At 73.6% G+C, this 230,686-nt stretch carries 192 protein-coding genes, 3 tRNA genes, 2 pseudogenes and 1 riboswitch (2 of these 198 running past the window's edge); of the genes and pseudogenes, 127 read left to right on the top strand and 70 right to left on the bottom strand.

Annotation, left to right across the window (positions count from 1 at the left end; genetic code table 11):
* From OG550_RS21980 to OG550_RS22000, 5 genes are all read left to right on the top strand, one after another.
* Positions 1-615, top strand: partial view of a TatD family hydrolase gene (locus tag OG550_RS21980; protein ID WP_327680098.1) — the 3' portion only. It extends 264 nt beyond the left edge of the window; 615 of the gene's 879 nt are visible here — the last part of the coding sequence; its start codon lies beyond the left edge, outside the window; the stop codon is at positions 613-615.
* Between the two features lie 92 nt (positions 616-707).
* Complete coding sequence (locus tag OG550_RS21985; protein ID WP_327680100.1) at positions 708-1,331, top strand: Uma2 family endonuclease; 624 nt, start codon at positions 708-710, stop codon at positions 1,329-1,331.
* A 28-nt stretch (positions 1,332-1,359) separates the two neighbouring features.
* Positions 1,360-2,289, top strand: a complete 930-nt coding sequence (gene rsmA, locus OG550_RS21990) for a 16S rRNA (adenine(1518)-N(6)/adenine(1519)-N(6))-dimethyltransferase RsmA (protein ID WP_327680102.1) — start codon at positions 1,360-1,362, stop codon at positions 2,287-2,289.
* A 16-nt stretch (positions 2,290-2,305) separates the two neighbouring features.
* Positions 2,306-3,238, top strand: coding sequence for a 4-(cytidine 5'-diphospho)-2-C-methyl-D-erythritol kinase (locus tag OG550_RS21995; protein WP_327680103.1), 933 nt, complete (start codon positions 2,306-2,308; stop codon positions 3,236-3,238).
* 285 nt (positions 3,239-3,523) lie between these two features.
* Positions 3,524-5,341: an ABC-F family ATP-binding cassette domain-containing protein gene (locus OG550_RS22000; protein WP_327680105.1), complete on the top strand. Its 1,818-nt coding sequence runs from the start codon at positions 3,524-3,526 to the stop codon at positions 5,339-5,341.
* Between the two features lie 121 nt (positions 5,342-5,462).
* Here OG550_RS22000 and OG550_RS22005 read toward each other — a convergent pair whose 3' ends face one another.
* The gene (locus tag OG550_RS22005) at positions 5,463-7,379 is read right to left on the bottom strand and encodes an FUSC family protein (protein WP_327680107.1); all 1,917 of its coding nucleotides are present in this window, start codon (positions 7,377-7,379) and stop codon (positions 5,463-5,465) included.
* A gap of 443 nt (positions 7,380-7,822) precedes the next feature.
* Here OG550_RS22005 and OG550_RS22010 point away from each other — a divergent pair, with 443 nt between their 5' ends.
* The 9 genes from OG550_RS22010 to OG550_RS22050 all read left to right on the top strand — a co-directional run bounded on the left by OG550_RS22010 (position 7,823) and on the right by OG550_RS22050 (position 18,512).
* Positions 7,823-8,383, top strand: a complete 561-nt coding sequence (locus tag OG550_RS22010; protein WP_327680109.1) for a hypothetical protein — start codon at positions 7,823-7,825, stop codon at positions 8,381-8,383.
* A 43-nt stretch (positions 8,384-8,426) separates the two neighbouring features.
* On the top strand, positions 8,427-10,073 hold the full coding sequence (locus OG550_RS22015; protein ID WP_327680111.1) for a WXG100 family type VII secretion target: 1,647 nt from the start codon (positions 8,427-8,429) through the stop codon (positions 10,071-10,073).
* A 133-nt stretch (positions 10,074-10,206) separates the two neighbouring features.
* Positions 10,207-11,454 (top strand): type VII secretion-associated serine protease mycosin, encoded by a 1,248-nt coding sequence (gene mycP, locus OG550_RS22020; RefSeq protein ID WP_327680112.1) that lies wholly within the window; start codon positions 10,207-10,209, stop codon positions 11,452-11,454.
* 123 nt (positions 11,455-11,577) lie between these two features.
* Positions 11,578-12,921: an MFS transporter gene (locus OG550_RS22025; protein WP_327680114.1), complete on the top strand. Its 1,344-nt coding sequence runs from the start codon at positions 11,578-11,580 to the stop codon at positions 12,919-12,921.
* A 249-nt stretch (positions 12,922-13,170) separates the two neighbouring features.
* Positions 13,171-13,243, top strand: a tRNA-Thr gene (locus OG550_RS22030).
* Between the two features lie 169 nt (positions 13,244-13,412).
* Positions 13,413-14,081 (top strand): response regulator transcription factor, encoded by a 669-nt coding sequence (locus OG550_RS22035; RefSeq protein WP_327680115.1) that lies wholly within the window; start codon positions 13,413-13,415, stop codon positions 14,079-14,081.
* 277 nt (positions 14,082-14,358) lie between these two features.
* Positions 14,359-15,336, top strand: coding sequence for a UDP-glucose 4-epimerase GalE (galE, locus tag OG550_RS22040; RefSeq protein ID WP_327680116.1), 978 nt, complete (start codon positions 14,359-14,361; stop codon positions 15,334-15,336).
* Between the two features lie 396 nt (positions 15,337-15,732).
* Positions 15,733-16,800: a LuxR C-terminal-related transcriptional regulator gene (locus OG550_RS22045; RefSeq protein WP_327680117.1), complete on the top strand. Its 1,068-nt coding sequence runs from the start codon at positions 15,733-15,735 to the stop codon at positions 16,798-16,800.
* 122 nt (positions 16,801-16,922) lie between these two features.
* Positions 16,923-18,512 (top strand): polysaccharide biosynthesis protein, encoded by a 1,590-nt coding sequence (locus OG550_RS22050; protein ID WP_327680119.1) that lies wholly within the window; start codon positions 16,923-16,925, stop codon positions 18,510-18,512.
* A gap of 95 nt (positions 18,513-18,607) precedes the next feature.
* On the opposite strand, the gene OG550_RS22055 is transcribed toward OG550_RS22050, so the two are convergent.
* A complete protein-coding gene (locus tag OG550_RS22055) occupies positions 18,608-19,102 on the bottom strand; it encodes a MarR family winged helix-turn-helix transcriptional regulator (protein ID WP_327680121.1) in 495 nt (164 codons plus the stop codon).
* A gap of 111 nt (positions 19,103-19,213) precedes the next feature.
* Between OG550_RS22055 and OG550_RS22060 the strand changes: the two genes are divergently transcribed.
* Positions 19,214-20,038, top strand: coding sequence for a methyltransferase domain-containing protein (locus tag OG550_RS22060; protein ID WP_327680123.1), 825 nt, complete (start codon positions 19,214-19,216; stop codon positions 20,036-20,038).
* Between the two features lie 26 nt (positions 20,039-20,064).
* On the opposite strand, the gene OG550_RS22065 is transcribed toward OG550_RS22060, so the two are convergent.
* Positions 20,065-20,667: a TetR/AcrR family transcriptional regulator gene (locus OG550_RS22065; RefSeq protein WP_327680125.1), complete on the bottom strand. Its 603-nt coding sequence runs from the start codon at positions 20,665-20,667 to the stop codon at positions 20,065-20,067.
* 173 nt (positions 20,668-20,840) lie between these two features.
* Positions 20,841-21,836: an acyl-CoA desaturase gene (locus OG550_RS22070; protein ID WP_327680127.1), complete on the bottom strand. Its 996-nt coding sequence runs from the start codon at positions 21,834-21,836 to the stop codon at positions 20,841-20,843.
* Between the two features lie 618 nt (positions 21,837-22,454).
* Between OG550_RS22070 and OG550_RS22075 the strand changes: the two genes are divergently transcribed.
* The 8 genes from OG550_RS22075 (at position 22,455) to OG550_RS22110 (ending at position 29,069) form a co-directional block, all read left to right on the top strand.
* Positions 22,455-22,528 (top strand) — tRNA-Gln (locus OG550_RS22075).
* A 138-nt stretch (positions 22,529-22,666) separates the two neighbouring features.
* Positions 22,667-24,136: a bifunctional UDP-N-acetylglucosamine diphosphorylase/glucosamine-1-phosphate N-acetyltransferase GlmU gene (gene glmU / locus OG550_RS22080; RefSeq protein WP_327680129.1), complete on the top strand. Its 1,470-nt coding sequence runs from the start codon at positions 22,667-22,669 to the stop codon at positions 24,134-24,136.
* A gap of 205 nt (positions 24,137-24,341) precedes the next feature.
* A complete protein-coding gene (locus OG550_RS22085; protein WP_327680131.1) occupies positions 24,342-25,319 on the top strand; it encodes a ribose-phosphate diphosphokinase in 978 nt (325 codons plus the stop codon).
* 326 nt (positions 25,320-25,645) lie between these two features.
* A complete protein-coding gene (locus OG550_RS22090) occupies positions 25,646-26,236 on the top strand; it encodes a 50S ribosomal protein L25/general stress protein Ctc (RefSeq protein WP_327680132.1) in 591 nt (196 codons plus the stop codon).
* Between the two features lie 148 nt (positions 26,237-26,384).
* Positions 26,385-26,966 (top strand): aminoacyl-tRNA hydrolase, encoded by a 582-nt coding sequence (gene pth / locus OG550_RS22095; protein WP_327680134.1) that lies wholly within the window; start codon positions 26,385-26,387, stop codon positions 26,964-26,966.
* Between the two features lie 356 nt (positions 26,967-27,322).
* Positions 27,323-27,592, top strand: coding sequence for a hypothetical protein (locus OG550_RS22100; RefSeq protein WP_327680136.1), 270 nt, complete (start codon positions 27,323-27,325; stop codon positions 27,590-27,592).
* 99 nt (positions 27,593-27,691) lie between these two features.
* A complete protein-coding gene (locus tag OG550_RS22105) occupies positions 27,692-28,213 on the top strand; it encodes a SigE family RNA polymerase sigma factor (protein ID WP_327680138.1) in 522 nt (173 codons plus the stop codon).
* Entirely contained in the window at positions 28,203-29,069 is an 867-nt protein-coding gene (locus OG550_RS22110) for a hypothetical protein (protein WP_327680140.1), read from the top strand. The genes OG550_RS22105 and OG550_RS22110 overlap by 11 nt, the downstream gene beginning before the upstream one ends.
* Before the next feature lie 108 nt (positions 29,070-29,177).
* Here the strand turns inward: OG550_RS22110 and ppc are convergent, their stop codons facing one another.
* A complete protein-coding gene (gene ppc / locus OG550_RS22115) occupies positions 29,178-31,913 on the bottom strand; it encodes a phosphoenolpyruvate carboxylase (protein WP_327684046.1) in 2,736 nt (911 codons plus the stop codon).
* A gap of 341 nt (positions 31,914-32,254) precedes the next feature.
* Here ppc and OG550_RS22120 point away from each other — a divergent pair, with 341 nt between their 5' ends.
* Positions 32,255-33,523, top strand: a complete 1,269-nt coding sequence (locus tag OG550_RS22120; protein ID WP_327680141.1) for a sensor histidine kinase — start codon at positions 32,255-32,257, stop codon at positions 33,521-33,523.
* Positions 33,524-33,715: 192 nt separating this feature from the next.
* On the opposite strand, the gene OG550_RS22125 is transcribed toward OG550_RS22120, so the two are convergent.
* The gene (locus tag OG550_RS22125) at positions 33,716-34,261 is read right to left on the bottom strand and encodes an SUKH-3 domain-containing protein (RefSeq protein WP_442906167.1); all 546 of its coding nucleotides are present in this window, start codon (positions 34,259-34,261) and stop codon (positions 33,716-33,718) included.
* Between the two features lie 73 nt (positions 34,262-34,334).
* Positions 34,335-34,799 carry a YwqJ-related putative deaminase gene (locus tag OG550_RS22130; RefSeq protein ID WP_327680143.1) on the bottom strand — a complete coding sequence of 155 codons (465 nt, stop codon included), beginning with the start codon at positions 34,797-34,799 and terminating at the stop codon, positions 34,335-34,337.
* A 393-nt stretch (positions 34,800-35,192) separates the two neighbouring features.
* Here OG550_RS22130 and OG550_RS22135 point away from each other — a divergent pair, with 393 nt between their 5' ends.
* From OG550_RS22135 to OG550_RS22165, 7 genes are all read left to right on the top strand, one after another.
* Positions 35,193-36,464: a Gfo/Idh/MocA family protein gene (locus tag OG550_RS22135; protein WP_327680145.1), complete on the top strand. Its 1,272-nt coding sequence runs from the start codon at positions 35,193-35,195 to the stop codon at positions 36,462-36,464.
* Positions 36,461-37,441 carry an NAD-dependent epimerase/dehydratase family protein gene (locus OG550_RS22140; RefSeq protein WP_327680147.1) on the top strand — a complete coding sequence of 327 codons (981 nt, stop codon included), beginning with the start codon at positions 36,461-36,463 and terminating at the stop codon, positions 37,439-37,441. Before OG550_RS22135 ends, OG550_RS22140 begins: the two co-directional genes overlap by 4 nt.
* Before the next feature lie 92 nt (positions 37,442-37,533).
* Positions 37,534-38,664 carry a DegT/DnrJ/EryC1/StrS family aminotransferase gene (locus OG550_RS22145; protein WP_327680149.1) on the top strand — a complete coding sequence of 377 codons (1,131 nt, stop codon included), beginning with the start codon at positions 37,534-37,536 and terminating at the stop codon, positions 38,662-38,664.
* A gap of 105 nt (positions 38,665-38,769) precedes the next feature.
* On the top strand, positions 38,770-39,882 hold the full coding sequence (locus OG550_RS22150) for a DegT/DnrJ/EryC1/StrS family aminotransferase (RefSeq protein WP_327680152.1): 1,113 nt from the start codon (positions 38,770-38,772) through the stop codon (positions 39,880-39,882).
* Positions 39,883-40,107: 225 nt separating this feature from the next.
* The gene (locus tag OG550_RS22155) at positions 40,108-41,109 is read left to right on the top strand and encodes an SMI1/KNR4 family protein (RefSeq protein WP_327680154.1); all 1,002 of its coding nucleotides are present in this window, start codon (positions 40,108-40,110) and stop codon (positions 41,107-41,109) included.
* Between the two features lie 102 nt (positions 41,110-41,211).
* Positions 41,212-44,031, top strand: coding sequence for an SUKH-4 family immunity protein (locus tag OG550_RS22160; RefSeq protein WP_327680155.1), 2,820 nt, complete (start codon positions 41,212-41,214; stop codon positions 44,029-44,031).
* Between the two features lie 266 nt (positions 44,032-44,297).
* The gene (locus OG550_RS22165; RefSeq protein WP_327680157.1) at positions 44,298-45,809 is read left to right on the top strand and encodes a hypothetical protein; all 1,512 of its coding nucleotides are present in this window, start codon (positions 44,298-44,300) and stop codon (positions 45,807-45,809) included.
* A gap of 416 nt (positions 45,810-46,225) precedes the next feature.
* On the opposite strand, the gene OG550_RS22170 is transcribed toward OG550_RS22165, so the two are convergent.
* Entirely contained in the window at positions 46,226-46,891 is a 666-nt protein-coding gene (locus tag OG550_RS22170) for a hypothetical protein (RefSeq protein WP_327680159.1), read from the bottom strand.
* Positions 46,892-47,293: 402 nt separating this feature from the next.
* On the opposite strand from OG550_RS22170, the gene OG550_RS22175 reads away from it, so the two are divergent.
* Entirely contained in the window at positions 47,294-47,707 is a 414-nt protein-coding gene (locus OG550_RS22175; RefSeq protein ID WP_327680160.1) for a beta/gamma crystallin domain-containing protein, read from the top strand.
* 79 nt (positions 47,708-47,786) lie between these two features.
* Here OG550_RS22175 and OG550_RS22180 read toward each other — a convergent pair whose 3' ends face one another.
* A complete protein-coding gene (locus OG550_RS22180; protein ID WP_327680162.1) occupies positions 47,787-49,100 on the bottom strand; it encodes a nucleotide sugar dehydrogenase in 1,314 nt (437 codons plus the stop codon).
* A gap of 1,001 nt (positions 49,101-50,101) precedes the next feature.
* On the opposite strand from OG550_RS22180, the gene mfd reads away from it, so the two are divergent.
* Positions 50,102-53,734 (top strand): transcription-repair coupling factor, encoded by a 3,633-nt coding sequence (gene mfd / locus OG550_RS22185; protein WP_327680163.1) that lies wholly within the window; start codon positions 50,102-50,104, stop codon positions 53,732-53,734.
* Positions 53,735-53,860: 126 nt separating this feature from the next.
* On the opposite strand, the gene OG550_RS22190 is transcribed toward mfd, so the two are convergent.
* Entirely contained in the window at positions 53,861-54,496 is a 636-nt protein-coding gene (locus OG550_RS22190) for a DUF4352 domain-containing protein (protein WP_327680165.1), read from the bottom strand.
* 235 nt (positions 54,497-54,731) lie between these two features.
* Here OG550_RS22190 and OG550_RS22195 point away from each other — a divergent pair, with 235 nt between their 5' ends.
* The 5 genes from OG550_RS22195 to OG550_RS22215 all read left to right on the top strand — a co-directional run bounded on the left by OG550_RS22195 (position 54,732) and on the right by OG550_RS22215 (position 62,160).
* A complete protein-coding gene (locus OG550_RS22195; protein WP_327680167.1) occupies positions 54,732-56,912 on the top strand; it encodes an N-6 DNA methylase in 2,181 nt (726 codons plus the stop codon).
* A gap of 231 nt (positions 56,913-57,143) precedes the next feature.
* Positions 57,144-57,923, top strand: coding sequence for a hypothetical protein (locus OG550_RS22200; protein WP_327680169.1), 780 nt, complete (start codon positions 57,144-57,146; stop codon positions 57,921-57,923).
* A complete protein-coding gene (locus tag OG550_RS22205) occupies positions 57,920-59,665 on the top strand; it encodes a serine/threonine-protein kinase (protein ID WP_327680171.1) in 1,746 nt (581 codons plus the stop codon). The genes OG550_RS22200 and OG550_RS22205 overlap by 4 nt, the downstream gene beginning before the upstream one ends.
* A 334-nt stretch (positions 59,666-59,999) precedes the next feature.
* Positions 60,000-61,424 (top strand): sensor histidine kinase, encoded by a 1,425-nt coding sequence (locus tag OG550_RS22210; RefSeq protein ID WP_327680173.1) that lies wholly within the window; start codon positions 60,000-60,002, stop codon positions 61,422-61,424.
* Positions 61,425-61,431: 7 nt separating this feature from the next.
* Positions 61,432-62,160 (top strand): response regulator transcription factor, encoded by a 729-nt coding sequence (locus OG550_RS22215; protein ID WP_327680174.1) that lies wholly within the window; start codon positions 61,432-61,434, stop codon positions 62,158-62,160.
* 267 nt (positions 62,161-62,427) lie between these two features.
* On the opposite strand, the pseudogene OG550_RS22220 reads toward OG550_RS22215, so the two are convergent.
* Positions 62,428-63,132: pseudogene (locus OG550_RS22220) on the bottom strand (phosphatase PAP2 family protein); the annotation flags it as partial.
* A gap of 236 nt (positions 63,133-63,368) precedes the next feature.
* Here OG550_RS22220 and OG550_RS22225 point away from each other — a divergent pair.
* Both OG550_RS22225 and OG550_RS22230 read left to right on the top strand, forming a co-directional pair.
* On the top strand, positions 63,369-63,968 hold the full coding sequence (locus tag OG550_RS22225) for a hypothetical protein (protein ID WP_327680177.1): 600 nt from the start codon (positions 63,369-63,371) through the stop codon (positions 63,966-63,968).
* A gap of 284 nt (positions 63,969-64,252) precedes the next feature.
* Positions 64,253-65,275 carry a MazG family protein gene (locus OG550_RS22230; protein WP_327680179.1) on the top strand — a complete coding sequence of 341 codons (1,023 nt, stop codon included), beginning with the start codon at positions 64,253-64,255 and terminating at the stop codon, positions 65,273-65,275.
* Between the two features lie 98 nt (positions 65,276-65,373).
* Here OG550_RS22230 and OG550_RS22235 read toward each other — a convergent pair whose 3' ends face one another.
* Positions 65,374-65,799, bottom strand: coding sequence for an SDR family NAD(P)-dependent oxidoreductase (locus OG550_RS22235; protein WP_327680181.1), 426 nt, complete (start codon positions 65,797-65,799; stop codon positions 65,374-65,376).
* A gap of 157 nt (positions 65,800-65,956) precedes the next feature.
* On the opposite strand from OG550_RS22235, the gene OG550_RS22240 reads away from it, so the two are divergent.
* The 7 genes from OG550_RS22240 (at position 65,957) to OG550_RS22270 (ending at position 74,235) form a co-directional block, all read left to right on the top strand.
* Positions 65,957-67,255: a cytochrome P450 family protein gene (locus OG550_RS22240; protein ID WP_327680183.1), complete on the top strand. Its 1,299-nt coding sequence runs from the start codon at positions 65,957-65,959 to the stop codon at positions 67,253-67,255.
* Positions 67,256-67,485: 230 nt separating this feature from the next.
* Positions 67,486-67,633: riboswitch (cyclic di-AMP (ydaO/yuaA leader) on the top strand.
* Position 67,634: 1 nt separating this feature from the next.
* Entirely contained in the window at positions 67,635-68,606 is a 972-nt protein-coding gene (locus tag OG550_RS22245; RefSeq protein WP_327680185.1) for a LysM peptidoglycan-binding domain-containing protein, read from the top strand.
* 334 nt (positions 68,607-68,940) lie between these two features.
* Complete coding sequence (gene eno / locus OG550_RS22250) at positions 68,941-70,227, top strand: phosphopyruvate hydratase (protein ID WP_327680187.1); 1,287 nt, start codon at positions 68,941-68,943, stop codon at positions 70,225-70,227.
* A 110-nt stretch (positions 70,228-70,337) separates the two neighbouring features.
* Positions 70,338-70,841: an FtsB family cell division protein gene (locus OG550_RS22255; RefSeq protein WP_327680189.1), complete on the top strand. Its 504-nt coding sequence runs from the start codon at positions 70,338-70,340 to the stop codon at positions 70,839-70,841.
* Complete coding sequence (locus OG550_RS22260; protein ID WP_327680191.1) at positions 70,831-71,475, top strand: DUF501 domain-containing protein; 645 nt, start codon at positions 70,831-70,833, stop codon at positions 71,473-71,475. Before OG550_RS22255 ends, OG550_RS22260 begins: the two co-directional genes overlap by 11 nt.
* Positions 71,472-72,413, top strand: coding sequence for a Ppx/GppA phosphatase family protein (locus tag OG550_RS22265; protein WP_327680193.1), 942 nt, complete (start codon positions 71,472-71,474; stop codon positions 72,411-72,413). Before OG550_RS22260 ends, OG550_RS22265 begins: the two co-directional genes overlap by 4 nt.
* A 436-nt stretch (positions 72,414-72,849) precedes the next feature.
* Positions 72,850-74,235 (top strand): NAD(P)/FAD-dependent oxidoreductase, encoded by a 1,386-nt coding sequence (locus OG550_RS22270; RefSeq protein ID WP_327680195.1) that lies wholly within the window; start codon positions 72,850-72,852, stop codon positions 74,233-74,235.
* A gap of 202 nt (positions 74,236-74,437) precedes the next feature.
* Here the strand turns inward: OG550_RS22270 and OG550_RS22275 are convergent, their stop codons facing one another.
* Positions 74,438-76,996 carry an ABC transporter permease gene (locus OG550_RS22275; RefSeq protein WP_327680197.1) on the bottom strand — a complete coding sequence of 853 codons (2,559 nt, stop codon included), beginning with the start codon at positions 76,994-76,996 and terminating at the stop codon, positions 74,438-74,440.
* A gap of 53 nt (positions 76,997-77,049) precedes the next feature.
* Positions 77,050-77,823 (bottom strand): ABC transporter ATP-binding protein, encoded by a 774-nt coding sequence (locus tag OG550_RS22280; RefSeq protein WP_327680199.1) that lies wholly within the window; start codon positions 77,821-77,823, stop codon positions 77,050-77,052.
* Between the two features lie 406 nt (positions 77,824-78,229).
* On the opposite strand from OG550_RS22280, the gene OG550_RS22285 reads away from it, so the two are divergent.
* From OG550_RS22285 to OG550_RS22295, 3 genes are all read left to right on the top strand, one after another.
* Positions 78,230-78,311 (top strand) — tRNA-Leu (locus tag OG550_RS22285).
* Between the two features lie 142 nt (positions 78,312-78,453).
* Complete coding sequence (locus OG550_RS22290) at positions 78,454-79,365, top strand: Bax inhibitor-1/YccA family protein (RefSeq protein ID WP_327680201.1); 912 nt, start codon at positions 78,454-78,456, stop codon at positions 79,363-79,365.
* A 150-nt stretch (positions 79,366-79,515) separates the two neighbouring features.
* On the top strand, positions 79,516-79,893 hold the full coding sequence (locus OG550_RS22295; protein WP_327680206.1) for a hypothetical protein: 378 nt from the start codon (positions 79,516-79,518) through the stop codon (positions 79,891-79,893).
* 175 nt (positions 79,894-80,068) lie between these two features.
* On the opposite strand, the gene OG550_RS22300 is transcribed toward OG550_RS22295, so the two are convergent.
* From OG550_RS22300 to OG550_RS22310, 3 genes are all read right to left on the bottom strand, one after another.
* Positions 80,069-81,091, bottom strand: coding sequence for a hypothetical protein (locus OG550_RS22300; protein WP_327680207.1), 1,023 nt, complete (start codon positions 81,089-81,091; stop codon positions 80,069-80,071).
* A gap of 291 nt (positions 81,092-81,382) precedes the next feature.
* Positions 81,383-82,603 (bottom strand): acetyl-CoA C-acetyltransferase, encoded by a 1,221-nt coding sequence (locus tag OG550_RS22305; protein ID WP_327680209.1) that lies wholly within the window; start codon positions 82,601-82,603, stop codon positions 81,383-81,385.
* A 112-nt stretch (positions 82,604-82,715) separates the two neighbouring features.
* Positions 82,716-83,939, bottom strand: a complete 1,224-nt coding sequence (locus OG550_RS22310) for an SGNH/GDSL hydrolase family protein (protein ID WP_327680211.1) — start codon at positions 83,937-83,939, stop codon at positions 82,716-82,718.
* A gap of 373 nt (positions 83,940-84,312) precedes the next feature.
* Between OG550_RS22310 and OG550_RS22315 the strand changes: the two genes are divergently transcribed.
* The 4 genes from OG550_RS22315 (at position 84,313) to OG550_RS22330 (ending at position 88,878) form a co-directional block, all read left to right on the top strand.
* Positions 84,313-85,716, top strand: coding sequence for a cystathionine beta-synthase (locus tag OG550_RS22315; RefSeq protein WP_327680213.1), 1,404 nt, complete (start codon positions 84,313-84,315; stop codon positions 85,714-85,716).
* A 642-nt stretch (positions 85,717-86,358) separates the two neighbouring features.
* Positions 86,359-86,697, top strand: a complete 339-nt coding sequence (locus tag OG550_RS22320; RefSeq protein ID WP_327680214.1) for a hypothetical protein — start codon at positions 86,359-86,361, stop codon at positions 86,695-86,697.
* Between the two features lie 182 nt (positions 86,698-86,879).
* On the top strand, positions 86,880-88,217 hold the full coding sequence (locus OG550_RS22325) for a L,D-transpeptidase (RefSeq protein WP_327680216.1): 1,338 nt from the start codon (positions 86,880-86,882) through the stop codon (positions 88,215-88,217).
* Positions 88,218-88,380: 163 nt separating this feature from the next.
* Positions 88,381-88,878, top strand: a complete 498-nt coding sequence (locus OG550_RS22330; RefSeq protein ID WP_327680218.1) for a DUF1203 domain-containing protein — start codon at positions 88,381-88,383, stop codon at positions 88,876-88,878.
* Between the two features lie 28 nt (positions 88,879-88,906).
* On the opposite strand, the gene OG550_RS22335 is transcribed toward OG550_RS22330, so the two are convergent.
* Together OG550_RS22335 and msrA are read right to left on the bottom strand one after the other, a co-directional pair.
* Positions 88,907-89,275, bottom strand: coding sequence for a cupin domain-containing protein (locus OG550_RS22335; RefSeq protein ID WP_327680220.1), 369 nt, complete (start codon positions 89,273-89,275; stop codon positions 88,907-88,909).
* 118 nt (positions 89,276-89,393) lie between these two features.
* Entirely contained in the window at positions 89,394-90,062 is a 669-nt protein-coding gene (msrA, locus tag OG550_RS22340; RefSeq protein ID WP_327680222.1) for a peptide-methionine (S)-S-oxide reductase MsrA, read from the bottom strand.
* Positions 90,063-90,304: 242 nt separating this feature from the next.
* On the opposite strand from msrA, the gene OG550_RS22345 reads away from it, so the two are divergent.
* A complete protein-coding gene (locus OG550_RS22345) occupies positions 90,305-91,459 on the top strand; it encodes a cystathionine gamma-synthase (RefSeq protein WP_327680224.1) in 1,155 nt (384 codons plus the stop codon).
* On the opposite strand, the gene OG550_RS22350 is transcribed toward OG550_RS22345, so the two are convergent.
* Entirely contained in the window at positions 91,440-91,973 is a 534-nt protein-coding gene (locus OG550_RS22350; protein ID WP_327680226.1) for a MarR family winged helix-turn-helix transcriptional regulator, read from the bottom strand. The two genes, OG550_RS22345 and OG550_RS22350, sit on opposite strands and share 20 nt — an antisense overlap.
* A gap of 122 nt (positions 91,974-92,095) precedes the next feature.
* On the opposite strand from OG550_RS22350, the gene ilvA reads away from it, so the two are divergent.
* The 3 genes from ilvA to OG550_RS22365 all read left to right on the top strand — a co-directional run bounded on the left by ilvA (position 92,096) and on the right by OG550_RS22365 (position 95,462).
* Positions 92,096-93,307 (top strand): threonine ammonia-lyase, encoded by a 1,212-nt coding sequence (gene ilvA / locus OG550_RS22355; protein ID WP_327680228.1) that lies wholly within the window; start codon positions 92,096-92,098, stop codon positions 93,305-93,307.
* A gap of 228 nt (positions 93,308-93,535) precedes the next feature.
* Positions 93,536-94,603, top strand: a complete 1,068-nt coding sequence (locus OG550_RS22360) for an ATP-binding cassette domain-containing protein (protein ID WP_327680231.1) — start codon at positions 93,536-93,538, stop codon at positions 94,601-94,603.
* Between the two features lies 1 nt (position 94,604).
* Positions 94,605-95,462: an ABC transporter permease gene (locus tag OG550_RS22365; protein ID WP_327680233.1), complete on the top strand. Its 858-nt coding sequence runs from the start codon at positions 94,605-94,607 to the stop codon at positions 95,460-95,462.
* Between the two features lie 160 nt (positions 95,463-95,622).
* Here OG550_RS22365 and greA read toward each other — a convergent pair whose 3' ends face one another.
* On the bottom strand, positions 95,623-96,126 hold the full coding sequence (gene greA, locus OG550_RS22370) for a transcription elongation factor GreA (RefSeq protein WP_327680235.1): 504 nt from the start codon (positions 96,124-96,126) through the stop codon (positions 95,623-95,625).
* A 317-nt stretch (positions 96,127-96,443) separates the two neighbouring features.
* The gene (locus OG550_RS22375) at positions 96,444-96,854 is read right to left on the bottom strand and encodes a DUF4307 domain-containing protein (protein ID WP_327680237.1); all 411 of its coding nucleotides are present in this window, start codon (positions 96,852-96,854) and stop codon (positions 96,444-96,446) included.
* Between the two features lie 243 nt (positions 96,855-97,097).
* Between OG550_RS22375 and mca the strand changes: the two genes are divergently transcribed.
* The 5 genes from mca (at position 97,098) to OG550_RS22400 (ending at position 102,349) form a co-directional block, all read left to right on the top strand.
* Positions 97,098-98,003, top strand: coding sequence for a mycothiol conjugate amidase Mca (mca, locus tag OG550_RS22380; protein ID WP_327680239.1), 906 nt, complete (start codon positions 97,098-97,100; stop codon positions 98,001-98,003).
* 49 nt (positions 98,004-98,052) lie between these two features.
* Positions 98,053-98,244 (top strand): hypothetical protein, encoded by a 192-nt coding sequence (locus OG550_RS22385; protein WP_327680241.1) that lies wholly within the window; start codon positions 98,053-98,055, stop codon positions 98,242-98,244.
* Positions 98,245-98,287: 43 nt separating this feature from the next.
* Positions 98,288-100,363, top strand: a complete 2,076-nt coding sequence (locus tag OG550_RS22390; RefSeq protein WP_327680243.1) for a thioredoxin domain-containing protein — start codon at positions 98,288-98,290, stop codon at positions 100,361-100,363.
* Between the two features lie 132 nt (positions 100,364-100,495).
* Positions 100,496-101,449 carry a GNAT family N-acetyltransferase gene (locus tag OG550_RS22395; protein ID WP_327680245.1) on the top strand — a complete coding sequence of 318 codons (954 nt, stop codon included), beginning with the start codon at positions 100,496-100,498 and terminating at the stop codon, positions 101,447-101,449.
* 147 nt (positions 101,450-101,596) lie between these two features.
* The gene (locus OG550_RS22400; RefSeq protein ID WP_327680247.1) at positions 101,597-102,349 is read left to right on the top strand and encodes a sterol desaturase family protein; all 753 of its coding nucleotides are present in this window, start codon (positions 101,597-101,599) and stop codon (positions 102,347-102,349) included.
* Positions 102,350-102,428: 79 nt separating this feature from the next.
* Here the strand turns inward: OG550_RS22400 and OG550_RS22405 are convergent, their stop codons facing one another.
* Positions 102,429-103,361 (bottom strand): hypothetical protein, encoded by a 933-nt coding sequence (locus OG550_RS22405; protein WP_327680249.1) that lies wholly within the window; start codon positions 103,359-103,361, stop codon positions 102,429-102,431.
* A 264-nt stretch (positions 103,362-103,625) separates the two neighbouring features.
* Here OG550_RS22405 and OG550_RS22410 point away from each other — a divergent pair, with 264 nt between their 5' ends.
* Both OG550_RS22410 and OG550_RS22415 read left to right on the top strand, forming a co-directional pair.
* Positions 103,626-104,282 carry a papain-like cysteine protease family protein gene (locus tag OG550_RS22410; protein WP_327680251.1) on the top strand — a complete coding sequence of 219 codons (657 nt, stop codon included), beginning with the start codon at positions 103,626-103,628 and terminating at the stop codon, positions 104,280-104,282.
* Between the two features lie 9 nt (positions 104,283-104,291).
* Positions 104,292-105,134, top strand: a complete 843-nt coding sequence (locus tag OG550_RS22415; protein ID WP_327680253.1) for a hypothetical protein — start codon at positions 104,292-104,294, stop codon at positions 105,132-105,134.
* 171 nt (positions 105,135-105,305) lie between these two features.
* On the opposite strand, the gene OG550_RS22420 is transcribed toward OG550_RS22415, so the two are convergent.
* Both OG550_RS22420 and OG550_RS22425 read right to left on the bottom strand, forming a co-directional pair.
* Positions 105,306-105,965 (bottom strand): TetR family transcriptional regulator, encoded by a 660-nt coding sequence (locus OG550_RS22420; protein WP_327680255.1) that lies wholly within the window; start codon positions 105,963-105,965, stop codon positions 105,306-105,308.
* Positions 105,966-105,973: 8 nt separating this feature from the next.
* The gene (locus OG550_RS22425; RefSeq protein ID WP_327680257.1) at positions 105,974-107,611 is read right to left on the bottom strand and encodes an MFS transporter; all 1,638 of its coding nucleotides are present in this window, start codon (positions 107,609-107,611) and stop codon (positions 105,974-105,976) included.
* A gap of 309 nt (positions 107,612-107,920) precedes the next feature.
* On the opposite strand from OG550_RS22425, the gene OG550_RS22430 reads away from it, so the two are divergent.
* Entirely contained in the window at positions 107,921-108,610 is a 690-nt protein-coding gene (locus OG550_RS22430) for a hypothetical protein (protein WP_327680259.1), read from the top strand.
* On the opposite strand, the gene trhA is transcribed toward OG550_RS22430, so the two are convergent.
* Positions 108,581-109,255, bottom strand: a complete 675-nt coding sequence (gene trhA / locus OG550_RS22435; protein ID WP_327680261.1) for a PAQR family membrane homeostasis protein TrhA — start codon at positions 109,253-109,255, stop codon at positions 108,581-108,583. The genes OG550_RS22430 and trhA overlap by 30 nt on opposite strands.
* Before the next feature lie 283 nt (positions 109,256-109,538).
* On the opposite strand from trhA, the gene OG550_RS22440 reads away from it, so the two are divergent.
* Positions 109,539-111,380: a phosphoenolpyruvate carboxykinase (GTP) gene (locus OG550_RS22440; RefSeq protein WP_327680263.1), complete on the top strand. Its 1,842-nt coding sequence runs from the start codon at positions 109,539-109,541 to the stop codon at positions 111,378-111,380.
* Positions 111,381-111,609: 229 nt separating this feature from the next.
* Here the strand turns inward: OG550_RS22440 and OG550_RS22445 are convergent, their stop codons facing one another.
* Together OG550_RS22445 and OG550_RS22450 are read right to left on the bottom strand one after the other, a co-directional pair.
* Positions 111,610-112,824, bottom strand: coding sequence for a pyridoxal phosphate-dependent aminotransferase (locus tag OG550_RS22445; protein ID WP_327680264.1), 1,215 nt, complete (start codon positions 112,822-112,824; stop codon positions 111,610-111,612).
* Positions 112,825-112,936: 112 nt separating this feature from the next.
* The gene (locus OG550_RS22450) at positions 112,937-113,698 is read right to left on the bottom strand and encodes a hypothetical protein (protein WP_327680265.1); all 762 of its coding nucleotides are present in this window, start codon (positions 113,696-113,698) and stop codon (positions 112,937-112,939) included.
* A 163-nt stretch (positions 113,699-113,861) separates the two neighbouring features.
* On the opposite strand from OG550_RS22450, the gene OG550_RS22455 reads away from it, so the two are divergent.
* A complete protein-coding gene (locus OG550_RS22455) occupies positions 113,862-114,578 on the top strand; it encodes a prepilin peptidase (protein ID WP_327680266.1) in 717 nt (238 codons plus the stop codon).
* A gap of 165 nt (positions 114,579-114,743) precedes the next feature.
* Here OG550_RS22455 and OG550_RS22460 read toward each other — a convergent pair whose 3' ends face one another.
* Positions 114,744-116,375, bottom strand: a complete 1,632-nt coding sequence (locus OG550_RS22460) for a chitinase (RefSeq protein WP_327680268.1) — start codon at positions 116,373-116,375, stop codon at positions 114,744-114,746.
* Positions 116,376-116,781: 406 nt separating this feature from the next.
* Between OG550_RS22460 and OG550_RS22465 the strand changes: the two genes are divergently transcribed.
* The 4 genes from OG550_RS22465 to OG550_RS22480 all read left to right on the top strand — a co-directional run bounded on the left by OG550_RS22465 (position 116,782) and on the right by OG550_RS22480 (position 122,516).
* A complete protein-coding gene (locus tag OG550_RS22465; protein WP_327680270.1) occupies positions 116,782-117,576 on the top strand; it encodes an isoprenyl transferase in 795 nt (264 codons plus the stop codon).
* Positions 117,577-117,987: 411 nt separating this feature from the next.
* Positions 117,988-119,322, top strand: coding sequence for a PhoH family protein (locus OG550_RS22470; protein ID WP_327680272.1), 1,335 nt, complete (start codon positions 117,988-117,990; stop codon positions 119,320-119,322).
* A gap of 518 nt (positions 119,323-119,840) precedes the next feature.
* The gene (locus OG550_RS22475) at positions 119,841-120,614 is read left to right on the top strand and encodes a transglycosylase SLT domain-containing protein (protein WP_327680274.1); all 774 of its coding nucleotides are present in this window, start codon (positions 119,841-119,843) and stop codon (positions 120,612-120,614) included.
* A 450-nt stretch (positions 120,615-121,064) separates the two neighbouring features.
* Positions 121,065-122,516: an AI-2E family transporter gene (locus OG550_RS22480; protein WP_327680276.1), complete on the top strand. Its 1,452-nt coding sequence runs from the start codon at positions 121,065-121,067 to the stop codon at positions 122,514-122,516.
* A gap of 85 nt (positions 122,517-122,601) precedes the next feature.
* Here the strand turns inward: OG550_RS22480 and OG550_RS22485 are convergent, their stop codons facing one another.
* Both OG550_RS22485 and OG550_RS22490 read right to left on the bottom strand, forming a co-directional pair.
* Positions 122,602-123,144 (bottom strand): alkyl hydroperoxide reductase, encoded by a 543-nt coding sequence (locus OG550_RS22485; protein WP_327680278.1) that lies wholly within the window; start codon positions 123,142-123,144, stop codon positions 122,602-122,604.
* Between the two features lie 3 nt (positions 123,145-123,147).
* Positions 123,148-123,699: a peroxiredoxin gene (locus OG550_RS22490; protein WP_327680280.1), complete on the bottom strand. Its 552-nt coding sequence runs from the start codon at positions 123,697-123,699 to the stop codon at positions 123,148-123,150.
* Positions 123,700-123,891: 192 nt separating this feature from the next.
* On the opposite strand from OG550_RS22490, the gene OG550_RS22495 reads away from it, so the two are divergent.
* Positions 123,892-124,842: a LysR substrate-binding domain-containing protein gene (locus OG550_RS22495; protein WP_327680282.1), complete on the top strand. Its 951-nt coding sequence runs from the start codon at positions 123,892-123,894 to the stop codon at positions 124,840-124,842.
* Positions 124,843-124,992: 150 nt separating this feature from the next.
* On the opposite strand, the gene OG550_RS22500 is transcribed toward OG550_RS22495, so the two are convergent.
* Positions 124,993-125,619 carry a TetR/AcrR family transcriptional regulator gene (locus tag OG550_RS22500; protein ID WP_327680284.1) on the bottom strand — a complete coding sequence of 209 codons (627 nt, stop codon included), beginning with the start codon at positions 125,617-125,619 and terminating at the stop codon, positions 124,993-124,995.
* Between the two features lie 156 nt (positions 125,620-125,775).
* Between OG550_RS22500 and OG550_RS22505 the strand changes: the two genes are divergently transcribed.
* Positions 125,776-128,043, top strand: a complete 2,268-nt coding sequence (locus OG550_RS22505; RefSeq protein WP_327680286.1) for an MMPL family transporter — start codon at positions 125,776-125,778, stop codon at positions 128,041-128,043.
* An 86-nt stretch (positions 128,044-128,129) separates the two neighbouring features.
* Here OG550_RS22505 and OG550_RS22510 read toward each other — a convergent pair whose 3' ends face one another.
* From OG550_RS22510 to OG550_RS22520, 3 genes are all read right to left on the bottom strand, one after another.
* Positions 128,130-130,004, bottom strand: a complete 1,875-nt coding sequence (locus tag OG550_RS22510; protein WP_327680288.1) for an ATP-binding SpoIIE family protein phosphatase — start codon at positions 130,002-130,004, stop codon at positions 128,130-128,132.
* A gap of 183 nt (positions 130,005-130,187) precedes the next feature.
* Positions 130,188-130,958 (bottom strand): class I SAM-dependent methyltransferase, encoded by a 771-nt coding sequence (locus OG550_RS22515; protein ID WP_327680290.1) that lies wholly within the window; start codon positions 130,956-130,958, stop codon positions 130,188-130,190.
* 617 nt (positions 130,959-131,575) lie between these two features.
* On the bottom strand, positions 131,576-134,554 hold the full coding sequence (locus OG550_RS22520; protein WP_327680292.1) for an AfsR/SARP family transcriptional regulator: 2,979 nt from the start codon (positions 134,552-134,554) through the stop codon (positions 131,576-131,578).
* Between the two features lie 218 nt (positions 134,555-134,772).
* Here OG550_RS22520 and OG550_RS22525 point away from each other — a divergent pair, with 218 nt between their 5' ends.
* Positions 134,773-135,039, top strand: coding sequence for a hypothetical protein (locus tag OG550_RS22525; protein WP_327680294.1), 267 nt, complete (start codon positions 134,773-134,775; stop codon positions 135,037-135,039).
* A 350-nt stretch (positions 135,040-135,389) separates the two neighbouring features.
* Here the strand turns inward: OG550_RS22525 and OG550_RS22530 are convergent, their stop codons facing one another.
* Complete coding sequence (locus tag OG550_RS22530; protein WP_327680296.1) at positions 135,390-135,833, bottom strand: hypothetical protein; 444 nt, start codon at positions 135,831-135,833, stop codon at positions 135,390-135,392.
* Positions 135,834-136,042: 209 nt separating this feature from the next.
* On the opposite strand from OG550_RS22530, the gene OG550_RS22535 reads away from it, so the two are divergent.
* The gene (locus OG550_RS22535) at positions 136,043-136,801 is read left to right on the top strand and encodes a GntR family transcriptional regulator (RefSeq protein ID WP_327680298.1); all 759 of its coding nucleotides are present in this window, start codon (positions 136,043-136,045) and stop codon (positions 136,799-136,801) included.
* A 55-nt stretch (positions 136,802-136,856) separates the two neighbouring features.
* On the opposite strand, the gene OG550_RS22540 is transcribed toward OG550_RS22535, so the two are convergent.
* The 3 genes from OG550_RS22540 to OG550_RS22550 all read right to left on the bottom strand — a co-directional run bounded on the left by OG550_RS22540 (position 136,857) and on the right by OG550_RS22550 (position 139,213).
* Positions 136,857-137,117 (bottom strand): Txe/YoeB family addiction module toxin, encoded by a 261-nt coding sequence (locus OG550_RS22540; protein ID WP_327680300.1) that lies wholly within the window; start codon positions 137,115-137,117, stop codon positions 136,857-136,859.
* The gene (locus OG550_RS22545) at positions 137,114-137,386 is read right to left on the bottom strand and encodes a type II toxin-antitoxin system Phd/YefM family antitoxin (RefSeq protein ID WP_327680302.1); all 273 of its coding nucleotides are present in this window, start codon (positions 137,384-137,386) and stop codon (positions 137,114-137,116) included. The genes OG550_RS22540 and OG550_RS22545 overlap by 4 nt, the downstream gene beginning before the upstream one ends.
* 159 nt (positions 137,387-137,545) lie before the next feature.
* Entirely contained in the window at positions 137,546-139,213 is a 1,668-nt protein-coding gene (locus tag OG550_RS22550) for a fumarate hydratase (RefSeq protein ID WP_327680304.1), read from the bottom strand.
* A 255-nt stretch (positions 139,214-139,468) separates the two neighbouring features.
* Here OG550_RS22550 and OG550_RS22555 point away from each other — a divergent pair, with 255 nt between their 5' ends.
* Together OG550_RS22555 and OG550_RS22560 are read left to right on the top strand one after the other, a co-directional pair.
* The gene (locus OG550_RS22555) at positions 139,469-140,170 is read left to right on the top strand and encodes a DUF1707 SHOCT-like domain-containing protein (protein WP_327684050.1); all 702 of its coding nucleotides are present in this window, start codon (positions 139,469-139,471) and stop codon (positions 140,168-140,170) included.
* Positions 140,171-140,518: 348 nt separating this feature from the next.
* Positions 140,519-140,875 (top strand): WhiB family transcriptional regulator, encoded by a 357-nt coding sequence (locus tag OG550_RS22560; RefSeq protein ID WP_327684052.1) that lies wholly within the window; start codon positions 140,519-140,521, stop codon positions 140,873-140,875.
* A 168-nt stretch (positions 140,876-141,043) separates the two neighbouring features.
* On the opposite strand, the gene glpX is transcribed toward OG550_RS22560, so the two are convergent.
* Complete coding sequence (gene glpX, locus OG550_RS22565; protein ID WP_327680306.1) at positions 141,044-142,084, bottom strand: class II fructose-bisphosphatase; 1,041 nt, start codon at positions 142,082-142,084, stop codon at positions 141,044-141,046.
* A gap of 236 nt (positions 142,085-142,320) precedes the next feature.
* Here glpX and OG550_RS22570 point away from each other — a divergent pair, with 236 nt between their 5' ends.
* Positions 142,321-142,836 carry a DUF4245 domain-containing protein gene (locus OG550_RS22570; RefSeq protein ID WP_327680308.1) on the top strand — a complete coding sequence of 172 codons (516 nt, stop codon included), beginning with the start codon at positions 142,321-142,323 and terminating at the stop codon, positions 142,834-142,836.
* A 112-nt stretch (positions 142,837-142,948) separates the two neighbouring features.
* Here OG550_RS22570 and OG550_RS22575 read toward each other — a convergent pair whose 3' ends face one another.
* The 4 genes from OG550_RS22575 to OG550_RS22590 all read right to left on the bottom strand — a co-directional run bounded on the left by OG550_RS22575 (position 142,949) and on the right by OG550_RS22590 (position 146,732).
* Complete coding sequence (locus tag OG550_RS22575; RefSeq protein WP_327680310.1) at positions 142,949-143,551, bottom strand: malonic semialdehyde reductase; 603 nt, start codon at positions 143,549-143,551, stop codon at positions 142,949-142,951.
* A 191-nt stretch (positions 143,552-143,742) separates the two neighbouring features.
* Positions 143,743-144,018, bottom strand: a complete 276-nt coding sequence (locus OG550_RS22580) for an exodeoxyribonuclease VII small subunit (protein WP_327680312.1) — start codon at positions 144,016-144,018, stop codon at positions 143,743-143,745.
* 104 nt (positions 144,019-144,122) lie between these two features.
* Positions 144,123-145,343: an exodeoxyribonuclease VII large subunit gene (xseA, locus tag OG550_RS22585; RefSeq protein WP_327680314.1), complete on the bottom strand. Its 1,221-nt coding sequence runs from the start codon at positions 145,341-145,343 to the stop codon at positions 144,123-144,125.
* Positions 145,344-145,388: 45 nt separating this feature from the next.
* Positions 145,389-146,732: an APC family permease gene (locus OG550_RS22590; RefSeq protein WP_327680316.1), complete on the bottom strand. Its 1,344-nt coding sequence runs from the start codon at positions 146,730-146,732 to the stop codon at positions 145,389-145,391.
* Positions 146,733-146,819: 87 nt separating this feature from the next.
* Between OG550_RS22590 and OG550_RS22595 the strand changes: the two genes are divergently transcribed.
* Both OG550_RS22595 and ppgK read left to right on the top strand, forming a co-directional pair.
* Positions 146,820-147,797: a 4-hydroxy-3-methylbut-2-enyl diphosphate reductase gene (locus OG550_RS22595; RefSeq protein ID WP_327680318.1), complete on the top strand. Its 978-nt coding sequence runs from the start codon at positions 146,820-146,822 to the stop codon at positions 147,795-147,797.
* 148 nt (positions 147,798-147,945) lie between these two features.
* Positions 147,946-148,692: a polyphosphate--glucose phosphotransferase gene (gene ppgK, locus OG550_RS22600; RefSeq protein WP_327680320.1), complete on the top strand. Its 747-nt coding sequence runs from the start codon at positions 147,946-147,948 to the stop codon at positions 148,690-148,692.
* Between the two features lie 154 nt (positions 148,693-148,846).
* Here ppgK and OG550_RS22605 read toward each other — a convergent pair whose 3' ends face one another.
* The gene (locus OG550_RS22605) at positions 148,847-149,503 is read right to left on the bottom strand and encodes a DUF6542 domain-containing protein (protein WP_327680322.1); all 657 of its coding nucleotides are present in this window, start codon (positions 149,501-149,503) and stop codon (positions 148,847-148,849) included.
* Positions 149,504-149,618: 115 nt separating this feature from the next.
* Here OG550_RS22605 and OG550_RS22610 point away from each other — a divergent pair, with 115 nt between their 5' ends.
* Positions 149,619-150,011 carry a VOC family protein gene (locus OG550_RS22610; protein ID WP_327680324.1) on the top strand — a complete coding sequence of 131 codons (393 nt, stop codon included), beginning with the start codon at positions 149,619-149,621 and terminating at the stop codon, positions 150,009-150,011.
* Positions 150,012-150,086: 75 nt separating this feature from the next.
* The gene (gene ychF, locus OG550_RS22615; RefSeq protein ID WP_327680325.1) at positions 150,087-151,160 is read left to right on the top strand and encodes a redox-regulated ATPase YchF; all 1,074 of its coding nucleotides are present in this window, start codon (positions 150,087-150,089) and stop codon (positions 151,158-151,160) included.
* A gap of 90 nt (positions 151,161-151,250) precedes the next feature.
* On the opposite strand, the gene OG550_RS22620 is transcribed toward ychF, so the two are convergent.
* On the bottom strand, positions 151,251-151,949 hold the full coding sequence (locus OG550_RS22620) for an HAD-IA family hydrolase (protein WP_327680327.1): 699 nt from the start codon (positions 151,947-151,949) through the stop codon (positions 151,251-151,253).
* Between the two features lie 74 nt (positions 151,950-152,023).
* Positions 152,024-153,186: pseudogene (locus OG550_RS22625) on the bottom strand (dihydrofolate reductase family protein).
* A 226-nt stretch (positions 153,187-153,412) separates the two neighbouring features.
* On the opposite strand from OG550_RS22625, the gene OG550_RS22630 reads away from it, so the two are divergent.
* The 24 genes from OG550_RS22630 (at position 153,413) to OG550_RS22745 (ending at position 187,335) form a co-directional block, all read left to right on the top strand.
* Positions 153,413-154,753 (top strand): hypothetical protein, encoded by a 1,341-nt coding sequence (locus tag OG550_RS22630; RefSeq protein ID WP_327684054.1) that lies wholly within the window; start codon positions 153,413-153,415, stop codon positions 154,751-154,753.
* A 161-nt stretch (positions 154,754-154,914) separates the two neighbouring features.
* A complete protein-coding gene (locus OG550_RS22635) occupies positions 154,915-155,730 on the top strand; it encodes a methyltransferase domain-containing protein (protein WP_327680329.1) in 816 nt (271 codons plus the stop codon).
* A 206-nt stretch (positions 155,731-155,936) separates the two neighbouring features.
* Positions 155,937-157,484 carry a DUF4190 domain-containing protein gene (locus OG550_RS22640; RefSeq protein ID WP_327680331.1) on the top strand — a complete coding sequence of 516 codons (1,548 nt, stop codon included), beginning with the start codon at positions 155,937-155,939 and terminating at the stop codon, positions 157,482-157,484.
* A 458-nt stretch (positions 157,485-157,942) separates the two neighbouring features.
* Positions 157,943-158,125 (top strand): SPOR domain-containing protein, encoded by a 183-nt coding sequence (locus OG550_RS22645; protein ID WP_327680333.1) that lies wholly within the window; start codon positions 157,943-157,945, stop codon positions 158,123-158,125.
* Positions 158,126-158,161: 36 nt separating this feature from the next.
* The gene (locus OG550_RS22650; RefSeq protein ID WP_327680335.1) at positions 158,162-158,593 is read left to right on the top strand and encodes a (deoxy)nucleoside triphosphate pyrophosphohydrolase; all 432 of its coding nucleotides are present in this window, start codon (positions 158,162-158,164) and stop codon (positions 158,591-158,593) included.
* Positions 158,594-158,899: 306 nt separating this feature from the next.
* A complete protein-coding gene (locus OG550_RS22655) occupies positions 158,900-161,737 on the top strand; it encodes a SpoIIE family protein phosphatase (RefSeq protein WP_327680337.1) in 2,838 nt (945 codons plus the stop codon).
* Positions 161,738-162,059: 322 nt separating this feature from the next.
* The gene (locus OG550_RS22660) at positions 162,060-164,606 is read left to right on the top strand and encodes a SpoIIE family protein phosphatase (protein ID WP_442906053.1); all 2,547 of its coding nucleotides are present in this window, start codon (positions 162,060-162,062) and stop codon (positions 164,604-164,606) included.
* Positions 164,607-164,835: 229 nt separating this feature from the next.
* Positions 164,836-166,620, top strand: a complete 1,785-nt coding sequence (locus OG550_RS22665) for an ABC transporter family substrate-binding protein (RefSeq protein ID WP_327680339.1) — start codon at positions 164,836-164,838, stop codon at positions 166,618-166,620.
* 219 nt (positions 166,621-166,839) lie between these two features.
* Positions 166,840-168,744, top strand: a complete 1,905-nt coding sequence (gene typA, locus OG550_RS22670) for a translational GTPase TypA (protein WP_327680341.1) — start codon at positions 166,840-166,842, stop codon at positions 168,742-168,744.
* Positions 168,745-169,185: 441 nt separating this feature from the next.
* Positions 169,186-170,820, top strand: a complete 1,635-nt coding sequence (locus tag OG550_RS22675) for a peptide ABC transporter substrate-binding protein (RefSeq protein ID WP_327680343.1) — start codon at positions 169,186-169,188, stop codon at positions 170,818-170,820.
* 90 nt (positions 170,821-170,910) lie between these two features.
* Entirely contained in the window at positions 170,911-171,855 is a 945-nt protein-coding gene (locus OG550_RS22680) for an ABC transporter permease (RefSeq protein ID WP_327680345.1), read from the top strand.
* A complete protein-coding gene (locus tag OG550_RS22685; RefSeq protein WP_327680347.1) occupies positions 171,848-172,789 on the top strand; it encodes an ABC transporter permease in 942 nt (313 codons plus the stop codon). The genes OG550_RS22680 and OG550_RS22685 overlap by 8 nt, the downstream gene beginning before the upstream one ends.
* Before the next feature lie 19 nt (positions 172,790-172,808).
* Positions 172,809-173,858: an ABC transporter ATP-binding protein gene (locus tag OG550_RS22690; RefSeq protein ID WP_327680349.1), complete on the top strand. Its 1,050-nt coding sequence runs from the start codon at positions 172,809-172,811 to the stop codon at positions 173,856-173,858.
* Positions 173,851-174,867: an ABC transporter ATP-binding protein gene (locus tag OG550_RS22695; protein ID WP_327680351.1), complete on the top strand. Its 1,017-nt coding sequence runs from the start codon at positions 173,851-173,853 to the stop codon at positions 174,865-174,867. The genes OG550_RS22690 and OG550_RS22695 overlap by 8 nt, the downstream gene beginning before the upstream one ends.
* 173 nt (positions 174,868-175,040) lie before the next feature.
* Positions 175,041-176,666 carry a peptide ABC transporter substrate-binding protein gene (locus OG550_RS22700; protein ID WP_327680353.1) on the top strand — a complete coding sequence of 542 codons (1,626 nt, stop codon included), beginning with the start codon at positions 175,041-175,043 and terminating at the stop codon, positions 176,664-176,666.
* Between the two features lie 84 nt (positions 176,667-176,750).
* The gene (locus OG550_RS22705) at positions 176,751-177,677 is read left to right on the top strand and encodes an ABC transporter permease (RefSeq protein ID WP_327680355.1); all 927 of its coding nucleotides are present in this window, start codon (positions 176,751-176,753) and stop codon (positions 177,675-177,677) included.
* 76 nt (positions 177,678-177,753) lie between these two features.
* The gene (locus tag OG550_RS22710; RefSeq protein ID WP_327684058.1) at positions 177,754-178,668 is read left to right on the top strand and encodes an ABC transporter permease; all 915 of its coding nucleotides are present in this window, start codon (positions 177,754-177,756) and stop codon (positions 178,666-178,668) included.
* Positions 178,669-178,683: 15 nt separating this feature from the next.
* A complete protein-coding gene (locus tag OG550_RS22715) occupies positions 178,684-179,736 on the top strand; it encodes an ABC transporter ATP-binding protein (RefSeq protein WP_327680357.1) in 1,053 nt (350 codons plus the stop codon).
* Positions 179,726-181,009: an ABC transporter ATP-binding protein gene (locus tag OG550_RS22720; protein WP_327680358.1), complete on the top strand. Its 1,284-nt coding sequence runs from the start codon at positions 179,726-179,728 to the stop codon at positions 181,007-181,009. Before OG550_RS22715 ends, OG550_RS22720 begins: the two co-directional genes overlap by 11 nt.
* A 432-nt stretch (positions 181,010-181,441) precedes the next feature.
* The gene (locus OG550_RS22725) at positions 181,442-183,085 is read left to right on the top strand and encodes a peptide ABC transporter substrate-binding protein (RefSeq protein WP_327680360.1); all 1,644 of its coding nucleotides are present in this window, start codon (positions 181,442-181,444) and stop codon (positions 183,083-183,085) included.
* A 93-nt stretch (positions 183,086-183,178) separates the two neighbouring features.
* A complete protein-coding gene (locus tag OG550_RS22730) occupies positions 183,179-184,123 on the top strand; it encodes an ABC transporter permease (protein WP_327680361.1) in 945 nt (314 codons plus the stop codon).
* On the top strand, positions 184,116-185,213 hold the full coding sequence (locus OG550_RS22735) for an ABC transporter permease subunit (protein ID WP_442906054.1): 1,098 nt from the start codon (positions 184,116-184,118) through the stop codon (positions 185,211-185,213). The genes OG550_RS22730 and OG550_RS22735 overlap by 8 nt, the downstream gene beginning before the upstream one ends.
* A 15-nt stretch (positions 185,214-185,228) precedes the next feature.
* Positions 185,229-186,323 carry an ABC transporter ATP-binding protein gene (locus OG550_RS22740; RefSeq protein WP_327680363.1) on the top strand — a complete coding sequence of 365 codons (1,095 nt, stop codon included), beginning with the start codon at positions 185,229-185,231 and terminating at the stop codon, positions 186,321-186,323.
* Entirely contained in the window at positions 186,316-187,335 is a 1,020-nt protein-coding gene (locus OG550_RS22745) for an ABC transporter ATP-binding protein (protein ID WP_327680365.1), read from the top strand. Before OG550_RS22740 ends, OG550_RS22745 begins: the two co-directional genes overlap by 8 nt.
* 184 nt (positions 187,336-187,519) lie before the next feature.
* Here the strand turns inward: OG550_RS22745 and OG550_RS22750 are convergent, their stop codons facing one another.
* The 5 genes from OG550_RS22750 to OG550_RS22770 form a co-directional block, all read right to left on the bottom strand.
* On the bottom strand, positions 187,520-189,229 hold the full coding sequence (locus OG550_RS22750) for an ABC transporter family substrate-binding protein (protein WP_327680367.1): 1,710 nt from the start codon (positions 189,227-189,229) through the stop codon (positions 187,520-187,522).
* Between the two features lie 150 nt (positions 189,230-189,379).
* Positions 189,380-191,647 (bottom strand): peptidoglycan binding domain-containing protein, encoded by a 2,268-nt coding sequence (locus tag OG550_RS22755; RefSeq protein WP_327680369.1) that lies wholly within the window; start codon positions 191,645-191,647, stop codon positions 189,380-189,382.
* Between the two features lie 237 nt (positions 191,648-191,884).
* Entirely contained in the window at positions 191,885-192,346 is a 462-nt protein-coding gene (locus OG550_RS22760) for a DUF6113 family protein (protein ID WP_327680370.1), read from the bottom strand.
* Positions 192,343-193,254: an N-acetyl-1-D-myo-inositol-2-amino-2-deoxy-alpha-D-glucopyranoside deacetylase gene (mshB, locus tag OG550_RS22765; protein ID WP_327680372.1), complete on the bottom strand. Its 912-nt coding sequence runs from the start codon at positions 193,252-193,254 to the stop codon at positions 192,343-192,345. The genes OG550_RS22760 and mshB overlap by 4 nt, the downstream gene beginning before the upstream one ends.
* Positions 193,255-193,284: 30 nt before the next feature.
* Positions 193,285-193,479, bottom strand: coding sequence for a DUF2304 family protein (locus tag OG550_RS22770; RefSeq protein WP_030307746.1), 195 nt, complete (start codon positions 193,477-193,479; stop codon positions 193,285-193,287).
* A gap of 314 nt (positions 193,480-193,793) precedes the next feature.
* Here OG550_RS22770 and OG550_RS22775 point away from each other — a divergent pair, with 314 nt between their 5' ends.
* The 5 genes from OG550_RS22775 (at position 193,794) to OG550_RS22795 (ending at position 199,545) form a co-directional block, all read left to right on the top strand.
* The gene (locus OG550_RS22775) at positions 193,794-195,947 is read left to right on the top strand and encodes a S9 family peptidase (protein WP_327680374.1); all 2,154 of its coding nucleotides are present in this window, start codon (positions 193,794-193,796) and stop codon (positions 195,945-195,947) included.
* Between the two features lie 357 nt (positions 195,948-196,304).
* The gene (locus tag OG550_RS22780) at positions 196,305-197,261 is read left to right on the top strand and encodes an ABC transporter ATP-binding protein (RefSeq protein WP_327680376.1); all 957 of its coding nucleotides are present in this window, start codon (positions 196,305-196,307) and stop codon (positions 197,259-197,261) included.
* Complete coding sequence (locus OG550_RS22785) at positions 197,258-197,980, top strand: ABC transporter permease (RefSeq protein ID WP_327680377.1); 723 nt, start codon at positions 197,258-197,260, stop codon at positions 197,978-197,980. Before OG550_RS22780 ends, OG550_RS22785 begins: the two co-directional genes overlap by 4 nt.
* A gap of 8 nt (positions 197,981-197,988) precedes the next feature.
* Positions 197,989-199,230 carry a sensor histidine kinase gene (locus OG550_RS22790; protein WP_327680379.1) on the top strand — a complete coding sequence of 414 codons (1,242 nt, stop codon included), beginning with the start codon at positions 197,989-197,991 and terminating at the stop codon, positions 199,228-199,230.
* Between the two features lie 96 nt (positions 199,231-199,326).
* Positions 199,327-199,545 (top strand): hypothetical protein, encoded by a 219-nt coding sequence (locus tag OG550_RS22795; RefSeq protein ID WP_327680381.1) that lies wholly within the window; start codon positions 199,327-199,329, stop codon positions 199,543-199,545.
* Between the two features lie 27 nt (positions 199,546-199,572).
* On the opposite strand, the gene OG550_RS22800 is transcribed toward OG550_RS22795, so the two are convergent.
* Entirely contained in the window at positions 199,573-200,541 is a 969-nt protein-coding gene (locus tag OG550_RS22800) for a MerR family transcriptional regulator (protein WP_327680383.1), read from the bottom strand.
* An 81-nt stretch (positions 200,542-200,622) separates the two neighbouring features.
* Here OG550_RS22800 and OG550_RS22805 point away from each other — a divergent pair, with 81 nt between their 5' ends.
* Positions 200,623-201,255: a response regulator transcription factor gene (locus tag OG550_RS22805; RefSeq protein ID WP_327680385.1), complete on the top strand. Its 633-nt coding sequence runs from the start codon at positions 200,623-200,625 to the stop codon at positions 201,253-201,255.
* A 93-nt stretch (positions 201,256-201,348) separates the two neighbouring features.
* On the opposite strand, the gene OG550_RS22810 is transcribed toward OG550_RS22805, so the two are convergent.
* Together OG550_RS22810 and OG550_RS22815 are read right to left on the bottom strand one after the other, a co-directional pair.
* On the bottom strand, positions 201,349-202,230 hold the full coding sequence (locus OG550_RS22810; protein WP_327680386.1) for a transglutaminase-like domain-containing protein: 882 nt from the start codon (positions 202,228-202,230) through the stop codon (positions 201,349-201,351).
* A gap of 58 nt (positions 202,231-202,288) precedes the next feature.
* Positions 202,289-203,308: a GNAT family N-acetyltransferase gene (locus OG550_RS22815; RefSeq protein WP_442906055.1), complete on the bottom strand. Its 1,020-nt coding sequence runs from the start codon at positions 203,306-203,308 to the stop codon at positions 202,289-202,291.
* A gap of 130 nt (positions 203,309-203,438) precedes the next feature.
* Between OG550_RS22815 and fdxA the strand changes: the two genes are divergently transcribed.
* Together fdxA and dapC are read left to right on the top strand one after the other, a co-directional pair.
* The gene (gene fdxA, locus OG550_RS22820; RefSeq protein ID WP_030459925.1) at positions 203,439-203,765 is read left to right on the top strand and encodes a ferredoxin; all 327 of its coding nucleotides are present in this window, start codon (positions 203,439-203,441) and stop codon (positions 203,763-203,765) included.
* A gap of 21 nt (positions 203,766-203,786) precedes the next feature.
* Entirely contained in the window at positions 203,787-204,959 is a 1,173-nt protein-coding gene (dapC, locus tag OG550_RS22825) for a succinyldiaminopimelate transaminase (protein ID WP_327680389.1), read from the top strand.
* Between the two features lie 110 nt (positions 204,960-205,069).
* Here the strand turns inward: dapC and OG550_RS32805 are convergent, their stop codons facing one another.
* A complete protein-coding gene (locus tag OG550_RS32805; RefSeq protein WP_442906057.1) occupies positions 205,070-205,855 on the bottom strand; it encodes a hypothetical protein in 786 nt (261 codons plus the stop codon).
* A 394-nt stretch (positions 205,856-206,249) separates the two neighbouring features.
* On the bottom strand, positions 206,250-207,266 hold the full coding sequence (locus OG550_RS22835) for a hypothetical protein (RefSeq protein WP_327680391.1): 1,017 nt from the start codon (positions 207,264-207,266) through the stop codon (positions 206,250-206,252).
* Positions 207,267-207,411: 145 nt separating this feature from the next.
* Here OG550_RS22835 and dapE point away from each other — a divergent pair, with 145 nt between their 5' ends.
* Both dapE and OG550_RS22845 read left to right on the top strand, forming a co-directional pair.
* Positions 207,412-208,485, top strand: a complete 1,074-nt coding sequence (gene dapE / locus OG550_RS22840) for a succinyl-diaminopimelate desuccinylase (RefSeq protein WP_327680393.1) — start codon at positions 207,412-207,414, stop codon at positions 208,483-208,485.
* 173 nt (positions 208,486-208,658) lie between these two features.
* Positions 208,659-209,468, top strand: a complete 810-nt coding sequence (locus OG550_RS22845; RefSeq protein WP_327680395.1) for a TIGR00730 family Rossman fold protein — start codon at positions 208,659-208,661, stop codon at positions 209,466-209,468.
* Positions 209,469-209,547: 79 nt separating this feature from the next.
* Here OG550_RS22845 and folP read toward each other — a convergent pair whose 3' ends face one another.
* Positions 209,548-210,360, bottom strand: a complete 813-nt coding sequence (gene folP / locus OG550_RS22850; RefSeq protein WP_327684062.1) for a dihydropteroate synthase — start codon at positions 210,358-210,360, stop codon at positions 209,548-209,550.
* A 156-nt stretch (positions 210,361-210,516) separates the two neighbouring features.
* Between folP and OG550_RS22855 the strand changes: the two genes are divergently transcribed.
* Together OG550_RS22855 and OG550_RS22860 are read left to right on the top strand one after the other, a co-directional pair.
* Positions 210,517-210,948, top strand: a complete 432-nt coding sequence (locus OG550_RS22855; RefSeq protein ID WP_327680396.1) for a DivIVA domain-containing protein — start codon at positions 210,517-210,519, stop codon at positions 210,946-210,948.
* 113 nt (positions 210,949-211,061) lie between these two features.
* Positions 211,062-211,628 (top strand): DNA-3-methyladenine glycosylase I, encoded by a 567-nt coding sequence (locus OG550_RS22860; RefSeq protein WP_327684063.1) that lies wholly within the window; start codon positions 211,062-211,064, stop codon positions 211,626-211,628.
* Positions 211,629-211,705: 77 nt separating this feature from the next.
* Here the strand turns inward: OG550_RS22860 and OG550_RS22865 are convergent, their stop codons facing one another.
* Positions 211,706-212,506: an enoyl-CoA hydratase-related protein gene (locus tag OG550_RS22865; RefSeq protein WP_327680397.1), complete on the bottom strand. Its 801-nt coding sequence runs from the start codon at positions 212,504-212,506 to the stop codon at positions 211,706-211,708.
* Between the two features lie 307 nt (positions 212,507-212,813).
* Between OG550_RS22865 and OG550_RS22870 the strand changes: the two genes are divergently transcribed.
* Entirely contained in the window at positions 212,814-212,981 is a 168-nt protein-coding gene (locus OG550_RS22870; RefSeq protein WP_014137929.1) for a DUF3117 domain-containing protein, read from the top strand.
* Positions 212,982-213,216: 235 nt separating this feature from the next.
* Here the strand turns inward: OG550_RS22870 and OG550_RS22875 are convergent, their stop codons facing one another.
* The gene (locus tag OG550_RS22875) at positions 213,217-213,786 is read right to left on the bottom strand and encodes an O-methyltransferase (protein WP_442906168.1); all 570 of its coding nucleotides are present in this window, start codon (positions 213,784-213,786) and stop codon (positions 213,217-213,219) included.
* Positions 213,787-214,053: 267 nt separating this feature from the next.
* Here OG550_RS22875 and sigE point away from each other — a divergent pair, with 267 nt between their 5' ends.
* The 5 genes from sigE to OG550_RS22900 all read left to right on the top strand — a co-directional run bounded on the left by sigE (position 214,054) and on the right by OG550_RS22900 (position 218,930).
* Positions 214,054-214,908: an RNA polymerase sigma factor SigE gene (gene sigE, locus OG550_RS22880; protein WP_327684067.1), complete on the top strand. Its 855-nt coding sequence runs from the start codon at positions 214,054-214,056 to the stop codon at positions 214,906-214,908.
* Positions 214,905-215,939, top strand: coding sequence for a zf-HC2 domain-containing protein (locus tag OG550_RS22885; protein WP_327680400.1), 1,035 nt, complete (start codon positions 214,905-214,907; stop codon positions 215,937-215,939). The genes sigE and OG550_RS22885 overlap by 4 nt, the downstream gene beginning before the upstream one ends.
* A gap of 132 nt (positions 215,940-216,071) precedes the next feature.
* Positions 216,072-216,521, top strand: a complete 450-nt coding sequence (locus OG550_RS22890) for a sec-independent translocase (protein WP_327680402.1) — start codon at positions 216,072-216,074, stop codon at positions 216,519-216,521.
* A gap of 670 nt (positions 216,522-217,191) precedes the next feature.
* Positions 217,192-217,875: a hypothetical protein gene (locus OG550_RS22895; protein ID WP_327680404.1), complete on the top strand. Its 684-nt coding sequence runs from the start codon at positions 217,192-217,194 to the stop codon at positions 217,873-217,875.
* 242 nt (positions 217,876-218,117) lie between these two features.
* Positions 218,118-218,930 carry a hypothetical protein gene (locus OG550_RS22900; RefSeq protein WP_327680406.1) on the top strand — a complete coding sequence of 271 codons (813 nt, stop codon included), beginning with the start codon at positions 218,118-218,120 and terminating at the stop codon, positions 218,928-218,930.
* 175 nt (positions 218,931-219,105) lie between these two features.
* On the opposite strand, the gene OG550_RS22905 is transcribed toward OG550_RS22900, so the two are convergent.
* From OG550_RS22905 to OG550_RS22920, 4 genes are all read right to left on the bottom strand, one after another.
* Positions 219,106-220,266, bottom strand: coding sequence for an Mrp/NBP35 family ATP-binding protein (locus OG550_RS22905; RefSeq protein ID WP_327680408.1), 1,161 nt, complete (start codon positions 220,264-220,266; stop codon positions 219,106-219,108).
* 57 nt (positions 220,267-220,323) lie between these two features.
* On the bottom strand, positions 220,324-220,869 hold the full coding sequence (locus tag OG550_RS22910) for a DUF1003 domain-containing protein (protein ID WP_327684069.1): 546 nt from the start codon (positions 220,867-220,869) through the stop codon (positions 220,324-220,326).
* A 67-nt stretch (positions 220,870-220,936) separates the two neighbouring features.
* Positions 220,937-222,220, bottom strand: a complete 1,284-nt coding sequence (locus tag OG550_RS22915; RefSeq protein WP_327680410.1) for a magnesium transporter MgtE N-terminal domain-containing protein — start codon at positions 222,218-222,220, stop codon at positions 220,937-220,939.
* A 217-nt stretch (positions 222,221-222,437) separates the two neighbouring features.
* Positions 222,438-222,998 (bottom strand): hypothetical protein, encoded by a 561-nt coding sequence (locus OG550_RS22920; protein WP_327680412.1) that lies wholly within the window; start codon positions 222,996-222,998, stop codon positions 222,438-222,440.
* A 129-nt stretch (positions 222,999-223,127) separates the two neighbouring features.
* On the opposite strand from OG550_RS22920, the gene OG550_RS22925 reads away from it, so the two are divergent.
* Positions 223,128-224,069 carry a DMT family transporter gene (locus OG550_RS22925; protein ID WP_442906058.1) on the top strand — a complete coding sequence of 314 codons (942 nt, stop codon included), beginning with the start codon at positions 223,128-223,130 and terminating at the stop codon, positions 224,067-224,069.
* Positions 224,070-224,142: 73 nt separating this feature from the next.
* Here the strand turns inward: OG550_RS22925 and corA are convergent, their stop codons facing one another.
* Positions 224,143-225,267: a magnesium/cobalt transporter CorA gene (corA, locus tag OG550_RS22930; RefSeq protein ID WP_327680414.1), complete on the bottom strand. Its 1,125-nt coding sequence runs from the start codon at positions 225,265-225,267 to the stop codon at positions 224,143-224,145.
* 470 nt (positions 225,268-225,737) lie between these two features.
* Here corA and OG550_RS22935 point away from each other — a divergent pair, with 470 nt between their 5' ends.
* Complete coding sequence (locus OG550_RS22935) at positions 225,738-226,424, top strand: suppressor of fused domain protein (RefSeq protein ID WP_327680416.1); 687 nt, start codon at positions 225,738-225,740, stop codon at positions 226,422-226,424.
* Positions 226,425-226,573: 149 nt separating this feature from the next.
* On the opposite strand, the gene OG550_RS22940 is transcribed toward OG550_RS22935, so the two are convergent.
* The 5 genes from OG550_RS22940 to OG550_RS22960 all read right to left on the bottom strand — a co-directional run.
* Positions 226,574-227,434 (bottom strand): PHP domain-containing protein, encoded by an 861-nt coding sequence (locus OG550_RS22940; protein WP_327680418.1) that lies wholly within the window; start codon positions 227,432-227,434, stop codon positions 226,574-226,576.
* A 113-nt stretch (positions 227,435-227,547) separates the two neighbouring features.
* Complete coding sequence (locus tag OG550_RS22945; protein WP_327680420.1) at positions 227,548-228,186, bottom strand: DUF6758 family protein; 639 nt, start codon at positions 228,184-228,186, stop codon at positions 227,548-227,550.
* 333 nt (positions 228,187-228,519) lie between these two features.
* On the bottom strand, positions 228,520-228,666 hold the full coding sequence (locus tag OG550_RS22950) for a hypothetical protein (RefSeq protein WP_327680422.1): 147 nt from the start codon (positions 228,664-228,666) through the stop codon (positions 228,520-228,522).
* A 427-nt stretch (positions 228,667-229,093) separates the two neighbouring features.
* A complete protein-coding gene (locus tag OG550_RS22955) occupies positions 229,094-230,017 on the bottom strand; it encodes an alpha/beta fold hydrolase (RefSeq protein ID WP_327680423.1) in 924 nt (307 codons plus the stop codon).
* Positions 230,018-230,296: 279 nt separating this feature from the next.
* Positions 230,297-230,686, bottom strand: partial view of a DEAD/DEAH box helicase gene (locus tag OG550_RS22960; protein WP_327680426.1) — the 3' end only. The gene runs 1,404 nt beyond the window's last position; only the last 390 of its 1,794 coding nucleotides appear in the window; its start codon lies beyond the right edge, outside the window; the stop codon is at positions 230,297-230,299.

The raw sequence follows: 230,686 nt of genomic DNA on the forward strand, positions 1-230,686 counted from the left end.
TTCCTCGGCGACCCGGACGGCTGGTCCGGCCAGCGCCGGGCCCCCGGCGGGGCCGCCGCCCTGGACGCGGCCCTCGCCGAGATCGACGCGCTCGCCGCACTGCCGCAGGTCGTCGCGGTCGGCGAGACCGGCCTCGACTACTTCCGCACCGGGCCGGAGGGCGTGGAGATCCAGAAGGAGTCGTTCCGCCGCCACATCGAGATGGCCAAGCGGCACGGCAAGGCCCTGGTGATCCACGACCGGGACGCCCACGAGGACGTCATCGCCGTCCTGCTGGCCGAGGGCGCCCCCGAGCGGACCGTCTTCCACTGCTACTCCGGCGACGCCGGGATGGCCGAGGTCTGCGCCGAGCACGGCTGGTACCTGTCCTTCGCCGGCCCGGTCACCTTCAAGGCCAACCAGCCGCTGCGGGACGCCCTGGCGGTGACCCCGCTCGACCGGGTCCTGGTCGAGACGGACGCGCCCTTCCTCACCCCGCACCCCTACCGGGGCCGCCCCAACGCGCCGTACCTGATCCCGGTCACGGTGCGGTCGATGGCGGACACGCTGGGACTGCACGAGGATGAGCTGGCGACGGCCATCGCGGCGAACACGGCGCGGGCCTTCGGGTACTGACCGGACGCGGATCCGGTACTGATCCGATCGAACGAACATCTGGTTCCGGAGGAACGATTCGGCACTCCCGGGGCACTCCTAGGCTGGCTAGCATGAGTGCAGTGAGGGAGGTGGCCATGACCGCCATGCCGATCGACGAACCCGTCGGGGACCATCAGGACAGGACGAGTCCGCTGTCCCAGGACTGGACGTACGAGCAGGTCAAGAACCTCGACCTGCCGTTCGATTGGGATCTGGTGGACGGAGTCATCGTGGTCCGGGGGCAGACGAATCAGTGGCACGACCAGGTGCGCGACAGGCTCTTCATGGCGCTGTTCGTTGCACGGGTCACGCCCTACGCGGCCAATGTCGAGCGCTGCGTGCTGCTGGACGAGGACAACACGACCAAGCCGGACGTCGTGGTGTTCGACAAGACCGACCTCGACGTCTTCGAGCTCGAATGCCTCCCGCCCGAGGTGGTGGCGCTCACGGTCGAGGTCGTCTCGCACGGCACCCGGGCCAACGACCGCTTCCGCAAGCCCGGGCAGTACGCCGAGAAGAACATCCCCTACTACTGGCGGGTCGAGCGCGGCGTCGACAACCTCCCGATCGTCCACGAGTTCCACCGGGACGAGGAGAAGGGCGTCTACCTGCCCGTCGCACAGCACGAGGGTGTGCTGAGGACGGCGGTGCCGTACCCCGTGGAGATCGACCTCGCCGCGGTCGTCGAACTCTGAGCACCCACCGCGCCCGTATCCTTGGCGCGTGAGCACCACCGACCCCACCCCTGACAGCCACCTGCTCGGCGCCGCGGACATCCGGGCCCTGGCCGACGCGTTCGGCGTCAAGCCGACCAAGCAGCGCGGACAGAACTTCGTCATCGACGGCAACACCGTGCGGCGGATCGTCCGGGCCGCGGAGGTGACCGCCGAGGACGCGGTGGTCGAGGTCGGCCCCGGGCTCGGGTCGCTGACCCTGGCCCTGCTGGAGACCGCCCGGCACGTCACGGCCGTCGAGATCGACCCGGTGCTCGCCCGGCACCTGCCGGACACCGTCGCCGCCCGGATGCCGGGCAAGGCCGACGCCTTCGACCTGGTCCTGAGCGACGCCATGGTGGTCACCGAGCTGCCCGGCCCCGCGCCGACCGCGCTCGTCGCCAACCTCCCGTACAACGTCGCCGTGCCGGTGCTGCTGCACATGCTCGCCACCTTCCCCAGCATCGAGCGGACGCTCGTGATGGTGCAGAGCGAGGTCGCCGACCGGCTGGCCGCCAAGCCCGGCAACAAGGTCTACGGAGTGCCGTCGGTCAAGGCCAACTGGTACGCCGACGTGAAGCGGTCCGGGGCCATCGGCCGGAACGTGTTCTGGCCCGCGCCCAACGTCGACTCCGGGCTGGTCTCGCTGATCCGCCGCGACCCGCCCGTCACCACCGCCACCCGCGACGAGGTGTTCGCGGTCGTCGACGCCGCGTTCGCCCAGCGCCGCAAGACCCTGCGCGCCGCGCTCGCCGGCTGGGCCGGCTCCGCCGCCGCGGCCGAGCAGGCACTGGCCGCGGCCGGGATCGACCACAAGCTGCGCGGCGAGATGCTCACGGTGGAGCAGTTCGCCGCGATCGCCGAGAACAAGCCCGAGCACACGCCCGAGAGCAAGCCCGAGCGCACGCCCGAGAACAAGACCGGGAACAAGCCCGAGTAAGGGACTGAGGACTTCAGTGAGCGTCACGGTACGTGTCCCCGCCAAGGTCAACGTCCAGCTGGGGGTCGGCGGACTGCGCGCCGACGGCTTCCACGACCTGGCCAACGTCTTCTTCGCGGTCGCCCTCGGCGACGAGGTGACGGCGACGCCGGGCGAACCCGGTCAGGGCGTCACGCTCGGCTGCACCGGACCCGACGCCGGTGTCGTCCCGCTGGACGGCAGCAACCTCGCCGCCCGCGCCGCCCGGCTGCTCGCCGCCCACCACGGCCTCGCCGAACCCGACGTCCACCTGCACATCGCCAAGGCCATCCCGGTGGCCGGAGGCATGGCCGGCGGCAGCGCCGACGGCGCTGCGGCCCTGGTCGCCTGCGACGCGCTGTGGGGACTGGGCACCTCCCCGGAGGAGCTGCTCGGCCTGGCGGCGGAACTCGGCTCGGACGTGCCGTTCGCCCTGGCCGGCGGCGTCGCCCTGGGCCGCGGCCGCGGCGAGATCCTCGAACCGCTGCCCGTCACCGGCACCTTCCACTGGGTCTTCGCGGTCGCCGACGGCGGCCTCTCCACCCCCGCCGTCTTCCGCGAGTGCGACCGTCTCCGCGAGGAGGCCGGCACCGGCTCCACCGACACCGAGGTGCCCACCCCCGACGCCGACCCGGCACTGCTCGCCGCCCTCGCCGACGGCGACGCCGTCGCCCTGGCCGCCGCGCTCGCCAACGACCTGCAGCGGGCCGCGCTGTCGCTGCGGCCCGCACTCGCCGACACCCTGCGGGCCGGCACCGAGGCGGGGGCGCTCGGGGCACTGGTCTCCGGCTCCGGCCCGACCTGCGCCTTCCTCGCCAAGGACGCCGACGCGGCGGAGGCCGTCGCGGCCGCGCTGCGGGCCTCCGGCAGCTGCCGGGCCGCGCACGCCACCCACGGGCCGGTCCCGGGGGCGGCCGTCCTCGGAGGCTGAGGGGGCGGGACCGGGGACGGGGCCGCAGGGCGGAACCGAGGCGGGGGCCCGGTGCACGGAGTCGGTGCACGGAGTCGGGCAGGCGTACGGGAACGGACCGGGGACGGGGCCCGGGCCCGAGGAGCCGGGAGGCCTCGCGCGCCGTGGCGCCGGGCCCCCGTGACGGCGTGGGCCCGACCCCGGGGAAAAGCTCGGCGGCCGGGTCGGCCGGGGCGGCCCACTAGGCTGGGGAGGATCGGGGCTCCGCCCGAGCCCCGAGTCCTCGAACCCTGGAGCGCAGCACACGTGGCCGTCAACCTCGCCACCATCGAGTCCGTCACGAAGGTCTACGGCACCCGGGCCCTTCTGGACGGAGTCAGCCTCGGCGTCAGCGAGGGCGACCGGATCGGCGTCGTCGGACGCAACGGGGACGGCAAGACCACCCTGATCCGGATGCTCGCCAAGCTGGAGGAGCCCGACGGCGGACGGATCACCCACTCCGGCGGCCTCCAGCTCGCCGTCCTCACCCAGCACGACTCGCTCGACCCCGAGGCCACCATCCGGCACGAGGTCATCGCCGGCCGGGCCGACCACGAGTGGCTCGGCGACGCCCGCATCCGCGACATCATCGAGGGCCTCTTCGGCGGCCTCGACCTGCCCGGCTTCCCCGACGGCCTGGACACCGTCATCGGCCCGCTCTCCGGCGGCGAGCGCCGCCGGATCGCCCTCGCCAAGCTGCTGCTCGGCTCGCCGGACCTGATCGTCCTCGACGAGCCCACCAACCACCTCGACGTCGAGGGCATCGCCTGGCTCGCCAAGCACCTCCAGGCGCGCCGCTCCGCACTCGTCTGCGTCACCCACGACCGCTGGTTCCTCGACCAGGTCTGCACCCGGATGTGGGACGTCCAGCACGGCGCTGTCCACGAGTACGAGGGCGGCTACTCCGACTACGTCTTCGCGCGCGCCGAGCGCTCCCGCATCGAGGCCGTCGAGGAGCAGAAGCGCCAGAACCTGGCCCGCAAGGAGCTCGCCTGGCTGCGCCGCGGCGCCCCCGCCCGCACGTCCAAGCCGCGCTACCGGATCGAGGCCGCCAACGCCCTGATCGCCGACGTCCCCGACCCGCGCGACAAGAGCGAGCTGATGAAGTTCGCCAACGCGCGCCTCGGCCGGACCGTCTTCGAGCTGGAGGGCGTGACCGTCAAGGCCGGTCCGAAGCTGCTGCTGGAGAACCTCACCTGGCAGCTCGGCCCCGGCGACCGGATCGGCCTGCTCGGCGTCAACGGCGCCGGCAAGACCTCGCTGCTGCGCGCGATGCGCGACGCGTACGCCTCGGAGGGCGACGTCCAGCCCGCGTCCGGCGTGATCAAGGTCGGCAAGACGGTCCGACTGGCGTACCTCTCCCAGGAGGTCGCCGAGCTCGACCCCACCATCCGGGTGCTCCAGGCCGTCGAGCAGGTCCGTTCGCGGGTCGACCTCGGCAAGGGCCGCGAGATGAGCGCCGGCCAGCTCTGCGAGCAGTTCGGCTTCGGCAAGGACAAGCAGTGGACGCCCCTCGGCGACCTGTCCGGTGGCGAGCGGCGCCGGCTCCAGCTGCTCCGGCTGCTGATGGACGAGCCGAACGTGCTCTTCCTCGACGAGCCCACCAACGACCTCGACATCGAGACGCTCAACCAGCTGGAGGACCTCCTCGACGGCTGGCCCGGCTCGATGGTCGTCATCAGCCACGACCGCTTCTTCATCGAGCGGACCACGGACGTGACGTTCGCGCTGCTCGGCGACCAGCGGATGCGGATGCTGCCGAACGGCGTCGACGAGTACCTGGAGCGGCGGGCCCGGATGGCCGCCGCCGTCGCCGCGGCCGCGCCCGCCGCCGCATCCGGAACCGCCGCCGCGGAAGCCCCCGGGCTCTCGGCCGGCGACGCCCGGGCGGCGAAGAAGGAGATGCAGAAGCTGGAGCGGCAGATCGCCAAGCTGGACCAGAAGGAGTCCAAGCTGCACGCCCAACTCGCCGAGCACGCCGCCGACTTCTCCAAGGTCGCCGAGCTGGACACCCAGCTGCGGGCGGTCCGGGACGAGAAGGAGGAGCTGGAGCTGAGCTGGCTGGAGCTGGCCGAGCAGGTGTAGCCGGCCGAGGGACCGGATCCTGAGGGGGCGGATCCTGAGGGGGCGGATCCTGAGGGGGCGGAGGGGGCGAGGCGGGGGTCGGGCGTGGCGGCGCGGCGCGGCCGCCGGGGCCTGTCGGCGCCTACGGGCTCCCGCTGAGGAGCGTGTCCAGCTCGTCCGCCGCACGGCCCAGCGCACTGCGCGCCGGGTCGTGCGGCCGCGTCGGACGCGCCGCCGCACGGGTGGGCGGACGATGCGCACGGGCCGCCGCCGTCAGATCGTCCAACGCCCGCCGCACCCGGTCCACCTCCACCGGATCCGGCACCCGGCCCCCGTACCGGCGCTGCGCCGCATACGCCGCCACCGCCCCGCTCAGCCGCTCCAGCGCGGCCGTCGCCGGCAGCCACCGCGCGGCCAGCCGCCCGGTCGGCGGCGGCTCGGACAGGCCCAGCTCCACCTCCGCCCGGGCATCGGCCAGCGCCCGGTAGGCCGTCCGGCGCAGCCACACCTCGGCGAGCGGTTCCGGACCGTCCTGCTGCGCCACCGAGGCCAGGTAGTCCTTCAACGCCCCCGCCGCGGCCACCAGACGCGGCTCGATCCGGTGGCGGGCGCGCTCCGGCCAGAGCAGGTAGCCGAAGAGCAGCACGATCGCGCTCGCGAGCACCGTGTCCAGCAACCGGGGCCAGAACTCCGCCGCCCCGCTCTGCCCGCCCAACTGCAGCAGGACCAGCGCCATCGGCGTCATCACCACGGTGTTGAGCCCGTAGTGCGCCGCCGTCGCGTACGGCAGCAGCGCGACACAGAGCGCCGCGATCCCGGTCAGCGCCCAGGCGTCCGTGGTCAACAGGAGCAGTCCCGCCGTCACCGCCACCCCGAGGACCGTCCCGACCGAGCGGCTCACCGCCCGCAGGAACACCGAGCCCAGGTCGGGCTTCAGCACGAAGGCGATCGTCATCGGCACCCAGTAGCTCCTGCTGAGCGGCAGCGCGGCCGTGACGGCCGACCCGACCGCGATGCAGAGCGCCACCCGCAGCCCGTACCGGACCGAGGCCGGCGACAGCAGCCGCACCCGCAGCCGCCACGGATCCGGCGGCGGGACCGGCGCGGTGCCCAGCACGGCCTCCCGGCCCGCGACCGTCTCCGCCGCCGCCCGCAGCGCCACGTCCAGCGCCCGCCGGGACGGCGTGTCCGGCAGCCAGTCGGGCACCGGCACCTCGCCGCCGCCCCGCTCCACGGCCCGCGCCAGCAGGGCGGGCACCGCCGCGACCTCGGCCGGCACCGGCCGCCACGCCCACAACAGCCCGGCCGCCGCCTCGGTCGCCGCCAGCGCCGCCTCGTACATCCGGCGCAGCCGCACCGTGCGCGGCGAATCCGGCAACCGGGGACGGGACGGGGGCAGCAGGTCCTGCACCTGGTTCAGGCGGGCCGTCAGCACCTGGCGGGAGGCCGCGCCCTGCGGCGTTCCCAGGTCCGCCAGTACCCGGCCCAGGGCGTCGTACGCGGCCGCCAGCGCACGGTTGCGCGGATCCGCACCGGGCAGCCGGTAACTGCGCAGCGGCAGCCCCAGCAGGACCACGAACGCCGCACCGGCCAGCATCATCGGCGCCGCCGCCCACCACGGGTGGGGCAACGGCATGCCGCTGCCCAGCGCGGCGGACACCAGGAGCAGCATGCCCGCCGCCGACCCGCGCGGGCCCGTCGCGCTCAGCGCACCCGAGACGAAGGCCGTGACCGTCAGCGCGGCACCCAGCGCGAGCGCCGTCGGACCGAGGTGCTGCAGCGCCGTCCCGATCAGCATGCCCAGCGCCGACGCGAGGACGGCGCCCCCGATCCGCGGCGCGCGCAACCGGACCGGCTCGATGCGGTCGTTCATCGTGGCGTGCATGGCACCCAGCCCGGCGAACACCGCGAGGTCCAGGCGGTCGGTCAGCAGGCCGACCGCCAGCGGCACCGCCATGCCCAGCGCGGCGCGCACCATCAGGGCCAGCGGCAGCGGCGGCCGCGCGGGCCGGGCGGCGCGGGCCCACCAGGGGGAGTCGGCGGGCGGGGCGGCGGTCACGTGGCTGCATCCGATCTGCGGCGGGGCCCGCCTCGAAGGGGACGGGGCGGCCCGGGGTCGCTGCTGTGCGACATTGCGCGGCAGATGAGGTCGTACCCGGTGGAACCGGACGCGGCCAGTCTATCCGCCGGGACGCCGGGGCCCCCTGGACGCGGTGGTGGGTGGTGGGCGGCCCCGTGCCGTGCAGGGCGTCCACCGGGGCGCGTGGGAGTACCCCGCACGTGTCAAAGTTCGTACCGATCGCGTACAGGCGCGCCAAGGGATCCGCCCGCCCGACGGGGGCCGTGGCTACCATGACCGCTGTGACGTCCACCCCGAAGGGCGGACGGCTCCGCCGGGTCGGACGGCGCGACCCCGTCGGACCTGTCCAGCCTGCACGGCCGCGTAGTTGACGGTGTGTCGCGGTGCGAAGCCCAGGGAGGCGCCCCGCGCACGGGGGAGAGGTGGAGACTGTGCCAGGCGAGGCCGGACCGGGCGGCGCCGGACGGGCGGACGGCCCCGACGGTGAGGTGAAACCGTGGCCGCTCGACGACGGCTGGACCGGCAGTACGGCAGGCCGGGCCCAGGTGGACGGCAGCGCCACCGCACTGGTGGCGGCGTTCGGCTCCAAGGACGTCGAAGTCGAACTCGACACGTTGGCCACCTTCAAGAAGCAGGTCGACGCGCTGCTGGCCTCACTGGAGGGCTCGGAAGCGGCCCAGCACAAGGTCAAGGAACAGAAGCTGACGGAGGGGAACCTCGGTACCGGCTTCAGCGAGTCCAAGGACCTGATGGCCGCGTACGACAGGACGCACGCGGCCATCGCACGGCTCTCGAAGGCCTTCGCGGACCAGATCGCCACGATGAGCACGGCGGTCGCCCAGACGGCGGGCGCGTACGGGAGCAACGAGGAGCAGCAGACCGCGACGGCCAAGGCGGTCGCGAGGAACGCCGACACCTACGCCCCGGCGGCCGGACCGAACGGGCCCGCGCCGAAGCAGGGCGGCGGTGGTTCCTTCTCATGACGACGGTCCACGGGAAGAGTTCCATCCTCACGGGGGGCAACTGATGGCCGGAGGGACACACTTCGAGGGGATCGAGCACGCCAAGCTCAAGTCGATGGTCATCGACAGCGATCCGTCGAAGGTGGCCGGCCGGGGCAACCAACTCAAGGCTGCCAGCCGGGTCCTGGACGACCTCAGCCGGGCACTGGCCGCCCACCTGGGCCGGATCCAGTGGGAGGGGCCGGCCGCCGAGGGCTTCAAGACCTGGGCCACCGACCTGAACAAGTCGGCCGCCATGATCAGCGAGTTCTCGAAGGGCGCCGGCGACGCGATGGTCCAGGCCGGCGAGGCGCTGAGCACCGCGAAGACCGGAGTGCCGGAACCACCGACGACCGACATCGACACGGTCTCCCGGCATTCCAAGCAGCCCTGTCTGAAGCCATCGGCGGTGACCGTGGCCGGGATCGGCAACCCGGCCACGATGACCGACGCGATCATGAAGAAGGAGAACCCCGGCTGGGTCTCCTACGCGGAGGCCGCGGCGGCCCAGAAGCGGATCGATGCCGCGCACCAGGAAGCCATCCACCAGATGGAGAAGCTGGCACAGGCGTACGACGCGGCGATCACCAAGCTGAACGGGCTCAAGTTGCCGGATCTGCCGGGGGCAGCGAGCGACAACGGCGGTGTCGGGGGTAGCGACGCGGTCGCGGTCGGAGGCGGTGGGCATGTCGGCTCCGGTGGCGCCGTTCGTGGCTCGCGAAGCGTTGCCTCCGGCTACAGCGGAGGTGGAGGCTATGGCGGTGCCGGCGGATCCGTGACGCCGCGTCCTTCCGCACCGGCTCCACAGGGGCTGGGCTCACAGGGACACGTTTCGCCGATCCGGCAGCACGGTGGCGGATCGGTGCCGCTGCCGCACGGCCCGGGGGCGGCCGGACCGTTCACACTCCCGCCGTACCCCGCCGGCCACCCGGGGGCCGGGTTGGACGGCCTTCCGCCCGTGTCGACCCTGCCCGGTCAGACTGGTCCGGCGGGTCCCAACGGCGGTGGTCCCGTGCCGCCGTACACCCAGGGAGGCAGCTCAGGCCATCCGACGGTGCCCGGCGGCGGCCCCGTCCCCTACCCCGGCGGGCCTGCTCCGTTCGGAGGCATTGGGTCGATCGGTGACGGCTCCGTCCCCGTCAAGGGTGGTGGAGGGGCGCTCCCGTCGAACCGGGCGGGTGCCGTCGGCGGCAACCTGCCTGCCAAAGGCGGCGGTTCGGTTCCGGAAGGCACCACCGGCCCGGTCTTCGGGTCCAGGGAGGCGCAGGGTCGGTTCGGTGCGGCCAGCGGCCAAGGCGGCTTCGGCGGGATGGGTGGCGGTGTCCATCCGGGCATGGGCGGCTACGGCGGTGGTGGCGCTGTGGTCGGAGGAGGTCCGCGCAGCCGGGGCCCCGCTTCGACCGGCGGAGGTGTGGTCGGTGGGCAGAAGAGCCCAGCGGCTGACGGCGAGTTCACGCCGGGCGGCAGCGGCCTGCGCAACCGGGCCGCCGCTGCGGGAGCAGCGGCGGAGAGCGGGGCGCGTCAGGCCCCGAGCGGCATGATGGGGCCGGGCGTGATGGGCGGCCCGGCTGATCGGCGCGGGCGCGAGCGCCGCCGGGCCGACTACCTGTACGAGAACGAGGAGACCTGGACCGGCGGTTCTTCGAAGAGCAACCCCGGCGTGGTCGAGTAACCAGCCAACGACTGCCCGGCCACTGGGCTCACCCCGGTGGCCGGGCAGACCTGTCCGGGGCGTGTCCTCGCCTGGCGGGCAAACCGACGAGGGAGCTGTGGTGCGGCGGACGGACGTACGGGTAAGCGGGCGGGTGTTGGCCGTAGCGGTGCTGGCGGCGGGAATTGCCGCTGGTCCGACTGGCCCTGCGGTTGCGGCGGATTCGATCCGTGATCAGCAGTGGCACCTGGATGCCATGAAGGTCTCGGAGATCTGGAAGATCAGCAAGGGTCAGGGCGTCACGGTGGCCGTGATTGACAGCGGCTTCAAGCTTGACCATCCGGACCTGGTGGGGCAACTACTTCCGGGGCAGGACCTCAGTGGTCTCTCGGGAGGAGTGGGGGAATATACGGAAAGTCACGGAACCGAGATGGCCGCTTTGGTGGCGGGATCCGGGAAGGGGCTTGGAGGGAAGGGGGCTTACGGCCTGGCGCCGGGGGCTAGGGTGCTGCCGATCAAGATCAAGAATAACGACAACTCTGCTGGTGTCAGCACCTCGGAATTTCTGAGGCAGATCAACCGGGGTGTCGTTTATGCGGCAGATCATGGCGCCAAGATCATCAGCATCTCCCAGGCGACGTCGGCTTCGAGTGTGTCGAATCAGGACATCGATGAGTTGAAGGAGGCCGTTGCGTACGCGCGTGCCAAGGGAGCTCTTTTGGTCGCAGGTGTGGGCAATTCTGCGCAGGCTGGAAACCCCGTCAAGTTCCCGGCGGCGATTCCTGGTGTTATCGGCGTGGGTGCGGTGGATCGATCCGGGATGGTCACGGCCGAGTCGGAGCAGGGGGCGCAGGTTGACCTCGCGGCGCCGGGTGTCGAGATCTACAACGCTTGTACCGCGGATTCTGGTTATTGCAAGGGCCATGGTACGTCCGATGCGACGGCATTGGTTTCCGCCTCGGCGGCTCTGGTGTGGTCGGCACATCCGGAATGGACCGCGAATCAAGTCGCGCGGGTTCTGATCAACACTGCGGGGAAGCCCACGGACGGATCCAATCGGAATGACATCGTCGGCTACGGCATTGTTCGGCCGAGGGTCGCACTGACCGAGCCGGGGGATCCGGGGCCGGCGGATGTGTATCCGATCCCGGAGCAGGCGGTCGGTGGGACCTCGCCCGCTCCCTCCTCCTCGGCCCCGTCTGTTCAGACGGGGCCGGCGGTGCCCGCGCCGGTGCCGGGGGAGGGGGGTGCTCCGGTCGGCGGGCCTGCGGTGCGGCCGGTGGCCGAGGAGCAGTCGGATTCCGGTGTGGCGGTGCCGATCGTGATTGCCGGCGCCGGGGGGCTGGTGGTGCTGTCGGTGGTCGGCGGGGTGGTGTTCGTGAGGCGGCGGCGGTCGGCGTAGTGCCGGGTGTCGGGCGACGGTCCGTACGACCGGCGTGCGGGGCGGCGCGTGGTGAGGGGAGGGCGCCGGTGTCACCCGGGTGGGTGCTGGTCCGGTGGGCGGAGTGGTCGTCAGGGTGGTGGTATGGGTGCGAAGGGACAGATGCGGCGGGCTGCGGCTGCGGCGCTGATCGGTACGGCGATCGAGTTCTACGACTTCTTCATCTACGGGACGGCGGCGGCGCTCGTCTTCGGCGGGGTGTTCTTCCCGGAACTGGGTGCGGTGGGGGCGCTGTTGGCGGCCTTCTCGGTGTACGCGGTGGCGTTCCTGGCGCGGCCGCTGGGGGCGGTGGCGTTCGGGCACTTCGGGGACCGGCTGGGGCGGAAGACGACGCTGGTGGTGTCGCTGCTGCTGATGGGCCTGTCGACGGCGGCGGTGGGGCTGTTGCCGGGGTTCGAGGTGTGGGGCTGGTGGTCGCCGGTGGCGCTGGTGGTGCTGCGGGTCTGTCAGGGGGTGGGGCTGGGCGGCGAGTGGGGCGGTGCGGCGCTGCTGGTGGCGGAGAACGCGCCGGCCGGGCGGCGCGGCCGGTACGGCGCCTATCTGCAGTTGGGGCCGACCAGTGGCTTCGTGCTGGCCAACGGCGTGTTCCTGGGGCTCCAACTGTGGCTGGACGAGGCGGCGTTCCGGTCCTGGGGCTGGCGGGTGCCGTTCCTGGCGTCGTTGGCGCTGGTGGCGGTGGGGCTGTTCGTGCGGCTGCGGGTGGAGGAGACGCCGTTGTTCAAGGGGGAGGCGCGCACGGGTGCGGAGCGGGCGCCGGTGGTGGAGGTGTTGCGCGGGCACTGGCGGACGGTGCTGGTCGGCTGTGGTGCGATCACCGTGGGGTACGCGCTGTTCTACCTGACCACCACGTACGCGTTGGCGTACGCCACGACCGGTCTCGGCGTGCCGAGCACGGTGGTGCTGTCGATGCTGCTGGCGGGCGCGGTGGGGAAGGGCGTGACGGTGTGGCTGAGTGCGCGGCGCAGTGACGTGTGGGGGCGTCGGCGGACCCTGCAGGGGGCGACCGTACTGGCGGTGGTGTGGGGGCTGGTGCTGTTCCCTCTGCTGGAGACGGTGCGGCGGCCGCTGATGTTCGTCGCGCTGGCGGGGGCGATGGTGGTGCTGGGGTGTCTGCTGGGGCCGTTGGCGGCGTTCCTGCCGGAGTTGTTCCCGACCCGGGTGCGGTACACGGGGGCCGCCCTCACGTACAACCTGGGCGGGGTGGTGGGCGGGGCGACCACGCCGCTGATCGCGACCAGGCTGACGGACGCGTACGGCACGGCGGAGCCGGTCGGCTGGTACCTGGCGGTGTGGGGGGTGGTGGCGCTGCTCTGTCTGCGGCTGCTGCCGGAGACGAGCGGGACGGATCTGGCGGTGGCCGGGGCCCACGGCGGGCGCCGTCGGGCATCCGCGCTGGGGGCCGGGGCAGGGGTGGATCCGGCGGCGTAGGGCCTGGTCGGCGGGGTCGGCCGCCCGGGAGCCGCGGCCTCCCGGGCGGGCCGGGATCCGGTGGTGGCCGGGGGCGGAGCGGAGGCCGGTCGGCGTCGGTCCGGAGGGGTCGATCGGGCGTGCGGAAGGGGGTGAACGCGGTGGGCCGGCCGGCCCGGGTCGATTTCCCTTTCCGGTCCCGGGCCGTGTAGTGTCTTCCTTGTTCGAGCGAGCGAGCGGTCAGCGAGCAAGCGGGAACAGAGTGAACAGGCCCCTATAGCTCAGTCGGTAGAGCGTCTCCATGGTAAGGAGAAGGTCTGCGGTTCGATTCCGCATGGGGGCTCGGCAAAGGACCTCCGCCATCAGGCGGGGGTCTTTTTCGTGTATCCACCCCCGTGGCGGCGGTGAGACGGCCTAGCAAGTCGGGTACGGAATGCGCTGTGATGGTGCGTCATCGGCCGCCCGCCCCGACCGGGTGGGGGCGCGGGCCGGACGCCGATCTGGAGGGCCTCATGGGTGTTCGACTCGTGGTGGTCGACGACCACCGGCTGCTGGCGGAGGCGCTGGCCACCGCGCTCCAGCTGCGGGGTCACCGGGTGCTCGCGGTCGGTTCGCCGGCCGCGTCGGCGGCCGACCTGGTGGTGGGTCGGAGGCCTGAGGTGTGTCTTCTCGGGGTGGCCGCACCGGCTGATCCGGGGGCTTTCGAGGGGTTGCGCCGGATCCGCCGGGAGCGGCCCGAGGTGGCCGTCATCGTGCTCGGCCCGGTCGGTGAACTGCGCGGTGTGGCAGGGGCGTTCGCGGCCGGGGCGGCGGGCTACGTGCCGAGTGACGAGCGGATCGAGGTGGTCGAGCGGGCCATCGCGCGGGCTCGGGCGGGTGAGGCGGCGGTCGCCGTGGAGGTGCTCCGCGGCGCCTTCGACCAGTTGCTCAGGCCGGCGGCCGAGCCGGACGACGAGGCGGTCCGGCTGCTCCGGCTGCTGACCCGGCGCGAGGTCCAGGTGCTGGCCCGGATCGCGGACGGCGAGGACACCGCGGCGATCGCGGCGGGGATGCGGATCGCCGCGAGCACGGCGCGGACGCACGTCCAGCGGGTGCTGATGAAGCTCGGCGCGCGGACCCGTCTGGAGGCGGCCGCGGTGGCGGCGCGTACCGGGCTGCTGGACCGGTTGGCCCGGCCCTGAGGGCGGCGCCCGCCGGTCCGGACGGCCGGTCCGGGGCGCGGGGCCCGGTGCGGGTTCGCGGCCACGGCGGGGCCGGCGGGGACGGAGTGCGCGGCGCGAGGTGTCGTACGGGTGGCCGGGGGGTGTCCGGGCGCACCGAAGCGGGGCACAGCGGACGCGAGGGGGAGTGCCCGGTGGTCCGGAGCACCCCTGCGGGCCAGGGAGAATGGCCGCAGTCGTACGTACGTCTCCGATGGCCCGCCGACGGCGGCGGACCATCGTCCGCTGGAGGTCGAGCATGAGTAAGTACCTGGTCACGGGTGGCGCCGGCTATGTCGGCAGCGTGGTGGCCGCCCACCTGCTGGAGGCGGGTCACCAGGTGACCGTCCTGGACGACCTCTCCACCGGCTTCCGCGAGGGCGTGCCGGCCGGTGCCGAGTTCGTCGAGGGCCGGATCCAGGAGGCGGGCGAGGTCCTGGACGCCTCCTTCGACGGTGTGCTGCACTTCGCCGCCTCCTCGCAGGTCGGCGAGTCGGTCGCGGACCCGGAGAAGTACTGGCGCAACAACGTGGCCGGTTCGCTGGAGCTGGTCGGCGCGATGCGCGCGGCGGGCGTGCGCAAGCTGGTGTTCTCCTCCACCGCCGCGACCTACGGCGAGCCGGAGTCCGTGCCGATCGCCGAGAGCGCCCGCACCGCGCCCACCAACACCTACGGCGCCACCAAGCTGGCCGTCGACCACCTGATCACCGGCGAGGCCGTGGCCCACGGCCTGGCCGCCGTCTCGCTGCGCTACTTCAACGTGGCCGGTGCGTACGCCTCCTCCTCCGGTGTCGCGTTCGGCGAGCGGCACGACCCGGAGTCGCACCTGATCCCGCTGGTGTTCCAGGCGGCGCTCGGTCAGCGCGAGCACATCGCGGTGTACGGCGACGACTACCCGACCCCGGACGGCACCTGCATCCGCGACTACATCCACGTCGCCGACCTGGCCGACGCCCACCTGCTGGCGCTGGACGCGGCCAGGCCGGGCGAGCACCTGATCTGCAACCTGGGCAACGGCAGCGGCTTCTCGGTCCACGAGGTGATCGAGTCGGTCAAGCGCGTGACCGGCCGGGAGATCCCGGTGCAGGTCTCCGGCCGCCGCGCCGGCGACCCGGCCGTCCTGGTCGCCTCGGCCGAGCGCGCCCACAAGGAGCTGGGCTGGACGCCGCGCCGCCCGAACCTGGACGACATCGTCGCCGACGCCTGGAAGTTCACCCTGGAGAAGAACGGCCGGTAGGTCCGACAGGCAGAGCACCCGGTCGAACGGGCCGGGCACGGACGGAGCGCCGCCCCCGCAGGCAGGGGGCGGCGCTCCGGCGTTCCCGGCGGCTGCGGCACGGCGTCGGCCCGGCTGCGACACGGCTCCGGTCCGGATCCGACGCGGCGAAGGAGCCGGGCGCCGGGGGCCCGAGGTGCACCAAGTCGCTCCGATTTCCCACCTCTTGACGAAACTTCACCAAACCCCCACCGGGTCGGCGCCCACCCCGTACGCTGATTCCGGTACCGGTGGGGGTCGGCACCTCAGCACTCCCGGGTACCCGGGGGGTTGGCGGCGCAGGGGTGCCCGGACGGCGGCGGCAGGGCCGGGGCGCCGCCCCGGACGCGGCCGGAGCTGAGCAGGGGGGAAGTGTCGATGGGACGGATCCGCGTCCTGGTGGTCGACGACCACCGGATCTTCGCCGAGGCGCTCGCCGCGGCGCTCGCCGCGGAACCCGATGTCGAGGTCGGCGCGGCGGGCAGCGCGGCCGCCGCGGAGCGGGCGCTGGAGCGCGCCGCCACCGAGGGACGCGCCTTCGACGTGGTCCTGGTCGATGCGGACCTGGGGATCGCCGAGGCCGGGGCGGCCGCGCGCAGGACCCGTCAGCCGGGTGTCGACCCGCCGCCCGAAGTCCTCCGCCGAAGGCCCGCCGCCCTGCCGTCGCCCCGCCGTCCGGCCGCCGTGCCCGGCGGGCCGGGCGCCCAGGGCACGGGAACGTCCGGCATCGGCGGCGCGCCCGCCGTCCGCTACCCGACCGCCCAGCGCCCGGCCGCTCACCAGGCCGGTCCGCACCAGGCCGGTCCGCACCAGGCCGGTCCGCACCCGGCCGGTCCGCACCCGGCGGAGTCCCATCCGGTGCTCCCCGCCGGCGCGGGCGCTCCCGCGGCGCCGTCGGCCACCGCCCCGGTGCCCGACGGCATCACCCTGTTGGTCCGGGCCCGCCGTCACCACCCCGGCCTGCGGGCGATCGTCCTGGCCACCGCCGACGACCCGCACCGCGCCGCCCGCGCCCTGCACGCCGGTGCCACCGGCTGGGTGGCGAAGGAGAGTTCGCTGGCCAGGCTGTTGGCGGTGATCCGGGGTGTGCTGAGGGACGAGACGCACCTGCCGCCCGCGCTGCTCACCGGCGTCATCCGGGAGCTCACCACCGCCCGCCGGGACCGCACCGAGAGCGAGCGCCTGGTCGACACGCTCACCCCGCGGGAGAAGCAGATCCTGCGCTGCATGGTCGCCGGTCTCGGCCGGCAGGCCGTGGCGGAGCGGCTCTACCTCTCCCCGCACACCGTCCGCACGCACATGCAGAACGTCCTCGGCAAGCTCGGGGTGCACTCCACCCTGGCCGCCGTCGCGGTGGCCCGCCGGGCGGGTGTCAGTCCGTCCGAGCCGGCCGCTCCCGCAGCCCCGCCGTCCGTCGCCACGACCACAGCTCCCGGCGCCGGCTGATCCGCCCGTCTCACCGTCGTACCGGGCTCAGGTCCGCCAGGTCAGGGAACTCCGGAGGACACATGTCGTCGCACAGCACTTCCGCACGCCCGCACACGGCCCAGGAGGGTGAGGACGGGGGCGTGAACGCCTCGGACGAGCTCCCGGGAGCCCCGCGACCGACCCCGCACGCCCCGACCTCGCACGCCCTGACTCCGCACGCCCCGGCCCCGCACGCCCCGGCCGCCCCGCAGGCGGGGCTGCGCACCCTGGTGATCGGCGCCGGTGCGGCCGGCACGGCCCTGGTCCGCGACCTCGGCCGGACACCCGACTTCGGCCTCGCCCCGATCGGCCTGCTCGACGACGACCCCGCCAAGGCCGGCCGGTCGGTGGACGGCGTCCCCGTCCTCGGCACCCTCGCCGAACTGACCGGCCTCGCCGTCCGGCACCGCGTCGAGGCGGTCGCACTGGCCATCCCCGGCCTCGCCCCGCAGCGGGTCCGGGCGCTGGCCACCGCCGCCGCCGCGGCCGGCGCCGCCGTCCGCTACCTGCCGTCCTTCCTCGCGGCGCTCCGGCGCGAGGTGGTCGGTTCCGACATGCGCAGCCTGGACGTCAACCGGCTGATCGGCCGGCACGAGGTGCACGTGGTCTCGGCCGACGTCCGGGACGTGATCGAGGGCCGGCGGGTGCTGGTGACCGGCGCCGGGGGCTCGATCGGCAGCGAACTCTGCCGCCAGGTCCACGCGTTCAACCCGAGCGCGCTGTACATGCTCGACCACGACGAGTCCAATCTGCACCGGCTCCAGCTGGAGATCTGGGGCGAGGCGCTGCTCACCGACGAGTCGCTGGTGATCGCCGACATCCGGGACCGGCCGCGGATCCAGCAGATCTTCCGCGACCTGGAGCCCGAGGTGGTGTTCCACGCCGCCGCGCACAAGCACCTGCCGCTGCTGGAGCGCCACCCCAGTGAGGCGGTGAAGTCCAACGTGCTCGGCACCGACCACCTGGTGGAGGCGGCGTTGGCCACCGGGGTGGAGCGGTTCGTGCTGATCTCCACCGACAAGGCGGCCGATCCGACCTCGGTGCTCGGCGCCAGCAAGCGGCTGGCCGAGCTGATCGTCCAGGCCAACGCCCGGGACGCGCGCAACCTCGGCACCGGGGTGTTCTCCGCCGTCCGGTTCGGCAACGTGCTCGGTTCGCGGGGTTCGCTGCTCTCGGTCCTGGCCGAACAGCTGCGCAGCGGAGGGCCGGTGACGATCACCCACCCCGATGTGACCCGGTTCTTCATGACCATCGAGGAGGCCGTCGGCCTGGTGCTGGAGTCCGGCCGGATGGCGCGCGGCGGCGAGGTGTTCGTGCTGGACATGGGCGAGCCGGTGCGGATCGTCGACCTGGTGCACAACTTCGCCGAGCAGGTGCAGCTGGGCCGGGACGAGGTGGAGATCCGCTACACCGGGCTGCGGGCGGGCGAGAAGCTCAACGAGGCACTGTTCTCCGAGGGGGAGGAGCGGCTGCCGACCGCGCACGACCGGATCTACGCGACCCTGGCCGAGTCCGGCTCCGGACCGGAGGACCTCGCGGGCGGGCTGACCGGGCTGTACGGGGCGGCGGCGGTGAACAGCGACGGCGAGGTGCGCCGCCGGCTGGCCGAGTTGCTGCCGGGCTACCGGACGCCGGACCCCGTGCCCGCCCCGGTGCCGGCGCTGAGCACGCCCTACCCGGACGGGTTCTGAGGTCCGCCCCTCGGGTGTCCCCCGGGCGTACCCCGCGGTGACGGATCCTCAGGCGCCGCCCATCGGGTCGGGGGCTGCCTGGTCGGGGCCGCCGGTCAGGGGATGTTGTCGAAGGGTGCGACCAGCTGCCGGAGCAGTCCGGCGAGTTCGCCCTGCTGGGTGCCGGTCAGCTGGGCGAGCAGCTCGCGCTCGTGGGCGAGCAGTCCGGCGAGCGCCTGGTCGGCGCGGTCGCGTCCGTCGTCGGTGAGCCGGACCAGGACACCGCGCCGGTCGTCCGGGTCGGGCAGCCGCTTGACCAGGCCCTTGCCGGTGAGCCGGTCGATCCGGTTGGTCATGGTGCCGGAGGTGACCAGGGTCTGGGTGAGCAGCTGGCCGGGGGAGAGCTGGTACGGGGAGCCGGCCCGCCGCAGCGCGGTCAGGACGTCGAACTCCCAGGGCTCCAGCCCGTGCTCGGCGAAGGCCGCCCGGCGGGCACGGTCGAGGTGCCGCGCGAGCCGGCTGACCCGGCTGAGCACCTCAAGCGGTTCCACGTCGAGGTCGGGGCGCTCCCGGCGCCATGCTGCGACCAGCCGATCGACCTCGTCCTCCATGGCGATCAGTGTATCGGGGGTTGTGTCGATGTGAAGTCTCTTGACATCGAGAAATCCAGGGCGGAAGCTGCGACTGGATATCTTGATGTCGAGATACTTGAGAGGTGGGCCATGCCCTCGCCCGTCTGGGACCCCGGCCAGTACCTGCGCTTCGCCGACGAACGGACCCGCCCGCTGCGCGACCTGCTCGCCCGCGTCCCCGCGCTGCCGGACGAACCCGCCCCGACCGTCCTCGACATCGGCTGCGGACCCGGCAACTCCACCGCCGTCCTCCGCGAACGCTGGCCGGGAGCCCGGATCACCGGGATCGACAACTCCGCCGAGATGCTCGCCGCGGCCCGCGGCGGGGCGGGCGAGCCCACCGCCGAGTACCTGCTCGCCGACGCGGCCGACTACGACCCGGCCGGTGCGGCACCCGACCTGATCGTCTCCAACGCGGCCCTGCAGTGGATCGGCTTCGACCCGGAGCACGGGCCCGCGGACGGGCACCTCGGCCTGCTGCCGCGCTGGGCCGCCGCGCTCGGGCCCGGCGGGGTGATCGCCTTCCAGGTGCCCGGCAACTTCGACTCGCCCAGCCACCTGCTGCTCGCCGGACTCCGTCGGAGCCCGCGCTGGCGCGAGGCGCTCGGCGCGGACGCCGCCCGGGCCGGGGTCCACGGACCGGACGACTACCTGCGGGTGCTCGCCGACGCCGGCTGCACCGCCGACGTCTGGGAGACCACCTACAGCACCCTGCTCACCGGCGCCGACCCGGTGCTGGAGTGGGTCAAGGGCACCGCGCTGCGGCCCGTGCTCGGCAGGCTCACCGATCCGGCCGACCGGGCGGCCTTCCTGGCCGAGTACGGCGCACTGCTCCGCGAGGCCTACCCGGCGGGGCCGCACGGGACGGTCTTCCCGTTCCGCCGGATCTTCGCCGTCGCGGTCAGGCGGGGCTGAGCCCGCCCGGGCGGGGCCGGGCCCGCTCAGGCCTTGCGGTCACCGACCAGCTTGGGGTGCCGCTCCATCCCCTCCAGGCCGTGCCAGGCCAGGTTCACCAGGTGGGCGGCCACCTCGGCCTTCTCCGGCTTGCGCACCTCCAGCCACCACTGGCCGGTCAGTGCGACCATCCCCACCAGCATCTGCGAGTACATCGGGGCGAGCCGGGCGTCGAACCCCCGCGCCTTGAACTCCAGCCCCAGGATGTCCTCGACCTGCGTCGCGATGTCGCTGATCAGCGACGCGAAGGTGCCCGTCGACTGGGCGACCGGGGAGTCCCGGACGAGGATCCGGAAGCCGTCCGTCGACGTGTCGATGTAGTCCATCAGCGCGAACGCGGCCTGCTCCAGCAGCTCCCGCGAGTGCCCCCCGGTCAGCGCCCCGGTCACCATGTCCAGCAGCAGCTGCATCTCGCGGTCGACCACCACCGCGTACAGCCCCTCCTTGCCGCCGAAGTGCTCGTACACCACGGGCTTGGACACCCCGGCCCGCTCGGCGATCTCCTCCACCGAGGTGCCGTCGTAGCCGCGCTCCGCGAACACGATGCGGCCGACCTCCAGCAGCTGCTCCCGCCGCTGCTTGCCGGTCATCCGTACCCGGCCGCCCCGGCGGCGCGGTGCCGGCGCAGCGCCCTCCGCCCCGGCGGCGGCACGCGGACGGGCCTGCGCCGGATCGGGCGCCGCGTCCGTCCGCGTGCTCTGGTGGCCGCCTGTGTTGTCTGCGCTGCTCCCGTTCACCCCTACATCATGCTGCAGGCGCGCCCTCATGCGGCGCGGCGGGCGGCGATCCGCTGTGCGTCCGGCCAGCGGACGTCGCGGGCCCAGCCGGCCAGCTCGAACCAGCGGATCAGCCGGGCCGAGGAGTCGATCTGTCCGCGCAGGACGCCGTGCCGGGCCGAGGTCGGGTCGGCGTGGTGCAGGTTGTGCCAGGACTCGCCGCAGGAGAGGACGGCCAGCCACCAGACGTTGCCGGAGCGGTCGCGGGAGCGGAACGGCCGGTCGCCGACCGCGTGGCAGATCGAGTTGATCGACCAGGTGACGTGGTGCAGCAGGGCCACCCGGACCAGTGAGCCCCAGAAGAAGGCGGAGAGCGCGCCCTGCCAGGAGAGCGTGACCAGTCCGCCGACCAGCGGCGGCAGCAGCATCGAGATGGTGGTCCAGAGCCAGAACAGCCGGGAGATCCGCCTTATGGCCGGGTCGCGCACGAGGTCCGGCGCGTACTTGAGCTGCGGGGTCTGCTCCTCGTCGAAGAGCCAGCCCATGTGGGCCCACCAGAGGCCCTTGAGCAGGGCCGGGACGGTCTCGCCGTAGCGCCAGGGCGAGTGCGGGTCGCCGTCCTTGTCGCTGTACCGGTGGTGCTTGCGGTGGTCGGCCACCCAGCGCACCAGCGGTCCCTCGATCGCCAGCGAGCCCGCCACCGCGAGGGCGATCCGCAGCGGCCGGTTGGCCTTGAAGGCGCCGTGGGTGAAGTAGCGGTGGTAGCCGATGGTGATGCCGTGGCAGGTCAGGAAGTACATCACGGTGGCGATCGCGAGGTCGGTCCAGCCGAGCCCCCAGCCCCAGGCCACCGGGACGGCGGCCACCAGGGCGGCGAAGGGGACGGCGATGAAGAGGCCGAGGGCGATCCGCTCGGCGGCTCCCTGGCGCTCGCCGCCGCGGGTGGCGGAGACCCCGGGCGGGGCGGGGGGCTGTTCGGCGGACTGGGGGGTGGCGGTGGAGCGCGGGGATTCTGCGCGCGCCTCGCCTGCCTGGATGGTCATGGGCGTCCCTTGACGGGGAGAGGACGAACGGGGGACAGGACGAACGGGGGCGGTGGTGAAGGGGACCGGTGGTGGGGGGTGCTGGTGGGGCACCGGCGGTGAGGGGCCGGTGGTGCGGTGCGGTGGTGCCGGGCGCCGGCGGTGAGGCCGGGGCGACGGCGGTGAGGCCGGTGCCGGGGTGGGGCGTGGGCAAAGGCTACGTGTCCGTAACCTACGGAATCGTAGGTTGTGCTCCGCCGCCAAGGGAATACGCCGCCGGGCGGCTCTTGAGTGAATTCACCCGACTGGATGGATGACGTCCGCTTCCGCCCCGTGTCGTCACGCGCCCCGCGCGGATCGCCGCCGGTCGGCGGGCCGCCCCGCGAGCGGACCGCCGGCGAGCGGACCGCCGGCGAGCGGACCGCCGGGGGATCCGCCGGGGGATCCGCCGGGGGATCCGGGGGAGGGCCGGGGGCGCCCCCGGGGAGGTCCGCGGGGCGGAACGCCGTTGACGGGCACCGCGGCTGCCTGGTCATCACCGCGCCGGGCCGGGCCCGCCCCGGCCGCCGGATCCGGGCCCGCGGATTGGCACGGTCGATACCCAGGAGGAGGTCGTCTCGGGTAGGGTTTGGGCGACTGTCCGCCGTGGTGTAATGGCAGCACAGGGCCCTTTGGAGGCCTTTGTCTGGGTTCGAATCCTAGCGGCGGAGCCACCTGGCGCCTCGATCTGCGCGTGTCACCCGGCCGCCGGTATTGTCTGGGCTGTCCGGCGGACTGTGCGAAGGCGACCGGCCTGTGTCCCGGCCGGGCTGCACTGCCCCCTCTGTGAACCGAACGAGGAGCCTCCCCCCGTGAGTGCCAATTCGCCTGCCGCCGTTGTCGTGCTCGCCGCCGGTGGTGGGACCAGGATGAAGTCGAACAGCCTGCCGAAGGTGCTGCACGAGGTGTGCGGCCGGTCGCTGGTCGGCCACGCGGTGGCGGCCGCGGAGGAGCTGACGCCGGAGCACCTGGTCGTGGTGGTCGGCCACCTGCGGGAGAAGGTCAGCGAGCACCTGGCGTCCCGTCACCCGGCGGCCCGCGCCGTCGTGCAGGAGGAGCAGAACGGCACCGGACACGCCGTGCGGACCGCGCTGGAGGCGCTGGCCGCCGACGGGGTCGAGCTGGCCGGCACGGTGATCGTCACCACCGGGGACGCGCCGCTGCTGACCGGGGACACGCTGCGCGCGCTGGCCGGTGCCCACACCTCGCAGGGCAACGGTGTCACGGTGCTGACCGCCGTGGTGCCCGACCCCTTCGGCTACGGCCGGATCCTGCGGGACGGCGTGGACGGCGCGGTCGCGGCGATCGTCGAGGAGAAGGACGCCTCGGACGCCCAGCGGGCGATCGACGAGATCAACTCGGGGGTCTTCGCCTTCGACGCCGAGCTGCTGGTGCGGGCGCTCGCCGAGGTCACCACCGACAACGTGCAGGGCGAGGAGTACCTGACCGACACCCTGGAGATCCTGCGCAAGGCGGGCCACCGGGTGGGCGCCGTGGTCGCCGCCGACTACCGGGACATCCTCGGCATCAACGACCGGGTGCAGCTGGCCCACGCCCGCCGGCTGCTCAACGACCGGCTGCTGGAGCGCGCGATGCGGGCCGGTGTCACCGTGGTGGACCCGGCGACCACCTGGTTCGACGTCCAGGTGTCGTACGAGCCGGACGCGGTGGTGCTGCCCAACACCCAGCTGCAGGGCGCCACCCACCTGGGCGAGGGCAGCGAGGTGGGTCCGAACTCGACGATCAAGGACACCCGGATCGGCGCCGGCGCGCGTGTGACCAACACCACGGCCGACGGCGCCGAGATCGGCGACTTCGCCGCCGCGGGCCCGTACGCGTACCTGCGGCCGGGCGCGAGGCTGGCCCGGAAGGCCAAGGTCGGCACCTACGTCGAGGTGAAGAACTCCGAGCTGGGCGAGGGCGCCAAGGTGCCGCACCTCTCCTACATCGGCGACGCCACCATCGGCGAGGGCACCAACGTCGGCGCGGCCTCGGTCACGGTGAACTACGACGGTGTCAACAAGCACCGCACGGTGATCGGGGCGCACTGTCGTACGGGGTCCGACAACATGTTCATCGCTCCGGTGACGGTCGGTGACGGCGCTTACACCGCGGCCGGGTCGGTGATCACCAACGACGTCCCCCCGGGTGCGCTCGGAGTGAGCCGGGCGCAGCAGCGGAACATCGCCGGCTGGGTCGAGCGCAAGCGCCCGGGGACCGCATCGGCGCAGGCCGCGGCGGCTGCCTCGGGTGACGGCGGAGCGGCTCCCGCGGAGTCCTGACGGGCCGGGTGCCCGTCCGCCGGATGGTCCCGGGGCGGACGGTTTCTGTGCGGGCGCGTAACCTGGGGGTCATGCGTGCGCCGCAGGGCCTACCGCCCGTGTCCAGGCGTACCGACAATTACCCCGACCCCTCTCGCCGGCAGGCTGACGCCTGCCCGCGCGGTGCGGACGGGTTCAGCGTCAGCAACGCGAGGAGACGGTGGCAGTGAGCGGGATCACGACGTCGGGCGAGAAGAAGCTGAAGCTCTTCTCCGGCCGTGCCCACCCCGAGCTGGCGAAGGAGGTGGCCGCGTCGCTGGGTGGGGAGATCGTCCCGACCAAGGCCCTCGACTTCGCCAACGGTGAGATCTACGTCCGCTTCCTGGAGTCGGCCCGAGGTGCCGACTGCTTCGTGATGCAGAGCCACACGGCTCCCATCAACCAGTGGATCATGGAACAGCTGATCATGATCGATGCTCTGAAGCGGGCCTCGGCCCGGAGCATCACCGCGATCCTGCCGTTCTACGGGTACGCCCGCCAGGACAAGAAGCACCTGGGGCGCGAGCCCATCTCGGCCCGGCTCGTCGCCGACCTGCTGCGGCAGGCGGGCGCCGACCGGCTGATGGCCGTGGACCTGCACACCGCGCAGATCCAGGGCTTCTTCGACGGCCCGGTGGACCACCTGTTCGCGCTGCCGCTGCTGGCCGACTACGTGGGCGGGCGGGTCGACCGCTCGAAGCTCACCGTGGTCTCGCCGGACGCCGGTCGGGTGAAGGTGGCCGACCAGTGGTGCGACCGCCTGGACGCGCCGCTGGCGATCATCCACAAGCGCCGCGACATGACGCAGGCCAACACCATCCTCTCGGCCGAGGTGGTCGGCGACGTCAAGGACCGGGTCTGCGTCCTGGTCGACGACATGATCGACACCGCCGGCACGATCTGCGCCGCCGCCGACGCGCTGTTCGAGAACGGTGCCGCGGACGTCCTGGTGGCCGCCACCCACGGCGTGCTCTCCGGCCCGGCGGCCGACCGGCTGAAGAACTCGCGGGTCAGCGAGTTCGTCTTCACCAACACGCTGCCGACCCCGGCCTCGCTCCAGCTGGACAAGGTCACCACGCTGTCGATCGCCCCGTCGATCGCGGCCGCCATCCGCGAGGTGTTCGAGGAGGGTTCGGTCACCAGCCTCTTCGAGGGCGTGCACTGATCCCCGCGGCCGTGCACCGCCCCTCGCGGGCGTGCACCGGCCGACCCGCGCAGGCGGCCCCGGTTCCCTTCGGACCGGGGCCGCCGCCGATTTCGCGAGAGGCCACCGGTCCGGTTAGACTCGTGAAACTGCTCGGCGAGGGATGCCGTGTGCCTGCTTGCCGGGTGCCCGCTCCGTGATCGACGCGCTGCCGGCGCCGGATTCTTCCGGAATCCGGCAGAAGTCGTTGCGCCGCCGAGTGACCCCCGAATGTTATGAGGGTGTGGTCCCGGCGGTTTTTTCGCGTTGCCTGCACCCCCGCGCCAGCTTTCACGAGGAGTGCAGTCGTGTCCGAGATCCGCCTTGCCGCTGAGACCCGTTCCGAGTTCGGCAAGGGTGCCGCCCGTCGCGCCCGCCGTGCCGGCTTCGTTCCCGGTGTCGTCTACGGTCACGGCCACGCGCCGGTTCACCTGAACCTGCCCGGCCACGACCTGATGATGGCCCTGAAGACCCCGAACGCCCTGCTGGTCGTGCCGATCGAGGGCAAGGACGAGTACGTGCTGCCGAAGGCCATCCAGCGTGAGGCCATCAAGCGCACCATCGAGCACGTCGACCTGCTGCTGGTGAAGCGCGGCGAGAAGGTCACCGTCGAGATCCCGGTCCACACCGAGGGCGAGCTGGCCCCGGGCGGCAACCTGCTGGAGCACGTCCTGCAGGCCCTGCCGATCGAGGCCGAGGCGACCCACCTGCCCGAGGCCGTCACCGTCTCCGTCGAGGGCCTGGAGGCCGGTGCCTCCGTCCACGCCAAGGACATCACCCTGCCGGCCGGCGTCACCCTGGCCGTCGACGCCGACGCCGTCGTGCTGCAGGTCATCGCCGCCCAGGCCGCCCCGGTCGAGGACGAGGCCGCCGAGGCCGAGGCCGGCGCCGAGGCCTGAGCCTTTCGGCAGGCTTCCCGACAGTCCGCCAGACCGGCCTGTCGAACAGCTTGAGACCGCTGCCCCGGTCGCTCCCCGTACTGGGAGCGGCCGGGGCAGCGGTGCGTCCGGGAAGATGACGGTGCAGACGACCACGAGGAGCGGTGCGATGGGCGAGGACGTGTACGAGGGCCCCTGGCTGGTGGTGGGGCTGGGCAATCCGGGCGAGCAGTACGCCAGGAACCGGCACAACATCGGGTTCATGGTGGTGGACCTGCTGGCGCAGCGGATGGGTGCCAGGTTCAAGGCGCACAAGAGCCGGGCCCAGGTGGCCGAGGGGCGGTTGGGCGGGCGCCGGGTGGTGCTGGCCAAGCCGATGTCGTTCATGAACCTCTCCGGCGGCCCGGTCACCGCGCTGCGGGACTTCTACAAGGCGCCGGCCTCCGCGCTGGTCGCCGTCCACGACGAGCTGGACATCGACTACGCGGCGCTCCGGCTGAAGCTGGGCGGCGGGGACAACGGCCACAACGGGCTGAAGTCGATCACCAAGTCGCTGGGCCCCGAGTACCACCGGGTGCGGTGCGGGATCGGCCGCCCGCCCGGCCGGATGGAGGTCGCGGACTTCGTGCTGAAGGACTTCTCCGCCACCGAGCGCAAGGAGCTGGAGTGGTTCGTCGACCGCTCGGCGGACGCGGTGGAGGCGCTGCTCTCGGAGGGGCTGGAGCGCGCCCAGTCGACGTACAACTCCTGACCCCCCGGGTGTGAGACGCGTCACGGTCGCGGCCGGTGGTGCTTTCCCGCGGGGCCGACCGGGCGTCAGATCCGGTGTGGCCCGGTCGGGGAGGAGCTTCGGCGCCCGGCGGGACCACCTGGGCGTGCGGCCGCGGAAGGCGGCCCGGGGCCCGGTGTGAACGGGCGGTGGCACTGCACAACGGTCGTGCAACGCTTGATCGTCCAAACCTGAATAGGTGTGAGAAGTCTGTGCCGATCGGATAGCGTCAGGCCAGTACGCGAACGGGTTCTGGGGAGTTCTCGATGCGGAGTTTGCGGCCGGTCCGGCGCCTTCGGCGGATCAGGGTGGTTCGGCTGAGGAAGCTCGGACGGCGGATGGGCACGGCGGGTGCGCTGGGCACGGCGGGCGCCCTGGGGGCGGCCGGAGTGCTGCTCTCCGGCGGTGTCGCGCACGCCGACTCCGTGGCGGAACCGGACCCGGGTGTGGTGTCCCCGGAGCCGGTGTCGGCGCAGCTCGGCCCGGTGCTCGGCAGCGCGGTCGGCGGTGACGCGGGCCTGCTGGCCGTCGGCGGCGGCCTGGTCGTGGCGGCGGGCGGCGCGGCCCTCTGGGTCAAGCGCCGGCGCGCGGGCGACCTGGGGGAGTGACGAAGACCGGAGGGGCCGGGTCCGTGCGACGGACGCCGGCCCCTCCGGTATTTTCCCGGGGCTGTCATCCGTTTTCGTCGGCCGGTGCGTCCTGTGGGCATGAAGCGCGAATCGATGCGGCCGGACGGCACCGGGAGTGACCCGTTCGACGAGTTCGTGGCGGCGCGGTACCAGGCGCTGCTGCGGGGCGCGTTCCTGATCACGGGGGACATCCACGACGCACGGGACCTCCTGCACGACGCCCTGGCCCGGGTGTACGCCCGCCGCGGCGCGATACGGGACCCGGGGGCGGCCGAGGGCTACGTCCGCAAGGCGATGGTCCGCACCCATGTGTCGCGCTGGCGGCGGACCCGCCGGGAGGTGCTGACGCCCCTGCTGCCGGACACCCCGGTGGCGGCGGTCGACGCACGGGACGAGCGACTGGAGGCGGCGCTGAGATCGCTGCCGCCGCGTCAGCGGGCGGCCGTGGTCCTGCGGTACTACACCGACCTGCCGGTGGCCCGGGTGGCCGAGGAGCTCGGCTGTTCGCCGGCGACGGCCCGGACCCACCTGGCCCGCGGGACGAGGGCGCTTCGGGAGCAGCTGGCACCGGAGAAGGAGGCAGTGGGCCATGGAGGTTGAGAGCGGGGACGGTCGGGGCGGTGCGGACGGCGCCGGGGACCGGTTCGAGGACGAGCTGGTCGTCCGGCTCGGGGCGCGCGTGCAGGGGGTGGGGGGGAGCCCGCCGCTGGCGGAGCTGAGAGCCGCCGGGCGGCGGCGGGCGCGCCGGGCGACGGCGCTCCGGGTGGCCGCGGGGGCGGCGGTGCTGGTGGTCGGCGTGGGGGCGCTGACGCAGCTGGGGACCGGTGGGGGCGGGGGGCTGCCGGGGCCGTCCGGGGCCGGGCAGGGCGAGTCGGCCTCCGCCTCCGGGAACAGCCTGTACGAGTACTGCTCGTTCGGGCCGGCCGCGCTGCGGCTGTACACGTGGGAGCAGATCCACGGTCTGGCGCCCACTCCCGCGCGGACGAACACCTATCCGCCGGAACTGATCTCCCCGCGCCCGGAGATGAGTTCCAGCCGGGAGCAGGTCGCCCGTCACACGATGGAGGTGGCCGGCGCCATCAGGGGCTTCGGCGAGCGGTGGTACCCGGAGTACTGGTTCGGAGCCTGCACCGACGTGGTGACCAACACGGTCTACGTGATGCGGGCACCGGGGAGCGACGTCGACACGGTGCTCCCGAAGTCCGTCCCGCACGCCGGGGTCGGCATCGAGTTCACGGACGTGGTCGGCTCGCGGAGGTTCTTCGAGGCGCTGGTGGACCGGATCAAGGTGGCGGACGCGGCCTACTGGGCGCAGCGGGGCGTGACGATCTCCGGCGTCCGGATCTCGGAGGACGGCACCGGGGTCGTCGTCGAGACCCAGCAGGCGGCCGCCGCCAGGGCCGACATCGTGGCCCGGTACGGGGACCTGGTGATCGAGGTGAGGCCGCGGTACTGACGGGGGAGCACCTGGACCACGGGGGAGCACGGGGGACACGGGGGCGAAGGGCCCCGCGGCACGCGCCGCGGGGCCCTTCGGTGTTCCGGCGGGTCGCCCCGCGGCCGGTCAGCCGGTGTTGCGCAGGCCGGCGGCGATGCCGTTGACGGTCAGCAGCAGGGCGCGGGCCCGCAGCGGGTCCTCCTTGCGGCCGGTGGAGACCTCCTCGCGCTGCCGGCGCAGCAGCGCGACCTGCAGGTAGGAGATCGGGTCGAGGTAGGCGTCGCGGACGGTGAAGGTCTGCTTGAGCACCGGGTTGTGCTCCAGCAGCTCGCTCTCGCCGGTGAGCCGGAGGACCTCGCGCAGGGTCACGTCGTGCTCGGCCACGATCTGGTCGAAGACGTGGTGCAGGTCGGCCGGGACCAGCTGCTCGACGTAGTGGCGGGCGATCCGCAGGTCGGTCTTGGCCAGCGTCATGGCGACGTTGGACAGGAAGTTGCGGAAGAAGTGCCACTGGCCGTACATCTCGTCCAGGACGTCGCCGAGTCCGGCCTCGCGGGCGGCGGCGAGGCCCGCGCCGACCCCGTACCAGCCGGGGACGATCTGGCGGGACTGGGTCCAGCCGAACACCCACGGGATGGCGCGCAGGCCGTCGAGCCCGGCGCCCGAGTCGGGGCGGCGGGACGGGCGCGAGCCCAGGTGCAGCGAGGCGAGCTGGTCGACCGGGGTCGCGGCGAAGAAGTACTTCGGCAGGTCCTCCTGCTCGACCAGGGCCCGGTAGGCGTTGTGCGCGGCCTCCGAGACGCGGTCCATGGCGGCGTCCCAGCGGGCCAGCTCCTCGGGGGCCTGGCGCGGGGCGGTGTGCAGCGCGGAGGCGGCCAGGGTGGCGGAGAGGGTCAGCTCCAGGTTCTCCCGGGCCAGCGAGGGCAGCAGGTACTTGTCGGAGATGACCTCGCCCTGCTCGGTGACCTTGATCTCGCCCTCCAGGGTGCCCCAGGGCTGGGCGAGGATCGCCTCGTGCGAGGGGCCGCCGCCGCGGCCGACGGTGCCGCCGCGGCCGTGGAAGAGCCGCAGCCGGATGCCGTACCGGTGGGCGACGTCGCGCAGCCGGCGCTGGGCGCGGTGGATCTCCCACTGGGAGGTGGTGATGCCGCCGAACTTGGAGGAGTCGGAGTAGCCGAGCATGACCTCCTGGACGTCGCCGCGCAGTGAGACGAGCAGCCGGTAGGAGGGGTCGGAGAGCATCTCGTCGAGGATCCGGTCGGCCTGCTGGAGCTCGTCGGTGGTCTCCAGAAGCGGCACGATGCCGATCTTGGCGATCCCGGCGTGCAGGTCGATCAGTCCGGCCTCGCGGGCCAGCACGGTGGCGGCGAAGACGTCGTCGGCGCCCTGGCACATGGAGATGATGTAGGACTCGACGATCTCGTCGCCGAACCGGTCGAAGCCCTCGCGGATGGTGGTGAAGACGCCCAGGGTCTTGGCGCCGGCCGGGTCGAGCGGGGCCGGGGTCGGGGCGAGCGGGCGGCGCGAGCGCAGCTCCTTGGCGAGCAGCCGCTGCCGGTACTCGCGCGGCATGTCGGCGTAGCGCCAGGCCTCCTCGCCGAGCCGGTCGAAGAGCTGGCCGAGCGCGTGGTGGTGGGCCTCGGCGTGCTCGCGGACGTCCATGGTGGCGAGCTGGAGGCCGAACGCCTCGACGGTGCGGATGGCGCGGGCGAGCCGGCCGTCGGCGATCAGCTCGCCGCGGTGGGCGCGCAGCGAGTCCTGGATCAGCCGCAGGTCGGCGATCAGCTCGCGGGTGCCGAGGTAGTCGCGGCCCGGGATGTGCGGGGTGCCGTTGGCGAGCCGCTCGCGGGTGTTCTCCAGCTTGAGCCGGACGCAGGTGGCCTTGAGGCGGTACGGCTCCTCGGCGTTCATCCGCTTGTAGCGCGGGCTCAGCTCGGGCAGCAGGTTGAGGTCGGAGTTGAGCGAGGCGAGCAGCTCGACCGAGGCGCCGGCCAGCCGCTCGGAGGTGGAGAGCGAGTTGCGCAGGTCGTCGACGGCGGCGAGGGCGTCCTTGATGCCGTACTCGTGCTGGAGGTTGAGGACGTCCCAGGTCACCTGCGGGGTGACGTTGGGGTTGCCGTCGCGGTCGCCGCCGATCCAGGTGCCGAAGGTCAGCGGGCGGACGCCGTCGGGGAGGGCGAGGCCGACCCGGGCCAGCTCCTCGTGCAGCTCCTCCAGGACCGCGGGGACGGCCTCGCGGTACAGCTCGTCCAGGTAGTAGACGGCGTTGCGGGCCTCGTCGGTGGGCTCGGGCCGGGCGATCCGCAGTTCGTCGGTCTGCCAGAGCAGGTCGATGACCTCGGCGAGGCGGCGGTCGGCCTGGCGCCGGGCCGAGGAGGTGCGGGCCGGGTCCGCGTGGGAGAGGCCGGCGGCGATCTCCTCGCGGTGGATGCGGTCGAGCAGCTCGCCGATCCGGCGGAGCTTGTTGAGGACGCTGCGGCGGGCCGCCTCGGTGGGGTGCGCGGTGAAGACCGGGCGGACCGCGAGGTGGGCCAGGGTGTTCTGGAGGTGCTTCGGGTCCGCCTCGGCGAGCTGGTCGGCGGTCTGTTCGAGCAGGGAGCCCTCGCGGGCGCGCCGGGTGGCGAGCTCGCGGCCGCGGTGCACCTGTTCGGTCACGTTGGCGAGGTGGAAGTAGGTGGAGAAGGCGCGGACCAGCTTGGCGGCGGTCTCCAGGTCGATGTCGGAGAGCAGCTCGGCGGTGGCCTCGCCGTCGGTGCGGCTCAGCAGGCGGACCTGTTCGACCAGGCCCAGCAGCTGGGGACCCTCCTGGCGGACCAGAGTCTCGCCGAGCAGGTCGCCGAGGCGTCGGATGTCCGCGCGCAGGGCTGAGTTGTCGGCGACCGGGCCGGCAGAGCCGACTGCGGTTGGGCTGTCCGCCGGGGTGGGGACCGGAGCGGTCACGGCTGGCTCCCTCGGGGTGGTGGGGTGTTCGGCAACGGCTCATCGTCACAGGTCCGCCCGCGTGTGGCGGGTGTGACGCGTGCGGACCGCGCTGTCCGACGCGACCAGCATAGGTGTCGGGAGGGTCGCTGTCCGCGAGGTGGCCGGATGGCGGACAGTGATGCCCCGGACCCGTATGTGGTCTGGACCACTTGGGGCCCGGTCGAGGTGTCGGGGCGTAACCGGGTGGGGAAGGGGACGTGATGCGCCGTAGTCTGTGGGCCATGAGCAAGTCGCCTGGGGAGCGCGCGCACGACCGGTCGTTCTTGTGGTGGCGGCGCAGGCGCAGCGCCCTCCTGGACGCCGGCCTGGCCGCCCTCGCGGCGCTGGAGTGCGCGGCCAGCTCGGTCGCCTTCCTGGGCGCCCGTTTCCACCTCGGAACCGCGACGATGTTCGGGATCGCGCTGTTCGGCGCGCTGGCCGGCGCCACCCTGGTGCTGCGCCGCCGCTGGCCCGCCGTACCGGTGCTGGTCGCGCTGATGGTGATGCCTGGGATCCCCGGGATGGTGCTGCTGATGGTGGCGCTGTACACACTGGCCGAGACCTGGGAGTGGCCCTCGCGTCGGCGGCGCGTGGTGGCGCTCTCCGCGCTCGCCTACGCCGAGGTGGCCGGGGTCATCCTGCTGTCGATGCTCACCCCCGGCGAATCCGTGGTCGAGCAGCCGCCGTTCTGGGGCCAGCTGGTGCTGGCGCTGCTGGTGTCCGTCGGCCTGACCGTGGCCCCGGTGGTGACCGGCCTGTACGTGGGCGCGCGCCGCCGGCTGATCGAGTCGCTCAAGGACCGCGCACACGGCCTGGAGACCGAGCTGGACCTGCTCGCCGAACAGGCCAGGGAGCGCGCCCGCCGGGCCAGGCTGGAGGAGCGGACCCGGATCGCCCGCGAGATGCACGACGTGGTGGCGCACCGCGTCTCGCTGATGGTGGTGCACGCCGGGGCGCTGGAGCGGATCGTGGCGAAGGACCCGGACCGGGCGGCGCAGAGTGCCAAGCTGATGGGCGAGGTCGGCCGGCAGGCGCTCAACGAGCTGCGCGAGATCCTCGGGGTGCTGCGGATGTCCGACGAGGCGACGGTCGAGCCGGACTCGCTGGTCGCGCTGCCGCGGCTGGTCGACCAGTCGCGGGCGGCCGGGATGGCCGTCACCCTCACGGTCAGCGGCAGCCGGCAGGAGTTCACCGGCGAGGCCGAGCAGACCGCCTACCGGGTGGTCCAGGAGGGGCTGACCAACGCGCACAAGCACGCGGGCGGGGCACAGGTCTCGGTGCTGCTCGCGTACGCGCCGAACGGGGTGCGGGTCAGCGTGGTGAACGCCTGCCCGGGCGGCGAGCGGGCCGCGGCCGCGCTGCCCAGCGGCGGCAACGGGCTGGTCGGGATGCGGGAGCGGGTGGTCGCGCTGGGCGGCACCTTCTCGGCGGGGCCGGAGCGGGACGGCGGGTTCCGGGTGGAGGCGGTGCTGCCGTCGCGGCTGGCGGTCCGGAGCGACCGGCTGGTCTGAGCCCGGTCCGGGGCGTCCCGGGCGGGTGTCCCGGGCGGGGGTGCGTACCCGGGTGCGTGACCGGGCGGCGGGGCTCCGCGGGAACGTCCGCGGCCGCCCGGATCGGCGACGGGTCGGGGGCTGATCGGTGCCGGGTCGGTGCCGGGTCGGTGCCGGCCCGGGGGCGTCCCGCCGGGCCGGTCCCGGGCCGGGCTACGGCTCGTCGGGGGTGCGCAGCCGCTCGGGGGCGGTCCCCAGCACCAGCGCGGCGATCGCCTGGTCGACGCCGTGGCCGAGGAACCACTCGCCGGTGTGGTCCAGGCTGTAGACCCGGCCCTCCTCGTCGACCACCAGCAGCGCCTGCCCGTACGCCTCCTCGCCGAGCGGTGCGAGCCGGGTGTCCAGTGCGCGGCCCAGGTCGGCCAGGGTGCGCGGCTGGTGCAGCCCGCGCAGCGGGTCGATCAGGAACGGGGTGCGGGCCAGCTGCCGTCCGGGGCCGGACAGGTCGAAGGCGAGGCCGCCGAACTCGGCCCAGGCCTCCACGGCCGCCGGGAACACCGAGTGCTGGACGCCGGCCGGGCCGCCGTACCCGACCAGGGTGTCGGCCCACTCCTCGGCCTGCCGGATCTGCCAGCGGCCGGGATGCCAGCCGGTCGCCTTCAGTTCGGCGGCGACGTCGGCCGGGAAGCGCGGGCGGGTCCGCGCGGCGGGCCCGGCGAGCGTGGACGGCGGGGGCGGGGGCGGACTGGGCGGATTCAGGACGGGCTCCGGTGGGTCGGGGACGGGGACGTGGTGCGGTGGTGCGGTCGACCTGCGGGCGGCCGACGGCCGGTCAGTGGGCGGCGGCGGGACCGACGGCGACGCTCTGCACGGTCAGGTGGTCCAGCAGCGGTGCGCAGGAGCGGCACGGCGGGGCGTGGGTGCCGTGCGCCGGGTCGTGCTCCTCGCGGATCCGTACGGTGGTCAGCCGCGCGCCCTTGAGGGCCTTGCGGGCCTCCTGCAGGCTCATCGGCTTCCGGGAGGCGCGCTTGGAGCGCCGGCCGTCCACCGCGGTCAGGTACTGGGAGAGCAGGACCGCCTCGGGGCAGCGGCCGGTGAACCGCTCGCGGTGCTCCAGCGGCAGCGCGTCCAGGAAGTCGCCGACGAGGGCGTGCAGCAGCGGCCGGCGGGCGGACTTGTCGCCGGCCAGGGTGTGCACCTCGCCGCCCTTCAGCGACAGGGCGGCGGCGACGGCGGGCAGCAGGCTGTCGCGGTGGTGCCGCAACAGCGGTGGGCCGTCCGGTTCCCCGGTGGTCATGGCGTCGTCCTCCTGCTCGCTCTCCGGTGCTGACGGTACGGGTGGGGCTGACGGGGCCAGCCCGGAGCAAGCCTGTCAAACGGCACCGACAACCGCGCAACCGGGGTGCGGCGCACGGGCCGCGGACCCCGCGGGCCGGACGGCCGGATCCGGGCACCGGACGGACGGGCACGCCGTGTCGGCCGGATCCGCACGGCATCGTCACGACTCGTCCCCGGGTTTCCCGAATCGACCCCCGGCCGGTGGTGGCGGCCGGTAGCGTTCCAGCAGCGAGCCAAGGGGGCGGCCGGCCGGTGGGGATCTCCGGGGGGCACTGGCAACTCCTTTGCCTGCCATGACCGTTGAGGCCACCGGGGCGGGGGCTCGGCGGCGCCGAGCAAGGGGGGTCTTGCGATGACGGAGACGGAGTCCGCCCACGAGGCGCCCGGCGAGCACGTGCCCACACCGGGTGCGCCGCCGGAGACCGCGCCGGCGCACCGGATCGGGATCGCCGTGGTGGGGGCCGGCTACTGGGGCCCGAACCTGGTCCGCAACGCGCAGCAGACTCCGGCCCTGCGCCTGCGCTGGCTCTGCGACCTGGACGAGACGAAGTCCCGCCGGGTGCTGGGCGAGTACAGCACCGTCCGGTCCACCACCTCGTTCGAGGAGGTGCTGGCCGACGAGGAGGTCGCCGCGGTGGCGGTGGCCACCCCGGCCACCGCCCACTACCGGCTGGTCCGGGCCGCGCTGGAGGCGGGCAAGCACGTCCTGGTGGAGAAGCCGATCACCACCTCCGCCGCGGAGGCCGCCGAACTGGTGGCGCTCGCCGGGGAGCGCGGACTGGTCCTGATGTGCGACCACACCTTCTGCTACACGCCCGTGGTGCGCCGGATCCGCGAACTCGTGCACGGCGGGGAGATCGGCGACGTCCAGTTCTTCGACTCGGTGCGGATCAACCTCGGGCTGGTCCAGCCGGACGTCGACGTGCTGTGGGACCTCGCCCCGCACGACCTGTCCATCCTCGACTTCGTCCTGCCGCCGGGCGTCGAACCGGTCGGCGTCTCCGCCCAGGGCGCCGACCCGATCGGCGCCGGCCGGGCCTGCGTCGCGTACCTGACCGTCCGGCTGAGCAACGGCGCGCTGGCGCACTGCCACGTCAACTGGCTCTCGCCGACCAAGGTCCGCACCACGCTGATCGGCGGCTCGCGGCGCACCCTGGTCTGGGACGACCTCAACCCGCAGGCCCGCCTGGCGGTGCACGACCGCGGCGTGGACCTCACCCCGCCCGACGAACTGACCGACGCGATCCGGCACCGGGCGCGCATCTCCTACCGGGTCGGCTCGATGGTCGCCCCCGCCCTCGTCGAGCAGGAGGCGCTGCGCAACGTGATGGCCGAGTTCGCCGCCGCCATCACCGAGGGACGCGCCCCGCTCACCGACGGCCGGGCCGGCCTGCGGGTGCTCCAGCTGCTGGAGGCGGCCTCGCTCAGCCTCGAACTCGGCGGTGCCACTGTCCCCGTCGGCGGCGGCCTCCCCGGGGGCGCCGCGCGCTCCGGGGGTGCCGCGCTCCCCGGAGGTGCCGCGCTCCCCGGCGGCGGCCTCCCCGGGGGCGCCGCACCTCCCGACGGCGCACCGACCGACACCGACGCACTGTCCGACGCTCAGGAAAGGGCCGCCACGCGGTGAACGCTGTAGAGATCGAGGGCTCCCGCTGCCTGGTCACCGGCGGGGCCGGCACCATCGGCTCCACCGTGGTCGACCGGCTCGTCGAGGCGGGCGCCCGCGAGGTCGTCGTGCTCGACGACTTCTCCCGCGGTCGGAAGGCCAACCTCGCCCACGCCCGGGAGGCCGCCGCCCCCGGCCGCCTGCGGGTGGTGGAGGGCGACATCCGGGACCGCGCCCTGCTGCGCAAGCTGCTCCGGCCCGGCACCGACCTGGTCTTCCACCTCGCCGCGATCCGGATCACCCAGTGCGCCACCGAACCCCGGCTGGCCCTGGAGATCATGGTGGACGGCACCTTCGACGTGGTCGAGGCCGCCACCGAGGCGGGCGTCGGCAAGGTCGTCGCCTCCTCGACCGCCTCCGTCTACGGCCTCGCCGACGTCTTCCCGACGCCCGAGACCCAGCACCCCTACAACAACGACACCCTGTACGGGGCCGCCAAGGTCTTCAACGAGGGCCTGCTCCGCTCCTTCCACGCCATGTACGGCCTGGACTACGTGGCGCTGCGCTACTTCAACGTGTACGGCCCCCGGATGGACGTGCACGGCCGGTACACCGAGGTGTTCATCCGCTGGATGGAGCGGATCGCCTCCGGGCGGCAGCCGCTGATCTTCGGCGACGGCGCCCAGACCATGGACTTCGTCTACACCGAGGACATCGCCCGGGCCAACCTGCTGGCCGCCGCCGCGCCCGTCACCGACCGCGTCTACAACATCGCCAGCGCCTCCGAGGTCTCGCTGCGCGGCCTCGCCGACGCACTGCTCGGCGCGATGGACCGCGCCGACCTCGGGGTCGAGCACGGTCCGGCCCGGGACACCGCCGGCGGCGTGGTCCGGCGGCTGGCCGACATCGGCGCCGCCGAACGCGACCTGGGGTGGAAGCCCGAGCTGGGCCTCGACGAGGGGCTGCGCCGGCTGGTCGCCTGGTGGCGCGAGCAGTAGCGCGCCGCCCGCGGGCGCCGACGGCGGCTCGGCACCCTCCGCAGGACCCGTTCCCCCTCCGCCCCGACCGCACGGCAGTTCGGAGTACACCTGTGTCCACCATCCCCGTCATGATCCCCTGGCTCGGCGAGGAGGAGGCCGAGGCCGCCGCCGAGGCCGTCCGCTCCGGCTGGGTGGCCCAGGGCCCCCGGGTCGCCGAGTTCGAGCGGGCCTTCGCCGAGCACCTCGGGGCCGGGCACGCCGTCGCGGTCTCCTCCTGCACCACCGCCCTCCACCTGGCGCTGATCGGCGCCGGTGTCGGACCGGGGGACGAGGTGGTCGTCCCCTCGTTCTCCTTCGTCGCCACCGCCAACGCCGTCACCCACACCGGTGCGGTGCCGGTCTTCGCCGACGTCGACCCGGTCACCGGCAACCTCACCGCCGCCACCGTCGAACCGCTGCTCACCGGGCGGACCCGGGCGGTGGTCGTGGTCGACCAGGGCGGCGTGCCGGTCGACCTGGACGCCGTCCGGGCCGCCGTCGAACCGCGCGGCGTCACCGTGGTCGAGGACGCCGCCTGCGGGGCCGGTTCGGTCCACCGGGGCCGACCGGTCGGCAGCACCGCCGCCCTCGCCGCGTACTCCTTCCACCCGCGCAAGCTGCTCACCACCGGCGAGGGCGGCATGGTCACCTGCCAGGACGGCGAACTGGCCGCCCGGCTGCGGCGGCTGCGCGAGCACGGGATGAGCGTCTCGGCCGCGGACCGGCACGCGGCGGCCGGCGGGGCGGGCCTGTTGGAGACCTACGACGAGATCGGCTTCAACTACCGGATGACCGACATCCAGGCCGCCGTCGGCCTGGTCCAGCTGCGCAAGCTGCCGGCGATGGTCGCCCGGCGGCGCGAACTCGCCGGGCGCTACCGGGAGCTGCTGGCCGGCACCGGGGTCCGGCTGGTCGACGACCCGCCGCACGGCACCACCAACTACCAGTCCTGCTGGGTGCTGCCGCCGGACGGTGCCCCCGACCGCGGCGAGCTGCTCGCCCGGCTCGCCCGGGCCGGGGTCTCCGCCCGGCGCGGCATCATGGCGGCCCACCTGGAGGCCCCGTACAAGGGCACCGCCCGGGTGCCGCTGCCCGCCACCGAACTGCTCACCCGGCGCTCGCTGATCCTGCCGCTCTACCACGCGCTGACCGAGCAGCAGCAGGACCGGGTGGTCGCCGCCCTGCGCGCCGCGCTCGGCTGAGCGCCGCCCGCGGCCGCCTCCCCGTTCCGTGCCGTTCCTCCCCGTCCAGTCCAGTCCAGTCCAGTCCCGTCCCGTTCCCACGTCCGACCGGCCCAGGGAGACCAGATGACCACCGACCAGCCCGTACCGCTCGTCGACCTCAGGGCCGCGCACGCCGAGATCGAGGCGGAGGTCCGGGCCGGCTTCGACCGGGTGCTCGCCGCCGGGAACTACGTCAAGGGACCCGAGGTGACCGGGTTCGAGGACGAGTACGCCGCCTTCTCCGGCACCCGGCACTGCGTCGGCGCCGCGAACGGCACCGACGCCCTCGAAATGGCCCTGCGCGCCCTCGACCTGCCGCCCGGAGGCGGCGTGGTGCTGCCCGCCAACACCTTCGTCGCCACTGCCGAGGCCGTCCAGCGGGCGGGCCTGCGCCCGGTCCTGGTCGACGCCGACCCCGACCACCTGCTGATCGACCCGGCACGCGTCGCCGACGTCCTGCCGGAGGCGGTCGCGCTGCTGCCGGTCCACCTCAACGGGCAGCTCGCCCCGATGGCGGCGCTGCTCGACCTCGCCGGGGACCGGCCGGTCGTGGAGGACGCCGCGCAGTCCCAGGGCGCCCGCCAGCACGGCCGGGCCTTCCACGGCCGGATCTCCGCGACCAGCTTCTACCCCGGCAAGAACCTCGGCGCGTACGGCGACGCGGGCGCCGTCGTCACCGACGACGACGACCTGGCGGCCGCCGTCCGGCTGATCGGCGACCACGGCTCCGGGCGCAAGTACGTCCACGAGCGCTTCGGCTTCAACTCCCGGATGGACGCGCTGCAGGCCGTCGTCCTCCGGGCCAAGCTGCGGCGGCTGCCCGCCTGGAACGAGGCCCGCCGGGCCGCCGCCGACCGCTACGACCGGCTGCTGGCCGGCCTGGACGGGGTCACCCCGCCGCGCACCGCACCCGGCAACGAGCACGTCCGGCACCTGTACGCGGTGCGGGTCGGCGCGGGCCGGGACCGCGACGCGGTGCTCGGGGCCCTGAACGCGGCCGGCATCGGCGCCGGCGTCCACTACCCCGTCCCGGTCCACCTCCAGCCCGCGTTCCGGCACCTCGGCCGCGGTGAGGGCGCCTTCCCCGTCGCCGAGCGGGCCGCGCGCGAGCTGCTGACCCTGCCGCTCTACCCGCAGATCGGCGAGGCGCAGCAGGAGCGCGTGGTGGAGGCGCTGGCCAAGGCACTGGCGGCCTGACCCCGGCCCCGTTGCCCGGCCCGTTCCGCGGCCCGGCCCCGCCCCGCGCCCGTCGTGTCGGCGCCCCGCGCCCGTCGTGTCGGCGCCCCGCGCCCGTCGTGTCCGCCGTTCCGTCCCGGTCCCGTCCCGGTCTCCCCGGGTGGGGGACCGGGGCCGGGGCGCACCCCCTACCCTGGTGTCCAACAAGCGCACCGAGAATTTGCAGCAGCCAGTGGGGGCTCCCAGATGACGACAGGTCGGCCCGGCGTCGCCGCCGCACCGAACGCGGCGTACGCAGGTCAGGTGGTGCAGTTCCCGGATCCGGTCCGCGCGGAGCGGCACCCCGCCGGGGTCAGGGTGGACGAGCACGGCTACCCGGACTTCGGCCCGTACGCCGCCGCGGCGGCCGAGGTCGCCGACCCGCCGGTCGGCTTCGGCGTCGACGAGCTGAGGCTGACCGACTACGTCTCGGCGAACGCCGCTTTGTTCACCCAGGGCCATCCGCTCTGGGCCGACCTGGAGACCGCCGTCGCCACCCCGCCCGGCTGGACCTGGCACCACGCGGTGGGCCGGGCGGCCCCGGGCTGGCGGCGGATGGAACTGGTCCCGGTCGAGGTCAAGGCACTGCTCCGGCACCACGGCGGCCTGGCCACCTCCTCCGCCGACCACTCGCGGCGCGGCACCCGGCCGCTGCAGGAGCGGCGGCCGGTGCACTTCTCGCTCGCCAAGGACGGCAGCGACCCGATCGGCGTCACCGAGGACCTGGTACAGCGCGCCGAGGAACGCCTCGGCTACCGGCTGCCCGGCGACTACCGGACCTTCCTCAAGCTCGGCGGTGGCCACGCCCCCGTCGGGGTGGCGCTCGACCCGGAGCTGGGCCTCCTGCTCGACCAGCCGTTCCTGACGCTCAGCGAGGAGTACGGCACCGAGGACGTCGTCTACGCCAACAAGTGCCTGCGTGACCACCTCACCAAGGACTACCTGGCCATCGCGTACGCCCAGGGCGGCATCGTGGCGCTCAAGGTGCGCGGCGAGCGGACCGGATCGGTCTGGTTCTGCCTCTACGACGACGCCCGCGACAGTGGTGGTCCCGAGGCCCCCGAGGACCGGACCGCGCGGCTGCTGCTGCCCTGCGGCGACGACTTCGACGCCTTCCTGCTCCGGCTGGCGGGAAGCCCTCCGGAGCTGGAGACGGTCGCCGAGCTGATGGTGGACGGCGGGTTCGCACGCGCCGTACCGGTGGGCTGACATGACGGCGGCAGCGGCGGCAGCGGTGCCCGTGCCCGTGGCGGGGTCGGTGGTCGAGGGTGCGGAACGAGCGGGGACGAAGAGGACAGGGGTGAACCGGGCGTGGTGACGTACGCGCAGGCGCAGGAGCTCGCCGAGGAGTGGATCAACGGCGGGGTGCCGCCGGAGCAGCAGCGCGAGGTGCGGGTCCGGGAGTTCGACCTGGGCTTCGTCTGCTGGGCGGTCCACCAGCCCGCCGAGGGCGCGGACGCCGCAGGCCGTTCCGGCTCCGGCGGGGCCGCCTCCGAGGGCGCGGCCAGGCTGGTGATCGCCCGGGACTCCGGCGCCAGCACGCTCTGGCCCGCGCTGCCGGTCAACGAGGTGGTCCGGCAGTACGAGGAGGCCTACGGGCGGCCGGTCGCGGCCAACCCGGCGGGAGCCGCCCGGCCGACGCCGGGGCCGGTCGAGGCGACGTCCTTCCTGCTCAGCCCGCCGCAGTGGCTCCAGGAGGCGGGGGAGGCGGCGCTCGCCGCCGAGGCGGAGCGGCTGGGTGCGCCCGCCGCACCGGTGCCGCCCGCACCGCCCCTGGTGTCCGGTGCGCAGGCCGCTCCGGTCGTGCCGCCCGTGCTTCCGCCCGTGGTGCCGCCCGTGTTTCCGGCGCCGGTGGGTGCCGAGGACGGGTCGGCGCCCGCCGTCCTGACCACGCCGCCGGTCTCCGAGCGGCCCGCCGGGGACGCCCCGACCATGCTCGCCCCGCCGCCGGACTGGGACGAGCCGGACGACCGGCCGGCACCCGCCGCGGGCGCCGAGGCGGCCACCGTGCTGCTGCCCGAGGGGCTCCGCACCAACGGATCGGGCCTGCCCGGCGCGCCCAGGGCCGGCTCGGAGGCGGCCACCGTGCTGCTGCCCGAGGGCGGCCTGCCGGTGGTGCCGCAGCCCGCCGGACCGCCGCTCGCCGGACCGCCGCCCGCCGGTGCGTCCGCCGTGCCGCCGTACGGTTCGCCGTCGGGCCCGCCGCCCGGTGCGGCCGTGGAGCCCGCGCCGACCGTGCTCGCCTCCCCGGAGGGGCTGCCGGGCCTCGCCGGATTGCCCGGTGCCCCGCCGTACGGTCCGCCGTCGGGTCCGCCGCCCGGTGCGGCCGTGGAGCCCGCGCCGACCGTGCTCGCCCCGCCGGACGGCCTGCCGGGCCTCGCCGGGCTGCCCGGCGCTCCGGTGCCCCCGGCACCCGGGCCGGGGAGCGGCGCCGGTGCCGAGCACGCCCCGACCATGCTGGCCTCCCCGGACGGCCTGCCGGGCCTGTCCGGGCTGCCCGGCGCCCCCGGTCCCGGCGCACCCGTGCCGCCGCCCGCCGCCCCCGTGGCCGACGGCCCGCAGGGCGCCCGCGGCCGCAACCCCGCCTCGGCCGCGCCCCCGCCGCCGCCCGCCGGACTGCGCGGCGGTCCGGGCGGTCCCGGCACCCCCGGAACCGGGACCCCCGCACCGGGCACCGCCGCCCCCGGCGGTCTCGGCCGCAACCCGGCGTCGGCCCCGCCGCCACCCCCGCCCGCCGGACTGCGCGGCGGTTCCGGCCCGGCGGCCTCCGGCCCCGCCCCCGCCCCCGGCGGCCGCGGTGCGGGCGGCACCCCGCCGCCCCCGCCCCCGGCGGCCCTGCGCGGCGGCGAGGCCCCGGGCGCACCCGCCCAGCCGGCCGGCGGCGTGGCGTACGAGCGCACCCAGCTGGCGGGCGCGATCGACCCGGCGCTGCTGGGCGGCGCCCCCGTCGACCCGGGCACCCCGCCGTCCGGCGGTCCGGCGGTCCCGCCGCCGCCCGGACCGGGCGCCCCCGTCGCGCCCGTGGCCGGCTACGGCTACCCGGGCGCGCCCGCCCCCGCCGCCGCCCAGGCGCCCGCGCCGGCCCCCGCCGGGCCGCCGGCCGCCGTCCCGCCCGCGGCCGTCCCCGGACCGCCGCCGGGCTCCCCGGTGCCGCCCGGCGTGCCCGCCGTCGGCCCGGGCTACTTCGCGGCGCTCAGCTACCGGGGCCCCGACGGCTCCGAGCAGAAGCTGCTGCACCGCAGCGAGCCCGGCACCCCGCACCCGGAGTGGAAGATCCTCCAGGACCTGCGGCGGCTGAACGTGCCCCCGGAGCAGGTGCTGGAGCTCTACACCGAGCTGGAGTCGTGCGACCTGCCCGGCGGGTACTGCAACCGGATGATCGCGGCCTCCTGGCCGAACGTCCGGCTCACCCACACCGCCGACTACGGCCGCGACCACCACTCCCGGCAGGCGGGCGTGGCCCAGCTGCTCGACCACCTGGACGAGCTGCACCAGCTGGCCTCCGGCCCGCAGCGGGTCCGGCCGTTCCGGGTGCCGCTGCCGGCGCCGGGCACCGTCCCGCCGCTCCCGCCGCTCGCGCCGCAGCAGCTCGGCCAGGAACTCGGCCAGGCCTTCGGCCCGAACGTGTTCCACTTCGAGCAGCGCGCGGTGGCCCGCCAGGGCGTCCCCGAGCCGGTGGCGCAGACCCTGATGTGGGCGGGCCTGCCGCGCGAGTTCGGCCCGTTCTTCTGGGCGCAGGCCCAGGAGGGCCGTCCGATCCCGACGCTCTCCGAGCTGGCCGCCGAGCGCGGTCTGCCGGGCGGCCCGGACTTCGGCGGCTACCTGGTGCTCGGCAACGACTACGGGCGCCAGCTCTGTGTGCAGTACGGCACGGCGCACGTGGTCGCAGTGGATCTCGAAGGAACCGGGGAGCCGCCCCGGTTCGTCAACACGGGTGTACCGGAGTTCGTCCGCGCGATGGCCCTGCTGGGCCGGATGTGGCGGCTGCGGTACGGGCTGACCCCGGACCAGGCCGGTCGCTGGACGACCGACTTCCAGGCTCAGCTCGCCGCGATCGACCCGGCGGCGCTCCAGTCCGCGGACACGTGGTGGGCCGTGTTGCTGGAGCAGTTCTGGGACGGCCTGCTCTAGCCGGCCGTCGCGGATCCGCGCAGGTGGCAAGGGGTCGTTCCGGTGTCCGGAACGACCCCTTCGGCATGCCGCCGCGGCTCTGCCTCGTTGGGGTTTCGCCACGATCTGCGCAAAATAGGTCAAGAGGATGGTCGCAACCGACCAGCCTCGGTACGTTTCGATCCGTTCGATGCCCGATTCCCGACCGGGTTTCCCGACCCGGTTCCGGAGCAGACCGATCCGTCCGATCATGGGCTCCGCAGCCCGCGACACGAGGGGAAGAGCCCATGAGCGATGCCGTCCCCCAGTACGGCTTCACCGTTGCCCGACGCGGTTACGCGCCCGAGCAGGTCGACCGCACCCTGACCGCACTCACCGCCCAGCGGGACGAGTCGTGGGAACGGCTGAGCGTCCTCGGGGCCGGGATCCGGGAGATGGAGCGCCGTCTGGCCGAGATCCAACAGGCCGCCGACGACGCCCCCGACCCGGACTACCAGGTGCTCAGCGACCAGGCCGCCGGACTGGCCGTGATGGCCGGGAACGAGGCCCGCGCCGTCCGCGACAAGGCCGAGCGCCACGCCGAGGACCTCCGCGACGAGGTCTACGAGGCCGGCCAGGCGCTCGACCGCGCCGCCAAGGAATACGCCACCACCACCCGGACCGACGCCGACGCGGCCGCCCGCCGCACCGACGAGCGCACCCGCGCCGAGGCCGAGGCGATCCGGGCCGACACCGACCGCGAGGTCCGGTCCGTCCGGGACGCCGCCACCGCCCACGCGGCCAAGGTGCGGGTCGCGGCGGCCGAGGCCTCCGAGCGGGCCGAGGCCAAGCTGGCCGAGCTGCGCCGCAAGGCCGACGAGACCTTCGCCGAGGCCCAGGCCAAGGCGGACGCGGAGGACACCGCCGTCTCCGCCACCGCCGAGCGGCGGGTCAAGGAGGCCGAGCAGTACCGGGAGACCGTGCTCGGCCGGATCAAGCAGGCCGACGCCGAGGCCCAGGCCCGGGCGGACCAGCTGATCGAGCAGGCCCGGCGTGAGGCCGAGCGGATCAACGCGGGGAGCGAGCGGGAGCAGCGCGAGTTCGCGACCAGGCTGGAGACGGTGCAGCAGCACCTCGACCACATCAAGGCCACCCTGGCCTCCCTGACGGGGGCGGCGGTCGGCGCGATCGATCCCGCGGCCGTGTCCGCACGGGCCCCCCTTGCGGGGGTCGCGGCGGGTGCCACCCCGATCGGTGGCGCGGTGGGTGGTGTGGCCGGTGGTGTGGCCGGTGGCGCGGATGCCGCTCCGGCCGACGCTCCGGTCGACGTCGTTCCGGTCGACGTTCCCGCCGATGCCCCGGTGGAGGGACCGGGCGCGGAAGGCCCGGGAGTGGGTGGTCCGGGAGTGGACGGTCCGGGAGTAGACCCGGACGCGGACACCGGTGAGATCCCGTTGCCGGTCGCCAATCTGCGCAAGGACGACGCCCCCGCGGGGCCGGAGGCATCGGCCGCAGCCGCTCCGCCGGTCGTACCGCCGGTCGTGCCGGCTGTCGGCGAGGCGGCGACGGCGGTACTCCGGGTCACCCCGGCGCCGGCCGCTCCGGTGGCCACCGGGCCGGTGCCGCCGAGGCCCGCCACGCCCCCGGACGCCGTGGTGGCGGCCGTGGCCGCAGCCGCGGAGCCGGGTGCGGAGGCGGGCGCTGAGTCGGGTGCCGGGCGTCCGGTCGAGGACGAGACGCGGATCATCCCGAAGATCGTGATCGTCGACGACGGCAGCGGCTACGCCACTCCGAACACGGTCTCCTACCGCCGACGCTGACCCCGCCGGTCCGGCCCGGCCGCCCGCCCGCTAGCGGTGTCCGGCCCCGGCCCCGGCTCGGCCAATCGCAGGCCCTGAGCACCCACCGGGTACTCAGGGCCTGCGGGTTTCTCACCGGCCCGGGGCCGGACGTGCCGGAATATGTCGACCGGTCTACATGGGCGGAATATGTCGGTCGGTCTACATAGGTGTGGCGCGTACGTTGCCTCGGCGGGGTGGGGAGAAGCGGGGCGGGCGGGAGACACGCTCGAATATGTAGACCGGTCTACATGATGTGAATCACTAGACCGGTCTACATAAAACTGCTCTCCTGACCGCGCCCGCATCTCCTGCCGCCCGCCGCCGGATGCCCGTCGGATGTCAGGCATGGGACGTCAGGCGTGGGACGTCAGGAGTCGGTGCCCAGGCGCCCGACGTCAGGGGCCGGGCGGGGCGTCGGCGGTGGTGAGGAGTCGGGTGAGCTTGGCGTCCTGTGCCCGGACGGCGTCGCGGTGGGCGTTCAGGGCCTGGGCGTTGCGGTCGATCTGCTGCCGCTGGTAGCCGGCCAGGACGGTGAACCAGATCGCGGCCAGGCCGGTCCGGCCGGTGCAGTCGACGTCCGCGCGGGCGGTCGCCAGTTCGGCGGGGGTGGGGTCCGGCCCGCCCCGGAACCGCTCCGCCAGCGCGGCCGGGTCGTCGGCCTGGAAGCCCGCGGAGGCCATGCAGGCGGACCATTCCCTGGTCGCCGCCGTCACCCGGGTGTCCCGGCCGGTCGCCGCCATCGACTCGTCGAACAGCCGCCCGAGCAGCTCCGCGCCCGGTCCCGGCGGCGAGCCGAGCCGTTCGGCGGCCTGCCGGTCGCAGTCGACCCGCGTGCTGTCGTAGGCCTCCCCGGCGCCGACGGGGGGCGTGACGGGTCGGGGCGCGGTCCGCTTCGGGGGGTGGAACCCCTGGACGCCCGCGATCTCCGGGCCCAGGTATCCCCAGGCGCCGGCGGGCAGGGCGGTCGCGTTGTCCGGTGCCTGGGGGGTCTGGAGACCGTCCCCGCTGAAGGCCGTGTACCCGGCCCGGCGCATGCACGAAACGACCAGCGCATTCCGCACCTGAATCTCTTTCACGGAGGTCTGGTCATTGGCCTGGTAAGCGGAGAGCGGAAGTCCGGTCATTCCCGCTCGGCCGGAGGCGGGGGCTTTCGGGGAGTCGATCGCCGGAGGTGTCGGAGCGGATTCCTGGGAACCGTCTCCGGATGAACCGGTGCAGCCCGCGGAAAAGGCTGATAAAGCAACCGTCAGGGTGATGGCGGTGAATCGTCCGGAATGTGGTGGGCGTACCAAGCGACTGCTCCGATCCTCAGGCACAGCAAGGGTGTTCGGACCATAGCGCATGCCCGTGCGAGGCGTTTAGGCGGGCATGTCCGTTCTCCGGCTTGGCCGGAAAAGAGCTTTTCGGCGGTGCACCGTCATGTCAGCCTCTGGAGTCCCACCCGCTGCCCATGGAGGGTTCATATGATTCGCCGTACAAATCTTTCGGGCCGCCGTTCGGAACAATGTTCGGAAGGGCTCTCCGGGAATCGCGGTGGCCGTCGGATCGGTGCGCTGGCGGTTCTCGCCGCCGCCGCCGCGACGCTACTGCCGGCGACCGATGCCCGGGCCGTCAACCGGATCGCCTGTGGAAATCGAAGTGATTTTGCGAAGGTCTACAACTACGGCTACAGCGGCACGCTCTGCTTCGCCAACGACGGGTGGATGGCGGTGCGCATCTACAACGTCGACCGGATCGATGCCGGGAACAACAAGGTCATCACCTACCTCGACAGCGGCCTGGGCTCGTGGACCGTCTTCAACTGGGAGCAGTACGACTTCAACGGCCACCACGGCCACGAGGTGATGATGTACGACATCAACCTCTCCCGCTGGTAGCGGGCGGCCCCGGGGGACGGCGGTGCCGGGCGGGTGCGGGCGCCCGGCACGGCCGCTCCGGCGGGTCGGATCTTGCGGGTCAGAGCACCTCGACCGTCGCGCCGGTGAGTCGGCGGCGGCAGTCCAGCACGTACCGGGCGTGGGTGGCGACCGCCTCGTAGTCGAACTCGTCGTGGTCGGCGAGCAGCACCACCGCGTCCGCCGCCGCCAGCTCCTCCGGGCCCACCTCCACCCGGTGGACGGCGGCGAACGGGTCGCCGTGCCGGTCGTGCTCGGCCGCGCGCTGTCCGGGGATCACCGGCTCGGGCACGTGCACCCCGACCACCACGTGCGGATCGGCGGCCCGGACCTCGGCGCCCATCCTGACCAGCAGCTCGGCGATCCGGGCGGCCGGGGTCTCGCGGGCGTCGCCGGTGTTCTTCTTGTAGGCGAGTCCGAGCAGGAGCACCCGGGAGCCCTTGACCGAGCGCTGCCGTTCGTTGAGCGCCTCCGCGAGCCGTCGGACCACGTAGTCGGGCATGTGGCTGTTGACGTCGTTGGCCAGTTCGACGAACCGGAACGACCGGCCGAGCGCCCGCTCCACCCGCCAGGACAGGTACGACGGGTCGATCGGCAGGCAGTGCCCGCCGACACCGGGCCCGGGGGTGAAGCGCAGGTAGCCGAACGGTTTGGTGGAGGCGGCGTCGATGGCCTCCCAGACGTCGATCCCGAGGTCGTGGGCGAACATCGCGAGCTCGTTGACGAGCGCGATGTTCACGTGCCGGAAGGTGTTCTCCAGCAGCTTGGTCAGCTCGGCCTCCTTGCAGGAGGAGACCGGCACGGTGCGGTCGACCAGTTCGCCGTAGAAGCCGTCGACGGCGGCCAGCGCCGCCGGGTCGATCCCGGAGACCACCTTCGGGGTGTTCTCCAGCCGCCAGGTCGGGTTGCCCGGGTCGATCCGCTCGGGGCTGTAGCCGAGGTGGAAGTCCCGGCCGGCGGTCAGCCCGGACCCCTCCTCCAGCAGCGGCGCGAGCAGTTCCTCGGTGGTGCCCGGGTAGGTGGTCGACTCCAGTACGACGGTCGCCCCAGGGCGCAGGTGCCGGGCGAGCAGGGCGGCCGAGGCCTGGATGTACGACAGGTCCGGCACGCCGTCGCGCAGCGGTGTGGGCACGGTGATCACCGCGACGTCGAAGCCCGCCACGTCGGACGGGTCCGCGGACGGCAGGTAGCTCCCGTTCTCCAGCAGTGGCCGCAGCCGCCCGGAGGGGATGTCCTCGACGTACGACTCGCCGACGGCCAGCCGCTTGATCCGGCGCTCGTCGACGTCGTAGCCGACCACCCGGTGCCCGACCTCGGCCGCGCGGACCGCCAGCGGCAGCCCCACGTAGCCCTGGCCTGCGATGACAACGCGCATGACGAAGAACCCCCTCCATCGCGACGCCCGCCGCCCGCTCCGGGCGTCCCCCCACCGTCTTCACAACAGGGTAGGGAGCGGGGCCTGGCAGCGGAGGTTTTCCCGGGATTGCGCCGGGCGGTGCGGGCGGTGCGGAAGGGGCCGCGGGCGGAGGGGGGACGGGGCGCCGGCGCCGGGGGACCGGCCGGACGGCGGGGTCGGCGAGCCGGGCGGAAGCGGTTCCGCAGCGGGGGCCGCCGGAGAACGGGCTTAGCCGGAGAACGGGCTTAGGGAGGGCGGTGGCCGGGAAGGGGTGCCGGGAACGGCCCGGTGTCGGCGGTCCCCCCGGAAACGGTGGAGGCCGAGACCCGTGGCGCCCTCCAGGAAAGGGCGCCACGGTTCCCGGCGCTTGGGCGGGCGCCCCCACCCAGGGTCGCCCGGCCTCGCACTCCCGACCCCCATCGGGTGTGCGACCGTGCCTTCCGCAGCCATCCCCCACGGTTGGGTGCGGCGGGCACATTCACTATGGTGCGCGATCTCCATGGACGGGCAGTGACAGGAGTATGTCCAGTTCGTGGCAGATCGCGACGGCGGGGAAACAGACCGGCGGAACGGCCTGAGCGGCAGCGTGCGGCCGGTGGTTCGTCCGCGCCCGGCCACGGCTCGCCGTCGTCCCCCGTCGGCGTCCGTGCCGCCGTCCCCGCAGGCGCCCGTGCCGTCGCCCTGTCCGCCGTCCGGATGCCCGGTCGGCCGTCACTCCGCCCGCACGGGGATCACGCCCCTCCTCGCCCGCGCCCGCCGCGCCCCCGCCAGGCTCCCGGCCCGACCCCCCGGCCCGCCCCCCGGCCCGACGCGGCCCGGCCGGGGCCGGGCCCGCGCCCGGCCGTGCGCCGCGTGCGCGTCAGCCTCGCGGCGTAGGCTGGAGACCCCCGGCCGCTCGGCGTGCCGGGCCGTTCGCGTTGCCCGGGCGGGCCTTCGGGGCCCGGGGCAGCACCAGCCACGGGACGAAGAAGAGACTCCAGATGAGCCTGACCGGACTGCTCGATGTCGTCGCGCGGGACGCGGCGCTCGCCGAGGCGATCGAGGCCGCGACCGCCACCGGTGCCGCGGCCGGCGGCCGCCGCCATCTCGACCTGGTCGGACCGCCCGCCGCCAGGCCGTTCGCGATCGCCGCACTGGCCCGTGCGCTCGCCGGCCAGGCGGCGGGGGAACGCGGCCGACCGGTGCTGGCCGTCACCGCCACTGGCAGGGAGGCCGAGGACCTCGCCGCCTCCCTGCGCTCGCTGCTGCCGCCGGACGCGGTCGCCGAGTACCCGGCCTGGGAGACGCTGCCGCACGAGCGGCTGTCGCCGCGTTCGGACACGGTGGGCCGCCGGCTGGCGGTGCTCCGCCGGATCGTCCACCCGCACGCGGTCGACCCTGCGGCCGGTCCGGTGCAGGTGATCGTGGCGCCGGTCCGCTCGGTGCTCCAGCCGCAGGTGAAGGGGCTGGCCGAACTGGAGCCGGTGGCCGTCCAGCGGGGCGAGTCGCACGACCTGGAGAAGGTGGCCGGGAAGCTCGCCGGAGCCGCCTACGCCCGGGTCGAACTGGTCGAGAAGCGCGGCGAGTTCGCGGTGCGCGGCGGAATCCTGGACGTCTTCCCGCCGACCGAGGAGCACCCGCTGCGGGTGGAGTTCTGGGGCGACGAGGTCGAGGAGATCCGCTACTTCAAGGTGGCGGACCAGCGTTCGCTGGAGATCGCCGAGCACGGCCTCTGGGCGCCGCCCTGTCGTGAGCTGCTGCTGACCGACGAGGTCCGGGCCCGGGCCGCCGAGCTGGCGACCGCTCACCCGGGTCTGGCCGAGATCCTGGACAAGATCGCCGAGGGCATCGCGGTCGAGGGCATGGAGTCGTTGGCCCCCGTCCTGGTGGACGACATGGAGCTGCTGCTGGACGTGCTGCCGCTCGGATCGGTCGCGGTGGTCTGCGACCCCGAGCGGGTCCGCACCCGGGCCTCCGACCTGGTGGCGACCAGCCAGGAGTTCCTGCACGCCTCCTGGGTGGCGGCCGCCTCCGGCGGGGACCGGCCGATCGACCTGGAGGCGATCGACGTCTCGGCCGCCTCGCTGCGTTCGCTCGCCGAGGTGCGCGAGCACGCCGCCGAGATCGGCCTGCCCTGGTGGTCGGTCAGCCCGTTCGCCACCAGTGAGTCCTCGGTGCACGAGGTGCTGGAGTTCGACGCCAACACGCTGACGCTGGGCATGCACGCGGTCGAGGCGTACCGGGGCGACACCGCGCGGGCGATCGCCGACGCCAAGGAGCGGCTGGCCGCCGACTGGCGGGTCGTCATGGTGACGGAGGGGCACGGGCCTGCGAGCCGCCTCGCCGAGGTGCTCGGCAACGAGGGCATCCCGGCGCGGCTGGTCGCCGACCTCGCCGAGGCGCCGACCCGGGACGTCGTCTACGTCTCCTGCGGTTCGATCGAGCACGGCTTCGTCGACGAGGCGCTCAAGCTGACCGTGATCACCGAGACCGACCTGTCCGGCCAGAAGTCCTCCACCAAGGACATGCGGCGGATGCCGTCCCGGCGCCGGAACGCGATCGACCCGCTGGCGCTGGCGGCCGGCGACTACGTCGTCCACGAGGCCCACGGCGTCGGCCGGTACGTCGAGATGGTGCAGCGCACCGTGCAGGGCGCCACCCGCGAGTACCTGGTGCTGGAGTACGCGCCGGCCAAGCGGGGCCACCCCGGGGACCGGCTCTTCGTGCCGACCGACCAGCTGGACCAGGTCACCAAGTACGTCGGCGGCGAGGCGCCGACGCTGCACCGGCTGGGCGGCGCGGACTGGGCGAAGACCAAGCAGCGCGCCAAGAAGGCGGTCAAGGAGATCGCCGCCGACCTGATCAAGCTGTACTCGGCGCGGATGGCCGCGCCCGGCCACACCTTCGGGCCGGACACCCCGTGGCAGCGCGAGCTGGAGGACGCCTTCCCGTACGCGGAGACGCCCGACCAGCTGACCACGATCGCCGAGGTCAAGGCGGACATGGAGAAGTCCGTCCCGATGGACCGGCTGATCTGCGGCGACGTCGGCTACGGCAAGACCGAGATCGCCGTCCGGGCGGCCTTCAAGGCGGTGCAGGACGGCAAGCAGGTGGCGGTGCTGGTGCCGACCACGCTGCTGGTGCAGCAGCACTTCTCGACCTTCGCCGAGCGGTACGCCAATTTCCCGGTCACGGTGAAGGCGCTGTCGCGCTTCCAGACCGACAGCGAGGCCAAGGCCGTGCTGGAGGGGCTGTTCGAGGGCTCGGTGGACGTGGTCATCGGCACTCACCGGCTGTTCTCCTCGGAGACCCGCTTCAAGGACCTCGGGCTGGTCATCGTCGACGAGGAGCAGCGGTTCGGCGTCGAGCACAAGGAGCAGCTGAAGAAGCTGCGGGCCAACGTGGACGTGCTCACCATGTCCGCCACCCCGATCCCGCGCACCCTGGAGATGGCCGTCACCGGGATCCGCGAGATGTCCACCATCACCACCCCGCCGGAGGAGCGGCACCCGGTGCTGACCTTCGTCGGTCCGTACGACGAGAAGCAGATCTCGGCCGCGATCCGGCGTGAACTCCTGCGCGAGGGACAGGTGTTCTACATCCACAACCGGGTGGAGTCGATCGACAAGGCGGCCGCCCGGCTGAAGGACCTCGTCCCCGAGGCGCGGGTCGCCACCGCGCACGGGCAGATGGGGGAGACCCAGCTGGAGAAGGTCGTCGTCGACTTCTGGGAGAAGGAGTTCGACGTCCTGGTGTCGACCACGATCGTGGAGTCGGGCATCGACATCTCCAACGCCAACACCCTGATCGTCGAGCGGGGCGACACGTTCGGCCTCTCCCAGCTGCACCAGCTGCGCGGCCGGGTGGGCCGCGGGCGGGAGCGCGGGTACGCGTACATGCTGTACCCGCCGGAGAAGCCGCTGACCGAGACCGCCCACGAGCGGCTGGCGACCATCGCCCAGCACACCGAGATGGGTGCCGGCATGTACGTCGCGATGAAGGACCTGGAGATCCGCGGGGCGGGCAACCTGCTCGGCGGCGAGCAGTCCGGCCACATCGCGGGGGTCGGCTTCGACCTCTACATGCGGATGGTCGGCGAGGCGGTGGCCGAGTTCCGGGAGTCGCTGGCCAACGGCGGCGAGCCGGAGGAGCAGCCGCTGGAGGTGAAGATCGAGCTGCCGGTCGACGCCCACGTGCCGCACGACTACGCGCCCGGCGAGCGGCTGCGGCTCCAGGCGTACCGCTCGATCGCGGCGGTCAACTCGGAGGAGGACATCAAGCAGGTCCGGGACGAGCTGGTCGACCGGTACGGGAAGCTGCCGGAGGCGGTGGAGAACCTGCTGATGGTGGCGGCGCTGCGGCTGTACGCGCGGCGGTGCGGCATCTCGGACATCACGCTGCAGGGCTCCAACGTGCGGTTCGGTCCGGTGGAGCTGCGGGAGTCCCAGCAGCTGCGGCTGAACCGGCTCTACCCGCGCAGCCAGGTGAAGGCGGCGGCCCAGCTGCTGCTGGTGCCGCGGCCGGCCACCGGCCGGATCGGCGGCAAGCCGCTGGTCGGGCGGGAGCTGCTGGCGTGGTGCCGGGAGTTCCTGTCGGCGATGTTCGACGACCTGGCGGGGTCGAAGAAGCAGTAGCCGGGTCCTCCGGTGAGCGGCGGTCCCGGGCGGTGACGCCCGGGGCCGCCGTTTCCGTTCCGGCCGCCGCGACCGCCGGGCGGTCCGGGGCGGGGCTGTCGGGGGAGGAGGCTGTGAACAGGGCCGTCAGCCGATCTTCCACTGGCCGACCTGCTGGGCGAAGCCGCTGTCCAGGGCGAACTGGACCTTGTCCAGCTTGGTGCCGTCCGGGATCTCGAAGGCGACGAAGCCCTTGCCCGTCTCGCCGGCGGCGATGTTGGTCGGCGTCTGGAAGGACGGGCCGGCCTTGGTGTCGGCGAGCGTCGCGGAGTACGCCTGGCCCTGGGTGTCGAGCAGCTTGGCGCTGACGAAGGGCGATTCGCCGTAGGCCTTGGAGCCGGTCGGCTTGATCTGGAACTGCACGGCGACGTAGTGCTTGCCGTCCTCCGCCTTGAGGTACTCGTTGCTGCTCGCGGCCGGGTCGACCACCTTCAACGCGGTGACGTCGGCGGTGTTGCCCTTGTCCAGGCTGCCCTTGAGGGCGATGGTGTCGCCGATCTTGGCGGGGGCCTTGGGCGCGTCGGCCGGCTTGGTCTCGGCGGGCTTGCTCTCGGCCGGGGAGGCCGGGGCGGCACTGCCGTCGGCCGCGGCCGGCGCCGCCGCGGAGGTCTGCTTGGCCTCGGTGGAGACGGTGGGGCCGCCGGTCGAGGTGCAGGCGGTCGCGGTGAGGGTGACGAGCGCGGCGCCGAGCAGCAGGGCGGCGGTGCGGCGGGTCGTGGACATGGGGCTCTCCTGGTCTTCCGGTGTGCCGCCTGGTGCGGCGTCGACAGGACAGATCACATCACCTGCTGTGAACGATGTCAACGGAGATTCGTGAAACATCTCCGTTCACGTGTGAACGGTTCGCCGGACCGTGCTGGCTATGCTGTGTGGTCACACCCGTACGCCCCGCCACGCGGCGCAGCCCCCGGGGCCGCCGTCGCCACTGTCGTCGTCGCCGTCGCCGAAGGAGCCCCCCATGCCGGACCGTCCCGAGGTGACCGCCGTCGAGATCGCCCGGCTGGCCGGAGTGGGGCGCGCGGCCGTCAGCAACTGGCGCCGCCGGCACCCCGACTTCCCGCGCCCGGTCGGCGGCACCGACAGCAGCCCGGCCTTCGCGCTCACCGAGGTCGAGGCCTGGCTCCGCGCCCAGGGCAAGATCGCCGAACTGCCGCTGCTCGAACGCGTCTGGCGGCTGGTGGAGACCCTCCGCGACCCGGCGGGCCACCCCGCCGCCCCGCTGGTCCAGGCCGGTGCCGTCCTCCTGCTGCACCACCGCGCACCGGACCGCTGGACCGCCCTCGCGGGAGAGCCGGAGACCAGGCTCGCCATCGCCCTGCCCCGCGCACTGGCCGAGACCGCCGGTACCGCCCTCGGCCCCGACGGCGCCGCCGGCCTCCACCTGCCCGGACTGCTCGGCTCCACCCAGCTGGACCTCGCCCGCCTCCTCACCGAACTCGCCGGCGCCGCGGGCCCCTCCGGCGCCTTCGAACAGCTGCTCACCCGGTACGCCGAGGCCAACACCCGGCAGCTCAGCCCCACCCCGCCGGAGGCCGCCGGGCTGCTCGCCGCCGTCGCCGGAGTGCCCGCCACCGTGCTCGACCCGGCCACCGGCCTCGGCGCCCTGCTGCTCGCCCTCCCGCCGACCACCGGCCGGTACGGCCAGGATGCCGACCCGGTCACCACCGCGCTCGCCCTGCTCCGGCTCGCTCTGCAGACGCCGGCGGCCGACCCCGGGCCGCTCCCGCTGGACCTGCGCGCCGGTGACGCCCTGCGCTCCGACGCCCACCCCGGCCGCACCTTCGAAGCGGTGCTCTGCCAGCCCCCCTACAACGAGCGGGACTGGGGGCACGACGAGCTCCAGTTCGACCGGCGGTGGCCCGGCGGCCTCGTCCCGCCCCGCGGGGAGTCCGAGCTCGCCTGGGTGCTGCACTGCCTCGCCCACACCCGCCCCGGCGGCCTCGCCGCCCTGCTCCTCCCGCCGACCGTCGCCACCCGGCGGGCCGGTCGCCGGGTCCGGGCCGAACTGCTGCGCACCGGCGCCCTGCGCGCCGTCGTCGCCCTCCCGGCCGGCGCCGCACCCCCGTACGGGGTGCCGCTCCACCTCTGGGTGCTGCGCGCCCCGCTCCCCGGGGACGACTTCCGCCACGTGCTGCTGCTGGACGCGGCCTCGGCCTCGCCGTCCTCGGCCGAGGTCGCGGAGGGCGGCCGCGACAAGGTCCGCTGGCCCGAACTGCACCGGACCGTCCTGGACGCCTGGCGCGCCTTCGACCTCGCCGCCCGCGAGGGCCTGCCGCTGCCCCCGGACCGCCCCGGGGAGTACCGGACCATGGCGGCCATCGACCTGCTCGACGACGAGACCGACCTCTCGCCCACCCGTCACGTCCCGCCGGCCGCCCCGCTCGGCGGTGCGGCCGAACTGTCCCACCTCAGCGGCCGGCTGACCGAACTGCTGGACAGCCTGGGCGCGCCCGACGCGCTGCTCCCCGGGCCGACCGGCGCGGGCTCCGCCGCAGGTTCCGGTGCGGGTTCCGGTGCGGGGGGCGCGGGTGCGGGCGCCGGCGCGGTGGTCACGCTGGGGGAGCTGGTCCGGGCCGGGGTGCTGGAGGTGTACTCCTCCGGGACCGGCGCACCCGGAGTGCCGTCCGCCACCGACCCGTCCGGCACGCCCGTGCTGACCGACCAGGACCTCGCCGCCGGGACCCGTCCGGCCGCCGTCCTCGACCGGACGGCCGCGCCCGCCCACGGCGAGCCGCTGACCAGGACCGGCGATGTCGTCGTCCCGGCCCTCGGCGGCGCCGCCGCGCGGGTCGTCGGCCCCGCCGGAGCGCCGTCCGGTGCCGCCCTGGGCCGCCAGCTCCACCTGCTCCGGCCCGACCCGGCCGCCCTCGACCCGCACTTCCTGGCCGGCCACCTGCGTTCCACTGCGGCCGCCCGGCGGGCCACCAGCCACGCCTCCACCACGACCCGCCTCGACATCCGCCGCGTCGAGCTGCCCCGCCTCCCGATCGCCGAACAGCGCCGTCTCGGCGAGGCCTTCGCCCGCCTCGCCGCGTTCGACTCCACCCTGCAGCAGGCCGCCTCGCTCGGCCACGCCCTCACCCAGGCCCTCACCGACGCCCTCGCCACCGGCGCCGCCGAGCCGCCGCACACCCCCTGACGGACCGTCCGGCGGTGCCGCCCGCGACGCACCGGGACCGGGACGGCCGGGGCTCACAGGGTCCACAGGGCTCACGGGGCTCACGGGGCGAGCGGGGCGGCCGGGACCCGGTGACGGCGACGGTGACGGCGGTGCCGGAAGGGATCCCGGCGCGTCGGGTGGTAGCGGTACGGTGTGCTGGGTCGCTCCGTGACCCGGACGGCTGTCGTACTCACCCGCTCAGGAGCACGCATGTCAGGGCAGTACCCCGGGCAGTTCGGACCGCCGCCCGGCGGCGCCTACCCGGGTGGCGCGCCCGCCGGCGGCATACCGGGCGCCGCACCGTACCCCGCACCGCCGACCTGGAGCGGCCCGGTGCCAGCCCAGGCGCGGCCCGTCGGCCCGTACGGCGTGCTCGGCCGGGTGCTGGTGGTCCTCGCCCCGCTCCTCACCATCGGCCTGCTCGGCATGGTGCCGTCCCTGCTGCTGGCGGTCCGCCGGCGCCGGGCGTACGACATCCTCGGCGCGGTCGTCTTCGCCGGACTCTTCCTCACCTACTTCGTCAGCATCGGCATCGCCGGTGACGGCCCCAAGGGCAGCTCGCCCACCGCCGACACCGTCGGCATGGTGATGATGGTGCTGATGTGGTTCGTCCCGCCGGTGCACTTCCTGCTGATGGACCGTGCCGCGGTCTGGGCCGCGGGCCGCCCGCAGCCGCCGGCCCCGGTCGGTCCGCACGGCCTGGCGGCCGCCACCGCTCCCCACCCGGCCCAGCCGGGGTACGGCTACCCGGCGCCCGCCGCCCAGCCGTACGGAACCCCCGCCCAGCCGGCGTACGGCTACCCGGCGCCTGGCGCCCAGCCGTACGGCACTCCTGCCCAGCCGTTCGCGGCCCCCGCGCCGTACCCGCCGGCGCCCGCCCCGGCCGGGCCCGCCGCAGCCGGGGCGGGCGCGTCCGGCCCGGCGACCTCCGACGAGCTGCGCGAGCTCGGCGAACTGCTGCGTCGTCAGGCCCGCGAGGGCCGACCGTGACCGTCGTCCGGGTGATCGACGGCCGGTACCACCTCACCGAGAAGATCGGCCACGGTGGCATGGGCCAGGTCTGGGCGGGTCGCGACGACCGGCTCTCCCGGCCGGTCGCCGTGAAGCTGCTCCGCACCGACCGCCTCCTCGCCGCCGCATCGGACCCCGCCGGCACCGCGGCCGACCCCCGCCGCCCCGGTGACGACCTGCGCCGCCGCTTCCTCCGCGAGTGCCGGACCACCGCGGCGCTCGACCACCCGGGCCTGGTCACCGTCTTCGACGCCGGGGAGGACGGCGGTGAGCTGTACCTCGTCATGCAGCGCGTCACCGGTGTCAGCCTGGCCGACCTGATCGCCGAGGACGCGCCGTTCCCGGTCGAGCGCGCGGTCGCCGTGGCCGCCCAGCTCTGCACGGCGCTGGCCGCCGTCCACGCGGTGCCGGTCGTCCACCGCGACCTGAAGCCCAGCAACGTGATGGTCCGTGAGGACGGCCGGACCGTCCTGCTCGACCTCGGCATCGCCACCGCGCTCGACCCCGAGGCCACCCGCCTCACCCTCACCGGCGTCCCGATCGGCAGCCCGTCCTACATGGCGCCCGAACAGGCGCTGACCGGCACCGTCGACCCGCGCAGCGACCTGTACGCGCTCGGCTGCCTGCTGCACGAGATGCTCGCCGGAGAGGGACCGTTCCGCGCGCCCACCGCGCTGGGCCTGCTGCGCCGGCACGTCGACGACCCGCCGGTGCCGTTGCGCGAGCTGCGCCCCGAGGTGCCGGAGCCGCTGGAGCGGCTGGTCCTCGACCTGCTCGCCAAGCGGCCGGAGGACCGCCCGGCCGACGCGCAGGAGGTGCACGGACGGCTGCTCCCGTTGCTGCCCGCGGCCCTGTCGGTGCCGCAGCCCCGGTACGGACCGCTGCCCGATCCGGCCCGGCCCTACCGGTACCCGGTGCAGCCGCAGCCCCGTCCGGCCGGTTCGGCGGCTTCGGCGCAGCCCGCGCAGTCGGCACCGCCTGCGCCTCCGCGGGCCGAGCCGCCGCCGTTCCTGATGGCCGGTGCGCCGAGCCGGCCTGCCCGGATCCAGCCTGCCCTGGTCCCGCCGGTCGCGGCCCCGGCGTGGGCCCCCGCCCCCGCCCCGGCTCCGGCACCGGGCGACCCGGCGGAGGACGACCTCGCGGCGGCCTGCGCGCGGCTCTCCGACCTGGTCGACGCCGGGCGGCGGGCCGAGGTGCTCGACGTCGCCGCCCGGCTGCTGCCCCGGGTCCGGGCCGAGCTCGGCGACGGTGCGGCGCTGGCCCGCACGGTCCGGACGATCTACGCCCGCACCCTGCTGCAGGAGCGGCGCCACCGCGAGGCGCTGCCGGAGTACCGGCTGCTCGCCGCCACCGCGGAGGGCGGCCCGCACGGCCGGGCGGCCCTGGAGCACCGCCACCGGGCCGCCGAATGCCTGGAGCAGCTCGGCCAGGTCGCCGAGGCGCTCGCCGAGTACCGGACCCTGCTCGACGGCTGGCCGGACGCCGACCAGGAACGGGTACTGGACCTGCGTGAGCGGATCGGCGCGCTGCTCGTGGCACTCGGGGAGACGGAGGCGGCCTGGTCGTGGCTGCTCCAGCTGCTCTTCGACCGTGAGCGCCGGGAGGGTCCGCACCACCCGGCCGTCCGGCGGCTCCGCCAGACGCTCGACTCCCTGCAGCCCCACCGCGCCACCGGCACGCCCGACCCCCGCGCCACGCCCTGGCCGCCGTCCCACCGTTGACCGTGCCGGCCGTGCGCGACCGTGCCGGCCGCCCCTGACCGCACGCCGTCCGTGGCCCGCACCCGCCGTGAGCCGCCGGGCGGGGCTCCGACCCGTTCCGTCCCGCTCCCTGCCCTGCCCTGCTCTGCCCTGCCCCGCTCCCTGACCGCACCCCGCCAGGCCGGGGAGCGTGGGCGGCGGCTTACGCCCGCCGGGTCCGTCGGTGGCGCTGCGGGTGCTACGTGTGCCGCGGGCTCCGGGGTGCGGAACGGCGGTCGGCGGGGCCGACCTCCTGTGCGCGGGCATGACTTTCGACAGATCCGCGGACCGCGACGCGTTCCGTAGGGTCGTGCGGATGTGGACGAGTGCGCGGTGGGTGGACCGGGGGCTGCTGGCGGTGGCCGCGGTGGCGGTCGGGCTGAGCCCGGTGGCCGTCTGGTGGGTGGTGCCCGCGATCGGGGCGGCGTTCCTGGCCGGCCTGCGGATGGACCGGGTGCGTCCGGCGGTGGTGGTGCTGGCCGTACTGGTCACCGTCGGAGTGCTGGCGGCGGTCGCGGTGCCGGCGTGGATGGTGGCGGGGACGTCGTTCGTGTCCCTGCTGGTCTGCGCCGGGATGGCGCCCTGGATGGTGGGCCGGTTCTGGCGGCAGTCGCAGGAGCTGGTGCGGGCCGGCTGGGAACGGGCGGAGCGGCTGGAGCGTGAGCAGCAGCTGGTCGCCGAGCAGGCCCGGATGCGCGAGCGGGCCCGGATCGCGCAGGACATGCACGACGCACTCGGCCACGACCTGAGCCTGATCGCCCTGCGGGCCGGTGCGTTGAAGCTGGCGCCCGACCTCGCCGCCCCGCATCGCGAGGTGGCCCGGGAGATCAGGGCGGGCGCGGCGGCCGCCGTCGAGCGCCTCGGCGAGGTGATCGGGATCCTGCGGGAGGAGGCGGACGGGCCCGCCGCCCGGGGCCCAGCCGACGTGGGCGTGCCGCAGCTGGTGGCCGAGTCGGCGGCGGCCGGGCTGGACGTCCGGTTCACCCTCGACGGTGAACCGGGCGGCCTGCCGCTGGCGGCCGAGCACGCCGCGTACCGGGTGGTCCAGGAGGCGCTGACGAACGCCGCCAAGCACGCCCCGGGAGCCCCGGTCACGGTGCAGGTGGCGTACGCGCCGGACGGCGCCCGGATCCTGGTGGCCAACGGTCCGGCGGCGCCGGGCGCGGCGGCGGGTCCGGCGCCCGCACCGGGCAGCGGTGGCCGGGGGCTGATCGGCCTGGCCGAGCGGGTCCGGCTGGCGGGCGGCACGTTCGGCCACGGGCCGGGGGCGGGCGACCCAGGGGGCTTCGAGGTGTCCGCGTACCTGCCCCGGTCCGGTGCGCCGGTGGCTCCGACACCTGGTCCGGCCGTCGTGTCGCCGGCCCGGGAACTGCGGCACGCCCGGCGCCGGGTGGGCCGGATGATGGTGGCGGTCGTCCTGGCGCCGCTGGCCACGGCGCTGGTGCTGACCGCCGGCCTGCGGGGGTGGACGATCTACTCCACCGGCCGCGCCGTACTGGACCCGGCGGACTACGCCATGCTGCGGGTCGGCCAGGACCGGGCGACGGTCCAGCGATTTCTGCCGGAACATCAGTTTCCGTACCATCCGTCCGTGGGCGACCCTCCGCCCCGGGGAGAAGGAGTGACGTGCGAGTACTACGCGATCACGGCCGAGCCGTTCAACAACGACCGCTCCGGGGACGCGTACCGGCTCTGCTTCCAGGGGGACGTGCTGATCTCCCTGGACGCCCTCGTCTCGTGAGCGCCGGATGAGCGCCGGGGCACCGGACCCGGCCTCCGCCCCCGTGCCGGTCCGGGTGGTGATCGCGGACGACGAGCCGATGGTGCGCGCCGGTGTGCGGGCCGTGCTCACGACCGACCCGGGGATCGAGATCGTCGCCGAGACCGGGGACGGCCGGGAGGCGGTCGAGCTGGTCCGGCGGCACCGTCCGGACGTCGCCGTGCTGGACATCCGGATGCCCGGCACGGACGGCATCGCCGCCGCCGCCGAGATCCGCCGGGTGGCCGCCACCACCCGGACCGGGGCCCCCACCGGGATCGTCATGCTGACGACGTTCGGCGAGGACGACTACATCCTGCGGGCCCTCGGCGGCGGTGCCAACGGCTTCCTGATCAAGTCGGGCGAGCCCGAGGAGCTGATCGCCGGGGTGCGGGCGGTGGCGGACGGTGCCGCGTACCTCTCACCCAGGGTGGCCGCCCGGGTGGTGGCCCACCTCGCCGCCGGGACCGCCGGACCGGCCGACCGTCGCACCGCCGCCCGTGAACAGGTGGCCGGGCTCACCACCCGGGAGCGGGACGTGCTGGCGCTGGTCGCGGCCGGGCTGTCCAACGGTCAGATCGCCCGCCGGATCGGCGTGGTGGAGGGCACCGTGAAGGGCCACGTGAGCTCCGTCCTGGCGCGGCTGGGGGTGGCCAACCGGGCGGCGGCCGCCGTGCTCGCCCACGAGGCCGGTCTGACCGAGGCCCCCCGGGCCTGACGCCGGGACCCGGGGCCCGGCCGGGGGCGACGCTGCGGACGGGGCGGTTATGGCGGTCATGGCGGACGGGGCGGTCGCGGCGGACGCTGCGGGCGCCACCGGGACGGCCGGTGTGACGGGAGCGGGGCCCGGGGCCCGCAGCAGCGGGCCGAGCAACCGGACCCCGCCCAGAGCGCCGACCGCCACCGTCGCCGGAGCGAGCAGGGCGACGACCACCGCCGCCGTGACCGTCCCGCCCAGGGCGGCCCCGGCGAGCACGTCGTGCGGGTAGTGCACGCCCGCCGCGACCCGCAGGGCGGCGGTGCCGAGGCCGACCGGGAGGACCAGCCAGGTCCAGCGCGGGCGCAGCAGCACCAGTCCGGCGGCCAGCGCGACGGCCAGGGTCGCGTGGTTGCTGGGGAACGACCAGTCCCCGGGCGGCGGGCACTCGGCGAGAGCGGTGGCCGGCAGACCGGACAGCGCGCGGCAGGGCCGTTCCTCGTCGATCACGACCTTCAGTGCCTCGCTCGCCGCGTACGCGAGGACCGTGCCGAGGCCGGTGAGCGCCACGCCCGCGACCGTACGGGTGTCCCGTCGCCGCCGCGCCGTCCACCAGCAGAGCACCAGCAGCAGGCCCAGCACCAGCAGTCCGGCCTCGGTCGCGGGCTCCAGCAGCCCGACGAGCCGGTCCGGTGCGTCGGCGACGGCGTCCGCCACCCGCCGGTAGCCGGCGGCCGAGGCGCCGGCGACCACCCGGACCGGCTCGTCGCCGCCACCGCGCTCGGGCGCCAGAACGCCGACCAGGCCGGTCCCCAGCGCAGGAAGCCCGACCGCGAGGGCCACCCGCGCACCGGTCGTCCGCCCGCCCGCCGTCCGCCCGCCCGCCGTCCGTCTCCTGTCCGTTCGCTCCCCGGCCGCTCGCCTCCCGGGGGTGTCGGCCCGGCTCGCTCTGTCACCCCTGCTGTCCGTGTTTCCCCTGACCGTTTTCGACATGATCGGGACGGTAGGAGCAGTGGGCAGGCCACGGCCCGACCCGAAAGTCAGACGACGACCCCGACGATCGTCAGGGTTGACGCCCGGGTTGCTCCGTACGGATGACCCGTTCGGGCCACGGTCCGCGCCGGGGCCGCCGGCCCGGCCTAGGCTCGGGGCGAACGCCGGGCCGCTCGTGGCCTCGCCCCTCGCCGTCCCGCCGGGCCGTCGCCCCGGAAGCCTCCCGGAGGCCCGCCATGCACCGTCGTCGGACCGCCGTCGCCGGTGCCCTGCTGGCCGCCGCGGCGTTGACCGCCTGCGGGAGCCCCGGGCTGACGGCGGGCACCGCGGCACTGCTCGGCGGTCGGCGGATCCCGGTCGGGGCGGTGGAGGCCCGGGTGGCCGAACTCCGGCACGTGACCGGCGGCGCGTCGGCAGACGCACGGCACGAGCCGGACGGGCTGGTCCGGCGGGCCGTCACCGACCTGGTGCTCGACGCGGTGGTGGCCCGGGCGGTGGCCGAACGGGGGCCGGCGGTCGGTGCCGCCGAGGTGGCGGCGGCCCGCGCGGCGGAGGAGGAACGGTACGGCGGCGGGGAGCCGCTGGTCAGGGCACTGGCCGCGCTGGGCGTACCGGGCGGGGCGATCGACGACTACGTCCGCCGACGGCTGGGCATCCGCCGCCTCGCCGCCGCGGCCGGTGAGGACGCCGGTACCCCGGCGGGCGACAGGGCGGTCCGCCGGGCGCTGGCCGCCGCCGCGACCGCCCTCCAGCTGCGCGTCAACCCCCGCTACGGGACCTGGGACCCGGACCACGTCACGCTCGCCCCCACCACCCACCCCTGGCTGACCCGCTGACCGCAGCAGGCGAGGCCGGCGCGGTGCGGAGCGGGAGGTCGGCGGGTCCGGCTTTCCGCGTGGTGGGTGTGGCCGGGTGCTCGGCGTGGTGCGGAGCGGGAGGTCGGCGGGTCCGGCTAGCTGCGCCGGCGGGCGCGGTGGGGGTGGCCCGGCGGTTGTGGCCGGGGGTGCCCGGCGGGACGTGGAGCAGGGCGTCGGCGAGGTCGGCCGGCCGCTCGGGGCCGGGCCGGGGGGAGGCGAAACCCGGGAGCGGGGAGGCTGCGGTGCCGGGTAGGTTCGGGGGTGTGACGACGAATCCTCCGGGCGCGAAGCTGGTCCTCCTCACCACCACTCACCGGGTGGCCCCCGGCCTGCTCTCCTGGCCCGCCTGGGAGGCACTGCGGTCGGCGGGGCGGGTGCTCGCGGGGGACGCCGGGCATCCGCAGCTCGCTCCCGTGCGCCAGGCCGGCGTCGAGGTGGAGGTCGTGGCGCCCGGCTCCGCGCCGGCGCTGGCCAGGCTGCTGACCGGCCAGCCGGCCGGGGCGGGCCCGACGGTCTGGCTGGGCGGCCCGGACGGCGATCCCGGGCTGACCGACGCGCTGGCGCGCCTCGCGGTGGAGCACGCGGGCGAGGTGCCGGAGATCGAGGTGCTGCCCGGCTCGTACGACCTGCCGGGCGCCCGCCTGCTGGACCTGGTCTCCGTGATGGACCGCCTCCGCTCGCCGGGCGGCTGCCCGTGGGACGCCGAGCAGACCCACGCCAGTCTGGTGAAGTACCTGGTCGAGGAGGCCTACGAGCTGGTCGAGGCGATCGAGGAGGGCGACCGCGACACGCTCCGCGAGGAGCTGGGGGACGTCCTGCTGCAGGTCTTCTTCCACTCCCGGATCGCCGAGGAGCACCCCACGGACCCCTTCTCGGTGGACGACGTGGCGGGTGACATCGTCGAGAAGCTGATGTACCGCCACCCGCACGTGTTCGGGGACGCCGAGGCGGCGGGTTCGGCCGAGGTGGAGGCGAACTGGGAGACGCTGAAGGCCGCGGAGAAGTCGGATCGCGAGTCGGTGCTGGACGGCGTGCCGGCCGGGCTGCCGTCGCTGGCGTACGCGGCGAAGCTGGTGTCGCGGGTGCGCCGGTCCGGGTTCGGGGGCGTGCCGGACGAGGCGTACGAGCTGCCCGCGGAGCTCACGGCGGAGTCGGCGGGCGGGCTGCTGCTCGCGGTGGCCCAGCGCGCGCACGACGCGGGGGTGGACGTGGACGCGGCGCTGCGGGCGGCGGCACGCGGCTACCGCGACGCCGTCCGTGCGGCCGAGGGCCTCAAGCCCGAGTAGCCGACCGAGGCCGAGTAGTCCGCGCCGCCCGCGCGGCCCGAGCAGCCCGAGTAGCCCGTTCCGCCCGCGCGGCCGGCTCCGCCCGCGCCCCCGCCCCCTCAGACCCGCGCGACGTCCTCCACGGGCCGCCGCCGCTGCGCCGGGACGACCTCGCCGATCGCCTCGCCGACCAGCGCGACCAGTTCCGCGAGCCGCTCCAGGTCGAGGTGGGCGGGCAGTTCGGCGAGCGAGACGATCCGCTCGCCGCCCGGTCCGGCCACACAGAACAGGTCGATCGGTCCCAGGTGCTTCTCGGCGGTGTCGACGAGGGCGGCGACGTCGCTGGGGCGGCGGATGTCGCCGCAGACGCCGACGACCGGACAGCCCGGTCGGTCGAGCTCCGTCGCGAGGTCCTCGGCGATGCCGACCTGCTGGTCGGCGATGAGGAGCCCGGCGGCTCCGGCGGCCGTGAACCTGCGGGCGAGGTCGGCCCCCGACCCGCCGTTGAGTACTGCGATCACGACGACCGAACCGGTGACCCGCATGGTGTTGCTCCTCCCTGTGGGCGGCTCCGCACCGGCGCCCACGGACATCTTGCGGAGGATCGTAGGCACGTCCTGACCCCCCGCAACAGGGAATACCCCTCAGGTGACCAGGCTCACGCCTCCCGGGTCCGGAGTACACCCGGGATACCGTCCTCCCATGCCAGTTCAGCCCGCCTCCGACCGCCCTCCGCTCTTCACCTGGGAGTTCGCCGCCGACCCGTACCCGGCGTACGCCTGGCTCCGGGAGCACGAGCCGGTGCACCGCACCACCCTGCCGAGCGGGGTGGAGGCGTGGCTGGTGACGCGGTACGCGGACGCCCGGCAGGCGCTGGCGGACGGCCGGCTCTCGAAGAACCCGGTGCACCACAGCGGGCAGGCGCACCGCACCGGCCGGGTGGGCATCCCGGGGGAGCGCCAGGCCGACCTGATGACGCACCTGCTGAACATCGACCCGCCGGACCACACCCGGCTGCGCCGCCTGGTGTCGAAGGCGTTCACGCCGCGCCGGGTGGCGGCCTTCGAGCCCCGGGTGCAGCAGCTGACCGACCGGCTGATCGACGGCTTCGCGCAGCGCGGGAGCGCCGACCTCATCCACGAGTTCGCCTTCCCGCTCCCCATCTACGCGATCTGCGACATGCTCGGGGTGCCGCCGGAGGACCAGGACGACTTCCGGGACTGGGCCGGGATGATGATCCGGCACGGCGGTGGTCAGCGCGGTGGCGTGGGGCGCGCGGTGAAGAGGATGCGCGCGTACCTGGCGGAGCTGATCCACCGCAAGCGGGCGGACCCCGGGGACGACCTGATCTCCGGGCTGATCCGGGCCAGCGACCACGGTGAGCACCTCACCGAGAACGAGGCCGCGGCGATGGCCTTCATCCTGCTCTTCGCCGGGTTCGAGACGACCGTCAACCTGATCGGCAACGGCACCTACGCGCTGCTGCGCAACCAGGGGCAGCGGGCGCTGCTCCAGGATTCGATCGCCCGGGGCGAGAGCGGTCTGCTGGAGACCGGGATCGAGGAACTCCTCCGCTACGACGGGCCGGTGGAGCTGGCGACCTGGCGGTTCGCGACCAGCCCACTGACCATCGGCGGAGTGGAGATCCCGGTCGGTGACCCGGTGCTGGTGGTGCTCGCGGCGGCGGACCGCGATCCGGCGCGGTTCGCCGACGAGAACACCCTCGACCTGGCGCGCGCGGACAACCCGCACCTGGGCTTCGGGCACGGCATCCACTACTGCATCGGCGCCCCGCTGGCCCGGTTGGAGGGGAGGGCCGCGCTGGCCACCCTGCTCACCCGGCTGCCCGATCTGCGGCTCGCGGGCAGTCCCGGGGACCTGCGGTGGCGCGGTGGTCTGATCATGCGTGGACTTCGTGAACTTCCGGTGGAATTCACCCCGGAGAAAGCGCCCACGGAGGCTCCTACCGGACCTTCCGCCGACACTCCGGCTGTCGGCTGACCCGGCCCGCGACACGCTGACGGCGGGTCTCCGGCGCGCCTCTGTGCGTGGGTTGAACCACCATCAACCCGGACATAGCGCCTCTGTTGGTGGGCAATCGATCGCCTGACGTGATTTCCGTGTGATACCGACGATATGAGCTTGTGATTGCTCCGCGGATCTGTCTACTCTCCCTGGAGTTCGCAGCTGCGAGCCCCGAGCACGGAACGCCGAGTCCTGCCCGCCGTGCCCCGGGAAACCGACCAGACCCTGGGCAGGGGCGGGGGAACCAGGTTTGTTGCCGTCCCCACGGCTTGGGGTGAAGCCGCCTCGTGCGGCCGGGCCACCTCCCGGTCCGAACCCGACAGCTCACCTCGCAGGCGTGCGGAGAGGGACCTTCATGCTGTTCGTTGGAAACGGCCGTCACCGTCGTCGCACCCAGACCGAGAAGGCCATCGCCGTAGCCGGTGTCGCCGGCGTCGGCCTGGCGATGCCGATCCTCAGCGCCACCGGCGCCTCCGCCGCCCCGGTCTCCACCTGGGACGCCGTCGCCCAGTGCGAGGCGGGCGGCAACTGGAGCATCAACACCGGCAACGGCTTCTACGGCGGCCTGCAGTTCACCTCCAGCACCTGGAAGGCGTTCGGCGGCACCGCGTACGCGCCGCAGGCCAACCAGGCCTCCAAGGCGCAGCAGATCTCGGTGGCGGAGAAGGTCCTCGCCTCGCAGGGCCCGGGCGCCTGGCCGGTCTGCTCCAAGAAGGCCGGTCTGAGCAAGGGCGGCGCCCCGGCGTCGGTCGACACCTCGGCGGACTCCTCGGCGGACGCCAAGCCGGCGGCCCAGCAGCCGACGGCGCCGAAGCACGCCTCGCCGAAGCCCGAGACGCCGAAGCCCGCCCAGCAGCCGCAGCAGGCCCCGAAGCACGCCGCCCCCAAGCCGCAGGCCCAGCCGCAGCAGCAGGCCCCGAAGCCGCAGGCCGAGCAGTACGTGCAGCAGCGCGCCGAGCAGGCCCAGCCGCAGGTGCAGCAGAACGCGCAGGCCCCGTCGTTCGCCGGCAAGGCCGGCTGGGACGCCGACGCGAAGGTGTTCTGGTACCAGAACAACGGCGCCTGGTACTGGACCAGCCACCAGAGCGTCTACCAGCAGTACGCCGCCCCGGCCGCCGCCCAGAGTGCCCCGGCCGCCCAGAGCGCTCCGGCCGCCCAGCAGCGCGCCGGCCACGGCTACACCGTCCAGGCCGGTGACACGCTCGCCGGCATCGCCGCCGGCCAGGGCGTCTCCGGCGGCTGGCAGGCGCTGTACGACGGCAACCGCGGCACGGTCGGCGGCGACCCGGACCTGATCGTCCCCGGCCAGGTGCTGACCCTCGGCTGATGCCGGTCCGCTCCGTCCGGCCCGCACGGTCCGTCCGGCCCGCTCCGTCCGTTCGGGCCGGGCCGGTTCGACCGGGCCGGGCCGTCCGGTCGACGGACCGGCGGCAGGGGGGCGGGGCCGGCCGGTCTCGTCCCCCTTCGTCCGGATCCGGCCCCTCCCCGTGGGTCAACCAGGTGAACTACCGGTGGGTAGCAGTGCCACACGCTGAGACGGGACCGAGGCCGACGTGGCCCGGAGAGCCCGTGCGGTTAGGCTCTGGTCGTAACGACTCCGCAATCGTCCGGCCGACAGCACCCCACCGTCAGCCGAACCGTCTTCCGCTAGGAGATGCCTCGTGCCGTCCATCGATGTCGTCGTAGCCCGTGAGATCCTCGACTCGCGTGGCAACCCCACGGTCGAGGTCGAGGTCGGCCTCGACGACGGCAGCACCGGCCGTGCCGCTGTCCCGTCGGGTGCCTCCACCGGTGCCTTCGAGGCGCTGGAGCTCCGCGACGGCGACAAGAACCGCTACTTCGGCAAGGGCGTGGAGAAGGCCGTCCTGGCCGTCATCGAGCAGATCGGCCCGGAGCTGGTGGGCTACGACGCCACCGAGCAGCGCCTGATCGACCAGGCCATGCTCGACCTGGACGCCACCCCGGACAAGTCCTCGCTGGGCGCCAACGCCATCCTGGGCGTCTCGCTGGCCGTCGCGCACGCCGCCTCCGAGGCCAGCGACCTGCCGCTGTTCCGCTACCTGGGCGGCCCGAACGCGCACGTCCTGCCGGTCCCGATGATGAACATCCTCAACGGCGGCTCGCACGCGGACTCCAACGTCGACATCCAGGAGTTCATGATCGCCCCGATCGGCGCGGAGTCCTTCTCCGAGGCCGTCCGCTGGGGCGTCGAGGTCTACCACACCCTCAAGGGCGTGCTGAAGGAGCGCGGCCTCTCCACCGGCCTGGGCGACGAGGGCGGCTTCGCCCCGAACCTGGACTCCAACCGGGAGGCCCTGGACCTCATCGTCGAGGCCATCCAGAAGGCCGGCTACGTGCCGGGCAAGGACGTCGCGCTGGCGCTGGACGTCGCCTCCTCCGAGTTCTACGAGGACGGCGCCTACCAGTTCGAGGGCAAGGCGCTCACCTCCGCCGAGCTCATCGAGTACTACGCCGGCCTGGTCGCCGCCTACCCGCTGGTCTCCATCGAGGACCCGCTGGACGAGTCCGACTGGGACGGCTGGAAGGCCATGACCGACAAGCTGGGCGACAAGGTCCAGATCGTCGGCGACGACCTGTTCGTCACCAACCCGGCCCGCCTGTCCCGCGGCATCGAGACCGGCACCGCCAACGCGCTGCTGGTGAAGGTGAACCAGATCGGCTCGCTGACCGAGACCCTGGACGCCGTCGAGCTGGCCCAGCGCAACGGCTACCGCTGCATGATGTCGCACCGCTCCGGCGAGACCGAGGACGTCACCATCGCCGACCTGGCCGTCGCGACCAACTGCGGCCAGATCAAGACCGGTGCCCCGGCCCGCTCCGAGCGCGTCGCCAAGTACAACCAGCTGCTGCGCATCGAGGAGATCCTCGACGACGCCGCCGAGTACGCCGGCCGCGGCGCCTTCCCGCGGTTCAAGTACGAGGGCTGACACACACAGCTCCCGCCGGTGCCCCGCCTGTTCACCCCGTAGGGTGGACGGCGGGGCACCGTCGCGACCAGGAGGGGACACCGGAGATGGCAGGCTGGAGGATCCCGGGCTTGGCGGCCCGGCCTCGGTTCACGAGCCGGGCGACCGTCCTCGTCCTGGTGCTCTGCTCACTGGTGGCGATCCTGGCGTACCCGACCCGGCAGTTCATCTCCCAGCGCTCCGAGATCACCGCGCAGCGGGCCAAGGCCGAGCACGCCCGGCAGCAGGTCGAGCAGCTCCGCCGGGAGAAGGCCCGCTGGCAGGACCCGGAGTACGTCAAGGTCCAGGCCCGCGCCCGGCTGCACTACGCGATGCCGGGGGAGACCCCGTACATCGCGGTGGACCCGGCCGCCCCGGGCGGGTCCGGGTCGTCCCTCGGCGCACCGCCGCCCGCGCAGGACCCGGCCGCCGGGCCGGTCAAGACCGGCAGGCCCTGGTACGCCAGCGTCTGGGACTCGGTGGACGCCGCCGCCACCGTCGCGGCGGCCCCCGCCCGGGCTCCGGCCGCCGCCTCCGCCCCTCCCTCACCACCCGCCCCCGTCCCCGCCGGAGACAGCTCCCCCCATGACCACTGAGAACCACCCCACCGTCTCCGACGAGGACGTCGCGGCCATCGCCGCGCAGCTCGGCCGGGTCCCGCGCGGCCTGCGCGGCGTGGCCCACCGCTGCCCCTGCGGCAACCCGGACGTCGTGGAGACCGCTCCCCGGCTGCCGGACGGCACGCCGTTCCCGACGCTGTACTACCTGACCTGCCCCAAGGCCGCCTCGCTGATCGGCACCCTGGAGGCGGACGGCGTGATGAAGGACCAGACGGCCCGGCTGGCCGAGGACCCGGAGCTGGCCGCCGCGTACCAGGGGGCGCACGAGGACTACATCGCCCGCCGCGACGCCATCGAGGTGCTGGAGGGCTTCCCGAGCGCCGGCGGCATGCCGGACCGGGTCAAGTGCCTGCACGTGCTGGTCGGCCACTCGCTGGCGGCCGGCGAGGGCGTCAACCCGCTGGGCGACGAGGCGATCGGCATGCTGGAGGACTGGTGGGCCAAGGGCCCCTGCGTCTCCGCCGACGAGGTCGCCGAGGCCGGTGCGCGGGTGGCCCGCAACCGGGCCAAGGACCAGGACAACGCGGCCGTGATCGCGGCCAAGGAGCAGAAGGCCGTCGAGCGGGCCGCCAAGCGGGCCGCCCAGGAGGCCGGGGAGGCCGGGGAATGACCGTCACCAGGGTCGCCGCGATCGACTGCGGCACCAACTCGATCCGGCTGCTGGTCGCCGACCTCGACCCGGAGACCGGGGCGATCACCGACCTCGACCGGCGGATGGTCATCAACCGGCTCGGCCAGGGCGTCGACCGGACCGGCCGGCTGCACCCGGACGCGCTGGCCCGCACCTTCGCGGCCTGCCGGGAGTACGCGGAGGTCGTCTCCGGCTTCGGGGTCGGCCCCGAGCGGATCCGCTTCGTGGCCACCAGCGCATCCCGGGACGCCGAGAACAGCGCCGAGTACATCGAGGGCGTGCGCGACATCCTGGGCGTCGAGCCCGAGGTGGTCAGCGGCGAGGAGGAGGCCCACCTCTCCTTCGTCGGGGCCACCAAGGAGTTCACCGGCGGTCAGTTCCCGGCGCCGTACCTGGTCTTCGACCTGGGTGGCGGCTCGACCGAGTTCGTGCTCGGCGACGAGGACGTGCGGGCCGCGCGTTCGGTGGACATCGGCTGCGTCCGGCTGACCGAGCGCCACTTCGGCGGCGCCGAGCTGCCCTCGGACGAGCAGGTGGCGGACGCGCGCGCGCACGTCCGGGCCGAGCTGGACCGGGCGGAGGAGGCCGTCCCGCTGACCGGGGCGGCCACCCTGGTCGGCCTGGCCGGGACGGTCACCACCATCTCGGCGATCGCCCAGGACCTGCCCGGGTACGACTCCGAGGCGATCCACCACTCCCGGATGAGCCGCGACGAGGTGGCCGCGATCGCCGACCGGCTGCTGCACGCCACCCACGCGGAGCGGGCGGCGATCCCCTCGATGCACCCGGGCCGGGTGGACGTGATCGCCGCCGGCGCGCTGGAGCTGCTGGAGATCATGGAGCGGACCGGCGCCGCCGAGGTGGTCGTCAGCGAGCACGACATCCTGGACGGCATCGCCTGGAGCATCGCCTCCTGACCGCGCGCCGCCCGCGGCCTGCTGTTCCACCGGCCCCGGGGCCCCGCCACGGGCCCCGGGGCCGGGGCGCGCCCGGGCCCGTGCGGGAAAGTTCGTGAATTTCTTCACATGGAGATCCGCCCTTTCGCCGCCCCGAGCGGTCCGGTCCGTCCGATATGTGGGACCGAAGGCCCGTTCGGCATGATGCCCGCTGGATCGCAGGTTCCGTCGCACCAGAGGTTTGAAAATCGAAACCCCATAGGGGAACCCGGGCCCCATGCGGATCGTTGCTGCTCAGCGGGGCCGTTCGAACGGACGTGCTCGCCGGGGGGTCCGGTCGGCCATGAGGAGCCGACCCGGGGGTCGATTTGGGGGCGCGAAGTGTAGCACGGGGTGTCCAGGAGCTTGTGAGCGGGCTCACGAAGGCTGCTCCGAACGGTGCTGGATACTTTCGGATATGAGCACCACGGAGCGTCCTCGCATCCTCATTGTCGGCGGTGGTTACGTCGGCCTGTATGCCGCGATGCGCATCCTCAAGAAGATGCGTTACGGCGAAGCGACCGTCACGGTCGTCGACCCGCGGTCGTACATGACGTACCTGCCTTTCCTCCCCGAGGCGGCCGGCGGCAACGTCGCGCCCCGAAACCTCGTCGCGCCGCTGCGCAGCGCCCTCAAGAAGGCGGAGGTGCTCACCGGTGCTGTCACCGGTGTGGACCACGCCCGCAAGGTCGCCACCATCCAGCCCGCGGCCGGCGACTCGTACGAGCTGCCCTTCGAGTACCTGGTCGTCGCGACCGGCTCGGTCTCCCGCACCTTCCCGATCCCGGGTCTCGCGGAGCACGGCATCGGCATGAAGACCGTGGAGGAGGCCATCAGCCTCCGCAACCACGTCATGGCGCAGCTGGACAAGGCCGAGTCCACCACGGACGAGGCGATCCGCCGCAAGGCGCTGACCTTCGTCGTCGTCGGCGGCGGCTTCGCCGGCGTCGAGACGATCGCCGAGATCGAGGACATGGCGCGCGACGCCGCCAAGATCTACAAGACGGTCGGCCGCGACGACATGCGCTTCATCCTGGTGGAGGCGGCCAACCGCATCCTCCCGGAGATGGGCCCGGACCTCGGTCTGTGGACCAAGGAGAAGCTCGAAGAGCGCCAGATCGAGATCTACATCGAGACCTCGATGGACTCCTGCGTCGACCAGCACGTCGTGCTGAAGAACGGCGTCGAGGCGGACGCCTCCACCATCGTGTGGACCGCCGGCGTGAAGCCGAACCCGGTGCTGTCCGAGTTCGGTCTGCCGCTGGGCCCCCGCGGCCACGTCGACACCGCGCCGACCCTCCAGGTCCAGGGCTTCGACTACGTCTGGGCCGCCGGCGACAACGCCCAGGTGCCGGACCTCGCCGCCGGCGAGGGCGCCTGGTGCCCGCCGAACGCGCAGCACGCCGTCCGTCAGGCCGCCGTCCTCGGTGACAACGTCATCTCCGGCATGCGTGGTTTCCCGCAGCAGGAGTACAAGCACAAGAACCTGGGTGCGGTCGCCGGCCTCGGCCTGCACAAGGGCGTGGCGATCCTCTTCGGCAAGTACAAGCTGAAGGGCCGTCCGGCCTGGTGGTTCCACCGCCTGTACCACGGCGCCATGGTCCCCACCATGAACCGCAAGGTGCGCGTCTTCACCGACTGGACCCTGGCCGTGTTCCTGAAGCGCGAGGCCGTCGGCCTGTCGCAGATGGAGAAGCCGTACGAGGCGTTCCAGGAGGCCGCGGGTCCCGCGCCGAAGCCGGTCGAGGCCGCCAAGCCGGCCGCCGCCCCGGCCGCCGACAAGGAGCTCGCCAGCAGCAAGTAAGCGACTACGGACCCCGGTGTGGGAGCACCGGGGTATGAGTCGGAGGCCCTCCGCCCGGCAGCGCTGCCGGACCACGACCTCCGTGGTGCTCAGCCGGCTGTGCGAGTCGGGCGGAGTACGAGAAGTACGAGAAGGCCCCCGCCGAACCCTCTGGCGGGGGCCTTCCCGTGTCGGTGCGGTCGGTACCGCGCCCGACCCCGGGTCAGTCGGTCTTGATGCTCGCCAGGATGTCCAGCTTGGACGCCCGGCGGGCGGGCCAGAAGGCGGCGACCAGGCCGACCACGCCCGCCAGCGCCAGGAAGAGCAGCAGCTGGCCGAACGGGAGGACCGTGGTCAGGGTCGGCATGGTGGACTTCAGGGTGCCGTTGATCGCCCAGGCCGTGAAGGCGCCGAGCAGGACGCCGATGCCGGCGCCGAAGACCGAGATCACCACGGACTCCAGCCGGACCATCCGCTTGATCCCGCCGCGGTCCAGGCCGATCGCCCGCAGCATGCCGATCTCGCGCTTCCGCTCGAAGACCGACATCGCCAGGGTGTTGATCACCCCGAGGACCGCGACCACCACGGACATCGCCAGCAGGCCGTACATCATGTTCAGCGCGAAGGTGATGATCTGGCTGAAGTCGTCGCGGACGTCCTGCTTGGACTTGACCTCGATCACCGGGTTGGAGCCGGTGGCGCTCTTCAGCGCCTGCCGGAGGCCCTCGCTCTCCCCGTCGGTGCCCTTGACCAGGACGCTCTTCAGGTAGGGCTGCGGATCGCGCTTGAGGACCTCGCTGTTGGACACCATGACCTGGCCGAGCATGTCGTCCGCGGCGTAGACGCCGCCGACGGTCAGGGCGCCGGCGTTCGCGCCCCGGACCGTGACGTTGAGCGTCGAGCCGGTGGTGGCGTTGAACTTCTCGGCGACCTTGTCGTCGATCAGCAGCTGGCCCTTGCCCAGGGCGGCGAGCGAGCCGCTCTTCAGCTGGACCGAGACCAGCTTGTCGAAGCTGTCCGGGTTGAACCCGGTGATCTCCTTGCTGGTGCCGTTGAGCTCCCAGTAGGCGTTGGTCAGCGGCGAGGAGGCGCTGACCCCGGGGGCCTTGGCGATCTCGTCCGGGACCTTGTCGGAGAGGTCCATGCGGTTGGCGGCCGAGACCATGAAGTCGGCCTTCATCGCGCTGGTGACGGCCTTGTCGACCGCGCTGGAGACCGAGGCGCCGATCACGGTGAGCCCGGTGACCAGGGCCAGTCCGATGGTGAGCGCGGCGGCGGTGGCGGCGGTGCGGCGCGGGTTGCGCACCGCGTTCTGCCGGGCCAGCTTGCCGGGCATGCCGAACAGTCCGCCGAGGACCGGTCCGACCAGGGCGATCACCGGGCGGGAGAGCAGCGGCAGCAGGATGAAGACGCCGAGGACGGCGAGCAGGGCGCCGACCGCGACCGGCATCCGGCCGTCGGAGTTGCCCTTGGCCGCGCCGAAGGCGACCAGTGCGATGCCGCCGGCGGCCAGCAGCGAGCCGATCACGTTCCGGACGACCAGCGACTTCTGGGAGGCGGGCTGGTCGCCGCTGCTCATCGCGGCCACCGGGGCGATCCGGGAGGCGCGCAGGGCGGGCAGCAGCGCGGACAGCACCGTCACCAGGATGCCGACGACCACGGTGACCGCCACGGTCAGCGGCTTGACGACCAGCGAACCGGTCGGCATGCCGTCGTCCAGCGCGGCGACGAGGGACTGCAGCCCGGCGCCGATGCCGACGCCGGCGACCAGGCCGGCCACCGCCGACACGGTGCCGATCGCCAGGGCCTCGACCAGGACGGACCGGGTGACCTGCTTGCGGCTGGCGCCGATCGCGCGGAGCAGTGCCAGCTCCTTGGTGCGCTGGGCGACCAGCATGGTGAAGGTGTTGGCGATGATGAAGATGCCGACGAAGAGCGAGATCGCGGCGAACGAGAGCAGCATGGAGCGCATGCCCTCGGTGCCGCTGGTGATCATCCGCTCCTCCTCGGCCTTGAGCTGCTCGCCGGTGCGGACCTCGATCTGCTGGTCGGGCTTGAGCTGCCGGTCGACCTGGGAGAGCAGGGCGTCCTGGGTGGTGCCGGGCTTGGTGGTGAGCACGATGCTGCTGTAGCGGCCGGGCTCCAGCAGCAGCTGCTGGGCGGTGGCGCGGTCGAACAGGGTGAGCGTGCCGCCGGTGTTCACGACCGGGTCGTCGGTGGTGAACACGCCGGTGAGCCGGGCCTCGACGACCGGGCCGTTGGAGGCGAAGCGGACGGTGTCGCCGACCTTGTAGCCGGCCTTGTCGGCGGTCTTCCGGTCGAGGGCGACCTCCTTGGCCGTCCGCGGCCCCTGGCCCTCGGCCATCGGGTAGCGGGCGTCCTTGCCGTCCGGGCCGGGGGTGTAGTTCGCGCCCTTGGCCGACCAGGCCTCGCCGACCAGGTCGCCCTTCTTGTCGGCGACACCGGTGAAGCCGCTGACCACGCCCCGGGTGGAGGCGGTGCCCGGCAGCGCGGCGAGCTGCTGGACGGTCGCGTCGGTCAGGGTGACCGGGTTCGCCTCGCTCCGCTCCTTGACGCTGGCCGTGGAACCGGCGGAGTTGTCGACGACCTGGACCGACACGTCCGAGTAGCTCTTGGAGTTGCTGTCCCGCATGGCCTTGCCGAAGGTGTCGGAGAAGACCATGGTGCCGGCGACGAAGGCCGTTCCGAGCATGACGGCGAGCGCGGTCATCAGGAGTCGGCCCTTGTGGGCCAGCACGTTGCGCAGTGCGGTGCGATACATGGGGTGTCCCGGGTGTCCTGGGTCTGGGAGGGGGGCGGTCGGCTGTCCGGTCGTCAGCTGGTGCGGCCCTTGGCGTCGAAGCGGCGCATGCGGTCCAGGACGGTGTCGGCGGTGGGCTGGTGGAGCTCGTCGACGATGCGGCCGTCGGCGAGGAAGACGACGCGGTCGGCGTAGGCGGCGGCGACGGGGTCGTGGGTCACCATGACGACGGTCTGGCCGAGCTCGCGGACGGAGTTGCGCAGGAAGGAGAGGATCTCGGCGCCGGAGCGGGAGTCGAGGTTGCCGGTGGGCTCGTCGGCGAAGACGATGTCGGGCTTGCTCGCGAGGGCGCGGGCGCAGGCGACGCGCTGCTGCTGGCCGCCGGAGAGCTGGCTGGGGCGGTGGGAGAGGCGGCCGGAGAGGCCGACGGTGTCCACGACGCGGTCCAGCCACTGCTTGTCGGCCTTGCGGCCGGCGATGTCCATCGGGAGGGTGATGTTCTCCAGGGCGGTCAGGGTGGGGAGCAGGTTGAAGGCCTGGAAGATGAAGCCGATGTGGTCGCGGCGCAGCTGGGTGAGCTGCTTGTCCTTGAGGCCGACGAGTTCGGTGTCGCCGATGGTGGAGGAGCCGGAGGAGACGGTGTCGAGGCCGGCCATGCAGTGCATGAGGGTCGACTTGCCGGAGCCGGAGGGGCCCATGATGGCGGTGAACTCGCCCTGCGGGAAGGTGACGCTGACGTTGTCCAGGGCGACGACGCGGGTCTCGCCCTCCCCGTAGACCTTGTTGAGGCCGGTGGCGCGGGCGGCCGCCCGGCCGGTGCGGACGGCGGTCGCGGTCGACGTGGTCACGGGGTGCTCCTTGTGGTCGTGGGCAGGACGGGTCCGGACGCTGCCGGGAATCCGCTGGCCGGCCGGGCCCCCTCCCGGGGGACTTCCGGCCGTACCTCCATGCTCGACCCCGTGATCATGGTTCCTCGTCGCTCCGCCGGACGGTTGGCCTGACCACCGCTGGGCGTACGCCCGGCCGGCGCCCTCCTCCTGCGGTATGACGCAGACCCTGACCGGAACGCCGGTGGCCGGATCGCACGCCTCGGGTGGCCAGATCACGAACTGTTCGTCAGATGGCAAGGAAACATGACAACTTCCCTGGCTCGGAACATGCGAAAGGGGAGGCCGGGAGACTAGGCTCAGGGGTGGCCCGCACGGGGGCGGAGCGCTGCTCTCCGGTCCACGGGCGAGGCCGGTCCACGGGACGGCCCGGATGGTGGAACGCAGACACGGGCAGCTTAAAACTGCTTGGCCGTGAGGCCGTGCCGGTTCGAGTCCGGCTCCGGGCACCGACCGACCCGCGGGGACGCCGACCGGCGTCCCCGCCGGACGTTCCCCGCCGGATCCTCCTCGCGGCGGATGTTGGTTTTTTTGCCAAGCCATTACCCTTGTGGTTCGGGCGGTGCAGTGCCGCCACGGAGGGAATGAGCAATGAGAAGCAGCAACCCGGTCTTCTCGCGGGAGGGGTCCTTCACCCGCGAGTCCGGCTACGCGGGTTTCGGGACCACCCAGACCCCGCCGGCCGGGGGCCAGCCCGCGACCAACCCCTACGGCAACAACCCGTACGGCAACAACCCGTACGCGAGCAGCCCCTACGCGCAGCAGTCCCAGGGTCAGGCACCGCTGACCGACGACCAGCTGGTCGAGATGTACCGGGCGCCGTCCGCCGGTCCGCTGGAGACCGGCCGGATGACGCTGGACGACGTCGTCGCGCGCACCGCGATGACGCTGCTCACCCTGGTCGCCGCGGGCGGTCTGGCCTGGTTCGCCCTGCCGGAGCGCAACTACGGCCTCGCCGTCGGCGCCTCGCTGATCGCCTTCGTGGTCGGCATGGTGATCTCGTTCAAGCGGAGCGTCAGCCCGCCGCTGATCCTGGCCTACGCGGCCCTCCAGGGCTTCGCGCTCGGCGCGATCACCAAGGTGCTCAACAACGCACTGCCGGGCATCGCGATCCAGGCGGTCCTGGGGACGGCGGCGATCTTCGCGGCGATGCTGATCGCCTACAAGACCGGCCGGATCCGGGTCACCCCGCGCTACACGCGGATCGGCATCGCGATCGCCATGGGCTTCGTGCTGCTGATGCTGGTCAACATGGTCGCGTCGATGGTGTTCGGTGCGGACATGGGGCTGCGCTCGGGCCCGCTGGGCATCCTGGTCGGCGTGGTCGGCATCGCGCTCGGTGCCTTCTTCCTCTCCCTGGACTTCGCCGCCGTCGAGGAGGCCATCGCGCACGGTGCGCCGCAGAAGGAGGCCTGGCGGGCCGCCTTCGGGCTCACCCTCTCGCTGGTCTGGATCTACGTCGAGATGCTGCGGCTGATCGCGATCCTGCGCGGCGACGACTAGTCCCCGCACGACTGCACGACTGCACGACCGCACGACCGCACGACCCGCGCGTTCTGCGCACACACTGCCGCCGGGCCCCGGAGCACCAGCTCCGGGGCCCGGCGGCTTTCGTGCGCGGGTGCGGCCCGGGGCGGGCCGTATGCTCGCCGCATGCCCGAAGAGAAGACCCTGGCCGAAGCCGTCGACGCCCTGGCGGACCGGTTCCGTTCGATGCCGCAGAGCCGGCTGCACGGGGCCGTCCCCGGCCACCCGTCGCGGGCGGCGGCCGCGCTGGCCCTGGCCCGGTGGATGGCCGCGGTGGCGCAGGCGGCCGAGGGCGGTCCGGTGCGCGAGCTGCCGGAGGCCGGGGCGTTCGCGGTCGGCGACCAGCTGGCGGTGACCGGGCACGACCTGGTGGCGGCGCTGGCCGCGCTTCCCCGGGACGGCGAGGTGGCACTGCCGGCGGAGTCCGGTGGCCCGACGCCGGTCGCGGCGGTGCGGGCCGAGGCGGCGTCCAGGCTGGCGGAGACGGCCGTGCTCTGCGGCTGAGCGGCACCCGTACCGTCGGGGCCCCCGTACGACGACGGCGATGGCGGCTGTGGCACGGCGGTGGGGCCCCCCGGGGGGTGGTACTGCGGCGGGGCGGCCCGGCTCCGGCCCCGGACATGCCGGAGGCCGGCCGGGTCGGTAACCCCTTGACCCGGCCGGCCTCTCCGTCGCTGCGTCAGATGCTGGCCACCACCCGGTCGGCGAGCACGTACACGGCGTCCTCGTCGGTGGAGAAGGTCAGCGAGTAGGAGCCGGAGAACCGGGAGCCGCCGAGCAGGCGGACGTTCTCGCCGGCCCGGACCGCGTCGATCAGCCGGTAGGCGGCCTCGCGGTCGCCCGGGGCGACGCAGAGGGTGGTGCCGTCGGCGAAGGCGTACACGTCCAGGGTGCCGAGCGGGCCGGGGCGGACGTCGACCAGTGCGGTGCCCTCCTCGGCGAGCGCGGTCAGCCGGGTGTCGGTCCACTCGCGGGACGGCGCCTGGCTGGGCACGAAGTCGGGGTGCGAGGGGTGGCGGCGCGGGTCCGGGGTGGCCACCGGGGCCTCCTCGACGGCCGATCCGGTGTCCAGCAGTCCGGCCTCCAGGCCGGTGGCCAGCAGGTCGGCCTCGCGCCGGGCGCGGGCGTCCCCGGCCGTCTCGCCGGCGGGGTGGCCGGACGGGTAACCGGCGGGGTGACCGGCCGCGTGGCCGGACGGGTGGCCGGCGGGGTGGCCGGGGTGCAGCGGGGCGCCGCCGTCGGTGTCCGGCCCGGCGGGACGGGCGGAGTGGGTGCCGCCCTCGTTGATCAGGTCCTCCAGCGCGGAGCGCAGCGCCTCGCCGAACTCCGGGTCCATGGTCCCGGAGTTGTCGGCGGCGTCCTGCGGGCCGGTCGGGCGGGGGAAGAAGAGCGGCCACTCCTCGCTGCTGCCGAAGACACCGGCGAAGGGCGAGTCGAACAGCGGCTCGTCCTCGGCCGCGCGGGCCTCCTGCTCGGCCCAGAACGCCCGGGCCTCGGTGATCTCCCGTTCGCGGTCGGCGGCCAGTGCCTCGGCGACGGCCCGGCGTATCGCGGCCTCGTCGACCGGGACCGGGGCGGCGGCGGCCGCGGCGGCCCGCGCGGCCTGGGCGTCCAACCGGCGGGAGATTCCCCGGAGGTGGAACAGGACGGCGGTCGACACGGCGATCGGGATCAGCAGCAGGATGGTGTAGACGGCGCTCACGGAACGTACTCCTAGGGAGGAGTGGAACGGGGTTACGTCTCCACACTGCCGCATACGGGGCTGTTACTGCAGTGGCCAATGTCGGATTTGTCTGTGACTTTCGCTCTTGTCCCCAAATTGTTAGGTAACACCGTTCTACGCTGCGGAGTTGATCCGCTCCGCACTGTCGATTTTCGAGCCGGAAACGACAGGATCGAGGGCCGGATCGACCTCGCGGTGTGATCCGGCCCTCAATTACGCACGGTCACTCCAAATGGGTGGTCTGGACCCTTCGGAGTTGACGTCGGGACGTCAGCTGAGCCGCTCGATGACCATCGCCATGCCCTGGCCGCCACCGACGCACATGGTCTCCAGACCGAACTGCTTGTCGTGCCACTGCAGGGAGTTGATCAGGGTGGTGGTGATCCGTGCGCCGGTCATGCCGAACGGGTGGCCGACCGCGATGGCACCGCCGTTGACGTTCAGCCGGTCCAGGTCGACGCCCAGGTCGCGGTAGGACGGGATGACCTGGGCGGCGAAGGCCTCGTTGATCTCGACCAGGTCGATGTCGCCGATGGTCAGGCCGGCCCGCCGGAGGGCCTGCTTCGAGGCCTCGACCGGGCCGTGGCCCATGATCTCGGGGGAGAGCGCGCTCACTCCGGTGGAGACCACCCGGGCGAGCGGGGTGATCCCCAGCTCGCGGGCCTTGGTGTCGGACATGACGACCAGTGCGGCCGCGCCGTCGTTCAGCGGGCAGCAGTTACCGGCGGTCACGGTGCCGTCGGGGCGGAACACCGGCTTGAGGCCGGAGACGCCCTCCAGCGTGACGCCGGCGCGCGGGCCGTCGTCCGTGGAGACCACGGTGCCGTCGGGCAGCGTCACGGGGGTGATCTCGCGCTCCCAGAAGCCGGCCTTGATGGCGGCCTCGGCGAGGTTCTGCGAGCGGACGCCGAACTCGTCCTGCTCGGCCCGGGTGACGCCCTTGAGTGCGGCGAGGTTCTCGGCGGTCTGGCCCATCGCGATGTAGGCGTCCGGCAGCAGGCCGTCCTCGCGCGGGTCGTGCCACGTGCCGCCGCCCTCCGCCGCGCGCCGGGCGGTGCGGGCCTGGGCCTCGTCGAAGAGCGGGTTCATGGTGCCCGGCATGCCGTCCGAGGAGCCGTTCACGCTGCGGGAGACCGTCTCCACGCCGGCGGAGAGGAAGACGTCGCCCTCGCCGGCCCTGATCGCGTGCAGTGCCATCCGCGTGGTCTGCAGCGAGGACGAGCAGTAGCGGGTGACGGTGGCGCCGGGCAGGTAGTCCATGCCCATCTGCACGGCCACGACGCGGGCCAGGTTGTGGCCCTGCTCGCCGCCGGGCAGGCCGCAGCCGAGCATCAGGTCGTCGATGGTGCGGGGGTCGAGCTGCGGCACCTTGGCCAGTGCGGCGCCGATGACCTGCGCGGTCAGGTCGTCGGGCCGGACGTCCTTGAGGGAGCCCTTGAAGGCCCGGCCGATCGGCGAACGGGCGGCGCTGACGATGACGGCTTCGGGCATGGCGGGCTCCTCGCTGGGTGACCTTCGACTACGGGGTGCCCGGGACGGTCCCGGGCCGGGTGGGCGCGGGCCGGACGACGGGCGCCCGGGAGGAAAGTTACCGCCTGGTAGGTCAGGCGTCACCCGCCCCGGCGTGTGAGCTGGCCGACGTGTTGCCGTCCTCGGTGACCTGCGCCGGGGCGGCCCGGACCGGGGGGTGGGCGGGGGCCCGTACGGGGGCGGCGTCCCGTTCGGTGCCCGACCCGGCGTCCTGGCCGGGGCCCGCTCCGGAGTTCCGCCCGCCGCCCGGCCCGGCGTCCTGACCGGCCTCCTGGCCGGCGCCGGGCTCCGCGGCCGCCCAGGAGCCGGGCAGGCCGACCCGGAGCCGGTGCCGCAGCAGAGCCCAGCGCCGGACCGCGCCCTCGGCTCCGACCGCCGCCACCTCCGTACCGGACCGCCCGGCCGCCGCGGCCGCGGCCACCGCCACCGGCAGCACCGTCTCGCCCTGGACCCGGCCGACCGGCCGCTCCTCCTCAGGCCAGAGGCCCAGTGCGGCGCAGACCGAGGGCAGCACCGCCATCGCGGCCGTCGCGTACCCCTGCGCGGACGGGTGGTAGCGGTCGGCCGCGAACATCTCCGGCCGGGCGGCGAACTCCGGGCCGAGCAGCGAGCCGAGGGAGACGGTCCGGCCGTCCGCCTCCACCACGGCGATGGTCTGCGCGGCCGCGAGCTGGCGGCTGAGCCGGCGGGCCACCCAGCGCAGCGGCGGACGGACCGGCTTGATCGTCCCGAGGTCCGGGCAGGTCCCGACCACCACCTCGCAGCCGGCGGCCCGCAGCGCCGCGACCGTCTCGCCGAGCTGGCGCACCGCGAGCTGGGCCGGGCTGTGCCGGGTGACGTCGTTGGCGCCGATCATGATCACGGCGACGTCCGGGCGGTGCGGCAGCGCCTGCTCCAGCTGGCCGGGCAGGTCGGCGGAGCGGCCGCCGGAGAACGCCACGTTCACCAGCCGGACCGGGCGTTCGGCCACCGAGGCCAGGCCTGCGGCGAGCAGTGCGCCCGGTGTCTCCCTGGCCCGCAGCACACCGAGGCCGGCGGCGGTGGAGTCGCCGAGGAAGGCCAGCACCAGCGGGGGCTGCGACTCGGAGGCGGAGTCGGCGAAGGCCTCGCCGTAGACGCCGTCGGCCCGGGGCGGGTCGCCCTCCAGGACGCCGATGGCCTGGACGGCCAGCTTGCTCTCGGTCAGCAGCAGGCCGACCAGGCCCACGCCCAGCAGGCCGAGGCCTCCGCCGCCGTACGCCGCCGCGGTGGCGATCCGGCGGGCCACCCGGGCCCGCGACTCGTGTGCCCCTGGCATCCGGTTCCCCCTTCGCGTCCTCGTGCCGCCCCGAGGGGCCGTTGCCGATGCGTGTACACCCCTCCTACCCGGGTTGGCGCCGGGCTACGACGGGGGTGGGCCGTTCGTGGCACGGGAGGGTGCGGGGCGGGACGCCGGGCGGGGTGCGGGGCGGCGGCCCGGACGGCGGTCGGGGAGGCCGCCGCGGGTACCGGCCGGGCCGGGCCGGGAGGGGCCGGGAGGCCGCCGCGGGCGGCGGCCGGAAGGTGCGGACGGGTTCCCGGTGTGGCCGGTGGGCGGGGTGGGGAGGAAGGGGCGGGCCGGGGCCGGTGGCACGGCCTAGGCTTTGCAGTACCGAAAAGCACTCGCATGCCCACAGACCGGGAGGACCCCCGTGCGGTACCACAACTCGATCATCGACCTGGTCGGCAACACGCCGCTGGTCAAGCTGAACAAGGTCACCGAGGGGATCAGCGCGACCGTGCTCGCGAAGGTCGAGTACTTCAACCCCGGCGGCTCGGTGAAGGACCGGATCGCGATGCGCATGATCGAGGCCGCCGAGGCCTCGGGCGCCCTGAAGCCCGGCGGCACCATCGTCGAGCCGACCTCCGGCAACACCGGCGTCGGCCTGGCGATCGTGGCCCAGCAGAAGGGCTACAAGTGCATCTTCGTCTGTCCGGACAAGGTGTCCACCGACAAGATCAACACACTGCGCGCGTACGGCGCCGAGGTGGTCGTCTGCCCGACCGCCGTCGCCCCTGAGCACCCGGACTCCTACTACAACGTCTCCGACCGCCTGGTCCGGGAGACCCCGAACGCCTGGAAGCCGGACCAGTACTCCAACCCGGACAACCCGGCCTCGCACTACCACTCCACCGGCCCGGAGCTGTGGGAGCAGACCGGGGGGAGGATCACCCACTTCGTGGCCGGCGTCGGCACCGGCGGCACCATCTCGGGCACCGGCAACTACCTGAAGGAGGCCTCCGGCGGCAAGGTCAAGGTGGTCGGCGCCGACCCCGAGGGCTCCGTCTACTCGGGCGGCACCGGCCGGCCGTACCTGGTCGAGGGCGTCGGTGAGGACTTCTGGCCGACCGCCTACGACCGCGGCGTCGCGGACGAGATCGTCGCCGTCTCCGACAAGGACTCGTTCCAGATGACCCGCCGCCTGGCCAAGGAGGAGGGCCTGCTGGTCGGCGGTTCCTGCGGCATGGCGGTCGTCGCCGCGCTGGAGGTCGCCAAGAAGCTCGGCCCGGACGACGTCGTCGTGGTGCTGCTGCCGGACGGCGGCCGCGGCTACCTGTCGAAGATCTTCAACGACGACTGGATGGCCGACTACGGCTTCCTGCCGTCCGCCACCGACGAGGCGCACATCGGCGAGGTGCTGGCCCGCAAGGACGCCATCGAGCACGAGGGCATCCCGCAGTTCGTCCACATGCACCCCAGCGAGACCGTCGCCGAGGCGGTCCGGGTGCTGCGCGAGTACGGCGTCTCGCAGATGCCCGTGGTCTCGCCGGGCGCCGGCCACCCGGACATCATGGCCGGCGAGGTGATCGGCTCGGTGGCGGAGAAGCTGCTGCTGGAGGGCGTCTTCGCGAACGAGATCCAGCTGACCGACACGCTGGACAGGGTGATGTCCAAGCCGCTCCCGGTGGTCGGCTCGGGCGAGACCGTCACCAACCTGATGACGGTGCTGGAGAAGGCCGACGCCGCGGTGGTGCTGGTGGAGGGCAAGCCGCAGGGCATCGTCACCCGCCAGGACCTGCTCGGCTTCCTCGCCGGCAGCCGCCCCGGTCACTGAGGGACCGGCCACTGAGGTGCCGGCCGCCGAGGGGCCCGTCCGCCGAGGGCCCGTCCGGCTGGGGCCCGTCCGCCTGGGCCCGGCCACTGAGGGACGGTCAGCCGCCCACCCCGACCGGACGGCTGAGGTTCCGTTTCCGGGCGAACTGGTACACCGGTGTCACCTGCGCGCAGCACGCGCTTAACAACGCTGCGGCATCGTTGTGGGCAACGGCAAGAAGCCGAGCGAGGCGACGACGACAGTCCGGGAGCGGCTCCCCGGCGTCGCCGATCGTCTCCGGGCACTACGGCCGGCCCTGACCCGGCCGGCGGTGTCCTTGTCCGCGGGAGACGCCGTCGTCCCGCCCCTGCCCGGCTCCGGCCGGTCACAGGGTGCGGCGGCTCCCGTGGCGACCGCGCCGCTTGGCGCGTCTCCGCGGCTCCCGGGTGGGGGAGCCCGGCGGAGGCGGCAGGGCCGGTCCCTCTTCGGAGGGACCGGCCCTTCCCGTGTCACCGTCCGTCCGCGCCGCCCCGTCCGCCGTGCTCCGCCCGGCGTCGTCCCCCGCTCCGCCGTGTGCCGCGCTTCCCGGGCGGCCGGGTCCGGCGGCCCGCCCCGTACGGGTGCGACCTTCGGCCCCGGGCGGTTTCCCGTAACCTCGCACGCATGACCAGCACTGACACGAACGGCCAGGACGCTCCCCGCTACGTCCGGCTCCACATCGAGCTCATCGCCGAGATCACCGACGAGGGCGCGCTGAAGGCGGCGGCCCTGCAGCAGGTGGCGGCGGACGAGTACCTCGACGACGACGAGCGGGCGCAGTCCGTCGACGCCATCGAGGTGGACCCGTCGGGTTCGCTCGCCCACTTCATCGACCCGGTGGCGCTGCTCGGCGACGTCCCGGGTGTCGAGCTCGCCTCGGCGACCTGGGAGTCCGCGAAGACCGACTTCGACCCCGAGGGCGACGAGTGGGACGAGTACGCCGTGGAGGAGGCCGCCGAGTAGGGCGTGCCCGTCACGGCTCCTGACCGCCCGGCCTGTGATCCACAGGCCGGGCGTTTTGTCCATATTTGGCGGTAAGTTTCGTCATCTCGTACGATCGCTACCCGTTGGTGTGGGAACCGTGAACACGCAGAACGCGTTTCCCTATCCGTAAGTGCCCGAATGATCAGCAGGGAGTGGGCGACGTGACGGCAGGGGACGGTCGGGGCCGGTCGGCCGGAGGCAGCTGGAGCCGGCGCGGTGTGCTGGCCGGGCTGATCGGGGCCCCGGTCCTGCTGCTGGCGGCCTGCAACGACACCAAGGGCGTCGAGAGCGGCGGCACCGGTGGCAGCGGCTCCGGTGGCTCCGGCGGAGGCGGCGGTGGCGCGGGCGGTTCGGCCACCGGCGCCACGGGTGCGGGCGGCTCCGGCGGCCAGGCGACCCCCAGTGCCACCAGCACGCCGAAGACCTCGGTCGCCGTGATCACCGTGACGCCCGCCGACGGCTCCACCGCGGCCAGCTTCAGCGACCCGGTCAAGGTCACCGTCGCGAACGGCACCCTCACCTCGGTCAAGGTCACCGACTCCACCGGCAAGGCGCTGGCCGGCCAGCTCTCCGCCGACGGCGGCAGCTGGACCTCGGCCGCCGCACCGGCCAGCGGCACCAAGTACACCGTGACCGCCGCCGCCACCGACAAGGACAAGCTGGAGGCGGACGCCAACGCCGTCTTCACCACGGCGACCCCGGCCAACACCTTCGTGGGCTACTTCACCCCCGAGGACGGCTCGGTCGTCGGCGTCGGCATGCCCGTCTCCATCAACTTCAGCAAGCCGGTCACCGACCGCAAGACCGTCCAGCAGGCGATCACCGTCATAGCCGAGCCGGGCGTCGAGATCGTCGGGCACTGGTTCTCCAGCACCCGCCTCGACTTCCGGCCGCAGGAGTACTGGGCCAAGGGCACCAAGGTGACCGTCAAGCTCCGGCTGAAGGACGTCCAGGGCGCCAGGGGCGTCTACGGCACCCAGTCCAAGGACGTCCGCTTCACCGTCGGCCGGGCGCAGACCAGCGTCGCCGACCTCGCCACCAAGAAGCTCACCGTCACCACCGACGGCCAGGTCAGCGCCGTCTACGCGATCTCCGGCGGCTCGCCCGAGTTCCGCACCTGGGGCGGCAGGATGGTGATCACCGAGCAGTACCAGCAGACCCGGATGAACTCGCAGACCGTCGGCCTCGGCAGCGAGTACGACATCCCGGACGTCCCGCACGCCCAGCGGCTCAGCACCTCCGGGACCTTCATCCACGGCAACTACTGGTCCCCGACGTCGATCTTCGGCAGCCAGAACACCAGCCACGGCTGCATCGGCCTGCGGGACGTCAAGGGCGGCCAGGACCAGGGCGCCGACGGCTACAAGTTCTTCAAGAGCTCGATGATCGGCGACGTGGTCGAGGTCGTGAACTCCGGCGACAAGACGGTGGTGCCCTCCAACGGGCTCAACGGCTGGAACATGGGCTGGGCCGACTGGAAGGCCGGCAGCGCGCTCTGACGCCGTCCGGGCCCCCGGGGGAATCTCCCCGGACCGCACCGGACCGCACCGGACCGCACCGGACCGCGCCGGGGTGCCCCAGGGGCGACGCCGGTCCGGCCGGTCCAGCGCGACGGCCGAAAACCGCCGGTCCCGGCGCCGGTCCGACGGCAGGGTGGACGGCATGACGACAACCTCCACCGCTCCCGCCCTGGCCGTCCGCCCGATCGACCCGGCCGTCCACCGCACCCTGCTGGTGCGCGACGACGCGGGCCGTCCCCCCGTCCGCTCCGTCGACGAGACCGGCGGCGCACCGCTGCGCTGCTGCCTGACCAAGGCGCTGCCGGGCGACCGGATCGCCCTGGTCGGCTACGCGCCGCTGCGCCGCTGGGCCGCCGAGACCGGGGCCGAGCCGGGCCCGTACGACGAGATCGGCCCGGTCTTCCTGCACGACGGCCCGTGCGCCGGTCCCGGCGGCGACGGCTGGCCGACCGGGTTCCACGGCAGCGAGCGGGTGCTGCGCGCCTACGACCGGCGCGGGCACATCCTGGGCGGCGTCCCGGTCGACCCGGAGACCGCCGAGGTGGCGGCGGCGACGCTGCTCGCCGACCCGGAGGTGGCCGTGGTGCACGTCCGCGCGCTGCACTACGGGTGCTTCATGCACGAGGTCCGGCGGGGCTGAGCACCCCGGAGGCACGGGGGAGGGGTGTTCAGGCGCGCTTGGCGTAGTCGCCGAAGCCCTGCCAGTCGAGCACGACCGCCGGCTCGTCGCCCACCACCCAGGCGTCGTGGCCGGGCGGGCAGACCATGAAGTCGCCGGGGCCGAACTCGGCCTGCTCGCCGTCGTCCATGACGATCGTCATCCGGCCGGAGACGACGTAGCCGACGTGGGCGGCCTGGCAGCTGTCCGTGCCCGCGAGGGGCCTGATGTGCTTCGACCACCGCCAGCCGGGCTCGAACACCCCCCGTCCGACGGCGCCGCCGTCCAGGTTGACCAGGCGCACCTCTCCCTTGCCCTCCTCGAAGGGGCGGACTTCCTCGGGATCGGTGTCGAAGCTTCTGCGGATGAGGCCGGCCATGACGGGCTCCTCGGAGACGGGGCGGCCCCGCCACCGGAAGGGGTGACGGAGCCGCCCTACTGGTCCTTCCAGTCTGCGCCCGCGGAGCGGCGCCGGACAGCCGGGAAGGACCCGCGGCTCAGCCCTCGGCGGTCCGGGCCACCCCGATCGGGCAGCTGGCGCCGGTCCCGCCGAGGCCGCAGTAGCCGTTCGGGTTCTTGGCGTCGGACAGGTACTGCTGGTGGTACGGCTCGGCGGGGTAGAACGGGCCCGCCGGGGCGATCTCGGTGGTCACCGGGCCGAGCCCGATCGCGGTGAGCGCAGGCTGGAAGGCGTCCCGGGTGGCGACGGCGGCGGCCGCCTGGGCCGGGGAGTGGGTGTAGACCGCGGACCGGTACTGGGTGCCGACGTCGTTGCCCTGGCGGTTGCCCTGGGTCGGGTCGTGCGACTCCCAGAAGGTCTTCAGCAGCTGCTCGTAGGAGGTCACGGCGGGGTCGAACACCACTCGGACCGCCTCGGTGTGCCCGGTCAGACCGCTGCACACCTCCTCGTACGTCGGGTTCGGGGTGTGGCCGCCCTGGTAGCCGACCAGCGTCGTCCAGACGCCCGGCAGGCGCCAGAACGTCCGCTCGGCGCCCCAGAAGCAGCCCAGCCCGAAGTCGGCCACCTCCAGCCCCGCCGGGTACGGGCCGGTGAGCGGGTGGCCGAGCACGGTGTGCGGCTCGCGGAGGGTGAAGGCCGGGGCCTCCCGGCCGGGCAGCGCCTGGTCGGCGGGGACGAGCGAGGTCTTGTGGCGGTTGAACAGCACGGCCTGCTCCAGCTGGTCGGGAAGGGTTGCGGAGGTTCCAACGCGGACGGGCCGCCGGTGATTCCGGGGCCGGGCCCAGCCGCCCCGGACGGCGCGGCAGGGCGCAGGGGAGGCCCCGGGCGCCTCCGGGGGCCGCCCGGGAGGCCCGGGCAGGCCCCCGGAGGCGGCCGCGGCACCGGCCGGGACCGGGGCGTCTCCGCCTTCGGGGCGGCACCCCGCCGTTCGCCGACTACGCTCGGAGCATGACCGAGCACCAGCTTCCCCAGGGCTTCGAGACCCTCGCCATCCACGCGGGTCAGGAAGCAGACCCCCAGACCGGGGCCGTCGTCACGCCGATCTACCAGGTGTCCACCTACAAGCAGGACGGGGTGGGCGGCCTGCGGGGCGGCTACGAGTACAGCCGCAGCGCCAACCCGACCCGTACCGCGCTGGAGGAGTGCCTCGCCGCGCTGGAGGGCGGCTCCCGCGGCCTCGCCTTCGCCTCCGGCCTCGCCGCCGAGGACACCCTGCTGCGGACCGTCCTCAAGCCGGGCGACCACATCGTCATCCCCAACGACGCCTACGGCGGCACCTTCCGGCTCTTCGCCAAGGTGCTGACCCGCTGGGGCGTCGAGTTCTCCGTCGCCAACACCCAGGACCTGTCGACCGTCCGCGAGGCGCTGCGCCCCAACACCCGCGCGGTGTGGGTGGAGACCCCGTCCAACCCGCTGCTGGGCATCACCGACCTCGCCGCGCTGGCCGAGATCGCGCACGGCGCCGGCGCGCTGCTGGTGGTCGACAACACCTTCGCCAGCCCGTACCTGCAGCAGCCGATCGCGCTCGGCGCCGACGCGGTCGTGCACTCGACCACCAAGTACATGGGCGGCCACTCGGACGTGGTCGGCGGCGCCCTGGTGCTGGCCGACGCGGCGCTGGGCGAGGAGGTCGCCTACCACCAGAACGCGATGGGCGCGGTCTCCGGCCCGTTCGACGCCTGGCTGGTGCTGCGCGGCATCAAGACCCTGGGCGTCCGGATGGACCGGCACAGCTCCAACGCGGAGAAGGTCGCCGAGCTGCTGGCGGGCCACCCCAAGGTCAGCCAGGTGCTCTACCCGGGTCTGCCCGAGCACCCGGGCCACGACATCGCCGCCAAGCAGATGAAGGCGTTCGGCGGCATGGTGTCGTTCCGCGTCAACGGCGGCGAGGAGGCGGCGGTCGAGGTCTGCAACCGGGCCCGGCTGTTCACCCTCGGCGAGTCGCTGGGCGGCGTGGAGTCGCTGATCGAGCACCCGGGCCGGATGACCCACGCCTCGGTGGCCGGTTCGGCCCTGGAGGTGCCGGCCGACCTGGTGCGCGTCTCGGTGGGCATCGAGTCGATCGACGACCTGCTGGCCGACCTCACGCAGGCGCTGGGCTGAGGCTCCCGGCCCCGGGCACGCCCTGCGGCGTGTCCTGGGCGCTCTGCCGGCCCGCCGAGTACGACTCCATGGAGTGGTTGAAGCGGGCCAGCAGGGCGCAGAACGCGCGCTGTTCCTCCGGTGGCCAGTCGGCCACCAGCTGTCGCGTCAACTCGGCCCGGCCGGCCCGGACTTCGGCCAGCCGGTCGGCGCCGAGCGGGGTCAGGGCGAGCCGGACGGCGCGCCGGTCGGCCGGGTCCTGGACCCGGCCGACCAGGCCGGCCGCCACCAGCGGGGCGACCTGCCGGGTGACGGTGGAGGAGTCGACGCCGAGCGCGTCGGCCAGGGCCTTGACGTTCGCGGGCCCGACCCGCTCCAGACGCTCCAGCAGCAGGTAGGCGGCCCGGACCAGGGCGGCCACCCCGTCGGAGCCGCGGACCTGTTCCATCCGGCGGGCGAACACGGCGAGCTGGTACTGGAGCTGGGTGTGCACGGGGTCGGTGAGGTGGGTGGCCTGGGGCGAGGTCGTCGTCATCGCGGCTCACGATCGTCGTGCGGTGAGAGAGGCTCAGAACCAGCAGCGTACGCGGGCCGGGCGGGCCCGGGAACAGGTCCGACGTCCCGGGGTGGTGCTCCGCGAAGGCATACGCTGCCTCCATGCACAGCTGGCCGATCACCCTCGACGACGTCCGCGGCGCCCAGAAGATGCTCGCCGGGGTCGCCCGGGTGACACCGATGGAGGGCAGCCGTCACCTGTCGGCACTGGTCGGCGCGCCGGTCCACCTGAAGTGCGAGAACCTGCAGCGCACCGGCTCGTTCAAGCTGCGCGGGGCGTACGTGCGGATCGCGGGCCTCTCGCCGGTGCAGCGGGCCGGCGGGGTGGTCGCGGCGAGCGCCGGGAACCACGCGCAGGGCGTGGCGCTGGCGGCCTCGCTGCTCGGGGTCCGCTCGACCGTCTTCATGCCGGTGGCCGCGCCGCTGCCCAAGATCGCCGCGACCCGCGAGTACGGCGCCGAGGTCCGGCTGCACGGCGCCACCGTGGACGAGGCGCTGCAGGCCGCGCAGCGGTACGCGGAGGCGAGCGGCGCGGTGTTCATCCACCCCTTCGACCACCGGGACGTCGTCACCGGGCAGGCCACCGTCGGGCTGGAGATCCTGGAGCAGTGCCCCGAGGTGCGCACCATCCTGGTCGGGGTGGGCGGGGGCGGGCTGCTGGCCGGGATCGCGGCGGCGGTCAAGCCGCTGCGGCCGGACGTGCGGGTGGTCGGGGTGCAGGCGGCGGGCGCCGCGGCGTACCCGCCGTCGCTGGCGGCCGGGCGCCCGGTCTCGCTGGAGCGGTTCGCCACCATGGCGGACGGGATCATGGTCGGGCGGCCGGGGGACATCCCGTTCGAGATCGTCAACACCCTGGCGGACGGCGTCCGGACGGTCACCGAGGACTCGCTCTCGCGGGCCCTGCTGCTCGGGCTGGAGCGGCTCAAGCTGGTGGTGGAGCCGGCCGGGGCGAGTCCGGTGGCGGCGCTGCTGGAGCACCCGGACTCCTTCGAGGGGCCGGTCGTGGCGGTGCTCTCCGGCGGCAACATCGACCCGCAGCTGATGCAGCGGGTGCTGCGGCACGGCCTGGCGGCGGCCGGCCGCTACCTGTCGCTGCGGGTGCGGCTGGCGGACCGGCCGGGCGCGCTGGCCGGACTGCTCGGGGTGCTGACGAAGGTCGACGCCAACGTCCTGGACGTGGCGCACGTGCGGGTGGACCCGCAGCTGGGGCTGACCGAGGTCGAGGTGGACCTCCACCTGGAGACCAAGGGGCCGGAGCACTGCGCGGCGGTGCTCGGCGAGCTGCGGGACGCGGGGTACGTGGTCTCCCGGTAGGGCCGGGGGCGCCGCCCGGCGGGGCCGGCGCCGGTGGGCCCCCGGTTGTCAGTGGCGCGTGTCACGATGGCGGGGCTTTCTTCCTTGACGCGATATATCGCGTGCCGCCAGGCTCGCGATGTATCGCATCCCGTCGCCCACCGGCGAGGACCGAGTCGCTCGCACGCCCGAACACGGGGCAAAGTGGGACAGACCCGCTCACATTCGTCCGAGGAGATGAGGCAGGCCATGGCGCCAGCCATCCAAGCCGAGAACCTGGTGAAGACCTTCGGCGACGTACGAGCCCTGGACGGCGTCAGCCTCGACGTCCCCGAGGGCACGGTGCTCGGGCTGCTCGGCCCGAACGGTGCCGGCAAGACCACCACCGTCCGCGTCCTCACCACGCTGCTCCGCCCCGACTCCGGGCGCGCGGTGGTCGCCGGTGTCGACGTCCTCAAGCACCCCAACCGGGTCCGCAGCCTGATGGGGCTCTCCGGCCAGTACGCCGCGGTCGACGAGTACCTGACCGGCTTCGAGAACCTCCGGATGGTCGGCGAGCTCTACCAGATGTCCGCCCGCGAGGCGAAGGTCCGGGCGCTCGAACTGCTGGAGTGGTTCAACCTCGCCGAGGCCAAGGACCGCACCGCCAAGACCTACTCCGGCGGGATGCGCCGGCGGCTCGACCTCGCCGCCGCGCTGGTGGTCCGCCCCCCGGTGATGTTCCTGGACGAGCCGACCACCGGCCTCGACCCGCGCAACCGGCTCGCCCTGTGGGAGGTCATCGAGACCCTGGTCGACCAGGGCACCACCCTGCTGCTCACCACCCAGTACCTGGAGGAGGCCGACCGCCTCGCCCACGACATCGCCGTGGTCGACCACGGCCGGGTGATCGCGCGCGGCACCGCCGACCAGCTCAAGGCGCAGATCGGCGGCGAGCGGATCGAGGTCGTGGTGCACCGCCCCGACCTCGTCGCCGACGCGCTCTCCGCGCTCTCCGGGTACGCCCAGGGCGAGCCGACCGTGGAGCGCAACACCCGCAGGATCACGGTGCCCGTCAGCGGCGGCGCCCGGGTGCTCGCCGACGTGATCCGCGAGCTGGACAGCCGGTCCATCGAGATCGACGACATCGGCCTGCGCCGTCCGACCCTGGACGACGTCTTCCTCTCGCTCACCGGCCACGCCACCGAGGCCGGGGACGAGAACGGCGACGCCGGCAAGGGCGGGGGCGGCCGCGGCAAGGGCCGCGGCCGGGGCGGCGAGGACGCCGACGGCCAGGGTCCGGACAAGCAGGCCGTCACGGCCGGCAAGGAGCTGTGAGATGACGACCGCCACCCAGCACGCCATCGGCGGGGCGGTGCCCAAGCAGCGCCGGGGAGCGGCCGCCATCCTGCACGACTCCTGGGTGGTAGCCAAGCGCAACCTGCGGCGGATGACCCGGATACCCGAGATCGTGGTGTTCGGCCTGATGCAGCCGGTGATGTTCGTGCTGCTCTTCTCGTACGTCATGGGCGGGGCGATCCAGATCCCCGGGACGCAGTCCAGCTCCTCGACGTACATCCAGTTCCTGATGGCCGGCATCTTCGCCCAGACGGTCACCTTCGCGACGGCCGGCGCCTCCGCGGGCATCGCCGAGGACATGTCCAAGGGCCTGGTGGACCGGTTCCGCTCGCTGCCGATGGCCCGCTCGGCGGTGCTGGTCGGCCGCACCCTCGCGGACCTCGTCCAGACCGCGTTCACCCTGGTGGTGCTCGCCCTGGTGGCGCTGCTGGTCGGCTGGCGGATCCACGAGGGACTGCTGTCCGCGCTGGCCGCGTTCGGGCTGCTGCTCCTGCTCGGCTACGCCTTCTCCTGGATCGGCGCGCTGATCGGCCTCTCGGTGCGCAGCCCCGAGGCGGCCACCTCGGCCGGGCTGATCTGGCTCTTCCCGCTGACGTTCATCTCGAACGCCTTCGTGCCGGTCAGCTCGATGCCGGGCTGGCTGCAGGGGATCGCCTACTGGAACCCGTTCAGCGCCACCGTGCAGGCCTGCCGGAACCTCTTCGGCAACCAGGTGGGGCCGGTGGACGACGCCTGGCCGATGCAGCACGCGGAGCTGATGTCGGTGCTCTGGTCACTGGTGATCATCGCGGCGTTCTCCTGGCTGTCGGTGCGCAAGTACCGGTCGGCCGTGGGCTGACCGCGGGCCGCCGGCGGTGGGCCGGGCGGTCGGCGGGTGGGTACGCGCGAGGGCGGCCGTGGACCAGTGCCACGGCCGCCCTCGGCGGCGTTCTGCGGGGGCCGGTCGGCGCGCGGCCCCGGCGGTGTTCGTCAGCCGGGTGCGCGGGCCGTCGGCCGGGTCAGCCGGTGTAGGGCTTGACCTCGACGATCTTGACCATGGCCCGCTTGCCGTTCGGCAGCTCGTAGGTGGCCTCGTCGCCGATCGTCTTGCCGTCGATGGCGCGGCCCAGCGGGGACTGCGGCGAGTAGATGTCCAGGTCGTCGTCGTCGCCGACCACCTCGCGCGAGCCGAGCAGGAACTTCATGGTGTCGTCCTCGTCGCCGTCGAAGGCGACCGTCACGACCATGCCCGGCGCCACCACGCCCGAGTCGGCGGGAGCCTCGCCGACCTTGGCGCGCTCCAGCAGCTGGGTGAGCTGGCGGATGCGCAGCTCGTACTTGCCCTGCTCCTCCTTGGCCGCGTGGTAACCGGCGTTCTCCTTGAGGTCACCCTCTTCGCGCGCGGCCTCGATCTTCTGGGCGATCTCGATGCGCCAGGGGCCGGTCAGGTGGTCCAGTTCGGCCTTGAGCTGGTCGTAGCCGGACTGAGTGAGCCAGGTCACGTTCTCGCTGGTCTGGGTCACGGGTGCTCCTCGTAGGTGCTGGGGCTGTGCTGAGGGTGTGAGTCGTCAGCGCGTCTGGTGGTGCTGATATCGGTCTTAACTACAAAGCAACGCCCGCTCCCGTACCAGCTGGTGCGGAAGGGGCGAAACCACGAGCCTAACAACTCCCGCCGACAAGCGGGAGGGTCGTTGGCGCGACATTGACATCGGCGTTGCGCCGAGATGTACAGGATCGGTGCGCTGGACTTCCCCTACGGATGCCCGCTCTCCTGATCGAATATGCGCACTGGCCGGACGGCGCCGCCCGCGACCACCGGTGGCGCGCCCTCCCCGGGGTCCTACCGGGGAGTACAGCCGAGCAGCTGGGCGGTGGTGCCGCGGGCCGTGGTGCGCAGGCTGACCACCGCGTCGTAGCCGGAACCGTCCGCCGGCACCGCGAAGTCGGCCACCCCGACCACGGCACCGTCCTCGCTCTGCGAGCGGACGGTGCAGCTGCCCGCGGTGCCGTCGCTCTTGCGCACCGACAGGTGCAGCTGCATCTCGGTGTCGGAGACCGCCTCGAAGGACGGCACGGCGCCGTTGATCTTCGTCTCGCGGATCAGGTAGGAGGCTCCCAGCCAGGTGATCAGACCCAGGGCCAGCACCCCGCAGACCGCACCGATCACCTTGAGCCGGCGGTCCGCCTCGCGGTCGCCGCGCCGTCCGTAGCGCCCCTCGGGCGGCTGCGGCGTCCTGGTGCCTGCGGTCATCGGGCTCAGTCCTCTCGTGGGGAGGGCCGCGCGCGGGTGGTGCGGGGGAATGCGGTGCTCCTCCAGTCCGTCACTATAGGAGGGGCACGCCCACGGCCGGTCCGGCGGGGGCGGGGCTCGGCCGTGTCGGCGGAAGGTGCGGCGGCCGGTCCCGCGGTGACGCGGTCCCCGTACCGAGCGGCTCAGACGGTGGGCAGACCGGCTTGCGCGGGACGCCCAGACATTGTGGAAGGAACGCACGCGTTGACTGAGCAGTTGCGACTGATGGCGGTGCACGCCCACCCGGACGACGAGTCCAGCAAGGGCGCGGCGACCATGGCCATGTACGTCGACCAGGGGGTGGACGTGCTCGTGGCCACCTGCACGGGGGGGGAACGCGGGTCGGTTCTCAACCCCAAGCTGCAGGGCCGGCCGGAGATCGAGGAGAACATCCACGAGGTCCGGGCCAAGGAGATGGACGAGGCCCGTGCGATCCTCGGGGTCAAGCAGGCCTGGCTGGGCTTCGTGGACTCGGGCCTGCCGGAGGGCGACCCGCTGCCCCCGCTGCCCGAGGGGTGCTTCGCCCTCAAGGACGTCGAGGAGGCGGCCGAACCGCTGGTCCGTCTGATCCGGGAGTTCAAGCCGCAGGTCGTCACGACCTACGACGAGAACGGCGGCTACCCGCACCCCGACCACATCATGACCCACAAGATCACCATGCGGGCCTTCGAGGCGGCCGGCGACCCGGACGCCTACCCGGACGCCGGCGAGCCCTGGCAGCCGCTGAAGGTCTACTACAACCACGGCTTCCCGATGGGCCGGATCCGCGCGCTGCACCGGTACCTCACCGAGAACGGCCACGAGTCCCCCTACGGCGAGTGGATCGCCGGCTGGGAGAAGAGCGGCCGCAAGGAGCGCGAGATCACCACCCGGGTCCGCTGCGACGACTGGTTCGAGACCCGGGACCGCGCGCTGATCGCGCACGCCACCCAGATCGACCCGGACGGCCCCTGGTTCCGCGTCCCGCTGGAGGTCCAGCGCGAGGTCTGGCCCACGGAGGACTACGAGCTCGCCCGTACCCTGATCGACGTGGACCTGCCGGAGGACGACCTGTTCGCCGGCCTCCGCACCCCCAGCCTGACGGCCGAAGCGGCCGACACGCGCGACTGAACCACCCCCCGACGGCCCGGCTCCCCGTGAGCCGGGCCACCATAGAGATATGAGCGCCTCCGTGAACCTCACCCACCTCGCCGCCGAGCTCGCCGTCGACGACGCCAAGGTCACTCCCGGCCTGCTGGGCTTCGTCGTCTTCGCCGCCCTCGGCGTGGCCACCTGGTTCCTGGCCAAGTCGATGAACCGGCAGTTCAAGAAGGTCGACTTCGTCGAGCAGCCGGAGGCTCCGAAGGAGTGAGGTCCGACCCCCTTCCGGCGCGCCGATGCGCAAGGATGGGGGCATGCCGAACCGCCTCGCCGACGCGACGTCCCCGTACCTGCAGCAGCACGCCGACAACCCGGTGGACTGGTGGCCGTGGGGGCCGGAGGCGTTCGCGGAGGCCGAACGGCGCGGGGTGCCCGTTCTGCTGTCGGTCGGGTACGCGGCCTGCCACTGGTGCCACGTGATGGCGCACGAGTCCTTCGAGGACGCGGCCGTGGCGGCGTACGCCAACGAGCGGTTCGTGGCAGTGAAGGTCGACCGGGAGGAACGCCCCGACGTCGACGCCGTGTACATGGAGGCGGTGCAGGCGGCGACCGGGCAGGGCGGCTGGCCGATGACCGTCTTCCTGACGCCCGACAAGGAGCCGTTCTACTTCGGCACCTACTTCCCGCCCGAGCCGCGCCACGGCATGCCGTCCTTCCGGCAGGTGCTGGAGGGCGTCCACGCGGCCTGGCGGGACCGGCGCGAGGAGGTCGGCGAGGTCGCCGCCCGGATCCGCGCCGACCTGGCCGACCGCGCCTCGGTGTACGCGGTCGGCAGCGGCGTCCACCAGCCGCCCGGGGAGACCGGGCTGCACGAGGCACTGGTCGCGCTCAGCCGCGACTTCGACGAGCTCCGCGGCGGATTCGGCGGGGCGCCCAAGTTCCCGCCGGCCATGGTCGTCGAGTACCTGCTGCGCCACCACGCCCGGACCGGTTCGGAGGCGGCGCTGGAGATGGCCGTCCGCACCGGGGAGGCGATGGCCCGCGGCGGCATCCACGACCAGCTCGGCGGCGGCTTCGCCCGGTACGCGGTGGACGCCGGCTGGGTCGTCCCGCACTTCGAGAAGATGCTCTACGACAACGCGCTGCTGCTCCGCGCCTACCTGCACCTGTGGCGGGCCACCGGATCCCCGCTCGCCCGCCGCACCGCGCTGACCACCGCGGACTTCCTGCTGCGCGAACTGCGCACCCCCGAGGGTGCGTTCGCCTCGGCGCTGGACGCGGACAGCCCTGACCCGGAGACCGGCCGCCAGGTCGAGGGGGCGTACTACGTGTGGACGCCCGCCCAGCTGGCCGAGGTCCTCGGGGAGGCGGACGGCCGGTACGCCGCCGAACTGTTCGAGGTGACCGGGGCGGGGACCTTCGAGCACGGGACCTCGGTGCTCCAGCTGCTCGCCGACCCGGAGGACGAAGCCGCGTACGAGCGCGTCCGGGCCCGGCTGTTCGAGGCACGGGCCGCGCGCCCGGTGCCCGCCCGGGACGACAAGGTGGTCGCCGCGTGGAACGGGCTGGCCGTCGCCGCCCTCGCCGAGACCGGCGCCCTGCTGGACCGGCCCGACCTCGTCGAGGCCGCCGAACGCGCCGCCGACCTGCTGCTCGCCGTCCACCTGACCCCCGAGGGCCGGCTGCTGCGCACCTCCCGGGACGGCCGGCCGGGCACCAACGCGGGTGTGCTGGAGGACTACGCCGACACCGCCGAGGGCTTCCTCGCGCTGTTCGCCGTCACCGGGGAGGCCGAGTGGCTCCACCTGGCCGGCGGGCTGCTGGACACCGTGCTGAAGCACTTCGCCGACGAGGCCACCGGCGCGCTGTTCGACACCGCCGACGACGCCGAGGAGCTGATCCGGCGTCCGCAGGATCCGACCGACAACGCGACCCCGTCCGGTTGGACCGCCGCCGCCAACGCCCTGCTCACGTACGCCGCGTACACCGGCTCGGCCCGGCACCGGACCGCCGCCGAGCGTGCGCTCTCCATCGTCGGCGCGCTCGCGCCGCGCGCCCCCCGGTTCATCGGCTGGGGCCTGGCCGCCGCCGAGGCGCTGGCCGACGGGCCGCGCGAGGTCGCCGTGATCGGGCCGGCCGGCGACCCGGCGACGGCCGCGCTGCACCGGGCCGCGCTGCTGGGCACCGCGCCCGGCGCGGTGGTCGCGCTCGGCGAGCCGGGCGCGGGCGGCGACGAGGTGCCGCTGCTGACGGACCGGCCGCTGGTCGGCGGGGCGCCCGCCGCCTACGTCTGCCGGCACTTCGCCTGCGACGCGCCGACCACCGACCCGGCGGTGCTGGCGGAGCGGCTGGGGGTGTCGGAGGAGGCGGGCGGCCGCCCGGCCTCGTGAGCACGGCTGCGTGACCGGCCCCGCGAGCACGGCCCCGCGAGCACGGCCCCGCGAGCACGGCTCCGTGCCCCCCGGGGGAGCGGCCCGGGATAACGGGTGGTGCTCGGAGGAAGGGCCGGGCGAGGATGGGCCATGGCCTGGACCCTGAGCACTTCCGTCGACGACTTCCACGCCCGGGCGGGCGGGTTCCTCGCCGCGAGCCCGGCCCGGAACACCGTGCTGCTGACGGTGGTGAACCGGCTGAGGGCGCGCGGTCCGCACTACTACGGCGAGCGGGTGCCGGTCTTCGGCTGGTGGTGCCCCGAGCCGGGCGGGCCGGTCGGCGGCGCCTTCCTGCGGACGCCCCCGTTCGGACTGCGGCTCGGGGAGATGCCGGACCGGGCGGCCGCCGAGCTGGCGGCCGAGCTGGCCGGTAGCCCGGCCGTCGGACCCGCCGCGAACGGCGACGGTCCAGCGGACGGGGCGGGGAACGGGTCCGGTCCGGGCGCGGTGCCCGTGGACGTCACCGAGGTGGCCGGCGGCGACCACGCCGTGGCGGCGTTCTCCGCCGCCTGGCAGGCCGCCACCGGTGCCACGGCGTCCGTCCGGACCAGGGAGCGGCTCTACCGGCTGGGCGGGCCGCCCGCGCCGCCGCGTCCGCCCGCCGGCCGGTCCCGGCTCGCCGGCCCGGCCGAGCGCGAGCTGGTGATCGACTGGCTCGGACGGTTCCTGGTCGAGGCCCGGCTGACGCCCACCGACGTCGCGGCGCTCGCCGACGACCGGATCGCCGACCGGCAGCTGCACCTCTGGGAGGACGGCGGACGGCCGGTCGCGCTCGCCGGGCACAGCGCGGTGCTCGCCGGGATGTCCCGGATCGGACCGGTCTACACCCCGCCCGAGCACCGCGGGCACGGCTACGCCAGCGGCGTCACGGCGGCCGCCTCGGCCCACGCGCTGGGGCTCGGCGCGACGGAGGTCCTGCTGTACACCGACCTGTCCAACCCGACGAGCAACTCGATCTACCGGCAGATCGGGTACCGGCCGGTGGAGGACTGCACGGTGCTGGAGTTCCGGGCCGCGGCGGCCGCAGCGACCGGAGCGGCCTGAGCAGCCCGGGCATCGGGCATCGGGCACCGGACGGCAGGCTGTGCCTGCGGCGACCCGGTGGTGCGGGGCAGGGGGAACCGCCCGCCCGGGCCCGGCGTCGGAACCGGACGGGAGCGGCCGCGACGGCGGCCGGGGGAGGTGGCCACGGTGGACGGGTTGCTCGGGTGGGCGGGCCGGCTGGGCCCGGTCGAGGTGGTGCTCGGCGCGCTGGCCGGGAACCTCGCGCTGTTCGCCGCCGCGGTGGTCGCCGGCGGCCTGCTGGTCCGCCGCTTCGGCGACCGGAGGGTGGCCCCGCCGCCCCCGCCGCCGGACCGTCGCGAGTGGCTGCTGACGGTCACCGCCGTTCTGCTCAACTCCGCGGTGGGGGTGGTCGGCTGGGCGCTCTGGCAGGACGGCCGGCTCCGGCTGTCGGCGGACACCGGCGTACGCGCACTGGTCGACCTGCTGCTGTTCTCCCTGGTGATGGACGCCCTGATGTACGCGGGCCACTGGCTCGCCCACCGGCGCCGGCTCTACCGCCTGGCGCACGAGATGCACCACCGCTACCCGGACCCTCGCCCGTCCACCCTCTTCGTGCTGCACCCGCTGGAGGTGCTGGGCTTCGGCGGGACCTGGCTCGCGGTGCTCTGCCTCTGGGAGATCTCCGCCCTCGCCCTGGCCGGCTACGTGGTGGTCAACCTGGTGTTCGGCCTGCTCGGCCACCTCGGCGTGGAGCCGTTCCCGGCCCGGGTGCGGCGGCTCGCGGTGTTCCGCTGGGTGGCGCTGCCGATGTTCCACGTCGGCCACCACCTCGACCCGGGGGTCAACCTGGGCTTCTACACCACCGTCTGGGACCGGCTGTTCGGCACCATCGACCCCGGGTACGACACCCGCCGGACGGCCGACGACCCGGCGGCCTGAGGACGCCGGGCGCCGCGGGGGCCCGGCGCCGCGGGGGCGCGCGCCCCGAGGGTCCGGCGCCACGGGGCACCCCGGTCGTCTACTCCCAGTCCCACCGGATCCCGAGCAGGCACGGCTGCAGCGCGGTGGCCACCAGGTGGACGCAGTGGTGGCCGTCCAGGGTCAGCTCCTCGCTCTCGTAGGACTTCTCGCCGGGGGCGCGGCGGGCGAAGCGGCGGCAGCGGACCGGCAGGGCGGTCGGGTGGAAGGTGACCTGGAGGACGTACTGGCCGGCGCCGGAGTTGAAGCCGCGGACGTACTCGCAGCTGGGCGTGGGTGACGGCGCGTCGTCGAAGCCGTAGCCGAGCAGGTGGGTGTCGCCGGCCCGGAGGCGGCGGTCGAGGAGGAGTTCGGCGACCAGCAGGTCGTGGGCCTGGTCCCGGCGGATCCGGCCGGGGCGGCAGTTCTCCTCGGCCCTGACGCCGACCCGGGCGATGTCGCTGCCGGGGTCGCCCTGGTGGAGGGCGAGGTAGCGGTCGATGCCGTCGCGGTGGGCGCGCAGGGCGTGCTGGGAGTCCCGGCGGAGGAGCTGCCGGTCGGCGCCGATCCGGATCCGCTCGATGTGGGTGATGGTGTGCAGTCCGGTGTCGCGCGGACTGGCGATGGTGGCGAGCAGGTCGTCGACGGCGGCGGCCGGGGAGATGAGGTCGCGGTAGGGGCGGACGGGTGGGCCGTCCGGGGCGGCGGGTGTGGTGCGGCGGGGGCCGAGCAGCCGGGTGAGGGAGTGCTCGGGGAGGTCGAGCACCTCCTCCAACGCCCTCACCGCGCGCAGGGATTCGGTGCGTTCCGGGCGCCGGTGGCCCTGCTGCCAGTAGCTGAGGCTGGTCACCCCGATGTGGACGCCGCGCAGGGCGAGGTGTTCGCGGACGCGGTGCAGGGCGAGGCCGCGGGTGGCGATGGCGGTGCGCAGGGCGAGGTGGAACGGGCCGGTGCGCAGCGCGGTGGCGAGGTCGGGGTGGTCGGTCCGCTGCATGGCGGCCTCCTCGGGTGGCGGACGGGGCGGGTCCGGCTGGTCGTGAATATTCACATGTGGAAGGGGGTTTGTCACCGGTCGGGGTGTTCCGGGCGGGGGTTCCGGGGCGGCGTTCACACCGGGGGCGGGGCCGTTCACACCCGGGTCGGGGGTCTCCCGAGGGGCGTTGACCGGCCATGTCAACGGCGCGATGCTCATGGCGCGATCCGGACCGCACCCCCACGCCTCTCGACTCCTCTGCCTGTCGCAAGGAGGAAATCCCCCATGTCAGTTCCTCGAACACGCCTGCGTCGCGCCGTCTCGGTGCTCGCGCTCGGCGTCCTCGGTCCGGCGCTCAGCGTCGCGGCCGTCACCCCGGCCCAGGCCGCCCCCACGGCCGCCGCCGGCACCGCCCAGGTCCGGCCCGTCGCGGCGCCCGGTGCCACGGCCGACCTGGCCGGCACCTACAAGAAGCTCAACATCACCATGCAGCAGCAACAGCAGACCAACTGGTGCTGGGCTGCGAGCGGCAACACCATCGCCACCTGGTACGGCTACAACTACAGCCAGAACCAGTTCTGCAACGCCGCGTTCGGCCGCTCGACGAACTCCGGCTGCCCCAACAGCCAGGCCACCCTGGGCGACGTGCAGAACGGTCTGCGGTGGGTCGGCATCAACCCGGGCTCGTACGTCACCGGCTACCTGCGGTACAGCACGGTGCAGACCGAGGTGAACGCCGACCGGCCGATCGAGACCCGGATCCAGTGGAGTTCCGGCGGCGGCCACATGCACGTGGTCTACGGGTTCGACACCTCCAACAACTGGGTCTACTGGGGCGACCCGTGGCCGTCCAACACCCGCTACAACTGGGCGGACTACAACTACTACGTGTCGAACGGCACGTTCTCCTGGACCCACTCCCTGTACCGGATCGGCGCGTGAGGGGCGACCATGACCAGCATCCGTAACGCCGCCGCCGCCGTCCTGCTGGCGGCCGGTCTGGGCCTGGCCGCCGCTCCCGCGGCGGGCGCGGCCGAACCCGCTCGGGGCCCCGTGCCCGTCCCCGCCGCCGATCTGGCGCAGGCCAGGGGCGCGGTGCAGAGTCCTGCCGTGCTCGACCAGTTGGGACACTTCTTCGCCCGCAAGGGCGTCCCGCAGACCAAGCAGCTCACCATCGGTGCCGCCGAGGAGGCGCGGGCGGCGAGCGAGGCCGCCCCGCGGCTGGCCGGTGACACCGTGCCGGTCTACACCCTGGACCCGGCCTTCGTGGCCGGGACCCCGGGCGCGCCGGTGGCCAGGGCCGAGTTCACCGCGAGCCGGGTGGTCTCGGCGGACGGGCAGGTGGCCTCGGTCTGGACGGTGAAGCAGGGCGACGCCTGGCGGGTCGTCAACATCGCCTCCGGCGGCGACGAGGGCGACTACGCGGCGCGGGCCGCGAGCACCGGCGGCGGGACGGCGTTCCGCGAGCCGCAGCTCAACGCCTGGTACGTGCTGCGGGACGGCCGGGTGCTGCCGCTGGACGACGAGGCCCGCCGTTCGGTGGGCGCCTCGGGGGTGACCCTGGCGGCGTACCAGAGTCTGGTCCGGGACCGGTACGGCGACAAGCTGCCCGGCTCGGCGTACGACCGGGCGGGCAAGGGCGGCGGCTACCGCCCGGACGCCGCCGGTGAAGCGGCCGACGGCGGTGGCGGCTTGCTGCCCGCCGCCACGGCGGCCGCGGCCCTGGGCGTCACCGCGATCGCGGGGGCCGGCCTCGCGTTCCGGCGGCGGCGGGCGGGTGTCCGGCGCGGGTAGCGCCGGGCGGTGGGACGGCGGGGTCCGGTGCGGCGACCGGGCCCCGTCGCCCGTGCCGGAGCGGGCGAGTGAACGGGCGCGGGTGCGGGTGCGTGAACGGGCGTGGGTGCGGGAGCGGGTGCCGCACCGGACCGGGCCCGCACCGGCGGGACCGTACGCGGCCTGCCGGGGCTACCGGAGGTCGGTGAAGCCGTTCTCCAGGATCGCGAAGGCGTGGTCGACCAGCTCGGCTATGTCCTCGCGGCCGCCGCCCTCGGCCCAGCGCAGCACCGTCTCGGTGGTGGCCGCGCCGATCGAGGCGGCGGTGATCCGCATGCCGAAGGTCGGCTCCCGGACACCGGCCCGCTGCATCAGCACGGCGAGGTAGAGCTGCTGCGGGTCGTCGGCGGTCTCGTGCATCCGGGCGCGCAGCGCGGGGACCTCGACGACCAGCCGCATCCGGGCCAGGAGTTCGTCGCGTTCGTGCTGGACCAGCTCGCGGACCAGACCGACGAGGGCCTCGCGGCAGGAGTGCAGGAACGGTTCGTCGACGGGCCGGGCCAGCAGGGCGGTGATCATCGCCGGGTCGTACTCGTCGGTGAGGACGACGTCCTCCTTGGTGGCGAAGTACCGGAAGAAGGTGGACTGGGAGACCTCGGCGGCGGCGGCGATCTGCTCCACCGTGGTGCTCTCGTAGCCCTGTTCGGTGAAGAGCCGGTACGCCTCGCGGCGGATGGCCTGGCGGGTCTTCAGCTTCTTCCGTTCGCGCAGCGACAGCGGCGCCTCCAACAGGGCCTGGACCGGATCGGCCGGGCCCGTCGGGGGTGCCGCTGTCGGCTGCGCTGCGCTCATACCTTCGATTATCCGTGATCGGCCGCGGGCACGGCGGACGGCCCGGGGTCGGCGCCGGGTCCGCCGGCGGAGCGTCCGGGGGCGCCGGGACCGTCGGCCTCCGGTTCCCCGGCGGCCGGCCGTGCGGCCCCGGAGGGTTCGACGGACGGCATCCGCAGGGCCACCAGTACCGCCGAGAGCACCGCGACCACCCCGGCGACCAGCAGCACCGCGGTCATCCCGTGCACGTAGGCGGTGTGCGCGGACGCGGCCAGCGCCCGGTCCCCGGTCGCGGCGGCGACCGCGTCGGCGGCCACCACCGACTGACCGGCCCGGTCCGCGGCGTCCGCCGCCAGCCCGCCGGTGTCCAGCGCCCCCCGGTACGAGTCGGCCAGCAGGCTGCCGAAGAGGGCGACCCCGATCGCGCCGCCGACCTGCCGGAAGGTCTGGAGCAGCCCGGAGCCGACGCCGGCCCGGGCGGGCGGCAGCGTGAGCAGGGCGGTGGCCTGCGCGGTGATCAGGGAGAGCCCCATGCCGAACCCGAGCAGGGTGAGCCAGACCGCCGCGAGGCCGTAGCCGTCGGAGGCGTCCGTGCGGCTGCCGAGCAGCAGGGCGACGGCCAGGACGGCCAGCCCGAGGGTGATCACCGTCCGCGGCCCGGTCCGGGTGACCAGCTTGTCGCTGATCCGGGCGGCCACCATCAGGCCGGCCATCATCGGCATCAGCCGCAGGCCGGTCCCGAGGGCGTCGGAGCCGAGCACGCTCTGGAAGTAGAGGGGGAGGACGAAGAACGCGCCGAACAGCACCACCGAGACCAGCGTCGCGGCCACCGCCGACCAGCGGAAGGCGAGGTCGGCGAGCAGGGTGAGGTCGAGCATCGGGTCGCTCTGGCGGCGGCTGCGCAGGACCAGGAGGGTGAGCGCGACCAGGGAGCCGCCGATCATGCCGAGCACCAGCGGGTCGGACCAGCCGCGCTCGGGGCCCTCGATGATGCCGTAGGTGAGCGCGGCGAGCCCGCCGGCGCCGAGTACGGTGCCGAGCAGGTCGATCCGGGGCGCGGCGGGGTTGCGGGTCTCCGGCAGCAGGATCAGGCAGGCGGTGATGCCGATCGCGACCAGCGGGAGGTTGACGGCGAAGATCGCGCCCCACCAGAAGTGCTGGAGCAGGAAGCCGCCGATCAGCGGGCCGAGCGGGGTCCCGACGGCGAGCGCGGCGGCCAGCAGCGAGGTGGCGCGGCGCTGCTCGCCGGCCGGGAAGAGCCCGGGGATCACGGCCAGGGACATCGGCATCACCAGGGCGCCGGCCAGGCCCATCGCGGCGCGCGCGGCGATCAGCGTGCCGGGGCTGTCGGCGAGCATGCCGACGGCGGAGGCGAGGCCGAACAGCGCGAGGCCGAGCGTCAGGGTGAAGCGGCGCCCGAACCGGTCGCCGATCAGTCCGGCCGGGAGCATCACGGCGGCGAAGACCACGGTGTAGGAGTCGACGATCCACTGCTGCTGCCCGGTGGTGGCCTCCAACTGCGAGGCCAGGGTGGGCAGTGCCACGTTGAGGACCGTCATGTCGAAGCTGATCACCAGGACGCTGAGGGCGACGGCGACGAGCGCGAGCCAGCGCCGTGGGTCCGGTCCGGGCGGGGCCTGTGCCTGGTCGGTGGGCGGGGTGGTCACGGACAACCTCCGGAGACCTGGATGGGAGAGTCACTGTCAAATGACAGTAACTATCAGAATGCGCCCACCGTCAATGGCGATCCGGGTACCCCTTGTGTCACTCTGTGTGATGTGTCCTGGAAGTGCGCGTTCCGCACGGGGAATTGACGCAACGTTGATCTGTCGTTCGCCGCTTTCGGGCGGTTTCGGGTGACTGACGGTAGATACGATGTGGCGGTCGGTCAGTGCGGGCCGGTGCGTGCCGAGAGCGGAGAAGGGGTGGGGCGGCAGGAGCCGACCACGAGCCCGGCGCAGGAAGGGGAAGCCGAAATGGCTGATCGGAAGTCGGGCGCCCAGGTCTGGGGCGCCGTGGTGGTGATGACCTCCGCGCTGGCGGTGGTCGCGGCGTACCTGATCGACGGCGCCGCGCTGGTGCTGGTGGTGGCCGGGGTCGAGGTGCTGCTGCTGATGGTCTACGTCGGGTGGCGGTGGCAGTTGCTGCACCAGGTGCCGCGGCGCGAGCGCCGGCAGCCCGCGCGCGGCCACCGGCCGGCGGGCGGTGTCCCGGACGCCGCGCACTGCGAGCGGTGCCGGCGGGCCCGCGAGGCGATCGACGCGCGGCAGGCCGAGCGGCTCCGGCGGAGTCTGCCGGTCCAGGGGCGTGAGTCGGCCGCCCCCGCGCGACCGGCGCGCGAGCACCGGTCGTACGACCGGTCGGCCGGTCACCACCGCCAGGCGCACGGGCAGTCGCACGGCCAGGCGCACGGGCACCCGGCGCCGTACGACGCCCACGGTCACGGGCGTCCGTCGGCGCAGGATCCGCACGGCGGCCACGAGTCCCGGGGCGGGCGCGAGCCGCACGGTGGCCACGACTCCCGCGCCGGTCACGAGTCCGCGCCGCCGCACGACCGCCCGGCCCGCGAGTGGACGGCGGAACGGGCGGCCGCCCGGTCGGGGGACCGGCCGACCGCCCGTCACGGGGCGCCGGGCTCAGCCGGCCGCGCTGTAGGCCACCAGTGAGATCCCGACGTACTGCGTGATGAAGGCCCCGAGGGTGAAGGCGTGGAACACCTCGTGGAAGCCGAACCAGCGCGGTGACGGGTCGGGCCGCTTGAGGCCGTACACCACGCCGCCGACGCTGTAGAGCACGCCGCCGACGATCATCAGGACCAGGACGGCGACCCCGCCGGTGCGCAGGAAGTCGGGCAGGAAGAACGCGGCGGCCCAGCCCAGCGCGAGGTACACCGGGGTGTAGAGCCAGCGCGGCGCGCCGACCCAGAACACCCGGAACGCGATCCCGGCCAGCGCGCCGCCCCAGACCGCCCAGAGCAGCAGCTGCCGGTCGGCGCCGTCCAGCAGCAGGATGGTGAACGGGGTGTAGGTGCCCGCGATGATCAGGAAGATGTTCGCGTGGTCCAGCCGGCGCAGGACCGCGTCGCCGCGCGGCCCCCAGGTGAAGCGGTGGTACACCGCGCTCACCCCGAAGAGCAGCCAGGCGCTGGCCGAGTAGATCGCGCAGGCGATCCTGGCGGGCCCCGGTTCGGCCAGGCAGATCAGCACGATCCCGGCGGCCAGCGCGGCGGGGAACATTCCGGCGTGCAGCCAGCCGCGCCACTTCGGCTTGGGCTCGGCCTGCCCCGTGCTCTCCATGAGCTCAGCAGTCATGCCCGGCATGCTACCCGCTACCTACGGATCCGTAGGTTACTGAATCGTAGGAAGTGGCGGTCGTCACTCTTGGACGTTTTGGAGTGTTCGGGGTGCGGGCGGAGGGGGCCCGGAGGTGCCGAGGATGGCCCGCTACCGGTAAGTAATTATCCTGAAAGTAGTAAAAGATGCGTCAATTTCGCCGAGGCGCCGTATTCGGCCCTCGGGGCCGGAGCTACGCTGCAAGCACCCTCAAACCCCGCTACGCCATCTCCCCGCCGGGATGGCGTGAAACGGAGCGATCGTGTCGAACGAGAACTCGGCTGCTCTCAGCGCCGCGCCCACCCGCCACCAGCGTCTGCTGGCCTGGGTGAGCGAGATCGCTGAGCTCACCCAGCCGGACCGCGTCGAATGGTGCGACGGGTCGGACGAGGAGTACCACCGCCTCGCGGACCTGCTGGTCGCCCAGGGCACCTTCAGGAAGCTCAACGAGGACAAGCGCCCCAACTCCTACTACGCCGCCTCGGACCCCACGGACGTGGCGCGCGTGGAGGACCGCACCTACATCTGCTCCGAGCAGGAGAAGGACGCGGGCCCCACCAACAACTGGAAGGCCCCCGCCGAGATGCGGGAGATCTTCCAGGGCACCGACGGCCTGTTCCGCGGCTCGATGAAGGGCCGCACGATGTACGTCGTGCCCTTCTCGATGGGCCCGGTCGGCTCCCCGCTCGCCGCGTACGGCGTCGAGATCACCGACTCCGCGTACGTCGCGGTCTCGATGCGCGTGATGACCCGCATGGGCCGGGCCGTGCTGGACCAGCTCGGCGAGGACGGCGACTTCGTCAAGGCCGTCCACACCGTCGGCGCCCCGCTGGCCGAGGGACAGGCGGACGTCCCGTGGCCGTGCAGCAGCACCAAGTTCATCTCGCACTTCCCGGAGAGCCGGGAGATCTGGTCCTTCGGCTCCGGCTACGGCGGCAACGCCCTGCTCGGCAAGAAGTGCTACGCGCTCCGCATCGCCTCGACCATGGCCCGCGACGAGGGCTGGCTGGCCGAGCACATGCTCATCCTGAAGCTCACCCCGCCGGCCGGTCCCACCGGCGAGTCCGAGGTCAAGTACGTCGCGGCCGCGTTCCCGTCTGCCTGCGGCAAGACCAACCTCGCCATGCTCCAGCCCACCATCCCGGGCTGGAAGGTCGAGACGATCGGCGACGACATCGCCTGGATGCGCTTCGGCGCCGACGGCCGCCTGTACGCCATCAACCCCGAGGCGGGCTTCTTCGGCGTCGCGCCCGGCACCGGTGTCGACACCAACGCCAACGCGATCGACACCCTGTGGGGCAACACCGTCTTCACCAACGTCGCGCTGACCGACGACGGCGACGTCTGGTGGGAGGGCCTGACCGACGAGGCGCCGGCCCACCTCACCGACTGGCGCGGCAACGACTGGACGCCGGAGTCCGGCACCCCGGCCGCCCACCCGAACGCCCGCTTCGCGGTCCCGGCGGCGCAGTGCCCGACCATCGCCCCCGAGTGGGAGGACCCGGCGGGTGTGCCGATCTCGGCCATCCTGTTCGGCGGCCGCCGCGCCACCGCCGTCCCGCTGGTGACGGAGTCCTTCGGCTGGCAGCACGGCGTCTTCCTGGGCGCCAACATCGCCTCCGAGAAGACCGCCGCCGCCGAGGGCACCGTCGGCGAGCTGCGCCGCGACCCGTTCGCGATGCTGCCCTTCTGCGGCTACAACATGGGCGACTACTTCGCCCACTGGCTGAAGGTCGGCGCCCGGGCGGACGCCGCGAAGCTGCCGAAGATCTACTACGTGAACTGGTTCCGCAAGAACGCCGGGGGCAAGTTCGTCTGGCCCGGCTACGGCGAGAACAGCCGCGTGCTCAAGTGGATCGTCGAGCGGCTGGAGGGCACCGGCGACGGCGTGGAGACGCCGATCGGCGTGCTGCCGACCGTCGAGTCCTTCGACCTCGCCGGCCTGGAGCTGTCGAAGGAGGATCTCGACCTGCTCTTCACCGTCGACGCCGACATCTGGCGCCAGGAGGCCGCGCTCGTCCCGGCCCACCTGGAGCTGTTCGGCGAGCACACCCCCACCGAGCTGTGGGATGAGTACCGAGACCTGGTCGCCCGCCTCGGCTGAGCCTGAGCCTCAGCGCGGCGAGTAGTGGTGGGTGCGTGGCACGAATCGCGCACCGACCGAGCGACAGGACGGCCGGAGCCCCGCCGGACGATCTTTCCCCGACCAAGGAGATCGTCCGGACCGGGACTCCGGCCGTAGCTTTTCCCCGGCGGTCCCCCGGCCGCACTCCCGTCCGCGCTCCGTCAGGGCCGCAGGTCGTCCCGTCCGCACGCCGTCCGTCCGCACTCCGTCAGGGCTGCGCGTAGCCGCCCAGGAAGGTGCCGATCCGGGTCACCGCGTCGGTGATCTCCTCCGGGCGCGGCAGGGTGACCAGCCGGAAGTGGTCCGGCTCGGGCCAGTTGAAGCCGGTGCCCTGGACCAGCAGGATCCGTTCGGCGCGCAGCAGGTCGAGCACCATCTGGGCGTCGTCCTTGATCTTGAAGACCTTCGGGTCCAGCCGGGGGAAGGCGTAGAGCGCGCCCTTCGGCTTGACGCAGCTGACCCCGGGGATGTCGTTGAGCAGCCGGTACGCGGCGTCCCGGGACTCCAGCAGCCGGCCGCCGGGCAGTACCAGGTCCTTGATCGACTGCCGGCCGCCGAGCGCCGCCGCCACTGCGTGCTGGGCCGGCATGTTGGCGCAGAGCCGCATCGAGGCGAGCACGGTCAGGCCCTCGACGTAGCTCCGGGCGCGGTGCCGGTCCCCGGAGAGCACCATCCAGCCGGAGCGGAAGCCCGCCACCCGGTAGGACTTGGACATGCCGTTGAAGGTGACGCAGAACAGGTCGGGGGCCAGCGTGGCCAGCGGGACGTGCTCGGCGTCGTCGTAGAGGATCTTGTCGTAGATCTCGTCCGCGTAGATCACCAGCTGGTGGCGGCGGGCGATCTCCGCCAGCCCCTCCAGCACCTCGCGCGGGTAGACCGCACCGGTCGGGTTGTTGGGGTTGATCACGACCAGCGCCCTGGTCCGGTCGGTGACCTTGGACTCGACGTCGGCGAGGTCCGGGTACCACTCGGACTGCTCGTCGCAGCGGTAGTGGACGGCGGTGCCGCCGGCCAGCGAGACGGAGGCCGTCCAGAGCGGGTAGTCCGGGGCGGGGACGAGCACCTCGTCGCCGTCGTCCAGCAGCGCGGTCATGGCGAGCTGGATCAGTTCGGAGACGCCGTTGCCGAGGAAGACGTCCTCGACGCCGAGCCCGTGCAGGCCGCGCTCCTCGTAGTGCATCACCACGGCGCGGCGGGCCGACAGCAGCCCCTTGGAGTCGCCGTACCCGTGCGCGGAGGAGAGGTTGCGCAGGATGTCCTGGAGGATCTCCGGGGGCGCGTCGAAGCCGAACAGCGCGGGGTTGCCGGTGTTGAGCTTCAGGATGCGGTGGCCCTGCTCCTCCAGCCGCATCGCCTCGTCGAGCACCGGGCCGCGGATGTCGTAGCAGACGTTGGCGAGCTTGCTGGACTGGATGACCTGCATGCCTGCCTACTTTAGGGGCAGGAACGGGCGGTCCGGCGCGTGTCGTGGGACACCCGCCGGACCGCCCGGACGCTATCGCTCCGCCGCATCCTTCGATCAGGAGGCGGAGACCTCAGCCGGCCTTCCAGATCAGTGGCTGGGTGTCCAGAACGCTGCCGAAGGCGAGGAACTGCGGCGGTGTGTCATCGGGCACGAGATAGACGGCACACTGCTGCTGGCTCTGGCCGTCGGCGAGCGTGCCGGGCTTCTTGCCGGCGTCGCAGGCCGGGATGGACTTCATGATGGTCGGCGCGGCCAGGACGCCGCCGGTCGCCTTGGCCTCGGTGTGCACCTTGAAGCGCATCATGAAGTACTCGTCGGTGAGCGGGGCGCCCGTCCTGTTGGTGAACGAGACGGTCACGTAGTACGGCGTCCGGCCGGCGAGGTCGGCGGGCTTGAAGTTGAACGGCGCGACCTCGGCGGCGGTGCCCTTGACCACCGAGACCGGGGTGACGTCGGCCTTGGTCTTGCCGAGGTAGCTGCCGGTGGTGGTCAGCGGCAGCGGGTTCTCGAAGGAGATCTTGCCGCCGCCGCCGCTCGCCCCGCCGATCGGGTTGCCGCTGGTGGCGGCCGAGGGGACGGGGGCGGTGCCCCCGGTGCCCCCGGTGCCCCCGGCGCCGCCGGTGGCCGCCGGGGCCCCGGTCGGTGCCGCCCCGGTCGGGGCGGCCGTCGGGGCCCCCGCCGGGGCGGACGTGGGTGCGCCCGCGGCACTGCCGGCCGGGGTCGGGGCGGCGACGACGGCCGGGTCGTCGTTCTCCGGCCCGCAGGCCGTCAGCGCCAGCGCGAGCGCCGCGATCGGGACGGCCGCGCGCAGGGCGGTCCGATGCTTCGTCATGGTGTCTGTCCCCCGTGGATGATGTGGTCGGTGCGGCGCCCGGGACGACCGGGCACCGCCAGAGTCGGACGCGGACGGCGCCCGGACGGTTCCGGGCGGCTCCGGACGGTTCCGGAGCGGGGCCGCCGGATCGTACCGTCGCCGTGGAGAGAGAGGGGACGCCGTGATCGCGAGCGTGGTCGGGGCGGTGCTGGCCGGAGTGCTGGCGGCGCCGGCGGTGCGCGGCCTGGTGGTCCGGTACGCGGTGCCCGAGGGCGAGCCGTGGCGCACCGCCTGCCCGTCCTGTGCGCGGGAGCTGCGCGGGCTGCCGCCGACCGGGCGCTGTCCGGGCTGCCGGACCGGGCTGGGGCCGGGTGCCTGGCAGGTGGAGGCGGTCACGGCCGCCGCGGCCGCCGGCGCGCTGGCGGCCGGCCGCCCGTCCGACGCGCTGCTGCTGCTCTGGGTGGCGGGCGTCGGGGTGGTGCTGGGCTTCACCGACGCCAGGGTGCACCGGTTGCCGTACCCGCTGAGCTGGACGCTGGCGGCGGGCCTGGCGGTGCTGCTGACGGTGCTGGAACTGGTGGACGGCAGCCCGGGCGTGCTCCTGCGCTGCCTGCTGGTGGCGCTGGCGGCCGGCGCCCTGTTCGAACTGCCGGTCTGGCTGGGGCTGATGGGCCCCGGCGACAGCGTGCTGGCGCTCGGCCTCGGCGCGCTGCTCGGGCGGTACGGCTGGTCCGCGGCGCTGACCGGGCTGGTCGCGGTCGTGCTGCTGGCCGGGCTCTGGTCGGTCGGCGTCCTGGTGGCGGCCCTGGTGCGGGGCCGGCCGGTGCGCGGACTTGAGGTGCCGATGGGGCCGTTCCTGCTGCTCGGCACATTGCTGGCGGTGCTGGTCCAGCCGTAGCGCGGCGGCCCGCGGGACCACCCGAGCGCGGCGGCCCGCGGGCCGCCCGGAGCGGGGGCGGGCACGGGCCGGGAACGGCGGACGGGCCCGCCGTACCGGTCAGGTACGACGGGCCCGGCGCCGGCGCGCAGGCTCCACCCTCAAGGAGCGGCGCGCCGTGGGGGATTACGGCATCTGGTGGACGAACGGGCCGACCGCGTTGGAGAACGCGTTGCCGTTCACGGAGTCCCAGTTGGTGGACCAGGTCATCGCGCCGCGGATGGTCGGCCACTTGGCCGGCGGGACGAAGCTCCCGCAGTTCTTGCCGGTGGCCAGGCAGTCCAGCGCGTTGTTCACGACGCTCGGCGAGACGTAGCCGCCGCCGGCCGCCTTGGAGGAGGCGGGGACGCCGATGCCGACCTGGTCGGGCCGCAGGCCGCCCTGGATGTGGGTGCAGACCTGGGCGGTGATGAAGTCGATGGTGCCCTGGTTGTAGACCTTGCCGTCGCAGCCGTTCATGCCGCCCGAGTTGTAGAACTGGGTGTTGACGACGGTCAGGATGTCCTTGGTGTTCAGCGCCAGCTGGAAGTAGGAGCCGGCGGTGGAGTACATCCCGATGGTCTCCGGGGCCATGGTCAGGATGAAGCTCGAACCGATCTTGGCCTGCAGGGCGTGCAGCGCGTTGCCCAGGTGGGTCGGGTTGAGGCCGTTCTCCAGGTCGACGTCGAGGCCGTCGAAGCCGTAGTCCTTGATCACCGCGTAGGCGGTCTCGACGAAGGCGCTCGCGGCGGCCGCGTCGTTGACGTGGATGGCGCCGTTCTGGCCGCCGATGGAGATGATGACCTTCTTGCCGGCCGCCTGCTTGGCCTTCACGTCGGCGCGGAACTGGGCGTCGGTGTAGCCGCCGAGGCCCGCCGAGAGCTCGGCGTCCAGCTTGAAGGTGATGGCGCCCGGGCGGTTGGCGACGGAGTCGGCGAAGGAGACCGCGATGATGTCGTACGCGCTCTGGACGTCGCTCAGCTTCTGGAGGTTGTTGCCCTTGTTGTCGAAGTTGTGCCAGTAGCCGGTGACGACGTGCTTCGGCAGGCCGGTGTTGGGGTTGCCGGTGCTGGTCGCGGTGGGGGTCGGCGTGGCCGTCTGGGTGGGGGTGGCCGTCGGCGTGGCGGTCGGCGTCGGCGTCGCGGTGGCCGTGGGGGAGGCCGTCGTGGTCGGCGTGGCCGTGGCGGTCGGCGTCGGCGTGGGGGTGACGGTCGGGGTGGCGGTCGGGCTCGGGGTGGTGGTGCCGCCCGGGCCGCTCAGCACGACGTCGTCGGCGAGGTAGGCGCTCTGGCCGTACCAGCCGTGCAGGTAGACGGTGAGGCTGGTGGCGTTGGCGCCCGTGGTGAAGGTGGTGGAGAGCTGGTTCCAGCTGTTCTGGTTGGACCAGCTGCTCGGGTCGGTGCCGCCGGTGCCGCGTGCGCCGAGGTAGACGTACGGGCCCTGGACCCAGGCGCTGAGGGTGTAACTGGTGTTGGGCAGCACGCTGATGGTCTGGGTGCACTCCGCGGTGTCCGCGGCGCCCGGGGTGGCCTGCAGCGCGCCGGTGCCGGAGTGGACCGGGGTGGAGACGACACCGGCGGCGCCGGTACACGTCCAGCCGCTCAGCGAGCCGGAGTCGAAACCGCCGTTGCCGACGAGGTTCCCGGCCGCCGCGTTGGCGCCCCCGGCGAAGAGGGCGAGGCCGGTGCCGGCCAGCGCGAGGGCGGTGGCTCCGGCGGCGAGGGCCGGGAGGGGGCTGCGCCGACGCTTGTGCGCGGGCTGGTTCAGCGTACGGGCCATGGAGGTGCGCTCCTGTGGGGGAGGAGCGGCCGCCGCGGTGGGGGGCGCGGCGGCCGCGTGTGGGGGAGGGGAGGTCCGCAGTACTGCCTCGGGCGGGGCGGCCCGGGTGTTCGTTCCGCCCTGGGTCAAAAGCTGGACTAGACCATTGGCAATCGTCAAGCATTGAACCGTCGGCTTACGGATTCCTTAAGGAATCGGAGACCGTTCCGTATCCGGCGCCCCGGCGGACACCGGGGGTTCGCGCGGGCGCCTTCCGGCCATCCGCGCCGCTCCCGTCGCAACCGACTCCGCACCGGACCGTGACCCTCCCGCGACCTGCTGCTTTCCCTGCCGGTGCGGCGCGGGAGTAGGCTGCGCCGGGGGTTGTGAAGCACCCGGTGAAGTGAGCACGGAGGGGCCGAAAACCATGGGTCTGCGCGATGTCGTCGAACGCACGCCGGGTCTGCGCACCCTGCTGGACGGGATGTACGGCCTGTACGGCCGCCGGGTCGAGGTGCACCTCGCCCGAACCCCGCACCACATCGGCGTGATCCTCGACGGCAACCGCCGGTGGGCCAAGGCGACCGGCGGCTCCACCGCCTACGGCCACCAGCGCGGCGCCGACAAGATCAGCGAGTTCCTCGGCTGGTGCGACGAGACCCACGTCAAGGTCGTCACCCTGTGGATGCTCTCCACCGACAACCTCTCCCGCCCGGCCGGCGAGCTGGTCCCGCTGCTCGGGATCATCGAGGACGCCGTCACCAACCTGGCCGCCGCCCGCCGCTGGCGGGTCAACCCGGTCGGCGCGCTGGACCTGCTGCCCCGGCACACCGCCGACGTCCTCAAGAAGGCCGCCGAGGAGACCGCCGGGATCGACGGGATCACCGTCAACGTGGCCGTCGGCTACGGCGGCCGGCACGAGATCGCCGACGCCGTCCGCTCGCTGCTCCAGGAGCACGCCGGACGCGGCACCTCGATCGAGGAACTGGCCGAGATCCTCGACGTCGAGCACATCGCCGAGCACCTCTACACCCGGGGCCAGCCCGACCCGGACCTGGTCATCCGGACCTCGGGCGAACAGCGGCTCTCGGGCTTCCTGCTCTGGCAGAGCGCGCACAGCGAGTTCTACTTCTGCGAGGCGTACTGGCCGGCGTTCCGGAAGGTCGACTTCCTGCGGGCGCTGCGCGCGTACGAGGAGCGGCACCGGCGGATGGGGCTCTGACCCGGGGTCGACCGGGTCGGCGCGGGGTGCCCGGTCGCGTACCGGGGCGGCCGTCACTGCGCCCGGCGCGTTCGCGTCCGGGGCCGTCCGCGCCGGGAGCGCCCGTGTCCGGGTCGCCCGTGTCCGGGGCGCCCGACTCGTACCGGGGTGCCCCGGGCCCGTGCCGGGCGCGCGGCGGAGGGGCCGGCCGCCGACGGGGCGGCCGTGGCGGGAGAGACCGCCGTAGGAGCTGATCTACCCGGCGGCGGGGCGAGGCCAAACGTTCACCGGCAATGATCCGTCAGTTCGCCGGGGGCGCGAATGCACCGCCCCCTGCCTGGGAATACTCCGAGCAGACCGGCCCCGAGGCCACCGGGGCAGCGGGGGCCGGCTTGCCGCGGATGACGCAGGGTCATCCGCCCTGGAGGCCTAGTGGTCAGTTCCAAGAGCCGCCGGACACCAGACCGGCGCACGTACGTTCTCGACACCAGCGTGCTCCTGGCGGACCCTCTCGCCATGACCCGATTCGAGGAGCACGAGGTCGTCCTCCCGGTGGTCGTGGTCACCGAGCTGGAAGCCAAGCGGCACCACCCGGAGCTGGGCTACTTCGCCCGCCAGGCGCTGCGGCTGCTCGACGACTACCGGATCCGCTTCGGCCGTCTCGACGAGCCGATCCCGGTCGGGGAGCTCGGCGGCACCATCCGGGTCGAGCTCAACCACTCCGACCTGTCGATACTGCCGGCCGGCTACCGGGTCGGGGGCGGCGAGGCGGACACCCGGATCCTGGCGGTCGCCCGCAACCTGCAGGCCGAGGGGTACGACGTCACCGTCGTCTCCAAGGACCTCCCGCTGCGGATCAAGGCGTCCTCGGTGGGCCTGCTCGCCGAGGAGTACCGGGCCGAGCTGGCGATCACCTCCGGCTGGACGGGCATGTCCGAGCTGCACGTCCCGGCCGACGACGTGGACGCGCTGTTCTCGGCCGGCCACGAGGCCGCGGTGTCCGTCGAGGGGGCCGCCGACCTGCCGGTGCACACCGGGCTGGTGCTCACCTCCGAGCGCGGCAAGGCGCTCGGCCGGGTCACCGGTGACGGCCGGGTCCGGCTGGTGCGCGGGGAGCGCGAGGCCTTCGGGCTGCGCGGGCGCAGCGCCGAGCAGCGGGTCGCACTGGACCTGCTGCTCGACCCGGAGGTCGGCATCGTCTCGCTGGGCGGCCGGGCCGGGACCGGGAAGTCCGCGCTGGCGCTCTGCGCCGGGCTGGAGGCGGTCCTGGAGCGGCAGCAGCACCGGAAGGTGATGGTCTTCCGGCCGTTGTACGCGGTCGGCGGCCAGGAGCTCGGCTACCTGCCGGGCTCCGAGTCGGAGAAGATGAGCCCCTGGGCCCAGGCCGTCTTCGACACCCTCTCGGCGGTCACCACCCCGGACGTGATCGAGGAGGTCATCTCCCGGGGGATGCTGGAGGTCCTGCCGCTGACCCACATCCGGGGGCGTTCCCTGCACGACGCCTTCGTGATCGTGGACGAGGCCCAGTCGCTGGAGCGCAACGTCCTGCTGACGGTGCTGTCCCGGATCGGCCAGGGCTCGCGGGTGGTGCTGACCCACGACGTGGCGCAGCGGGACAACCTGCGGGTCGGGCGGTACGACGGGGTGGTGGCGGTGGTCGAGAAGCTGAAGGGGCACCCGCTCTTCGCCCACATCACGCTGACCCGGTCGGAGCGTTCGCCGATCGCGGCGCTGGTGACGGAGATGCTGGAGGACGTCCAGCCCTGACCGTCCGGCGGTTGGCCCGGCCCGGCCGGGCCGGGCCGGCTGACCGGCTGGTCCGTCGACCTGCCGACCCTCCGACCGGGGCGATCCGGTCATAGTGGGACAAAAGGTTCAATTCCTGGCGCGGGGCCTGTTCCTGACGGAGCGGGCCCCGTCCCTTTCATCACATCGAGTGCTTTCTGTCCGGCGAACTCCGGTGCGGTGAATGTGACATCCGCCACGCAACAGGGAATTGCGTCGACAGTGCCCCTTGCGGCATGGTGAGGGTTCTGTCAGGCCCCGCGTACGGCATGGCAGGGCTTCCGGGCACCCGGGAGTCCGGCCCGGACGGTCCACCAACTCCGGTCGGTAGACGCACAATTGAACACCGAAAGCCGTACGCCGCCCGATCTCACGCCCGATCGCCTCACGGTGACCGGACGCCGGGTCAGTACCTCCCGTGACCAGCACGACGGAGGGCAGAGCCAAGGGGCATGTTGCGCCCGTACGGTCACGCGTGGGCGATGCTGGAAGGAATCCATGTGACTCGGATCTCGGTCCGGGGAGTTGCTGTCGCCTCCGCCACCGCCGTCACCGCAGTAGGTGCCGTCGTGGGCATGGCGTCGGGCAGCGAGGGCAAGACGACGCAGACGGTCGATGTCGCCGGCGCGACCCTGCTTGCCGAAGTCCCCTCTGGCGCCCAGGCGCAGACCATCAGCGACAACATCGGCACGCAGGCATCCGCCCAGCAGGCCGCCGCCGACGCCGCCGCCAAGGCCGCTGCGGAGCAGAAGGCCGCCGAGGAGGCCGCGCGCCAGCAGGCCGCGGCCGACGCCCAGGCCAAGGCCGACGCCGCCGCCAAGGCCGAGGCACAGGCCAAGGAGGCGCAGGCCAAGGCCGACGCGGAGAAGGCCGCCAAGGCGGCCGAGGAGAAGCGGAAGGCCGACGAGGCCGCCGCCAACCGCTCCAAGGCGCGCTCGGCGATGGCCGCCACCGACACCGCGGCTCCGCCCGTCTCGGTCAGCCCCGGCTCCGTCCAGGAGCTCGCCCAGCAGATCGTCGGCAACGACGCCCAGTTCCAGTGCTTCAGCCAGATCGTGAAGCGCGAGTCCGGCTGGAACTACACCGCCACCAACAAGAGCTCCGGCGCGTACGGCCTGGTCCAGGCGCTGCCCGGCTCGAAGATGGCCTCGGCGGGCGCCGACTGGCGCACCAACCCGGCCACCCAGATCAAGTGGGGCCTCAGCTACATGAACAGCCGCTACGGCAGCCCCTGTGGCGCCTGGTCGTTCTGGCAGTCGCACCACTGGTACTAGGCCCACCGGCTCGGTACCACCGGCTTCACCACGGCCCCCGGCCGCGCTCCTCGCGCGACCGGGGGCCGTGCTGCGTCCCCGCTGCGGGCGGGCCGCGCCGCCCGGGCTGCGCTGACCAGTGCGCCCACGGGCGGTGCGGTCCTGGGTGCGGACGCGGGGCGCGGAGAGGGGTCCTGGTAGCCCTCCGCACCGGCCGGTCCGCCGACAGTTGGCTCCTGTCCCGCCCGACTCCTCCCCCCTGTCCGGTGCCTGAAACCACCCGACCCGGGTGGGTTCGTCCCGGAATCAGCCACCCGGCCCGGGGGCGTTCCCCGGATGCGGGTACGAAGAACCCGTCCGCACGGCGGACTCCGCGCCCCCGGCCGGGTAGCGTCATCCCTGACGGCCGTGGCGGGACCCACGGCGTCCCGCCGGACACGGCGGGTCCGGCGGGGAGAAGTGGTAGCGAGCATGGCGCGGGGCGGAAAGGCCTTCAAGGCCGTGGCCAAGGGCATGGCCGTGGTGGCGAGTGCGGCCGCCGTGATCGAGCGGCGCAGGCGGGCCGCGATGGCGGCCGACTTCCACGAACCCCCGCTCCCGGTGGCACCGGCGGCGGCCCCCGCGGGGGCGGCGCCGCTGCCCGCACCGCGTGCGGAGACCGTGCCCGCCGTTCCCGCACCGGCCGCCGCGGCAGCCGTCGCACCGGCCGCCGCGTCCGCCGTCCCGGTCCCGGCCCCGCCGGCCGCGCCGGGGGCGTTCGGGGCGTCGGGAGCGGCCCACGGCCACTTCGGACGGCCCGCCACCCCCGCCGAGGCGGTGCCGTGGGGCCTGCGGGTGGCCGCCGAGTCGACCTGGCGGCTGCTGCTGCTCGGCGCCGCGCTGTACGTCGTCTTCTACATCGTCGACATGCTGCGGCTGGTCGCCTTCGCGGTGCTCGCCTCGCTGCTGATCTCCGCGCTGCTGGAACCCACCGTCTCCTGGCTGCGCCGGCACGGGGTGCCGCGCTCACTGGCCGCGGGCGGGGTGTTCATGAGCGGCCTGGCCGGGATCGGCCTGGTCGGCTGGTTCGTGGTCTGGCAGGTGACCACCAACCTGGAGACCGTCACCAGCAAGGTCAAGGCCGGTGTCGACCAGCTCCGGGACTGGCTGATCACCGGGCCGCTGCACCTGACCGAGCAGCAGATCACCGACTTCGCCAACCAGATCACCAAGGCGATCAGCACCAACACCGAACAGATCACCTCGGCCAGCCTGACCGGCGCGCAGATCGCCGTCGAGGTGCTGACCGCCGTGCTGCTGGCCTTCTTCACCACCTTCTTCTTCCTCTACGACGGCGAGCGGATCTGGAACTGGGCGCTGCGCGGCCTGCCCCGGCACTCGCGGTACGCCATGGCCGGCGCCGGACCGAAGGCCTGGGCCACGCTCACCGCCTACGTCCGCGGCACCGTCTGCGTGGCCTTCATCGACGCGGTCTGCATCGGTATCGGCATCCAGCTGCTCGGGGTGCCGATGGCACTGCCGCTCGCGGTGATCATCTTCCTGGGCGCCTTCGTCCCGCTGGTGGGCGCGCTGGTCACCGGGACCGTCGCGGTCCTGATCGCGCTGGTCACCACGACGCCGTGGACCGCGCTGATGGTGCTGGTGGTGCTGGTCGCCGTCCAGCAGTTGGAGGGACACATCCTCCAGCCGCTGATCCTCGGCCGGGCCGTCCGCGTCCACCCGCTCGGCGTGGTCCTCGGGGTGGCCGCCGGCTCCATCATCGGCGGCATCGGCGGCGCGATCGTCGCCGTCCCGCTGATCGCGGTCACCAACACCGTGGTGACCCACCTGCGCCGCCGCAACGAGGCGGGCCAGGCCGTCTTCACCGCCCTGGAGGCGGCCCGCGAAGCCGCCGCCCGCACCCCGGCCCCGCCGGCCCCCTGACCGCCCCACCTCCTCCCGGCACGCGAACGGGCCCCCGGGCCGGACGTCACGTCCGGCCCGGGGGCCCGTTCGGGGTGGTGCTGGGTCAGGCGTCGACGGTCGCGAGGGCGGCCTCGGAGTCGAGGACGCCGGCGACGGCCTGGAGGACGGCGGCGATCTTCATCGAGGCCTGGATGACCTCGCGGTCGACACCGGCCTTGCGCAGGACGCCCTCGTGGGAGTCGAGGCACTGGCCGCAGCCGTTGATCGCGGAGACCGCGAAGCACCAGAGCTCGAAGTCGATCTTCTCGACGCCCGGGGTGCCGATGATGTTCATCCGCAGACCGGCCCGCATGCTGCTGTACTCCTTGTCGGAGAGCAGGTGCAGCGTCCGGTAGTAGACGTTGTTCATCCCCATGACCGCGGCCGCGCCCTTGGCGGCGTTGTACGCCTCCGGGGACAGGTTGGCCTTGGCCTCGGGCTCCAGCGCGCGCAGTACGGCGGCGCTGCGGGTGGCCATCGCGCAGGAGAGCACGGTGCCCCAGAGCTGCTGGGCGGGGAGGTCGGAGTTGCCGATGACCGAGCCCAGGTTGAGCTTGAGGTCCTTGGCGTAGTCCGGGAGCGCGGACTTCAGGTCGTCGAGGGCCATGGGTCAGCTCGCCAGCAGGGCCTGGGCGTCGAGGGTGTCCTCGCCCTTGTTCCAGTTGCACGGGCACAGCTCGTCGGTCTGCAGGGCGTCCAGCACCCGCAGGACCTCCTTGGGGTTACGGCCGACGGAGCCGGCGGTCACCATGACGAACTGGATCTCGTTGTTCGGGTCCACGATGAAGACGGCGCGCTGGGCGGTGCCGTCCGCGGCCTCGACGCCGCAGGCGCGCATCAGGTCGTGCTTGACGTCGGCCAGCATCGGGAACGGCAGGTCGCGGAGGTCCTTGTGGTCCTTGCGCCAGGCGTGGTGCACGAACTCGGAGTCGCCGGAGACGCCGAGGATCTGGGCGTCGCGGTCGGCGAACTCGTCGTTCAGCTTGCCGAACGCGGCGATCTCGGTCGGGCAGACGAAGGTGAAGTCCATCGGCCAGAAGAAGACGATCTTCCACTTGCCCTCGTAGGACTTGTGGTTGATCTCGGCGAAGGCGTTCGCGGCGTCCAGGTCGACGCAGGCGTTGAGTTCGAACTCGGGGAACTTGTCACCGATCGTGAGCACGTTCGCTTCTCCTGAAGTGAGACTGAGGGGGGTTTGTCCGGTTTGCGGAACGGTCTCCACCATTCCACATCGTGGACTGATCAGGGAAATAGCTACACTCGATGTGTCTGATCGGAGAGAGTTATCAATACCCCCGAGCCCCCCTCCCGCCCCACCGGGCGCAGGGCCCCCGCCCGCAAACCCGAGGGCGCTGTGGCGAGTGCCACATCCCGCAGCCCCCGCCCGCCCACGGTCGCCCAGCTCAGGGCGTTCGTCGCGGTGGCCGAGCACCGGCACTTCCGGGAGGCCGCGGCGGCCACCGGGACGAGCCAGCCGGCACTCTCCGGGGCGGTCGCGGCCCTGGAGGAGTCGCTGGGTGCGCAGCTGGTCGAGCGTACGACGCGGAAGGTGATTATCACCCCACTGGGGGAGCGCGTGCTCGAACATGCACGCCGGGTGCTCGCCTCCCTGCAGGCCCTGACCGAGGAGGTGGAGGCCGCCCGCCGCCCGTTCACCGGTCCGCTGCACCTGGGCGTCATCCCGACCGTCGCGCCGTACCTGCTCCCGCTGGTGCTGCGGCTGGTCCGCGACCGCTACCCGGAGCTGGAGCTGCACGTCCACGAGGAGCGGACGCCGTCGCTGCTGGAGGGGCTGGCCGCCGGGCGGCTGGACGTGCTGCTGCTGGCGCTGCCGGCCGGCGGTTCCGCGCCGACCCGGGACGTCCCGCTGTTCGACGAGGACTTCGTGCTGGTCACCCCGGCCGACCACGACCTGGCCGGCCGGGTCGACGTGCCGCGCGACGTGCTGCTCGACCTGGACGTGCTCCTGCTGGAGGAGGGGCACTGCCTGCGCGACCAGGCCCTCGACATCTGCCGCGAGGTCGGCGCGGACCCGGCCGGTGCCAGCACCCGGGCCGCCGGCCTCTCCACCCTGGTCCAGCTGGTCGCCGGCGGCCTCGGGGTGACCCTGCTGCCGGCCACCGCGCTGGACGTCGAGGCGGGCCGAACCGACCGGCTGGCCGCCGTCCGGTTCGCGGCGCCGGCGCCGGGGCGCCGGATCGGGCTCGCCACCCGGCCGGGTTCGGCCCGCAGCGCCGAGTACGACCGGTTCGCCGCCTCGCTGCGCGAGGTGCTGGCCGAGCTGCCGGTCCGGCTGGTGGCCTGAGGCCGGTCCGGGGCGGGCCGGGGCCGCCGGGGCGAGGGGGCAGCCGGGGGCGGCCGGGGCCGCCGGGGGCGAGGGGGCAGCCGGGGGCGGCCGGGGCCGCCGGGGGCGAGGGGGCGGCCGGGGCGGAGGGGTGGCGGGCGTGCGGGCCCGTCAGGGGAGCCGGGCCGGCGCCCCCAGGCAGAGGCCGACCGTGGTGGCGATCAGCAGGTCGAGCGTGTGCAGCGCCTCGGCGTCCGGCCGCTCACCGGCCCGGCGCAGCACCAGGTAGCGGTCGGTCAGGCCGTTGAAGCCGACCAGGAAGAGGACGGCGATCTCGTGGGCGGGGGTCGCCAGCTCCTGGCCGTGCGCCTCGGCGAGCGCGGTGAGGAGTTCGGCGGCGGTGCTCTCGATCTCGTACTGGAGCGCGCGCATGATCTCCTGCAGCTCCGGGTCGCGCAGTGACATCGCCGCGAACTCGGTGATCAGCGCGCACCGGCCGCCCTCGCCGACGGCGCTCTCCCAGAGTGCGTAGACCATCGTCCGGACCTGCTCGCCGAAGGTCCCGTGGCCGGGCGAGGCGGCGCGGACCTGGTTGATGAACTCGGCGGTCAGTTCTTCGACGACGGCCCGGTAGAGGTCCTTCTTGGTGCCGAAGGTGTAGTGCACCGTCGCCTGTGCCACGCCCAGCTCGGCCGCGATCGCCCGGGTGCTGCCGGCGGCGATTCCCTCGCGGGCCATCAGGTCGATGGCGGCCTGGATCAGTTGGGGGCGTCTCTCGGAGGCCGGGACATGTGCCATTGGGCCAGGGTATCGCCATGTTCACACAACCAGATCAACCGAATGCGTCACACGTTCGCGTCGGTCGACTTTGTCACCTGACAAACTTGCGCGTACGGTGGTCGGAGACCTGTTCAGGCACCCCCTGCCTCGACCGACCCGATCGAAGGTGCACGCATGGCCACGTACCTGTACCGCCTGGGCCGCCTCTGCTTCCGCCGAAGGCGGACCGTGCTCGCCGTCTGGCTCGCGCTGCTGATCGCCGTCGGCGGCGCGGCGGGGGCGTTCGCCGGCAAGACCAGCGACGAGTTCAAGGTCCCCGGGACCGAGGCCCAGGCCACCCTGGACCGGATCAAGGACACCTTCCCCGAGCAGGGACACGGCTCCGCCCAGGTGGTCTTCGCCACCGACGGCGCCGGCGGCATCACGGCCCCGGACACCGCCCGGGCCGTCGGCGAGGCGGTCACCCGGATCGCCGCCGTCCCCGGGGTCTCGGCCGTGCCCGACCCGTACGCCACCGGCGCGCTCTCCCCGGACGGCAGGGTCGCGCTGGGCCTGGTCTCCTTCGACCGCGTGCTCGGCGACATCACCGACCAGCAGCGCGACGCGGTCAGGGCCGCCGCCGAACCGGCCCGCGCGGCCGGGCTGACGGTGGCCTTCGGCGGCGACGCGTACAACGAGATGGCACAGGTCGACGGCGGGGAGGCGGTCGGCCTCGCGGTGGCCGGAGTGGTCCTGGTGATCACCCTGGGCTCGCTGGTCGCCGCCGGTCTGCCGCTGGTCACCGCCCTGGTCGGGGTCGGCGTCGCCCTCGCCGGGCTGCTGACGCTGGCCGGCTCGTTCGAGGTCATCTCCACCGCGCCGGTGCTGGCGCTGATGGTCGGTCTCGCGGTCGGCATCGACTACGCGCTGTTCATCGTCTCCAGGCACCGCCGCCACCTCGCCGAGGGACTGGAGCCGGACGAGGCCGCCGCCCGCGCCAACGCGACCGCCGGCAGCGCGGTGGTCTTCGCCGGCCTGACCGTCGTCGTCGCACTGGCCGGGCTGGCCGTCGCCGGCGTGCCCTTCCTCACCGTCATGGGCCTGGCGGCCTCCGGCGCCGTGGTGGTCGCGGTGCTGGTCGCGATCACCCTGCTCCCCGCGCTGCTCGGATTCGCCGGGCGCGCCATCGACCGGCTGCCGGTCCGGCGGCGCGCGACCAGGACCCCCGGCCGGACCACGCTCGGCGAGCGGTGGGGGGAGCTGGTGGTTCGCCGCCCGCTGGTCGTCCTGCTCACCGGACTGACCGCGCTGGTCGCCCTCGCGGTGCCCGCCGCGAGCCTCACCCTCGGCCTGCCCGGTGGCGGTTCACAGGCCAAGGGCACCGACGCCCGCACCGCCTACGACCTGGTCGACCGCAGCTTCGGCCCCGGGTTCAACGCGCCGCTGGTGGTCGTCGTCGACACCGGGGGAGCCGCCGGACCGGACCGGGCCGTCCAGGGCGTCGCCGAGAGGCTCTCCGGCCTGAACGGCGTGCAGACGCTGCTGCCGCCGGCGGTCGACGAGGCGAGCGGTACCGCGCTGCTCACCGTCATCCCGAAGACCGGCCCGGACCACGCCGACACCCGGGAGCTGGTCACCGAGATCCGCGACCAGCGCGACGGGCTGAGGACCGCGACCGGTGCCCGGATCGACGTCACCGGTACCACGGCCGCCAACATCGACGTCTCCGCCAAGCTGTCCGACGCGCTGCCGCCGTTCGTCGCGGTGATCGCGGGCATCGCGATGGTGCTGCTGGCGCTGGCCTTCCGCTCCGTCCTGGTGCCGCTCAAGGCGGTGCTCGGCTTCCTGCTCTCCATCACGGCCTCGCTCGGTGCCGTCGTGGCGGTCTACCAGTGGGGCTGGCTGGACGGTCTGATCGACGTGCCGAAGGTCGGCCCGGTGGTGAGCTTCGTGCCGATCCTGCTGATCGGGGTGCTGTTCGGACTGGCGATGGACTACGAGCTGTTCCTGGTCTCCGGGATGAAGGAGCACCACGTGCACGGCATGGCGCCGCGGGAGGCGGTGGTGGCCGGGGTCAAGAACGGGGCCCGGGTGGTCACCGCGGCCGCGCTGATCATGATCGCGGTCTTCGGGTCCTTCGTCTTCGGCCACGACCCGATCGTCCAGCCGATCGGCTTCGCGCTCGCCGTGGGCGTGCTGGTGGACGCCTTCGTGGTGCGGATGGCCCTGGTGCCGGCCGCGATGGCGCTGTTCGGCAAGGCGGCCTGGTGGTTCCCGAAGAGCCTGGAGAAGGTGGTGCCGCGGGTGGACATGGAGGGCGAGCAGCTGCTGGCCCGGCTGGAGGAGCCCGCGGCCGGAGCCCCCGAGGGTGCTCCCGCCGACCCCGACTCCGGAGCCGACCCCGCCGGCCCCGGCGGCGACGGAGCGACCGGCGACGCCGGCAGGGTGTCCGAGCGGGTCTGAGCGGGTCTGAGCGGCCCGCCCGAGCGGCCCGTACCCGAGCGGCTCCCGGCACACCCGCCGGGAGCCGCTCGCCGCCGTCCGCCGCGCTACGGCAGCCGCTGCTCGAACCAGACCACCTTGCCGGTGCCCAGCCGGGTGGCGCCCCAGCGCTCCGCGCACCGGGCCACTATCTGCAGCCCCCGCCCGCGCTCGTCCTCCGGCCCCGTCCGCCGCGGCCGCGGCAGCAGCGGGCTGTCGTCCCCGACCTCGCAGCGCAGCCGGGTGGTGCGGACCAGGCTCAGCGTGACCGGCCGGGTGGCGTGCTGGACGGCGTTGGTGACCAGCTCGCTGACCATCAGCTCGGTCGCCTCGGTGAGCGCCTCCAGCCCCCAGCGGCGCAGCGTGTGGGCGACCAGCCGCCGCGCCCGCCCCGGCGTCTCGTTGCGCGGCTGGAGGTACCAGTGCGCGACGTCCCCGGCCGGGATCCCGTCGAAGCAGGCGGCCAGCAGCGCGATGTCGTCGCCGCGGTCGCCCGGCGGCAGGATGCGCAGCGCCTCCTGGCAGAGGTTCTCCGGCGAGTGCCGGTGGGCGTTGGCGAGGCGGGCGCGGAGCAGCTCCAGCCCGTCGCTGAGCGGCCGGCTGCGGGTCTCCACCAGGCCGTCGGTGAACAGCAGCAGGGCCGAGCCCGGCGGCGCGGGCAGTTCGACGGAGGAGAAGTCGACGCCGCCGACGCCGATCGGCGCGCCCGACTCCAGGTCGAGGAGTTCGGCGGTCCCGTCCGGCTGGACGAGGACCGGCGGCACGTGGCCGGCGTTGGCGAGCACGACCCGGTTGGCGATCGGGTCGTAGACCGCGTAGACGCAGGTGGCCAGGTGCTGTTCGCGGCCGAGCCGCTGGGCCTGTTCGTCCAGGTGGTACAGCACCTCGTGCGGCGGCAGGTCGAGCGCGGCCAGGGTCTGGGCGCTGGTGCGGAGCTGGCCCATGATGGCGGCCGAGGTGAGGGAGTGGCCCATCACGTCGCCGACGATCAGCGCCACCCGGTTGCCGGGCAGCGGCACGGCGTCGTACCAGTCGCCGCCGACCTGGGCGCCGCGTTCGCCGGGCAGGTAGCGCTGGGCGAGCCGGACGCCGTGCGGCTGGGGGAGGCGCAGCGGCAGCATGCTGCGCTGGAGCTCGTTGGCTATCTCCCACTCGCGGGCGTACCGCAGGGCGGTGTCGACGGCCAGTCCGGCCTGGGTGGCGAGGTGGGCGGCGGTCGCGGTGTCGGCGGCGTCGAAGGAGGGGCGGCCGGTGCGTTCGGGGGGTCGGCGGATCAGGATCAGGAGTCCGAGCACGGTCTTGCGCCCGCGCAGCGGCAGGGCGAGGACCGAGCTGCCGGGGCCGAGGCGGGAGAGTCCGCGGGCGCCGTACAGCTCGCGCAGCAGCTCGGTGGTGCGGGAGCCGCTGTTCTCGTCGGCCGCGCCGAGGACGACCGGCTCGGCCGGGCGGCGGCTGAGCAGGATGTGCGCGAGCGCCCCGCCGCGGGTGACCGGGGTGGGCGGCCCGGTGTCGGCGGTGGAGCGGGCGCCGTACCGGCTGCCGTAGTGCGAGCCGTACCGGGAGTCGCGCCGGTCGTCGCCGGCCGGTCGGCCGCGGCGGCCGAGCCTGGTGCCGTGGCTGTGGTGGATCCGCAGCTGCTCGGGGAAGCCGGGTTCGCGTTCGACGTTGGGCAGCGGGTCGCGCAGGTGGACGACGGCGGCGTCGGCGAGGGTCGGCACCAGGACGCGGCAGATGTTGCGCAGGGTCGCGGCCAGGTCGAGCGCGCTGTTGATCCGCCGGGTCGCGGAGTCGAGGTAGGCGAGGCGCTCGGCGACCCGGTCGTGGCCGTCAGGCTCGGTGTCCGGCCCCGGCTCGGTCTCCGGGCCGGACCTGGCCGGCGGCGGCCGGCGCTGGCTGGGCAGGGCAGGCGGCTGTCCGGCCTCGGGTTTGAGCTGGTCGCGCACGGGAGCCTGTCCTGGGATCGGTATTGGTCTGTCGGTCGGTCTGCGGTCTGTCTGTGGTCCGGCGGTGGTCCGTCTCCGGTCCGGCCGCGTCCGTCTGCGGTGCTCCGGCGGGTGTGCCGCGTCCTGGGTTCCGGGCCCCGGCCTCCGCTCCTCCCCGTCGTCCGCGGTCGCTGCGCCCGTCCGTCAGCCGGCCCGCCGACAGCAGAGGAACAACTGCTCCTCCGGCGGCAGCGAGGTGCTGGCGGGGGCGTACGGGTGTCCGACCTGCTCCTCGACGGCGAAGCCGGCCGCCACCAGGACCCGTTCGAGATCCTCCCGCAGGTACCCGCTGATCCGCAGCTCGCGGCCGAGGAACGGCAGGGGAACGTGGTCCAGATCGGCCTCGACCATACCGAGTGCGAGCAGTCCGCCGGGCCGCAGCAGGGTGCGCAGCCGGGCCAGCACGGTGGGGATCTCGTCCTGGGGGAGGAGGATCAGGGAGAAGAAGGCGGTGACGGCGGCGAAGGTGCCGTGTCCGCGCGGACCGAGTTCCGGCAGGTTCCAGGCCCGGTCGGCGCGGTCGGTGGCCAGGTCGTACATGTCGATGCGGTGGAAGGCCGGCGGGTGCGGTCCCGGGAAGCGCGACTCCCGGGCCAGGGTCAGCATGACGTCCGAGAGGTCGATGCCGGTGACCCGCATGCCGGCCGCGCTCAGCTGCCGGACGGTCGGCTCGCCGCTTCCGCAGCCGACGTCGAGCACGGCGGCGCCCGGTTCGAGTCCGGCCAGCAGGCGGGAGCCGCAGGCCAGCTGTCCGTCCTTGGCGGGGAACGCCTCGCCGTAGTCGGGGCCGATGGTGTCGAAGGCGACGGCCTGCAGGGCGCGTTCGGCACGACGGCGCAGGACGTCGGACCCGCCGTCATCACCGTCCGCGTCCCCGTCGACGGGGAACGGATCGGATATCTGTCCGGTCGTCACGATTGAGAGGCACCTTTCCACCCGGGCCTCCGGTCGGCTGGACGAGGCGCGAGGCCGGGCTGCCGTCCTCCCGGCGCCCGCGCTGCCCCGCCGGCCCGCTGCCGGTGGCGGTACGTCACGCTCCCCGCGTCACACTGTCACGCTGACTGCACTCTGACACTTTGCACAGACTCTTTGCACAGGGACACTCTGCACTGCTGGAGCGCCGCCGCGCTGCCTTTTCCCGATGGTCCACCGGAGAAGTGCACTCGTGTGTGTACTCGTGTGTGTACTGGCATCCGAGAATATGCGTGATCACTCCGCCGTGGGGTCCGTTTCCGGCCAACTCGTGGCGGTTGGCCGGAGCTGCTCCCCTGCCCCGGAAGCGCGGGGCGCGGGCCGGGGTGGTGCGTGGCGTCCCCCGCGCCGGGTGGTGTGGCCACGGGGCGGCTCCGACCTGCGGTTTCGGCGATCCGCAGACCGACCAGCCGGCGTTTATCGAACGTCAATCGGTCCGGTGCACAGTGGAGTCCAGCGCCGGGGAAGCGTTGAAGGCGCTCCCGCAGCCGGGGGGCTGCGGGAGCGCCGAACGCCAACGGGGGAAGGCCGCCAGGGGGGAACACGGGGAAACAGGGGGCCTACGGCGCGGGGGGAGAGAGGGGCTCGGTGTGCTGCTGGGAGATGAGGTCCGCCACGGGGGAGGCCTCCGGCACACCGAGCCGCGTGAAGACGGCGTGGGCTTCGCGCAGACACGCCAGTCCGCGTGCGGGCTGGGCGAGGCCGAGCAACGCCTCGCCCAGCGCGGCGTTGGCGAGGCCCTGGCAGTAGGCGGAGTCCATCTCGTGCCCGATGGCGAGCGACTCCTCCGCCGCCTCGGCGGCCTCGGCCTGCAGGCCGGCCGCGAGGAGGGACGAGGAGAGCCGGGCGAGGGTGTAGCCCTCGCGCAGCCGGTTCTGCTGCGACCGGTAGAGCCGGTGCGACTCGCGCAGGTGCTCGGCGGCGGTGGCGGGATCGTCGGTGGACGAGAGGACGACGCCGAGCTGGTAGAGCGTGTCGGCCAGGCAGGGGCCGTTCTTGGACGCGCGTGCGGTGGCGACGGCGTCCGTGACGGAGCGTACGGCGGTCTCGATCATGCCGAGGCCGAGCTGGGCGCGGGCCATGTTGCCGAGCAGCCGGGCCTCGCCGATCGGTGCGCCGACCACCCGGCTGATGGCGAGCGCCAGCTCGAAGAACGGCAGCGCCTCGGCGGGCCGGCTCGCCAGACTCAGCACGATGCCGAGGTCGTTGGCGGCCATGGACCGCAGGATGGTCATGTTCTCGGCGTCCTGGAGGTCCAGGCTCCTGCGCAGGGACTGCTCGGCGCTCTGGAAGTCGTTGGTGATCGACTGCAGGGTGCCGAAGGCGAAGTGGACCCGGGCGAGCGCCGCCGAGTCCGCGTACTCCTCCGCGCTCCGTTCGGCCGTCTCCAGCATCCGGCGCACCCGCAGCCCGTGCGTCGGGTCCTCGACCTGGCTGTTCAGCACGATCAGCAGGTCGACGGCGGGGCGCAGCAGTTCGCCCGGCCCCTGGACGGCGGCCTCGACCGAGCTGAGCAGCAGGGCGGTCTCGGTGCGCAGCCACTCCTGGGCGAAGTCGCTGGTGATCAGCGGGATGCCGACCGACTCCGGCGCGTTGAGCGGCTCGGGCAGCTGGTCGTCGGGCTCGACGGCCTGCGCCGCGTTGCGGACGGTCGCGAGCAGCAGGTCGAGCAGGCGCCGTACGGCGGCCTGCTGTTCGCAGGCGTCCCCGGTCCGCTCGTTCTGCCGCTGCGCGTAGAGCCGGAGCAGGTCGTGGTACCGGTAGCGGCCCGGCGAGAAGGTCTCCAGCATGTTGGCCTCGACCAGCGCCTCGGCGAGGTCCTCCGCCTCGGTCTCGCCGACACCGAGCAGCGCCGTCACCGCCGCCAGCGGCAGGTCGGGCGAGTCCACGACCGAGAGCAGGCGGAAGGCCCGGGCCTCGGCGGGGGAGAGCTGTCCGTAGCCGAGCCCGATCGTGGTCTCCACGGCGAGGTTGCCCAGCTGGAGTTCGTCGAGGCGGCGCCGTTGGTCGGCTAAGCGGCGGGCGAGGTCCGAGACGCTCCACCGGGGCCGGCTGGCGAGCCGGGCGGCGGCGATGCGGACGGCGAGCGGCAGGAAGCCGCAGGCCGTCACCACGGCCATGGCCGCGTCGGGTTCGGCGGCGACGCGCTGTTCGCCGACGATGGCGGAGAAGAGCGCGAGCGCCTCCTCGGGCGTCAGCTCCTCGACGTCCACCAGGTGCGCGCCCGGGATTCCGGCCAGCCGGGAGCGGCTGGTGGCGAGCACCGCGCAGCCGGAGACACCGGGGATGAGCGGGCGGATCTGCTCGGCGTCCTGGGCGTTGTCGAGCAGGATGAGCATCCGCCGGCTGGCGAGCAACGACCGGTAGAGGGCGGCGCGTTGCTCCAGCGAGTCGGGGTTGTCGGTGACGCCGAGGGCGTGCAGGAAGTCGCCGAGCACCACCGCCGGGTCGGCGGGCGAGGCGCCCGCGCCGCGGAGGTCGACGTACAGCTGCCCGTCCGGGAACTCGGCGCGGACGCGGTGGGCGACGTGCACGGCGAGGGTGGTCTTGCCGACGCCGCCGATGCCGGCCAGGGAGGTGACGACCACGGCCTGGCCGGTGGCGTTCATCAGCACGGTGGAGAGGTCGGCCACCATCTCGGAGCGGCCGCTGAAGTCCGAGACGTCGGCCGGGAGCTGGGCCGGCGCGGGCGGTGCGGCGGGTCCGTCCTCGCGGGTCACGGGCGGCGGGACGGTGACGGCCGGCAGGGTCAGCGCGGGGTCGGCGGCGAGGATGCGCGAGTGCATCGCGGAGAGCCCGGCGCCCGGCTCGACGCCGAGTTCGTCGATCAGCAGCTTGCGGGTGTCGGTGTAGACGCCGAGGGCCTCCGCCTGCCGTCCGCACCGGTAGAGCGCGAGCATCAGGAGTTCGCGCAGCCGTTCGCGGAGCGGGTGTTCGGCGGTGAGCGAGTTCAGTTCGCCGACCACCTCGGCGTGCAGGCCGATGTCGAGCGCGACCGTGCAGCGGTCCTCGGAGACGGTGATCTGCCGTTCGGCGAGGCGGAGCCGCTGCGCGTCGGCGTACGGGCCCGGGACGCCGGTGAGCGGCCGGCCGGCGAACAGGGCGAGCGCTCGGACCAGCAGCCCGTGGGCCCGGTCGAGGTCGCCGGCGCTCCGGGCGGTCGCGGCCTCGGCGGTGAGCTGTTCGAAGACGGTGACGTCGAGGGCCCGGCCCGGGATGTGCAGGGCGTAGCCGTCGGCGACCGAGACCAGCAGTTCGGAGGGCGCCCGCACCTCGCGGCGGGGGTCGATGACGGTGCGCAGCCGGGAGACGTAGGTCCGCAGCGCCGCGATGGCCTGGGCGGGCGGGCGGTCGCCCCAGAGGCCGTCGACCAGGTCCTGGGTGGTGACCGGGCGTCCGCCGTGCAGCAGGAGGGTGGTCAGCACGGCCTGCTGCTGGGGGGAGCCGAGTGCGAGTTGTCTGCCGTCGAGCCAAGCCTGGACCGGACCGAGTACCTGGAAGCGCAGCGCCGGTGCAGGCGGCGTCTCCCGAAACTCCATGAAGTCCCCCGATGGCCTGGTGTCGAAAATCCCGGTAGGGCGCTCGGCGGTCCGCCGTGTTGTGGTGGCTTCAGCTTAGGCGGAGGGCCGACTCTGCCGGACGGCACGGTAAGCCGCACGATGTTTATCGGACATTTAATCAACCCTACGATACTGACCGCGGGCCCGCGCCAAGCCGGTGGGGCAGAAGACATTTGATGACCGAAAGGCGGCCGCCCATGGCCAACGACCAGAGCGAGACCACCGCTCCTACGACGCCGGCCGAGGAGGCCGTCACCGTGGAGGCGGGCGAGGCCGTCGAGGGTGCGGTGGCCGCGACCACCGACCCGGCCGAGTACACCGAGCCGACCGCCGAGCAGAAGGCGGACCTGGAGGACGACCTCTTCGGCGACGAGGGCGACTACCTGGTGGAGCGCGCCGCTCCGGCCGACGGCGAGTCGACCGCGGACCGCGAGCCGCAGGGCGTCATCTCCAGCCACCCGTAGGCGCGGACTCCTCCGCGTCCCAGCCGCTCACCAGGGGGGAACCTGTGAACAGGCTTCGTCGCCTCGCGGTCGTCGCCGTCTCGGCGATCGTGGTGACCACCGGCTACCTCGTGACGGCCACCGGCGCCTCCGCCGGTGTCATCGCCGGTCACCCGTAGCCCGACCAGCACCCGAGTGCCCCGCCCCGCAGGACCGGGGCGGGGCACTCGCCGTCCCGGCCGTCCCCTTCGTCCCCCTGCCGCCCCGCGGCCCGCTGCGTGCGGCCCGGCCCGGTGCGCGCCGAGCGGCGGACGGGGGGACCGGACCCGCGGCCCGCCCGCCCGAACACCGCCGGTGCGGCCCCCGGGGGCTCACCAGCCACCTGCGGCGGCCGCCGAGGCGCCCGGCCCCGTCCGCTGCTCCGGGAGGCGGCCGCGGTCGGTCCCGGGGGCGTGTCCGCCGGTGCCCCGTGGCCTGATTTCGTTCTCCGGCCTGCCGTTCCGTTCCGGCTGCCGGCCGGTCCGCCCCCGGGCGGCGGGTCCGGTTCCGCCGGGTTCCGCGCCGCCGTTCCGCTCGTGTCCGACCGGTCCGCCCGGTCCGGGGATCACGGGGGCCGCGGGGGCTCCGGCGGCGGCGCCGGTCGGGCCGACGTGCCCGGGGTCGGCCGTCCACTCGCGGCCGCCGTCCGGGGGCCGGAGGTAGTGCTCCCCGCCGATGGTGTCCATGTAGATGCCGGTGCGTCCGGTCCTGGTGTCGAGGACGAGTTCACCCACACGCGGTCGGTAGGCCGCGGCGTTGCGCTTACGGGTGCTCACCGCAGTGCTCCTTGCTCTGGTGCGGGCGCGGCGGCTGTGATGGCCGGCCCTGGTCGCTGTCGTGGCTTGGTTCGGCTCTGCTCGGCGACTACCCAGCATCTCTAGAGAAGCTAATATCTCTAGAGATGTCAACGGCCTGGCCGGTCCGATCGGCTGACCGGAGGCCGCGGACGCGCCTACGATTTCCGGCGAGGACGAAGGAGCAGGCGATGGCCGGCAGCAGTGGCGACAAGCAGCCCAAGTACCAACGGATCGCCGACACGCTGAAGGCGGCCATCGACGCCGGCGAGTACCGCGCCGGCGACCGGCTGCCGGGCGAGAACGACCTCATGGACGTGTACGGCGTGGCCCGGATGACCGCCCGCCAGGCGCTCGGCGTCCTGCAGAGCGAGGGCATCGTGGAGGCGCGCAGGGGCGCGGGGGTGTTCGTCCGGGACTTCCGGCCGCTGCGGCGGCGCGGGATCCAGCGGCTCGCCCAGGGTCAGTGGGGGTCGGGCCGGTCGATATGGTCGGCGGACATCGACCGGCGGACGCTGGTCGTCGACCAGGTCTCGGTCACCGAGCAGGGCGCGCCGGACCACGTGGCGCGGGTGCTGGGCGTCGACCCGGGCGCACCGATGTGCGTGCGGCACCGGCGGTTCGTGCTGGACGGCAAGCCGGTCCTGCTGTCGACCTCGTACCTCCCGGCGGTGCTGGTCGCGGGGACGGCGATCACCCGCGAGGACACCGGCCCGGGCGGGACGTACGCGCGCCTGGCGGAGATCGGCGCCAAGCCCGTGCACTTCCGCGAGGAGGTCCGCTCCCGGATGCCGAGCGGGGAGGAGGCCGCCCGGCTGGAGCTCTCGGCGGGCACCCCGGTGATCCTGATCTGCCGGACGGCCTTCGCCGACGAGGGCCAGGTCGTCGAGCTGAACGAGATGATCCTCGACGCCGCCTCCTACGTGCTGGAGTACGACTTCGACGCGTGAGCGCCCCACTCCGCGCCGCCCCGGTCGCGGGCTGCGCGACCGGGGCGGGCGTCGGTCACTGGTAGTGGTAGCGGGCCTTGAGGACCTTCACTTCCTTCTCGTCGGCCCGGTAGACCAGGCGGTGCTCGTCGTCGATCCGGCGCGACCAGTACCCGGCCAGGTCGCCCTTCAGCGGTTCGGGCTTCCCGATCCCGTTGAACGGGTCGCGCTGGATCTCGCCGATCAACCGGGTGATGCGCTGGGCCATCCTCCGGTTCGATCCGAGCCAGAAGAGGAAGTCCTCCCAGGCGTCCGGATCGAAGTGGACGCTCCTCACACCTCACCCGCGAGGGCTTCGAGCTCCTCGGTGCTCCTGGTGACGCCGGGGTGGCCGGCCTTGTCGCGGGCGACGGCCGCCATCAGGCGCTGGGCGTTGGCGGGGGAGCGCAGGAGGTAGATCGTCTCCTGCCAGGCGTCGTAGTCCTCGGCGGACATCAGGACGGCGTCACCGCCCCTGGAGGTGATCCTTATCGGGACGTGGTCGTCGTTCACCTTCTTGATCAACGGGAAGAGCTGGGTGCGTGCGTCGCTCGCACTGATCGCCATCGGTTCGCCTTCCGAGGAGTACTGGACCACGGTACTGGAATGGTACGGAAACCCGGTACCGGTCGCCAGCGGGATACGGCGCCGCCCCGGTCGCGGGCTGCGCGACCGGGGCGGGCGTCGGGGCGTCGGGGCCGGGGGCGTCGGGCCCCGGGGCGGCCGCTACTCCTTGGAGCGGACCCGCAGGCTGGTGATCAGCGGGCCCTCGGTGGTCTCGCGGAAGAAGTCGTTGCCCTTGTCGTCCACCACGATGAACGCCGGGAAGTCCTCGACCTCGATGCGCCAGACGGCCTCCATGCCCAGCTCCGCGTACTCCAGGACCTCGACCTTCTTGATGCAGTCCTGGGCGAGGCGGGCGGCCGGGCCGCCGATGGAGCCGAGGTAGAAGCCGCCGTGCTGGGCGCAGGCGTCGGTGACCTGCTTGGAGCGGTTGCCCTTGGCCAGCATGACCATCGAGCCGCCGGCGGCCTGGAACTGGTCGACGTAGGAGTCCATCCGGCCGGCCGTGGTCGGGCCGAAGGAGCCGGAGGCGAAGCCCTCGGGGGTCTTGGCCGGGCCGGCGTAGTACACCGGGTGGTCCTGGAGGTACTTGGGCATGCCCTCGCCCGCGTCCAGCCGCTCCTTGATCTTGGCGTGCGCGATGTCGCGGGCGACGACGAGCGTGCCGGTGAGCGAGAGCCGGGTCTTCACCGGGTACTTGGACAGCTCGGCCCGGATCGAGGACATCGGCTGGTCGAGGTCGATGCGGACCACGTCGTCGTCGAGGTGTTCGTCGGTGGTGTCCGGCAGGTACTTGGCCGGGTCGGTCTCCAGCTGCTCCAGGAAGACGCCCTCGGCGGTGATCTTGCCGAGCGCCTGGCGGTCGGCCGAGCAGGAGACGGCCATCGCGACGGGCAGCGAGGCGCCGTGGCGCGGCAGGCGCACGACGCGGACGTCGTGGCAGAAGTACTTGCCGCCGAACTGGGCGCCGATGCCGATCTTCTGGGTGAGCTCGGTGACCTTGGCCTCCAGTTCGAGGTCCCGGAAGCCGTGCCCGGTCTTCGCGTCGCCCTCGGTCGGCAGGTTGTCGAGGTAGTGCGCGGAGGCGTACTTGGCGGTCTTCAGCGCGAACTCGGCGCTGGTGCCGCCGATCACGATCGCCAGGTGGTACGGCGGGCAGGCGGCGGTGCCCAGCGAGCGGATCTTCTGCTCCAGGAACGAGAGCATGCTCGCCTCGTTCAGGATCGCCTTGGTCTCCTGGTACAGGTACGACTTGTTGGCCGAGCCGCCGCCCTTGGCCATGAAGAGGAACTTGTAGGCGCCGCCGTCGGTGGCGTAGAGCTCGATCTGCGCCGGCAGGTTGTTGCCGGTGTTCCTCTCGTCCCACATGGTGACCGGGGCCATCTGGGAGTAGCGCAGGTTGAGCTTGGTGTACGCGTCGTACACGCCGCGCGCGATGGCGGCCTCGTCGCCGCCGGAGGTCAGGACGTCCTGGCCGCGCTTGCCCATCACGATGGCGGTGCCGGTGTCCTGGCACATGGGCAGGATGCCGCCGGCCGAGATGTTGACGTTCTTCAGCAGGTCCAGCGCGACGAAGCGGTCGTTGGGGCTGGCCTCCGGGTCGTCCAGGATGCGGCGAAGCTGGGCGAGGTGGGCGGGGCGGAGGTAGTGCGAGATGTCGTGCATCGCCTCGGCGGTGAGCAGCCGCAGGGCCTCGGGCTCGACCTGGAGGAAGGTGCGCCCGCCGGCCTCGAAGGTGGAGACACCCTCGGAGGTGAGCTTGCGGTAGGGGGTCGGGTCAGCGCCCAGGGGGAGCAGGTCGCTGTACTCGAAGTCTGGCGTGGGAGCCATGGGGGCGGTCCTTAGGTATCCAGTGTTCCGGCTGCGTCGGCGAAGCACCCTCAAGGGCGAAAGCACCCTCAAGGGTAGGACCCGCCGGCACGACGCATGCGGACAGGTAGGCCTGCGTGACCGGCGTCACCCGTACGTGCGTACGAGGCTTGCCCCGGTGGCTAGGCTTGCCCCGTGGACAACTCGCCGTCGATGGACGATCAGAACGACGACCAGGGTGCGTCGCCCGCGCCGCGGGGGCAGTCGCCGATACCGATGACCAAGCAGGCGCCGCAGCCGCCCGCCCGGACCGGCCACGCGCCGGTGGCGGAGGCCGAGTTGCGGGCCTCGGACGCCGACCGGGAGCGGGTGGCGGAGCTGCTGCGCGACGCCTACGCCGAGGGGCGGCTCGACGTCGACGAGCACGCCGAGCGGATCGAGGCGGCCTACTCCGCCAAGACCCTCGGCGACCTCGCGCCGCTGACCCGGGACCTCCCGCTGGACCGGGAGGTCTCCTTCGAGAAGCCGCCGCTGGGCTCCCCGGCGGCGGGCGCCGGATCCCGGCCGTCCGGCCCGGTGCGGCTGCCGGCCCGTTCGGAGGCGCCGACCATGCTGGCGGTCTTCGGCGGGGCGTCCCGCAAGGGCCGGTGGCGGGTGGGTTCGAGCCTGCGGGCGGTGGCGATCTTCGGCGGGGTGGAGATCGACCTGACCGACGCCGTCTTCGAGTCGCCCGAGGTGGTGATCGACGTGGTGGCGATCTTCGGCGGGGTGGAGATCAAGGTGCCGGAGAACGTCAGCCTGCACGGCAGCGGCGTCGGCATCTTCGGGGGCTTCGACGTCAAGGAGCAGACCGCGGCCGATCCGTACGCGCCGGTGGTGCGGGTGAAGGGCACCGCGGTGTTCGGCGGCTGCGAGGCGAAGCCGCGCAAGGGCAAGAAGCTCAAGGAGTGGGTGCGCAAGCAGCTCGGCGCCGACTGATCCGCATGCGCACCGTGCGCCCTGTGCCCGGTCGGGTCCAACTCCCGACCGGGCACTCGCCGTTGCTTCGGGTGCAGGCTGTAGTCGATTGCGTGCAGTGTGCATGAATCGCGGCGCCGCGGGGTAGTTCCTCTGGCACATCGCTTCTTGTACGGCTGCGTATCGGAGGCGGCCTGAGGCCGGCCCGGGGGGTGTGAGGAACGGGGGCCCGCAGCCGGCAGGGGAGCGAGCTTCCCCGTGTCCGAGAGCCTCGTCAGGAGTACGGCCGTGCTGCATCCGATCGAGTCCCGCACCACCTCGTCCGCCGCCCCGTCGTCGGCCGCGCCGCCGTCCGCCGCCGCCTCGCCGGTGGCCGCGGCACAGCTGCTGGAGCGGCGTCCGGCCCCGCAGCCGGTGGGCGAGGACAATCCGTGGCACACCGCCGCGGCCTGCCGGCGGGACGAGGTGGGCCTGTTCTTCGCGCCGTCCAAGGAGCCGACGGCCGCCCGGCTGTCGCGCGAGGAGCAGGCGAAGCAGGTCTGTGCCCGCTGCCCCGTGCTGCTGGAGTGCCGGGAGCACGCGCTGGCGCAGCCGGAGCCGTACGGGGTGTGGGGCGGTCTGACGGCGGCCGAGCGGCGGGTGGTGCTGGCGCGCCGCCGCCGCCGGGACGTCGAGCTGTGCGAGACGGCCCGGGTGCCGGTCCCGCGCCGCCGGATCGCCGGATGACGCCGGGGCGTTGAGGCCGCGGACGCCCGCGGCCTCGGCGAAGGGGGATTTCGCCGAGGCCGCGGGCCTGTCGTGCCGTGTCCGTGTTCCGCCGTGCCGCCCCGTGCGGTGCGGCGCGGCGCCGTTGCGCGCCGTGCCGGTCGCCGGTGTGCGCGCGGCCCCGGGGGTTCAGTTGGCGCGGTCGAAGTCGATCGCGCTGTAGGCCCGCAGCTTGGACAGCTTGTGGGTGGCGTGGACCTCCCGGATGGTGCCGCTCTTGGAGCGCATCACCAGCGAGCTGGTGGTGGCGGTCTCCTGGCGGTAGTGCACGCCGCGCAGCAGCTCGCCGTCGGTGATGCCGGTCGCGACGAAGAACACGTTCTCGCCGCTGACCAGGTCGTCGGTGGTGAGCACGCGGTCGAGGTCGTGGCCGGCGTCGATGGCCTTCTGGCGCTCGGCGTCGTCCTTGGGCCACAGGCGGCCCTGGATCACGCCGCCCATGCACTTCATCGCGCAGGCCGCGATGATGCCCTCGGGGGTGCCGCCGACGCCCATCAGCAGGTCGACGCCGGTGCCCTCGCGGGCGGCCATGATGGCGCCGGCGACGTCCCCGTCGGAGATGTACTTGATGCGGGCGCCCGCCTCGCGGATCTCCTGGATGAGGCCCTGGTGGCGCGGGCGGTCGAGGACGACCACGGTCACGTCCTCGACGGCGATGCCCTTGGCCTTGGCGACCCGGCGGATGTTGACGGCGGTCGGGGCGGTGATGTCGACGAAGTCGGCGGCCTCCGGCCCGGTGACGAGCTTGTCCATGTAGAAGACGGCGCTCGGGTCGAACATGGTGCCGCGGTCGGCGACGGCCAGCACGGCGACCGCGTTGTTCATGCCCTTGGCGGTGAGGGTGGTCCCGTCGACCGGGTCCACCGCCACGTCGCACTCGGCGCCGGTGCCGTCGCCGACCCGCTCGCCGTTGTAGAGCATCGGGGCCTCGTCCTTCTCGCCCTCCCCGATGACGACGACGCCGTTCATCGAGACGGTCGAGACGAGGGTGCGCATGGCCTTGACGGCGGCGCCGTCGGCGCCGTTCTTGTCGCCCCGGCCGACCCAGCGGCCGGCGGCGAGTGCGGCGGCCTCGGTGACCCGGACGAGTTCGAGGGCGAGGTTCCGGTCAGGAGCCTCCGGCGCCACCTCTAGGGCGCTGGGAAGGTTGTGCGGGTACTGCGTGGTCATCGTCGTTACCTCTCTGTACGCGACGGCCAGTGAGCGCCCGACTACTGCCTGGTCGAACGCCGTGGTGAGGGTGTTGCGATCGTATCTGCCCACGAGATGACTGTCTGTGGCGCGGGTCCCCACGGGCCGGCGGAAGCGGCGGGTTCAGGCCCGTTCACCCTGACGCGGACACCCCGGGTGGTGGCGCCGGGGGAGCGATGGGTCACCATGTGGGGGTGGCAGGAGAGAGCAAAGGCATGAGGGGCCGGCAGAGCGTACGGGACATGGTCCTGTCGATGCTGGCGGTCGGCGTCGTGGTCTGGGTCGGGTACCTGTTCCTTCCGCACGACGCGGACGGCGACGGGGTGCGGACGGTCGAGTACAAGGTGGCCGCGACCTCGGCGAAGCGCGCGGCGCCCTACCCCCTGCTCGCCCCCGAGGGCCTGCCCGCGCAGTGGCGGGCCACCTCGGTCTCGTACAACCCGGCGTCGCTCGGCGGCGGCAAGGGCAACGCCTGGCACCTGGGCTTCGTCACCCCCTCCGGCCAGTACGCGGCGGTGGAGCAGAGCGACGCCCCGCGCGACGAGGTGCTCGCCGCGACGGTGGCCGGCGGCAAGCCGGACGGCGTCTCGGAGGCGGCCGGCCGGACCTGGGAGCGGCTGCAGGGGACGAAGTCCCGCGCGCTCACCGTCCAGGAGGGCGGTGGCACCACGGTCCTCACCGGGACCGCCTCCTACGAGGAGCTGGCCGAGCTGGCGCGGGCGCTCAAGTAGCGCTCCCCGCCGGGCGGGGCCGCAGGACGTGCGGCCGGCCGCAGGCGGTCCCCCGGACGACGAGAAGGGCCCCGCAGTGGTGTGCGGGGCCCTTCTCTCGTCTCCGTCGGGATCAGACGGTGGTGACGACCTGCTCGAAGGAGAGGCGCGGGGAGCGCGGGTACCAGGCGTTCTCGCCCGGCTTGCCGATGTTCACCACGGCCAGCACCGAGTGCTCGCCGTCGGCGAAGAACTCCTTGTTGATGCCCTCGGCGTCGTAGCCGGTCATCGGGCCGGCGGCCAGGCCGGCGGCGCGGACGCCGACGATGAAGTAGCCGGCCTGCAGGGCGCCGTTCATCTGGGCGGAGGCCTCGCGGACCGGGCGCTCGGCGAAGAACGCGTCCTTGGCCTGCGGGAAGTGCGGGAAGAGGGTCGGCAGCTCCTCGTGGAACTCGTTGTCCACGGCGAGGATGGCGGTCAGCGGCGCAGCGGCGGTCTTGGCCTTGTTGCCGTCCGACAGGTGCTGGACCAGGCGCTCGCGGCCCTCGGCGGAGCGGACCAGGACGACGCGCAGCGGCTGCTGGTTCAGGGCGGTCGGGCCGAACTTGACCAGCTCGTAGATGGCCTGGATCTGCTCGTCGGAGACCGGCTCGTCGGTGAAGGTGTTGGCGGTGCGGGCCTCGCGGAACAGCAGGTCCTGGGCGGCGGCGTCGAGAACCAGGGCGTCGGTGGTCATGCTTCTGCACCTCATGGGGAGGAAGGAACGGGGTTCGTCTCGCGTGAGCGGCTCTCGCCGATCACTGGGTCCCAACATGGGTGAACTTTCAACTGTTCCCCGATGCGAAGGTGACGTGCGTCACCTTCCGCCCGCGACTCCCCGCTCCGGGCCCCGCCCGGCTCCCGCTCCCCGGCCCCGTGCCGCGGGCCTCACTCCCCGGGCGTCGCGCCCGCCGGACCGTCCTCCTCGGCGGCCAGCGCCGCGTCCAGCCGGGCCCGGGCGCCGTCCAGCCAGCGCTGGCAGACCTTCGCCAGCTGCTCGCCGCGCTCCCACAGCGCCAGCGACTCCTCCAGCGAGGTGCCGCCGGTCTCCAGCTGCCGGACCACCTCCAGCAGCGCGTCCCGCGCGTGCTCGTACCCCAGCGCGTCGTCCGCGGTGGGGGCCGCGGCCGGAGACGTCGTCGCGTTCTGCTCCTGATCTGCCATGGGAGCCAGCGTAGGGGCCCGGACCGACAGAACGGACGCCCGGCGCCCGGCCCCGTCGGCCGGTCCCGTCCCCGGTCCCCCGGCCGGACGGGCCCGGCCCGCGGCTACTCCCCGGAGCCGCCGGCCGCCGTCACGTCGAAGCCGCCGCCCGCGACCCGCGCGTGCAGCCCCTCGCCCGCCGCGACCTGGGCGGGATCCGTCACCACCGTGCCGTCGCCGCGCTGCAGCACGGCGTAGCCGCGCTCCAGGGTGGCCGCCGGGGAGAGCGCGACCACCCGGGCCAGGGTGTGTCCGAGGTCGCTCTGGGCGTGGTCCAGCCGGTGCCCGAGGGTGCGCCGGGCCCGCTCCACCAGGCCGGCCACCTCCTGGCCGCGCCCGTCCAGCATCCGGTGCGGTGCGGCCAGCACCGGACGGCTGCGCACGCCGTCCAGCCCGTGCTGCTCCCGGTCCACCCGGCCGACCACGTGCCGCCGCGCCCGGTCGCGCAGCTGCCGGATCCTGGCCAGCTCCTCGCCGACGTCGGGGACCACCCGTTTGGCGGCATCGGTCGGGGTGGAGGCGCGCAGGTCGGCGACGAAGTCCAGCAGCGGCTGGTCCGGCTCGTGGCCGATCGCGCTCACCACCGGCGTCCGGGCGGCGGCGACCAGCCGGACCAGGCCCTCGTCCGAGAACGGCAGCAGGTCCTCCACGCTGCCGCCGCCGCGGGCCACGATGATCACGTCCACCCCGGGGTGCTCGTCCAGCTCGCGCACCGCCGCGCTCACCCGCTCCACCGCGCTGACGCCCTGCACCGGCACGTTGCGGACCTCGAAGCGGACGGCCGGCCAGCGCCGCCGGGCGTTCTCCAGGACGTCCCGCTCGGCCGCCGAGTCCCGGCCGGTGACCAGGCCGACGCACTGCGGCAGGAACGGCAGCGGCTTCTTCCGGTCCGCCGCGAACAGGCCCTCGCCGGCCAGCCGCCGCTTCAGCTGCTCCAGCCGGGCCAGCAGCTCGCCCAGTCCGACCAGCCGGATCTCGGTCGCCCGCAGCGAGAGCTGGCCGCGCGCCGCGTACCACTCCGGCTTGCCGTGCACGATCACCCGGGAGCCCTCCTGCACGGCGTCCGCGACCTGGTCGAAGACGGCGCGGAAGCACGTCACGGTCAGCGAGACGTCCGCCTGCGGGTCGCGCAGCGTCAGGAACACCACGCCCGCGCCCGGCCGGCGGCTGAGCTGGGTGATCTGCCCCTCCACCCAGACCGCGCCGAGCCGGTCGATCCAGCCCCCGATCAGCGCGGAGACCTTGCCGACCGGGAGCGGTGCTTCGGGGGAGCTGGGGTTGGCCATGCGTACGAGGCTAGCGGCGCCCGCCGACACCGCGCTCCCGCGCGCTCAGCGGCCGACGCCCGCGCCGGAGGCGCCCTGGACGAGGAGGACCACGAACCCCGCCCCCAGCCACACCAGCCCCACCACCTGCGCGGTCCCCGAGGCCTCGTACACCACGGCGCCGATCACCGCCACGCCCAGCACCGGCACCACCACGTGCCGCAGCAGGTCCCGCGAGTGGTGCTTCACCGCGTACCAGCCCACCACCGAGGCGTGCAGCAGGGCGAAGGCGGTGAGCGCGCCGATGTCCACGACCGAGGTCAGCCGGTCGAGGCCGTCGTCCCGGTCGGCCGCCCAGACCGCCGCCACCAGGGTGATCGCCGCCGCCACCAGCAGCGCCCGGCGCGGCACCGCCGTCTTCGGGTCGACGGCGGCCAGGACGCGCGGCAGCCGCCCGCCCCGGGCCATCGCGAAGACCAGCCGGGCGGCGGCGGCCTGTCCGGCCAGCGCGGCGAAGGCCGCGCCGACCGCCTTGCTCGCCGCGACCAGCACGTGCAGCCAGTGCCCGACCCCGCTCTCCACCGTGTCGTAGAACGCCGGGCCCTGGGCCGCCGGGTCGGCCGCCAGCTGCTCCGGGGTGAGCGGCTCCAGCAGCGCCGCCAGGTAGGTCTGCGTCACGAACAGCGCGCCGGACACCACCAGGCACCAGAGCACGGCCCTGGCCACCGCGGCCGAGGCGCCGACCGCCTCCTCCACGAAGGTCGCGATCGCGTCGAACCCGAGGTAGGAGAGGACGGCCACCGAGACCGCCGAGAGCACGGCGGCCGCCGAGAAGTCGCCGACCGCGGTGAACGGCGTCGCCCAGCCGCGCTGCGCGCCGTCCCGGACCAGCACCACCACGGCCGAGACCACGAAGACCGCCAGCACCGCGACCTCCACGGCCAGCACGGCGAAGCCGACCGCCGCGGCCGTCCGCACCCCGGCCAGGTTGAGCGCGGTGGTCACCACCACCGCCAGCGCGGTCCACACCCAGCGCGACACCCCGGGCACCAGCGAGTGCAGCGCGATGCCGGAGAAGAGGTACGCGACCGCCGGGATCAGCAGGTAGTCGAGCATCGCCATCCACCCGGCGATGAACCCCGGCCCCTCGCCGAGCCCGGCCCGCGCGTAGGCGAACACCGAACCGGTCTGCGGCACCGCCCGCACCATCTGGGCGTACGAGAACGCGGTGAACCCCATCGCGACGGTCGCCACCAGGTAGACCGCGGCCACCGCGCCGCGGCTCTTGGCGTCCAGCACCCCGAACACGCCGACCGGGGCCATCGGGGCGATGAACAGCAGCCCGTAGACCATCAGATCGCGGACGCCCAGGCTGCGCCGCAGCCCGCCGGACTCGACTCGCTCGCTCATAGGTTTCACATTTGAGCACTCGTGACCGATTCCGGTCGGAACGCCACTCACGTCGGCGCGGCACGCCGCCGCCCGTACGATGGAGCCATGTCCTCCAACACCGCGCAGCGCCGTGTCCTGCTCGCCGCTCCCCGGGGCTACTGCGCGGGCGTCGACCGTGCCGTGATCGCCGTGGAGAAGGCCCTGGAGCAGTACGGGGCGCCCATCTACGTGCGCAAGCAGATCGTCCACAACAAGTACGTGGTGCAGACCCTGGAGAAGAAGGGCGCGATCTTCGTCGACGAGACGGAGGAGGTGCCCGAGGGCTCGATCGTGGTCTTCTCCGCGCACGGTGTCGCGCCCTCGGTCCACGACGAGGCCCGGGCCGGCAAGCTCGCCACCGTCGACGCCACCTGCCCGCTGGTCACCAAGGTGCACAAGGAGGCCGTGCGCTTCGCCGACGAGGGCTACGACATCCTGCTGGTGGGCCACGAGGGCCACGAGGAGGTCGTCGGCACGATGGGCGAGGCCCCCGACCGGATCCACCTGGTGGACGGTGCGGAGGACGTGGCCAACGTGCAGGTCCGGGACGAGTCCAAGGTGGTCTGGCTCTCCCAGACCACGCTCTCGGTGGACGAGACCATGGCCACCGTCGGCGAGCTGAAGCAGCGCTTCCCGCTGCTGGTCAGCCCGCCCAGCGACGACATCTGCTACGCCACCCAGAACCGCCAGGTCGCCGTCAAGCAGATGGCGCCCGAGACCGACCTGCTGATCGTGGTCGGCTCCAAGAACTCCTCCAACTCCGTCCGCCTGGTCGAGGTCGGCCTGGAGTACGGCGCCAAGGCCGCCCACCTGGTGGACTTCGCCGAGGAGATCGAGGAGTCCTGGCTGGAGGGCGTCACCACGGTCGGCCTGACCAGCGGCGCCTCGGTGCCGGAGATCCTGGTGGACGGCGTCCTGGAGTTCCTGGCCGCCCGCGGCTACGGCGACGTCTCCACCGTGAAGACGGCCGAGGAGCACCTCATCTTCTCGCTGCCCAAGGAGCTCCGCCGCGACCTGCGCGCCGAGGCCGCGGGCAAGCTCTGACCTGCCGAGACGCTCCGCGAGGACCCGGTCGCCCCCGTACGGGTGCCGGGTCCTTGCTGTGCGGGGCGGGTGGGGCTCTCGTAGTTTTGTGCCAGTCACGCACAGCCGTGCACAGGCCTGTGGACAACTTCGGCGGAGGGCAGTCGTCATGACGGCGGTATTCGGTGTGGACATCGGCGGGTCGGGCATCAAGGGGGCCCCGGTCGACCTCGGCCGGGGGGTGCTCGCCCAGGAGCGGCACAAGGTCCTCACCCCGCAGCCCTCGGCCCCGGAGGCCGTGGTCGCCGCCGTCCGCGAGGTGGTCAGACACTTCGACCACCAGGGGCCGGTCGGCCTGACCTTCCCGGGCGTGGTGGTCGACGGCCAGACCAGGACCGCCGCCAACGTCGACAAGGGCTGGATCGGTGTGGACGCCGCCGGCCTCTTCCGCGAGGCGCTCGACCTGCCCGCCGTGGTGCTCAACGACGCCGACGCGGCCGGCCTCGCCGAGACCACCCACGGCGCGGGCCGGGGCCAGGCGGGCGTGGTGCTGGTCCTGACCTTCGGCACCGGTATCGGCAGCGCGCTCTTCGTGGACGGCGCCCTGGTGCCCAACACCGAACTCGGCCACCTGGAGATGCGCGGCAAGGACGCCGAACGGCGCGCCTCCTCGGCGGCCAAGGAGCGGCACGGGCTGAACTGGGAGCAGTGGGCCGGGCGGGTCGACGAGTACCTGGACCTGGTGGAGATGCTGTTCTCGCCGCAGCTGATCGTGATCGGCGGCGGCGTGAGCCGCAAGCACGAGAAGTTCCTGCCGCTGCTGCGCGGGCGGGAGGCCCGGGTCGTTCCGGCGGAGCTGCGCAACGACGCCGGGATCGTCGGCGCGGCCATGGCGGCGGCCCGGGCATCCGCCTGACCGACCGCACCGGGGGTGCCGCCGGACGGGCCCGGGGGGCCGACACCGTCGGCGTTCGGGCGGCGGGCCAGGTCGCGGGCCAGGTCACGGGCCGGGTCACGGGCCGGGTCACGGGCCGGGGAGCGGGAGACCGCCGGGAGCGGCTTCCCGCTCCTCAGCGCGCGCGGTGGATCCGGTGCTGGGCGACGAACCGGGCCAGCACGATCACGGCCGCCAGGCCGGTGCCGGTGAACAGCCAGCCGGCCCGGGTGGCCAGGTTGGTCGCCAGCGCCACCACCTGGGCCGTCACCCCGGACGAGGTCACCGGGCCGAACAGCAGCAGGGCGACGGCGAAGGCGATCGGCCCGCTGATCGGTGCGGCCAGCAGGTCGGCGAAGCGGACCCGGACGGCCAGCTGGAAGCAGACCACCAGGTAGCCGACGCCGAACAGGACGCCGAGCCCGCCGAAGGCCAGCCGGTCGAGACCGGCCACCGCGACCGTCGCCACCAGCGCGGCCACCCCGGTGCCGACCGCCGTCAGCCGGGTCGGCCGTCCGGTCCGCCGCCGCCCGTAGAGCCGGCCGGCGATCCGCGGACCGGTGAGCCTGGGGCCGGTGATCCGGGCCCGCTCCGGCGGGCCGGCTACGGGGCGTAGCCGGGAGGCGGGGCCGCCCTTCCCGGTGCCCTTCCCCGCCGGTCGCCCGCCAGCCTTCCCGGTCGGCTCCTCGGCGGGTTCGGGGGCCCGTCCGGGCCCCGGGACGGCGGCCCCGGCCGCGCCGTTCGGCGGTCGGCGTCTGGGCCCTGGCGGCTGGGTACGGATGCTCTGCTCCACCCACCCAACGTACGGTCCGATCATCGCCACAGTGTGTAATGGGTCCCCGGCGCTTGATCCGTGTCTCCGGACGGAGTACTGGTGTGATCGTCGCTCAACTACCCCGGGGGGACCATTGACCAGCGGTTTCGGCTTCGAACGGCTCCACCACGTGCAGCTCGACATCCCCGCCGGGGCGGAGGACGAGTGCCGTGCGTTCTGGCACGGCGTGCTCGGCATGACCGAGCTGACCAAGCCGCCGGTGCTCGCGGCGCGCGGCGGGTGCTGGTTCCGCGCGGGCGGGGTGGAGGTGCACCTGGGCGTGGTGCCGGAGTTCCGGCCGGCCCGCAAGGGGCACCCGGGCATCCAGGTGCACGACCTGGACGCGCTCGCCGCCCGGCTGGCGGAGCACGGGCACGACGTCGTCTGGGACGACCACCTGCCGGGCCACCGCCGCTTCCACTCCAGCGACCGGCTCGGCAACCGTCTGGAGTTCCTGGAGCCCCTCCCGGCGGCGGTCGGGGCCTGACCGGCTGCCCGTAGACTGGGGGATCGGCCCGTCCGGGGCCGGCCCAACTCCTCCAAGCCCACGGGACTGCGCTTCATGTCGCTCACGATCGGAATCGTCGGCCTGCCGAACGTCGGCAAGTCGACCCTGTTCAACGCCCTGACCAAGAACGACGTGCTGGCGGCCAACTACCCGTTCGCCACCATCGAGCCGAACGTCGGCGTCGTCGGCGTCCCGGACGAGCGGCTGACCAAGCTCGCCGAGATCTTCGGCTCGCAGCGCATCCTCCCGGCCACCGTCGACTTCGTCGACATCGCCGGCATCGTCCGCGGCGCCAGCGAGGGCGAGGGCCTGGGCAACAAGTTCCTCGCGAACATCCGCGAGTCCGACGCGATCTGCCAGGTCGTGCGGGCCTTCACCGACCCGGACGTCGTGCACGTGGACGGCAAGGTGTCGCCCAAGGACGACATCGAGACCATCCACACCGAGCTGATCCTGGCCGACCTCCAGACCATCGAGAAGGTCCTGCCCCGGCTCCAGAAGGAGGCGCGCCTCAAGAAGGAGACCGCCCCCGTCCTGGCCGCCGCCGAGGCCGCCCAGGCGGTCCTGGAGACCGGCAAGACCCTCTTCGAGGCGGGCTTCGACACCGCTCCGATCCGCGAGCTGCACCTGCTGACCGCCAAGCCCTTCCTCTACGTCTTCAACGTGGACGAGGACGAGCTGGCCGACGAGGACTTCAAGAACGCCCAGCGCGAGCTGGTCGCCCCGGCCGAGGCCATCTTCCTCAGCGCCAAGATCGAGTCCGAGCTGATCGAGCTGGACGACGCCGAGGCCCTGGAGCTCCTGCAGGCCATGGGCCAGGAGGAGCCCGGTCTGGCCACCCTCGCCCGGGTCGGCTTCGACACCCTCGGCCTGCAGACCTACCTCACCGCCGGTCCCAAGGAAGCCCGCGCCTGGACCATCAAGAAGGGCGCCACCGCCCCCGAGGCGGCCGGTGTGATCCACACCGACTTCCAGAAGGGCTTCATCAAGGCGGAGATCATCTCCTTCGCCGACCTGGTCGAGACCGGCTCCATCGCCGAGGCCCGCTCCAAGGGCAAGGCCCGCATCGAGGGCAAGGAGTACGTCATGCAGGACGGCGACGTCGTGGAGTTCCGCTTCAACGTCTGACGCCCCGTTCCGTGACCGGGACCGCCCGGCCGCCGCGTTCGTGCGGCGGCCGGGCGGTCGTGGTTCCCGGGGCGCAGGCCCCGGCCGGGGTCAGGCGACGGTGACCGTGATCGTGCCGTCGGGGCCCGGGGTGACGGTGACCGTCTCCAGGGTGGCCGCGTGGGCCGCGGGGCCGTGGGCGGTGGCGCGCGGGCCGATGCCGACGACCGGCACGCCCGCGGCCCTCGCGGCGGCGATGCCGGCCCCGGAGTCCTCGAAGGCGAGGCAGTCGGCGGGTGCGAAGCCGAGGGCGGCGGCGCCCTTGAGGAAGCCCTCCGGGTCGGGCTTGCTGGCGCCGACCGATTCGGCGGTGACCAGGACGGCCGGGACCGGGAGGCCGGCGGCGGCCATCCGGACCCGGGCGAGGGGCTCGTCGGCCGAGGTGACCAGGGCGTGCGGGAGGTCGGCCAGGGCGGCGAGGAAGGCGGCGGCGCCGGGGATCGCGACGACGCCGTCGGTGTCGGCCTTCTCCTCGGCGAGCATCCGGGCGTTGTCGGCGAGGTTGAGCTCCACCGGGCGGTCGGGCAGCAGGGCCGCCATGGTGGCGTGGCCCTGGCGGCCGTGGGCGACGGCCAGCACCTCGGCCGGGTCGATGCCCTGTGCGTCGGCCCAGCGCCGCCAGCAGCGCTCGACCACGGCGTCGGAGTTGACCAGGGTGCCGTCCATGTCGAGCAGGAGGGCGCGGACGGTGAAGGAGGCGGGCGCGGTGAGAGGGGCGGGTGCGGTGAAGGAGTCGGGGGTGGCGGGCATGGGGCGGCTCCTCGCGGGGCAGGTCGTTCAGGACCGAGTAATGTGAGCTGATTGTTTAATAAGGATACAAAAGATCAGCCCAGCAGGTGCGCATTGACCGCGCGGGCCTCCTCGGCCAGCTCGGTCAGCTCCACCACCTCGATGCCGGCCGCCTCCAGCAGCGCGGCACCCTGGGTGTCGGCGACGAAGGTGGCCGGCTCGCGCCAGGCCACCACCACTCGCGGGACGCCCGCCGCGATCAGCAGCCGGGCGCACGGCGAGGGCCGGGAGGCGCGCTGCCCGCAGGGCTCCAGCGAGCTGTAGACGGTCGCGCCGCGCAGCCGGGGGTCGCCGGGCGGGAGCTTGCCGAGCGCGGCCTCCTCGGCGTGGTCGTGCGGATCCGTCTCGCGGCTCCAGCCCTCGGCGAGCACCGTGCCGTCGGCGCCGACGACCACCGCGCCGACCGAGAACGCGGTGGCGGAGGGCGGGCAGCGGCGGGAGAGCCCGACCGCCCGGCGGAGGAAGGCGAGATCGGCGGACGGGCGCGGGTCGGCGGACGGGCGCGGGTCGGTCACGGGCTGGGCTCCTTCGGGGCGTACCTGAGCAGGACGACGTCGCCCACCGTACGGGCCCCCAGCAGCCGCATCCGGCGGCCCGGTCCGCCGGGGAAGGCCGCCGGGCCGACGAACCGCGGCGCACCCGCGTCGCCCACCAGCAGCGGCGCGACCACCAGCTGGAGCTCGTCGGCCAGCCCCTGGGCCAGGAACTGGGTGTGCACCCCGCTGCCGCCCTCCACCATCAGCCGGCGCACCCCGCGCGCGCCCAGGTCGTCCAGCACCGCGCCCAGGCCGACCTCCGCGCCGAGCGCCACCACCTCGGCCAGCCCGTCCAGGGCCGGGCGCAGGACGGCGGCGCCGGTGTCCGTGGTGTAGGCGAGCCGCTCGCCGCCCGTGTGCCAGAACCGCAGCGACCGGTCCAGCCGGCCGCTCGCGCTGAGCGTCACCTTCAGCGGGTACTCCGGCCGCCCGGCCGCGCGCCGGGCGGCCCGCCGCTCCGGGTCGTTGACCAGCAGCCGGGGATTGTCCGCCCGCAGGGTGTTGCCGCCGACCAGGATCGCGTCGCAGGCGGCGCGCTCCGCGTCGACCCGGTCGAAGTCGGCCGGGCCGGAGAGCAGCAGCCGCTCGGGCGAGGCGTCGTCGAGGTACCCGTCGAGCGACATCGCGGCGCTCAGCAGGACGAAGGGGCGGGGGCCGGGCATCGTGGAACCGTCCTCTCGGGTGTCCGTCCACGGTACGGCCCCGGCGGAGGGACGGGTCCGGGCGAGGGACGCTGTTCGCCCGGTGGCCCGCTGCTGTCGGGGCGGCGTTCGCCGACGGGCCCCACCCTGGTCCGGACCTCGCACCGCCCCACGTCGAAGGGCTGTCACCGTGTCCCGTCCGCGTCCCTCCCGCCCGTCCCGCCGTCTGCTGCCGCTCGCCGTCGCGGTGGCCGCGCTGCCGCTGCTGGCGCTGCCCGCCGGTCCCGTCTCCGCCGCGTCCTACGGCACCCCGACGATCACGCTCTCCGCCGGGTACCTGTCCGGCGCGGTCGGCGCCACCGGCGACCCGACCGTCACCGTCACGGTGGCCCAGAGCGGCGCCGCCGCCTCGGCGCTGACCGTGGCCGCCACCGCGAGCACCCGCACCTCGGTGGCCCGGACCGGCGACGTCGCCGTCACCGGCACCGGCACCGCCCGGACCCTGGCGGTCGCCGCGCAGGGCGTCGGCTACACCGACCTCACCGTGAAGGTCACCGGCCTGGGCGGCAAGACCGCGTCGAAGACGCTGCACTACGCGGCCTCGCCGGCGGTGCAGTTCCCGTCCGCGAGCCGGTACCTGACCGGCTCCAGCGACGCCTCGGCGGCGGTGGACGCGGGCGGCGGGTACGTCGTGGTGGCCGACGACGAGTCCAACGTGCTGCGGCTGTACGACCGCAACGCCTCGGGGGCGCCGCTCCGCACCTGGGACTTCGGGTCGGCGCTCGGCGTCTCCAAGGAGATCGACATCGAGGGCGCCGCCCGGGTCGGCGACACGATCTACTGGACCGGCTCGCTCGGCAACAACAAGGACGGCGAGATCAAGGCGGACCGGCAGACCGTGTTCGCCACCACGGTCACCGGCTCCGGCGCCACCACCCAGCTGGCGCTCGCGGGTTCGTACAAGGGGCTGCGCGCGGACCTGATCGCCTGGGACCGCGCGCACGGCGACCGCTACGGCTTCGCGGCGGGCGCGGCGTCCGGCGAGGTGCCCAAGCAGATCGACGGGTTCAACGTGGAGGGGCTGGAGTTCGCGCCGGGCAGCACCACCACGGCGTACGTGGGCTTCCGGGCGCCGCTCGCCCCGGCGGTCACCGGCGGCCGGGCGCTGATCGTGCCGGTCACCAACTTCTCCTCGCTGCCCGGTGGTTCGGTGCACGCGACGTTCGGTGAGCCGATCGAGCTGAACCTCGGCGGGCTCTCCGTCCGCGACCTGCGGCGCAACGCGCTCGGCCAGTACCTGATCGTGGCCGGGTCCTGGGCGGCGGACGACAACTCGGACCCGTACGCGCTCTACCGCTGGGACGGGCAGCCCGGTTCGCAGCCGGTCAAGGTGCTCGACCTGCCCACCACCGACGCGGGCGGCTGGGAGGCCGTGGTGGACGTCCCGGACCTCACCGTCCCCGGCGCGCGGGCGCAGCTGATCACGGACGACGGCTCGGCCGACCTCTACGGCGACGGCACCCAGGCCAAGGACCTCACCCACCCGGAGTGGAAGAAGTCCCGGAGCACCTGGTTCACCGTCAGCTGACCTGCGGCGCGGTGCGATCGGCCCCCGGCCGCCGAGTGCGGCCGGGGGCTTTCGCATGCCTGCGAAGCGTTCGGCATATGAGACGATCCTTCTCGTCATGCGGGACGAGGAGTAGCGTCGGAGGCGTCGAGGAGCCGATCGCACCCGAGGGGGACGCCACCATGACCGCACCGAAGCCCGCCGTCTACACCCACGGCCACCAGGAGTCCGTGCTGCGCTCGCACCGCTCCAGGGGCGTGGCCGACTCCGCCGCCTACCTGCAGCCCGAGCTGCGGCCCGGACAGGCCGTGCTGGACATCGGCTGCGGCCCCGGCACGATCACCGCGGAGCTGGCCGAACTGGTCGGCCCGGGCGGCCGGGTGGTGGCCGTGGACACCTCCGCCGAGGTGCTGGAGGCGGCCGCCCGCCACGCCGCGGGGCGCGGTGTGGGCAACGTCGTCTTCGAGGTCGCCGATGTGCACCGACTGCCCTACGCGGACGGCGAGTTCGACGTCGTCCACGCTCACCAGGTGCTGCAGCACGTCACCGATCCGGTGGGTGCGCTGCGGGAGATGCGCCGGGTCACCGCCGAGGGCGGCGTGGTCGCGGTCCGGGACGTCGACTACGCGACCATGACCTGGTACCCCGAGTCCCCCGAGCTGGACCGCTGGCTGGACCTGTACCGGCGGATCGCCCGGGCCAACGGCGGCGAGCCGGACGCCGGGCGCCGGCTGCTGTCCTGGGCTCGGGCGGCGGGGTTCACCGACGTCACCGCCACGTCCGGCAGCTGGACGTACGCGACGCCCGAGCGGCGCGAGTGGTGGGGCGGGCTGTGGGCCGACCGGATCGTGGACTCCGGCATCGCGCGGACGGCGGTGGCCGAGGGGTACGCGGAGCAGGCCGAGCTGGAGCGGATCTCGGCCGGGTGGCGGGAGTGGGCGGCCGCCGGCGACGGCTGGTTCGCGATGCTGCACGGCGAGGTGCTGGCCCGGGGCTGAGGCGGGGCCGGGACGGGGCCGGGGCGCGGGGCGGCGTCGGGCGGAAAGGCACGGGTGAGTGTTCCTCAAGATCGGGTAGAGTCGCGCGCCTGTTCCCACGGGCCCGCTCCGACCACGGCGATCCTCCGATCGCGGCGGTCCGCCCGCGGGCCTTCCGACCGAACTGCCGAGTAGGGCCCGCGACCTGCGGGCCGGGGGAGTCGTACGTGTCCAAGCCCGAGCCCGACGACGTGCCGCGGCCCGCGGACCCGCGGGTTGAGCTGACCAAGCCGGTGTCCGGTCCGGCTGCGGGACCGGCCGCCGAACCCGAACCCGCCGAACCCGGGACCGTCCCCGCGCCCGCACCCGCAGCAGTGCCGGCACCCGCACCCGCGCTCGCCGTCGTGCCCGCACCCGCCGCCGCACCCGAGCCCGCACCCGAGCCTGCACCCGAGCCCGGGCCGTCGGCCGGGTCGGCGGACGGGGAGGTCCCGGCCGACCCGTGGGCCGTCCCCGCCGCCGTCGCCGGCCAGGCCGGCCAGGCCGCCCCCGCCGACCCGTGGGCGGCTCCGGACGGCACCGCCCGTGCCGCCGCGCCGGGTGCCCCCGTGGCCCCCGCCGCGTCCGGTCCGGGTGTGCCGCCGTTCGCCGCCCCGCCGGCCTCCGGCTGGGCGGCCGTCCCGCCCGGTGCGCAGTCCGGGTTCCAGTCCGGCTTCGCCTACCCGCCGACCCCCACGGGGACGAACGGGTTCGCCGTCGCGGCCCTGGTCACCAGCGTGTTCTGCCTCTGGCCGCTCGCCCTCGTCCTCGCGATCGTCGCGCTGGTCCAGATCCCGAGGCGGAACCAGCGCGGCCGGGGCCTGGCGGTCACCGGCCTGGTCCTCGGCGTGTTCGGGGTGATCGTCACCCTGGTCGCGTTCATGGGGGTCTTCGTGACCGGCATCCAGGCCGAGCAGGAGAGCCGCATGCCGCCGCGGCCGGCCGGCGCGGTCTCCTGGGACAGCCTGCGGACCGGTGACTGCTTCAACCAGGTGGGCGGCGGCCCGGAGCCGGACGACACGGTGGGCCTCGTCTTCTGGGTGTCCAAGGTGCCCTGCGCGGCGCCGCACCACGCGGAGGTGGTCGGCATCGTCCCGATGCCCGGCGCCGGGAGCCCCGAGTACCCGGGCGACATCACCGTGCGCGACCGTGCCGTCGAGCTCTGCGAGCCGGTCCGCGACGCGTACGCCCTCGACTTCTGGGCGGTGCCCGAGGGGATGCTCGCGACCCAGTTCTACCCGGGCCGGGAGAACTGGTCGGCGGGTGACCGCGACATCGTCTGCCTCTTCGAGGACACCGCGGCCGAGCACCTGGGGACCGTCCGGACCGACCGGGGCAGCCTGAACTCCGGCCAGATCACCTACCTGGAGGCCGTCCGCGCCTACGAGCGGGTGTACGCGAAGCGGCCGGAGGCGGACGTCTCCGTCCAGCCCGCCGCGTTCCGTTCCTGGGCCCGGCAGATGGCCGCGGCGTCCCGCAAGGAGGCCGCGGACGTCGTCAGCCCCACCGCGGTCTGGCCGGCGGCGGTCAAGCCGATGCTGGCCGATCTGGCCGCCGACCAGCTGGAGGCCGCCAACGCCTGGGACGCGGCCGCCCGGTCCGTCGACGACGCCACCCTGCAGCGCGAGGTGCGGCGGGCCGAGGCGCTGATCGCGAAGAGCGACAAGGGGGCGACGGCGGTCCGGCGCGAGCTGGGGCTGCAGACGGGTGAGCACATCGCCAAGCTCCAGGTCTGAGGCGCCGGGGCCCGGCGGACCGGGGCCCGGCGGGGGCACCGGCCCGGCCGCCGCCGACCGGTCCGCCGGGCGCTCCCGGCCCGCGCGCGTCCGGTCCGGTCGCGCGCGCTGCTCGGAGGGGCGGCGGCTACCCGGTGGTAACTTCCTTACCGGCCGTTAACCGCGCCCGTACGTGCCGGTAGCGAACCGGGCGTAGCGTCCCGAGCGGGCCCGGCCCCGACCCGACCCCCACGCGGGCCGGGGTCGGGCCCCGCGGCCCCGCCGGAGCCCGGCCGGACGGGCTCGGGTGTGTCGGCGACGTCCCGCCGGGCCGCGACGCCGGGCATCCCGCTCGGACGCACGCCCGAATCGCCCGAGTACGTCCAGCACGAGGACGATCCGGGCGCACGCCCAGCCGGGCGCCCGACGCCCCTGCCCGGTCCGACGCGGCTTCGCGGACACGCCCTACGCTGGCCGCCATGGACACCTTTCGGGTGATGCGGCAGGACGACCACGGCAACCGCTTCCTGGTCGTCGGGGGCGTCGGACGGGAGGCGGCCGAACGGCTGGCCGCCGAGTTCGAGGCGCGCGGCCACAAGCAGCTGTACTGGGTCGAGGCCGAGCCCGCCGGGGCTTCGCGGACGCGGGGACCGGCCGAGTAGCCCGACCGGCCCGGCGGGAGGCTAGGGTCGTCGGCCATGGACAACGCCATCGACCAGCAGGCCGCGGGTGGCGCGGCGGGGAACCGGATCGTCGTCGGCGGCGCGCTGATCCACCGGGGCCGGGTGCTCGCCGCCCGCCGGAGCGCGCCCGCCGAGGTGGCCGGCCGCTGGGAGTTCCCCGGCGGCAAGGCCGAGCCCGGCGAGACCGAGACCCAGGCGCTGGAGCGCGAGCTGATGGAGGAGCTGGGCGTACGGGCCCGGGCGCTCACCCGGCTGCCCGGCTCGTGGCTGGTCCGGCCGGGGCTGGAGCTGCGGCTCTGGGCCGCCGAACTGCTCTCCGGGGACCCGCGCCCGCTGGAGGACCACGACGAGCTCCGCTGGCTCGGGCCCGCCGAGCTGTCCGACGTCGACTGGATCGACCACGACCGCGCCGTGCTCCCGGACGTCGCCCGCCTCCTGGCACCCTGACCCGCCGCCCGCCCCGGCCTCCGCGCTCCCCGCCGTCCCGAACCGTCCCGGAGCGCCCCCGACGGCTCCCCGGCCGCCCCCGGGCCCTGCCGGCGCGCCGTCCCGCCCGCGGGCGGATCCGGCCCGGCCGGGGCGGCCCGCCCGCGCGACGCGTGCGGCGGCGGGTCGGCAATCGAAAAAGACGACGCGCCGTCCGGGATAGCCTTGGTTCTGCTGGGTATGTCACTTTTCGGCACTATTCGTCACCATCGGTGAGCCGCCCCCAGCCGGCGACGCCGATCCCGACCAGAGCCGGAGGCCCCGTCGGTGTCGAATACCGATCACGGTGGCGGGGGAGCGCGACGGGCGGGCGCCGGGGGGAGCGCCGCCGCCCGGGCCCGGCTGCGCCGCGGCGCGAGCCGCGCCGCCGACCGCGGTGAGGACCGCGCCGCCCAGCCCCCGGCCGGCCGCCGGCGCGGCGAGGGCGCCGGACCCGGGGGCCCGGCGCAGGCCCAGCCCGCGCCCTCCCTGGTGGTGCCCGACGCGGCGCCGTCGAGCAACGTCCGCAGCCGCCCCGGCCGGCCGTTCCCCGGCGGACCGCGGAGCACCCCGGCCGGCACCCCGGCCGCCCCCCGCGGGACCGGCCCCCGGCCGGAGCCCGGAGCGCGCCCCGGCCCCGGCGGCGCCGGCCAGCCCGAGGGCACCCTCTTCGACGTGGTGAAGGTGGCCATCGCGATCCTGGACACCGCGGGCCGCGTGGTGCTGTGGAGCCCGGCCGCCGAGGAACTGCTCGGCTGGCCGAACGAACTGCTGGTCGGCCGCCGGATCGACGAGCTGATCCCGGACGCCGAGCAGGTGGTCCGGATCCGCGCCGCGATCCAGGACACCCTGCGCAACGGCCGCTGGTCCGGCCTGGCCGAGCTGCGCGACCGGGAGGGCGAGCCGGTGCTCGTCGACGCCCGGATCTCGCTGCTCGTCGACGGCGACGGGACCCCGTTCCTGCAGGTCAACCTGGCCGAGGCAGCCACCGTCCGGGCGGTGGAGCGCGACCTCGCCGTCCGGGACGCGCTGTTCGAGCAGTCCCCGCTGGGCATCGCGATCCTCGACACCGACCTGCGCTACACCGCGGTCAACCAGACCCTCGCCGAGATGAACGGCGTCGTGCCGGAGGACCACGTCGGCCGCACCACCGGTGAGACCCTGCCGGAGCGGGCGGCCGACGAGATCACCGCGATCCAGCGCCAGGTGCTGGCCACCGGCGAGCCGGTCATCGACGTCACCCTCGCCTCGCCGATCACCGCCCGCTCCGGCTACCGCTCGATCTCCTACAGCCGGATGACCGACCGCGCCGGCCGGGTGCTCGGCATCTCCGGCACCGTCATGGACGTCACCGAGCGCTACCGGGCGGTGGCCAAGGTCGAGCACGCCCGGCGCCGGCTCTCGCTGCTCAACGAGTTCGGCTCCCGGGTGGGCGACCTGCTGGACGCCTCGCGGATCGCCCAGGAACTGGCCGGCGCCGTGGTCCCCCGGCTGACCGACCACGCCGCGGTGATCCTGCTGCAGGCCGTCGCGCACGGTGACGACCTGCCCCGGCACGGACACGACCGGCGCACCTCGCTGCTCCAGCTGGGCACCGCCTCCGTCCAGGACGGCCCCGAGGTGGAGGTGATGCTCCGCCGCGGCGCCCGGATCACCTTCGCCGAGGACTCCGCCTGCGGCCGGGTGCTGCGCACCGGCGTGCCCGAGCTGCTCTCCGGCGCCGACCAGCTGAGCGACGTCACCTACCCGGGCGACCCGAAGATGCAGGCGGCGCACGACCTGGGCGTGCACTCGATGCTGGTGGTGCCGCTGCGCGCCCGGGGCATCGTGATCGGCCTGCTGCTGGTCAGCCGGGCCGGCTACCGGGAGGGCTTCGACCGCGACGACCTGGCGTTCACCGTCGAGCTCGCCGACCGGGCCGGGTCCTCGCTGGACAACGCCCGGCTGTACGCCCGCGAGCGCACCGCCGCGCTGACCCTGCAGCGCACCCTGCTCCCGCAGCAGGTCCCGCAGCCGACCGGCGTCGAGGTCGCCTACCGGTACGTGCCGGGCAGCAGCGGCACCGAGGTCGGCGGCGACTGGTTCGACGTCATCCCGCTGCCCGGCGACCGCACCGCGCTGGTGGTCGGCGACGTGATGGGCCACGGGCTGCGGGCGGCCGCGACGATGGGGCGGCTGCGCACCGCCGTCCGCGTGCTGGCCGCCCTGGACCTCCCGCCGGACGTGCTGCTGAGGCACGTCCACGAGCTGGCCGACGACCTCGCCCAGGGGCCGGACGAGGCGCTGCTCGCCACCTGCGTGTACGCGGTGTTCGACCCGGCGACCGCCACCCTGACCGTCGCCAAGGCCGGTCACATCCCGCCCGTGCTGATCGTGCCGCGAGAGGGGGCCGACGAACCGACCCGGACCGGCGGCCCGCTGCTCGGCGGGGCCGGACGGATCCTGGAGCTGCCGTCCGGGGCCCCGCTCGGGGTCGGCGGCGTCCCGTTCGAGGCGGTCGAGCTGAAGATCCCGGAGGGGAGCCTGCTGGCACTCTGCACCGACGGCCTGGTGGAGTCCCGGGACAAGGACCTGGACGTGGGTCTGGGTCGCCTGCTCACCGTGCTGGAGGCGCCGTACGCGTCGATCCAGGCCGCCTGCGAGGCGGTGCTGGACACCATGGAGCAGGGCCGCGAGCCGGACGACGTCGCGCTGCTGCTGGCCCGGCTGGGCCACGGGCAGGCCGGTACCCCGACGGCCGGCTGGACGCTGCCCGCCGAGCCGACCGCCGTCTCCCGGGCCCGTCGGCTGGTGCGCGCGACGCTGGTCGAGTGGGGGGTCGAGGAGCTCACCGACACCGCCGAGCTGCTGGTCAGCGAGCTGGTCACGAACGCCGTCCGGTACGCGAGCGCACCGATCGGGGTGCGGCTGACGCTCGGCGAGACGCTGCTGGTGGAGATCTCCGACCCGCTTCCCGACCCGCCGCGGGAGCGGCACGCGGCCGAGGCGGACGAGGGCGGCCGGGGGCTGGAGCTGGTCCGCCGGCTGGCGCTGCGCTGGGGGGCCCGGGCCGAGGGCATGGGCAAGGTCGTCTGGTTCGAGCAGGCGCTGCCGGGTAGTGAGCCCCACGAGTCGGAAGCCGAGTAGGGCCCCGGCGGACGGGCGAGCGGACCGCGAGGAGAACGTTGCTGCATATGCCGGGAGGCGGCCGGGGGGAGCGCGCGCTCCGGCAGGGGGCGCGAGCGTGGCATTGTGGTTGCGCGGGCGGTAGGACAAAAACCTTCGCCCGATCTGATGTTGTGATGTTGAGGGCGTGTGAACGTACCCCTCGATGATGAATACTCGGTCTTCTCGACATCCGGACGGTCGCGGGTTTGGAGGGGTCGGTCCGTTGAACAGCACCCCGGCGCGTAACGCGCCGAGCAGCAGCGGTCATGCCGCTGTACCCGGGCAGGCCGGTGCGCAACACGTGCCCGGCCCCGCCGCACCCCTCGCGGCCGCACGGGCGGCGGCCCCGGCCGCCGGCCGTGCCGCCCGTCCGGTGGCGGAGGAGCACCGCTGGGGCGCCGGGGACCCGGGCTCGATCTACGACTACATCCGGGTCGCGACCTTCGCGATCGGCCCCGACGGCCGGATCAGCCAGTGGAGCGAGCGCGCCGCCGAGTTCTTCGGCATCCCCGCCGCCGAGGCGGTCGGCGCCGACCCGGTCACCACCTTCGTCCCGCGCGAGCTCTGGCAGCGCGGCCGGGCCCGGCTGGAACGCACGCTGGCCGGCGAGGAGTGGGTCGGCACCACCCCGTACCGCGACGCCCACGGCGGCGAGGGGCTCGCCGAGCTGTACCTGATGCCGGACAGCGCGCTGCCCACCGCCGGTGCCACCTGCCTCGCGGTCGACCTCGGCAGGCTCCGCCGGATCGAGACCGACCTCGCCGCCTCCGAGGCGGTCTTCGGGCAGACCCCGACCGGGTTCATCCTCTTCGACGACCGGCTCCGGCTCCAGCGCGTCAACGACGCCTTCGCCTCCGGGATGGGCCTCGCGCCCACCGACCTGGAGGGCCTCACCCCGCACGACCTCTTCCCCGGCTCCGAGGCCGACCGGCTCACGGCCGCCCTGCGCAAGGTCCTCGCCAGCGGCGAGCCCGTCTTCGACCTGCGCTTCCACTCCACCGTGCCGACCCGTGAGGGCAACCGGCTCTGGGCCGTCTCGCTCTACCGGCTCAACGGCGCGGCGGGCCAGCCGACCGGCGTCGCCGGGCAGGTCTCCGACGTCACCAGCCGGCACGTCGCCGAGCGCGAGGCCGACGGCGTCCGCCGCAACCTCGCCCTGCTCAACGAGGCCAGCGCCCACATCGGCTCCACCCTCGACCTGGAGACCACCGCCAAGGAACTGCTCGACGTCGTCGTCCCGCCGTTCTGCGACCTCGCCACCGTCGACCTGTACACCGCGCTGCTCTCCGGCGAGACCGTCCCGAGCGCCGGCCGCTACGGCGACGGCGTGCTCACCGACGGCAGCGGCGAGCTGCGCCGGGTCGCCGTCTCCAGCGTGGTCGGCGGCGCCTCCTCGGTGCTCGGCTCGGTCACCGGCCTGCCGATCGCCGAAGCCGGCGGCACCCTCTGCTACCCGCGCCGGTCCCCGCACGCCCGGGCCCTGCGCACCGGCCGCAGCGTCGTCCCCGAGCCCGGGCCCGACCCGCTGCTGCGCTCCACCCTGATCGTCCCGCTGGTCGCCCGCGACCAGGTGCTGGGCCTGGTGCAGCTCTCCCGCGCGATCGGCAGCGAGCCGTTCGACGCCCGCGACGTCGCCATCGCCGAGGAACTCGTCGCCCGCGCCGCGGTCTGCATCGACAACGCCCGGCTCTACCGCCGCGAGCACGAGCGCGCGCTGATCCTCCAGCGCAGCCTGCTGCCCCCCGGCAACCCGGCCGCCAGCGGCCTGGAGATCGCCTGCCGCTACCTGCCCAGCAACAACAACACCGAGGTCGGCGGCGACTGGTTCGACGTCATCCCGCTGCCCGGCAACCGCACCGCCCTGGTCATCGGCGACGTGATGGGGCGCGGCCTGCGGGCCGCCGTGGCGATGGGCCAGCTGCGCACCGCCGTCCGCACCCTGGCCATGCTCGACCTCGACCCCGCCGAGGTGCTCACCGCGCTCGACGAGATCGCCCGCGGCCTCGGCGACGACACCGCGCCGGCCGCCGTGCCCGCCCCGTACGGGCGGCTCACCTCGACCGCCGACGAGGAGGCCCGCGAGGTCTACCTGGCCACCTGCGTGTACGCGGTGTACGACGCCGTCACCCGGCGCTGCACCTTCGCCAACGCCGGCCACCTGCCGCCCGTCCTGCTCGGCCCGGGCGAGCCGGCCCGGATGCTGGACGTCCCGCCCGGGCTGCCGCTCGGCGTCGGCGGCGAGCCCTTCGAGGAGGTCGAGCTGACCCTCCCGGACGGCGCCGTGCTCGGCCTCTACACCGACGGCCTGGTGGAGAGCCGCAAGCACCAGCTCGACGAGGGGCTGCGCGCCTTCCGGGTCGCGCTCTCCGCCGAGGGCAAGGGCCTGGAGGACCTCTGCGACCACGTCCTCGGCGAACTCAACCCGCACCACGGCGAGGACGACATCGCCCTGCTGATGGCCAAGGTGCACGCCTTCCCCGAGGACGCCGTCGGCAACTGGTTCCTGCCGCCCGAGCCGACCTCCGTCGCCAAGGCCCGCGAACTCGCCTGCAGCTGGCTGCTGGCCCGCGGCCTCGACGAGCTGGTCGACACCACCGAGCTGCTGGTCAGCGAGCTGGTCACCAACGCGCTGCGGCACGGCCGGGGCGAGATCCGGCTCCGCCTGCTGCGCGACCGGACCATGGTCTGCGAGGTCTGGGACGACGGCTACGCCCAGCCCCGGCAGCGGCGCGCCCAGGAGACGGACGAGGGCGGGCGCGGGCTCCAGCTGGTCAGCCTGCTCGCCGAGCGCTGGGGCAGCCGGCGGACGCCCAAGGGCAAGATCGTCTGGTTCGAGCTGGGACTGTAGGCGCCCCGGGCCCCGAACCGGACCTGATCCGGGTCTGCAGCTGGCCCTGAACCGGCCCTGAACCGGCCTTGATCCGGGCGCCGGGCCGGCCCCGACCGGCCCCGACCGGCCCCGACCCGCACCCGGCGGACGGGCCCGGACGGCGGCGGCTCGGCCGACCGGGTGCAGTCCCCCGGCGGCCGCCGTGTCGCCGCGGCCCGGCCCGGACCGGCGGCGTTCCATGGCCGCCATGCGCGTCCGCCTCCCCGCCGCAGCCGCCGCGCTGCTGCTCGCCCTCGCCGCCTGCACGGGCTGCTCCGGCGGCCCGGCCCCGGCCGGCACCGCCCCGGCGCCCGGCCCCGCGCCGCCCGCGCCGGCCGCCGTCACCGGGGACGTCCTCCCGGTCGACCGCTCCACCGTGCGGGACGGCGGCACCCTGCGCTGGGCGGTGGACGCCGTCCCCGCCACCCTGAACGTCTACCAGCCCGCCGCCACGGCCGACTCCGCGCTGCTCGCGCACGCCCTCTACCCCGCGCTGTTCCGGCCCGGCGCGCACGGCGAGTGGGAGGCCGATCCCGACTACCTCGCCGCCGCCGAGTGCACCCCGCCCGGGCAGCTGCCGCAGGTGGTCACCTACCGCCTCAACCCGCGGGCCGCCTGGAGCGACGGCACCCCGCTCTCCATCGCCGACTTCATCGCCCAGCGGGCCGCGCTCTCCGGCCTCGACCCCGCCTACACCGCCGCCCGCCCGGCCGGGTACGGCGCGATCGACTCGATCGTCCAGGGCGCCGGCCCGCAGGAGGTCAGGGTCACCTTCCGGCAGCCCTACGGAGAGTGGCGCGCCCTGTTCGGCCCGCTCTACCCGGCCGCCGAGACCGCCACCGCCGCCGCCTTCGACCGCCCGCTGCCCGGGGGCGCCGCCCACCCGACCGCCGGGCCGTTCCTGGTCTCCGGCTACGACCCGGCCGGCGGACGGGCCGCCCTCGTCCGTAACCCCTACTGGTGGGGCGAGCCGGCCAAGGCCGACCGGATCGACTTCCTCGCCACCCCGCCCGAGCGGCGGCTCGGGGAGCTGGAACAGAACCGGCTGGACGTCGCCCCGCTGACGGCCGCCGTCGACCGCGCGGCCGCCTCCGGCCCCCCGGGTGCCGACACCGGCGGCGCGGGCGCCGGAGGGGCCGCCCAGGCCCTCGGACGGGCGCAGTCCCTGCCCGGCGTCACCCTGCACCGGGCCGCCGGCGCCGCGCTCACCCAGCTCACCCTCAACGCGGCCCGCGAGCCCCTCACCGACCCGGCCCTGCGCCGCGCGGTGGCCCGCGCCGTCGACCGCGGGCACGCCGCGGGGGCCGCACTCACCCCGATGGGCCTGCCCGCCGCCCCGCTCGGCCACCACCTGCTCACCGGCGACCAGGACGGCTACCGGGACAACGCCGACGCGCTCGGCACCGCCGACGCCGGGCGGATGCTGGACGCGGCGGGCTGGAAGCGCCCCGCCGCCGGCGGCACCCGGGCCGGGAACGGGCGCGAGCTGGCCCTGACCCTGCTGGCCCCGGCCGGCTCCGCCACCGCCAGGCGCACCGCGGACGCGGTGGCGGCGGACCTCGGCGCGGCCGGGATCGCGGTCCGGGTGACGGAGGCACCGGCGGACACCTTCGTCCGGGACCACCTGGCCGCCGGCGACTTCGACCTCGCCCTGTTCTCCTGGCCCGCCGGACCGGGCCCGGCCGCCGAGCAGCGCGCCGTCTACGCCAAGCCCCGCCCCGGCCCCGACGGGGAACCCCGGAGCGGCGTCAACTACGCCCGGGTGGGAACAGAGGAGATCGACCGGCTCTTCGACCGCGCCGCCGCCGAACCGGACCCCGCCGCCCGCCGGGCCCTCCTCCAGGAGGCGGACGTCCGGATCTGGCAGCTGGGCCACTCGGTGCCGCTGTTCCAGCGCCCCGAACTGACGGCCGTCCGGACGGGTCTCGCGGGGGCGGGCGTGTGGGGGTTCGGACCGCCGCGGTTCCAGGACGTGGGGTGGTCCGCCGGGTGAAATGCCGGTGACCTGGCTGTGATCTTGATCCCGCCCGACCTGCCCGTTTCGGCCGAGCTGGGCGGTTCCCCGTACCATAGGAGGAAGCCGTGGCATGTCCTGCCCGGCGGGTGGACCGGTAGTAGCAGGCGGAACGGGCGGCGGCGACCAAGATGGGTCGCAAGTGCGCGTCACGCAGCCGGGCGCCGAAACCCACGATTCCGGGAGAATCTGCTAGGCATGCCCACGCGCAACGACATCCGTAACGTCGCCATCGTCGCCCACGTCGACCACGGCAAGACCACCCTGGTCGACGCCATGCTCAAGCAGGCCGGCGCCTTCGCCGCGCACCAGCAGCTGGACGACCGGATGATGGACTCCAACGATCTGGAGCGCGAGAAGGGCATCACCATTCTCGCGAAGAACACCGCCGTCAAGTACCACCCGAAGGATGGTGGCGTCCCGATCACCATCAACATCATCGACACCCCGGGCCACGCCGACTTCGGTGGCGAGGTCGAGCGCGGTCTGTCGATGGTGGACGCGGTCGTCCTCCTCGTCGACGCCTCCGAGGGTCCGCTCCCGCAGACCCGCTTCGTGCTCCGCAAGGCGCTCACCGCGCGCCTGCCCGTCATCCTCTGCATCAACAAGACCGACCGTCCGGACGCCCGGATCGACGAGGTCATCAACGAGACCTACGACCTGTTCCTCGACCTGGACGCGGACGAGGACCAGATCGAGTTCCCGATCGTCTACGCCTGCGCCCGTGACGGTGTCGCCTCGCTGACCAAGCCGGAGAACGGCACCGTCCCCGCCGACAGCGACAGCCTGGAGCCGTTCTTCTCCACCATCCTGGCGCACGTCCCGGCCCCGACGTTCGAGGAGGACGCGCCGCTCCAGGCCCACGTCACCAACCTCGACGCGGACAACTTCCTCGGCCGCATCGCGCTGCTCCGCGTCGAGCAGGGCGAGCTGCGCAAGGGCCAGACCGTGGCCTGGATCAAGCGCGACGGCACCATCACGAACGTCCGCATCTCCGAGCTGCTGATGACCGAGGCGCTCACCCGCAAGCCGGCCGAGGTGGCCGGCCCGGGTGACATCTGTGCCGTCGCCGGCATCTCCGAGATCATGATCGGCGAGACCCTGGCCGACCCGGAGAACCCGATCGCGCTGCCGCTGATCACGGTGGACGAGCCGGCCATCTCGATGACCATCGGCACCAACACCTCGCCGCTGGTCGGCCGGGGCGGCAGCGGCAAGGGCGCGGACGCCAAGGCCAGCGGCCGGGTCGACCGCAAGGTCACCGCCCGCCAGGTGAAGGACCGCCTGGACCGCGAGCTGATCGGCAACGTCTCGCTCCGCGTCCTGGAGACCGAGCGTCCGGACGCCTGGGAGGTGCAGGGCCGCGGTGAGCTGGCGCTGGCCATCCTGATCGAGACCATGCGCCGCGAGGGCTTCGAGCTGACCGTCGGCAAGCCGCAGGTGGTCACCAAGGAGGTCAACGGCAAGACGCACGAGCCGGTCGAGCGCCTCACCGTGGACGTCCCCGAGGAGCACATGGGTGCCGTCACCCAGCTCATGGGCATCCGCAAGGGCCGGATGGACAACATGTCCAACCACGGTTCGGGCTGGGTCCGGATGGAGTTCGTGGTGCCGTCCCGCGGCCTGATCGGCTTCCGGACCGAGTTCCTCACCAACACCCGCGGCACCGGCATCGCGCACTCGATCCACGAGGGCCACGAGCCGTGGTTCGGCACCCTGACGACCCGCAACAACGGTTCGCTGGTCGCCGACCGGGCCGGCGTGGTCACCGCGTTCGCGATGACCAACCTGCAGGAGCGCGGCGTGCTCTTCTGCGACCCGGGCACCGAGGTGTACGAGGGCATGATCGTCGGCGAGAACTCGCGCGCCGACGACATGGACGTCAACATCACCAAGGAGAAGAAGCTCACCAACATGCGGTCGTCGAACGCCGACGTCGCCGAGTCGATCGTGCCGCCGCGCAAGCTCTCGCTGGAGCAGTCGCTGGAGTTCTGCCGCGAGGACGAGTGCATCGAGGTGACCCCGGAGACTGTTCGCATCCGTAAGGTCGTGCTGGACCAGAAGGACCGTGGCCGTACCGCCTCGCGCGCGAAGAAGGTCTGATCACCGCCTTCTGAGGCCTTCCGGCCGTGCTTTGGCCGGAAACCGTCGCCCCCCTTTCCGATGGAGAGGGGGGCGAACTTTTTCAATCACTCCACGCTGTCGACGCGCGTATAAACGGAATAGCGCTTACCACGGCAAGGTGTCCGCTGAGCGAACGTGACAGTCCGTCATTCATGACGACTGTCCGTTTAATGCCTGTCTGAGTATGTCTCATATGTCCGATTTTCGAAACTTACCGACCGTTCATGTGACCTAATTGAGATCGGCAGTGGTCACTTTCGTGTCCGTGCGTGACACATAGTGGGTGCAGTCAGGCTCGGGTCAAGGGTTAACGCGCAGGGGTGCGCGCCGAAACCACGAGCGCGGACGGCACAGCGGACCGGTACCAACCGCCCGCAGTGCTCTCCTCGTTGGAAAGTCGAATTCAGGAGGCATCCCCCCATGCGTGGTGCAACCCAGACCAAGTGGCTCGTCGCGGCGACCGCGATCGCCCTTGCGGCGACCGCTTGCAGCACCAGCTCGAAGAGCAGCGACAAGGCTGCCTCGGGCGGCGGCACGATCGCTGTTCAGCTCGGTGAGCCGCAGCACGGCCTGATTCCGCAGAACACCGCGGAGTCCGAGGGTGCCGAGGTCCTGAACGCCCTCTTCGCCGGCCTGGTCGAGTACGACAACAAGACCAACGAGCCGAAGCTGCGCGTCGCGGAGTCGATCGAGTCCCCCGACAGCAAGGTCTGGACGATCAAGCTGAAGGACGGCTACACCTTCCACAACGGTGAGAAGGTCACCGCGCAGTCCTTCGTGGACGCCTGGAACTGGGGCGCCAACCAGGACAACGCGGCCGAGGGCCTCCCGTTCTTCGCCAAGATCGACGGCTCCGCCGACCTGGCCCCGGGCAAGGACAAGAAGCCGACCACCGACAAGCTCAAGGGCCTGACGGTCGTCGACGACAAGACCTTCACCGTCGCCCTGACCGCGCCGTTCTCCCAGTTCAAGACCATGCTGGGCTACAACGCGTTCTACCCGCTGCCGAAGGCCTTCTTCGCTGACAAGAAGACCTTCGAAGAGGCCCCCATCGGCAACGGCCCGTTCCAGATGGACGGCAAGTGGGAGCACAACCAGCAGATCAAGGTCAAGCGCTACGACAACTTCCCGGCCGCTGACGGCAAGGCGAAGCTGCAGGGCGTCACCTTCAAGATCTACGACAAGCTGGAGACGGCGTACAACGACCTGCGCGCCGACAACATCCAGGCCACCGACAAGCTCCCGATCTCGGCCATGGGCACGGTCAAGGGCGAGTTCGGCGACCGCTACATCTACAAGCCGGAGTCCGGCGTCGGCTACATCGGCTTCCCGATCGCCACCAACCCGGCCACCTACGGCAAGCCGGAGATCCGCAAGGCGATCTCGATGGCGATCGACCGCGAGGCGATCACCAAGACGATCTTCTCGGGCACCCGCGTCCCGGCCGACGACTTCATCAACCCGCTGATCCCGGGTTACCGCAAGGGCGCCATGGGCGACGCGGCGAAGTACGACCCGGCCAAGGCCAAGTCGATCTTCGACACGGCCGGCGGCGTGCCGAACAACACCCTGGAGCTCGGCTACAACGCCGACGGCGGCCACAAGGAGTGGATCGAGGCCGTCGCCAACCAGCTGAAGAAGAACCTGGGCGTCGAGGTCACCCTCAAGCCGTTCGAGAAGTTCGGCAAGATCCTGGACGCGCTGGGCGAGAAGCAGTACTCCGGCGGCTTCCGGATGGCCTGGTCGATGGACTACCCGTCGATCGAGAACTACCTCCGTCCGATCTTCTCCAAGGTCGCGATCGAGAACGGCTCGAACTACGGCGGCTACGTCAACGAGCAGTTCGAGACCCTGCTGGACCAGGCCGACCAGGCGAAGAGCCCGGAGGAGGGTCAGAAGCTGTACCAGCAGGCCGATGACATCCTCGTCCAGGACCTGCCGTACATCCCGGTGTACACCTACATGTCCTCCGCCGCGTACAGCAAGAAGATCAAGAACTTCGACACCGACGCCCAGGGACGCATGAACCTGGACGAGGTCGAGCTCGCCGGCTGATCCGGTTAATCAGACGAACGGGGGCGGGCGGACCGGACTACAGTCCGGGTCCTCCCGCCTCCCTTCCTTGTCCGAAAGTATGGAGGTCTGATGGGCCGCTATGTCATCCGCCGACTTATACAGGCAATCCCTGTCCTGATCGGTGCGACGTTCCTGATCTACTGGCTGTGCTTCAGCCTGCCCGGTGACCCGGTGCAGGCGCTGGCCGGCGAGAAGAAGGCCGATCCGCTCGTGGCGGAGATGATCCGCCAGAAGTACCACCTGAACGACCCGTTCCTGCTCCAGTACTGGAACTACATCACCGGCGTCTTCCAAGGCGACCTGGGTGAGAGCCTGACCGGTCGTTCGGTGAGCGAAATGATCAGCGAGGCGTTCCCGTTCACCGTGAACCTCGCCATCGTGGCGTTCGTCATCGAGGCGATCATCGGTGTGCTGGCGGGCGTGATGGCGGCCCTGCGCAAGGGCAAGTTCCTGGACCAGCTGGTCCTCATCAGCACGCTGTTCGTGATCTCGATCCCGGTCTTCGTCACCGGCTTCGTGCTCCAGCTCGTGCTCGGCGTCAAGCTCAAGAACGACTACGGCATCGAGATCTTCTCGGTCTCCTTCAACGAGGAAGACGGTCTGCGGGCGTACCTGCTGCCGGCCTTCGTGCTGGCCTCGACCTCGCTCGCCTACGTGGCCCGACTGACCCGCACCAGCCTGATGGAGACCATGCGCGCGGACTACGTGCGCACCGCGGTCGCCAAGGGCCTGAAGCGCCGTCGGGTGATCGGCCGGCACGCCCTGCGCAACGCGCTGATCCCGATCGTCACCTTCCTCGGTGCCGACCTCGGCGGTCTGATGGGCGGCGCGGTCATCACCGAGAAGATCTTCAACATCCACGGCATCGGCGGTCTGCTCGCCCAGGCCGTGTACCAGAAGCAGGGCACGATCATCGTCGGCGTCGTCACGCTGCTGGTGATGATCTACCTCGTCACCACCCTGCTCGTGGACCTGCTGTACGCCGTGCTCGACCCGAGGATCCGCTATGAGTGAGACCATCACCAAGGGCGCCGAGGCCCCTTCCGAGGACAACACCCCCAAGTCCTCGCCGGAGAAGAAGCAGAAGCCGGAGCGCGTCGCCAGTCTCTGGTCGGACGCGATGCGCGACCTGCGCCGCAACCCGGTCTTCATCATCGGCGCGGTGCTGGTGTCCTTCCTGCTCCTGCTGGCCGCCGTGCCGCAGTTGTTCACGGACGGCAGCCCGTTCGACTCCGGGGCCTGCGACCTGGCCGACTCGCTGAAGCGGCCCAGTGCCGAGCACTGGTTCGGCTTCGACGTCCAGGGCTGCGACATCTACACCCGCACGGTGTGGGGCGCCCGCAACTCGATCATCGTCGGCGTCCTGACCACCACCATGGTCACCCTGGTGGGCGCGCTCCTCGGCCTGCTGGCCGGCTGGAAGGGCGGGATCGTCGACAGCATCCTGTCGCGCTTCACCGAGATCTTCTTCTCGATCCCGCTGCTGCTCGGCGGCATGCTGATCATGTCGATGCTCGGCAAGGGCAACGCCTGGACGGTCTCGGTCGTCATGACCGTGCTCGGCTGGCCGCAGATCTTCCGCATCATGCGCGCCTCGGTGCTGTCGAACAAGAACAACGACTACGTGATGGCGGCCCGCGCCCTCGGCGCCGGCTCCGGCCGGATCACCTTCCGGCACATCGTGCCGAACGCCATCGCGCCGGTCATCGTCGTCTCCGCGATCAGCCTGGGCGTCTACATCGGTGCCGAGGCCGCGCTCTCCTACCTCGGCATCGGCGTGCAGCCGCCGGAGATCTCCTGGGGCCTGATGATCAGCGACGCGTCGGTCCGCTTCCTGGACGCGCCGCACGTGCTGCTCTTCCCCTCCGCGGTGCTGAGCGTCACCGTGCTGGCCTTCATCATGCTCGGCGACGCGGTCCGCGACGCCCTCGACCCGAAGCTCCGCTGAGAGAAGAGGTGACGACCCGATGACCACCGTGATCGAGAAGAACCAGAAGAGCGGCCGCCTTGAGGTTGGCACCCCGCTGCTGGAGGTCAAGGACCTCCACGTGGAGTTCCACACCCGGGACGGCGTCGCGAAGGCCGTGAACGGAGTCAACTACTCCGTGGCCGCCGGCGAGACCCTCGCGGTGCTCGGCGAGTCCGGCTCCGGCAAGTCGGTGACCGCCCAGACCATCATGGGCATCCTCGACATGCCGCCCGGCAAGATCAGCCAGGGCCAGATCCTCTTCCGCGGGCAGGACATGCTCGCGATGAAGGAGGAGGACCGCCGGCAGATCCGCGGCCAGAAGATCGCGATGATCTTCCAGGACGCGCTGTCCTCGCTGAACCCCGTGATGACCGTCGGCGCGCAGCTCGGCGAGATGTTCCGGGTGCACCGCGGCTCCTCCAAGAAGGAGGCCCGGGAGAAGGCGATCGAGCTGATGGAGCGGGTGCGCATCCCCGCCGCCCGCCAGCGCGTCGGCGACTACCCGCACCAGTTCTCCGGCGGTATGCGCCAGCGCATCATGATCGCCATGGCGCTCTCCATGGAGCCCGACCTGATCATCGCGGACGAGCCCACCACCGCCCTGGACGTCACCGTCCAGGCCCAGGTGATGGACCTGCTCGCGGAGCTGCAGGCCGAGTACAACATGGGCCTGATCCTGATCACCCACGACCTCGGCGTGGTCGCCGACGTCGCGGACAAGATCGCCGTGATGTACGCGGGCCGGATCGTCGAGACCGCCCCGGTGCACGAGCTGTACGCCAACCCGGCGCACCCGTACACCAAGGGCCTGCTCCGCTCCATCCCGCGCCTGGACCAGAAGGGCCAGGAGCTGTACGCGATCAAGGGCCTGCCCCCGAACCTGCTGAAGGTCCCGGCCGGCTGCGCGTTCAACCCCCGCTGTGACGTCGCCACCGACCTGTGCCGCACGGAGATCCCGAAGCTGCACCAGGTGACCGACAAGGACGGCAAGGAGCTCACCGGCCGCCGCAGCGCGTGCCACCTCTGGAAGGAGACCCTCCATGGCTGAGCCCATCCTGGAGGTCAAGGACCTGGTCAAGCACTACCCGCTGACCCAGGGCATCCTCTTCAAGAAGCAGGTCGGCGCCGTCAAGGCCGTCGACGGCGTCTCCTTCGAGCTGGCGAGGGGCGAGACCCTCGGCATCGTCGGCGAGTCCGGCTGTGGCAAGTCCACGCTGGCCAAGGTGCTGATGAACCTGGAGCGGGCCACCTCCGGCCAGGTCCTGTTCAAGGGCGAGGACATCTCCAAGCTGTCCGGCGCGGGCCTCAAGGCCGTCCGCCGGAACATCCAGATGGTGTTCCAGGACCCGTACACCTCGCTGAACCCCCGTATGACGGTCGGCGACATCATCGGGGAGCCGTTCGAGATCCACCCCGAGGTGGCTCCGAAGGGCGACCGCCGCAAGGCCGTCCAGGACCTGCTGGACGTCGTGGGCCTGAACCCGGAGTACATCAACCGGTACCCGCACCAGTTCTCCGGCGGTCAGCGCCAGCGCATCGGCATCGCCCGCGGCCTCGCGCTCAAGCCCGAGATCATCATCTGCGACGAGCCCGTCTCCGCCCTGGACGTCTCCGTCCAGGCGCAGGTGATCAACCTGCTGGAGCAGCTGCAGGACGAGTTCGAGCTCTCCTACATGTTCATCGCGCACGACCTCTCCATCGTCCGGCACATCTCCGACCGCGTCGGCGTGATGTACCTCGGCAAGATGGTCGAGATCGGCAGCGACGAGGAGATCTACGAGAACGCCACCCACCCGTACACCCAGGCGCTGCTGTCCGCGGTGCCGGTGCCGGACCCGACCGCTCGCGAGTCCCGCGACCGGATCATCCTGACCGGTGACATCCCGTCGCCGGCCAACCCGCCGTCCGGCTGCCGCTTCCGCACCCGCTGCTGGAAGGCGGAGGAGCGCTGCTCGACCGAGGTCCCGCTGCTGGCGGTGCCCGAGGTGCTGAGCGGCCCGGCCAAGCACCAGTCGGCCTGCCACTTCGCCGAGGTCCGGGAGACGGCCGCCGCCTGATCCCGTCCACTCCGCCCGGAAGGGCCCGCGGCCTCGCGCCGCGGGCCCTTCCGGCGTTCCGTCAACTCCCCGGGGCCTCCCGTGCACCCGTCCGGGGGTACCCGGCTCGCGCCGCCGCGCGGGCGCGCTTCTCATGGGGTGTGATGCGTCACACACCTTGAGGAGGGACCTCCATGCCCGCAGCCACCCGTGCTCGATGGGTCCTCGCCGCAGCGACGTCCGTGGCCCTGGTGGCCAGCGGGTGCAGCAGCGGAAGCGACGGCGGCAGCAGCGGCTCGTCGGACACCAGCAAGACCTTCAGCTACCAGAGCACCGAGCCGCAGAACCCGCTCCAGCCGGCGAACGCCAACGAGACGGGTGGTGGGCGCATCCTGCAGAACCTGTTCAAGGGGCTGGTGGACTACGACCCGAGCAACGCCAAGCTCCGGATGCAGGTCGCGGACACGATCGAGACCAGCGACGCCCAGACCTTCAACGTGACGCTGAAGGACGGCTGGACGTTCCACGACGGGACCCCGGTCCACGCCAAGAACTTCGTGGACGCCTGGAACTGGGCCGCGACCACGACCAACAACCAGATCAACGGCTCCTGGTTCTCCGACATCGAGGGCTACCAGGACGTCCACCCGGCGAGCGGCCAGCCGACCACGAACAAGATGTCCGGGCTGACCGTCGTGGACGACCTGCACTTCACGGTGAAGCTGAACAGCAAGGTCTCCTACTTCGAGTACAAGCTGGGTTACATCGCCTTCTCCCCGCTCCCGGACGCCTTCTTCAACGACCCGGCCGGGTACGGCCAGAAGCCGGTCGGCAACGGCGCCTACCAGTTCGTCAGCTGGGACCACAACCAGCAGGTGGTCACCAAGGCGTACCCGAACTACCAGGGCGTCGACAAGCCGAAGAACGGCGGCGTCGTCTTCAAGATCTACAGCACCTCCGAGGCCGCCTACGCCGATCTCCAGTCCAACAACCTGGACGTGATCGACCAGGTGCCCCCGTCGGCGCTGGCCACCTACAAGAGCGACCTCGGCGACCGGGCGATCGACGCCCCGCAGGGCGCCATCCAGAACATCGGCTTCACCCTCTACCAGCCCGACTGGGCCCCGCCGGAGAAGGCCAAGGTCCGCCAGGGCCTGTCGATGGCGATCGACCGCGACACCATCACCAAGACGGTGCTCCAGGGCTCCCGCAAGGCGGCCTCGGCCTGGGTCGCCGAGGGCGTCGAGGGCTACAAGGAGGGCCAGTGCGGTGACAACTGCAAGTTCGACCCGGCCAAGGCCAAGCAGCTGATCGCCGAGGGCGGCGGCGTCCCCGGCAACAGGCTGACGATCACCTACAACGCGGACGGCGGCCACAAGGAGTGGGTCGACGCCGTCTGCAACTCGATCCGGCAGAGCACCGGCGTGGACTGCGTGGGCGACCCGAAGCCCGACTTCAAGACGGCCCGGGCGGCCATCACCGGGCACCAGATCAACGGCGCGTTCCGCACCGGCTGGGTGCAGGACTACCCGCTGAACGCCAACTTCCTCGCCGACGTCTACCGCACCGGCGCCGCGTCCAACGACTTCGGCTACAGCAGCCCGCAGTTCGACCAGCTCGCCAACCAGGCCGACCAGGCCGCCAGCGTGTCCGACACGGTGACCGGCTACCAGCAGGCCGAGGCCGTGCTGGCGCAGGACATGCCGGCCGTCCCGCTCTGGTACTACCGCACCAACTCGGGCTACTCCACCAAGGTGCAGAACGTCACGTTCGACTCCTTCGGCAACCCCGCCTGGACCCAGGTCGAGGTCAAGGGCTGATCAGCCCCCCAGCGCCGGCCCCGCCCTCCCCGCACGGAGGGCGGGGCCCGGGCACTCGGTCAGATACCTAGGAAGGAGGCTCGGATGGGCAGTTATGTGCTGCGTCGGGTGCTGCAGATGATCCCGGTGTTCTTCGGCACCACACTGCTGATCTTCCTGATGGTCTACACGCTGCCGGGCGACCCGGTCGCGGCGCTGTTCGGGGACAAGGCCGCCGACCCCGCCGTGGTGGCCAACCTCAAGCACAAGTACTACCTGGACCAGCCGCTCTGGAAGCAGTACCTGCACTACATGGGGAACCTCTTCCAGGGGGACTTCGGCACCAGCTTCACCGGCCGGCCGGTCACCGAGATCATGGCGGACGCCTTCCCGGTCACGATCCGGATGGCCCTGATGGCCTTCCTCTTCGAGATGATCTTCGGCCTCTGCCTGGGCGTGGTCTCCGGACTGAAGCGCGGCAGCGTCCAGGACACCCTGGTGCTGGTCCTCACCCTGCTGGTGATCTCGATCCCGGTCTTCGTGCTGGCCTACATCGCCCAGACGGTCTTCGCGACCAACCTGGGCTGGGTCACCCCGACGGTGCAGGACTCCACGGACCTCTCACAACTGATCCTGCCGGCCATCGTGCTGGGCTCGCTCTCACTCGCGTACGTCGCCCGGCTCACCCGGACCTCGATCGGCGAGAACCTGCGGGCCGACTACATGCGCACGGCGGTCGCCAAGGGCCTGCCCCGGCGGACCATCATCACCCGGCACCTGCTGCGCAACTCGCTGATCCCGGTGGTCACCTTCCTCGGCACCGACCTGGGCGCGCTGATGGGCGGCGCGATCGTGACCGAGGGGATCTTCAACGTGCAGGGCATCGGCAACGTCCTGTACCGGGCGATCAACCAGAAGGAGGGGCCCACCATCGTCGGCATCGTGACCGTCCTGGTGATCGTCTACCTGGTCGCCTCCCTCATCGTCGACCTGCTCTACGCGGTCCTGGACCCGAGGATCCGCTATGCCTGACATGCACGACGAGAGCTCGTACGAACGGCATCCCAAGCCGGGCCTGGACCACCTGGACTACGCCGGCGAGCAGGGCATGGCGGTCGAGCAGGAGACCCTGGTCGAGCCCGACCCGGTCAAGCGGGAAGAGGCCCGCAGCCTCTGGGGCGACGCCTGGCGGGACCTCCGGCGGCGGCCGATCTTCCTGATCTCCGCGGTGCTGATCGTGCTGCTGATCGTGATGGCGATCTTCCCCTGGGCGTTCACCGACGCCGACCCGCGCAAGGCCGACCTGATCAACGACTACCTCAAGCGGCCGGACTGGACGGACTTCTTCGGCGCCGGCTGGTTCGGCTACGACGGGCAGGGCCGGTCCATCTACGCCCGGGTGGTGTACGGCGCCCGGGCCTCGATCACCGTCGGCATCTGCGTCACCGCCGCGGTGACCCTGCTCGGCGGACTGGCCGGCATGGTGGCCGGCTTCTTCGGCGGCGGCGTGGACGCCGTGATCTCCCGGATCATCGACGTCTTCTTCGGCATCCCGCTGCTGCTCGGCGCGCTGGTGCTGCTGAACGCGTTCTCCCACCGCACGGTGTGGAGCGTGGTGATCGCGCTCGCCTTCCTCGGCTGGACGCAGATCGCCCGCGTCATGCGCGGTGCGGTGCTGACGGTCAAGCAGTCCGACTACGTGGTGGCCGGCCGGGCGCTCGGCGCCGGGACCGGGCGGCTGATGCTGCGGCACATCCTGCCGAACGCGGTCGCCCCGGTGATCGTGGTGGCCACCATCGCCCTCGGCGGCTACATCGCCACCGAGGCGACGCTGAGCTTCCTCGGCATCGGCCTCCAGGACCCGACCATCTCCTGGGGCATCGACATCTCCTCCGCCCAGAAGGTGATCCGGACCGCCCCGTACGTGATGTTCTTCCCGGCCGCGGCGCTCTCCATCACCGTGCTGGCCTTCATCATGCTGGGCGACGCGGTGCGCGACGCCCTCGACCCGAAGCTTCGCTGAGCGAGGGGACGCATCGTGACCACAGCAGTCGATACCGGCAGAACCGGGCGGAAGCAGCCCTACGAGGGCCCGCTGCTCGACGTCCGCGACCTGCACGTCGAGTTCGTCACCCGGGACGGGGTGGCCAGGGCGGTCAACGGGGTCAACTACAGCGTGTCGGCGGGGGAGACGCTGGCGGTGCTCGGCGAGTCCGGTTCGGGCAAGTCGGTGACCGCGCAGGCGATCATGGGCATCCTGGACATGCCGCCGGCCCGCATCCCCCGCGGCGAGATCCGGTTCCGCGGGCAGGACATGCTCACCATGGGCAAGGAGGAGCGGCGGAAGATCCGCGGGCAGAAGATCGCGATGATCTTCCAGGACGCGCTCTCCTCGCTCAACCCGGTCCTCACGGTGGGCTTCCAGCTCGGCGAGATGTTCCGCGCCCACCACGGCACCTCGCGCAAGGAGGCCAAGGAGAAGGCGATCGAGCTGATGGACCGGGTGCGCATCCCGGCCGCGAAGGACCGGGTGGGGGACTACCCGCACCAGTTCTCGGGCGGCATGCGCCAGCGCATCATGATCGCGATGGCGCTGGCGCTGGAGCCGGACCTGATCATCGCGGACGAGCCCACCACCGCCCTGGACGTCACCGTCCAGGCCCAGGTGATGGACCTGCTCGCGGAGCTCCAGTCCGAGTACCACATGGGCCTGATCCTGATCACCCACGACCTCGGCGTGGTCGCCGACGTCGCGGACAAGATCGCCGTGATGTACGCGGGCCGGATCGTCGAGACCGCCCCGGTGCACGAGCTGTACGCGCGCCCGGCGCACCCGTACACCAGGGGGCTGCTGGACTCGATCCCGCGCCTGGACCAGAAGGGCCAGGAGCTGTACGCGATCAAGGGCCTGCCGCCCAACCTGCTGCGGATCCCGCCGGGCTGCGCGTTCAACCCGCGCTGCCCGCGGGCGCAGGACGTCTGCCGGCAGCAGGTGCCGGAGCTGTTCCCGGTCGCCGAGGACGACGGCACCGAGGTGGCGGGCCGGGGCAGTGCCTGCTTCTTCTGGAAGGAGACCCTCCATGAGCGCTGACGGGACGGGCACGGGCGGGGCGGGCTCCGGCGGGGCGACCGCTTCCGGTGCCGGGGCTTCGGGTGCTTCGGGTGCCGGGGCTTCGGGCGTCGGCGCTTCGGGCATCGGTGCTTCCGGGCCGCGGGGCGACGGCGCGACCGTCGTCGGGGCGGCCGAGGTGCCGGTGGAGGCGGTCTTCGCCCAGGAGGTGGCGCGCGGTGAGCCGATCCTGGAGGTCCGCGACCTGGTCAAGCACTTCCCGCTGACCAAGGGCGTGCTGTTCAAGAAGCAGGTCGGCGCGGTGAAGGCGGTCGACGGGGTCTCCTTCGACCTGATGCAGGGCGAGACGCTGGGCATCGTCGGCGAGTCCGGCTGCGGCAAGTCGACGCTGGCCAAGGTGCTGATGAACCTGGAGCCGGCCACCGGCGGATCGGTGCGCTACAAGGGGGAGGAGATCTCCCGGCTCTCCGGGGCGGGGCTGAAGGCGGTGCGGCGGAACATCCAGATGGTGTTCCAGGACCCGTACACCTCGCTGAACCCGCGCATGACGGTCGGCGACATCATCGGGGAGCCGTTCGAGATCCACCCCGAGGTGGCTCCGAAGGGGGACCGCCGCAAGGCCGTCCAGGACCTGCTGGACGTCGTGGGCCTGAACCCGGAGTACATCAACCGGTACCCGCACCAGTTCTCCGGCGGTCAGCGCCAGCGCATCGGCATCGCCCGCGGCCTGGCGCTCAAGCCCGAGATCATCATCTGCGACGAGCCCGTCTCGGCCCTGGACGTCTCCGTCCAGGCGCAGGTGATCAACCTGCTGGAGCAGCTCCAGGGGGAGTTCAACCTCTCGTACATGTTCATCGCGCACGACCTCTCCATCGTCCGGCACATCTCCGACCGCGTCGGCGTGATGTACCTCGGCAAGATGGTCGAGATCGGCAGTGACCTGGAGATCTACGACCACGCCACCCACCCGTACACCCAGGCGCTGCTGTCCGCCGTCCCGGTGCCGGACCCGACCGCGCGCCAGACCCGGGACCGGATCGTGCTCACGGGCGACGTGCCCTCGCCGGCCAACCCGCCGTCCGGCTGCCGCTTCCGCACCCGCTGCTGGAAGGCGCAGGAGCGCTGCTCGACCGAGGTCCCGCTGCTGGCCGCTCCGGCCTGGCTGGACGGTCTCGCGGCGCACGACTCGGCGTGCCACTTCGCGGCGGAGCGCGGACCGGGGGACCGGGCGCCGGAGGGGGAGCCCGGGGACGGGCCCGGGGGAGAGCCCGGGAGCGGCCCGGAAACCGTTTGACACCGGGCGTACGCCCCACTCGCAGAGCGCGTCCTCCGAACGGAGGGCGCGCTCTCGCGTTGTGGGCCGCCGACCTGCGGGAATTCCCCGGAGGGGGGCTCCCGGCATGTCCGGGAATGATCATTACGCTTCGTAAAGCGCCGAATACCGGTGCTATTTGTTCGTTATTCGGAAAGTGGAATTGACGGCTCCGAGCGCGATATGGAGGAATTTGCCGAGTATTGTCACGGGTTGGTCTGAGCATGTAATTGAAAAGAGATGTGACGGCGATTCCACCGAAGGGGTCGGGTGATCGATAGTTGCTCTGCGCGTATCAGTGGTCACCTCGCCACCTGTGCGGATCGGCCCTGAGATGTCGACCTTCGCCATGCCCGGCACACCGACTGGCGAGGCGCCGTTCGTTCGTAAGCCCCTAAATCGAGGAGCAGTTGAATGAGGCTCACCAAGACGATGCGTTGGACCGCGCTGGCGGCGTGCACCGCGCTCGCGGTCTCGGCCTGCACCACCAGCAGCGGCAAGAAGTCCTCGGACGGGGACGCCGGCGCGGGCAAGAAGGGCGGCTCGATCAGCGTCGAGCTGGGTGAGCCGCAGCACGGCCTGGTGCCGCAGAACACCGCGGAGTCCGAGGGCTCCGAGGTGCTCAACGCGCTCTTCGCCGGCCTGGTCGACTACGACATCAAGGACAACTCGCCGAAGCTGCGGGTCGCCGAGTCGATCGAGACCGCGGACGCCACCCTCTGGACGATCAAGCTCAAGGACGGCTACACCTTCCACAACGGTGAGAAGGTCACCGCGCAGTCCTTCGTCGACGCCTGGAACTACGGGGCGAACCAGGCCAACGCGCAGGAGGCCATGCCGTTCTTCGACAAGATCGTCGGGTCCGAGGAGCTCGCGCCGGGCAAGGACAAGACCCCCACCGCGGACAAGCTCAAGGGCCTCAAGGTCGTCGACGACAAGACCTTCACGGTGACCCTCAAGGCGCCGTTCTCGCAGTTCAAGACCATGCTCGGCTACAACGCCTTCTTCCCGCTCCCGAAGGCCTTCTTCACCGACACCAAGGCCTTCGAGGAGGCGCCGATCGGCAACGGCGCCTTCCAGATCGACGGGAAGTGGGAGCACAACAAGCAGATCAAGGTCAAGCGCTACGAGAACTTCCCGGCGTCGGACGGCAAGGCCAAGCTGGATTCCGTCACCTTCAAGATTTACGACAAGCTGGAAACGGCGTACAACGACCTGCGCGCGAACAACATCCAGATCACCGACAAGCTGCCGATCTCGGCGATGGCGACGGTCGCCCAGGAGTTCGGCGACCGCTACATCTACAAGCCGGAATCCGGCGTCGGGTACATCGGATTCCCGATCGCCACCAACCCGGCGTTCCAGAACCCGGGCCTGCGCAAGGCGATCTCCATGGCGATCGACCGCGAGGCGATCACCAAGACGATTTTCTCGGGCACCCGCAAGCCGGCCGACGACTTCATCAGCCCGATCATTCCGGGATACCGGCAGGGCGCGCTCGGCGAGGTCGCCACGTACAACCCGGCGAAGGCCAAGGAGCTCTTCACCCAGTCCGGCGGCCTGCCCGGCAACACGATCGAGATCGGGTACAACGCCGACGGCGGCCACAAGGAGTGGATCGAGGCGGTCGGCAACCAGCTGAAGAAGAACCTCGGCATCGAGGTCACCTTCAAGCCGTTCGAGAAGTTCGGCGCCATCCTCACCGCGCTGGGCGAGAAGAAGTACTCCGGCGCCTTCCGCATGGCCTGGTCGATGGACTACCCGTCGATCGAGAACTACCTGCGCCCGATCTTCTCCAAGGTCGCCATCGAGAACGGGTCCAACTACGGCGGCTACGTGAACGAGGACTTCGAGGCCGCGCTGGCCAAGGCCGACGCGGCCAGGGAGGACGCCGAGGGCATCAAGCTCTACCAGGCCGCCGACGACATCCTCATCAAGGACCTGCCGTACATCCCGGTCTACACCTACATGTCCTCCGCGGCCTACACCAAGGGCGTCAAGAACGTGAACGTCAACGCCCAGGGGCAGATGGACCTGGCCAACGTCGAACTGGCCTGACCGTCCCCCAGCTGACCGGCACGCCGCGGCGGGCGGCGCGGGAAACCCCCGCGCCGCCCGGCTGAGGCGTGCCCCTGACCATGAGGAGACCGCATGGGCCGCTATGTGGTCCGCCGGATCATCCAGGCCATACCTGTGATCCTCGGCGCGACGTTCCTTATCTACGCACTGGTCTTCCTGCTGCCTGGGGATCCCATCACGGCACTGGCCGGTGAGAAGCGACAGGACCCGGCCGTCGTGGCCGTCCTGCGGGACCGGTACAACCTCGACGACCCGTTCTTCCTCCAGTACTGGCACTACCTGGTCGGCCTCTTCCAGGGCGACTTCGGTGAGGACTACCGCGGCAACCAGGTCGTGGACGTGATGAAGACGGCCTTCCCGTACACCATCAACCTGGCGCTCATCGCGATCGTCATCGAGATGGTCGTGGGCATCACCGCCGGCGTGATCGCCGCCCTGCGGCGCGGCCGGTTCATCGACAACGTGGTGCTGATCTCCACCCTGATGGTCATCTCGATCCCGGTCTTCGTGATCGGCTTCGTGCTCCAGCTGGTCCTCGGGGTGAAGCTGAACACCGATCTGGGCATCGACTTCTTCCCGGTCTCCTTCAACGAGGAGGCGGGCCTGCGGTCCTACCTGCTACCCGCCTACGTCCTCGCCTCGACCTCGCTGGCGTACGTCGCGCGGCTCACCCGGACCAGCCTGATCGAGGTGATGCGGGCCGACTACGTCCGCACGGCGGTCGCCAAGGGGCTCAGCCCGCTTCGGGTGGTGGTCCGGCACGGGCTGCGCAACGCGCTGATCCCGATCGTCACCTTCCTCGGCATGGACCTCGGCGGGCTGATGGGCGGCGCGGTGATCACCGAGGGCATCTTCAACATCCCCGGCGTCGGACACCAGCTCTTCCAGTCCGTCTACCTGAGGGAACGGACCATCGTCGTGGGCATCGTGAGCGCCCTGGTGATGGTCTACCTGTTCGCCAACCTGGTGGTCGACCTGCTGTACGCCGTCCTGGACCCGAGGATCCGCTATGAGTGAGCCGACGAAGCGCGAGGACGCGACGGTGGCGATCCCCGGGCAGCCCGCTGCCGGGGACGCCGCGAGCGGGCCGGCGGCCGGGGCCGCGCCGCTCGCCGGGGCGCCGCTCGACGAGAAGGGCCCGGACGGGAAGGAGAGCCCGGACGGCAAGGCCCCCGCCGCCGCGAAGGGCCCGGACGGGAAGGAGAGCCCGGACGGCAAGGCCCCCGCCGCGAAGGGCAAGGACGGCGGCGAACGGGTCGCCAGCCTCTGGACCGACGCCTGGTACGACCTGCGCCGCAACCCGCTGTTCCTGATCGGCGGGTTCCTCGTGCTGTTCATGGTGATCCTGGCCGTCGTCCCGGGGCTGTTCACCGACGGGGACCCGCGCGCGGGCGGCTTCTGCAACCTGGCCGACTCGCTGAAGCGGCCCAGCGCCGACCACTGGTTCGGCTTCGACGTCCAGGGCTGCGACATCTACACCCGCACGGTGTGGGGCGCCCGCAACTCGATCATCGTCGGCCTGGTCACCACCACGCTGGTGGTCGCCATCGGCGGCATGCTCGGCCTCTGGGCCGGCTGGATCGGCGGCTTCTGGGACAGCGTGCTCTCCCGGGTCACCGAGATCTTCTTCGCCATCCCGCTGCTGCTCGGCGGCATGCTGATCATGTCCACCTGGGGCAAGGGCAACGCCTGGACGGTCTCCGCGGTGATGGCCGTGCTCGGCTGGCCGCAGATCTACCGGCTGATGCGCTCGGCGGTGCTCTCCAACAAGCACAACGACTACGTGGTGGCGGCCCGGGCCCTGGGCGCCGGTACCGGGCGGATCGTCGGCCGGCACATCCTGCCGAACGCGGTCGCGCCGGTGATCGTGGTCTCGACCATCAACCTGGGCGTCTACATCGGCGCCGAGGCCGCGCTCTCCTACCTCGGCATCGGCATCCAGTCCCCGGCGATCTCCTGGGGTCTGATGATCAGCGACGCCCAGTCCCGCTTCCTGAACGCCCCGCACGTGCTGCTCTTCCCGGCGGCGGTGCTGAGCATCACCGTGCTCGCGTTCATCATGCTCGGCGACGCGGTGCGCGACGCCCTCGACCCGAAGCTGCGCTGAGGAGGGCCGCGGACCATGACTGATCTGACCAAGCCGACGGCGGAGGACGGCGCGGCGCGCCGGAACGCGGTGGAAGTGCTGGGCGGCGGCCGGGAGAACCTGGTGCCCGGTACCCCGCTGCTGGAAGTCGAGGACCTGCACATCGAGTTCCACACCCGGGACGGCGTCGCCAAGGCCGTCAACGGCGTGAGCTACTCGGTGTCGGCGGGCGAGACGCTGGCGGTGCTCGGCGAGTCCGGTTCGGGCAAGTCGGTGACCGCGCAGGCGATCATGGGCATCCTGGACATGCCGCCCGGCAAGATCACCGCCGGCTCGATCCGGTTCCGGGGCGAGAACCTGCTCGCCATGAGCCCCAAGGCCCGGCGGGCGGTGCGCGGCCGGAAGATCGCGATGATCTTCCAGGACGCGCTGTCCTCGCTGAACCCGGTGCTGAGCGTCGGCTACCAGCTCGGCGAGATGTTCCGGGTGCACCAGGGGGCCACGCGCAAGGAGGCCAAGGAGAAGGCGATCGAGCTGATGGAGCGGGTGCGCATCCCCGCGGCCAAGGAGCGGGTCGGCGACTACCCGCACCAGTTCTCGGGCGGTATGCGCCAGCGCATCATGATCGCGATGGCGCTGGCGCTGGAGCCGGACCTGATCATCGCGGACGAGCCCACCACCGCCCTGGACGTCACCGTCCAGGCCCAGGTGATGGACCTGCTCGCGGAGCTGCAGGCCGAGTTCAACATGGGCCTGATCCTGATCACCCACGACCTCGGCGTGGTCGCCGACGTCGCGGACAAGATCGCCGTGATGTACGCGGGCCGGATCGTCGAGACGGCGCCGGTGCACGAGTTGTACGCGCGCCCGGCCCACCCGTACACCAAGGGCCTGCTCAACTCGATCCCGCGCCTGGACCAGAAGGGCCAGAACCTCTACGCCATCCAGGGCCTGCCGCCGAGCCTGCTGCGGATCCCGGACGGCTGTGCCTTCAACCCGCGCTGCGACCGGGCGCAGGACGTCTGCGGTACCGAACTCCCGCGGCTGGTACCGGTGCTGGACGCCGAGGGGGCCGACCTTCCGGGTCGCCGCAGCGCCTGCCACTTCTGGAAGGAGACCCTCCATGGCTGAGCCGATCCTGGAGGTCAAGGACCTGGTCAAGCACTACCCGCTGACCCAGGGCGTCGTCTTCAAGAAGCAGGTCGGCGCGGTCCGGGCCGTGGACGGCGTCTCCTTCCGGCTGGCCAAGGGCGAGACGCTGGGCATCGTCGGCGAGTCCGGCTGCGGCAAGTCGACGCTGGCCAAGGTGCTGATGAACCTGGAGCGGGCCACCTCCGGCCAGGTCCTGTTCAAGGGGGAGGAGATCTCGCGTCTCTCCGGGGCGGGGCTGAAGGCGGTGCGGCGGAACATCCAGATGGTGTTCCAGGACCCGTACACGTCACTGAACCCGCGCATGACGGTCGGCGACATCATCGGGGAGCCGTTCGAGATCCACCCCGAGGTGGCTCCGAAGGGGGACCGCCGCAAGGCCGTCCAGGACCTGCTGGACGTCGTGGGCCTGAACCCGGAGTACATCAACCGGTACCCGCACCAGTTCTCCGGCGGTCAGCGCCAGCGCATCGGGATCGCCCGCGGCCTGGCGCTCAAGCCGGAGGTCATCATCTGCGACGAGCCCGTCTCAGCCCTGGACGTCTCCGTCCAGGCGCAGGTGATCAACCTGCTGGAGCAGCTGCAGGACGAGTTCGAGCTCTCGTACATGTTCATCGCGCACGACCTCTCGATCGTCCGGCACATCTCCGACCGGGTCGGCGTGATGTACCTCGGCAGGATGGTCGAGATCGGGACGGAGGAGCAGATCTACTCCCACCCGACGCACCCGTACACCCAGGCGCTGCTGTCCGCCGTGCCGGTGCCGGACCCGACCGGGCGCGAGCACCGCGAGCGGATCCTGCTCAGCGGTGACATCCCGTCGCCGGCCAACCCGCCGTCCGGCTGCCGCTTCCGCACCCGCTGCTGGAAGGCGGAGGAGCGCTGCTCGACCGAGGTCCCGCTGCTGGCGGTGCCCGCGGTGCTGAGCGGGCCGGCCGCGCACGAGTCGGCCTGCCACTTCGCGGAGGTGCGGGACGTGATCGGCGCGGGCTGAGCCCCGTGGTGGACGGGCCCCGGAGTCGCGCGGACTCCGGGGCCCGTCCGCGTCCCCGGCGGGCACCCCGAGGGGCCCGTACGCGTTCCGGCGGGTGGCCCCAGGCTTTCCGGTCCCTCAGGCCTCCCAGGACCCCGCAGGACCCCTCAGCGTCCCCGGAACGGCCGGGGCGCCCGCCCGGGCGTCACTTCTGGAAGCCGACGTTCTCCCAGACGATGTCGGAGAGGCCCTGGGCGCCGATGTTGGCCAGGTTGGCGCGGGCGCCGTACAGCTGCGGGCGCTGGTAGAGCGGCAGCACGCCGGCCACCTTCCACAGCTCCCCGTCGGCCTGGTTGATCGCCTCGAAGGCGGTGGCCGCGTCGACCGCGCCGGCCGCCCGGTCGAGTGCGGTGTCGACCGCCGGGCTGCCGGCCTGGGAGTGGTTGGTGCCGCCGTTCTGGACGAAGTTGGCCCGGTTGCCGCTGGCCGGGAACGGCGTGCCGAGCAGCGAGTAGGCGGCGATGTCGAAGTCCCGCCGGTTGACGTACTTGTCGAAGAACTCGTTGGCGTCGGCGGTGACGGTGGTGACCTTGACGCCGACGTCCTTGAGGTTCCTGGTGGTGACCGCGGCCTCGTTCTGCGCCTGGGTGACGCCGGCCGGGATGACCATCCGCAGGTTGAGCTCCCGGCCGTCCTTGCGGCGGACGTCGCCGTCGAGCCTCCAGCCGGCCGCGTCGAGCTTGCGGACCGCCTCGGCCGGGTCGTACCGGCTGAGGCCCAGCGAGTTGTCCCGGTAGGCGTTCTGGTTGGCCACCAGCAGGTGGTTGTTGAGGATGACGGTCGGCCAGTCGAGGCCGGCCAGGTCGGTGCGGGTGATGGTGTCCCGGTTGATCGCCTGGAACACCGCCTGGCGGACCGACGGGTCGGTGAGCGCGGGGCTCCTGCCGTTCAGCGTGAACTGCCGGAAGTCGGGCCCGCCGGCCCGCCGGACGGCGGCCCCCCGGGTGCTCCGGATCAGCTGGTAACCCGCCACGTCGGGGCCGTTGTTGAAGAAGTCGATCTCGCCCTTGGCGAAGGCGGCGGCCATCGTGTTGGGGAGCATCGCGTGGAAGACGATCCGGTCCAGCAGGGGCTTCTCGCCCCACCAGGCGGGGTCGGCGACCAGGGTGACGGTCTGCGTCGCCCGGTCCAGCCGCTCCACCTTGAACGGGCCCGCGGTGACCGGGATCGCCTCCAGGTAGGCGGTGTTGAACAGGTCGGGCGTGGAGATCCGGCTCGCCGGGAGCAGCGGGGCGTTGGCGGCGCCGTTGAACATCGACTGCCACTCGGAGAACGGACGCTCGAAGGTCATCACGGCCTGGTAGTCGTCCTTGCCCCGCTCGACGGCGGAGACCAGCTCGAAGCCGGTGCTGCTGGCGGTCTTGTAGGCCTGGTCCCGGCCGTTCAGGGCCCGCCAGTTGGCCTCGACGTCGCGCCAGGTGATCGGTGCGCCGTCGGACCAGCGGGCCTTGGGGTTGAGCGTCCAGACCACGACCTGGCGGCCGTCCCGCTGCTCGGCGTGCGCGTCCTGGAGGTAGGCCGGGTTGGGGGTCTGGGTGCCGGCCGCGTCGGAGCGGAAGAAGGTCGGCAGCAGCGGCTTGGTGACGGCGATGGTGGAGGACTCGCTGCCGTCGGTCTGGATCGGCGACCACTGGGTGGAGTACTGGGCCACCGCGACGTGCAGGGTGCCGCCCTGGCGGAGCTCGGCGCGGTCGTGCGGGTTGATGTCGACGGCGGTGAGCTTGGGCGTCTCGATCGAACTCGGTACGGCCCGCGCCCCGCCGGACCCGGAGGCGCAGGAGCAGAGCGTCAGTGACAGCGAGACGGCGGTGAGGCCGGCGAGCAGGGCCGTACGGTGGGGCAGGGGGCGGCCCATGGCGGTTCTCCCGGGGCGGATGCGGCGGATGGTACGGCGTCACATCTTGCTGACCCGGGAGCGGGGTTGTCGAGGGGCGGACCCGGATCCGGGCCCGCCCCTCGGCGCGGGGCGCGGTCGCCCCGGTGCTGCGGTCGGACGGCGGACCCGTCAGACGGTGAACTTGACGGTGCGGTCCTTGTCGCCGGTCTTGTCCAGCACGGAGGTGATCGCGTCGGCGACGTCCTGCGGGGTGATCGGGACGGACTGGCCGTTCTTCTTCATCTTGACCTTGTCGAAGACGCCGCCCAGCTGGCCGTTGAGCGCGTCGAGGTCCCACTTGGGCACGATCTTGCCGTTGGCGTCCGGTACCAGGGTCAGCGTCTTGGAGGCGACCTTGGGTCCGAAGCTCCAGGTCTTGGTGCCGGCCTGGATGCGGATGGTGCCGTTGACCGCGGACTTGCCGAGGGTGTCCGCGGCGCCCTGCAGCGCCTGGGGGGAGTTCTTCGGCTGGGCGGCCGTCACGGACAGCGCGACGGGCTGCTCGGACCGGCCGGCGGCGCGGTCGCGGTAGGCCGCGTCGACCAGGTCGACCGCGGAGCCGGAGTCCACGGCCTGGCCGGCCTTGCCGGGGACCACGACGACCTCGCCGTTCTCGCCGAACTTGACGTAGCCCTCCTGCAGGCCCTGGCCGGAGCCGGCGGCAAGGGCGTCCAGGGCGGCCTTGAGCTTGGCCCGGTCGACCTTGACCTCCGGCGGGACGGCCTTCTCGTCGCCCTTGAGGGACTTGAAGACGTCGACCGGGTTGTAGGAGTGCTGGGTGAGCTGGTCGACGGTGGCGGTGGTGTCGAAGCTCAGACCGGCGGCGGTCGGGTCGAGGTCCAGCGTCTGCTCGCCGATCTTCAGCTTGACCGGCTGCCGGCCGGCCTTGCCGACGGACTCGTCGAGCTGGTGGATGGCCTGGTCGCGGTTGCTGCCGCCGATGTCGGTGCCGAGGACGACGGTGCCCTTGGGGATGTCGGACTGGTTCAGCATCAGGCCGGTGCCGTACGCGGCGGCGCCGAGGAAGAGCACGCCGGCGACCGCGTAGGTGCCGAGCTTGACCAGCTTCTTGGCGGCGCTGGGTTTGCGCTTGGCGGGGGTGGCGGCGGCGGGCTTGGGCGCGGCCGGCTGCGGTGCGGGGGCCGCGGCCGGACCGGGGGCGGGCGCACCGGCGTCCGGGCCGCCGTGCGGCTGCGGGCCGGGGGCGGGCTCGAAGGGCGCGGGCTCGAACGCGGCGGGGGCGTACGGGTCGGCCGGTGCGGGGTCGTAGGGGGAGCCGGGCTCGCCCTGGCGGAGGGGCGCGCCGGGGAAGAGGCCGCCGGGGGCCGGGGCGCCGTTCGCGCCGGAGACCGGTGGGCGCTGGGCGGCGAACGCGTCGGAGCCGGCCGGGGCACCGGGGAACAGGCCGGGCTGCGGGGCGCCGTTCGGGGCGCCGGCGCCGGGCGTGCCGGGTATGGCGGTGCGCGGGGCGTCGTCGCGGATCGGGGCGAAGCCGTCGACCGAGGTGTCCTCGGGGTTCGCCGCGCCGGGCCCGCCGGGCCGCGGGCGCCCGGCGCCCGGGGCGAACGGGTCGTTGGCGGGGCCCGGGCCGAACGGGTCGGCCGGGGCGTCCGCGTAGACGCCGGCCTCCTCCGCCGGGAGCTCCGGACCGGCGCCGAACGGCGAGGCCGGCGCACCGGTCGGGCGCGGGGCCGGGGCCGGGGCCGGAGCCTGGGCCTGGGCGGGCACCGGGCGGCCGTTCGGGCGGGTCGCGCCGGGGCGGCCGGTGTTCGGGCGGCTGCCGTTCGGCTGGGCGCCGTTGCGCCGCCGGTCGGCCTCGGGCGCGGGGGCCGGGGTCGGGGCGGGAGCCGGGGCGGCGGAGGCCGCCGCGGCGGCCGGGGCGCCGACCGGGGCCGGGGCCGTGGCCGGCGCGTCGCCGGCCTTCTTCTGCCGCGGCCGGAACCACGCGCCGGTCGACTCGGCCTCGGAGGTGGCCGGCGGGATCTGCCACTCCGGCGGCAGGTTCGGCGGGGTCGCCGTGCGGGCGGCGCCGTCCATCACGCCGAGCACGGGGGAGGAGGGCGCGGCGGAGCGGTGCCGGGGGCCGGCGGGCTCGGCGGGGGCGGGCGCCGGGGCGTCCTCACCCGGTCCGTCCTCGTTCTTGACGGCGCTGCGGACCACCACCGGGGGGATCGGGCGCGAGCCGGGGATGTTGATCCGGACGCGGGTGGTGACGGTGGTCTCGGTCTTGGGGGACTCGTCGTCGCCCTCCGGAGCCGAGCCCTTGGCGGCGCCGGCACCCGTGCGGTCGCCGCCGGGGAAACCCGGTGTGCCGTAGGGCGGGGTGCCCGACGGGTAGGCGTCCGGGCCCGTGCGCCGAGGCGTCGGGTGGGCGTTCTCAGATTCGCGGCTGCTCAATGCTGCTCTGCTCCGGGTTCGCGGGCCGGGCCGTGCGGCGCGACCGCGGTGGTCGGCGCCGGACCTGGCGGGCGGCGTCGGGTACGGCGTTCTGCGGCACCACCATACTGGGAAGAACCGAGCGGTGAACCGGTTCGGATAGAACCCGATACGTCCGGTTCCTCCGGTATGAGAGTACGACCGGGTGGTCCTGACTGCTCGTCGTGCCGACCCACGGTACGCGGCTCGGCGGGCCCGTCAGCGCGGCGGGCCGGGTACTCCGGGGAACCAGCTGCTCCTGGTCGGCAGGGTGGCGCAGATCACGCCCAGGATCGAGCCGACGAACAGCCAGGCGAGCGACGTGGCATTGGTCCAGAGCACGTTGTCGCCCTCGGGGCGGGGCACCATCAGCAGCATCAGGGCCAGGAACCAGCCGGCCGCCGGCACCGCCGCGCCGAGCCTGGTCCCGGTCACCCGCAGACCGGCGTAGAAGGTCGCGGCGGTGGCGGCGAGCGCCAACAGGATCCCCACCGGCGGCCACAAGGCCTGCACAAACGCTCCGCACACCGAGACCGCGACGCCCAGCGGAAAGAACAGGACATAAGCCGTGATCCGGGCGGCGCGCGAGGGCTGGGACTCCTTCAGCCGCTCCTCCCGGGTGCCGAGGACGGCCGCCGGGATCGAGCGGCGCTGCGGCCGGGCTTCGGCGGGCGCGGTCATCGGGCATCCTCCTGGGGGAGTGCGGGAGCGGCCTCGTCGAGACCGGCGAAGAGGTCGTCCTCCGGCAGCCGCGGACCGGCCTGGCCGCGCACCAGCTGGTAGTACTCGGTCGGGACCAGCGGCTGGCCGAGGTCGTTGGAGAGCGCGAAGAAGGCGCCGTCCACGGTGATCTGGGTGGCGTGCGCGGCCATCGCCGCGGCCTTGCGGTCCGCGTACGCGGCGCCGTCCAGCACGGTGGTGACCACCTCGTCGGCGACCACCCCGGGGACGTCCGCGGGCTCCGCCACGCCCGGGAACGGCGCTTCGGCGGCCGCCTCGGCGAGGCCCTTCCCGATCACCGAGCGGGGCATCCGGTTCCAGTACACCTTGGCGATCCGCCAGGCCGCGCCCAGCTCGGGCCGGTACGCGGGGTCGGCGGCCAGCTCGTACGCGCGCATGGCGACCCGGTGCGCCTGGATGTGGTCCGGGTGCCCGTAGCCGCCGTCCTCGTCGTAGGTGACCAGGACCTGCGGGCGCACCTCGCGGACCACCGCGACCAGCCGCCCGGCCGCCTCGTCCACGTCGGCCCGCCAGAAGCAGCCCGGCACGTCGTTGTCGGGCACGCCCATCATCCCGGAGTCGCGGTAGCGCCCCGGGCCGCCGAGGAAGCGGAAGTCGGTGACCCCCAGCGCGCCCATCGCCTCGGTCAGCTCGCCGATCCGGTACGCGCCGAGGGTGTCCTCCCGATCGGCCGTCAGGTGGGCCAGCTCCGGCGGGATCACCTCGCCGCCCTCGCCGAGGGTGCAGGTCACCAGGGTGACGCGGGCGCCCTCGGCGGCGTACCTGGCCATCGTCGCGCCGTTGCCGATCGACTCGTCGTCGGGATGGGCGTGCACCAGGAGCAGGCGGCGGCCGGCAGTCACGGTCATGGGAGCAGCCTAACGACCGGCCGGCCGGGGTCAGAGCTTCAGGCCGTTGATCATCCCGGCGAGGTTGCTGGTGACCTGGCTGATCGAGGGGGCGATGGAGCTGGACGCCAGGTAGAAGCCGAGCAGCGCGCAGACGATGGCGTGCGCGAGCTTCAGGCCGGAGCGGCGGATCAGCACCACCACGATGACCAGCATCAGCATGGCTGCGGAGATGGACAGGGCCATGGCGGCTCACACCCCTTTTCTCGGGTGCGCCGCCCCTGGGGGAGGGCGGCGGTCGGGACCGTGCGGAATTGCGGCCGGGTGACCGGGGCCGGGACGGGCCCGACGATCACTCGCTGGACCAGTCATACCCGATGGGTGAGGGGATCATTACGTTCGGTGAGTCCGCGTGCCCCGGGGTACGGGGGCACCACCGGGGCGCACGGGCCGGTCGGAGGGGGTGCGGAGGCCTTCCGGGCGCAGTTGCGGCCGATGCTCCGAACGAGTGATCACCGGTAGCCGGACGGCGGCACTCCCAGGTCGTAGGGTCAGGTGTCATGACCACCCATACCCCAGCGGACACCTTCCCGAGGCAGTACGCGCGCACCCTGCGCTACACCGTCGGCGCGCCCCGGTCGTTCTCCGTCGCACCCGACGGCTCCCGGGTCGTCTTCCTGCGCTCCCGCTCCGGCAGCGACCGCGCCAACCTGCTCTGGACCCTCGACACGGCCACCGGCGAGGAGCGGGTCGCGGCCGACCCGGTCGCCCTGCTCGGCGGCGGCGAGGAGGACCTCTCCCCGGCCGAGAAGGCCCGCCGCGAGCGCAGCCGCGAGGGCTCCGCCGGCATCGTCGGCTACGCCCTGGACGGCACCGGCCGGCTCGCCGCCTTCGCCCTCTCCGGCCGCCTGTTCACCGCCGACCTCGTCGACGGCGGCACCGCCGAGCTGCCCGCCGAGGGCCCGCTGCTCGACCCGCGCCCCTCCCCGGACGGCACGTACGTCGCGTACGCCAACACCGCGGGCGAGCTGCGCCTCACCCGCGCCGACGGGAGCGGCGACCGGGCCCTCGTCCGGCCCGACGGCCCCAACGTGACCTGGGGTCAGGCCGAGTTCATCGCCCAGGAGGAGATGGGCCGGGACCGCGGCTACTGGTGGTCCCCGGACGGCGACCGGCTGCTGGTCGAGCGGGCCGACGACACCCCGGTGCGGCGCTGGTGGATCGCCGACCCGGCCAACCCGGACCGCGAGCCCGCCGAGGTCGCCTACCCGGCCGCCGGCACCGCCGACGCCGAGGTCGGCCTCTGGGTGCTCGGCCTGGACGGCGCCCGGACCGAGGTGGTCTGGGACCGCGCGGCCTTCCCGTACCTGGCCCGGGTCCACTGGTCGCAGGGCGGCGTGCCGCTGCTGCTCGTCCAGGCCCGCGACCAGCGCAGCCAGCGGATCCTCGGACTGGACGTCGAGACCGGCGCCACCGAGCTGCTGCACGAGGAGCGGGACGACGTCTGGCTGGAGCTGTTCGCCGGGGTCCCCGCCTGGACGCCGGACGGCCGGCTGGTCCGGATCTCCGACGAGTCCGGGGCGCGGACGCTGGTGATCGGCGACCAGGCCGTCACCGGGGCCGACCTGCACCTGCGGTCGGTGCTCGCCGTCACCGCCGACGAGGTGTTCTTCACCGCCTCCGGCGGCGCCGACGAGACCGACCCGGAGCCCGGCTGGATCGCCGCCGGCCGGATCAGCCACGACGGCAAGCGGCTCTCCTGGGAGGCCGCCAACGGACGGCCGTTCACCTCCGTCACCACCGCCGTGCACGCGGCCGGCATCACCGTGCGGGCCACCGCCGAGCCGGACCTGCCCGGCACGCTGGTGCAGGTCTCCCGGGACCTGCCGGAGGGCGTGGTGGTGGACGACGTCGCCACCATCGCCTCCTACGCCGAGGCCCCGGTGCTCACCGCCCGCCCGGTGTTCCGCTTCGCCGGCGAGCGCCGCATCCCCGCCGCGGTCTTCCTGCCGACCGGCTACGACCGCGAGCGGGACGGCCTGCTGCCGGTCCTGATGGACCCGTACGGCGGCCCGCACGGCCAGCGCGTCGTCCAGGCGCACAACCCGCACCTCAACTCGCAGTGGTTCGCCGACCAGGGCTTCGCGGTGGTCGTCGCCGACGGGCGCGGCACCCCCGGGCGCGGACCGGCCTGGGAGAAGTCGATCGCCTTCGACTTCGCCGGCGCCACCCTCGACGACCAGGTCGACGCGCTCCAGGCGCTCGCCGGGGAGTTCCCGCTCGACCTCGGCCGGGTCGCCATCCGCGGCTGGTCGTACGGCGGCTACCTCTCCGCGCTCGCCGTGCTGCGCCGGCCGGACGTCTTCCACGCGGCGGTGGCGGGCGCCCCGGTCACGGACTGGGAGCTGTACGACACCCACTACACCGAGCGCTACCTCGGCCACCCCGCCGAGCGGCCCGAGGTGTACGCGGCCAACTCGCTGACCGGCCACGCGGCCGGGCTGGAGCGGCCGCTGATGATCATCCACGGCCTGGCGGACGACAACGTGGTGGCCGCGCACACCCTGCGGCTCTCGTCGGCGCTGCTGGCGGCCGGCCGGCCGCACGTGGTGCTGCCGCTGTCGGGCGTCACCCACATGACGCCGCAGGAGGAGGTCGCGGAGAACCTGCTGCTGCTCCAGGTCGACTTCGTGAAGAAGTCGCTCGGGATCTGAGCCCGCGCCGGGGCGGGGCGACGTGAGGTGAGGGGGAGCGGGGTCGGACCAGGGAACCCGGGCCCGCGGACGAGCGGTGCCGGGGCACGCCCATACCGCTCCCCCTCGGCCGCGTGTGCCCGCAGGGGGTCGATCTGTCCGGCCGTCGCGGGAGAACGCTGGCCGCCGCCTCCGACAACGGCCCGGAGGACCACCCCGACCCGCGGCTTCGGAGGCCGGTGCCCGTGACACGGGTACCGGCCTCCGGCATGACGGATGTCATGCCGAAGGCACGACGGCGGCCACTGCCGCCGCACCCCGGCCGCGCGGGACTCTGAGGAGGTGCGAACGACACCACCAGGGGAGAGGACGGGGACGATGGACACGGAGGTGGCGGCCTTCCGGGGCGTCGGCAAGAGCTATGGGCGGGTGCGGGCCGTGGACGGCCTCGACCTCGTCCTGCGGCCGGGCGAGACGGTCGCCCTGCTCGGCCCGAACGGCGCCGGCAAGTCCAGCAGCCTGGACCTGCTGCTCGGCCTGCGCGAACCCGACCACGGCACCGTGACGCTGTTCGGCGGCACCCCGCGCGCCGCGATCGAGGCCGGCCGGGTCGGCGCGATGCTGCAGAGCGGCGGCCTGATGGCCGACGTCAAGGTGCGCGAGCTGGTCAGGCTGGCCGGCGCCGTCCACCCGCGCGGCCGGGCCGTCGACGAGGTGCTGGCCGACGCCGGCATCGCCGAACTCGCCGAGCGCCGCGTCGACAGGCTCTCCGGCGGCCAGGAGCAGCGGGTCCGCTTCGCGCTCGCCATCGCCGGTGCCAACGACCTGATCGTCCTCGACGAGCCCACCACCGGCATGGACGTCTCGGTCCGGCAGTCCTTCTGGGCGAGCATGCGGGCGCAGGCCGACGCCGGCCGCACGGTGCTCTTCGCCACCCACTACCTGGAGGAGGCGGACTCGATCGCCGACCGGGTCCTCGTCCTGCACCGCGGCCGGCTGATCGCCGACGGCACCTCCGCCGAGATCAAGGCCCGGGCCGGCGCCCGCCGGATCACCTTCGAACTGGACGACGCGGACGGCCCGTTCGACGAGGCGGTGCTGCGCAGGCTGCCCGGTGTGCTGGCGCTGGACGTCTCCGCCCGGGTCCCCGGGGTGCGGACCGTGCGGATCCGCACCGCCGACGCGGACGCCGACGTGGCCGGCCTCTACCGGGCGGGCCTCCGCCCGCGCGGCCTGGAGGTCACCGGACTCGGCCTGGAGCAGGCCTTCCTGACCATCACCGGGGAGCAGGACCACGAGGACGCCCCGACCGGCGTGAAGGAGACCGTGCGATGACCACCCTGATCCTGCTGGAGATCGCCCGCACCCTGCGGAACCGCAAGTACCTGCTGTTCACGGTCCTCTACCCGGCGCTGATGTACTTCTTCTTCATCAACGCCTACGGCTCCGGGGAGCTGGCCGGCGGCCTCCCGGTGAAGACCTACTTCATGGTGTCGATGGCCACCTTCGGCGCCGTCGGCGGAGTGCTGACCGGCGGGGCGCAGCGGATCGCGCTGGAGCGCAGGAGCGGGTGGGTGCGGCAGCTGCGGCTGACCGCGCTGCCCGGCCGGGCGTACACCATCGCCAAGATCGCGGCGAGCGCGGTGACGACGCTGCCCGCGATCCTGGTGGTCTTCGCGGTCGGCGCGACCCAGGGCGTGCGGATGGCGGCGGCGGACTGGGCGGGCCTGGCCCTGGCGCTCTGGCTGGGCAGCTTCGTCTTCGCCGCGCTCGGGGTGGCGCTCGGGTACGCGGCGGCGCCGGACTCGGTGCAGACCATCGTGATGATCGCCTACATGGCGATGGCGCTGTTCGGCGGCACCTGGTTCCCGGTGACCGGCTCGCTGGAGGACTACGCCCGCTTCAACCCGGTGTACCTGTACAACCGGCTCGCCACCTTCACCGAGCCCGGGCACGGTCTCGACCTGGCGGCGGTGGCCGGGCTGGGCGGCTTCCTGGTGGTGTTCGTCGCGGCGGCCGCCGCGCTGTACCGGCGGGACACCCGGCAGGCATGATGACGCCCATGCCGGACACGCACCACGCCCACCGCTCCGACGGCCCGCCGGAGGCGGGCGTGGAGCACACCTTCCGCAACATCCCCGGTGCGACGGTCGAGACCCGGCGGCAGATGCTGGTCAAGGTCTGCTGGATGCTGCTCTGGATGATCTACCTGGCCTACCCGGTGCGCGACCTGCTGACGGGCGGGCACTCGGTCGCCGGCGCGGTCTGCGGCTGGCTGGCCCTGGCCGGGTACGTGGCCGGCTACGTCACCCTGGTGGTCTTCCGCTCGATGGCGGGGATGCGGCCCAGGACCTGCCGGGCACTGGTCGCCGTCATGGTGGTGATCGCGGTCGCCACCACCTTCAGCCTCGGCAGCGCCTTCCTGACCCTGTTCACCTACGCCTCGGTGGCCGTCGCGATCATCGCCCCGGCCCGGTTCGCGCTCGCCGCGATCGGTGCCATGGCCGGGCTCACCGCCGTCGTCGGCGTGGCCGACGGGGTCCCGGCGGGCGACATCCTGACCATCGCACTGACCGCGTTCCTCGCCGGCGCCGCGATGACCGGCCTGCAGCGGCTGGTCGCCACCATGCGCGAGCTGCGCGAGGCCCGGGCCGCCGTCGCCCACCTGGCCGCCTCCGAGGAGCGGCTGCGGCTCGCCCGCGACCTGCACGACCTGCTCGGGCACTCGCTCTCGCTGATCACCCTGAAGAGCGAGCTGGCCGGCCGTTTCATGGACGCCGGGAAGGACGGGGCGGCGCGGGCGCAGGTCGCCGACATCGAGAAGGTCGCCCGGCAGTCGCTGGTCGACGTCCGGGAGGCGGTGACCGGGTTCCGCCGGCCGACCCTGCCGGTCGAGCTGGCGGCGGCCCGTACGGCGCTGGCCGCCGCGCAGGTCGCCCTGGAGGCGGCCCCCGAACTGGTCGACGCCTGGCCGGGGCTGGCCGCCGAGGAGTCCGCCGCGCTGGCCTGGGCACTGCGCGAGGCGATCACCAACGTGGTCCGGCACGGCGAGGGCGCCACCGTCTGCACGGTGACGGCCGACGAGCGGTGGGAGGGCGACGGCGAGCGGTTCGCCGTGCTGGAGATCGCCGACGACGGGGCCGGGCCGGGCAAGGCCGCGCCGGGGAACGGGCTGTCCGGGCTGGACGAGCGGCTGGCGCTGGTCGGCGGGCGGCTGGAGACCGGACCGGGCGCGCGCGGGAGGGGCTTCCGGCTGCGGGCGCTGGTGCCGCTGCGGACGGTCGCCCTCCCGGCGTCCCCGTAGGGCCGCGGCCCCGGCGGTTGCTGCGGGCGGCGGAACTCTCCGCGCCGACGTCCCGGCTGCGGCGCCCGGGGGAGGGCTGCGGGCAGCATGGCGGGCATGTCGAAGCCTGCCGTGCTGGTGCTCGCCGCCCTGCTCGTCGCCCTGATCCCCTGCGCCGCCCGCACCGAGCCCGGCGGCCCGGACCCCGGTGGTCCGGACTCCGGCGCGCCCTGCGTGGCCGGCTACTTCGGGGCCGCCCCGCTCGACGGCCCGGTACCCGCCCTGCCGCACTGCCGCCCCGCCGCCGGGGCGGCGTCCGCCGACCGGCCCGGCTGAACCCGGGTCGAGGACGCCGGGCGCGTCCTACCGGGCGGTCCCGGTCCGGGCGCGGAGGGCGGCGGTGAACCAGGCGAACACCTCGTCCAGGCTCTCCTGGGCGGGCCAGCCGTTGATGGTGCCGAGCAGGCTCCAGTAGCGTCCGGCGCGCGGGTCGTCGGCGATCTCCAGACGGTCCAGCAGCCAGGCCCGGAGCGGGGCGCCGTCGGGGCGGCCGAAGGTGGCCGCGTACTCGGCGGTGAGGGCGTCGACCACCGCGTCGGCGGCGGGGGAGCCGGGGGCGACGCCCCCGGCGAGGGCGGCGGTGACCGCGGCGCGGACGGTCTCGGTGAGCGCGGTGTGGAGGCCGGTGTCGTCCCCGGCCGCGCGCTCCGCCGCCTGGTGGGCCGCCATCCTCCGGACCGCGGCACGGAAGTCCTCGTCCTGGACGAGCTCGCCCAGTTCCACCCAGGCGTCGACCTGTTCGGCACTCGGGTCCTCCGGCAGCTCCGGCACGGCGGCGCGCATCATCGCGACGAACTCCGGGTTGGCGTCCAGACCGCCGAAGGCGGCGTCGACGAAGTCGTCGATCAGGCGCCGTCGTTCGGCGTCGGACAGGGCGGCGAGCTTGTGCATGAGTCTCATCTCCTCGGTGGTGGAGCCGCGTTCGGCGACCGCCCGCAGCACGGCGCGCCGCAGCCGCAGCGTGCGGATCTGCACGTCCAGCGCGTCGGCGTGCGCGGCGGCGACCTCGCGCAGCGGGGCGGACCGGTCCAGCACCCGCCGGATGGTGGCCAGGTCGAGCCCGAGCTCCCGCAGGGTGCGGACCAGGTCGAGGCGGGCCAGGGCGTGGACATCGAAGCGGCGGTAGCCGGCCGGCGTGCGGTCGACGGGCGGGACGAGCCCGCCGTCGGCGTAGAACCGGACGGCCTTGACCGTCAGCCCGGTGCGCCGGGCCAGCTCGCCGATCGAGTAGAGGGTGTCGTGCTGCTCGTCGTGCCGTTCGTCGTCCCGCATGGGCCCAGCTTGGCGTCTCCCCCCACGGGAGACTCAAGGGCCGCCCCGGAGCGGTCGCGGCAGGCCGTAGGGTCGGGCGGTATGAGTGACATTCAGAGCGGCGGCCCCTCCGTCCGGGTGCTGCTGGCGGAGGACCAGGGCATGGTCCGGGAGGCGCTGGCGGCGCTGCTCGGACTGGAGGGGGACATCGACGTGGTCGCCCAGGTGGGGCGCGGCGACGAAGTGGTGGACGCGGCGGTCGCGCACGACGTGCAGGTGGCCGTGCTGGACATCGAGATGCCGGGGATGACCGGCATCGAGGCGGCGGCGCTGCTGCGCAGGCACCGGCCGCAGACGAAGGTGGTCATCGCGACCACCTTCGGCCGGCCCGGCTACCTGCGGCGGGCGATGGAGTCGGGCGCGGACGCGTTCCTGGTGAAGGACGCCCCGGCGGCCGAGCTGGCCGAGGCGATCCGCCGGGTGCTGCGCGGCGAGCGGGTGATCGACCCGGTGCTGGCCGCCGCCGCGCTCGCCGAGGGGGCGAACCCGCTGACGGCGCGGGAGCGGGACGTGCTGGCGGCCGCGGCGGACGGCGCGGTGAACGCGGAGATCGCGCGGCGGCTGCACCTCTCCGAGGGGACGGTGCGCAACTACCTGTCGATGGCGATCCAGAAGACCGAGGCCCGCAACCGCACCGAGGCGGTCCGGATCGCCCGCGAGAAGGGCTGGCTGTAGCGCGGCGGCCCCCCTCCCCGGCCGGTGCCCGCGCCGGCAGGTGCCCGCGCCGCCGTCGGCCGGGCGGCAGGCGCGCCGGAGGGCGGGGACCGCTCAGTTCAGCCGGTGCCGCGCCGCCCGGGCCTCCTGGCGGACCTTGGCGGCGGTGTCCGGGTCGAAGGCGTCCAGGATCTCGGCGTACTCGTCCATCTCCTCGGCCCCGCCCAGGAAGTCGCCGGTGCGGACCAGCAGTTCCGCCCGTTCCAGCCGGAGCTGGGCGGGGTGGCGGGGGAGGAGCAGGCCGAGCTCGGTGGCCCAGAGCTGGGTGCGGGCGTGCTCCGGGCGGTCGGCGGCCCAGGACCGGATGTTGCCGAGCACCCGCAGCACGATGTCCAGCGGCGCCGCGGGGGTGAGCAGTTCGGGGGTGAACTCGTGCCCGGTGGCGCTGACCAGCCGCGCCGCGTCCGGCAGGTCGAGCAGCCGCCCGCCGTGGAACGGGTCGGCCAGCACGTAGTCCTCGCCGCCGGCCGGGCCGCCGACCGCGACGATGAAGTGGCCGGGCAGCGCGATCCCGTGCACGGCGATCCCGGCCCGACGGCCGACGGCCATCCAGACCAGCGCGAGCATGATCGGCAGCCCGCGCCGGCGCCGCAGCACGTCGGGCAGCAGCGAGGACTCCAGCCGCCGGTAGTCGGACTTCCGCCCGTGGAACCGCTCCCGGCCGCCGAGGACGGCCGACAGCAGGGCCGCGGTCTCCTCCGGCCCGGCCGGGGCCCGTTCGGCGACGGCGAGCCGGACCGCGGCCGCGTGCCGTTCGAGCGCGGCCTCGCAGGCGGCGAGCAGGGCCGCGAGGGCGGGCGGACCCGGCAGGTCGTCCGGGTCGTCGGGGTCGGGGGCGCGGGTGTGCTCGGCGGCCGCGAGCAGGCAGAGCAGCACCGGATCGGGGTGCTCGGCCCGGGCCTCGGTCCGGAAGCGTGCTCTGCTCTGCTCGGTCACAGTGGCTGCGGCGGCTTTCTGGGGACGGGCGGACGGTCAGGCGGTTCACGCGCGGGCGCTACCCCTGGGGGAGGCGCGCGTAGTGGTAAGTGTGACTGGTCGTGAAGCCGAGTCCGTCATAGAGCGCGATGGCGCCGTCGTTCTCCGCCTCGACCTGCAGGTAGCCGCCGGTGGCGCCCTCCTCGGCGGCCCGGGCGGCGAGCACCGCCATCAGCGCGGTGGCCAGCCCGGCCCGCCGTGCGTGGGTGGCGACCTCGACCGCGCCGAAGCAGGCCCAGGCGCCGTCGACGACGCAGCGCCCGATCGCCAGCGGGGGCCGGCCCTCGGCCCCGGGCACGCTCGCGAACCAGACCGACGGCCCGCCGTGGATCACCCGCAGGGCGGCCTCCTCCACCGCCGGGTCGTCGCCGGCCCGCCGGTACAGCGACAGCCACTGCGGCCCGGCCGTCCGGGACAGCCGCACCCGCCCGACCGCCGCGGGGGCGCCCGCCCGGGCGAGCCCGGCCAGCGGGACGACCCGCACCAGGGTCGGCGAGTACGCCGCGCCCAGCCGGTCCAGTTCGGCGCGCAGCCGCTCCGGCGAGCCGGGGGTGGACACCTCGACCCAGGCGGGCAGCCCGCGCGCCGCGTACCAGGCGCGGACGGCCGCGAGCGCCTCGTCGAGCGGGAGTCCGGGGTCGCCGAGCGCCTGGACGGAGTTGGCCCGCCGGGTGAATCCGGCCGACGCCCGGAGCGTCCACTCGCCGAGCGGCTCCTGCTCGACGGCGGGCCAGCCGCGTGCGGCGATCCGCTGGAGTTCGACCGGGGCGGTGGCCGGCAGCGGGGCGCGCCGGGCCGGGAAGAGCGGCACCGCCTTGCCCGCGACGAGCAGGCGTTCGTCGAAGGTCACGGGCTCGCCGCCGCGCGGGACGACGGTCAGTCCCCGGTCGTCCCAGGACACGAGCACACCGATCACGTCGCGGAACTCGGGTCGGTCGTCCACGAAGCCGGAGACACGCCGCACGGAGACCCGCCGGCCCACGTCCGTACGGTCTATCCGGACTTCCGGACGGTCCTGAACCGGCCCTTCGGCGGCCATCTGGGCACCTCCTGTGCATTTGCGGTCTCCGACCCGCGATACTAGGGGCGGGCATCGACGACGCCGCGCTCACCCGCGCACGCGAGAAAACAGAATGGGCCGACGTGCCCTTCCGAGGAGGAACGACAGCGTGACCTACGTCATCGCGCAGCCTTGTGTCGACGTCAAGGACAAGGCGTGCATCGAAGAGTGCCCGGTTGACTGCATCTACGAGGGCGAGCGATCGCTCTACATCCACCCGGATGAGTGTGTCGACTGTGGCGCTTGTGAGCCGGTCTGCCCGGTCGAGGCGATCTTCTACGAGGACGACACGCCGGAGGAGTGGAAGGACTACTACAAGGCGAACGTCGAGTTCTTCGACGACCTCGGCTCGCCCGGCGGTGCGTCCAAGCTCGGTCTGATCGAGCGCGACCACCCGTTCATCGCCGCTCTGCCGCCGCAGAACGCCGAGCACTGACCGATCGGTGGCAACTGAGCTGTGACTACCAAGAACAGCACGCACGCGCCGTTCCCGGGCCACCCGGGAGCGGCGCGCCGCGTTTCGGACCTCCTGCCGGTCTTCCCCTGGGACAAGCTGGAGCCGTACAAGAAGACCGCCCTCGCCCACCCCGGCGGGCTCTGCGACTTCTCGGTGGGGACCCCGGTCGACCCGGTGCCCGAGGTGGTGCAGAAGGCGCTCGCCGCCGCCACCGACACCCCGGGCTACCCGACCGTGTGGGGCCCGGTGGAGCTGCGCGAGGCGATCGCCGGCTGGCTGCACCGCCGGGTCGGCGCCGACATCGGCCCGCAGGCCGTGCTGCCGACCGTCGGCTCCAAGGAGCTGGTGGCCTGGCTGCCGACCCAGCTCGGCCTCGGCCCCGGCGACCAGGTCGCCTACCCGCGGCTGGCGTACCCGACGTACGAGGTGGGCGCCCGGCTCTGCGGTGCCGAGCCGGTCGAGTACGACTCGGTGGACGAGCTGGACGGCTCGCGGGTCCGCCTGATCTGGGTCAACTCGCCGTCCAACCCGACCGGCCGGGTGCTCGGCGCGGACGAGCTGCGCCGCACGGTCGCGTGGGCGCGTGAGCACCGGGCGCTGCTGGTCAGCGACGAGTGCTACCTGGAGCTGGGCTGGGAGGCCGACCCGGTCTCCGTCCTGCACCCGGACGTCTGCGGGGCCCCCGGCGACGGCGGGCAGCACGAGGGCCTGCTGGCCGTCCACTCGCTGTCCAAGCGCTCCAACCTGGCCGGCTACCGCGCCTCCTTCGTGGCGGGCGACCCGGTGGTGGTCGGGGAGCTGCTGGAGGTGCGCAAGCACGGCGGCATGATCGTCCCGGCGCCGGTCCAGGCGGCGACGCTCGCGGCGCTCGCGGACGACGCGCACGTGGCGGAGCAGCGGGAGCGGTACGCGGCCCGGCGCGCGGCGCTGCGGGCGGCGCTGGAGGCGTACGGGTTCCGGGTGGAGCACTCGGAGGCGAGCCTCTACCTGTGGGCGACCCAGGACCGGCCGTGCTGGGAGACGGTGGCCGAGCTGGCCGAGCTGGGCGTCCTGGTGGCGCCCGGCGACTTCTACGGGCCGGCGGGCGGGCGGTTCGTCCGGGTCGCCTTCACCGCGACCGACGAGCGGGTGGCGGCGGCCGTGGAGCGGCTGAACGCGGCGGCCGCCGGGTAGCCGGCGGGTCCGTGCGGCGGCGGTCGCATCCGACCGCCCCGACCACCCTGCACGCGTGAGGGGTCGGCGTCCGATCGGACGCCGACCCCTCACGCGTGCGGCGGGCGGGATCAGCCGATCGGCAGGCCGCCGAGCGCGCCGCCGTTGACGCCGCCGAGCAGGCTGCCGAGCGGGCCGGTGAGACCGGTCAGGCCGTTCAGCGGGCTGTTCGGGCCGAGGTCGGCGCCGCCCAGGCGGTTGGCGGAGCCGTGCTCGGCCAGGCCGAGCACGTCGGCGCCCGGCAGGTCGGCCGGGAGGCCGCCGGGGAGGGCGCGGGTGACGGCGCCCAGCGGCAGCGCGTCGGTGACGGTGCTGGTGCTGGGGACGGCGCTCGTGAGGCCCGAGGCGCCGGGGACGGCCTGGGTGACGGCGCCGGCCTGGGAGAGCCCGCCGACCGGGTTGGCGCCCGCGCCGGCGCTGCGCTGGGGGGCGCTGTGGCCGGTGACGGCCTCGCCGAGCTTGCCGGCCAGGGCCTTGGCGACCTTCGGGGTGACGCCGGAGAGCTGGCCGGTGGTGGCGGCGGTCTGGTCGACCGGGGCCGTCAGCGAGCTGGCCTTCTCGTTGGCCTCGGGGAGCTGCTGCGCGACGATGTTGCCGGTGGCGTCCGCGGTGGCGGGTACGCCCGCGGCGACGGTGGCGGCGCCGGTGTTCCCGGCCGCCTGGCCCAGCTCGTGGGTGGTGTGCTGGAGGGTGGAACCCGTGTCGGTGTTGGTCAGCTGGCCCAGCGGCGCGGCCAGGTCGCTCTTGGGCAGCAGCGCGTCGGCGGCGGACGCGGAGCCGGCCGCGACCAGCGGGGTCGCGCCGGCCGCCACGAGCAGCGCGGCCTGGGCGATCCGGCGCGTGAGGGGGTGAGACATGGGGCTCCTCGAAGGGGTCTGGTGTCCGTCTCGTCCGCCGGGCGGACGACGTTGTTACCGCTTGAGAAGCCAGAAGGTTTCGGTCGGTGCAAGGAAAGCGTCGCTCCGACCATCGGATCGTACGACCGTGCGCGGGCCGGCTCCGGAGGCCGGACCGGGGGTCTGCGAGGGGTGTGGGGCAAGGGGAGTGACGGTTCTGCGCCCGGCCGGTCCGCGGAACTCCTCCGTCCACCTGGGTTGACGGGAATCACCCGTCCGGCGGCAACCCGGACACCAGTGCGTCAGCCGTCGGACCCGGGTGGTCCCAGCCGTCCTGCCCGGGCGGTCCCAGCCGTCCGGAGACACCGCTGCGCCGGGCCGCCCGGTCCTCCGGACGGCCCGGCGCAGCGCGGGCTCAGCTCTTCGCCGGAGGTGCCAGCGAGACCAGCACCAGCTTGGTCGACGTCCCGGTCGGCTGCGGCTTCCAGCCGTCCTCCGACTTCGACTTCCGCCAGACCTTCCCGTCGTACGCGACGGTCTCGATGCCCAGCTTCTGGGCCTGGGTCACCGCCCAGTGCGCCACCGCCCAGCCGCTCTGCCGCTCGGCGTCCGGCCCGGCGTCGGTGGAGGCGGTCGGGTCCGGGGTCAGCGAGACGGCGTTCTCGGCGCCCTTGACGGTGGACGAGTAGCCGGCGGCCGGGGTCACCGTGCGGCCGAACTCGCGGCGGACCCGGTCGCTCAGCACCTGGGTCCGGTCCGGTCCGGCGGCCGTCGCGGTGGCGCCGGGGGTGGCGGCGGCCGGGGCGGCGCTCTCCGCGTCCTCGTCGGGGGCGGCGAAGTCGTGCACCACGCAGTTCAGCGAGGCCGCCTCACGGCCGGTCAGCGCGGAGGCCAGCAGGGTGGCCTTGGTCTCGTGCTTGGCGTAGGCCTGCGGGTAGCCGCTCTTCTGCACCTGCTGGGCCGCGTCGGTCAGCGGCAGCCTGGTGTAGCCGGGCACCTTCACCAGGCCGTCGAGGAACTTGTTGGTCGCGTAGACCGGGTCCATGATCTGCTGCACGGTGCCCCAGCCCTGCGAGGGCCGCTGCTGGAACAGGCCCACCGAGTCCCGGTCGCCGCCGGTCAGGTTGCGGATCTTGGACTCCTGCATCGCGGTGGCCAGCGAGATGGTCACCGCCCGGTCCGGCAGGGCGCGCGAGTGGGCGACGGCGGCGATCGTCGCCGCGTTGGCCGCCTGCGGGACCTCCAGTTCGCCCTCGCCCGCCGGGGTCTTCACCGAGCAGCCCTCGGGCGTCAGCAGCTTCTGGTCGCGCAGCCAGAACAGGCCGGCCGCCAGCACGGCCAGCACCAGCAGGCCGAGCAGCACCGCCCGCAGCCCCCGGCGCCCCCGGGGCGCCGCGCCGTCGCCCCGACCGCCGCTCCTTCTCCTGGCCACCGCCGCCCCTTCCAACCGAGCTTCCGAACCGACACCGTACCCACTCGGACGGGTGTGCGGTGACCGGCGGTTGCGGCCGGAGGTGTCACGGCACGGCTACGGTGCCGCCCCGGTCCGAACCCCCGGCGGACTAGGCTGGGCGACCATGAGCAGCCCGAAGACGTCCCTGGACCTCACCCTCGACGGCGGCGCGCTGACCGCCCAGCTGGTGGACTTCCCCTCCGTCAGCGGCGACGAGCAGGCACTCGCCGACGCCGTGGAGGCCGCCCTGCGGGCCTTCCCGCACCTGACCGTCGACCGGTACGGCAACAACGTGGTGGCCCGCACCGGCCTCGGCCGCGCCGAACGCGTGCTGCTCGCCGGGCACCTGGACACCGTGCCGATCGCCGACAACGTGCCGTCCTACGTCGAGGGCGACCTGCTCTACGGCTGCGGCACCTCCGACATGAAGTCCGGTGTCGCCGTCCAGCTCCGGCTCGCCGCCACCCTGCCGGAGCCCAACCGGGACCTCACCTTCGTGTTCTACGACTGCGAGGAGGTGGAGGCCCACCGCAACGGCCTCGGCCACCTCGCGCAGGCCCACCCCGACTGGCTCGCCGCCGACTTCGCGGTGCTGATGGAGCCCAGCGGGGCCACCGTCGAGGGCGGCTGCCAGGGCACCCTGCGCGCGCAGGTCAGGCTCACCGGCGTCCGCGCCCACTCGGCCCGCAGCTGGCTCGGCGACAACGCCATCCACCACGCCGCCGAGGTGCTCGGCCGGCTCGCGGCGTACGAGCCGCGCCGGGTCGGGATCGACGGGCTGGAGTACCGCGAGGGCCTCAACGCGGTGCGGATCGACGGCGGCGTGGCCGGGAACGTGATCCCCGACGAGTGCGTGGTGACGGTCAACTTCCGCTTCGCCCCGGACCGCGACGAGGCCGACGCCGAGAAGCACGTGCGCGAGGTCTTCGACGGTTTCGACCTCACCGTCACCGACTTCGCCCCCGGTGCGCTGCCCGGTCTGAACCAGCCGGCCGCCCAGGACTTCCTCGCCGCGACCGGCGGGACGGCCCGCGCCAAGTTCGGCTGGACCGATGTCGCCCGCTTCAGCGCGCTGGGCGTCCCGGCGGTCAACTACGGCCCCGGCGACCCGAACATGGCGCACAAGCGGGACGAGCACTGCTCGCTCACCGCCATCGCCGAGACCGAGGAGCGGCTGCGCGCCTGGCTGACCGGCTGACCGGCCGACCGGCCGACCGGCCGACCGGCTTTCCGGCTGACGGGACCGGGCGGCGTACCGGACCGAAGTGTCAGGGCGACAAGCACATCAACGGCTGAACGCCACCGTCCGGTTGCCCAACCGACCTCCCACCGTTGCCTGAAAACGGGGATCGGCGGGCGTAGGGTTTCGTCATGACAGGCACTGGAGACGAAAAGCACTACGGACACGGTCCTGAGCAGGTGGGCGAGCCGCACCCGAAGAAGGCGTGGCCCGAGAAGCAGAAGGGCCCGGTGCTGGTGCGCCGGGACCAGGTCGGCGAGAGCACGACGGACCAGCGCCTGCTGGACACCACCGGCCCGACCGACTGGCTGCACACCGACCCCTGGCGGGTCCTGCGGATCACCTCGGAGTTCGTCGAGGGCTTCGGCGCGCTGGCCGAACTCCCGCCCGCGATCAGCGTCTTCGGCTCCGCCCGGACCCCGGTCGACTCGCCCGAGTACGCGGCGGGCGTGGCGATCGGCCGGGCCCTGGCCGAGGCCGGCTACGCGGTGATCACCGGGGGCGGTCCGGGCGCGATGGAGGCGGCCAACCGGGGCGCCTCGGACGCCGGCGGGCTCAGCGTCGGGCTCGGCATCGAGCTGCCCTTCGAGCAGGGGCTCAACGAGTTCGTCGACCTCGGGCTGAACTTCCGCTACTTCTTCGTCCGCAAGACGATGTTCGTGAAGTACGCCCAGGGGTTCGTCGTCCTGCCCGGCGGCCTCGGCACGCTGGACGAGCTGTTCGAGGCGCTCACCCTGGTGCAGACGAAGAAGGTCACCCGCTTCCCGGTGATCCTCTTCGGCAGCGAGTACTGGGGCGGGCTGGCCGACTGGCTGAAGAACACCCTGGTCGCGCAGGGCAAGGCGGCCCCGCACGACCTGGAGCTCTTCCACATCACCGACGACATCGACGAGGTCATGAAGATCCTCGCCGACGCCCGCCGGCCGGTGAACGAGATCTAGGGCGGTACGGCCCGGCCGGAACACCCCCGCCGGAGCCGTCGGCGGGAACGTCCCGCGCCGGGCGGGCCCGGGAGGGCCGTCAGGCGAGCCCCCGGCGGGCGACCGCCGGGGGACGGGTGCCCCGGATCGAGGCGACCATGTCCAGCACCTGCCGGGTCTCCGCCACCTGGTGCACCCGGTACACCCGGGCGCCCAGCCACGCGGAGACCGCCGTGGTGGCCAGCGTGCCGAGCAGCCGCTGGTCCACCGGCAGGTCCAGGGTCTCGCCGACGAAGTCCTTGTTGGAGAGCGAGACCAGCACCGGGAACCCGGTCGCGGTCATCTCCGGCAGCCGCCGGGTCGCCTCCAGCGAGTGCCGGGTGTTCTTGCCGAAGTCGTGCCCCGGGTCGATGATCACCGCGTCCCGCCGCACGCCCAGCCCCACCGCCCGCTCGGCCAGCCCGACGGTCACCCGCAGGATGTCCGCCATCACGTCCGGGTAGCCGGCCCGGTGCGGCCTGGTCCGCGGCTCGGCGCCGCCCGCGTGGGTGCAGACCAGCCCGGCGTCGTACCGGGCGGCCACCTCGGCCAGCCGCGGGTCCACCCCGCCCCAGGCGTCGTTCAGCAGGTCCGCGCCGACCTCGCAGACGGCCTCGCCGACCTCGTGCCGCCAGGTGTCGACGCTGATCACGGCCTCCGGGTGGCGCTTGCGCAGCTCCGCCACGAACGGCACGGTGCGGCGCAGCTCCTCCTCGACGGTGACCTCGTCGCCCGGGCCGGCCTTCACCCCGCCGATGTCCAGGATCGCGGCCCCCTCCGCCACCGCGCGGTCGGCCGCGGCGAACGCGGCCTCGTCGGCGAAGGTGGCGCCCTTGTCGAAGAACGAGTCGGGAGTCCGGTTCACGATCGCCATGATCACCAGCTCGTCGTCGCCGAATTCCCGTGGTCCCAGGCGCAGTGCCACCGATGTCTCCTCCACAGCTGCTGCGAGTGCGATGATGGCCCCCGGCCCATCGGGACCATGATCCCACTCCTGTCGGGGCCGGCCGGAAAATCGGGAGGACCGCTCGTGTTCTGGGTGATCGTGGTGGCGATGGCCGTGGTGGTCGGCGGCGCCGCGCTGGTGGCGCTGGGCGGGGGCGGCTCGCTGCCGGAGGCGGTGCAGGACCGGATCGCCGCCCGGCTCCCGCAGGACCGCCCGCTCGGCCAGGAGGACGTCGACGCGATCCGTCTGCCGATGGCCGTCCGCGGCTACCGGATGGACGAGGTCGACGACGTGCTCGACCGGCTGGGCGCCGAACTCGCCTACCGCGACGCGCGGATCGCCGAACTGGAGGCCCTGGCCGCCGTGCGCGGCGCGGTGGAGGCCGCCGACGGGCCCGAGGCGGGGGCCGAGCCGCTGCCCGGCCTGGAGGAGTTCGCCAAGGTCGTCGAGCCCGCCGTCGCCCTCACCAAGGCCCCCGCGGGCCCCGAGGACGCCCGGCCGGCGGACGGCCGGTGAGCCCCGACGCGGCCGCCCCGGGTGCTCCGGCCGCCGCGGGCGCGCCGCCCGGGGACGCGTCCGGCGTCACGCCCGGTGTCACTCCCGGCGGCGCCGTCCTCGGCCCGGACGGCCTGCGCCGGTGCGGCTGGGGCGACTCGGCCGACGACTACCGCGTCTACCACGACACCGAGTGGGGCCGCCCGGTGCGCGGCGACGACGCCCTGTTCGAGCGGGTCTGCCTGGAGGCCTTCCAGTCCGGTCTCTCCTGGATCACCATCCTGCGCCGCCGCGAGGGGTTCAGGGCCGCCTTCGCGGGCTTCGAGATCGCCAGGGTCGCGGAGTTCGGCGCGGACGACGTCGAGCGGCTGCTCGGCGACACCGGGATCATCCGCAACCGGGCCAAGATCGAGGCGTCCATCGCCAACGCCAGGGTCGCCCGTGACCTCGACGGCGGGCTGGACGCGCTGATCTGGGGGTTCGCCGGTGACCCGGACCGGCCGGCCCCCCGTTCGCTCGACGAGGTGCCGGCCGTCACGCCCGAGTCGACGGCGCTGGCCAAGGCGCTGAAGAAGGCGGGCTTCCGGTTCGTCGGCCCGACCACCGCGTACGCGCTGATGCAGGCCTGCGGGCTGGTCGACGACCACCTCGCCGACTGCCACGTCCGGACCGCCCTCGACGGGGCGGCGCCCCGGGCGTAGCGCGGCGCGTCCGGGCGCGGCGAGGCGTCCCCGGCGCAGCGGCGTGTCCCGGGCCCGGCGGCCCGGGACGGCTCCGTTCAGCGCCCGAGGTACGCCGGCTTCTCCTTGGCGATGAAGGCGCGGACCGCGATCCGGTGGTCCTCGCTCTCGCCGGCCAGCGTCTGCAGCTCGTCCTCCTTGTCGAGCAGCTCGCTCAGCGAGTGCGAGGCGCCGTACGCCAGCGACTCCTTGATCGCGCCGTACGCCACGGTCGGGCCCTCGGCCAGTTCCCGGGCGAACACCCGTGCGGTGGCCGCCAGTTCCGCGGCCGGCACCACCTTGGTGGCCAGGCCCAGCTCCATCGCCTCGGTCGCCTTCACGGTGCGCGGCAGCATCAGCAGCTCGGTCGCCTTGGCGTGCCCGACCAGGCGGGGCAGCGTCCAGGAGGCCCCCGAGTCGGCGGTCAGCGCGATCCCGGCGAAGGCGGTGTTGAAGCCGGCCGTCTCGGAGACGATCCGGAAGTCGCAGGCGAAGGCCAGCGAGGCGCCCGCGCCGGCCGCCACCCCGCCGACCGCGGCCACCGTCGGCTTGCGCATCCCGGCCAGCGCCCGCAGCAGCGGGTTGTAGTGCTCGGCGACGGTCTTGAGCGCGCCCTCGCCGGTCTCCTCGGCCCGCTTGAGCAGACCCAGGTGCTCCTTGAGGTCCTGGCCGACGCAGAACGCCCGGCCGCCCGCACCGGTCAGCAGGACGGCCCGCACCGCCGGGTCCTCGGCGGCGGCGGTGACGGTGTCACGCAGCGCTACCTTGGTGGCCACGTCCAGCGCGTTCATGGCCTCGGGGCGGTTGATCGTGATGACGGCCAGGCCGCCGTCCAGTTCGTACAGCACGGAATCGGACATGGGCGAGGGCTCCCTTGCTCGTCGCACGGTGATCGCACGGTGGTCGTCGTGTGCCAGGATGCCGGAGCCCGGGGCCGGCTGGGGAGTGTGAGGTATCGCACCTTCCGGTGGCGTACGGACCACCGCCGCGCCGGGGCTTATGGCGGGAAATGCGCCGGTTGAGGACGGTCCGGCCGAGGTTGCACCGAGAGTGATGTTGGTCATCAGGCCGTGGCATGCGGGATAATGGCTTCCGATCAATGCGTTCGATACCGGCGGTGGACGGACTGCCGGTGCGTAGCTGAGCGTTGCAGGAAGGGGAACGAGCATGGCGGCCATGAAGCCGCGGACGGGTGACGGCCCGCTCGAAGTCACCAAAGAGGGGCGGGGCATCATCATGCGCGTTCCGCTCGAAGGCGGCGGACGCCTCGTGGTGGAGCTCACGCCTGACGAGGCCGACGCCCTCGGCGAGGCCCTGAAGAAGGCCTGCGGCTGACCGCAGCAGGTGCTCGCCATCTCCTGGAGATGTGCCGCCGAGCCCGGGTACGACGATCACGTCGGCCCGGGCTCTGTGGTTCCCGGCCCCCCGCGGGCCCCGGAAGGGCCCGCCGCGCGGCCGCCGGACCCCCGGGGTCCCCGCGTCCCCGCCGGGCGCCGTACCGGCCCTCAGCGCTCGACGGCGCGGCGCGGCATCAGGGCTCGCCCCGAGGGCTCGACGGCGCGGCGAGTCCTCAGCGCTTGACGGCGCAGAGCAGCCCGTCCGAGACCGGCAGCAGCGCCGGCAGCAGCTTCTCGCTCTCCCGGACGTCCCGCACCAGGTCGCGGATCGAACGGGTCTGCGGGTCCTGCTGCTCGGGCTCGGCCAGCCGGCCCTCCTGGAAGACCCCCTCGAAGCAGACCATCCCGCCCGGCCGCAGCAGCCGCAGCGACTCCGCCAGGTACTCCTGGGACTCCGCCGGGTCGCCGTCGCAGAACACCAGGTCGTACTGGCCGTCGGCGAGCCGCGGCAGCACGTCCAGCGCCCGGCCCGGTATGAACCGGGAGCGGTTCGCCGCGAAGCCCGCGGCCTGGTAGGCCTCCCTCGCCAGCTGCTGGCGCACCGGCTCGGAGTCGACGGTGGTGAGCACCCCGTCGGGCCGCATCCCGCGCAGCAGGTAGACCCCGGAGACGCCCGTCCCGGTGCCGATCTCGGCCACCGCCTTGGCGTCCAGCGCGGCCGCCAGCAGCCGCAGGCAGGCGCCGCCGCTGGGCCCGATCGCCCTGATTCCGGTCCGCGCGGACTGTGCCCGGGCGTAGGTCAGCACCGCGTCCTCGCCGACGTAGGTGTCCGCGAGAGCCGCACGCGCGGGCCCGAACTCGCTGATGGCTGCCTCTTTCGGAGCCCCGGGTGGCGGCCCGGCGCCGAGCGGATGTCGATATTTCCTGCCACAGATTACTGGCCGGGCGGGAACCGCGTACGGCGGCGGGCCGTTGACGGGGCAGGGACCGGGGGAACGGACACCTCCGGACCTGTTCTCCGGCTTGACGGCCGCGGGCACTTTTATCCGGGCTTGACGGGCGAGGTGGATATGGTGGTGGCCCTGCTGGGCAGAAGAGCCGACCGAGGAGGTGTGGCCGAGGGCGACGTCCCTGTGCGGCGGCACTCCCGCGGCACCGCGTCGGCCCGTACGCCGAAGCCCGTGATGAACCAGCCTGCGCACTCCACCCTGGACCAGCCGGCCGCCGCGCCCGAGACGCCGGCCGCCGGCCCCGCCGAGGCCCCCGCCCTCGCGACCTTCGCCGAGGGCCCCGACGCGCAGACCTGGACTCCGCCCAGCTGGGAGGAGATCGTCGAGGCCCACAGCGCCCGCGTCTACCGCCTGGCGTACCGACTGACGGGCAACCAGCACGACGCCGAGGACCTCACCCAGGAAGTCTTCGTCCGGGTGTTCCGTTCGCTGTCCACCTACACCCCCGGCACGTTCGAGGGCTGGCTGCACCGGATCACCACCAACCTGTTCCTGGACATGGTCCGCCGCCGCCAGCGCATCCGCTTCGACGCGCTCGGCGAGGACGCGGCCGAGCGGCTCGCCTCCCGCGAGCCGAGCCCGGCCCAGCACTTCAGCGACACCCACTTCGACGCCGACGTCCAGAACGCGCTGGACACCCTGGCGCCCGAGTTCCGTGCCGCCGTGGTGCTCTGCGACATCGAGGGCCTCTCCTACGAGGAGATCGCCGCGACGCTCGGCGTCAAGCTCGGCACCGTCCGCAGCCGCATCCACCGCGGACGCTCGCACCTGCGCGCGGCCCTCAAGCACCGCGCCCCCGGTGCGGCCCCCGGCCGCGAGCGCCGCGGCGGCGGCGCCGAGGAGCCGGTGCCGGTCGGCGCCGCGGTCGGCGAGGCCCCCGCCGGGCCGGGCGGTCGCGGGCGGAGGCGATCGTGAGCGGAACCGGCCGGTCAGGACCGGGCCACTCCGACGTGCCCGGCCACTCCGACGTACCCGGCCGGGCCGCGGCCCGCCGGAGCGGCTGGGCCGCCCTGGGGCGGCGCGGCCACGACGGGGCCGACCCCGCCGCGGAGCCGGAACGGGCCCGGCCCGGTGCGCCGGGCGAACCCGCGCTGCGCGCCGTCGCCGTCCGCCCGGTCGAACCGGCCGCCGAGGAGCACCACCTCGGCGAACGGCTCTCCGCCTTCGTCGACGGCGAGCTCGGCCACGACTCGCGCGACCGCGTCCAGGCCCACCTGGCCACCTGTCCGCAGTGCCTCGCCGAGGCCGACGAGGGCCGCGCCGTCAAGCACCTGCTCACCCGCACCGGCACGCCGGACCCGTCCTCGTCGCTGATGGCCCGGCTGATGGCGGTCGGGGCGCTCCCGGAGGACGACCGGCCGCAGGCCGCCCGCCCGGGCCGGGACGACGACGACCTGCCCGGCGGCGGCGTGCCGGCCGCCGGGACGCTCGGCGGCAGCCGGCTGAACGGCGGCTCGTTCGGCCGCGGCGCCGGAGCCTCCTTCGGAGCGGGCGCCCTCGGCGCCGACGCGCCCCTGCCCGGGGTCGACCCGCGGGCGTTCGGCCGCGGCGGCTCGGTGCTCCGCCCGCTGATGGGCCGACGGACCGCCCGCCCGGTGACCCCGGTCGGCCCGCAGCCGCTGGCCGCGGCCGCCCCCGTGGTCCGGCAGGCGCCGCCGCGCGGACGCCGCTTCGTCTTCGCCGCCGCGGGGGCCTTCTCGGTCGCCGCCGTGACGCTCGGCGGGGTCGGCGGGTTCGCCGGCCCGGGCGACGAGCAGCACGGCACCACGATCAGCCCGGCCGGCGGCAACGGCCGGGGCGGCGGACTGGTCCCGATGAACGCCCAGGTGCCGGTGGACTTCCCGGTCCGCCCGGTCGCGGTCACCCGGGACGCGGTTCCGCCGCACGACGTACCGGAGCGCACCCCGAGTTCCGGGGTGGCGGGCCTGCACCACGAGAACAGATAGGCCACGTCGGCCCCTGCGGCCAAGGTCATCGGCGGGTCTTCACCACGGCTTCATCACACGGGGGGTCGTGAACCCGCCGATGGCCATTACCCTGTGAGGGACGTTGTCCGATCGCGAGCGTAGGGAGCTTTGGTGTTCAGCGACGTGGGCACACTGGAGGTCCTGACCCTGGCCATCATGGCCATCGTGATCTTCGGTCCGGACAAGCTGCCGAAGCTGATCCAGGACACCATGGGCTTCATCCGGAAGATCCGGTCCTTCGCCGACACGGCGAAGGAGGACATCCGCAGCGAGCTCGGCCCGGAGTTCAAGGACTTCGAGTTCGAGGACCTCAACCCGAAGACCTTCGTCCGCAAGCAGCTCATGGGCGGCGAAGAGGACCCGCTGGGCCTCAAGGACATGCGGGACAGCCTCGACATCCGCTCGGTGCTCGACGACAAGCCCGCCGCCGCCGTGAACGGCCACGGCCGGTCCGGCACCGTCTCGGTGGACAAGTCCTCGGTGGCGGCCCCGGTGGCCGCCTCCGCCGGTGCCCCGCTGCAGCCCGGCGAGCGCCCCCCGTTCGACCCGGACGCCACCTGAGCTGTGACTCGCCCGCTCGCCTCCGGTCCGCTTCGGCCCGGTGCCGACGGTCGGCGCTCCGATGCCGCTCGTCCCTCACGGCCTCCTCGCGCTCTCGCTTTCGGCACCGGCGCGGCCCTTCGGCTCGGGGCGGGGTGACTCGCCCGCTCGCCTCCGGTCCGCTTCGGTCCGGTGCCGACGGTCGGCGCTCCGATGCCGCTCGTTCCTCGCGGCCTCCTCGCGCTCTCGCTTTCGGCACCGGCGCGGCCCTTCGGCTCGGGGCGGGGTGACTCGCCCGCCCGCCTCCGGTCCGCTTCGGTCCGGTGCCGACGGTCGGCGCTCCGATGCCGCTCGTTCCTCGCGGCCTCCTCGCGCTCTCGCTTTCGGTACCGGCGCGGCCCTTCGGTACGGGGTGGGGTGACTCGCCCGCCCGCCGAGGTGACTCGTCGGCCCGCCGAGGTGGCCCGCCCGCCCGCGGGTCACTCGCCCGCTCGACGGAACCACCGCCCCGCCCGGCCGCACGGCTGAGCGGGGCGGCGGCGTGTGCGCCGCTATTGTGCTGATTGTTCCCGCTGTGCCGTCTGTCACTTTCCGGTCACTTCCGGACCGAAGACGGTCGGCGGGGGCGCCGCGGTACGCCACGATGGGAGCGCGCCACGGCAGGAAAACGTGCGGTTGAGGAGGCCCGGGGATGGACACGACGAGTCAGGCGGTGGGAACGGCCACGGCCGGCGGACCGGTGGTCGGCGGGCAGGCCGGTCCGGCGGACCCGCTGGTGCCCTACCTGTCCGCGGACTTCCCCTGGTACGGCCTGGACGAGGGCTGGACCGGCCGCCGCTACCTGCAGCCCGGCGGCTTCGGCACCCCCGTCGGCCCGCGGGCGGGCGCCAGGGGCAGCGTCGACTACGGCAGCCTGGGGCACGGCGAGGAACCGGCCCGCCAGTACGAGCCGCGGGACGTGCGGAAGTTCGCCGTCGTCGTCACCGTGGCCCGCCGGGACAGCCGGCGCAGCGCCGACAACACCGGCACCCTGGAGGCGACCTCCGCCTCCTCCGCGGCGTGGCTGGCCGGCTCCGGCCTGCTCGCCGCGACCTGGCCGGGCCAGCTGGACCGGTCGCGGCGCCAGGACTGGCTGGACCAGCAGTCCGTGCTCGCCTGGGACCTCGCCGACGACCTGGCCGGGCCCGGGTGGTCCACCCTCAGCCTCCCGGTCAACGGCCTGCCGCAGCCGTTCCGCTACCGCGAGTCCGAGTACGGCTGGGTCCTGGCCGGTGAGGCCCCCGGCGTCCTGCTGGGCGCCTACGGCCGCGGCGTCAGCGCCTACGGCGCCGGGTTCGCCACCGTCCCCGACCTGACCGCCTACACCCGCCCGTAGCCCGCGGACCGCACGAAGGGGCCCGCCGGACACCTCCCGGCGGGCCCCTTCGTGCGGGCGGCCTCACGAGCCCTGGTGACGCGTCAGAACCGGTGCCTGGCAGGCCTCGTTCGAGTGCGGCGCTGGCGGCCACCTCGTCGAGCTGTCCGGAGAGGTCCGGGTGAAGCGTTTCTCCGCGCTCGGACCCTTGAGATCCTGGAGGAACAGCAGGGTCACCCCGATCTACCGACACGAGGCCTGAGATGCGCGTCTCCATCGCCACCGCCCCCGGCGGCCCGAACCCCAACGAAGACTGGGTGGGCGCCACGTCGGGGCTCGCCGTCGTCCTGGACGGGTTGAGCACGGTCGGCCTCGGCACCGGATGCCGGCACGGCGTCCCCTGGTACGTCTCCCAGCTCGGCGGCCACCTGATGGCTGCGCTGGCCGCCCCGGACCGGCCGCTCACCGAAGGGCTCGCCCAGGCCCTGGAACAGGTGGCGGCGCTGCACCCCGGCTGCGACCTGGCCGACCCCGGAACGCCGTCGGCGACCGTCTCGATCCTCCGCGTCGGCGCCGAGCGGTTCGACTACCTGGTGCTCGCCGACTCGCCGATCGTCTTCGAGCTGGACGGCGGCGAGTACCTGGTGAAGACCGACCTCCGGGTGGACACCGTCGTGCCGGAACTCCGCGCCGAGACCGAGCGCTTCCCCACCGGCACCGCGGAGCACACCGAGAGCGTCCGCCGCATGGTCACGGCCCAGCGGCTCACCCGGAACACCCCGGACGGCTACTGGGTGGCGGCGTCGGGTGCTGAGGCGGCCGAGCACGCGCTGACGGGCACGGTGCCGCCGGCCGACGTCCGGGCGGCGGCCGTCCTGTCGGACGGGGCATCGCGGCTCGTCACCGAGTACGGTGCCGCGTCGTGGGCGGAGGTGTTCGAAACGCTCGGAGCGGCCGGTGCCGAGGGGCTGATCTCGGTGGTCCGCGGGGTTGAGGCGACGGATCCGGAGGGGCTTCGCTGGCCGCGCGTCAAGGCCGGGGACGATGCCGCGGTGGCCTACTGCGAGATGCCCTGACGGGCTCGACACGCGTGCGGGAGCGAGGTCGTGCACGAGATCTCCGCAGCCCCCGGGGCCGTACGCGGGCCGCGCGAGGTGCGCCAGGGGGGACCGGCGTTGACCACCGGTGACAGCAAAGAGGCTGGTCAGCGGGGTGGGCGGGTGCCCGTCCGCTGACCAGCCCGGGGGTTGGTCAGAACTTGTTCTTCGGGGTGAGGCCGAGGGAGAGGCCGGAGAGGCCGCGCTGGCGGCCGCCGAGCTTGCCGGCGATGGCGCGCAGGGCGGCGCCGGCCGGGGAGTCGGGGGAGGCCAGGACGACCGGGCGGCCGTCGTCGCCGCCCTCGCGCAGGCGGACGTCGATCGGGATCGAGCCGAGCACGGGGACGGTGGCGCCGACGGTGCGGGTGAGCGCGTCCGCCACGGTCTGGCCGCCGCCGGTGCCGAACACGTCGATCATCTCGTCGCAGTGCGGGCACGGCATGCCGGACATGTTCTCGATCACGCCGACGATCTTCTGGTGGGTCTGCACCGCGATGGTGCCGGCCCGCTCGGCCACCTCGGCGGCGGCCATCTGCGGGGTGGTGACGATCAGGATCTCGGCGTTGGGGACCAGCTGGGCCACCGAGATCGCGATGTCGCCGGTGCCGGGCGGCAGGTCCAGCAGGAGGACGTCCAGGTCGCCCCAGTACACGTCGGCCAGGAACTGCTGGAGCGCGCGGTGGAGCATCGGCCCGCGCCAGACCACCGGGGCGTTGCCCGGGGTGAACATGCCGATCGAGATGACCTTCACGCCGTTCGCCTGCGGCGGCATGATCATGTCCTGGACCTGGGTGGGCCGGCCCTCGACGCCCAGCATGCGGGGCACGCTGTGGCCGTAGATGTCGGCGTCCACCACGGCGACCTTCAGGCCGTCGGCGGCCATCGCGGCCGCGAGGTTGACGGTCACCGAGGACTTGCCGACGCCGCCCTTGCCGGAGGCGACCGCGTAGACCCGGGTCAGCGTGCCGGGCTTGGCGAACGGGATCTCCCGCTCGGGGGCGCCGCCGCGCAGCAGCTGGGAGAGCTCCTTGCGCTGCTCGTCGCTCATCACGTCGAGCTCGACCTCGACGCCGGTCACGCCGGGGACCCGGCCGACGGCCTCGCGGACCCGGGCGGTGATGGTGTCGCGCATCGGACAGCCGGAGACGGTCAGGTAGACCGCGACGCGCACGGCCCCGCCCTCGTCGATCCCGACCGATTTCACCATGCCGATCTCGGTGATCGGGCGGTTGATCTCCGGGTCGTTGACGGTCGCCAGCGCCTGGCGTACGGAGTCCTCCGTGACGCCGGCCGCGACCTCTGTCTCGTTGGCCATGCCTCGATGGTACGGCGCCGGGCGTGTCGGTTAACCCGTCGGTAGCGGTGCCGAGGGTCACAGCACCTCGGAGGCCCCCCGGCGCTCGTCGATCTCCTTGAGGAGGGACTGGAGTTCGGAGCGGAGGAAGTCGCGGGTGGCGACCTCGCCGAGGCCCTGGCGCAGTGCGGCGACCTCGCGGGTGAGGTACTCGGTGTCGGCGATGTTGCGGTCGCTGCGGGCGCGGTCCTGCTCCATGTTGACGCGGTCCCGGTCGTCCTGGCGGTTCTGCGCGAGCAGGATCAGCGGCGCCGCGTACGAGGCCTGGAGCGAGAGCATGAGGGTGAGGAAGATGAACGGGTAGTCGTCGAAGTGGACCTGGTCCGGCAGCACGGTGTTCCAGCCGACCCAGACGACCACCACGATCGTCATCCAGACGATGAACCGCCCGGTGCCGAGGAAGCGCGCGATCCGCTCGGAGAGCTTGCCGAAGGCCTCCGGGTCGTACGTCGGCAGGGTGATCAGGCCGGGGCGGCTGGTGCGCGGCTGGTCGAGCCGGCTGCGGCCGCCGCCGGTGGCCGGGGGTTCGGCGCGCTGGGTGCGGCCGCGCTCGCGGGCGCGCAGTTCGCGCAGCTTCCGGAGCTCGCCCTGCAGGCGCTGGCGGGGGGCGTCGTCCCGGCGGCCCTTGCGGTCAGCGTCCACCGGTCACCTCTCTCTCGTCGGCCGGCCCGTGCGGGGCGGCCTCGCGCCAGTCCTCGGGCAGCAGGTGGTCGAGCACGTCGTCGACGGTGACGGCGCCGACCAGGTGGTCGGCCTCGTCGACCACGGGGGCGGCGACCATGTTGTAGGTCGCCAGGTAGCTGGTGATCAGCGTCAGCGGGGTGTCCGGCGGCAGCGGGTCCAGGTCGTCGTCCACCAGCGAGCCGACGAGTGTGTACGGGGGTTCGCGCAGCAGCCGCTGGAAGTGCACGGTGCCCAGGTACTTGCCGGTGGGCGTCTCGTTGGGCGGGCGGCAGACGAAGACCTGGGCGGCCAGCGCCGGCTTGTTGTCGGAGACCCGTACGCGGGCCAGCGCCTCGGCGACGGTGGCGTCGGGCTCCAGCACGATCGGCTCGGTGGTCATCAGGCCGCCGGCGGTGTTCTCCTCGTAGGTGAGCAGGCGGCGGACCGGTTCGGCCTCCTCGGGCTCCATCAGCTGGAGCAGCCGCTCGGCCTCGTCGCCGGGCAGTTCGGAGAGCAGGTCGGCGGCGTCGTCCGGGTCCATCGCCTCCAGGACGTCGGCGGCGCGTTCGTCCTTGAGCTTGCCGATGATCTCGACCTGGTCGTCCTCGGGCAGCTCCTCCAGGACGTCGGCGAGCCGTTCGTCGTCGAGCGCGGCGGCGACCTCGGCGCGGCGCTTGGCGGAGAGGTGGTGCATGACGTTGGCGAGGTCGGCGGGGCGCAGCTGGTCGAAGGTGGCGAGCAGGTTGGCGGCGCCCTGGTTCTCCTCGGCGAGGGCGAAGCCGGTGACGTCCTTCCAGTCCAGCGTGAGCGTCTCGCCCTTGGACTTGCGCAGCCGTCCGGGGCGGCCGACCTGGACGAAGACCTTGCTGATCTCCCACTCGCGCAGGCGGGTCTGCACCATCGCGACGTCGAGGACGGTGACGTCCTGCTCGGTCTTGCTCCAGGTGACGGTGCGGTCCAGCAGTTCGCCGAGGACGAGGGTCTCGGAGGAGCGCTGTTCGAAGCGGCGCATGTTGATCACGCCGGTGGTCAGTACCTGGCCGGATTCCAGGCTGGTCACCCTGGTCATCGGCAGGAAGATCCGGCGGCGGCCGATCACTTCGACGACCAGGCCGAGCACCCGGGGCGGGCGGCCGCCGAGGCGGAGCGTGACCACGACGTCCCGGACCCGGCCGACCTGGTCGCCGATCGGGTCGAAGACGGCGACGCCGGAGAGGTGCGAGATGAAGACCCGGCTGCCTGCCCCTGCCATGGACTCCCTCGCCTCGCTCGACGCCCGGTCGGGCGCACGGGCACGCCCCGCGGCCAAGGCTACTCGGGGACCGGTGCCCGGGCCTGGTGGAAACCGGGGCGAATCGGGCGTCTGAGTGGCGCCGGGGCATGCTCGGCGGGTGGCGGTGCCGCAGGCGGGCGGGCGGCGGCGGACGCGGTGAACCCCGCCGGGGGTCGAGCCGGGGCCGCGCCGGGGCTCAGCCCTTGCGGCGCTTGAACAGCAGCTTCGGCAGGCCGGCCGGGATCGGCTTCCGGGTGGTGGCCGGGGTGGGCATCGGGGCGGCGACGTGCGAGGCGTCCGGCATCGCACCCGGGTGCTCGGTGAGCGTGGCGCCCGCCGCGCCGGCCGGCTCCAGCCGGAGCACCCGGCACTCGCGGGCCCAGCGGTCGGCGATGGTGTCGGTGTCGGGCGCGTTCAGCCGCTTGCCCTTGAGCTCCTCGACGGCGCCCAGCCAGGCCTCGCTCCCCGGGGCGAGCTCGACCACCCGGGCCGGCCAGCCGGTCAGCCGGCCGCCCTTGTCCTTGCTCCGGACGGTCACCACCGCGCCCGCGCCGCCGGTCAGTCCGTGGAGCGGCTGCTCGCCGCCGTCGCCGACCACCACGACCGCGCCGTCGTGCCAGGCGTGCCAGACCGCCCGGCCGTGCTCCTGGCCGTCCGCCCGCACCCAGAGCAGGCCGGACTTCTTCGCGGCCTCCTCCAGCAGGGCCCGGTCGAGGAAGTCGTCGGCGGTCGCGGCTGCGGCAGGCGTACGGTCCATGGCGCACAGCGTACGGCCTGAGCCTTCCGGGCGATGTCTCGCGGTTCGGGCGACAGTTCCGTCAACGCCGCACGGGCCTTACGGTAGGAGCCGCCAGCTCCGCACCCCACTCCGAAGCAGAGGAGCGCCGTGCCCGCCGTCCCGCCAGAGACCGCCGCCGCACCCGCCGTCCCCGTCACCGCCGGGCCCGCCGGGGCCCGTTCGCAGCCGCTCCCCAGGTTCGACCTGCTGCTGCTGGCCGTCTCCGTCGCGGGCATCTCGCTCTCCGCGCCGCTGATCAGCGCCACGGCCGCACCCGCCCTGGCGATCGCCTTCTGGCGCAACGTCCTGTCGGTCGGCGTCCTCGGCCCGTACGCGCTGCTGCGCCACCGGGCCGAGCTGCGCGGTATCTCCCGGCGGGCGCTGCTGCTGGCCGTCGCGGCCGGGGCCCTGCTCGCCGTCCACTTCGCGCTCTGGATGCCCAGCCTGCGGATGACCTCGGTCGCCTCGGCGACCGCCCTGGTCACCACCACCCCGCTCTGGACCATCCTGCTGATGCGGCTGCTCGGGGTGCGGGCGCCGCGGATGGTCTGGCTCGGCATGGCGGTCGCGTTCGCCGGCGTCCTGGTGCTGACCGGCGTCGACCTCTCGCTCTCACCGCGCGCCCTGGCCGGTGACGCGCTGGCGCTCGGCGCGGGGCTGGCCGCCGCCGGGTACGTGCTGCTCGGCGCCGAGGTCCGCCGGACCGTCAGCACCACCGCGTACACGCTGGTCTGCTACGCCACCACCGCCGTCGTCCTGCTGGCGGTCTGCCTGGCCGCCGGGACGCCGCTGTCCGGCTGGCCGGCCGGGGCCTGGTGGCAGATCGTGCTGCTGATGGTCACCGCCCAGCTGCTGGGGCACTCGCTCAGCAACCGGGTGGTGCGCACGCTCGGTCCCTCGGTCACCTCGACCGCGGTGCTGTTGGAGACCCCGGGCGCCGCGCTGATCGCCGCGCTCTGGCTCGGCCAGTGGCCTCCGGTGGCCGCCTACCCGGCGGTGGTGCTGATCCTGCTCGGCCTGGTGCTGGTCGCCCGGGCCGGCCGCCGGTAGCGGCGGCCGACGGGGGAGCGGCCCCGCGCCGTCCGGAAGCGCCGTCCGGAGGCGCGTCCGGCCGCAGGACCGCCTACAGCCAGCCGTTGCGGCGGAAGCCCCGGTACATCCCGACGCAGATCAGCACCACGCTGCCGAGCACCATCGGGTAGCCGTACCGGTGGTGAAGCTCCGGCATGTAGTCGAAGTTCATGCCGTAGACGCCGGTGATCATGGTCGGCACGGCGAAGATCGCCGCCCAGGCGGTGATCTTGCGCATGTCCTCGTTCTGCGCCACCGAGACCTGCGCCAGATTGGCCTGGAGCAGCGAGTTCAGCAGCTCGTCGAAGCCGTGCACCTGCTCGGTGACCCGGGCCAGGTGGTCGGCGACGTCCCGGAAGTACTTCTGGATCTCCGGGTCGACGAGCCGCTGCAGCGGCTCCGAGAGCTGCTGCATCGGCCGCAGAAGCGGCGCCACCGCCCGCTTGAACTCCAGCACTTCGCGCTTGAGCTGGTAGACCCGGCCGACGTCGGTGCCCCGGCCGCCCCGGTTGGAGAAGACGTCGAACTCGATCTCGTCGACGTCGGTCTGCAGCCGGTCGGCGACCAGCAGGTAGTTGTCCACCACCTGGTCGGCGATCGCGTGCAGCACCGCCGACGGGCCCTTGCCGAGCAGCCCGGTGCCGTCCGCGTCGGCCTCCAGCCGGTGCCGCAGCTCCTTCAGCGAGCTGTGCCCGCCGTGCCGGACGGTGATCACGAAGTCCCGTCCGGCGAACACCATCAGCTCGCCGGTCTCGACCACCTCGCTGGTCGGGGTGAGCTGGTCGTGGTCGACATACCGGATCGTCTTGAAGACGGCGAAGAGCACGTCGTCGTACCGCTCGACCTTCGGCCGCTGGTGCGCGTGCACCGCGTCCTCGACCGCCAGCGGGTGCAGCCCGAACCGCTGCGCGATCCCCTCGAACTCGGCCTCGGTCGGCTCGTGCAGGCCGATCCAGCTGAACGACCCCGAACCGTCCGGCAGTTGCTTGGAGGCCTTGACCAGCCGGGCCGCCTCGCGCGGGCTGCAGCTCTCGCCCTGGCGCTTGCCGTCCTGGTAGACCGCGCAGTCCACCACCGCGGACGGGGTCTTGCCCGGGTGGATCGTGTCGAACAGCGCCGACGCCGAGCGGCGGCGGTTGGTGCGGACGGCTGCGCGCAGGCTGTTGATCATCGACATGGCAGGCTCCTTGGGGCAGGAGCCGCCGCACGGCGGCGCGGTGACGGGTGGCCGTGGTGCGACGGCGGAGGAACACCGATGGAATCCGGCGCCTGCGGTCGGTCCTCGGCCTTGCTGGGGCACGCGAGACGGAACGACCGGACGTCGGTGAGGGTGCTCTCCCGGCCGGACCGGAAACCGCCGTGCCGTCGGCGCGGGGCACTGGTCCAGCTGCTGCCGAGGTTTCTCAGGCCCGCTGTTTCAGCCCGCGTGGCGAGGGGTACGGGGAAGGCGTCCGGGCCGGGTAGAGCTGCCGGTACTGCATGGTCGGCTGGTATCCACCGCAACCACCTCCTTCGCGCCGCTGCCCCGGAGGACAAGGGTCCCCGGTAGCCAGTCGCTCACACTAACATCCGACCGGCCCCTGCCGCTCCGGTGTTCGCATGGCGGCCGTGCCGACGGCGGGTGGCACCCGGGTTACGCTCACCGGCATGGCGCACGACTTCCCGCTCTTCGGCGACCCCTCCCCGGCCTCCGGCGACCCCTCCCCGGCCTCCGGTGACCCGTTCCGGGCCCCCGGCGGCACCGGCCTCTCGCGTGAGGCGGTGCTGGCCGCCGTCGAGGCCCGGCTGCTCGCCACCTTCGGCGAGCCGAGCGGCCGCGCCGCCGTCACCTTCCTGGGTGCCGACCGGATCGAGGTGCTGCGCTTCGGCCCTGACACCGAGGGGCTGGTCCGCTACACCACGCTCGGGATGGCCGCCGCGCCGATGGCCGATCCGACCGCCGCGGTCGCCGACCAGGTCCGCGGCCCGCGCGCCGAACTGGTGCTGACGGTCCGTGGCGGGCGCGACAGCGTGCTCCGCACGCTGGCCACCTTCGCCGCGACTCCGCAGGTCGAGGGACTGGTGGTGGCCCCCGGCGGTTCGCTGGACCTCGGCTCCCCGCTCTGGGACGGCGCGCCGTTCACCTCGGTGGTGGCCGCCGAGCCCGGCGGCCTGGTCGAGGACCTCGAACTGGCCGACCCGGCCGACCCGGTCCGCTTCCTGCCGCTGCTGCCGATGACCCCCAACGAGGCCGGGTGGAAGCGGGTGCACGGGGCGGCGGCACTGCAGGAGCGCTGGCTCCAGCACGGCACCGACCTGCGTGATCCGGACCGCCGGGGCGTCCCGCTCGACTGAGGCGGCGTCACGGCCGGCCCCGCCGGGGCCGGGCGGCGGCACGACCGCGTGGCGGACCTCCGGTTCGGCCGGGAGCGCCGCGGGGCGCGCCGTGTGCGGGTGCACCACGCCGGACGCCCCCGCACACCGGCGCGAGGACCGGCGGGCGCTCAGCCGCCGATGGGCTTCGCGCCGGTCGCCTGGTCCACCAGTGCCTCGTAGGAGGCGGGATCGGTGGTGTGGGCGCCGAGCCGGACCGTCTTGCGGGTGCCGTGGTAGTCGCTGGACCCGGTGGTCAGCAGCCCCAGTTCGGCCGCCAGCCCGCGCAGCCGGTCCCGGGCCTGCTCGTCGTGGTCGATGTGGTCGACCTCAAGCCCGGCCAGTCCGGCCGCCGCGAGGTCGGCGATGACCTGGTCGGAGACGGTCCGTCCGCGCTTCACCGCTCCCGGGTGGGCGAACACCGGCACCCCGCCGGCCGCCCGGACCAGCCGGACCGCCGTCACCGGGTCGGTCTCGTGCTTGGGGACGTCCGCCCGCCCGCCGTTGGCCAGCCAGTCCGCGGTGAACGCGTCCGAGACCTCCGCCACCACGCCCGCCTCGACCAGTGCGCTGGCGATGTGCGGCCGTCCCACCGAGCCGGCGCCCGCGATCCGCTGCACCTGCTCCCAGCTGATGTCCGCGCCGAGCGCGCGGCAGCGCTCGACGATGGCCCGGCCGCGGCGGAACCGGTCGGTGCGCACGAGTTCGCGCTCGGCCGCGAAGTCCGGCTCGGCGGGGTCGAACAGGTAGGCCAGCAGGTGCATCGAGACGTCGCCCGCCCGGCAGGAGAGCTCGGCGCCGGGGACGAGCGTCAGCCGGGTGCCGGCGGGCAGCGCGTGCACCGCGTCGGCGGCCTCGGCGTGGCCGGACACCGTGTCGTGGTCGGTCAGCGCCACCACGTCCAGTCCGGCCGAGACCGCCGCCGCGACCAGTTCGGCCGGGCTGTCCGTACCGTCGGACGCGTTGCTGTGGGCGTGCAGGTCGATGCGCACGGGCAGTGCTCCCTGGGTCGTCGGCGGAGGTGCGGCCCAGGATAGTGCGCCCGGGTGTCGGCCGGTCAGCCGTCTGCCGGCCTTCCGCGGGCCGTCCGCCGGCCCGTCGGGCGTCAGCCGAGCAGTCGGGGGGAGAGCGCTCCGCAGGGCAGCAGGTCCAGCTCCGCGCCGGCCTCCCGGAGGTCGGTCAGCACCAGTTCGTCGTACATCACCAGCGCCGACTGCTCCGGCCAGGCCACGGCCCAGAGCCAGAGGCCGCGCCCCTCGCCGACGAAGACCGCGCGGTCGGCCGGTGCGTCCGGGACGTGGAACATCGGGGTGGGCCGTCCGGCGGCCAGCAGCTTGGCGTCCGCGGGCTTGTAGAGGGCGACCGACTCGCCCGGGTCCGGCCCGGAGAGTCCGGCGTAGCGGGCCCCGAGGCCCACGCCCAGCTCCTCGGCGACCAGCACCAGCTCGCCGAACCCGCCGAGCGGAGCCGGCCCGGCGCAGGCGACGGCGGTGGCCCGGGCACCCGAGATGTCGTCACCGACGTGCGCGATGCCGGTGTACAGCCAGCCGACCGGGAGCGGCCAGGGGAGCCAGACGGGGACCTGGGAACGGGCGACGGCGACGCCGAGTGCCTCCACGCTCGGGGGCAGCACCGGTTGCATCGGATGCACGGCGCCGTGCCGGTCGCACTGCCAGGTGTCTGAGAACAGACCGGGGGCGCGGACCCGACCGGCGCACCTCGGGCAGCTTGGCTCGCCCCTCATAGCCGACAACGCTCCTCCCTCCGGACCGCCGCGTCAAGGACGATCACCCGTACGGAGGGCGGCCCGGCGGCACCTGTCGGTGGCGGACGCCCGTCCGGCGCGGGGTGGGCGCGGTGCGGGCGGATCCCGTTGGGGAACTGTCCACCGGGGGGCGGTGGCAAACGTCCGCGGCGCGTGCCGGGTGCGGCACCGGCCGGTCCCGGACACACTGACGCCCCGTCGTCGCTGGTGCGGTGGCGGGGCGTCAGTCGGGTATCGGAACGTCCGGGTCGGACGATCCCGGCTCGTCGGCGGCGGGTGAGGGCTCCCGGTCGGAGGCGCCGCGGTGGCCGGTCAGACGGCCGGGCACGGGCGGATGAGCAGGCGTTCGCCGGTGCGGGCGGCGGCCTGGACGAGCTCGCGGACGGTCTCGGCGTCGGCGATCAGGCGGTCGGTGGCGGTGCCGCGGGTGTCGTCCAGTCGGAGGATCTCGAAGCGCATGGGCGTCTCCTTTCCTGGCCCCGTCGGGCGGGGCGGTCGTGGCTGAGCGGGTATCAGCCCTTTCGGGGTCTGTCGGGCCGGCCGGTCGGCCGACTGTCGCGGCAAAGAGGGCTCCCCCCCTGCTTGCCAAGGGCGTTCGGCCCCTCGCGAACCACTCTGCGGTGGTGCTGCTACCGGGCCGTTGCCCGTCCGTGACGTCCTGGTTTCGGATGATGTGCATCGACGGCACGCCGACGTCACTGTCGACGATGTTTCCAGGACCGAATCAAATATTACCGCAACTAACGATTTTTGTCGCATGGCTTTTACCAGGGGCCCCGGCGGGACCCCACGGCGGGGCCCCGGTCGGCGGCGCCGGTGAGCCGGTCGGGCGGTCACGGACCGGTGGCGGCGGCACCGGAGGAGCCGGGGCCGGGGCCGGCGGAGGTCAGTCCCAGAAGGAGGCCAGGGCGGCGGCGGTGGCGGCCGGCTGCTCGGCGTTGGGGGAGTGGCCGGCGTCCTCGACCACCACCCGGCGGGCGCCCAGCCGGGCGGCCATCGCGGTCTGCTCCGGCACCGGCCACGCGTAGTCCCGCACGCCGGAGAGCACCAGGGCGGGCAGTCCGGCGGCCACCGTCGCGGCGAGCTCGTCCACCCGGTCCGGTGCGGCGACGAGGTGGCTGCCGGTGGTGGCCAGCGACTGCGGCACGTTGGCCAGCCAGCGGCGGTGCAGGAACGCGGCGACCTCGGCGGAGGGGCGGCGGGCGCGGTCGCCGCCGCCCTCCTCCATCTGCTGCATCACCTGCCAGATCTCCTCCATGGTCATCACCGGCAGGACGCCGACCAGCAGCCTGGTGCGCTCCGCCTCGGCCGGGTCGATCGGGCCCGGTCCGGTCGACATCAGCGTCAGCGACGCCCACGGCAGCGGCCCGGCGGTGCCCGAGGGGGCCCCGTCCGCGGCCGCGGCGGCCAGCACGGCCTCCCGGACCACCTGGCCGCCGAGGGAGTGGCCGAGCAGGTGCAGCCGCCCGGCGCCGTCACCGGCCGCCCCGTCCTCGGCCAGCAGGGCGTCGGTGAGGGCCCGCACGTCGGCGCCCAGCGCGGCCGCCGTGTAGGCGGCGGGATCGTCCGGGCCACCGGTCTCGTACTGTCCGCGCTGGTCGACCGCCGTCACGCGGTAGCCCTCGGCCGCCAGCGGTTCCAGCAGGGCGATGAAGTCCTCCTTGCTGCCGGTGAACCCGGGCACCAGCAGCGCGGACCCGTGCACCGCCCCCGTCGGCTCCGCCCGCAGCGCGGCGAAACCGCCGCGGGCCGTCGCCACCCGCAGCGCGCGGGCGCAGGGCGGGAGGGTGAGGAACGGCGGCGTGCTCATGGGTGGACCTCCTGAGGGCTGGGCGGCGGGGCCGGACCGGCGGCCGGCTCCGAGCCTAGGGCGTGTCGGCAGAGCCGCGGCCCCGGCGGGACCCGCCCTGGTCAGGGCGGGTCCCGCGGGTCGGCCCCGGCCCGGGGCGCACGCCCAGGGGCACCGGGTCGACCGGGGTCGAGGCGGGCGGCCGGGTCGACGGGACGCCGGCGGGGTCGGGCCGCCCGGTGCGCGGACGCCGAAGGGGGCGGCCGGAAGGTTCCGGCCGCCCCCTTCGAACGGGGTGGGTCAGCTCTCCGGGGTCGCCTCGGGGGCGGCCGCCGGGCGGCGGGTGCGGGTGCGCCGGCGCGGGGCCGGAGCGTCGGCGGCGGCCTCGACGGCCTCCGCCGGGGCGGCCTCGGCGGGCGCCGCGACCTTCTTGGCCCGGGTGCGGGTGCGCTTCGGCTTCTCCTCGGCGGCCGGCTCGGCGACCGGCGCGGTGGCCGGTTCGGCGACCGGGGCGGCGGCCGGAGTCGCGACGACGGCCTCGACGACGGCGGCCGAAGCCTCCGCCACGGCGGCGGCGGCGTCCTCGCCGGACGCCGCACCGCGCGAGCGGCGGCGACGGCGGCGCGGGGCCGCGGACTCGCCCTCGGTGCCCTCGACGGCCGGAGCCCCCGGCGTGGCGGCCTCGGTGAC

Source organism: Kitasatospora sp. NBC_00458 (assembly GCF_036013975.1).
In the GTDB taxonomy this organism is placed as follows: domain Bacteria; phylum Actinomycetota; class Actinomycetes; order Streptomycetales; family Streptomycetaceae; genus Kitasatospora.

Coding starts and splice junctions, on each gene's coding strand:
- OG550_RS22215 (WP_327680174.1), top strand. CDS start 61,432: ATGAGCGCCGGGGCACCGGACCCGGCCTCCGCCCCCGTGCCGGTCCGG.
- OG550_RS22405 (WP_327680249.1), bottom strand. CDS start 103,361: ATGCAGCGGACCGACCACCCCGACCTCGCCACCGCGCTGCGCACCGGC.
- OG550_RS22235 (WP_327680181.1), bottom strand. CDS start 65,799: ATGCGGGTCACCGGTTCGGTCGTCGTGATCGCAGTACTCAACGGCGGG.
- OG550_RS22800 (WP_327680383.1), bottom strand. CDS start 200,541: ATGCGGGACGACGAACGGCACGACGAGCAGCACGACACCCTCTACTCG.
- OG550_RS22445 (WP_327680264.1), bottom strand. CDS start 112,824: ATGCAGGTCATCCAGTCCAGCAAGCTCGCCAACGTCTGCTACGACATC.
- OG550_RS22695 (WP_327680351.1), top strand. CDS start 173,851: ATGGCTGAGCCCATCCTGGAGGTCAAGGACCTGGTCAAGCACTACCCG.
- OG550_RS22870 (WP_014137929.1), top strand. CDS start 212,814: ATGGCGGCCATGAAGCCGCGGACGGGTGACGGCCCGCTCGAAGTCACC.
- OG550_RS22200 (WP_327680169.1), top strand. CDS start 57,144: ATGTCAGGGCAGTACCCCGGGCAGTTCGGACCGCCGCCCGGCGGCGCC.
- OG550_RS21985 (WP_327680100.1), top strand. CDS start 708: ATGAGTGCAGTGAGGGAGGTGGCCATGACCGCCATGCCGATCGACGAA.
- sigE (WP_327684067.1), top strand. CDS start 214,054: ATGGTGGTGGCCCTGCTGGGCAGAAGAGCCGACCGAGGAGGTGTGGCC.
- OG550_RS32805 (WP_442906057.1), bottom strand. CDS start 205,855: ATGTCTCACCCCCTCACGCGCCGGATCGCCCAGGCCGCGCTGCTCGTG.
- OG550_RS22735 (WP_442906054.1), top strand. CDS start 184,116: ATGAGTGAGCCGACGAAGCGCGAGGACGCGACGGTGGCGATCCCCGGG.
- OG550_RS22935 (WP_327680416.1), top strand. CDS start 225,738: ATGGCGCACGACTTCCCGCTCTTCGGCGACCCCTCCCCGGCCTCCGGC.
- folP (WP_327684062.1), bottom strand. CDS start 210,360: ATGGCGATCGTGAACCGGACTCCCGACTCGTTCTTCGACAAGGGCGCC.
- OG550_RS22190 (WP_327680165.1), bottom strand. CDS start 54,496: ATGTCCACGACCCGCCGCACCGCCGCCCTGCTGCTCGGCGCCGCGCTC.
- OG550_RS22290 (WP_327680201.1), top strand. CDS start 78,454: ATGAGAAGCAGCAACCCGGTCTTCTCGCGGGAGGGGTCCTTCACCCGC.
- OG550_RS22225 (WP_327680177.1), top strand. CDS start 63,369: ATGCACCGTCGTCGGACCGCCGTCGCCGGTGCCCTGCTGGCCGCCGCG.
- OG550_RS22135 (WP_327680145.1), top strand. CDS start 35,193: ATGACGGAGACGGAGTCCGCCCACGAGGCGCCCGGCGAGCACGTGCCC.
- OG550_RS22415 (WP_327680253.1), top strand. CDS start 104,292: ATGACCAGCATCCGTAACGCCGCCGCCGCCGTCCTGCTGGCGGCCGGT.
- OG550_RS22055 (WP_327680121.1), bottom strand. CDS start 19,102: ATGGAGGACGAGGTCGATCGGCTGGTCGCAGCATGGCGCCGGGAGCGC.
- OG550_RS22570 (WP_327680308.1), top strand. CDS start 142,321: ATGAGGGGCCGGCAGAGCGTACGGGACATGGTCCTGTCGATGCTGGCG.
- trhA (WP_327680261.1), bottom strand. CDS start 109,255: ATGACTGCTGAGCTCATGGAGAGCACGGGGCAGGCCGAGCCCAAGCCG.
- OG550_RS22195 (WP_327680167.1), top strand. CDS start 54,732: ATGCCGGACCGTCCCGAGGTGACCGCCGTCGAGATCGCCCGGCTGGCC.
- OG550_RS22750 (WP_327680367.1), bottom strand. CDS start 189,229: ATGGGCCGCCCCCTGCCCCACCGTACGGCCCTGCTCGCCGGCCTCACC.
- corA (WP_327680414.1), bottom strand. CDS start 225,267: ATGTCGATGATCAACAGCCTGCGCGCAGCCGTCCGCACCAACCGCCGC.
- OG550_RS22465 (WP_327680270.1), top strand. CDS start 116,782: ATGGGTCTGCGCGATGTCGTCGAACGCACGCCGGGTCTGCGCACCCTG.
- OG550_RS22710 (WP_327684058.1), top strand. CDS start 177,754: ATGGCGGTCGAGCAGGAGACCCTGGTCGAGCCCGACCCGGTCAAGCGG.
- OG550_RS22785 (WP_327680377.1), top strand. CDS start 197,258: ATGACCACCCTGATCCTGCTGGAGATCGCCCGCACCCTGCGGAACCGC.
- OG550_RS22320 (WP_327680214.1), top strand. CDS start 86,359: ATGACCAGCACTGACACGAACGGCCAGGACGCTCCCCGCTACGTCCGG.
- OG550_RS22770 (WP_030307746.1), bottom strand. CDS start 193,479: ATGGCCCTGTCCATCTCCGCAGCCATGCTGATGCTGGTCATCGTGGTG.
- OG550_RS22100 (WP_327680136.1), top strand. CDS start 27,323: ATGGGCACGGCGGGTGCGCTGGGCACGGCGGGCGCCCTGGGGGCGGCC.
- OG550_RS22905 (WP_327680408.1), bottom strand. CDS start 220,266: ATGGCCAACGAGACAGAGGTCGCGGCCGGCGTCACGGAGGACTCCGTA.
- OG550_RS22545 (WP_327680302.1), bottom strand. CDS start 137,386: ATGGCGATCAGTGCGAGCGACGCACGCACCCAGCTCTTCCCGTTGATC.
- OG550_RS22275 (WP_327680197.1), bottom strand. CDS start 76,996: ATGTATCGCACCGCACTGCGCAACGTGCTGGCCCACAAGGGCCGACTC.
- OG550_RS22265 (WP_327680193.1), top strand. CDS start 71,472: ATGACCGTCACCAGGGTCGCCGCGATCGACTGCGGCACCAACTCGATC.
- OG550_RS22395 (WP_327680245.1), top strand. CDS start 100,496: ATGGCCTGGACCCTGAGCACTTCCGTCGACGACTTCCACGCCCGGGCG.
- OG550_RS22555 (WP_327684050.1), top strand. CDS start 139,469: ATGACCAAGCAGGCGCCGCAGCCGCCCGCCCGGACCGGCCACGCGCCG.
- OG550_RS22305 (WP_327680209.1), bottom strand. CDS start 82,603: ATGCCCGAAGCCGTCATCGTCAGCGCCGCCCGTTCGCCGATCGGCCGG.
- OG550_RS22460 (WP_327680268.1), bottom strand. CDS start 116,375: ATGGCCCGTACGCTGAACCAGCCCGCGCACAAGCGTCGGCGCAGCCCC.
- OG550_RS22060 (WP_327680123.1), top strand. CDS start 19,214: ATGCCCTCGCCCGTCTGGGACCCCGGCCAGTACCTGCGCTTCGCCGAC.
- OG550_RS22685 (WP_327680347.1), top strand. CDS start 171,848: ATGAGTGAGACCATCACCAAGGGCGCCGAGGCCCCTTCCGAGGACAAC.
- OG550_RS22345 (WP_327680224.1), top strand. CDS start 90,305: ATGACCGAGCACCAGCTTCCCCAGGGCTTCGAGACCCTCGCCATCCAC.
- OG550_RS22155 (WP_327680154.1), top strand. CDS start 40,108: ATGACGACAGGTCGGCCCGGCGTCGCCGCCGCACCGAACGCGGCGTAC.
- OG550_RS22525 (WP_327680294.1), top strand. CDS start 134,773: ATGGCCAACGACCAGAGCGAGACCACCGCTCCTACGACGCCGGCCGAG.
- OG550_RS22045 (WP_327680117.1), top strand. CDS start 15,733: ATGGGACGGATCCGCGTCCTGGTGGTCGACGACCACCGGATCTTCGCC.
- OG550_RS22650 (WP_327680335.1), top strand. CDS start 158,162: ATGGACAACGCCATCGACCAGCAGGCCGCGGGTGGCGCGGCGGGGAAC.
- OG550_RS22365 (WP_327680233.1), top strand. CDS start 94,605: ATGACGACCGCCACCCAGCACGCCATCGGCGGGGCGGTGCCCAAGCAG.
- OG550_RS22720 (WP_327680358.1), top strand. CDS start 179,726: ATGAGCGCTGACGGGACGGGCACGGGCGGGGCGGGCTCCGGCGGGGCG.
- typA (WP_327680341.1), top strand. CDS start 166,840: ATGCCCACGCGCAACGACATCCGTAACGTCGCCATCGTCGCCCACGTC.
- OG550_RS22620 (WP_327680327.1), bottom strand. CDS start 151,949: ATGCCCGCCACCCCCGACTCCTTCACCGCACCCGCCCCTCTCACCGCG.
- OG550_RS22210 (WP_327680173.1), top strand. CDS start 60,000: ATGTGGACGAGTGCGCGGTGGGTGGACCGGGGGCTGCTGGCGGTGGCC.
- OG550_RS22700 (WP_327680353.1), top strand. CDS start 175,041: ATGCCCGCAGCCACCCGTGCTCGATGGGTCCTCGCCGCAGCGACGTCC.
- OG550_RS22725 (WP_327680360.1), top strand. CDS start 181,442: ATGAGGCTCACCAAGACGATGCGTTGGACCGCGCTGGCGGCGTGCACC.
- OG550_RS22120 (WP_327680141.1), top strand. CDS start 32,255: ATGAGCAAGTCGCCTGGGGAGCGCGCGCACGACCGGTCGTTCTTGTGG.
- OG550_RS22175 (WP_327680160.1), top strand. CDS start 47,294: ATGATTCGCCGTACAAATCTTTCGGGCCGCCGTTCGGAACAATGTTCG.
- xseA (WP_327680314.1), bottom strand. CDS start 145,343: ATGGCCAACCCCAGCTCCCCCGAAGCACCGCTCCCGGTCGGCAAGGTC.
- OG550_RS22110 (WP_327680140.1), top strand. CDS start 28,203: ATGGAGGTTGAGAGCGGGGACGGTCGGGGCGGTGCGGACGGCGCCGGG.
- OG550_RS22945 (WP_327680420.1), bottom strand. CDS start 228,186: ATGAGGGGCGAGCCAAGCTGCCCGAGGTGCGCCGGTCGGGTCCGCGCC.
- galE (WP_327680116.1), top strand. CDS start 14,359: ATGAGTAAGTACCTGGTCACGGGTGGCGCCGGCTATGTCGGCAGCGTG.
- OG550_RS22740 (WP_327680363.1), top strand. CDS start 185,229: ATGACTGATCTGACCAAGCCGACGGCGGAGGACGGCGCGGCGCGCCGG.
- OG550_RS22635 (WP_327680329.1), top strand. CDS start 154,915: ATGACCGCACCGAAGCCCGCCGTCTACACCCACGGCCACCAGGAGTCC.
- OG550_RS22015 (WP_327680111.1), top strand. CDS start 8,427: ATGGCCGGAGGGACACACTTCGAGGGGATCGAGCACGCCAAGCTCAAG.
- mshB (WP_327680372.1), bottom strand. CDS start 193,254: ATGACCGTGACTGCCGGCCGCCGCCTGCTCCTGGTGCACGCCCATCCC.
- OG550_RS22950 (WP_327680422.1), bottom strand. CDS start 228,666: ATGCGCTTCGAGATCCTCCGACTGGACGACACCCGCGGCACCGCCACC.
- OG550_RS22920 (WP_327680412.1), bottom strand. CDS start 222,998: ATGGACCGTACGCCTGCCGCAGCCGCGACCGCCGACGACTTCCTCGAC.
- OG550_RS22240 (WP_327680183.1), top strand. CDS start 65,957: ATGCCAGTTCAGCCCGCCTCCGACCGCCCTCCGCTCTTCACCTGGGAG.
- OG550_RS22550 (WP_327680304.1), bottom strand. CDS start 139,213: ATGGCTCCCACGCCAGACTTCGAGTACAGCGACCTGCTCCCCCTGGGC.
- OG550_RS22035 (WP_327680115.1), top strand. CDS start 13,413: ATGGGTGTTCGACTCGTGGTGGTCGACGACCACCGGCTGCTGGCGGAG.
- OG550_RS22270 (WP_327680195.1), top strand. CDS start 72,850: ATGAGCACCACGGAGCGTCCTCGCATCCTCATTGTCGGCGGTGGTTAC.
- OG550_RS22245 (WP_327680185.1), top strand. CDS start 67,635: ATGCTGTTCGTTGGAAACGGCCGTCACCGTCGTCGCACCCAGACCGAG.
- dapE (WP_327680393.1), top strand. CDS start 207,412: ATGAGCAGCCCGAAGACGTCCCTGGACCTCACCCTCGACGGCGGCGCG.
- OG550_RS22165 (WP_327680157.1), top strand. CDS start 44,298: ATGAGCGATGCCGTCCCCCAGTACGGCTTCACCGTTGCCCGACGCGGT.
- OG550_RS22105 (WP_327680138.1), top strand. CDS start 27,692: ATGAAGCGCGAATCGATGCGGCCGGACGGCACCGGGAGTGACCCGTTC.
- OG550_RS22505 (WP_327680286.1), top strand. CDS start 125,776: ATGGCCACGTACCTGTACCGCCTGGGCCGCCTCTGCTTCCGCCGAAGG.
- OG550_RS22895 (WP_327680404.1), top strand. CDS start 217,192: ATGGACACGACGAGTCAGGCGGTGGGAACGGCCACGGCCGGCGGACCG.
- OG550_RS22330 (WP_327680218.1), top strand. CDS start 88,381: ATGACGACAACCTCCACCGCTCCCGCCCTGGCCGTCCGCCCGATCGAC.
- OG550_RS22665 (WP_327680339.1), top strand. CDS start 164,836: ATGCGCGTCCGCCTCCCCGCCGCAGCCGCCGCGCTGCTGCTCGCCCTC.
- OG550_RS22675 (WP_327680343.1), top strand. CDS start 169,186: ATGCGTGGTGCAACCCAGACCAAGTGGCTCGTCGCGGCGACCGCGATC.
- OG550_RS22645 (WP_327680333.1), top strand. CDS start 157,943: ATGGACACCTTTCGGGTGATGCGGCAGGACGACCACGGCAACCGCTTC.
- OG550_RS22845 (WP_327680395.1), top strand. CDS start 208,659: ATGACAGGCACTGGAGACGAAAAGCACTACGGACACGGTCCTGAGCAG.
- OG550_RS22410 (WP_327680251.1), top strand. CDS start 103,626: ATGTCAGTTCCTCGAACACGCCTGCGTCGCGCCGTCTCGGTGCTCGCG.
- OG550_RS22310 (WP_327680211.1), bottom strand. CDS start 83,939: ATGCCAGGGGCACACGAGTCGCGGGCCCGGGTGGCCCGCCGGATCGCC.
- OG550_RS22900 (WP_327680406.1), top strand. CDS start 218,118: ATGCGCGTCTCCATCGCCACCGCCCCCGGCGGCCCGAACCCCAACGAA.
- OG550_RS22775 (WP_327680374.1), top strand. CDS start 193,794: ATGACCACCCATACCCCAGCGGACACCTTCCCGAGGCAGTACGCGCGC.
- OG550_RS22805 (WP_327680385.1), top strand. CDS start 200,623: ATGAGTGACATTCAGAGCGGCGGCCCCTCCGTCCGGGTGCTGCTGGCG.
- OG550_RS22500 (WP_327680284.1), bottom strand. CDS start 125,619: ATGGCACATGTCCCGGCCTCCGAGAGACGCCCCCAACTGATCCAGGCC.
- OG550_RS22385 (WP_327680241.1), top strand. CDS start 98,053: ATGAGCGCCTCCGTGAACCTCACCCACCTCGCCGCCGAGCTCGCCGTC.
- OG550_RS22180 (WP_327680162.1), bottom strand. CDS start 49,100: ATGCGCGTTGTCATCGCAGGCCAGGGCTACGTGGGGCTGCCGCTGGCG.
- OG550_RS22485 (WP_327680278.1), bottom strand. CDS start 123,144: ATGGCCCTCGACGACCTGAAGTCCGCGCTCCCGGACTACGCCAAGGAC.
- OG550_RS22575 (WP_327680310.1), bottom strand. CDS start 143,551: ATGACCACCGACGCCCTGGTTCTCGACGCCGCCGCCCAGGACCTGCTG.
- OG550_RS22730 (WP_327680361.1), top strand. CDS start 183,179: ATGGGCCGCTATGTGGTCCGCCGGATCATCCAGGCCATACCTGTGATC.
- ppgK (WP_327680320.1), top strand. CDS start 147,946: ATGACGGCGGTATTCGGTGTGGACATCGGCGGGTCGGGCATCAAGGGG.
- ychF (WP_327680325.1), top strand. CDS start 150,087: ATGTCGCTCACGATCGGAATCGTCGGCCTGCCGAACGTCGGCAAGTCG.
- OG550_RS22375 (WP_327680237.1), bottom strand. CDS start 96,854: ATGACCGCAGGCACCAGGACGCCGCAGCCGCCCGAGGGGCGCTACGGA.
- ilvA (WP_327680228.1), top strand. CDS start 92,096: ATGCACAGCTGGCCGATCACCCTCGACGACGTCCGCGGCGCCCAGAAG.
- OG550_RS22955 (WP_327680423.1), bottom strand. CDS start 230,017: ATGAGCACGCCGCCGTTCCTCACCCTCCCGCCCTGCGCCCGCGCGCTG.
- OG550_RS22150 (WP_327680152.1), top strand. CDS start 38,770: ATGACCACCGACCAGCCCGTACCGCTCGTCGACCTCAGGGCCGCGCAC.
- OG550_RS22065 (WP_327680125.1), bottom strand. CDS start 20,667: ATGACCGGCAAGCAGCGGCGGGAGCAGCTGCTGGAGGTCGGCCGCATC.
- OG550_RS22590 (WP_327680316.1), bottom strand. CDS start 146,732: ATGAGCGAGCGAGTCGAGTCCGGCGGGCTGCGGCGCAGCCTGGGCGTC.
- OG550_RS22335 (WP_327680220.1), bottom strand. CDS start 89,275: ATGGCCGGCCTCATCCGCAGAAGCTTCGACACCGATCCCGAGGAAGTC.
- OG550_RS22360 (WP_327680231.1), top strand. CDS start 93,536: ATGGCGCCAGCCATCCAAGCCGAGAACCTGGTGAAGACCTTCGGCGAC.
- OG550_RS22780 (WP_327680376.1), top strand. CDS start 196,305: ATGGACACGGAGGTGGCGGCCTTCCGGGGCGTCGGCAAGAGCTATGGG.
- OG550_RS22580 (WP_327680312.1), bottom strand. CDS start 144,018: ATGGCAGATCAGGAGCAGAACGCGACGACGTCTCCGGCCGCGGCCCCC.
- OG550_RS22815 (WP_442906055.1), bottom strand. CDS start 203,308: ATGGCCGCCGAAGGGCCGGTTCAGGACCGTCCGGAAGTCCGGATAGAC.
- OG550_RS22865 (WP_327680397.1), bottom strand. CDS start 212,506: ATGTCCGATTCCGTGCTGTACGAACTGGACGGCGGCCTGGCCGTCATC.
- OG550_RS22690 (WP_327680349.1), top strand. CDS start 172,809: ATGACCACCGTGATCGAGAAGAACCAGAAGAGCGGCCGCCTTGAGGTT.
- OG550_RS22790 (WP_327680379.1), top strand. CDS start 197,989: ATGCCGGACACGCACCACGCCCACCGCTCCGACGGCCCGCCGGAGGCG.
- OG550_RS22795 (WP_327680381.1), top strand. CDS start 199,327: ATGTCGAAGCCTGCCGTGCTGGTGCTCGCCGCCCTGCTCGTCGCCCTG.
- pth (WP_327680134.1), top strand. CDS start 26,385: ATGGGCGAGGACGTGTACGAGGGCCCCTGGCTGGTGGTGGGGCTGGGC.
- OG550_RS22295 (WP_327680206.1), top strand. CDS start 79,516: ATGCCCGAAGAGAAGACCCTGGCCGAAGCCGTCGACGCCCTGGCGGAC.
- OG550_RS22680 (WP_327680345.1), top strand. CDS start 170,911: ATGGGCCGCTATGTCATCCGCCGACTTATACAGGCAATCCCTGTCCTG.
- mfd (WP_327680163.1), top strand. CDS start 50,102: ATGAGCCTGACCGGACTGCTCGATGTCGTCGCGCGGGACGCGGCGCTC.
- OG550_RS22480 (WP_327680276.1), top strand. CDS start 121,065: ATGGCGCGGGGCGGAAAGGCCTTCAAGGCCGTGGCCAAGGGCATGGCC.
- OG550_RS22430 (WP_327680259.1), top strand. CDS start 107,921: ATGGCTGATCGGAAGTCGGGCGCCCAGGTCTGGGGCGCCGTGGTGGTG.
- OG550_RS22420 (WP_327680255.1), bottom strand. CDS start 105,965: ATGAGCGCAGCGCAGCCGACAGCGGCACCCCCGACGGGCCCGGCCGAT.
- OG550_RS22520 (WP_327680292.1), bottom strand. CDS start 134,554: ATGGAGTTTCGGGAGACGCCGCCTGCACCGGCGCTGCGCTTCCAGGTA.
- OG550_RS22745 (WP_327680365.1), top strand. CDS start 186,316: ATGGCTGAGCCGATCCTGGAGGTCAAGGACCTGGTCAAGCACTACCCG.
- OG550_RS22760 (WP_327680370.1), bottom strand. CDS start 192,346: ATGACCGCGCCCGCCGAAGCCCGGCCGCAGCGCCGCTCGATCCCGGCG.
- OG550_RS22260 (WP_327680191.1), top strand. CDS start 70,831: ATGACCACTGAGAACCACCCCACCGTCTCCGACGAGGACGTCGCGGCC.
- OG550_RS22070 (WP_327680127.1), bottom strand. CDS start 21,836: ATGACCATCCAGGCAGGCGAGGCGCGCGCAGAATCCCCGCGCTCCACC.
- OG550_RS22350 (WP_327680226.1), bottom strand. CDS start 91,973: ATGACGACGACCTCGCCCCAGGCCACCCACCTCACCGACCCCGTGCAC.
- OG550_RS22025 (WP_327680114.1), top strand. CDS start 11,578: ATGGGTGCGAAGGGACAGATGCGGCGGGCTGCGGCTGCGGCGCTGATC.
- OG550_RS22130 (WP_327680143.1), bottom strand. CDS start 34,799: ATGACCACCGGGGAACCGGACGGCCCACCGCTGTTGCGGCACCACCGC.
- OG550_RS22450 (WP_327680265.1), bottom strand. CDS start 113,698: ATGACGAAGCATCGGACCGCCCTGCGCGCGGCCGTCCCGATCGCGGCG.
- glpX (WP_327680306.1), bottom strand. CDS start 142,084: ATGACCACGCAGTACCCGCACAACCTTCCCAGCGCCCTAGAGGTGGCG.
- OG550_RS22390 (WP_327680243.1), top strand. CDS start 98,288: ATGCCGAACCGCCTCGCCGACGCGACGTCCCCGTACCTGCAGCAGCAC.
- OG550_RS22595 (WP_327680318.1), top strand. CDS start 146,820: ATGTCCTCCAACACCGCGCAGCGCCGTGTCCTGCTCGCCGCTCCCCGG.
- OG550_RS22705 (WP_327680355.1), top strand. CDS start 176,751: ATGGGCAGTTATGTGCTGCGTCGGGTGCTGCAGATGATCCCGGTGTTC.
- OG550_RS22535 (WP_327680298.1), top strand. CDS start 136,043: ATGGCCGGCAGCAGTGGCGACAAGCAGCCCAAGTACCAACGGATCGCC.
- OG550_RS22915 (WP_327680410.1), bottom strand. CDS start 222,220: ATGGCAGGGGCAGGCAGCCGGGTCTTCATCTCGCACCTCTCCGGCGTC.